Origin of the sequence: Micromonospora sp. NPDC005979, assembly GCF_040614415.1 — a bacterium.
Taxonomy (GTDB): Bacteria; Actinomycetota; Actinomycetes; order Mycobacteriales; family Micromonosporaceae; genus Micromonospora.
The window spans coordinates 1-226652 of the sequence record NZ_JBEXUR010000010.1; the positions used below are offsets into that span (position 1 = coordinate 1).

Sequence of the window (226652 nt, forward strand, 5' to 3'; positions counted from 1 at the left end):
TTCCCGAGGCCCGCCTGTACGGGCACGATCCGGACGATGGGGTGGGTGGTGACGGCGCGTTCTTCCTGCTGCTCGACGAGCCGGAGGTGTACGGGCTGCCACCGGACCCGGTGGTGACCACCCGAGACCTACCGACCATGTGGAAACGCGCCGGCATCGCCGCGCTCGCCATGGCGGCGGCCACCGTCGCTGCCTTCGTCGGGAGATCCTCGTGACCCCAGAGCGCCTCCCGGTGGGCGACCGGTTCCGCCGGTTCCGCGACCGACTGGCCGCCGCGAGCCTCGACCTACCGGCCCAGAGGCCGGCGGACGACGGTGCCGACGTGGCCGTGCCGGCCCGCGCCCACGAGGATCGGACCCCGCGACGCCACGAGGATCGGACGCCGCAACCCGGGGAGAACGCGGCGCGGCGTTCCCGGCGCGGTCGTCGCGGCGGCGGGGAGGAGCTGCGGGTCCCCGAGGCCGAGTTCACCTCCTACTACGGCCGGCCCGTCCTCAAGGCCCCGGTGTGGAAGTGGGACATCGCCGCGTACCTGTTCACCGGCGGTCTGGCCGCCGGCTCGTCGCTGCTGGCCGTGGGGGGTCAACTCACCCGGCGGCCGGCGCTGCGCCGCGCCGGCCGGATCACCGCGCTGGGCGCCGTCAGCGCCAGCGCGGTCTTCCTCATCCGGGACCTGGGCCGGCCGGAGCGGTTCCACCACATGCTGCGGGTGGCGAAGCTGACCTCGCCCATGTCGGTGGGCACCTGGATCCTCACCGCGTTCGGGCCAGCCGCCGGGGTGGCGGCGATCGCCGAGACCGCCGGCTGGCTGCCCCGGCGCGGCCCGCTCGGGTTGGTGGGTCGGGCTCTGCCGCCGGTCGGGCACGCCGCCGGGCTGGTCGCCGCCGTCACCGCGCCCGCCCTGGCGACGTACACCGGGGTCCTGCTCGCCGACACGGCGGTGCCGTCGTGGCATGAGGCGTACCCCGAGCTGCCGGTCATCTTCGCGGGCAGCGCGCTGGCCAGCGGCGCGGGTGTCGGTCTGCTCGCCGCGCCGCTGTCGCAGGCCGGGCCGGCCCGCCGGATGGCGGTGGCCGGCGCGGCTCTGGAGTTGTACGGCGCGCACCGCGTGGAGAGCCGTCTCGGGCTGCTCAGCGAGCCTTACCGGTCCGGTCGGCCGGGCCGGCTGTTGCGCGCCGGTCGGCTGCTGACCACCGTCGGGGTGGCCGGGGCGCTGCTGGGCCGGCGTAGTCGCGCCGTCGGGGCGTTGTCCGGGGCCGCCCTGCTGAGCGCGTCGGTGGCCACCCGGTTCGGCATCTTCTACGGCGGCGTCGCGTCCGCCCGCGACCCCCGCTACACCGTCGTGCCGCAACGCGAGCGGGTGAACGCCCGGCGGGCCGAGGCGGATCCGGCGACTGACTGAGCGCTCGCACCGGCGTTGTGATCGAATGTGCGACGGAGGCGTTCAGGCGGCTGGTGCCCCTCCCGGTCTTCAAAACCGGTGTGGTCCGGGACCCGGGCCAGGCGGGTTCGATTCCCGTCCGTCTCCGCCAACGGCGGCAGGAGTGACGTGATGGGTGACGGCAGCGAGGACCCGCGACGTCGGGTGCCCCGCACCGACACCCTCCTGGCCGATCCGCAGCTGGCGGCGGCCATCGCGACCCTCGGCCGCGAGCGGGTCAAGGCCGCCGTCGTGCGGGCGCAGACGCGGGCCCGCCGTGGTGAGATCGCCCCCGACGAGGTGCGGGACGCCTCCGTCGCCGGATTGCCCGCGCCGGGTCCCCGCGCGGTGCTCAACGCCACCGGCGTCGTGCTGCACACCAACCTGGGCCGTGCGGCGCTGTCGCCGGCCGCCGTCGCGGCGGTCGTCGGGGCCGCCGGGCACACCGACGTCGAGCTGGACCTGAACACCGGGCGCCGGGCCCACCGGGGCCGCGACGCGCTCGACGCGCTCGCCGCCGCCGTGCCCGACGCCGCCGCCGTGCACGTGGTCAACAACGGCGCCGCCGCGCTGGTGCTGGCGGCCACGGCGTTGGCCGCCGGCCGGGAGATCGTGGTCAGCCGCGGCGAGCTCGTCGAGATCGGCGACGGCTTCCGCCTACCGGACCTGCTGGAGAGCACCGGCGCGCGACTGCGCGAGGTGGGCACCACCAACCGCACGACGCTCGACGACTACGCCGCCGCCGTCGGCCCGCAGACCGGGTTCGTGCTGAAGGTGCACCCGTCGAACTTCCAGGTCACCGGCTTCACCTCGGCCGTGCCCGTGCGCCAACTGGCCACCCTCGACGTGCCGGTGGTCGCCGACATCGGCTCCGGGCTGCTCGCACCGGATTCGTTGCTGCCCGACGAGCCGGACGCGGCCAGCACCCTGCGCGCCGGCGCGGCCCTGGTCACGGCGAGCGGCGACAAACTGCTCGGCGGCCCGCAGGCCGGCCTGCTGCTCGGCGACGCGGCGCTCGTCGAGCGCCTACGCCGCCACCCGCTGGCCCGCGCGCTGCGCGTCGACAAGCTCACCCTGGCGGCGTTGGCCGCCACGCTGCACCGGCCGGACACTCCGACGCGGGCCGCGCTGCACGCCGATCCGGCCGTTCTGCGCCGCCGGGTGGAGCTGCTGCGCGACCGGCTCGGCGCGGACGGACGCAAGGCGGAGGTCGTGGAAGCGGTCGCCGTCGTCGGCGGTGGCGGCGCTCCCGGTGTCGAGCTGGAATCGTGGGCGCTGAGCCTGCCCGAGCGGTACGCCGTGCCGCTGCGCACCGGAGACCAGCCGGTGCTGGGTCGGGTGGTGCGGGGCCGGCTCCTTCTCGACCTGCGGTGCGTGCCCGTCGACGCCGACGACGCGGTCCTGGCCGCCGTGCTGCGGGTACCCGGGGACGACTGAGCATGTTCGTCGTCGCCACCGCCGGGCACGTCGACCACGGCAAGTCGACCCTGGTCCGGGCGTTGACCGGGATGGAACCCGACCGGTGGGCCGAGGAACGCCGTCGGGGCATGACCATCGACCTGGGGTTCGCCTGGACGACGTTGCCGTCCGGCGGCACGATCGCCTTCGTCGACGTACCCGGGCACGAGCGGTTCGTGCCGAACATGCTCGCGGGCGTCGGCCCGGTGCCGGCCGCGCTGATCGTGGTCGCCGCCGACGAGGGGTGGATGCCGCAGTCCGCCGAGCACCTGGCCGCGCTCGACGCGCTCGGCGTCGGGTACGGCCTGCTGGTGGTGACCCGCGCGGACCTCGCCGACCCGCGGCCGGCGGCGGAGCGCGCCCGGGCCGAGATCGCGGCGAGCAGCCTCGGCGCGGTGGAGACGGTGGCGGTCAGCGGGTTGACCGGCGCCGGGCTGCCGCAGCTACGGGCCGCGCTCGACCGGCTCGTCGCGCGGCTGCCCGACCCCGTCGCGGACGCGCCCGTGCGTCTCTGGGTGGACCGCAGCTTCACCGTGCGGGGCAGCGGCACCGTCGCCACCGGAACGCTGGGCGCCGGCCGGCTGCGGGTCGGGGACACCCTGGAACTGGCCGGCGTCGACGAGCCGGTCCGGGTCCGCGGCCTGCACTGCCTGGGCGAGGCCCGAGCGGAGGCGTCGGCCGTCGCTCGGGTGGCGGTCAACCTGCGGGGTACGCCCCGCGACCGGCTCGGCCGTGGCGACGCGCTGCTCACCCCGGGGCGGTTCCACCGCACCGACCTCGTCGACGTGCGGCTCTCCGGTGACCCGGCCGCCGACCTGCCGGCCACGCTCACCCTGCACGTGGGGTCGGCGGCCGTTCCGGTGCGGGTCCGGCCGCTCGGCGTGGACACCGTACGGCTCCGCTTGGCCCGCCCGCTGCCGTTGCTGGTCGGCGACCGGGCGCTGCTACGTGACCCCGGCCGTCATCACGTTGCCGGTGGCGTACGGGTCCTCGACGTCGCGCCGCCGCCGCTGTCCCGCCGTGGCGCGGCGGCCGCCCGCGCGGCGGTCCTCGCCGAGCTGGACGGTCGTCCCGACCTGGCCGGCGAGCTGCGCCGCCGTCGCCTGGTCCGGGTCGGTGCGCTGCGGCGTATGGGTGTGCCGGTGCAGGCCACGCCGGTGGCCGGTGACTGGCTGGCCGACCCGGGGCACTGGCGGCAGCTCGGCGACCAGGTGACCGAGGAGGTCACCCGCTACGCCCGGGAGCACCCGTTGGAGGCGGGCATGCCGGTGGACGCGCTGCGGCAACGTCTCGCCCTGCCCGACCGGGCGCTGGTCGAGGCGCTGGTGCGTCCGCCGCTGCGGGTGCACGGTGGCCGGATCGGCACGGCCGCCGTCGACACCCTGCCCGAGCCGGTGGCGCGGGCCGTGCAGCGGGTTCGCGCCGAGTACGCCGATCGGCCGTTCCGCGCCCCGGAGGCGGACCGTCTCGTCGAACTGGGCCTGGGACCCCGGGAGATCGGCGCGGCGGTACGGGCCGGCGCGCTGCTGCGGCTGGCCGACACCGTGGTGCTGCTGCCCGACGCGCTCGACGCGGCGGTCACCGTCCTCGCCGGGTTGCCCCAGCCGTTCACCCTGTCGGCGGCCCGGCAGGCGCTGGACACCACCCGACGGGTGGCGGTGCCTCTGCTGGAACTGCTGGACCGGCGTGGCGCGACCCGTCGGCTGCCCGACGACGCGCGGGTCGTCGTCACCTGAACGCCGGTTCGGACGCGCCCGTGCCGCAGGACCGGCCGTGGTAACCGCGCTCATCGTGGTGCCGGGTGGGCTCACCGGTGCCGTGACTGCTCGTGACGCCGCAAGGGCCCGAGTCGGCCATTACCCTGCGTGCCGTCGGTGGGTCCTCGCCCACCGACCTGCGACCCCTTTGCTCTGCTTCAACAGAGGAAACAGGCACTTAGGGTCACATTGATGGGTCCTGTGTGTGAGATGCGTCCACCAAGTTTGCCCAGCCTGGGGCCGGTGTTGCCTCCGCTGAAGCAGAGCAAAGGGGCCGCAGAGGGTGTCGAGGGCCGGCCGGAGCCAGACGCTGCGTAGCCGAGCGACGTTCGGCGTGGATGATGACCGTGGGTGACGTTGAAGGCGCGTGCGCCGGGTGGTCGGCGAGGTGTCCCGCGAGGATGGATGAAGAAGTGCGGCCCGGGCCAGGGGCTGACGGGATCGCGTCCGGCTGGCGCGGGCTCTGCTCGGAGCGCGGCGTCCGTGCGGTCCCGTTCGGCGGCCGTACCGCCGTGGTGCCGCGCCAACCGGCCCCCAAACCGTCGGCGGTCACCTACGGTGACGCCATGGACCCTTCGGCGGTCTGGCGGGACCGGCAGCACCAGTGGCGAATCGAGGCGTACCGCGCCCCGGACCTGCGGTTCGCCATCTACGCGACGAACGGGCCCACCGAGTCGGTGCCGCTGTGGCTGTTCGGCATGACGGCGCTGGCCCGGTGGTTGATGACGCACTCCATCTCGCTTGACGACCTGGAGGTCGACTGAGCGCCGACAGCCGGAAACCGGGCCCGCGGCCGGCCGCGCTGCGGTTGAGTGACGGAAGGCGGTCGACGGGGGTGCGTGGTGGGCGGTCAGCTGGGGCAGTTGGCGCTGGTCGCCGTCCTGGTGCTGGTCAACGCCGCGCTGTCCGGCAGCGAGATGGCGCTGGTGACGCTGCGCGAGGGGCAGTTGCGACGGTTGGGTCGGCGCAGCCGGGCCGGCGAGCGGCTGGTACGGCTGTCCCGGGACCCGAACCGTTATCTGGCCACCATCCAGCTCGGCATCACCCTGGCCGGGTTCCTCGCCTCGGCGGCGGCCGCCGTGTCCCTCGCCCAGCCGCTGGTCGGCCCGTTGGGTTTCCTCGGCGCGGCGGCCCGTCCGGCCGCGGTGCTGCTGGTGACGGTGGCCCTCACCTTCGCCACGCTGGTGGTGGGCGAGTTGGCGCCGAAGCGCCTCGCCATGCAGCGCGCCGAACGGTGGGCGCTGCTCAGCGCCGGCCCACTGGACCTGCTCGCCCGGGTGTCCCGCCCGGCGGTGTGGCTGCTCAGCTCGACGACCGACGTGGTGGTCCGGCTGGCCGGCGGGAACCCACGGGCCAGTCGTGAGGAGACCACCGAGGAGGAGCTGCGGGAGATGCTGGCCACCCAGCGGGGACTGTCGGCGCAGCAGCGGGAGATCCTGACCGGCGCGTTCGACATCGCCGGTCGGACGCTGCGGGAGATCCTGGTGGCCCGGCGGGAGGTGACCACGTTGCGGGCCGACCTGCCCGCCCACGAGGGGGTTCGTCTGCTCGGCGTCAGCGGCCGGTCCCGTGCTCCGGTCACCGGCCTGGGCGGCCTCGACGAGGTGGTCGGCGTGGTGCACATCCGCGACCTGGTCCGGGCCGAGGCCGGCACGGTGGGGGAGCGGGCCCGGCCGCCGCTGCTGCTGCCGGTCACCCTGCCGGTCGCCGACGCGCTGCGCTGCCTGCGCCAGGAACACCAGCAGATGGCCCTGGTCGTGGACGAGCACGGCGGCATCGACGGCATCGTCACGCTGGAGGACCTGCTGGCCGAGGTCGTCGGCGAGCTGTACGACGAGACCGACCGCGACATGCGGAGTGTGGTCCGGGAGTCGGACGGATCGCTGCTGGTGCCCGGTGACTTTCCCCTGCACGATCTGCCCGACGTGGGGGTGCGACTGAGCTTCCCGCTGTCCCGGGAGTACACGACGATCGCGGGGCTGGTGCTGTCACGGTTGCGGCACCTGCCGGGGTCGGCCGGCGAGACGGTGCGGTTGCCCGGGTTGACCATCGAGGTGGTGGAGGTCGCCGACCGGGCGGTACGGCGGGTACGGCTGCGTGGCTTCGTCACCGAGCGGTGAGTTGGCACCCAAAAGAGGGACAACCCGCGCAAAAATGCACCGGACGGTCGGGGCGCGCCTACGGTGCGGTACGTGAAGGACCGAGGGTTACGTACGTTCGTCACCGTCCTCGCCGGCCTCGCGGTGATCTATTTCGGCAGCACGGGCCGCAGCCCCGAGGAGGGCCGTCGCATCTCCGGCGGCGTCATCGTCCTGGCGCTGCTCGCCGCGCTGCTGGTGTGGCACCTGACCCGACCGGGGGACAAGACCGTCAAGTGAGCGGCTCAGCCGGCGGCGACGCGGGCGACCTCACCGGCGGACTCCTCGCCCAGCGCCACCCGCACCAGCGCCGAGGCGAGCCGACCGAACTCTGGCTCGTCGACCAGGGAGGCCAGCCGGTCCGGTGAGCCGGGCAGGCCCAGGCGCTTGGCGCCGGCGAGGGCCCGACGGTCGGCGTACGGGCGCACGTCGGACCAGACCCCCTGCGCCTCGCGCAGGTAGATGTCCGCGCCGGTGGGCCCGATGCCGGGGAACTCGGTGAGCCGGCGACGCAGGCCCGCCGGGTCGCCCTGGGCGTCGCGGTGCAGCCGACGCAGATCGCCGTGCCACCGGTCCAGACACAGTCGGGCGCCGGTGCCCAGCATGGTGGCGGTGCGTTCGTCGTAGCGGCGGTAGTGACCACGGCCCAGCGCGTCGACCCGCTGCTGCCAGCTCGCCGCCTCCATGGCCTGCGGTGTGCGGTAGCCGGCCGCGAACAGCTCCCGCGCGGCGTCCACCGCGACGCACGCCCGGATGCGGGTGCTCAGCAGCGTGGCCAGCACCAGCAGCTGGTACAGCGGGCCGGGACGGTCGGCGAGCCGGATGCCGGCCTCCTCGGCGTACGTGTCGCCCCGCCGGTCCAGCAGGACCCGCACCACCGCTCGATCGTCACCCACACCACGCGGGTACCCACCGCACGCCCGGCTAGCCCTCCCGACGCCCGCCAGGACCGGAATGTGGCCGGATCCGACGGGTATGCGGGCGGTGGAGGCGGTCGATGCCGCCTGCCGTACCGGGAGGGAGACGCTCGTGGTGAACCCGCAGCAGGAGGAGTTCCGGCGTAACGCCAAGGGAGCGACCAGCCAGGACAGCAAGGGGCCTGGACCGTCGGGTCATCCGCTCAACCGTGGCTCGTCGCGCGGCGACGCCGGCCGGCCGGTGCCCAAGGGGCAGGTGTCGCCGTACGGCCCGGCGGGTGAGCCGGTCGCCGAGGACGACAGCGACACCCGCTCCTAACGACCGTTACCTGACGGCCGCCGCAACCTGTTCCAGGTGGCGGCGGCCGTCAGCCCGTACGCCACGTGCGGAATGATGTCGGAGATCCAGTCCGAGCGCCGCCAGGTCCGGGGATCGCTGATGCCCAGCGCCGTGATGGACCCGTCGGTCATCGCCATGACGCCGGCGCCGAGCACGCCGGTGGCCATCGGCAGCGGCTGCCGTCGGCCCCCGGCGTAGAGCGCGAACGCCATGCCGGCGGCGATGCCCAGCCCGTACCCGATCAGAGGCCCGAGCCCCGAGCGGCGGGTGGCCGCCCGGGGCTCCGGTCCCAGGTCCACGTGCGCGATATGGGCCAGCTTGTCGACGGTCTGCTCCGGGGTGCTGCTCGCCGGCCGCGCCCGCAGCGCGATGTCGAGGTAGCCGACCACGTTCAGCGCGGTGCTGCCGACCGCGCCGGCGATCGCGCCGTCGGCCAGGTCGACGCCCCTCACTTCGGGTCGCCCGGTTCGCGTTCGCTCTTGGGACCGTACGTGCGCTCACCGCGGACGACGCCCCGTTGGCCGCGATCCTCCTGCAGGATCCGGTTGGCGACCTGATTGGCCTTGCCGTCGGGTACCCGACGTCCGGAGTCGTCGATCGCGTTGCGCAGGCGCGCCCGCTGCTTGTCGTACGCGTTGCTGCCCGGCCGTGGTCCTGGCATCTGCTGCCTCCTTCGTCGCCGTTGGCGTACGGCGGCCGTCTACCCGTTGGGCGGCGGACCAACCCCGGGCGTCAGTCGGGGCCGCGTACCACCTCGACCGGGCAACGCGCGTGGTGCAGCGCCGACTGGCTTACCGACCCCAGCAGCAACCCGGTCACCTCGCCGCGCCCCTGCCCCCCGACGACCAGCAGTTGCGCGTCACCGGACGCCTCGGCGAGCACGGCGCCGGCGCGTCCCCGGATCGCCCGGCACGTCAGACGCAACCCCGGATGACGTGCGGCCAGGCCATCCAGCCAGCCGCCGAGCAGCCGCTCCTGCTCGCCGTGCAACCGCGCCTCGTCGTACACCAGGGGTTGCAGGTCGCCGGGACCGCTGCTGCCGGGGTGCCGGTAGGCGTGCACCGCGCGCAGCGGCACGCCGCGCGCCACCGCGGCCTCGGCGGCGAGCAGCGACGCCGGTGAGCCGTCCAGCCCCACCACCACCGGACCATCGGGGCGTTGCTCGCCGCGGGCGACCAGCACCGGGCAGTCGGCGTACGCGCTGACCTGCACCGCCACCGAGCCGACGACGAGCGCGGAGAAGCCGCCCAGTCCCCGGTCGCCGAGCACGATGAGCGCGGCGGTCGGGGACTCGCCCACCAGCACCGCGGCGGCCTCGCCGTCGATGATCTCCCCGGAGACCGTCAGCCCGGGTGTGGTCGCCTCGGCCTCGGCCACGGCGGCGGCGACCAACTCCTCTGCCCGCTCGCGCAGGCCGGCGCCCGGCGGCGCGTCGGGCGCAGGTGCCACCGGCACTCGTAGCAGCGGCCAGATGAAACCGTGCACCACCCGCAGCGGCCGGTGCCGGCGGACCGCCTCGGCCGCGGCCAGGCGTACGGCGCGCAGGGACGCCCGCGAGCCGTCCACGCCGACCACCACCGCCGCGCTGTCCGCCGCGTTCACCGCCTCACCCCCGCCGGGCCAGTATCGCGGGCGTGGCGGCGCGGCGGAGCGATACCGCCGCTCGGGCACCGGTCGGTACGCTGGCGACGACCCGAGGGGAGGGGCGTCCACGTGGCCGCCGCGACCGCCTTCGAGCAGGCGTACGGGCCGGTCTTCGCGGAGCTGCGGGCGTTTCTCGGCCGGGCGGTCCGGGCGATCGTCGAGCAGGGCGTGGACGGTTTCCTGGTCTTCGGGGCGGGGGTGCTGCTGCGCCGGTGCACGCCGAGCTCGGACGGAATCGTCCCGGTCAACCGCTGGCGGCCCGCCGGCGTGCCGGTGGACGTGCCGGACGCCTCCCACGGCGTCCCGGCCACGCGCGGCGCCGACTGACCCGCGACGACGGGTTGTCCGGGGCTCTCCGTATGATGCTTGCCCTGTAGCAAGTTTTGGAGGGACGGCCAAGCATGGTGGACGCGCCGGACGGGGTGTCGCGCGCTCTGCGCGAAGCCGCGCCCGACCAGTTGGCGGAGGCGGCGGACCGGGCGATCCGGGCGGCGTTGGGCGCGTTGCGCACCGACGTGTTCGTCGCCGACTACCGGATCAGCGGGCTCTGGCCCGTACTGGATCCGGACCTGCCGGCGGCCGGGGCCCTGGCCCGGCACACCGTGGCGCAGCGCTGCTTCTCCAGCCAGCAGCCGGTGCGCGACGGTCTCGAGGACGGCGCCTGCCGGCTCTACCTGCCCCTGACGGTGTGGGGGGAGCGCCTCGGCGTGCTGCTCATCGAGCTGCCGACCATGCCCGGCCCGGCGGTCACCGGCCGTGCCACCGACATCGCCGGGGACCTGGCGGTGGCGATGCGGGCCGCGGACCGGGAGACCGACCGGTACCGCCGGGCCCGTCGTCGGGAGCGGCTCAGCATGGCCGCCGAGATGCAGTGGGACCTGCTACCCGGGCGCAGCGTGGCACACCGCTGCTTCCACCTGGCCGGGCAGTTGGAACCGGCGTACACCGTCGGGGGAGACCACTTCGACTGGTCGTTGGACGGGGATCGGCTCACCCTGACGGTGCTCAACGGCGAGGGCAACGGCCTGGCCGCGTCGCTGCTGACGGCGGTCACCGTCAACGCCATGCGCAACGCCCGCCGCTCCGACGGCGGCCTCGTGGAGCAGGCGGAGCTGGCCTCGGACACGGTCTACTACCAGCACCGGGGCCGTCGACACGTGGCCACGTTGCTGCTGGAGCTGGACATCGTCACCGGGCGAATACGGGCGGTCGACGCCGGTTCGCCGCACCTGCTGCGGATGCGCGGCGCGACCGTCGAGCCGATGACGCTGGACCAGCAGTTGCCGCTGGGCATGTTCGCCGAGACCCGCTACGAGGTGCAGGAGTTCCACCTCGCGCCGGGTGACCGGATCTTCGTGGTCAGCGACGGGGTGTGGGCGGCCGAGCCGGCGGGCCGGGAGCCGTACGGCCAGCGAATGATGGCGCGGTCGCTGCGCGCCACTCGGTTGCAGCCGGCGACCGAGGCGGTTGGTACGGTGATGCGCGAACTACACGCTTACCACGCGGATTCCGATTTGCGCGACGACGCCGTCGTCGTCTGCCTCGACTGGCATGGTCCGCGTGGGCGGGATGGCGGATGAGAGTCGCCGCCACCGTCCCGGGCGGGCACCAGCGCGACGACGGCAGGGGACATCGGGTGGAGCGACCGACGGATCTCGCCGCGGCGATCAACGCGGCCGCAGAGACGCTGATCGCCGTGCTCGACTCGGCGGCGTCGCGGCACCAGGTTCCACCGACGCAGTTGCGGGTGCTGATGCTGATCAGCGGTCGGCCGGAGACCAATGTCAACGGGCTGGCGGAGTTGCTGGACGTGGTGCCCTCCTCGGCCAGCAGGCTGTGCGACCGGTTGGAGGCGACCGGCCTGTTGCGTCGCGTGGCGGATCCGCGCGACCGGCGGGAGGTGCGGTTGGTCCCGACGGCCGCCGCGTTGACGCTGCTGGGGGAGTTGGCGGCGCGCCGGCAGCGCGCGGTGCAGGCCGTGTTGGACAGGATGCCGCCCCGGACGCAGCACGACCTGTTGGCGTCCCTGTTGGCGTTCGGCCGCGCGGCCACGCAGACGGTGCCGGAGCAGCAGGCCGACCAGGCAGCGGTCCAGACGGCCTGACGTGTTCCACTAGTATCCTAGGACGGCTTAGCGGTCGTGATCCACACCACACCGCCACACCACCGCGCCGACAGCGCACGGCGGCCGGGCCGCCGACGAGAGCCCGATATAGTGGCAGCGCACTTACCCGGCCCGCGATCTCGGAGATCGCGGGCCGTATCAGGGCAGAGGTCCCGTCCCGGGGCCGCAGGGGAGCCGGTGGTTGCCGGCCCGACAGCGCGTACGACCTCCGCCGCGCCCGATCTCGGCCTGGCGTCGGGGCGTGCCGTGAAGGAGGTTCGGTGTCGCGTCGGCCGGCTCAGGCAGAGCACCCGCGGGACACCGGCGACCAGGCGCCCGGCGACCAGGTGCTCACCCTGCCCAACCTGATCAGCTTCGGACGGCTGCTGGGCGTACCCCTGTTCCTCTATCTCTTCCTGGTGGCCCGGGCGGACGTCGCGGCGGTCGTGGTGCTGGCCATCGGCGGCACCACCGACTGGGTCGACGGGTGGATCGCCCGCCGACTGCGGCAGGTGAGCCGGCTCGGTGAGCTGCTCGACCCGCTCGCCGACCGGCTCTACATCCTCGCCACGCTGCTGGCCTTCACCGCCCGCGAGGTGGTGCCGTGGCAGTTCACGGCCGCGCTGCTGGCCCGGGAGCTGCTGCTGCTCGGTTCGCTGGCGGTGCTGCGCCGCTTCGGGTACGGGCCGCCGCCGGTGCACTACGTGGGCAAGACCGCCACGTTCCTGCTGCTCGCGGCGTTCCCGGTGCTGCTGCTGGCCACCGAGTGGAGCGCGGCGGCGACGGCCACGGCCGCGATCGGCTGGGGGTTGGCCTGGTGGGGGCTGGTGCTCTACTGGGTGGCCGGCGCGATGTACGTGGTGCAGGCGTCGCGGTTGGTGCGTGGGGCACGTGACCGGGGAGCGGCCGCGTGAGCGCGACGCCGCCGCCTCGGCCCCGCCCGGATCGGGTGTACGCGCCGGACTTCCTCACCGAGTTGTTCCGCAACCCGCTGGACCCGGGGTACGCGGACGCGGCCGCCGCGCGCCGGCGGGGGTCGTCTCCGGACGCGCCCCGGGGCTGGGCGGCGCGGTCGGTCGGCCTGATCGTGGTGGTGGTGCTGGGTTTCCTGTTCGCGGTGGCGTACCGCCAGACGATGGCGGACGAGCCGGGGCGCGCCCAGGCGCGTTCGGGGCTGGTGGCGCAGATCAAGGAGCGGGAGAGCCAGACCGACCGGTTGTCGGCGCGCGCGGACCAGTTGCGTGAGGAGGTCAGCCGGCAGCGGGACGCGGCGTTGAGCGGTTCGGCCGCGGCGCGTCTGCGGGACCTGGAGGCGAGCACCGGGCTGGGTCGGGTGCGGGGTGACGGTGTGGTGGTGCGCCTGGCGGACGCTCCGGGTAACGCGGACGCGGTGACCGGTGCGGGCGCGGGGCCGCCGCGGGTGTTGTACAGCGATCTGCAGGGTGTGGCGAACGCGTTGTGGAGCGCCGGCGCGGAGGCGATCGCGATCAACGGCCAGCGGTTGACGTCGACGTCGACGATTCGTTCGGCGGGTGAGGCGATCCTGGTGGATTTCCGGCCGGTGACAGGGCCGTACGAGGTGTCGGCGACGGGTCCGGGGTCGATGCGGCGCAAGTTCGAGGACAGTCGGAACGCGGCGCTGATGCGGGAGGTCGCGCAGAAGACCGGGTTGTCGTTCGGTGTGCGGGAGGCGGAGGACCTCACCCTGCCGGCGGCTCCGGAGCCGCAGCTACGCTACGCCAAGCCGTCGGTCAGTCCGAGCCCTTCGGGGGCGGGTGGCCGGTCTGGCAGTCCTGGGTCGTCGGGTTCGCCGGGGACCGCTAGTCCTTCCGGAGGTGGCGGATGATCGCGGTGCTGGCGTTGCTCGCCGGTGTGGTGCTCGGGGTGTGGCTTGATCCCACGGTGCCGTCGGCGTTGCAGCCGTACCTGCCGATCGCGGTGGTGGCCGCGTTGGACGCGGTGTTCGGTGGGGTGCGGGCGAAGTTGGACCGCATCTTCGACGACAAGCAGTTCGTGGTGTCGTTCATCTCGAACGTGCTGGTGGCGGGCCTGATCGTGTATCTGGGTGACCAGTTGGGCGTGGGTGGGCAGTTGTCTACCGGTGTGGTGGTCGTGCTCGGTGTGCGGATCTTCGGAAATGTGGCGGCGATCCGCCGGCACCTGTTCCGGGCGTAGGTTTGACAGCGATGAGCGACGAGCAGGATGAGACGGGGACGGGCTGGCCGCAGCCGGCGGTGCCGGGGCGGCCCGGTGGGCCGGCGGGTGAGCCGGATCCGCGGCCGGACGCGCCGGATCCGGACGAGTTGAGTCCGTTGGCGCCGCGCGAGCCGGTGTCGCAGCCGCAGCCGGACGACGCGGAGCCGCAGCCGGCCGATGATGGGGCGACGGTGGACCTGCGCGCGGTGTCGCGCGCGGGGGAGCCGGCGGTGTCGTCGGACGAGCCGGACGTGCCCGAGGTGCTGCCGGCCGCGCCCGAGGTGACCGGTCGGTCGCGGTGGAGCGCGGCCGGGGTGATGATCGCGGTGTTGTTGGCGTTGCTGGGCTTCACGCTGGTGGTGCAGTTGAAGACGACGTCGACGGATCCGACGTTGGGGGCGACGCGTCAGGAGGACCTGGTGCGGATCCTGTCGGACCTGGACGCGCGGGAGAGTCGCCTGCAGCAGGACATCCGGGCGTTGGAGGACAGTCAGCGGCAGTTGGCCTCGGGTGAGCAGGGTCGGCAGGCGGCGTTGGACGAGGCGACGCGTCGGGCGGACGAGCTGGGGATTCTGGCGGGTACGTTGCCGGCGGTGGGTCCGGGGTTGACGGTGCAGTTCTCCAGCGGGGTGAAGCCGATCACGGCGAACCGGGTGTTGGACGCGGTGCAGGAGTTGCGGGGCGCGGGCGCGGAGGCGATGCAGATCTCCGGTGGTGACCGTGCGACGGTGCGGGTGATCGCGTCGACGTACTTCCTGGATGGGGAGAACGGGTCGTTGATGGTGGAGGGGCGTCGGTTGACGGGTCCGTACACGATCACGGTGATCGGTGATCCGGCGACGATGCGTACGGCGTTGAACATTCCTGGTGGGGTGGTGGCGTCGGTCCGGGGTGACGGCGGTAACGTGACGTTTGGGGAGCGTGAGGTTGCCGAGGTTTCGGCGCTGCACGTGCCGACCAAGTAGGAAACACGCCCGTCCGGTCTGCTGACCGGCGCGGCCGCGCCGGGCCCGGGTGGTCCGGGGCACGATGGATGAGGACGCGTCTGGTGATTCCCGAGGATCTGCGATACACCGCCGAGCATGAGTGGGTGGCGGGTGACGGCACCGGTTCGATCCGGGTCGGCATCACGCACTTCGCGCAGGACGCGCTGGGTGACATCGTGTACGTGCAGTTGCCGGAGGCGGGTGCGGTCGTGGCGGCCGGTGACTCGTTGGGTGAGATCGAGTCGACCAAGAGCGTGTCGGAGATCTACGCGCCGGTCGCGGGTACGGTGGCGGCGCGGAACGAGGCGCTGGGTGACACTCCTGAGCTGATCAACACGGATCCGTACGGTGAGGGTTGGTTGGTGGAGATCACGCCGACTGATCCGACGGCGACCGACGGGTTGCTCACGGCGGGCGCGTATCAGAAGATCACCGAAGGCTGAGTGTGCTTGATCCGGCGTGCGGGATGTCTGCGCGCGTCCGGTTGCCCTGCATTTCGGCGCTGGCTAGGCTCGCCCAGTCGACCGAGAAGAACCCATTAGTTGTGCGTTGCGGAATTGCCTTCCCGGGCACGGGGAGCCAGCCGCCGGGTGTTGGAGTGCCCGGCGGCCAGACCCGCCATTACCCGACGCCGACCGAACAGATCCGTGAGGTGGTCCCATGACGCGCCCAGACGACGAGTTCCCCCCGCTCGACGTCACTTCGACGCTCAATCTCGGCTCGCTCGACGAAGTGCTGGAGGGGCCGGACACCGATGTGGTGCCGAGCCGGATGTCCGGTTCGTTGCCGCCGGGTATGGCGCTGCTGGTGGTTCGTCGCGGCCCGAATGCGGGTGCCCGGTTCTTGTTGGACCACGACGTGACGACCAGTGGCCGGCATCCGGACAGTGACATCTTCCTCGATGACGTGACGGTGTCGCGTCGGCACGCGGAGTTCCACCGTGATGGTGGGACGTTCACGGTGCGGGACGTGGGTAGCCTCAATGGCACGTACGTGAATCGTGAGCGGGTCGAGGCGGCCACGTTGAGCAATGGTGACGAGGTTCAGATCGGTAAGTTCCGGGTGGTGTTCATCGCCGGTCCGCGCCCGGAGGAGGAGGCCGGCCGGGGGTGAACGAGCCTGCGGCCTCCACGCCACCCGGGGCGGCCCGGTCCCAGCCGCTGATGAGCATCGGTGAGGTGCTGGGTCAGTTGCGGGTGGATTTCCCGGACACCACGATTTCGAAGTTGCGGTTCCTCGAGGCCGAGGGGCTGGTTGAGCCGCAGCGGACGGCTTCGGGTTACCGGAAGTACAGCTGGGACGATGTGGCGCGGTTGCGGTTCGTGTTGACCGCGCAGCGGGACAGGTACCTGCCGTTGCGGGTGATCCGTGAGCAGTTGGCCGAGTGGGATTCGTCCGGTGAGCAGCCGGAGCGGTCGCGGCCGGCGTTGGTGGCGGTGGGGCCTGACGGTGCGGTGCCGGGTCGGGAGTCGGCGGAGCCGGCCGAGTCGTCGCAGGTGCGGCTCGGCCGGGCTGAGTTGGTGGCCCGCAGTGGGATCGACGAGTCGACGCTTGTGGAGTTGGAGCGGCTCGGTGTGCTGGTGTCGGATCCGCCGGGGTGGTATGACGCGGATGCGTTGATCATCGCGTCGGCGGTGGCGGGTCTGGCGGCGTACGGGTTGGAGCCGCGGCATCTGCGGGGTTATCGGACTGCGGCCGATCGTGAGGTCGGGTTGTTCGCGCAGTTGGTGGCGCCGTTGGCGCGGCAGAGTGACCCGGCGGCGCGGGCGCGGGCGGCGGAGACGGCGCGGGAGTTGGTGGCGTTGTCGGAGCAGTTACACGCGGCGTTGGTGCGGGTGGGGTTGCGGTCGACGTTGGGTCGGTGAGGTGCCCGGCAGGTGCGGCGGAGCGGAAAGATCTCTTCTCCGAAGCGTGCCGTAGGCTTGCCGGGGTAACCCCTTTCTGGCGCGGACGTGGTGCTGTAGCGCATGGGACGGCCGTGTTGCGGTCCGTGTACCGTGCAGGGAAGGGCGCGGTGCGTAGGTTGACGACGACACGGAGGCGGCGGTGCGCGAGCTGAGCGTGGTCGGAGTTCGGGTGGAGCTGCCCAGCAACCAGCCGATCGTCCTGCTCAGGGAGGTCGAGGGCGACCGCTATCTGCCGATCTGGATCGGTGCGGTGGAGGCCACGGCTATCGCTTATGAGCAGCAGGGGGTCAAGCCGGCCCGTCCGTTGACGCATGATCTTCTGCGGGATGTGTTGGCGGCGTTGCAGGCGCCGTTGCAGGCGGTGGAGATCACCGAGCTCAAGGAGAACGTGTTCTACGCCGATCTGTTGATCGGTGACGGGGTGCGGGTGTCGGCGCGTCCGAGCGATTCGATCGCGTTGGCGTTGCGGGTTGGTGCGCCGATTCGTTGTGCCGAGCAGGTCCTCAGCGAGGCGGGGATCGTTATCCCTGACGAGCAGGAGGATGAGGTGGAGAAGTTCCGCGAGTTCCTGGAGCAGGTGCGTCCGGAGGACTTCGCGGGCTGAGCGGTTCGGGTCCCCGGCTGGTGTCACGGTGGGTGACGCCGGCGCGTGGTTGGTGATCTTTCTCGGTGGCTGCGCGGCGTGTCGCGCCGGTTCCTCCGCGGTAACCCCTGAAGGTGGCGTTAGGGTTGCCGTGTCGAGGGGTGCGCGTCGCAGGAAACGATGCGTCGCCGCACTGACGGGGAGGTTGTCCGCATGCACGAGCCGCAGGATCCCGATCCGGGTACACAGGTGAACGAGCCGGGTGTGACGCCTGAGGGTGACGGCTCGGTGGGCTACCGAGGTGTGACGGCGTGCCACGCGGTGGGCATCAGTTATCGGCAGTTGGACTACTGGGCTCGGACGACGTTGGTGGTGCCGAGCGTCCGGGACGCGTCGGGTTCGGGGACCCAGCGGTTGTACTCGTTCCGCGATCTGGTGGTGTTGAAGGTCGTGAAGCGGTTGTTGGATGCGGGGGTGTCCCTGCAGAACATCCGTAAGGCGATCGAGGCGCTGCGGTCGCGTGGTGTGGAGGATCTGGCGGGTATCACGCTGATCTCTGACGGGACGACGGTGTACGAGTGCCGGTCCCCGGAGGAGGTGGTCGACCTGTTGCAGGGTGGGCAGGGCGTGTTCGGGATCGCGATCGGTGGGGCCTTCAAGGAGATCCAGGGGTCGTTGTCGCATCTGCCGGCGGAGCCGGCGGCGAGCGGCCCGGCGGAGCCGGTGGTGGGGTCCTCGTCGGATCCGGTGGGCGACGAGTTGGCGGCGCGGCGGGCGCGGCGGCGCGCGGGTTGAGTAGCGCTGCGCGTCTGTCGGTGCGCGGTCCGTTGGTGTGGGTGACTTTTTTGGGCACGCCCGTCTGGTAACTGTGGGTCAGGGCGGTCGACGTCGGGTGGCCGTTCCCCGGTCGATGAATCCACGGTGGACACTTTCTGTGGTGCTCCGGTTGCGGTGGGTGGAATCTCGGGTGGACGGCGGTGACGGTGTGTGTCCACCAGTTGTCGGGAATCGGATAGGGGGGCCCTGACCGGAGGTTGCGGGCACGCTATGGTCCGTCACGGTCCCCGCCGTGGTGCCCCGTGGCACGCGGGTGTCGCGTCGGTGGCCGTAGCCCCTGCGCGTCAGCGCGCGCGACCTTTCACCCCGGAAGGAACGACCGTGACGGTTACGGAAGAGACCGCTGCCGCCTCGCACTACGACCGCATCGGCGGCGCGAGTTCGGTGAAGGCGGCCGTCGAACTGTTCTACGACAAGGTCCTCGCCGATCCCGAGCTGGCGGGCTATTTCGCCACTGTGGACATGGCGACGCAGCGTCGGCACCTGGCGTTGATGTTGGCGGTGGTGTTGGGCGGCCCGAACGAGTACGCGGGTCGCGGTCTGGCCGAGGCGCACCAGCCGCTGGGCATCCCGGCGGAGCACTACGCGAAGGTGGGCGTGCACCTGATCACGACGCTGACGGAGTTGGGTGTGCCGGCCGACGTCCTGGACCACGTGCGTGTGGTGCTGGGGCAGGTGCAGGACCAGGTGGTGTCCACCGGAGAGCGTCCGGGCGTCTGAGCGTGGACGCGGCCCGACTCAAGCAGAGTTGGTCCCTCGTCGCCGCACACGGCGACGAGGTGCCGCTCTACTTCTATTCGACGTTGTTCCTGGCCCATCCCGAGACGCGGCAGATGTTCCCGACGAACATGGCGGGGCAGCGGGATCGCCTCGTCACCGCGTTGGGGCACATCGTGTCGCATGTGGACCAAGTCGATCGGCTGGTGGGTTTCCTGCAGGACCTCGGCGCGGACCACCGCAAGTTCGCGGTGCGCGCGGAGCACTACCCGGCGGTCGGTGAGGCGCTGCTGGCGACGTTGCAGCATTTCCTGGCCGAGCAGTGGACCGACGAGCTGGCTCAGGACTGGGCGGGCGCGTACGGGTTGGTCGCGCAGGTGATGACGGAGGCGGCGCAGGCCGCCGAGGCGGTGAACCCGCCGTGGTGGGTGGCGGAGATCGTGGCCCACGAGCGGCGGGCGTTCGACGTCGCGGTGATGACGGTGCGTCCGCAGTACCTGTTGCCGTTCACTCCGGGTCAGTCGATCGGGGTGTCGCATCCGTCGGTGCGGTCGTGGCGGTACTACTCGCCGGCGAACGCGCCGCGCGCGGACGGCACGTTGGAGTTGCATGTGCGGGCCGCTCCGGGTGGCGCGGTGTCGTCGCGGCTGGTGTACGGCTCGGCGGTGGGTGACCGTGTCAATCTGGCCGCGCCGGTGGGGGAGCGGTTGGCGTTGTGGTCGGCGGGTTCCAGTGACCTGTTGTTGTTGACCTCGGGCACGGGTTGGGCGCCGATGAAGGCGTTGGTGGAGCAGATCGCCGCGGAGGGCGCCCGTCGTCGGGTGGACCTGTATGTGGGTGCGCGGTCGCGCAGCGAGTTCTACGACAGTGACGCGATCGACAAGATGGCGTCGTCGTTCCCGTGGTTGACGGTGACGTACGTGGTGGGCGCGGACGTGAACCGGCCGGGTGAGTTCGTGCAGGCGGTGGACCGGGCGTTGGCCGATGGTGACTGGCGTTCGCGGCACGTGTACGTGTGCGGGTCCGACGAGATGGTGTCGCATGCGGCGCAGACGTTGGCGCGGGCGGGTTACCACGAGGGTCAGGTGCATCACGAGGGTCTGGGCAAGCAGTGGTACGGCCCGGCGTGGCGTACGGCGGTCCAGCAGTCGAGTTCAGGGGGTGACCAATGAGCGCGAGCCCGATCAGCCGGTACGACGGGATCCAGGTGTCCGGCGGTGTGCAGGTGCGGATGACCTCCGACCGGGTTCGGCGGTGGGAGTTCGGTACGGCGCCGTTCGCGCGCCGGGGCTATGACCACGCGGACGTGGACCGGTTCCGGGTGCAGATCGCCGACGAGTTGGATCTGTTGGCGACGCAGATCGCGCATCTGCGGGCGGAGAACGAGCGGCTGACCGATCGGGTGGAGTTGCACCGCCACGGGGTGATCCCGAGCGCGGGGGCGGCGGCGAAGGTGCCGGCGGCCAAGGAGGTGAACCTGCTGTCGGCGGCGCAGCGGGAGGCCGAGCAGATCATCGCGCAGGCGCACGACTACGCGCGGCGGGTCGCGGAGTACGCCCGGGTGCAGTACGAGAGTTACATGCGGGCGGCGGCGGAGGAGGCGAAGCAGGAGGCCGAGCGTGCGGTGGCGGAGTACCGCAGTTCGGCCGGGTCGAGCTTCGACGACTCGGTGGCGACCCGGGAGGCGTTGCGGATCTTCGGCGAGATGATGGTGTCGCACATGCAGGCGGCGGCGCGGCACCTGGACGACGGCAGTGAGCAGTTGGTGCGCACGATGGACCGGATCGCGAAGGAGACGCCGGGGGCGCCTTTCGTGGGTGGCGCGGTGGGGCAGACGGCGTTGCCGCGTCACCACCAGCGCTGAACACCTGGCGGGTGGGGCCTTGCGTGTGAGGCCCCACCCCCGGTCGAGGTTCAGGTGGTGGCGGCGTGGATCGCGTCGGCGATCGGGGTGGGTCCGTCGACGAGTTCCAGGGTCGTCCCGGCGGTTCGGGGTTCGTCCAGGAGCGCGGTGAGCACGAGGGCGACGTCGGCGCGGCTGATGGCGCCCCGGCCGGCGTGTGGGGTGAGGGTGACGTGCCCGGTGGGTCCGTCGTCGGTGAGGCGGCCGGGGCGCAGGACCGTCCAGGCCAGGTCGCGGCCGCGTAGGTCGTCCTCGGCGGCGCGTTTGGCGCGCAGGTAGGCGGCCCACACGTCGTCGGTGCCGGCGGCGGGTGGCCGGTCCACGCCCATCGAGGAGACCAGCAGGTAGCGGTGGACTCCGGCGCGGGTGGCGGCGTCGGCGAGCAGCGCGGCGGCGGCCCGGTCGACGGTGTCCTTGCGGGCGGCGCCGCTGCCGGGACCGGCGCCGGCGGCGAAGATGACCGCGTCGGCGTCGTACAGGTGCGCGGCGACCTCGTCGACGTCGGCGTGTTCCAGGTCGCAGAGGACCGGGGTGGCACCTACGGCGCGTAGGTCGTCGACGTGGTCGGGGTTGCGGATCAGGCCGACGGCGGTGTCACCGCGCGCGGTGAGGTGCCGCTCCGTCAGCAGGGCGATCTTGCCGTGGCCTCCGGCGATGACGACACGCATGGGCCCAACCTACCGGCACCCGCCGGGCTTGACCTTGACCTGTGGGCAACCCCCAGTGTGGGGTGCGCCGGTCACGGTGACCGGCGCGAGGAGGAACCCGACGTGGGGTTGCTGACGATCGGGGCGTTCGCCCGGGCGGCGGGTCTGACGCCGAAGGCGTTGCGCCTGTACGGCCGGGTGGGGGTGCTGGTGCCGGCGGCGGTGGACGCGGAGTCCGGGTACCGGCTCTACGACGCGCGGCAGGTGCCGCTGGGCCGGCTGGTGGCTCAGCTGCGTCGTATCGGCATGCCGCTGGCGCAGATCCGCACCGTGTGTGCTCTGGAGCCGGCGGCGGCGGCCGAGATGGTCACCGCGTACTGGCGGCGGGTGTCGGTCGACACCGCCGCCCGCGCGCGGCTCGCCGCCCTCCTCGTGCGGGACCTGTCCGAGGGGAGCACCACCATGTCGTCGATGAGTGTCCGTTACGCCACCGGCTGTGAGACCGGGATCGCCCGCGACAGCAACGAGGACGCCGCGTACGCCAACGAGCGGTTGCTCGCCGTCGCCGACGGTGTGCGGGGGCCCGGCGGCGCTGCCGCCAGCGCCGCCGCCATCGACGCGCTCGCGTCGCTGGACCTCACCGACGGGTCGGCGGCGGAGATGGTGACGGCGTTGGCCGGCGCGGTCACCGACGCCGACCGGGCCGTGCGGAGGCTGGCGACCGACGAGCACCAGCCGGCGACGACGCTGACCGCGCTGCTGCGCAGCGGCACCCACCTGGCGTTGGCGCACGTCGGGGACACCCGGGCGTACCTGCTGCGCGACGGCGAGCTGTCGGTGTTGACCCGGGACCACACGTGGGTGCAGGCGCAGGTGGATCAGGGCAGGCTCGATCCTGCCGAGGTGGGCGCGCACCCCCAGCGGGCGTTGCTGGTGCGCGCGCTCGGCGGCGGTCGGCACGTGGAGGCCGATCTGGCGTTGCGGGTGGCGCTGCCCGGTGATCGGTACCTGCTGTGCTCCGACGGGCTGTGGGCGGTCGTCGACCGGGCTGCCCTGGCCGCGACGGTGGGCGCGGGAGCCGAGCCGGAGCGCACGGTGCGGGAGCTGATGGCCGCCGCGCGGGCCGCGGGCGCGCCCGACAACATCGCCTGTGTCGTCGCCGACGTCGTCGCGGCGTAGGCGGGTGCTCGGCATCGGGGGGTGCGCTGAGGCAGCATGAAGGGGTGACGACGAGTGTGCAGGAGTTGGCCGCGCTGGTGGCCGGCGGTCAGGTGGTCGTGCTCAGCGGGGCGGGCCTGTCCACCGAGTCGGGTATCCCGGACTATCGGGGGCCCAGCGGGGTGGCCCGCCGGCACACCCCGATGACGTTCGAGGCGTTCACCCGGGACGCGGTGGCCCGGCGGCGGTACTGGGCGCGGAGTCACCTGGGGTGGCGGTTGATCGCGCGGGCCACGCCGAACGCGGGGCACCGGGCGGTGGCACGGTTGCAGGACGCCGGTCTGGTCGACGCGGTGATCACGCAGAACGTGGACGGGTTGCACGGCGCGGCGGGCAGCGACCCGGTGGTGGAGCTGCACGGGCGCCTGGACGAGGTGACGTGCCTGGACTGCGGCAACCTGACTTCGCGCGAGGAGGTGGACCGGCGGCTGCGCGAGGCGAACCCGGACTTCGTGGCCCGGGTCGCCGCGGTCAACCCGGACGGTGATGTTGATCTCCCTGACGAGCAGGTGGCGGGGTTCCGGCCGGTGGACTGCGGGATCTGTGGGACGGGGATGCTGAAACCGGACGTGGTGTTCTTCGGTGAGACGGTGCCGCCGCAGCGGGTGGCGCGGTGTTTCGCGCTGGTGGAGCAGGCCCGGGCGGTGGTGGTGCTGGGGTCGTCGTTGACGGTCATGTCGGGTCGCCGGTTCGTGATCCGGGCCGCGAAGCAGGGCATTCCGGTGGCGATCGTCAACCAGGGGCCGACCCGGGGTGACGGGTACGCCACGGTGCGCGTCGACGCGCCGTTGGGGGAGGTGCTGCCGGTGCTCGCCGAGCGGGTGACCGGCGCGTCGGCGGTGCCGGTGTGACAGCCGCCGCGGGGTAGGACATCTGCTGGAAACACCGGCGCTGGTAGCGTTGACCATGCCGGTACCACCCACGTGGGAGAGACCGCCTCGACAGCAGGGGCGGCGCCGAAGGGGCAAATCCTCCCCGGAACCTCTCAGGCAAAAGGACCTCGTGGGCAGGCACTGTGGAGCGCTCCGGTGGGGTGTGACAGAGGGGGAGGCCGACCCGTCGACCTCGCCCGGGAGCGCCCCTGATGTCCGTAGAGCAGTTCGCCACCCGTCACATCGGCCCCGGCCCCGACGACGAGCGCCGCATGTTGGAGGTCGTCGGGCACGACTCCATCGACGAGATGATGGACGCCGCGATCCCCGAGGTGATCCGCTGGCACGGCACCCTCGACCTGCCGGACGCGGCCACCGAGGCCGAGGCCCTCGCCGAGCTGCGGGCCCTGGCGGCCCGCAACACCGTCGCCGTGTCCATGATCGGCCTGGGCTACCACGGCACGCACACCCCGGCGGTGATCCGCCGCAACGTCCTGGAGGACCCGGCCTGGTACACGGCGTACACGCCGTACCAGCCGGAGATCAGCCAGGGCCGCCTCGAGGCGCTGCTGAACTTCCAGACGATGGTCACCGACCTGACCGGCCTGGCCACCGCGAACGCCTCCATGCTCGACGAGGGCACCGCCGCGGCGGAAGCCATGACCCTCGCCCGCCGCGCGTCCAAGAGCAAGAGCGGGGTGTACGTCGTCGACGCCGACGCCCTGCCGCAGACCATCGCGGTGATCACCAGCCGGGCGGTGCCGCTCGGCATCGACGTGCGGGTCGTCGACGTCGCGCGTGACGAGTTGCCGGCCGAGTTCTTCGGCCTGCACCTGCAGTACCCGGGGGCGTCCGGCGCGGTCCGTGACCACACCGCCCTGGTGGAGGCGGCGCACGCCGCCGGCGCCCTCGTGACGGTCGCGGCGGACCTGTTGGCGTTGACGCTGCTGCGGGCGCCGGGGGAGATCGGCGCGGACATCGCCGCCGGCACCACCCAGCGGTTCGGCGTACCCATGGGCTTCGGTGGGCCGCACGCCGGCTACCTGGCGGTGCGCGCGGGCCTGGAGCGGATGCTGCCCGGGCGCCTGGTTGGGGTGTCCCGCGACGCGGACGGCAACCCGGCGTACCGGCTGGCGTTGCAGACCCGCGAGCAGCACATCCGGCGGGAGAAGGCCACCAGCAACATCTGCACCGCCCAGGTGCTGCTCGCGGTGATGGCTGGCATGTACGCCGTCTACCACGGCCCGGACGGGCTGCGGGACATCGCGGCGCGTACCCACGCCATGGCGGCGCGGCTCGCGGCCGGGCTGCGCGCCGGCGGCGTGGACGTCGCGGACGTCGCGTTCTTCGACACCGTCACCGCGACGGTGCCCGGCGGCGCGGCGCGGGTCGTCGCGGCCGCCGCCGAGCGGGGCGTGAACCTGCGCCTGGTCGACGCCGACCGGGTCGGGATGTCCTGCGACGAGACGACCACCGACGCGCACCTGCGGCAGGTGTGGGAGGCGTTCGGTGTGCCCGCGTTCGACGGCGACGTCGACGCGGCCCTGCCGGTCGACCTGGCCCGGACCTCGGACTTCCTGACCCACCCCGTGTTCCGCAGCCACCACTCGGAGACGGCGATGCTGCGCTACCTGCGGCGGCTGTCGGACTTCGACTACGCCCTGGACCGGGGCATGATCCCCCTCGGCTCGTGCACGATGAAGCTGAACGCGACCACCGAGATGGAGCCGATCAGCTGGGCGGAGTTCGCGCACATCCACCCGTTCGCGCCGGACGCGCAGACCGCCGGGTACCGGGAGATGATCGGTCAGTTGGAGTCGTGGCTGGCCGAGGTGACCGGCTACGACGCCGTCAGCGTGCAGCCCAACGCCGGGTCGCAGGGTGAGCTGGCCGGGCTGCTGGCCATCCGCTCCTACCACGCGTCGCGGGACCAGGCTCACCGCGACGTGTGCCTCATCCCGTCGTCGGCGCACGGCACCAACGCCGCCAGCGCCGTGATGGCCGGCATGCGGGTCGTCGTGGTGGCCTGCGACGACGACGGCAACGTCGACCTCGTCGACCTCGACGCGAAGATCGACAAGCACCGCGACGCGCTCGCCGCGATCATGGTGACGTACCCGTCGACGCACGGCGTGTACGAGACGGGCATCGCGTCGCTGTGCGCGAAGGTCCACGACGCCGGCGGTCAGGTGTACGTCGACGGGGCGAACCTCAACGCCCTCGTCGGGTACGCCAAGCCGGGCAGGTTCGGCGCGGACGTGTCGCACCTCAACCTGCACAAGACGTTCTGCATCCCACACGGCGGCGGCGGCCCCGGCGTCGGCCCGGTGGCGGTCCGCGCGCACCTCGCGCCGTTCCTGCCCGGCGACCCCCTGGGCGCGCACGTCGACGCCACCCCGGCGATCTCGGCGGCGAAGTACGGGTCCGCGGGGATCCTGCCGATCCCGTGGGCGTACCTGCGGATGATGGGCGCCGAAGGGCTGACCCGGGCCACCGGCGTGGCGGTCCTCGCCGCGAACTACGTGGCGGCGCGGCTGCGCGAGCACTACCCGGTGCTGTACGCCGGCAACAAGGGCCTGGTCGCGCACGAGTGCATCCTCGACCTGCGGCCGTTGACGAAGGCGACCGGCGTGAGCGTGGACGACGTGGCGAAGCGCCTCATCGACTACGGCTTCCACGCGCCGACGATGTCGTTCCCGGTGGCCGGGACGCTGATGGTGGAGCCGACCGAGAGTGAGGACCTCGCCGAGCTGGACCGGTTCTGCGACACGATGATCGCGATCCGCGCCGAGATCGAGCAGGTCGGCTCGGGGCAGTGGCCGGCGGGGGACAACCCCCTGGCGAACGCCCCGCACACCGCGGCGATGGTCAGCGGCGACGCGTGGCCGCACCCGTACCCGCGGTCGGTGGGCGCGTACCCGGCCGGGGTGGACCGGGCCGGGAAGTACTGGCCGCCGGTACGGCGAATCGACGGCGCGTACGGCGACCGGAACCTGGTCTGCTCGTGCCCGTCGCCGGAGGCGTTCGAGGACTGACGGCGGGCACGCCGGGGCGGGCGGATCGGCCCGTCCCGGCAGCCGCTGCGCGCTTGGACAGCGACTCGGTGTGGTGACGCTGGGTGGTCGTTCAGGCCACGAGGGCGTGGCGGGCGGGGCCGCGGTGGGGTGCGATGCTGCTGCCGTCGGGGAGCAGCTCACCGGTGTCCTCGAAGACGATCACGCCATTGCAGAGCAGGCTCCACCCCTGCTCAGGGAAGCAGGCGAGGACCCGGGCGGCTTCCCGGTCGGTGGCTTCAGCTAAGGGGCAGGTCGGTTGGTGCTGGCACATCGGGTTCTCCGGACTGTGGGGGCACTGTGTCATGGTTCACATGACCAGTGACGCACAGTACCAAGCGAAAGTGTCCAGCATCGAGCAGGTGTCGCCTTGGCGTACCGGAAATCCACTGAACGGATGAGGAAGATCGGACCATACGGCGTGGAAACGCTCCCACAGGTGCTGGTCGATGCGCCCGCGGCACCCGCCGGATGCCGCGACCGCCTCGTCGAACGCGCCCGACTCCAGTGGCATCGCGCCGACGGCGGCGACCCCGCCGTACTCGCCGAGGAGTTCCTGGCCGCACACGGCCTGCACCTGCGCGACCTGAACCGACCCGCCGCACACGGCCCGGCCGTCTGCGGCGCCGCGCTCTACCTGTCCGCCGCCGCCGGGGCACACCTGGCCGGCGTACCCACCACCGCGCCCGAACCCGCGCCCACCCTGCCCGACCTCGCCGTCGTCGTCTACGACCACGGACCCACCCGAGCACCCACCGCCCCCGACGACACGCCCTGGTGGCTCGGCCCCTGGACCGAGAGCTGGACACCCGCGCAACACGCCGCCGCCGTCGACACCGTCCGCGCCGCCATCGGCCGCGGCGACATCTACCAGACCAACCTCGTCGGACACGCCGCCGCCCCCTACAGCGGCGACCCGCTGCCCGCCCTACGCCGCCTCGGCGCCCTCCCCGGCGCCCGCTACGGCGGCGTCCTCACCGGAGACGGCTGGGCCATCGGCTGCGCCTCCCCGGAAACCCTCGTCGAGGTCCACCACGGCCAGATCATCACCCGACCCATCAAGGGCACCCGCCCCGCCACCGCCACCGGCCGCGCCGAACTACTCACCAGCGCCAAGGAACGCGCCGAACACATCATGATCGTCGACCTGGAACGCAACGACCTCGCCCGCATCGCCCACACCGGCACCGTCACCGTCGACGAACTGTTCGCCGTACGCCGCTGGTGCGACCTGTGGCAGGCCGAATCCACCGTCCGCGCCCAGGCCGCCGACGGCCTCGGCCTCGCCGACCTGCTCCGCGCCACCTGCCCCGGCGGCTCCGTCACCGGCGCGCCGAAACTCGCCGCCCTCACCCACATCGCCGCCGCCGAACCCGTCGGCCGAGGCGCCAGCATGGGCGCCCTCGGCTGGGTCACCCCCGGCCGCATCGACCTCGGCCTGACCATCCGCACCGCCGCCGCCGACGGCCACGCCCTGCACACCTGGGCCGGCGGCGGCATCACCTGGGACAGCGACCCCACCGCCGAGGTCGCCGAAGCCGCCGCCAAGACCGCACCCGTACGCGCCACCCTGGCCGGACGCTGACACCACCACCACCGGCGATACGCTGACCCCCATGACCATGCGGCCCATCCGGATCATCGGCGACCCCGTCCTGCGCACCGAAGCCGAACCGGTCACCACCTTCGACGCCGAGCTGCGCGCCCTGGTCACCGACCTGATGGACACCCTGCTCGGCGCACCCGGCCGCGCCGGCGTCGCCGCACCCCAGATCGGCGTCAGCGCCCAGGTATTCGTCTACGACGCCGACGGCCACCGAGGCCACCTCATCAACCCCACCCTCGAGCTGTCCGACGAACTCCAGGACGACGACGAAGGCTGCCTGTCCATCCCCGGGCTGTACTTCCCGACCGTGCGCGCCCTGCACGCCACCGCCCACGGCGTCGACCAGCACGGCGAACCATTGACCATCACCGGCAGCGGATTCCTCGCCCGCGCCCTGCAACACGAGACCGACCACCTGCGCGGCACCCTCTACGTCGACACCCTGCGCGGCGACATCCGCCGCCGGGCCCTGCGCGAAATCCGCGCCGGCCGCTTCGACTCACCCAGCCGCCGCGGCTGAACCCACGCCCCCTACCGGGCCGCCCACTGGTCGTAACCCAGCTTCGCCACCAACGCCAGCACCACCACCAGCAACACCACCCGCACGAACCCCGACCCGCGACGCAACGCCATCCGCGCACCCACCACCGCGCCCGCGATGTTGCACACCGCCATCGCCGCGCCCAACCACCACCACACGTGCCCGGTCACCGCGAACACCACCAACGCACCCAGATTCGTACCCGCGTTGACGACCTTCGCCATCGCCGACCCGTGCACGAAATCCGCACCCACCAACGTCGTGAACGCCAGCACCAGAAACGTGCCCGTCCCCGGCCCGATCAACCCGTCGTACAGGGCGATGCCCACCCCAGCCACACCGATCGCCGCCGCCACCCGCACCCGCGTCCGCCGCGCCGGCACGGCCACCACCCCCAACCGGGGACGCAGCAACACGAACACCGCCACCGCCACCAGAACCACCAACACCACCGGCCGGTACGCCGACGCCGGCACCGCCCCGGCCAACGCCGCACCCACCCCCGCGCTGAGCACCGCCACACCCGCAGCCGGCCCCGCCACCCGCCAGTCCACCTTCGTGCGCCGCGCGTACGTCGCCGCCGCCGTCGCCGTACCGAAGATCGCCGCCAACTTGTTCGTGCCCAACGCGGTCGCCACCGGAACCCCCGGAGCCGCCACCAACAACGCCGGCAGCAGCAACAACCCGCCACCACCGACCACGGCATCCACCCACCCGGCCATCGCCGCGGCGGCCAGCAGGGTACTCAGCGATACGGCGTCCACGGTCGGCAATTCTCCCCACCCGCCGCGCCCCACCAGCCCGTCAAGTGGCGCGACTCACCGCTCACTGGCCCCGCCTACGCCGCAACCACACCCCCCACGCCCCGACCGCCACGAACACGAGCATCGAACACAGCAACAGTTTCACCACGCGGCAACCCTGCCACGGGCACGTAAGGTGCAGGAGTGCGCCTGGCCACCTTCAACCTGCTGCACGGACGATCCCTCACCGACGGCCTCGTCGACCCCGACCGACTCGCCGCCGCCGTACGCGCCCTCGACGCCGACGTCCTCGCCCTACAGGAAGTCGACCGCGACCAACACCGCAGCGGCAACCTCGACCTCACCGCCATCGCCGCCCGAGCCCTCGACGCGCCACACCACCGCTTCGCGGCCGCCGTCGTCGGCACCCCCGGCGAACGGTTCCGCCCCCTGCGCCACGACGACGACGGCCACGGCGAACCCTGCTACGGCATCGGCCTCATCAGCCGCCACCCCGTGCGCAGCTGGCACATCACCCGACTCAAACCCGCGCCCGTACGCTCACCCATCTACGCCCCCGGCCCCGGCGGCGGCCTCATCCTCCTCGACGACGAACCCCGCGTCGTCCTCGCCGCCATCCTGGACACCCCCCACGGCCCCCTCACCGTCGCCGCGACCCACCTGTCCTTCGTACCCGGCTGGAACGCCCGCCAACTCCGCCAGACCGTCCGCGCCCTGCGCGCCCTACCCGGCCCCCGCGTCCTGCTCGGCGACCTCAACCTCCCCGCCGGCCCGGCCCGCCTCGTGTCCCGCTGGCAGCCACTCGGCCGCCGCCCCACCTACCCCTCCGGCCAACCCCGCGTCCAACTCGACCACATCCTCGCCGACCGGCACGCTCTCGACGCGCTCCCACCCGTACGGGCCGTCACCACGCCGACGTCCACCATCTCCGACCACCGACCCCTGCTCGTCGACCTCGGCTGAGGTCACCCTCAGCGCGCCGCGTCACCGTCCGCCGACACCAGGGCGGCCAACACCCGATGGGTACGACTCGCGCGGATCGCCTCCCGCTGCTGCCCGGCCGTCACCTCGATGTACGTCTGCGACGACGCCAACGACGCGTGCCCCAACAACCGCATGATCTCCGCCGCGCTCGCGCCGTCCTCCGCCAACCGGGTCGCGAACGTGTGCCGCAACGCGTGCAACCGCGCCCCCTTGGGCACCCGGTCCCCGATACCCGCCCGCCGGTAACACGACTCGACCAGATACTGCAGACCACCACGGCGCATCGGCTCACCCTGCCGGTCCACCAGCAACGCCGAGTCGGGGCGTACCGACCGCGACCCGAACCGCCGCGCCCGACTGGCCAGATAGTCCGCCAACACCCGGTCCAGATCCGCCTCGATCGGCACCACCCGGGGACGCCCACCCTTGCCGACCACCTCGATACGCCGCTCACCCGGCCGCCCACTCAGCGACCCCACCCGCAACGCCAGCAGCTCGGACAGGCGCAACCCGGCGCACAGCGCCACCGCCAACACCGCCACGTCCCGCTCCGGCCACGGGTCCCGCTGCCGCCCGTCGTCACGCGCCACCGACGCCAGCAGCACCTCGGGGGTGTCCGCGCCGCGCAACGGCTTCGGCTGGGGGAGTAACGCCCGGGGCCGCCCGACCGCCGGCATCGGATTACCCGCCACCACCCCGTCGGCCACCAGGAACGTGAAGAAGCTGTTCCAGGTGGACCAGGCGCGGTGTACGGACGCGGGCGCGCGGGGCGCGGCGAACTGGGCGAAGGCCGCCCGCATCACCCGGGGGGAGAGGTCGGTGATCGTCAACTCGTCGAGGGGGAGGGGAGTGGCATCACCATCGGCGACCAGGGCGGCCACCGCGTGCAGGTCGCGTCGGTAGGCCGCCAGGGTGTGGGGGGAGGGCTTGCGGGTGGCCCGCGCGGTCAGGAACTCCTCGATCAGCACCTTGAGCGATTCGTCCTGTTTGTCATGCATAAGGCATATTATGCATGATTCTCGCGTTGCCCGAAAGAGCGAAAGAGGGGGAGTCGCGCCGCCTGGCCAGCAGAGGGCCCGCGGATTTCCGGGGGGCCGAGACACCGAGCGTTCCGGATCCCGGTGACCGACTGGACGGGCGCGACGTGAGCCGGCCGCATGGACGTGAGGTCGACCTTTGCGCCCGTCCCGGCGCGGGGCGGGTGTCCGGACAGACGCGACGTGGACCCGCCGTGCGGGCAGGTGTCATGGAGTGTGGGCTCCGTGTCCCGGCGCGCGTGCCGTCCGCCGCCAGATCGACGTCCTCCCGGCGGCGCCGTTCGACGCGGCGGCATGGATGCGCCACCAGCCCGACCTGTGTACCGACGAGATCTTGGACAGTTCCCAAGATCTGCTCAGATCCTGTGGGCACGGGCGGTCGGGGACCCTCTTCTGGTCTTCACTTTACATAATGTGAATTATCGAATGTGGAGCGGCACCCGGAGATCGGCCCGGTGGGCTAGCGTGTCGTCGATCTACTGGGGAGATTCCTCGCAGCCTTGTCGGAAAGAAGCAATCACGTGTCACTGTGGAAGAAGACCGCCGTCGTCGCGGTCTCGGCGCTTACGGCGCTTACCGCCTCCGCCTGCGGCGTGGCGACCGGTTCGTCGGGCTCGTCCGACGCGCCGAAGCAGACCAGCGTCCTTGAGCTGCTGGCCAGCGACCTCAAGGGGTCGTTGCAGAAGACGATCGACGCCACCGACAAGAGTGACTCGGTGACGCTGACGATGACGGGAACGGCCGCCGGCCAGAAGATCTCCATGCAGGGTGTCCTGGACCTGGGTGACCCGGTCAAGGCCGAGATGACGATGGCGGACCCGAGCGACGGCCCGACCACCGTCCGGCTGATCGGGACCGCGTTCTACGTCGAGGTGCCGGCGAAGGACCGCTCGAGCATGGGCGGTAAGCGCTGGCTGAAGATGGACATGGGCAGCATCGGCCAGCAGGCCGGGATGGACTTCAGCAAGCAGTTCGAGGACATCGACCCGACCAAGCAGGTCAAGACGCTGCTCGCGTCGGAGGGCGTGACGGTCGTCGGTGAGGAGACGGTGAACGGGGCGCGGACCGTCCACTACACCGTCACCACTCCGGTGGCGACGCAGCTGGCTCAGGTCGACGCCAAGCTGCGGGACGCTGTCGAGAAGCAGTTCACCGCCGCGGGCGTCAAGGAGGTCAAGGTCGACCTCTGGGTCGACGAGCAGTACCGGCCGCGCCGTGCGGCCACGGTCATGGGCGCGATGGGCGACTTCGTGGTCGACTACACCGACTACGGCAAGGCGGTCACCATCGAGACGCCTCCGCCGGCGGAGACCACTGACTTCGCCGAGATGTTGCAGGGGCTCAAGGGTCTGGGCACCGACAACTGATTCCAGGCGGTGTGACTCTGCCCGGCCAGCGCGGAGACGCGGCGGCCGGGCAGAGTCGTTTCCGCCGCCCTCTCCCCCTGCTCGGCTTGTCGACCTGATCGGGTATCAGTGCGGCATGCCGGCCGGGAACTCCTCGACTCCCAGCACGCGCAGCAGCTCAAGCTTCTCCCGGGCCTCCGCGTCGGCCGGGGTCAGCACCAGCAGTTGCTGGCCCAGGTCGGGGGTGACAAGGGTTTCGCAGTCCATCGTGATAAGGCCGACGCGCGGGTGCCGGAACGTCTTGCGGTCGGCCCGGCGCACCGCCACCTCGTGCTCGGCCCACAGTCGGCGGAAGTCGTCGCTCGCCGCCCGCAGCCGTCCGATCAGGCCGGTCACCACGGGGTCGCCGGCCCGCCGGCCGGCCACGGCGCGCAGGTCGGCGACCTGCTGGCGGGCGTGCCGCTGCCATTCGTCGGGGCCGTGGAGATCACGGATGGTCGGGTCGGTGAAGTAGCGGTACGCGACGTAGCGTCGATCGCCCGTCAGCCCGGTGGTGTGGTCGCCGCTGAGCAGGATCGACATGCGGTTCTGGGCCAGGGTCTCGCCGAGGTCGGACAGGACCATGGCGGGGGTGTCGCCCACCAGGTCGAGCATGCGGACCAGGCCGGTCCGGGCGAGGCGGGCGGTGCCGTCGGCGGGCGGCGGCTGGTGGCCGGCCAGGTGGAACAGGTGGTTTCGCTCGTCGTCGGTCAGGCGCAGGGCGCGGGCAAGGGCGCCGAGCAGTTGGGTCGACGGCTGGCTGCTGCGGCCCTGCTCGAGGCGGACGACGTAGTCGACGGACATGCCAGCGAGCAGGGCGACCTCCTCGCGGCGCAGGCCGGCGGTGCGGCGGCGAGGGCCGTCGGCGATGCCGACCTCGGCGGGGCGGATGGCTTCGCGCCGGCGCCGCAGGAAGTCGGCGAGCTGCTCACGCTGCATGCCTCCATGCTGCCTCGGGGACTGGGGCCGAGCCAGGGAGTGGCGCTCCCACGATAAGCGCTCCGCTGCCGGTGGGCCGGAAAGCGGCGCAGGGTGGAGCCGGGATCGACCGACGAGGGAGAGTTTCGATGCAGATGCGCGCTCTGGGCAGTACGGGTCCGCTGGTTTCCGCGGTGGGGCTGGGGGCGATGAGCATGTCGGGCGCGTACGGCCCGGCCGATCGCGAGGAGAGCATCGCCACGGTACGGGCGGCGCTGGACGCGGGGGTCACGCTTGTCGACACGGGTGACTTCTATGGCATGGGGCACAACGAGCTGCTGCTGTCGGAGGCGTTGCGGGGGCGCGACCGGGACAGTTACGTGTTGAGCGTGAAGTTCGGGCAGCAGGTGGGGCCGGGGATGCGGTTCGCCGGTCAGGACTCTCGGCCGGATTCGGTGCGGAACTTCCTGAGCTACTCGTTGACCCGTCTCGGTGTCGACCACGTGGACATCTACCGGCCGGCCCGGCTCGACCGGTCGGTGCCGATCGAGGACACGATCGGCGCGATCAAGGAGATGATCGACGCCGGTTATGTGCGGTACGTGGGGCTCTCCGAGGTTGACGCGGAGACCGTCCGGCGGGCGCACGCCGTCCATCCGGTTGCTGATCTTCAGATCGAGTATTCGCTGCTGTCGCGGGCGGTCGAGGCCGAGGTGCTGCCCACGCTGCGGGAGTTGGGCGTCGGGCTGACCGCGTACGGGGTGCTGGGCCGTGGCCTGCTCTCGGGGAGTTGGGTGCCGGGGCGAGCGGACGATCCACGTAACCGCAGTCCTCGCTTCTCGGCTGAGAACGCGTCGCACAACCTGGCCCTGGTGGAGGCGTTGCGCCGGGTCGCCGACGCGAAGGGGTGCACGGTGGCGCAGTTGGCGATCGCGTGGGTGGCGGCGCAGGACCCGTCCATCGTTGCGCTGGTGGGTGCGCGTACCCGGCAGCGGCTGGCCGAGGCGTTGCCGGCGTTGGACGTGGAGCTGTCGGCCGGGGATCTCGAAGAGATTGAGGCGGCTGTGCCGAAGGGTGCCGCGCGGGGTGACCGTTACCCGGCGGCGTTCATGTCGAGCCTTGGCGTCGGTAACTAGTACCTCGTCGTGCCGCTGCGACCCGGTGGTGTGGGTGATCGAGGCGGGGTGGCTGCCTGGCCGGCGCGGAGACGCGCCGGCCAGGCAGCGTGGTTCGGGCGGCCCTTGTCCCCCCGGGCTCGGTCAGGCGAATTGGTCGGCCAGCTTGCGGAGCTTGTCGACGTACGCGGGCCAGTCGTAGTCGGGGATGCTGGTGCCGTCCTTGCGCCATCCGACGGCCCCGTCGTGCTGCTCGCGCATGATGTCCAGCTGACCGGCGTGCCGGGCGAGGTCGCCGCTGACGTGCATGATGATCCGGGCCAGTGTCACGTCCTGGCGGCCGGGTTGCCACCAGGGCACCTGCCCCGGCGCGTCGAGCGGTAGTTGGTCGATCGTCTCGTCGGCGAAGGCGCCGACGCGGCGGTACAGGTCGATGAGGCCGTCCTTGGTCTCGTTCTCGTAGGCGTACCAGTCCGCCTGCGGGTCGTCGTCGAACGCGGTGAGCGGGACCAGCTCCTGCGGTGTGGGGAACTCGCGGCCGAAGGTGGTCCCGAAGTAGGCGGCCTCGACGTTGAGGCAGTGTTTGACGACGCCGAGCATGTTGTTGCCGGTGGTGGTGCGGGGCGTTCGGGCGTCGCGTTCGCTGATGCCGTCGAGTTTCCAGATGAGGTCGTCGCGGTGCCTGCGGTGGTAGTAGTGCATCGCGGCTTTGGTGTCGCCCAGGTCAGCCATGGCGGTCATTGTCGCGTACCGGCCCCGGGTTGTGGGATTCGGCGGAGCCAGGCCTGGGTGTGGGCGCGCAGCAGGGCGGGTTGTTCGAAGGGCAGTAGGAGGCGCCGGCCAGCAGGGCCGGTCCGTCGATGTGGTGGTCGAGCCAGGTGCTGATGGTGGTGGGTAGCGCCGGCTGCCGTGGTGGGGTTCGCGGACCGTAGGATGATCGGGATCTGTCGATCAGGGCGGGTGTCGTACGCGTCACAGCCTGAGCTGCAGGTCCGTGCCGGGTGTGCGCCGTCGCTGTCGCCGACCTCACGTGGGCCGTTCGCTGGGAATTCCTCCGGTGGGAGGCGCCGTTGTCCGTTCGGAAGATCAGGTCCACATGATCGGATGGATGTGTCATGCGCGTGCGTTCAGACGCGGTTGTGCTGTTCGGTGTGACAGGTGATCTTGTCTCGAAGAAGCTGTTTCCGGCGCTGTACGAGTTGACGCGGCGGGGGCGTCTCGACGTTCCGGTGATCGGGGTGGCCCGCTCCCCCTGGGACGACCAGCAGTTGGTGGCGACTGCCCGTAAGTCGGTGTCGGAGGCTTCCGACGAGGTGGATGACGAGACGTTCGACGCGTTGGCGGCCAACCTGTCGATGATCTCCGGGGACTACGCGGATCCGGCGACGTACGAGCGGTTGGCGGAGCGTCTGGGTGACGCGCGGCGGCCGATCTTCTACCTGGCGATTCCGCCCATGGTGTTCGGTTCGGTGGTGCGGGGCCTGGCGGCGGTCGGGTTGGCCGACCGTGGTCGGGTGATCGTGGAGAAGCCGTTCGGGCGTGACCTGGCCTCGTCCGAGGAGTTGGATCGGACGTTGCGGGCGGCCTTCGACGCGAGTCGGGTGTTCCGGATCGACCACTACCTCGGCAAGGAGGCGGTGGAGGGTTTGTACGCGTTCCGGTTCGCCAACCGGCTGTTCGAGCCGTTGTGGAACCGGGAGCACGTCGACAACGTGCAGGTGACCCTCGCGGAGGGTTTCGGTACGCAGGGTCGGGCCGGTTTCTACGACACGGTGGGTGCGACGCGCGACGTGTTGCAGAACCACATCTTGCAGGTCGTGGCGTTGATCGCGATGGACGCGCCGGCTGGTGACGACGTGGACTCGTTCCGCGAGGCGGAGGCGGCGGTGTTGCGGCAGATCGTGCCGTTGTCGCCGGAGTCGACGGTGCGGGGGCAGTACGCGGGTTACCGCGACGAGCCGGGTGTCGCGCCGGATTCGAACACCGAGACGTTCGTGGCGACGCGGTTGACGGTGGATTCGCCCCGGTGGGCGGGTGTGCCGTTCTATCTGCGCACGGGTAAGTCGTTGCCGGGGACGGCGACGGAGGTGGTGGTCGAGTTCAAGCGGCCGCAGCGGTCGTTGATCCCCGCCGAGGGTGGGGCGGAGGCGCCGGCGAACCTGTTGCGGTTCCGGTTGGGCCGTGGGGACGGCATCACGATGTCGATCCAGGCGAAAAGTCCGGGCGCGGAGGTGGCGAGTCGGCCGGTGGATCTGTCGGTGGACTTCGGCGCGGCGTTGGGTCGGCGTCAGGAGGCGTACGAGCGGTTGCTCGACGACGCGATGGACGGGCAGCATCTGCGGTTCGCGCGGGCGGAGACGATTCGGCAGGAGTGGCGGATCGTGGCGCCGATCCTGGATCTGGCGGCGCCGGTGCGCTCGTACGACAAGGGTAGTTGGGGTCCGGCGGACGCGGATGCGTTGGCGGGTGGGTGGCACGCGCCGGAGCTGCGGTAGTCGCGGCGTGGGCTGAGTGACCGCTCAGCTCACGGAAGGGACCGTCCGGCGATGGTGAGGTTTGCTCCTTGGGTGCGGGGTGGGCACGTTGTGACCACGTTTCGTCCGCCTCGGAGAGGAAGCAGCGCATGCTGTCCGCACTCGATCGTCGGCATACCGTCGCGCCGCCCGGCTACAGCCGGTGGCTCATTCCCCCGGCGGCGTTGGCCATCCACCTCTGTATCGGCCAGGTCTACGCCACGAGCGTCTACAAGAATTCGTTGATCGCCCATTTCGACACGGGTCAGACCGCGATCGGGGTGATCTTCAGTATCGCGATCGTGATGCTGGGGTTGTCCGCCGCGGTGGCCGGGACGTGGGTGGAGGCGAACGGGCCGCGTAAGGCGATGTTCGTGTCGGCCTGCTTCTGGGCGGCGGGTTTCCTGGTGGGGTCGCTGGGCATCGCCGCGAAGCAGTTGTGGCTGCTGTACCTGGGGTACGGCCTGCTCGGCGGCATCGGTCTGGGTATCGGGTACATCTCCCCCGTGTCCACGCTGATCAAGTGGTTCCCGGATCGGCCGGGTCTGGCGACCGGTTTGGCGATCATGGGGTTCGGTGGTGGGGCGATGGTGGCCTCTCCCCTGTCGCGGCAGTTGCTGTCGTTCTACGACCCGGGTTACGACCCGTCGAACGCGGGTTCGACGGCGTCGGGCAGCGCGCTGGTGTGGTTGTTCGTGACGTTGGGCCTGGGCTACTTCGTGATCATGATGTTCGGGGTGGCGAACGTGCGGGTGCCGGCCGAGGATTGGCGTCCGGCGGGCTTCGATCCCGCGTCGGTGGCGGCGAAGCCGCTGGTCACCACGGCGAACGTGTCGGCGGCGAACGCGGTGAAGACGCGGTCCTTCTGGTTGTTGTGGGTGGTGTTGTTCTGCAACGTGACGGCCGGTATCGGCATCCTCGAGCAGGCCAGCCCGATGATCCAGGACTTCTTCCGGGAGAACGGGACGTCGGCGGTGTCGGTGGCGGCGGCCGGTGGGTTCGTGGGTCTGCTGTCGTTGTTCAACATGGCGGGCCGGTTCGTGTGGTCGTCGACGTCGGACGTCATCGGCCGGAAGCCGATCTACCTGGTGTATCTCGGCGTGGGCATGGCGATGTACGCGCTGCTGGCGCTGTTCGGGCACACGGCGACGGCGTTGTTCGTGCTGTTCGCGTGCGTGATCCTGTCGTTCTACGGTGGCGGCTTCGCGACCGTGCCGGCGTACCTGCGGGACCTGTTCGGCACGTACCAGGTGGGGGCGATCCACGGCCGGTTGTTGACGGCCTGGTCGGCGGCGGGTGTCGCGGGTCCGTTGATCGTGAACGGGTTCCTCGACGCGCAGGGCAAGCCGGGCACGTTGACGGCGGCGGCGTACCGGCCGGCGCTGCTCACGATGGTGGGTGTCCTCGCGGTGGGCTTCGTGGCGAACCTGCTGGTGCGACCGGTGCCGCAGCGTTACCACGAGCCGGTGGAGCAGGACGTGGACGAGGTCACGGCGGCGGGAAGGAGTGGTACGCGATGAGCGACGACGGTCGGAGCGGGCAGCGGGCCCGGTTGTGGATCTCCTGGCTGGTGGTGGCGGTGCTGCTCGGCTACGGGGTGGTGCAGACGGTGATCACCGCGGCGAAGCTGTTCACCCACTGAGGGCGGTGGGCCGGGGCGCGTGTCGCGCGCCCCGGCTCACAGGGCGCCGGAGACCCGCAGCACGGCGCCGGCGGTGTAGGAGGCGTCCGGGCTGAGCAGCCAGGCGATGGCGGCGGCGATCTCGTCGGGTTCGCCGGCACGGCCCAGCGGGATACGGCCGACGGCGGTGTCGGCGCGGTCGGGTACGCCGGAGTCGGTGTGGATGTCGGTGCGCACGAGGCCGGGGGCGACGCCGTTGACGCGGATGCCGCGCGGGGCGAGTTCCTTGGCCAGGCCGACGGTGAGGGTGTCGGTGGCGGCCTTGACGGCGGCGTAGTGCACGTACTCCCCCGGGCTGCCGAGGGTCGCGGCGGCGGAGGAGACGTTGACGATGGCGCCGCCGTCGGTGAGGCGGCGGGCGGCCTGCTGGGCGCAGAGGACGTACCCGATGAGGTTGACGTCGACGACGCGGCGCAGGTCGTCCACGCGCAGCTCGGTGAACGGGCCGATGAGGCTGGTGACGCCGGCGTTGTTGACCAGGCCGGTGAGGGGTCCGAGCTGCGCGGCGGCGTCGAACAGGGCGGTGACCTGGTCGGGGTCGGTGGTGTCGGCGCGTACGGCGATGGCCTGAACGCCGGTGGCGCGCAGGTCGGCCAGGACGGTCGCGGCGGCGGCGTCGTCGCGGCGGTAGCACAGGGCGATGTGGTGGCCGGCTGCGGCGAGGCGGCGGGCGGTGGCCGCGCCGATGCCGCGGCCGCCGCCGGTGATGACGGTGACGGGTGTCATGGCGGCTCCACACGGTGTGGGTGGCGTTGCGCCGACGCTACCGTGACCGGGGCGCAGCAGTCGTCGTAAGGAGGGTCACACGCGGTGCTGGTGGCGCACGAGGCGCTCGGGGTGTGATCGCTTACGCTTCCCGCGCGGTCGTTCGGACTACGGAGGTGCGCGGTGGCGGGTGTGGGTGTCGGCGATGTCGTGGACGACTTCGAGCTGCCGGATGAGACGGGCACGCCGCGGCGGCTGTCGGAGTTCCTGGCGTCGGGGCCGGTGGTGCTGTTCTTCTATCCCGGGGCGATGACGCGGGGGTGCACGGCGGAGAGCTGCCACTTCCGGGATCTGGCGGCGGAGTTCACGGCGCTGGGCGCGTCGCGGGTGGGCATCAGCCGCGACGAGGTGGCCAAGCAGGCGGAGTTCTCGACGATGCACGGCTTCGACTATCCGCTGCTGTCGGATGTGGACGGGACGGTCGCGCGGGCGTTCGGGGTGCGGCGGCGGGTGCCGTTGGCGGCGCTGAGCACGAAGCGGATGACGTTCGTGATCGGCACGGACCGGCGGGTCATCGAGGTGATCCACAGCGAGGTCAGCATGAACGACCACGCCGATCGGGCGTTGCGGGCCCTCGGCGGTTAGGGCGTGTGTGAAAGTCCTCGGTCGAGCCGAGGCGGAGTCCAGCCAACGGCCGGCCAGGGGCTTTCACACACGCCCTAAGCCCCGTGCGGTGGGTGTCGCAGCCGACTGGTATCAAGACAGCAATCAAACAGGTGTACGGAAGAGGGTTGTGATGGATGCCGGCCAGGGTTTGTCCACTGACGAGGTGCGCAGCATCCGGGAGGCGTTGGCGGCCGGCCGTAAGCCGAGGGTGGTTTTCACCGCGTCGGCGGGGCAGATCGCCGGTCAGGTCGGCCAGGTGGTCGAGTTGACCGATCCGGAGGTGTCCGACGAGTTCGTCGTGGTGCGGTTCGGTCGTGACGAGTTGCCGTTCTCCGCCGCCGATCTGGCGGTCGCGCCCAAGGGCGCGGGCCGGCGGGTGGCGGAGCCGAAACCGGAGCCGGAGCCGGAGGCGCCCGTGGTGGCCGCGCCGGAGTTCGTGTTGGACACGCCGCGGGTGCCCGCGCAGCGACAGGAGGAGCCGAAGGTGGAGCAGGCCGAGAAGCCGCCGGCGCGGCGGGCGGTCAAGGCCGCGAAGCCCAAGGGGCCCGCGGGCCTCACGGTGACCCTGGCGTACGCGGACGGCGAGTGGACGGTCGCCGCTCAGCAGGGCAGCAAGGCCCTGGCGAAGCCGTACGTGGTGAAGCCGGCCGAGGCGTTGAAGATGGTGGCGCTGGTGGACGTGCCGGGTGTGCAGGAGGCGGTGGAGCAGATCCTGGGCGCCGAGCGGGCCGAGGCGGAGCAGCAGGCGGAGAAGCTGCGGGCGGAGCTGGCCGAGATCGAGGCCCGGTTGGCGGAGCTGCGCGAGGCGAGCTGAGCGCTGGTTTTCCTGCTCGCGGCGGGTCTGCCCCGGTGGGGTGGGCCCGCCGTGGCGGTGTCGGGATCAGTTGTTGTGGTGGTGCTCGAGCAGTCGGGTGAGCAGGCGGATCAGCTGCGCGCGTTCGGCGCTGGACAGGGGCGCGAGCAGGTCGTCCTGCACGCGGGCGACGGTGTCGGCCATCCGGTGGGCTTCGTCGGCGCCCGCGGCGGTGAGGCTGATGACGTTGCGGCGGCGGTCGGCCGGGTCGGGGGCGCGTACCACGAGTCCCCGACCGGCCAGGTCGTTGATGGCGGCCACGACGTCGCTGCGGTCGATGCCGCAGCGGCGGCCCAGGGCGGCCTGGCTCGCGGGGCCGTCCTCGGCCAGCGAGGCGAGCAGCCGGAAGTGGTAGCCGCGCAGGTCGTGTGCGGCGAAGCCCGCGCTGGCGAGTCGCCCGGCGTGGGCGGCGGCCTGGTTGAGCAGCCAGCTCGCGGTGGTACGCAGCCCGGCGGGTGACTGCGGGGCGGTGGCGTCCATGGCGGGAGCCTAACAGTAATCGTTGGCGTGACCCACAAACCATGTTACGTTGGTTCTACCAACGTTGGTCCAGCCAACGTTTTCGAAGGAGGCTTCGTGTCCACTCTCAACGGTCAGGTCATCGGTCAGGCCCACTTCGCCACCCGGGCCCTGCTCGACCGCGCCGTCGCGCCCCTGGGCGTCGACTTCGCCCAGGTCCTCGCCCTCAACGCCCTCACCGCCGGCCCCGCCGACCGGACCTCGCTCGTGCGACGCCTCGCGAGCGCCCGCAGGGTCGACGAGTCGGCCGTGCACGAGGTGATCGCCGGCCTCGTCGACGCCGGCCTGGCGCGGCTCGACGACACCGCCGAGCCGCGGGTGTCGCTCACCGACGCCGGCCACCGCACGCAGGCCCGTGTCGCCGAGGCCGTCGGGGGCATCACCGCCCGGCTGTACGGGGACATCCCGCCCGCCGAGGCCGACGTCGCCGCCCGCGTCCTCACGCTCGTCACCGAGCGGGCCAACGACGAGCTGGCCGGCGGGACCGCTCAGAAGTAGTCGAGCAGTTGCGCCGGACCGCCGCCGCCCAGCAGGTCCAGGGCGTCCGGCTCGACGCCCACGGTGTGCACCAGGCCGGCCTGGGCCACCGAGCGGGCGCCCGCCGCCCCGGCGTACAGCAGCGCGAAACCGCGCACGTCCAGCCGCAGGTCCGCCTCGCCGTCGATCCGGGTCAGCTCGGCTTCGCCGTCGGCGACGGCGAGGCGCCAGGTACCGGTGTTCCAGTCGGCGAGCGCGTCGGTGAGGTGGAAGTCGACGACGCCCCGCAGGTACGCGGGCCAGCCGCGTTCGCCGACCGCTCGTACGACGTCGACCGGGCGGTGCATCCACAGGTCCCGCTCGTGGTCCCGGGCCGCCTCCAAGGGTAGGTGGACGCTGACGGCGTCACCGTCGAGCGGGCACAGCCGCAGGGTCGGCGCGACGCTGGCCCAGCTCCCGAGCACGCCGACGAGTTCCCGGGCCGCGTCGGCGGTGGTGGCCAGGGCCTCGTCGACGGTGAGCACCGAGTCGGCGCCGTAGCCACGGCCGCGTTGCCAGGTGGCGTAGCCGACGAGGGTGCCGTCGTCCTCGACGAGCGTGATCCCGTCACCGGGCAGTTTCGCGTCGGCGGCGAAGAAGTCGAACAGCTTGCCCCGGCGCGTCAGCATGCCGTTGCGGTGGCGGGTGACCCGCTCGTACAGGGCGGCGACGGCGTCCAGGTCGGCGGGGGCGCCGGCGCGGACGGTCAGGTGCGACGCGGGCCGGTGCCGGGGCAGCGCGGCGGTCGCGAGGTCAACGGTGCGCAGCGCACCGGCGGCCTCCCAACCGCAGGCGCGGTAGGGGGCTGCGACGGTCGGGTACAGCGCGCTGATCGCCGCGCCGCGCTCGCGGGCCCCGGCCAGCAGCGCGGTGACCAGGGCTCGGGCCACTCCCCGGCCCCGCGCCTCGGGGGCGACCGCCACCCCGGCGACGTCGGCCGCCGCGACGGCCCGCCCGGACCACCACTGGTCGTGGTGCAGGTCGACGGCCTTGCCGACGAGCCGGCCGGTGTCGTCGAACGCGCCGTAGCGGGTCATGCCCGGCACCTCGACGCTCGTGCTGGGGGCACGCTCCTGGCCGGAGCCGAACGCGAACCGGCCCAGCTCCCAGGCGTCGTCCAGGTCGTCGATGGTGAGTTCACGAACGCGCATCGGCACACCGTAGCGGCCCACCCCCACACCGACCAGCCGATAACCGCCCCCGCCGAACGCCCGTCGATCATGGAGTCGTGGTGGGTGACAAAGCGCCCGTGACGCCCCAGGTCGGGCACCACAAGTCCATGATCGACGGGGGCGGGGGGCCGCGCCGGGGGTGGGGCGGGGGGTCAGTGTTGGGGGATGTTGGCTACGCCGATTCGCTTGCGGAACACCCAGTACGTCCAGGCCTGGTAGGCCAGCACCACCGGAGTGAAGATCACCGCCACCCAGGTCATGATCTTCAGGGTGTACGGGGTGGAGGCCGCGTTGGTGGCCGTGAGCGTGCCCGCCGCGTCGAGGGTGGACGGCAGCACGTTCGGGAACAACGCCGCGAACAGGGTCGCCACGGCCAGGCCGATCGCCACGGCCGTACCCGTGAACGCCCAGCCCTCCCGTCGTACCCGGGCGGCGGCGAGGCCACCGAGCAGGGCGAGGGCCGCGCCGACGGCGAGCACGACGGCGGCCGCGCTGGAGCGGATGGTCAACGTCCAGGCCAGGAAGCCGACCGCGAGCACGGCGGCCCCGACGCCCAGGCGCACCGCGAGGGCGCCCGCGCGTTCGCGGATGTCGCCGGTGGTCTTCAGGGCCAGGAACACCGCGCCGTGGGTCAGGAACAGCGCGAGCGTGGTCGCGCCACCGAGCAGGGCGTACGGGTTGAGCAGGTCGACGAGGCCACCGACGTACTCGTGGTCGGCGTCCAGGGGCACACCGCGCAGGATGTTGGCGAAGGCGACGCCCCACAGGATCGCCGGCAGCAGCGAGCCGACCACGATCGCCGCGTCCCAGCGGCGCTTCCAGGACGCCTCGGGGCGCTTGTGCCGGTACTCGAAGGCCACCCCCCGGGCGATCAGGGCCAGCAGGATCAGCAGCAGCGGCAGGTAGAAGCCGGAGAAGAGGGTGGCGTACCACTCGGGGAACGCGGCGAACATCGCCCCGCCGGCGGTGATCAGCCACACCTCGTTGCCGTCCCAGACCGGACCGATGGTGTTGATCAGGACGCGGCGTTCCCGGTCGTCGCGGCCCAGCACGGGCAGCAGCATGCCGACGCCGAAGTCGAAGCCCTCCAGGATGAAGTAGCCGGTGAACAGCACGGCGACGAGGAGAAACCAGATGGTGGTCAGGTCCACGATGGGCTCCGGGATCAGTAGGCGAAGGCGAGCGGGCGCTCGGCGTCGTCGGTGTCGTCGGTGGGAGGTTGCTCGCTGACGTCGGGCACGCCGGCCCTGGCGTAGCGCAGCAGCAACTTGACCTCGATCACGGCGAGGGTGGCGTAGATCAGCGTGAAGGCGGTGAACGAGGTCAGCACCTCGGTCAGCGAGACGCTGCGGGAGACGCCGTTGCGGGTGAGCATCTCGCCGAAGACGATCCACGGCTGGCGGCCCATCTCGGTGAAGATCCAGCCGAAGGAGTTGGCCAGCAGCGGCAGCACCGGCATGGCCAGCCCGGCGCGCAGCAGCCACCTGCTGCGCGGGGTACGGCCCCTGCGCTGGCTCCAGAGCACCAGCAGCGCGATGGCCCCGGCCGCCAACCCGAAGCCGACCATGAAGCGGAAGCTCCAGTAGGTGACCGGGATGATCGGGGTGTAGCTGCCCGCGCCGTACTGGGTGGCGTACTGGGCCTGGAGGTCGTTGATGCCGTGCACGGTGCCGTTCGGGTCGCCGGTGCCCAGGTACGACAGCAGGTACGGGATCTTCAGGGCGAACACCTCGCGGCTGCCGTCGAGGCTGCCGATGGTGAGCACGGAGAACGAGGCGGGGCTCTCGGTGGTGTAGAGACCCTCGGCGGCGGCCATCTTCATCGGCTGCACGTCCGTCATGATCTTGCCCTGGATGTCGCCGGTGAACAGCACGGCCGCCGAGGCGACCAGGACCACCCAGGAGCCGAACTTCGTGGCGAAGCGGTACGCGCCGGTGTCGGCGGAGTCCCGGTTGCGGATCACGTGCCACAGGCCGACCGCCACGATCAGCGACCCGGCGACCAGGAACGAGCCGGCCAGGGTGTGCGGGAAGGTGATCAGGGCGACCTTGTTGGTGAGCACGGCCGGGAAGTCGGTCAGCTCGGCGCGTCCGCTGTCGGGGTTGATGCGGTAGCCGACGGGGTTCTGCATGAACGAGTTCGCCGCGAGGATGAAGTACGCGGACAGGTTCGTGCCGATCGCGGCGGCCCAGATGCTGGCCAGGTGCGCCCGCTTGGGCAGCCGGTCCCAGCCGAAGATCCACAGGCCGATGAACGTGGATTCGAGGAAGAACGCCACGAGCGCCTCGATGGCCAGGGGCGCGCCGAAGATGTCGCCCACGAAGCGGGAGTAGTCGCTCCAGTTCATGCCGAACTGGAACTCCTGCACGATGCCGGTGACCACGCCCATGGCGAAGTTGATCAGGAACAGCTTGCCGTAGAACTTGGTCAGTTTGAGGTAGCGCTCGTTGCCGGTGCGGTGCCACATCGTTTGCAGGATCGCCACCAGCACGGACAGGCCGATGGTCAGTGGCACGAACAGGAAGTGGTAGACGGTCGTGACACCGAACTGCCACCGGGCGACGTCCAACGCGTCCACCTGGACCCCCAACTATGCGTACTACGAGACGTAGTAAATACTACTGCTCGTCGTAGAGAAAGGGGCAGGGCCGGGCGGCCCAAACCGGCCCAGGACCAATGACCCTGATCACTCCGGCCACTCGCCCTCGCGGCCCCACCGCCTCGTGCGAGGATGGCGCGCTGATGGACACGACGACCTGGCAGCCACCACTGCTTTGGCGGGCCGCCCTCATGCTGGCCCGCGCCCTGGTGGCCCTGCTCGCCCGCCTGGAGGTCACCGGCGACGTCCCCGCGCACCTGCGCCGGGGTCCGCTCGTGCTGGCCGCGAACCACATCAGCCCCTTCGACCCCCTGGTCATGATCGCCGCCTGCCGGGATCGGGGCATCGCCCCACGGATCATGGCGACCGCCGGACTGTTCCGCGTCCCCGTGCTCGGTGCCGCCATGCGCCACGTCGGGCACATCCGGGTCGACCGGGGCACCAGCGCCGTCCACCAGGCGCTCGACGACGCGGCCGGGGCTGTCGCGGCCGGCTCGGTGATCCTCATCTACCCCGAGGGACGCATCGGCCTGGACCCCGGCATGTGGCCCGAGCGCGGCAAGACCGGCGTCGCCCGGCTCGCGCTGGCCTGCGGCGCTCCCGTCATCCCGGTCGCCCAGTGGGGCGCCCACGAGGTGCTGCCCTACCAGGCGCCGAAGGGGATGCTGCGCGGCATAGCCCGCGCCCTCTGGCGACGCCCGGTGATCCGGGTGCACTTCGGCGAGCCCGTCGACCTCGGCGAGTCAAACGCCACCACCCCCGGGGCGGCCCGCCGAGCCACCAACCGCATCATCGACGCCCTCACCGACACCCTCGCCCCGCTACGCCCCGACGAACCCGAGGGCCCCCGCCACGTCGACCCCGGCCGCCCCACCGACCTCAGTCGCCTCCACCGCCGCACCCCCTGACGCACCCCACGCAGGCCCCCGCGCTGGCCCTCGCGATCTTGCACTTTCTGTCGCGACATACCGCGCCTAGCCGGCCATAACGGCGACACAAAGTGCAAGATCGGCGCAGACGGGCGGCCGCGCTCCCCCGGGCAGGGGAGGCGGTTGGCTCGGCACGGGGATCAGCGCGGGCTTGGCTGCGACGAGGCTGAAGAGCGTCACGCCATCGACGCGAGGGGGTTTCCCATGGTCAGGTACGCGCGGACCGGGACGGTAGCGGCGGCAGCAGTCGCGCTGGTCGCGGCGGGCTCGTCGACGGCATGGGCGCAGCCCACCGCACCCACCGGCACGTCGCCGCCGAGAGGGGCCGCCGTGGTCGTCGGGGCGGGACAGTTCGTGTACGACGAGCCCAACACGGTGGGGCACCGGATCTGGTTCGGCGTCGTGGCGGTCGTGGCGGCCGACGAGTCGACGCACGGGCAGTTCCGCTACCGGCACGAGCTGCCGGACGGCACCGTGGCCGCGCAGGGCAGGGCCGACGTGACGTGCCTGCGGGTCACCGGGAACGTCGCGGTGTTCACCGCGATCGTGCCCGAGGGCGTCGGGCCGGTGCGTAACCACGGTTACTACGTGAAGATCATCGACGGTGGACGGCAGCCCGACGTGATCGTCGACGCCCAGACCCAGAACGGGACCGAGCCGCCACCCACCGGCTGCCTCGACCCCGAGACGGAACTGCCCCCGGAGGCGCCCGCACGACCCCGGTACCCGATCCTCGCCGGCGGGTACGTGGTGCGCGGCGTCTCCCACCCGTAAGCCCCCTGGCGCTCCCGTCCCACGGGGGTGACGGGGGCGCCAGGGCCCCGCGCGGACGACTGTCGCCTGGGCTCCACGTGTGCGGGACTGTCCCGCACGGCTCGAAGCCTGTGCTGCCGCACCAACCGCAGGTCAGGCTTATCGCCAGGTCGCCGCAGCCACCCTGTGACGAACGGCGGCGTCAGCACGGGCCCCGACAGTTCGGGCTCAGCTATCGGCGGGAGGCCATATGTATCGGAAGTTGCTCGAACGGGCGATCGCGATCGTGGGACTGGGCGCGCTGGCCCTCACCTCGATGGTCGCGACACCCGCCCAGGCGCAGTCGGCGGCACAGTGCACCCTGGACGACCATTGCTACGGGGTCGTGTACTGGCCGGTGGCCGACATTTCCGCCGTGGAATTCGAGCTCGGGGTCTATCAGATGCAGGTCAACAACCCCGGGAGCAATTTTGCGACAGCGGAGGGCTGGGTGTTGTTCGACCCCGTCCCCTACGATCCGAACAACTACTGGGTCGAGATGGGAATCACCCGTGGGGCCAGCGTCTGCGGTACGGGACTCGTCTGGTTCACCGCCAGTCTGCTCCCTGGCAAGGGATACGTGGAACGGTGCCACGGCGCGGCCGCGCTGTCCAACACCAAGCACCTCGTGCGGATTCAAGAAGCCACCAACGGCACGTGGGACATGTACCGCGATGGCGTCTCCGTGACCCGCTACACGGGCGCGCCCTCCACCACCGCAGCTGCCGAGATCGGTATCGAATCCGGCGCGGACGGCAACGTCGTCAGCATGACGGGTGGAAAGCTGAGGTATCGCACGGCCGCGGCGAGCCCGGTGTGGAAGAACGGCTGGGCCAGCCCCAGCTACCCCAGCTATGACGACCCGGACAGCACCCCGTGCTACGCGTTGTGGGTCTCCCAGCCCAACGACATGCGGGCCCGCTGCAACCTGCCGCAGACCACCGCCACGTCCACCGAGGCCGCGCCGGCCGCCATGTCGGCCCTGCAGCAGGCGCAGCGGATCGCCACACTCGCCGGTGACCCGTCGGCGGGCGTCGTCACGATGGCCGACAGCACCCCGAAGGCCGCCACCGCGCAACTCGGCACCGCCGTCGACAACGCCTCGACCGTCACGATCGTCACGATGACGGGCAACTTCACGGGCAGGGCATTTCCTCGGCCGCAGGGAACCGCGGCTCCGACCGGAAACGCGTTGACCGTCGTGCTCGACAAGCAGACCGGCGCCGTCCTGACGACGCAGTTGACGACGAACCTCCCGGGCTGATCCGGGCAACACGGCGAGCCGTGGCCAGGCGAAGACCCCGGTCGGTGTGGCGGACGAACGCCGCGCCGACCGGGGTCTTCGCCACACCTCCGATCGCCGGGAGACGGGAGCGCCCCCAGGGGGCCTGATATTCGACGGCAGGCCACCTACGCTCTGCCGACGGCGGGCATACTGCGTCGCGTGCTCAACCGATCCGCCTACCTCGACGCGCCCGCGCCGCTGGCGTTCGCCCACCGCGGCGGCGCCGCCGAGGGCGACGAGAACACCACCGCGGCGTTCGCCCGGGCCGTCGGGCTCGGTTACCGGTACGTGGAGACCGACGTGCACGCCACCGCCGACGGCGTCCCGGTGATCTTCCACGACCCGACGCTCGCGCGGGTCACCGGTGAGGCGGGGCGCATCGCCGACCTGAGCTGGGCCGACCTCGCCTCGGTACGCGTCGGCGGCGCTGCCGTCGTACCCCGGCTCGACGAGGTCCTGGACGCCTGGCCGCAGGTCCGCTTCAACATCGACGTGAAGGCCGACGGCGGTGTCGCGCCGACGGTCGCCACCCTGACCCGGGTCGGCGCGGCCGACCGGGTGCTGCTCGCCTCGTTCAGCGACGCCCGACTGGCCCGGCTGCGGGCGCTCACCGAGGGGCGGGTGGCCACCAGCCTTGGCATGCGGGCAGTCGCCCGGCTGCGGTTGGCCTCGCTGCACGGCCGGCCGCTGCGGCTGCCCCCGTCGGTGGTCGCCGCGCAGGTGCCGCCCCGCTACGGGCGGGTGCCGGTGGTGGACCGCCGGTTCGTCGACTACTGCCACCGGCTCGGCCTTCAGGTGCACGTCTGGACGATCGACGATGCGGACCAGATGCACGACTTACTGGATCGTGGCGTGGATGGCATCATGACCGATCACGTCGGCGTGCTGCGCGACGTCTACCGCAGCCGCGGCCACTGGACCGCCTGAACAGCACCGAAGGAACCCCCGATGGCCGAGACCGTGACCCCCACGGTGACCGACACCCCGCCTCCGGCGAGCACCCCCCGCGAGCGCCGAGGCTGGTACATCTACGACTGGGCGAACTCCGCGTTCCAGTCCACGGTGATCACCGTGTTCCTCGGCCCGTTCCTGACCACCATCGCCGAGACGGCCGCCGGCTGCGAGCTGGGCGCCGACAGCTGCGACGGGTACGTGCACCCGCTGGGCATCCGGGTCGCGGCCGGGTCGTACTACCCGTACCTGATCTCGTTGTCGGTGTTCCTGACCGTGTTCGCGCTGCCGGTCATCGGCGCGATCGCCGACCGGTCGGCACACAAGAAGCGCCTGCTCGGCGGGGCCGCGTTCACCGGCGCCGGGGCGACCATCGCGATGGCCTTCGTCACCGGCGACCGGTACCTGCTCGGCGGCGCGTTGTTCCTGGTCGCCAACATCTCCTTCGGCGCCGCGATCGTGGTCTACAACTCGTTCCTGCCGCAGCTCGGCGGTCCGGACGAACGGGACGGCATCTCCAGTCGTGGCTGGGCGCTGGGCTACCTCGGCGGTGGCCTGCTGCTGGCGGTGAACCTGGCCACGGTCTCCCTGCTCAGCGAGGACGACAACCCGCAGCGCACCCTGGATCTGGCGCGCTGGTCGATCGTGTCCGCCGGCGTGTGGTGGGCGGCGTTCACCCTGGTGCCGCTGCGCTGGCTGCGCGACCGTCCCGTGACGGCGGCCGTGGCCGCGCGGGGCAACGTGCTCACCGACGGGTTCCGGCAGCTCGGGCACACCCTGCGCGAGATCCGGGCGTACCCGCTGACGTTGTTCTTCCTGCTCGCGTTCCTGGTCTTCAACGACGGCATCCAGACCGTCATCACGATGGCCAGCCAGTACGGCACCGAGGAGCTGCGGCTGGAGCAGAGCACCCTGATCGTCACGATCCTGCTGGTGCAGTTCCTCGCCTTCGGAGGCGCCCTGCTCCTCGGCGCGCTGGCCCGGCGCATCGGCGCGCGCAAGACGGTGCTGATCAGCCTGGTGCTCTGGACCGGTGTGATCCTCGGCGTGTTCTGGCTGCCCGCCGAGGCGCCGCTGCCGTTCATGGCGCTCGGCGCCTGCATCGGCCTGGTCCTGGGCGGCAGTCAGGCGCTGAGCCGGTCCCTGTTCAGCCAGCTCATCCCCGCCGGCAAGGAGGGCGAGTACTACGGCTTCTACGAGATCAGCGACCGGGGTACGAGCTGGCTCGGCCCGCTCGCGTTCGGCATCGTGTTCCAACTCACCGCCTCCTACCGCGTGGGCCTGGTCTCACTGGTGGGCTTCTTCGTGGTCGGGTTCCTGCTGCTGTTGGCGGTGCCGATGCGCCGGGCCATCATCGCGGCCGGCAACACCCCACCACGGGTGCTCTGAGCACGTGCGACGCACCTGACAGATCCGGGCCGGTCGATCGGCTAGGCTGCCCGACCGTGACCGACGACGCCGCTGCCACCCCGATCTGCCTGGCCCACCCGTTCCCCGGCCAGCCGCACGCTCCCGCCGCCTGCGCGGCCGCGCGTGGGCTCGACGGGCGGCCGGTACACGCCGCGGCGTTGAAGTTCTTCTGGGGGCCGATGGACTGCGGCAAGTCCACGATGGCGTTGCAGATGAACTACAACCACGCCCGGCAGGGCCGCCGGGGCCTGGTCACCACCCGCATCGACCGGTCGCTGGGTCCACAGGTCACCACCCGCATCGGCCTGGCCCACGAGGCCATCGAGGTCACCGACGACCTGGACCTGCGGGCGCTGGTGCGCGGCCGCTGGGCCGACGGGGTACGCGTCGACTACCTGATCTGCGACGAGGCCTGCTTCTACACCGTCGAGCACGTCGAGCAGATGGCCGAGTTGGTGGACAGCTACGACGTGGACGTGTTCGCGTTCGGCCTCGCCACCGACTTCCGGTCCTGCCTGTTCCCCGCCGCGCAACGCCTGTTCGAGTTGGCCGACGAGGTGGCCCGCATCCAGGTCGAGGTGCTGTGCTGGTGCGGCCGGGAGGGGCTGCTCAACGCGCGGGTCGTCGACGATCGGGTGGTCCGCGAGGGCGAACAGGTCGTCATCGGCGACACCGTGGAGACCGCCGACGTGCGCTACCAGGTGCTCTGCCGGCGGCACTACCGCAGCGGCGACCTCGGCCCCCGCGACTGAGACGCCCGTCGTTCCGACACCCGGTCGGCCACGATCACCGCGGCCGTCACCAGCAGCGCCGCCCCGGCGGTGACCGCTGTCGGCGTGGCCAGCGCGACCGTCCCGGGGATCAGCGCGAGCAGCAGCAGCGTCGCCGCGACGCGGCCCGCCACCCCGGCGTAGCCGAGCACCGTCTGGTACGTGGCGTGCCCGGCCAGGAACAGCGCCGGGCCGCCGAGTACGACAAGCGCGTCCGCCCAGCCGACCGGCTCGCCGGGGCTGTGCAGCAGTCGTTCGTCACCCACGGCGGTGACCACGATGCCACCCACCATCACCGGGTGCAGGTAGTTGAACACCAGCCGCGACAGTCGTCCGGCCCGCTCACCGGCGTCGGCGAGGGTCCGCATGACGTCTTCGGCCCGATCGAAGTACACCCACCACAGGGCCACCGACCCCGCGAAGGCGAGCAGGAACGCGGAGACGCTCACCCGGTCGAGGTGCTGCGTCAATGTGCCGCCGGTGATGAGGATCGACTCCCCCAGCGCGATGAGGACGAACGCCTGGCAGCGTTCGGCCAGGTGCCCGCCCTCGACCTTCCACCGTTCGGGGGTGCTGCGGCCCAGACCGGGCACCGGGAACCCGGTCGCCAACCCGAGCGCGTCGACGGCGATCACACCGATCCAGATCACCTCCCGGGCCGGGGTGTCCACCAGGCCGCCGACGAGGGCCAACACCCCGGTGGCGCTGATCCAGACGACGCACTGGCGGAAACTGTCACTGACGTACGGCTGGCCACGGATGGCCCACATCGCGAAGACCGTCCGGCCGATCTGCACCGCCGCGTACGCGCCGGCGAAGAGCAGACCGTCGCCACCGAACGCGGTGGGCAACGCCGCCGCGAGCAGCAGACTGCCCAGCGTCACCACCAGCAGCGTGGCACGCACCGGCGCCCGGTCCGGGCGCAGCCAGTTGCCCATCCACACGGTGTAGATCCACACCAGCCAGACCATGCCCAGCAACACCGCGGTACGCCCCACACCCGGCCAGTCGAGGTGCTCGCTGAGGTAGTGGGACAACTGGGTGATCGTGAAGACGTAGACCAGGTCGAAGAAGAGTTCGGTGGACGTGGTCCGCTCCACCCCGCGACGGGGACGCAGCAACTGCGGGTGGGCAGGCCGGGGACCCGGCGCGGACCCGGTCACGACGTGCCCCGCCCGGCCCGGAGCCGATCAACCATGATCACCGCGACGGTCACCGCCGTCGCCAGCGCCGCGCAGGTCACCAGCGTGACACCCAGCCCCACGCAGGCCGGCACCAGCGCCAGCAGCACCACCACGGCGGCGATCCGGCTGGTGGGCAGCGCCCGCCACAGCACCGCCTTGTAGGCGGCGTGCCCGGCGAGGAACAGCGCCGGGCCACCCAGGGTGAACAGGGCGGTGACCGTGGTGACCGTCGCGCCCGGAGCGTGCAGCAGCCGTTCGTCGCCCGCCGAGGTGACGACGATGCCGGCGACCATCACCGGGTGCAGGTAGTTGAACGCGAGCCGGCTCAGCGCCCCCGTACGCGTGCCCGCGCGCGCGAGGACCTCCGCGGCGGCCGGGGCGGACCGCGCGAAGTACACCCACCACAGCGCCACCGAGCCGGCGAACGCCACCCCGAACGCGCCGAGGCGCACCAGGTCCACGTGTGACGTGAGGGTGCTGCCGGTGACCAGGATCGACTCGCCGAGCGCGATGAGGACGAACGCCGCGCAGCGCTCCGCCAGATGCCCACCCTCCACCATCCACCGCTCCGGGCGGCTGCGTTCCCGCCCCGGCAGCGGGTAGCCGATCGACAGGCCCACCACCTCGAGCACGATCACGGCCGTCCACACCACCTCCCGGGCCGGGGAGTGCACCAGGCCGCCGACCACCACGAGCACCGACGTGGCGGCGATCCACGGCAGTGACTTCTGGAACCCGTCGACCAGCCACGGATTGCCCTGCGCCGCCCACAACGCGAACGAGGTCCGGCCCACCTGCACGCTCACGTAGACCACCGCGAAGAGCAGCCCCATCCCGGCGAACGCCTGCGGGATGGCCGCCGACAGCAGCAGGCTGCCCAACGTCACCCCGATCAGCATCGCCCGTACCGGGCCCTGGTCCGGTTGCAGCCAGTTGGTCACCCAGGTGGTGTAGACCCAGACGAACCAGACCAGCGCCAGCAGCAGCGCGGTACGGCCCGCGCCAGGCCAGTCCGGATGCTCGATGAGGTAGTGCGACACCTGAGTGATCGTGAAGATGAAGACCAGGTCGAAGAACAACTCGGTCGACGTGGTCGGCTCGACGCCCTGGCGTCGGCGCAGCAGCCGGGGATGCGCCAGGTCGACGGCCGGGGGCTCAGAAGGGGTCACCGCACACCCGCCAGTCGCCGCCCTCGCGGACCACCGGCAGGCGGCGTTCCTCGCTGATGCCGCCGGCGCGGGTCACCTTCACGGTCACGGTCCCGCGCGGACGCCCACCCTTGGTGGACACCGACACGTCGGTGATCTCGTAGTCGGTCACCATGGGCGGGGTCCGCACCCAACTGGTGAACCCGATCGCGCTCCAGCGGGTACGGGCGTCCGCGCACAGCCGCTCGTACGCACGGTCGCTGTCACCCAGGGACACCTCGCTGAGGAACCCGTCGGCGGTCTCCCGGATCGGGCCGGCGGCCTGCCGCACGGTCTGCAGGTTCCACGCTCCGAGTCCGGCGACTCCGACGCAGCACAGCGCCATGCCGAACCCGGCGAAGGCCAGCCCGGCACGCATCGGGCGGCGCCGCCGGGCCGGTCGGCTCCACGACTGGCCGGCACCCACGACTACCGACCGTAGAGAACGCCGTCGCGGTGAGGCACGGCAAGCCGGAAACTGGGCCTTCTTTCGGCACGGCGACGCATCGTCTACCGTCGGCGCACACCCCCCGTAGCGCCAGGAGCCGATCGATGAGCCGCTTCGTGCAGCCGGTACCACCCCCTGCCGACCCGTACGCCGGTGACGCCCTGCTGCGGTCCTGGCTGGAGCGTCACCTCGGCGCGGCCGGTCACGCCGCCGCGAAGGGCCGCCTGGCCGACTTGGCCGCCGACGTGAGCGGGCCGCTGCGCGCGGCGCACGCCGACGCCGAGGCGCACCCGCCGACGCTGGTCCGCTACGACCCGTGGGGCGCGCGCGTCGACCGCATCGAGGTGTCGGCCGGCTGGCAGGCGCAGCGGGCCGCCGCCGCCCGGCACGCGGTGGTGGCACTGCCCTACCTGCCCGACGCGCGGAGCACCTGGGGCGCCGCCGCGCGGGTCGTGCAGCATGCGCTGCTGCACCTGTACGGGCCGGAGTCGGCCACGTTCTCCTGCCCGGTGGCGATGGCCGACGGCGCGGCGGCGCTGCTCAGCCTGCCCGACGTCGACGCGGGTGTCCGCGACGCGTGGCTGCCCCGGTTGACCTCCACCGATCCGGACACCGCGATCACCAGTGGGCAGTGGATGACCGAGTCGCAGGGCGGCTCGGACCTGGGCCGCTCCAGCACGATCGGCCGGCCGGCGGCGGACGGTTCGTGGCGGCTGACCGGGGAGAAGTGGTTCTGCTCCGCGGCCGACGCGGCGATGGCGGTGGCGCTGGCCCGTCCCGAGGGCGCCGGGCGGGGCAGCCGGGTGCTCGCTCCGTTCCTCGTACCCCGCTACGCGGTCGACTCGCCGCTGGCCACCGGCGCGGTACCGGACGCGCCCGCTCCCGGTGTCGTCGTACACCGGCTCAAGGACAAGCTCGGTACCCGGGCGCTGCCGACCGCCGAGATCGGGCTGCGCGACGCGTACGCGGTGCCGCTGGGCGACCCGACGGTGCCCGGCCTGGTCCGGGCCATGACGCTGGTCGTGGTGACCCGGGTGCACAACGCCGCCGCCGCTGCCGGCGGGATGCGGCGGGGACTCGCCTACGCCCGCGCGTTCGCCGACGCGCGGCACGTCGCGGGCGGCCCGCTGTCGTCCTCGCCGCTGCACCGCGCCACGCTGGGCACCCTCGCGGTCGACGCGGCGGGCGCGTTCGCCCTGGCCGGCCACGCGTTCGCGCTGCTCGGGCGGGTGGAGGTCGGCGCCGACCCGGAGGCGGTCGCGGAGCTGCGCATCGTCGCGCCGCTGGCCAAGCTCGCCACCGGCCGGCTCGCCGTCAGCTCGGCTAGCGAGTACGTGGAGAGCTTCGGCGGCGCCGGCTACGTGGAGGACACCGGGGTGCCCCGGCTGCTGCGCGACGCGCAGGTGCTGCCGATCTGGGAGGGCACGACGAACGTGTTGTCCCTGGACGTGCTGCGCGCGTTGACCCGGGAGGACGCCGGGACGCCGCTGCTGAGCCGGCTGACGGCCGCCGTCGACCTGGCCCGACCGCTGTCGCCCACGCTGGCCGACACCCTCGCCGGCGTCGCCGGGCAGCTCCGCGACACCATCGCCATGGTGACGGCCGACCCGGGCGCGGCGACGGTCATCGCGGGCGCCCGTGCGCTGGCGTTGCGTCTGGCGTACGCGCTGACCGCCGCGCTGCTCGTGGAGCACGCCGCCTGGGGTGACGAGCAGGCGGAGCTGGCGGCCCGACTGTGGGCGCGGCGGTGGCTGCGGCACGAGGACATCGCCGGGGACGCCCACCACCACCTGGACCTGCTCTGCTGAGCGGGGCGACGGGAGCGGGGGTGACGGCCGCCGGCGTCGAGAAAAGTCGACGTACCTGACAGGAGTTGGCAGGTGCACCGGCGCAGACTGCACGCATGACGACAACCGCCGACCTCGCGATGGTCAACCTGGACAGCTCCGACCCTGCCGCGCACGCCGCCTTCTACCACCGGGCGTTGGGCTGGGAGATCACCCACAGCCAAGCCGAGTACGCCATGATCCGCAACGGCGGCGTGTCCATCGGATTCGGCCTCGTCGAGGGCTACCAACCGCCGGCCTGGCCGGATTCGACCGGGCAGAAGCGGTACCACCTCGACCTCTACGTCGACGATCTGGCCGTGGCCGAGAAGGAGTTCGTGGCGGCGGGCGCGTCGAAGCCGGAGTTCCAGCCCGGCGAGACGTGGGTGGTGCTCCTCGACCCGATCGGGCAGCCGTTCTGCCTCTGCCGCCGACCGCAGGGCTGAGGCGACACCGCTCCGGCGGCGGCCGCACGGGCTCCCGCGCGGCCGCCGCCGGAGCCGACGCGCGGCCGCCGCCGGGGTGACACCCGGCCGGACCCGCGTCGACGCCGGGCTGCCCTGCGGTGCTCAGCGCAGCGGGCCGCGGGCCACCGCGTCGCGCATCGCCGCCGGGTCGCCGACCGGGACGTACTCCAGCCACCAGGTCGCGCCCGCGGCGGCCAGCTCACGGCGGTAGGCCCGCTCGGCGCGTTCGTCCGGGCGGCGACGCCGCCCGCCGATCGCCACGTCGAACGGCTGACCGTCGGCCCGGGTCGCCGGCAGCGCCTCGACCAGCTCGTGGACCTCGTCGGGGGTGAAGTCGGCCCAGCCGTCGGTGTCGGTCAGCTTGTACGGCACGATGCCGTCGGCCCGGGCCGCGCGCCGTCGCACCGCCCCGGCCTGGGTGCTGCCACCGACCCAGACCGGCACCCGGGGTGACTGCACCGGCGGTGGGCGCAGCGCCACGTCGTCGGCGCGGTAGTGGGTGCCCCGGTGCTCGACACGCTCACCGCTGAGCAGGCCGGTCAGCAGGTCCAGACCCTCGTCGAGCATCGCGGCGCGCACGGACACCTCGGTCGGCTCGCCGAACGCGGCCAGGCCCCGGTCCCCGGGGTCGCCGACGCCGACGGCCACCGTGGCCCGACCGGCGCTGAGGTGGTCGAGGGTCAGCACCTCGCGGGCCAACTTCGCCGGACGGCGTCGCGGCAGGGCGGTGACCGTGGTGCCCAGCCGTACCCGCTCGGTGCGCCCGGCGATCGCCGCGAGCACCAGCCACGGGTCGTAGGTGGACGGGTCGTCGCCGCGGTAGTGGATGACGTAGTCCTCCAGGAACACCCCGTCCCATCCGGCGCGCTCGGCCAGCTCGCCCAACTCGACGAGGGTGGCGACGGCGATGTCGTCGCCGCCGCAGGGAATCTCCAGGCCGTGTCTCATCTCGCCGACCGTAGGGCAGGGGTACGACCCTCAGGCGCGGCGGCGCGACCGGGCCGCCCACACCGCGTACGCCGGGTCGCGGTCGAGGTTGTGCCGGTCCCGGTCGTAGCGGCGGGTGGTGCGCGGGTCGGCGTGCCCCATGGCGTCCTGCACGTCTTCGAGGGGAACCCCCTCGGACCGGGCGGTGGTGGCGAACGCGTGTCGCAGCGAGTGCGGCGACAGGCGCGCCCAGGCCGGGATGCCGGCGGCCCGGGCGAGGCGGCGGACCATCCGGAATACGGAGTGCCGGTCGAGTCGTGCGCCGCTGGCGGTGACCAGCAGCGGCCCGCTGAGCTGCGTCACCGGCACGCCTTCGGCGGCGGCCCGCTGGGCCAGATACGCGTCGACGGCGTACGCGGTGCCCGGGGTGAGGGCACGGCGGCGCTGCTTGCCGCCCTTGCCGACGAAGCGCACGCTGCGGTGTCCACGTTCGGCGCCGAGGTCGGTCAGGTCCAACGAGACCAGTTCACCGACCCGCAGGCCCAGGTCGGCCAGGAGCGCGATGGCCGCCCGGCTGCGGGCCGCTGTCGGGCCGGTCTCGGCGTCGGCGGCGGTGAGCAGCGCGTCCACCTCCTCGGGGGTGAGTCCGATGGTGGCGGAGTGGTCCCGGTCGACGCGGGGGCGGTCCGCGCCGGAGACCGGGTTGGCGGGTACGCCACCGAGCTTGACGAGGAAGTCGTACCAGCTCGACAGGGCGGACAGCCGACGTGCGACGGTCGCCGGGGTCAACGGTCGGCCGCTGCGGGCCACGAGGGTGGACTCCAACGCGCGGGCGTACTCGTTGACGTGCAGGAACGTGGCGCGCAGCGGATCCAGGTCGTGCTCGGCGCACCAGCGGAGGAACGCGGTGACGTCGCGCCGGTACGCGTCGCGGGTGTGCTCGGAGAGCCGACGGTTGCGCAGCCACGCCTCGGTGACGTCCAGCGGCGCGCTCGGCAGGGCCGGTCGGGCGGTGGGGCGGGCGCGCACGGGCGCGTCGGTGGACACCATGTGAAAAAGGTTCTCAGCAGCGGATGGGATTGCCACGCAGGCGCGCCGAGGGCTGGCGCTCGCGGCGGCGACGGCGGGGTGGGCTACGGTCGCATCGTGCGTGCCAGCCGGCTGGTCTCCCTGCTGCTGCTCCTGCAGGCCCGGGGGCGGATGACCGCCAGCGAGCTGGCCGATGCCCTGGAGGTGTCGGTTCGTACGGTGTACCGCGACGTGGAGTCGCTGGCGTCCGCCGGCGTGCCGGTGTACGCCGAGCGGGGCCCGGCCGGTGGTTACCGCCTCCTCGACGGCTACCGCACCCGGCTCACCGGCCTGACCGCCGGCGAGGCCGAGGCACTGTTCCTGGCGGGGATGCCCGGCCCGGCGGCCGAGTTGGGCCTGGGTTCGGTGTTGGCCACGGCGGAGCTGAAGCTGCGCGCCGCGCTGCCGGCGGACCTCGCCGACCGGGGCGCTCGGCTCCGGCAGCGGTTCCACCTCGACGCGCCGAGTTGGTTCCGCGAACCCGAGCCCACACCACACCTGGCCGCACTGGCCGCAGCCGTGTGGGAGGACCGCCGGGTGCAGGTGCGCTACCGGCGGTGGAAGGCGCCTCGGGAGGTGACGCGCACCCTCGATCCGCTCGGCGTGGTGCTCAAGGCCGGCCGCTGGTACCTGGTCGCCGCGGCGTCGGGACAGGTGCGGACCTATCGGGTGGGGGCGATCATCGACCTGGCCGTGCTTGACGTGTCCGCCGAACGGCCGGCCGGCTTCGACCTCGCCGAGAGCTGGCAGGAGCTGGCTGCACGCTACGAGCGGAGCGTCTACCGCGCCGAGGCGCGGGTACGGATGACCGTGGCGGCGCTGGCGCGGACGACGTACCTGTTTCCGCCGGCGATGAGCCGCGCGGCGCAGGAGAACGCCGGTGCGCCGGACGTGGCCGGCTGGGTCACGACGACGGTGCCGATCGAGTCGGTCCGCCACGGCTGTGTCGAGATGCTCAAGCTCGGCGCGCAGGTGGAGGTGCTGACCCCGACCGAGTTACGCGAGCTGGTCGCCAGCACCGCCCACGCCCTCGCCGCCCTCTACCCACCGTCCGGCGACGCGCCCGCCCGGGAGCCGAAGGCCGGCGACGCGCCGATGGCCGGCACCCCGGGGCGGGCGCCGGCCATCGAGGCGGTTTTCAGGCGTTGATCTGCCGGCGGCCGTTGCCGTTGGCGGTGATGGTGACCCGGCGAGGCTTGGCCCGCTCGGCGACGGGGATGCGCAGCGTCAGCACCCCGTGCTCGTAGCCGGCCTCCAGCTTGTCGGTGTCGAGGGTGTCGCCGAGGAACAGGCGCCGGGTGAAGGTGCCCATCGGACGTTCGGCGGCGACCAGCTCGACGCCGTCCCCGGAGGGTCGGCGGCGCTCGGCGCGGACGGTGAGGACGTTGCGCTCGACGGTGCAGTCGATGGTGTCGGGGTCGACGCCGGGCAGGTCGAACGCGGCGTAGAAGAAGTCTCCGTCGCGGTAGGCGTCGAGCTGCATCGCCGCCGGACGGGCTGCCGTACCGAAGAACTGCTCGGCGAGCCGGTCCACCTCGCGGAACGGGTCGGTGCGCATCAACATGGTCATGCCTCCTCGGTTCTCCTGGCCGAAGGTGATGGTTGAGTCGAGGTGACTCAACTTCCTCTTCTTATTTAGCGCGTCCCGAGCCGGCCGTCAACTCCTTCTCGAACCAGTGCTCGGCGTACGGTCCGTGCGAGTAGGCGGGGATCTCGACATAGCCGTGCCGGGCGTACAGCGCCCGGGCCTCGACCAGGTCGGAGCGGGTGTCCAGGCGGATCCGAGCCGCTCCGGCCGCCAGGGCCCGCGCCTCGACGGCGGCCAACAGCGCGGCCCCTCCGCCGATGCCGCGGTGCGCGGGCCGCACGAACACCCGGGTCAGCTCGGCGAACTCGGCCTGCCACCGCAGCCCGGCGCAACCGGCCAGGTCCGGCCCGTGGTGGGCGAGCAGGAGCAGACCACCGGGGTACGTCAGGTCATCGCTGGGCATCTCCGCCAGGGCGGCCTCGACCTCGCCGGGTCGGGCCGGGCGGCGGTAGTAGCGCACCACCATCTCGGTCATGTACTCGCTCAGCAGGAGTGTCGCGTCCGGATGGTCGGGCCGGACGGCCTCGGTCACCCACTGCCGGACGGCCGTGGTCACGCGTTGCCCTCGGTGGCGGCGGTCCGGCGGTAGATGCCCTGCTCGCGGGTCAACAACCGCGCGTCCACCAGGTAGCGGCGCAGCGTGGCGTGGTCCGACGCGCCACCGGCGCACCACGGCTTGAGCGCGTCGTCGACGGCCCGCTCCGGATAGCGGGTGCCCGGCGCGAACGACCGTTGCGCGATGTGGGCCAGCAACACCCGCCGCCTCCCGAGCTGCGCCGGCATGCCCACCAGCACGTCGCCGCGCAGGAACGTGCGCAGCACCGGGTCCTCGGTCGACTCGGTGTCGTCGGCCGGGCGGCTGTCGCGCGCCGCCGCCCGCAGCGACGCCTCGTCGACCGTGAGCGCGCCGTCAGTGCCGGTGACGAGGCCCGCGTCGGCGAGCCGACGGAGCCCGGTGAGCACGACCCGCGCCCCCAAGCCGGAGCGCCGCACGACCTCGGGCACGGTTGTCGCTCCCAACGCGACCGCCGCGAAGATCCGTCGCCGTCCGTCGTCGGCCAGGGCCCCGGCCAGAGCGTGCGCAGTCATGCCGGTCACCCTCCCATCGGCGTACGAGAGCCGCCAGGTGATTTCCGGGGTACGCGCCCGGGCCCACCATCCCTGGCCTGCCGGTACTCATTGCGAGGTTGAGGAAGATCGGGACAGCGGTCAGCGGTGAGCGTGCTCGTGCTGAGAAGGCTGCCGCGGCGAGGGCACACCGGGAGGCGCTGCGCTGCGGGCGCGGCAGCGGTGGGGGCGCGAAGACGCCTGAAGCGTCGATTTCGAAGTCAGGTGTGTCCGCGCGGACGAAGGCGGGCACCCGGACCTGGCGGGAACTATTCATGGTTTCGGCGATTCCATGGTTTCGGCAGGAGGCGCCGACGGGCCTCCCGGATCCAGTGGCGGGTAGCCGGTTCTCCGGCTGGCGGGACGTCAAGATCACGTCGCTGAAGGAGCCCGCACCGGTTCTGCGGTGCGGGCTTCGAATGGCACGGCGGACGGAGGCGGGGAGGTCACTCGAACCCGTCCCCATCGCGCACGTGCGCCACTGGTCACTGATCCATGCGCGTCAGCATGGTCAACCCGTGCCCGTTGGGCAATGGATTTACCGGTCGGCAGGCCCGTACCCCTGGTGGTCGCCGGTCTGCTGGTCCTCGCCGCCTGCGGCGGCACCGCGCTCGTGCCCGGCGTACGCCGACTCACCTGGCCACCGGCCCGCGAACCGCAACCGGCCGGACCCGCCGGTCTGCGCCGATCAGGCCGGGCCGATGTGGACGGTCAGCGGGCGGCGCGGGCCATCGCGACGAAGCCGCGCCAGGCGTCCGGGCGGAACGTGAGGGTCGCGCCGTCGCGGTCCTTCGAGTCACGCACGAGCACCACGCCCGGAAGGTTGTCGGCGACCTCGACGCAGTTGCCGCCGTTGCCGCCGCTTCTCGTGCTCGTGCGCCACCGCGCCCCGGTCATGTCCATGATCCCGCCGCTTCTCTGAGAAGGTCCAGGGAACGTCCCCGGGGCAGCGCCTCGCCGCGAATCCGCTCCCACCGCCGCTCCAGGCTAACAAGCTCCGAAGGCCGGTCGAGGATCTGCGCCTGCGCGGCGCTGTCGACGTGCGCGAGGCGCGAGCCGTCCGGCAGGTCGGCGATGGTGAACGGTCCGTCGAGCCCGGGGTAGCTGGGCGCGTCCGCCGGAACGATCTGGAGTTGGACGGTGTCCGTCTCGACGTAGCCGAGCAGGCGGGTGAGTTGCGCCGCCATCAGCGCCCGGTCGTCGCCGACACGGCGGCGCAGCACCCCCTCGTCGAGCAGGGCGATGAGCAGCGGCCCCTCGGCGTCCCGGTCGATGATCGACTGCCGATTCATTCGCGCCTCGGTGAACTGGTCGACCGCGTCCGCGGTCAGCACCCCGCCGGCCAGGGTCGCCCGCGCGTACGCCTCGGTGTGCAGCAGCCCCGGCACCCATGTCAACTCGAACGACCGCAGGGTCACCGCCTCGCGTTCGATGTCGACCCACGGCCGGAACCACACCGGTTCGCGGCGACGAAGGGCGTCCGGCCACAGTGCCTCGGCGTCGCGCGCCAGCACCTCGGCGACGGTCGCGCGGTGTCGACTCTGGGGAACGTGGCCCGGGTTCGCCCACCGGGCGACGGTCTTCGGGTGCACACCGATCCGGTCGGCGAGGCTCTCGGCCGTGTGGCCCGCCTCGGCGAGCGCGGCGACAAAGGCGTGGTTCATTCCGTTCCTTCCAGGGAGCAAATGGGCTGCGCCACAGAGAACACGTAACGCTGTGTGCTTGTCCAGCGACTCCCGGGAAAGTGGGGTATCGACGGCGCGGCCGGCAGGGACCCGAACCCGGCGGACGCGTTCGCAGCGGGGACCGCTGCCGCGACCGGAAGCGGCCCCCGCCTCCAGCAGCCGACCTAGGAGGTACGCGTGGCCCACACCGAAGGAACGGCCAAGAGGCCGACGCACTCCCCGTTGCGCCCTTCGTGGCGTTGCCCGGTCTGCGGCATCCTCTGGCCGTGCTCCACCGCGAAGCTGCGGCTGCTCGGCCGGTACCGCGAGGACCGCCCGGGTCTGTTGACGCACCTGGCGGCGGTTCAGAAGGAGGCCGAGGCCGACCTCGCCGCGCTCAACCCCGACGTGGCGCTACCCGATCTGACCCCGCGTTTCGTCGGCTGGGCGCAGCCCCGCTGAGCAGATCGGCCCCTCGGTACGCAGTCGCGCGTGCTGGTGCATGTCGTGCCAGCCGTCGGCGTGCCGCATCGACTGACGCGCCACCCCCTCCACGGCGAAGCCGCCCCGCGTGGCGACCCGGCACGACGCCGCGTTGGCCGTCGAGTGGTTCAGCTCCAACCGGTGCAACCCGGCCCGCGTGAAGCTCCACCGGGTCAGCGCCTCCAGCGCCGCGGTGGCGATCCCCCGACCGCGCGCGTCGGGCAGCAGCCAGTACGAAATCTGCGCCGACCCCTCGGTCAGCAACACGTCCCGCAGCCCCGTCTGGCCGACCGGCCGGTCGTCGCCGTCGACGATCGCGAAGCTCACGGCCGTCTCGGCACGCCACCGGCCGATCCACTGTGCCGTCCACGCCCTGGCCTCGGCCTCGTCGTCGAGCCGGAGCACGTGCCATCGCTGGATCGCCGGACAGCCGAACGCCGTACGGACGGCCGGGGCGTCGTCGTCGCGCCACGGCCGCAGCGCCAGCCCGGGGCGTACCTCGAGGTGGGGTTGTTCCTGGGCGGCGAGGCTCCCGGCAGGCAGGGCGGGGGTCACGAGCAGCGGCATCGGCTCATTATCCGGCGGCCCGCCCCACCCTCCTCCTGATGATCGCGCTCGTTCCATGATGGAGTGGCCTTCCTTTGCGAGGAGGCCCCTACATCCATGTTCGAGCGCGATCATCGCGCGTCGTGGGAACTGCGGGGGGTCTCACTCTCCGGTCGGGCTGCCTGCCAGCTCGGCGACCACGTCGAGGTGGCCCAGGTGGCGGGCGTACTCCTGCACGAGGTGGAACAGCACCCGTTCCAACGACGCCGGGTCCGCGCCATTCCAGCGCGGGCCCGGCGCACCGACCTCGGTCAGGTCGTGTGCCGTCACGACGGCCGTGGTGTGCGCGCCCTGCGCCCGCAGCGCCGCGACCAGGTCGTCGCGGGTCTCGTCGGGAGCGACGTACCAGCGGTCGTCCCGACGGTCACCCCACGGCTCGGCGACGTCCCGGCCCTCGAAGCCCCACTCGATCCAGCGCAGCTCGACGTGGCGCAGGTGCGTGAGCAGTTCCAGCGGCGTCCACCCGGACGGCAGTCGACTGCTGCGCAGCTCGGCCTCGTCCAACGCCGACACCTTGGCTACCACCGACTCGCGGAAGTAGTCCAGGTAGCGCAGGAAGACCTCGGTACGGCTGTCGACCGGCGCGGTTGGCTCGGGGAAGGCCGTCACGGCAGTTCACGCCCGCGCTGCCGGACCCCGGCCGCGCCGTACGGGTAGTCGCCCACCGGGGGCGTGCTCGCCTCGTCCAGCAGCCGCATCTGCTCGTCGGTCAGGACGAGGTCGGCGGCGGTCAGGTTGTCGTCGAGCTGCTCGGTGGTGCGCGCGCCGAGGATCACCGAGGTGACCGCGGACCGGGCCGCCAGCCAAGCCAGCGACACCGCCGACATGGACGCGCCGAGGTCCTTGGCGACCTGGCCGACCGCGTCGAGCACCTGCCAGGTGCGCTCCTGCCCGTTGCGACCGGCGTACGCCTCGACGCCGCGCTCCGGGTTCTCGCCGAGCCGGGTCGCGCCGGTGGGCGTGGTGTCGCGCCGGTACTTGCCGCTCAGCCAGCCCCCACCCAGCGGTGACCACGGCAGGATGCCGATGCCCTCGTTCTCACAGACCGGCACCAGCTCGAACTCGATCTCCCGGGCCAGCAGGTTGTACTGCGGTTGCAGCGTCACGATCGGGGTGAGGTTGAGGTGCTGGGTGAGCAGGGCCGCCTTCTGCAACTGCCAGCCGGTGAAGTTGCTGACCCCCGCGTAGCGGATCTTGCCGGCGCGTACCGCGTCGTCGAAGAAGCGCAGCGTCTCGGGCAGCGGCGTCAGTGGGTCCCACGCGTGCGCCTGGTAGAGGTCGACGGCCTCGACGCCGAGCCGCCGCAGACTCGCGTCCAGGGCGCGGGTGAGGTGCACCCGGGACAGGCCGGCGTCGTTCGCGCCCGGGCCCATCGGGAAGCGGCCCTTCGTGGCGATGACGAGGCGGTCGCGCACGTCGGGCCGGGCCCGCAGCCAGCGACCGACGATCTCCTCCGAGACGCCCCTGGAGTAGACGTCGGCGGTGTCGAGGAAGGTGCCGCCGGCCTCGACGAACCGGTCGAGCTGCGCGAAGCTGCCCTCCTCGTCGGTCTCCGCGCCGAAGGTCATGGTGCCCAGACAGAGGGTCGACACCACCGTGCCGGTGGCGCCCAGATTGCGATAGCGCATATCGTCCTTTCGGTCCGAGTGACAAGCTGATCTTCGCACTCGTCCCCACCACCCGCACACGGACGATCCCGCACCCCGGCACGGGCACCCACGCGGCGACGCCGCCGGTCATCATGAGCGGGTGAGCGAGCCCGCGATCGATATCGACCGACCGCGCCGACCCACCGAGCAGCCGCCGTCGGCGACGCCACCCGAGCCCGGCGCGCCCACGCGCGGTCCGTGGCTGGTGGCCGCCGCGACCAGCGTGACGCTGCTGCTGCTCGCCGGGCGCTACGGCTATCACCGCGACGAGCTGTACTTCCTGCTCTGCGGCCGGCACCTCGACTGGGGTTACGTCGACCAGGGCCCGCTGGTCCCCGCGCTGGCCCGACTGCTCGACGAGATCGCGCCGGGCAACCTGGTGGTCCTCCGGACGCCGTCGGCGCTGCTGGCCGGGGGCGCGGTCCTGCTGGTCGCCGCCATCGCCCGGGAGCTGGGTGGCGGCCGGGGCGGGCAGAGCTTCGCGGCGGTGCTCGCCGCGATCTCCGGCATCGTGCTCGCCAGCGGGCACCTGCTCAGCACCACGACCGTCGACCTGGTGGTCTGGCTCGGTGTGGCGTGGTGCGCGGTGCGACTGCTGCGCACCGGCGACACCCGCTGGGCGCTCCCGCTCGGGCTGGTCCTCGGCGTGGGCATGCTCAACAAGCTGTTGCCGGCGCTGCTGGCCGTGGGCCTGCTCGCCGGGGTGCTGATCGCGGGGCCGCGTCGGCTGCTGCGCGACCCCCGGGTGCTCGCCGCCGCCGCGATCGCCCTGGTGCTGGCCGCGCCGAACCTGATCTGGCAGGCGGCGCACGGCTTCCCGCAACTCGGCGTGGCCGCGTCCATCTCCGACGGGGACAGCTCCTACAGCGGCCGCCTCGACGCGTTCACCCTCCAGTTCCTCATCATCAGCCCGTACGCCGTACCCATCTGGATAGCGGGTCTCGTCGCGGTGCTGCGCCGGCCGGCGTGGCGGTCGTACCGTGCGATGGGTTGGGCCTGGGTGGTCGTGCTCGGCGTGGTCCTGGTGGCCGGCGGCAAGGGCTACTACGACGCTCCCCTGCTGCTGGTGCTCGCCGCGGCGGGCGCGGTGGTGACCGCCGCCTGGGCGTCGCGTGGTTCGGCGTGGCTGCGGCGGGGGTTGCTCGCGGTCGGCGCGGTGCCGTTCCTGCTGCCCAGCATCGTGCTGCTGTTGCCCGTGCTGCCGGCCGACCGGCTGCCCGCCTTCGTGGTCGACGTCAACTACGACGCCGGCGAGACCATCGGCTGGCCGGCGTTCGCCGACTCGCTCGCCACCGTCCACCGTGGCCTGCCGGAGTCCGAACGCGCGCGGGCGGTCGTTCTCACCGCCAACTACGGCGAGGCCGGGGCGGTCGCGCGCTACGGGCCGGCCCGGGGGCTGCCCCGGGCGTACTCCGGTCACAACAGCATGCTCGACTTCGGCCGCCCGCCCGCCGACGCGGACGTGGTCATCGCGGTCGGCTGGGAGCGCCCCGACGTGCTGAACGGCTGGTTCGAGCAGTGTGTGCTGGCCGGGCGGGTGGACCAGCGGGTCGAGGTGGCCAACGACGAGAACGGCGGCCCGATCCACGTGTGCCGGGGGCTGCGGCGTCCGTGGGCCGAGATCTGGGACACCGAGGTACGCCGGGCCGGCTGAGCCACGTCACGCCCGCCGAGTGCTCAGCCGGCGGGGTCACCGGTGAGCCAGGCGCGGACGGTGGCCAGGGCCTCGGGGCCGGAGTCGGCGTCCACGTCGCGGGCGAGGTCGGCGATCGTAATGCCAGCCAGGGCGTCGCGCCACGCCGTCTCGGCGGTCCACATGGCGCGGGCGATCGGGCACGCGCCGGTGCAGTCGCCGGGCGGGGTGGCCAGCGGGCCGCGTTGACGGATCTCGGTGCACACGAAGGCCGGACCCGGCCCGTCGACGGCGTGCACCACGTCCAGCACGCTGATCGACTCCGGCGCGCGGGTCAGCGCGTAACCACCGGACTTGCCCTGCACGGAGTGGATGAGCCCGGCGCGGGCCAGCGACTGGAGCTGCTTGGCGAGGTAGCTGCCGGAGACGTCGTGCAGCTCCGCGAGCCGGGCGGCCGGGACCGGCCGGCTGCTGGTGGTGAGCACGACACAGCAGTGCAGCGCCCACTCGACACCGCCGGACATCTTCATCGCCTCACCCTAGCCACCCCTGATACTCGGATTATTCTTATCCGAGTATAGTTCTCGGACATAAGAGGTCCGAGTTTGCCGGTGCCACTGGGGGGCCGGGACGAACGGGACACGGAAGGTGGAACGGACATGAAGATCGCTGTGATGGGCGGGACGGGCCTGATCGGCTCCCAGGTCGTCCAGATCCTGCGCACGGCCGGGCACGACGCGTTCGGGCACTCGCAGTCGACCGGAGTCGACCTCCGCACCGGGCAGGGCCTCCCCGAGGCGCTCAAGGACGTCGACGTCGTCGTCAACCTCACCAACTCGCCGACCTTCGACGAGGCCTCCCCCGCCTTCTTCCAGACCACCATGGACAACCTCCTGACCGCCGCCGAGCAGGCCGGCGTCGGACACGCCGTGGTCCTGTCGATCGTCGGCGTCGACCAGGTGCCCGACCTGGCCTACTACCGCGCGAAGGTGCTCCAGGAGGACATCCTCAAGGCCAGCGGGGTGCCGTACTCGATCGTCCGCGCCACCCAGTTCTTCGAGTTCATCGACGCGGTCATCTCCTGGACCGCCGACGAGACCGGCGTACGCCTGCCCAGCACCCCCGTTCAGCCGATGGCCGCGGCCGACGTGGCCCAGGCCGTCGCCGACGTGAGCGTGGGCGCGCCCCTTCAGGGCATCCGCAACGTGGCCGGCCCCGACGTGTTCGGGCTCGACGAGCTGGGCCGGATCACCCTCGCCGCTCGCGGCGACCAGCGGACCGTCACCACCGACGACACCGCCGGCATGTTCGCGGCGGCCCCCGGTGACGTGCTCACCGGCAAGGAGGACGCCGTTCTCGCGCCCACCTCGTACCGGGAGTGGCTGGCGCGCTGACGCTCCACCGTGACGGGCGGGCTACGCTCGGCTCATGGTCACGGCGGGTCTCCTCCTGGCGGCCGGCGCCGGCCGACGGCTCGGCCAATCCAAGGCCCTCCTGCCCTACCGTGGCCGCCTGCTCGTGGAGCACGCCGCCGACCTCCTCACCGCCGCCGGCTGCCGACCGGTGCTCGTGGTGCTCGGCGCGAAGGCCGATGAGATCCGCGCCCGCACCCGGCTGCCCGAGGTGGTGGTGAACGGCGAATGGGCGTCGGGCATGGGCTCGTCGCTGCGGGCCGGGCTGGACTCTTTGGCGTCCAGCCCGGCCGCCGCCGTCGTGGTCACCCTGGTCGACCAGCCCGACCTGACCCCCGAGGCGGTACGCCGCGTCGCCCGCGACGCCACCGCCGAATCCCTCGCCATGGCCACCTATCGCGAGGGGCGACGCGGACATCCGGTGCTGCTCGGGCGCGACCACTGGGCCGGAGTCGCCGAGGCGGCGACCGGCGACCGGGGCGCCCGCGACTACCTCCGCGCCCACGCGACAGCCGTACGACTGGTGGACTGCGCCGACGTCGCCGACGACACCGACGTCGACCTGCCCGAGCACGCCGCCCGCCTCCGATAGGGTGACGCCGTGCTCAGCGAGGTCAAGGGGTTGTCCCGACACTTCACCGAGGCCACTCTGCGCGACCATCTGCTGCGGCGTTCGGTGCGGCAGGACGACGGCTGCCTCCTCATCACCGGGTACGGCACGCGGCGCGGCGTTCACCAGAAGGTCGCCGGCCGCGCCTGGGCGCACATCGCCGCGTACGTCGTCTTCGTCGGCGGGTACCGCCCCGATCTGGAGGTCGACCACCTCTGCCCGGCGAAGGACTGTATCGAGCCCACCCACCTGCGGCAGGTCAGCCGCGCCGAGAACTGCCGCAGCCGAGCGCAGGGCCCGACCTGCCGCAACGGGCACGACCGCGAGATCGACGAGTCGACGGGTCGATACCGCCGGACGTGTCGCGCCTGCAACCGGGACAGCCAACGCCGGTGGCGGCAGCGCCAGGCCGCCGAGGTGAGCCAGGCCCGCTCGGCGTACCTGCCGAACTGACGTCCGGGTCCCTGTTTCACCAGGCGATTCAACCTCCACGCAAGGTTCCCGCACACCCGCGCCGGCAGCCTTCGACGCAGATACCCCGGACGTCCGGGGCAACTCGCACAGGAGGTTCCCATGCAGCTCGGACGAATCGCTACGGCGCTCGCCATCCCCGTCGGCGCGGTGCTGACGTTCGCCGCGCCGGCCTCGGCGGCGGCACCGTCGGCGCAGGCGGCGGCGAGCCCGCCCTCGGCCTGCTACGGCGGCTACTCGTACGACGGCGGCGCCTTCGCCTGCTTCGCGCCCTACGGCGAGCACCTCTGGGTCTGTGACACGGGACTCAACCACCACCCGGCGGTGAACTACGCCATCAACGGCGGCTCGTACAGCGGCAACCGGCACTACTACCCCGGCAACGGCAACTGCGTCGACATCGACCTCGACATCGCCGAGACCGGCTACATCACGTTCACGATCTCGAACTACGAAGGCTCCACGTTCGTCAGCGGCAGCCGGCTCTACGAGGTTGGCGCCGGCGACTGACGCCCTGCGCGCACCACCGCCGCAGCGGGCCCCGGGACTCCCTCAAGGAGTCCCGGGGCCCGCTGCCGTGCCGTCCCAGCACGTAGGCGGCGGTCCTCGCGGTCCGGATTCGAGACGGCCTCCGAATACAATGGAGGGACTTCTTGAGCGAATCTTGAATCGCCTGGTCAGGCAGGGAACGGCGACAGCGGGGGACGGTGTCGGTGAAGTTCAGGCTGCTCGGCGAGGTCGAGGCGGAGATCGACGGCGAATGGGTCGACCTGGGCCACGCTCGGCAGCGCAGCGTCCTGGCGATCCTGCTCATCGAGGCGAACCGCGTCGTGCACGTCGACCAGTTCCTCGACCGCGTCTGGGCCGACCATCGTCCGCAGCGCGCCGTGAATTCGCTGTACAGCTACCTGTCCCGCCTGCGGGCCTGCCTGGCCGGCGGTGCCGAGATCTCCCGCCGCTCGGGCGGCTACCTGCTCAGCGTGGACCCCGCCGCGGTGGACCTGCACCGGTTCCGCGACCTGGTCGCCGGGGCGCGCGCCGTGCCCGACGACGAGGCGGCGCTGGGGCGGTTCGACGAGGCCCTCGGCCTGTGGCGTGGCGAGCCCTTCACCCAGCTGGACACCCCGTGGCTCAACGAGACGCGCGAGGCGCTCACACAGGAGAGGGTGGCCGCCGAACGGGACCGCACGGACACCGCGCTCCGCCTGGGCCTGCACGCGTCCCTGCTGCCGGACCTCCTGCGGGACGCGCCGGCCCATCCGCTGGACGAGCGCCTCGCCGGGCAACTCATGCGCGCCCTGTACCGCTGCGGTCGGCAGGCCGAGGCGCTGGAGCACTACGACCGGCTGCGCCGTGTCCTGGCCGACGAGACCGGCGTCGACCCCGGTCCCGATCTGCAAGCGCTGCACCTGGGCATCCTCAACGGCGACCCGACCCTCGCCGCGCCGACGACCGGGACGGCGGCGCCCCACCCGACGCCCCGGCAGCTGCCGGCCCCACCGCCGTTGTTCACCGGCCGGGTCCGCGAACTGGCCACGCTGTCCCGCCTGGTCGAGAGCCAGACCGACGACGCGGACGCCGTCGCCGTCGCGGTGATCGGTGGCACCGGCGGCGTCGGCAAGACCTGGTTGGCCCTGCGCTGGGCGTACGACCACCTGGACCGCTTCCCCGACGGCCAGTTGTACGTGAACCTGCGCGGGTTCGACCCCGCCGCCGAGCCGGTGCCGCCACCGGTGGCCCTGCGGGGCCTCCTCGACGCCCTGGCCGTACCCCCCAAGGCGATCCCGACCGGCCTGGAGGCGCAGGCGGCCCTCTACCGCACGCTGCTCGCGGACCGGCGGATGCTGATCGTGCTCGACAACGCCCACGACACCGAGCAGGTCGCCACCCTGCTGCCCGGCAGCCCCACCTGCACCGTCCTGGTGACCAGTCGCCGCCGCCTGGGTGGCCTCGTCGCGCAGGGCGCACAGGGGTTCACCCTGAACGTGCTCACCGACGACGAGGCCCACCACCTGCTGTCCCGCCGGTTCGGGCCACGACTCCTCGCGGAGGAACCCGACAGCGTCGCCGCGCTGCTGGCCCGGTGCCACGGCCTGCCACTGGCCCTCAGCATCGTCGCGGCGCGCGCGGCGATGCACCCCGATCTTCCGCTGCGGGCGCTGGTCGACGAGCTGTCCGAGGAGGCGACGCGGCTGGACGCCCTGACCACCGGCGACCTGAGCGCCGACCTGCGCGCGGTCTTCGCCTCCTCCACGCGCGCCCTGCGGCCGGAAGCGGCCCGGATGTTCCGGCTGCTCGGTCTGACCCCCGGCCCCGAGGTGGGCCTGGGGGCCGCGGCGAGCCTCAACGGTCTCTCCCCGCGGCAGACCCGGCCGCTGCTGCACGACCTGCACGAGGCGCACCTGGTCCACCAACAGACGTCGACGCGGTACCGCCTGCACGATCTGGTCCGCCTGTATGCGGCGGAGCAGGTCGAGCGCGACGCCCCGGACCACCGGCAGGCCGCCCTCGTCCGCATGCTCGACCACTACCTGCACACCGCCCACGCGGCGGCGTGCCTGCTCGACCCGGCCCGCGAGTCGATCACGCTGCCGCCCGCACAGCCCCAACTCACCCTCGACCCGGTAGCCGATCAGGCGCAGGCGCTGGCCTGGTTCCACACCGAACACGCCGTGCTGCTCGGCATCCTGCGGCAGGCCGCGCGCGACGGGCTCGACGCGTACACCTGGCAGTTGGCCTGGACGATGGAGAGTTACCTCGACGAGCAGGGACACTGGCGTGACTGGACCGCGACGCAACTCGCGGCGCTGCGGGCCGCGAGCCGGCTCGGTGAGCGGCGCTGGCAGGCGTGCTCGCACCGCAGCCTGGGGGTGGCCCACACCCAGCTCGGCGAACTCGACGAGGCCCACCGGCACTACCAGGGGGCGCTCGCGTTGTTCGAGGCCCTGGGCGACCCGGTCAGCCAGGCGCACACCCACCGTGGGCTCGGCTGGGCCTTCAACCAGCAGGACCGCTGGTCCGACGCGTTGCGCCACAACGAGTTGGCACTTGAGCTCTACCGGCAGGCCGGGCACCGGGCCGGGGAGGCGATGGCCGTCAACAATGTCGGCTGGCTGCACACCCAGCTCAGCGACCACGGCGCGGCCGTGGCGTACTGCGAGCGGGCGGTCGAGCTCAACCAGGAGATCGGCGACCAGCACGCCGAGGCGGGCGCCTGGGACAGCCTCGGTTACGCGTACCACCACCTGGGCCGGCACGCCGAGGCCAACACCTGCTACCAGCGGGCCCTCAAGCTGGTCCGCAACTTCCGGGACCGCTACAACGAGGCGGAGATCCTGACGCATCTGGGGCAGAGCCACTCCGCCGCCGGCGAGGCCGAGCAGGCGCGCGAGTTCCTGCGGCAGGCGGCGACGATCCTTCGCGAACTCGACCATCCGAACGCCGAGACGGTGGCCGACGCGTTACGCGACCTCGACGACTGACCGCCGCCACCACCGTCGTCGAAGAGGAGAGTCAAGACTCCCTCAAGGGCCGCGCAAGCCGGCAGGCCGACGCTTTCTGACGTCCACCTTCGTCAGTCAGAAAGTAGGAGAACCGATGAGACGGATTCGCATGGCGCTGGTCACGGCGGTCGCCCTCGCGGCGTCGACCCTCAGCGTGGCCAGCCCCGCGTACGCCGCGGGCGACACCCAGCTCGGCATCGACGTCGGCAACATCGCGTGGGAGCAGTACACGTCCACCAACGCCGACGTCCAGGCACGCCTGTCCGAGACGTCGACCGAGGACTGCAACTTCTACAGCGGCTTCTGGGCCGACCCGGCCAACGACCGCTATGACGGCACCGCCTTCACCTACGGCAAGTGCGGCAAGACCACCAACGGCTACATGTACCGCGACGGCACCAAGGCCTGGGGACCGGTGGCGTGGCGCAAGCGGCCCTGGTGCGCGGACTTCGCGAAGTTCGCCTTCTACTGGGGCGGCGCGAAGTACACCGGTCTCACCGCAGCGGCCGGTAGCTTCCGGACGTACGGCATCAACAACGGCACCTGGCACGGGCGCGGCAGCGGCTACGTCCCGCGCAAGGGTGACGCGGCGGTCTACGACTGGGACGGCAACGGCACCTACGATCACGTCGCCATCGTCACGTCGTACTACGACACCAGCACGGACGGCAACCACTACGTGGTCGGCGGCAACCAGTCGGACGGCGTGACCCACCCGCAGTACAGCAACTGGGCCTCGTCCATCGTCGGGTACGCCTCACCGGCCGCGAGGTAGACCGGGCGACGACACCGGCTCCGGGCCATCGGGTCCGGAGCCGGTGTCGAACGCCGAGGTGCGCTCGACCGGGGGCAGCCGTGCAGCGCCCGGCGGCGGCCGATGCGTCTTCCTAGTGGGAAGTACTGACGGGAGCGGGCGTGTCGTTCGAAGATTTCGTGGCGGGGTACGGCCGGTCGCTGGTGCGCCTGGCGTTCGTCCTGAGCGGCGACCGGCAGGTGGCGGAGGATCTCGCGCAGACCGTGCTGGCCGACGTGTACCGGCACTGGAAGCGGGTGCGCGCGGCGACGGACCCGGAGGCCTACGTACGCCGCATGCTGGTGAACGCGCATCTGAGTTGGCGTCGCCGGCGCTGGACGACGGAGCGGCCCACCGACCTGCGCCAGGAGACCGGTGCCACGGTGGCCGACCCGGCCGACGCGGTCGCCGCCCGGGACCAGATGCGGGTGCTGTTGAGCCGGCTCGCCCCGCGCGCCCGCACAGTGCTTGTCCTGCGCTACTACGCCGACCTGGACGACGCGGCGGTCGCCGCGGCCATGGGGGTCAGCGAGAGCTCCGTGCGGGCCACCGCCTCACGTGCCCTGGCGAGCCTGCGCGGTCCCGCCGCCATCGACGCACCGAGGGAGACCCGATGAACCAGTCGACCGAGCGCGAGTTGCGCGAGTTCTTCGCCGCCGACGCCGCCGACGCCCCCGACGAGCTGGCCGTGGTCGCCGGGGCGGTGCGCAGGGTCCACCGCAGGCGCCGGACCCTGACGGTGGCGGCGGCCACGATCACGGTGATCATCGCGGCGGCTGTGTACGGCGTCCACCGGCCGACCGCGACGCCGCAGGCACAGCCGCCGGTCACTCCCTCGTCCGTACCGGTCACTCCGACGCCTGCGGCCGACCTGCCGGCCGGGGTGAAGCCCGGCGCTCCGCTCGCCTTCGGCGCGGCGCAGTGCGTCAAGGCGTACGCGCCGGAGACGCTCGCCGAGCAGGCCTTCGCCTTCGACGGCACCGTGATCGGCATCGGACCGGCCCGAACCGAACGCGGCGCGCATCCTCCCGTGGACCTGCGATCGGTCACGTTCCAGGTGCACACCTGGTTCAGGGGCGGTTCCGCGGGCACCGCCGTGGTGGACATGTCGCCGCCCGCCGCCGCGACCGGGACGGGCGATGCCACGTCCGAGGGTGGCCCTGCCTATCGGGTCGGCACCCGGTTGCTCGTGTCCGGTACGCCCCGGTGGGGCGGCGCGGCGCTCGCCGACCCGATCGCGTGGGGTTGTGGCTTCACCCGCTACTACAGCCCTTCGATGGCGGCCGACTGGGCCACCGCGACGAAGTGAACGCTCCTTGTCAACGACGAACCTCGAGCTGCGTACGCCGCTCGTAGGCCCGGCACCTACGTTCAGGTCGCCAACGATCTCGCGCCACCAACGAAACACTTCAACGCTGCTGCATTAGCCGCAGTACACCAGCTTGAGTGCTTACGCACAAGAACTGTCATTATGGTGCACGCATGTTATGCCCCTTTTGTGGGTGCTAATTAACGGATTACCGTTACCGGCAATCCGATAATCAATGGCTGAGCCGGTCGCCTACGCTCAGGAGCCGACGGTGCGGCAGCTCGGTGGAGGGGTCATGGCTCTGCGGTTCGAACATCGCCCGACCGAGACGGACACGCGCATCGTCGACCGTGTCTGGCGCACCACCAGCGACGCCGAGGAGACGATGACGTCCGTGGCGCGTACGTGCTGCCACCTGATCGTGACGCGGACGACCGGGCGGCTCCTGGTCTCGCTGCGCGGGCCGGAGACCAGGGCGACCACGGCACCGGTCCCGCCGCACGCCGAGTTCGTCGGGATCCGGTTGACGCTCGGCGCCGTCTTCCGGCCGCACCCCGCGACGTCGATCGTCGACAGCCACGTGTCCTTCCCGGTGACACGCTCGGGCCGGGTGGTCATCGGCGGCGAGGACTGGGAGACGCCGACGTACGAGAACGTCGAGCAGTTCGTCCGACGGCTGCGCGACGCGGGGCTGCTGGTGCCCTCACGCCTGACGGGCACCGGGGCCGACCGTCCCGGGTCCACGCGCACCCACCAGCGGCAACACCGTGCCGTCACCGGACTGTCGCCGACCGCCGTGACGCAGATCGACCGCGCGAACGCCGCGGCCACCATGCTGCGCGACGGCCTCGACTGGCGCACCGTCGTCGACATGCTGGGCTACTTCGACCAGGCCCACCTGGCACACGCGCTGCGGCGCTTCGTCGGACATACCGCGCGGGGACTGCGCCCGGGCGACGAACCGACGATGTCGTTCCTGTACAAGACCGACCTGCGGCCCGGCAGCTAACCTCCGTCGGCCGGCCGCCGGAGACGACCGGCCGAATCACACCAACGGAGGAGAACCGTGCTGCTCAGCGTCAACGTCTTCATCAGCCTCGACGGGATCATGCAGGGACCGGGCGCCCCGGACGAGGACCGCTCGGACGGCTTCGACCGGGGCGGCTGGCTCGTCCCGCACATGTCCGCGCACACCAACGAGGTCGTCGAGGGCTGGTTCCGTACGGCCGACGCCTTCCTCTTCGGCCGCACGAGCTACGGCCTGCTCGGCGGGTACTGGCCGAAGGTCACCGCACCCGACGACCTGATCGCCACCAAGCTCAACACCCTGCCCAAGTACGTCGTCAGCGAGACGCTGACCGACGAGGAGGCCGACTGGAGCCCGACGACGGTGCTGCGCACCGACGTCGTCGACGCGGTGCGCCGGCTCAAGGAACGCCCGGGCGGGGAACTCCAGGTACACGGCAGTTGGCGGCTCGTGCAGACGCTGCACAAGGCCGGACTCGTCGACCTCTACCGGCTGCTGCAGTACCCGGTCGTCGTCGGCGGCGGGAAGCGCCTGTTCCCGGACGGGTCGACGCCCGCGACGTTCGCGGCGTCCGAGGACGGCATCCGCGTGCTGTCCGGCGGCGTCGTCTCGCTGACCCTGACGCCGGCGACCCTCGGCGTCCTCTCGACGGGCGCCTACACGGTTGACGAGGGGCGCTCGGTGCCGGTGCTCGGCTGACACCGACGAGTGGCGCAGGTCGTGGGGCCGCGGCCGTCCCGGAAGGCGAACAGGGGTGCTCAATTCGTGGTTCTGATCGAAATCCTGTCGAGCTGCTGCCGAAGACCGTCCGCTTCCTCCCTGCGGCCGACTCCTTCCAGCACATCGGCCAGCGTCCGGTACGCGGAGAGTGCTTGCCCTGCGAACTTCTCCGGCATACGTTTGGCCAACGATCCGTAGAGCTGAGTCGCCTCGGTGATCGCCTTCAAGGCTTCGGACAGGTTCTGCTTCACGTCTGCGCACACCGTGGCGTATGTCCACAACGCCATGGCGAGGTCAGGTAGGTGGGCGTCCGGGTTCGTCTCGGCCAGCCGCCGCCGGATGGCCACGATTTCCCTGGCCGGGGCTATGGCCCGTTCGCGGCGGCCCAGCGCGAACCGGATGCTGCCGACGCTGGTCAACGAGGTGGCGAGGTCGACCAGGTAGGCGTCCGGATCTACCTCGGCCAGCCGCCGGTGAATGACGGCGGCTGCCTCAGCAGCAGCCAACGCCTGCTCAGGGCGGCCCAGCGCGGACAGACAGGTGCCGAGATTGGTCAACGACGCCGCGAGGTGGGGTCGGTAGGCGTCCGGGTTCGTCTCGGCCAGCCGCCGTGCGATGGCCACGGCTTCCTCGGCCGGGGCCAGGGCCTGCTCAGGGCGGCCCAGCGCCGACAGGTGGGCCCCGAGGTTGGTCAACGAGTCGGCGAGGTGGGGAAGGTGGACGGCCGGGTTCGTCTCGGCCAGTCGCCGCCAGGTGGCCACGGCTTCCTCGGCCGGGGCCAGGGCCTGGCCAGGGCGGCCCAGCTCGAACAGGTAGGCGCCGACGTTGTTCAACGAGTCGGCGAGGTGGGGAAGGTGGACATCCGGGTTCGTCTCGGCCAGCCGCCGCCGGACGGCCACGGCTTCCTCGGCCGGGGCCAGGGCCTGCTCAGGGCGACCCAGCGCGGACAGGCGGAGACCGAGGTTGTTCAACGACAGGGCGAGGTCGGGTAGGTAGGAGTCCGGATTCGCCTCGGCCAGTTCCCGGTAGGCGAGGGCGGCTGCCTGAGTCGCGGCCAGCGCCTGCTCGCGGCGGCCCAAGCCGGACAGGCAGTTGCCGAGGTTGGTCAACGACAGGGCGAAGTCGGACACGTAGACGCCTGGGTTCACCTCGGCCAGCCGTCCCAAGATGGCCACGGCTTCCTCGGCTGGGGCCAGGGCCTGCCCGGGGCGGCCCAGCTCGGACAGGCAGGCGCCGAGGTTGGCCAACGACAGGGCGAGGTCGGATAGGAAGGCGTCCGGGTTCGCCTCGGCCAGCTGCCGCCAGGCGGCCACGGCCTCCTCGGCCACGGCCAGAGCCCCCGCTAGGCGGCCCAGCCGGGCTAGGACGGCAGCGACGTTGTTCAGCGACGCGGCAAGAAGCGGTAGGTAGGCGTTCGGGTCTGTCGCGGCCAGCCGACGGACGATGGCGGCGGCCTCCTGAACCAGAGCCACGGCCTGCTCGCCGCGACCCAGCTCGGACAGGCGGAGGCCGAGGTCGTTCAACGAGGTGGCGAGGTTTTCTTGGTGGGCGTCCGGGTCCGCCTCGGTCAGCCGCCGCCAGGTGGCCACGGCCTCCTCGGCCACGGCCAGAGCCTCCTCCCGGCGGCCGGCACGGGCAAGGCGGAATACCTGATTGGACTGCAGAACGGCTTGTTCGGCGGGATCAGTGGTGTGGGCGAGACGGTGTGCGGTCAGCACGCTGGTGACGGCGGCCGCGGCGATGTCATAGTTTATGTGCCTGTCGGCCGGCAGCAGAGGTTCGATGCTCTCCAGCACCTCGATACTCACGGATCGGCTGGTAGCGAGAGCGGTCAACGCGGTGCCGCCCGCTCTGATCGCGAGATCGGGATATTCGCGTAACAGCGGATAGAGGAGAGTGCTGCCCACGTGGGGCCAGCGGTCAGCGGCTGCGGCGAGGAACGTGACCGATCGGGAGAGCACCGAGCTTGTCGAGTCGTCCCGGGGGCGGGCGGTCAGGAGAGCGGTTGCGGTGGCGGGTGCCCAGTTCTGCGCGGGGTAGTCGATGTGGTGTCCCGGCAGGGTGAGTGCGAGGAAGTCCTCGGTGAGCCGGTCCGGGTAGAGGGGTTCCAGGACGGTTGGCTGGTTGGATTCGGCGGGTGGATAGCAGACCGTATGGTCGCGGAGGATCTGTTCGACATCTGGCCCGATACCGAGGTGTTCGAGAAGCTCGGCGCCGGCGGTGCGGTCGAGTGCGCCGGTGAGGGCAGCGGTGAAGACGGCGTGGTTCATCACGTCGCCGGGGGTCCGATAGCCGCTCCCTGTTCCCGTGACGCCGTCGTGGTAGAGCCGTCGCCAGTGCAGTTGTTCCCGATTGAGCAGGTACCGGGTCAGGGCGTCCATGCCTTCGGGGGGCCGCTCGCCGCTGACAGCGGCGTCGACGGCGACCAGGGCGGCCATGTGTACGGCGAGGGTGAGCCCGAACTCGGGACTGTCGAGCTGGACCGGGGGCAGGATCGAGGTGGGGCGGGGATGCCGGTAGATGGCGGCGAACCGATCGCGGGCCGCGGTGAACATGGTGGGTCGGGCGTGATCGGTGGGCAGGTCGGGGAGCCGCTGGGCGCTCGTGTGGCCCCGATAGTTGTCGAGGACGGCGCTGATCGCCGGCCACGTGTCCAGGCTGCGGCCGATCATGAGAACTCGGGTGGGGACGCCGTCCTGGTGAAGGAGGGTGTTCTTGAGCAGCCAGGTGAGGTTGCTCAACAGCCACCGGTCGGCGTAGTCGACCACGAGAAGCAGCCCGGCGGTCCCGGTCAGGGCGAGGTCGTGGCTGCCGGGCTCGGGCCGGTCGGCGTCGGGGCCGTGGAACGCGGCAACCACTTTCCAGCCGGCGGTGAGCGACTCGGCCGCGAGTTGGGCGGCGAGACGGGTCTTGCCTTGCCCGCCGGGCCCGTGCAGCCAGCGCACGCTCAGCCGCGGCGGTCCGCCGTCGCGCCACTGCCGCAGGTCGGCGAGTTCTTGATCGCGGCCGGTGAACGGCACCACGGCGCGTCGGGCGTTGAGCATGCGGCTGGGCATCTGCCGCAGCCAGTCCACGTCGGCGTCCGGTTCGGGTTGCCAGTTGGCCAGCAGGTAGAGCGGTTCGCCGTTGGCGAAGACATGGATGTCGGCGTTGATCACGCCGTAGGCGAACCCGCCGACTGAGGTGACCTGCTGGAGCGAGGGGTCTGGTCCGTCTGCCGTGACCATGCGATCCATCGACTCCCGCTCACGCTTCCGTCGACGGTGACGCCTCGTGGTAGATGATGTTGCCGTTCTGGACGCCGAACGCGACGCCGTGGTCACGGGCCACGATGTTCTGGATCTGCACCTTCTGCTCAGCGGGTAACCGGGCGGTGAGCTCGGTGACAAGGGCCCGCAGGTCGTCGATGACGGTCGGGTCGTCTTCGACGAGATCCTGCAACCGGGTCAGCCATTGCGGCTGCTGCTGGGCCCGGACCTCGACCTGCTTGTCCGCCGGCGCCTGCTCCACGGTGGCCGCCAGCGCATCGAGCCGACGCGCGGCCTTCGCCTCCTGGTCGGCGCGACCGCGTCCGAACAGCCGGATGAACCCCGGGCGGGCCAACCCGTTCCACACGTCCGTAGCGGCGGCGGTCACCAGCGTCGTGGCGCCGACGGCAAGCACCGCCTGAATATCCGGGGTCACGTCTCTCCTCGCCGGTCGTAGGCGCACTCTCGTTCTGTGGCGACCGAGTTGGCGTCACCGTCTCGAACCTGAGAACCGAAGCCGATCGACGCACCGAACGTCCAGGTCGACATCCTGGCACCATCATGAAGCTCCGTCGCCACCTGCGTAATTACCCGGACACGACACACCACTTCGCGGTCGGTCATGGTTCGATATCGGGGCGTCCCGCAGCGTCAGCCGCGGGGCAGGCTCCGGCCGTCGGGCAGCGTTCGACCGCTCAGCAGCGCCACCAGAGAACCGCTGTCACCACGGACGACCTCTCCGCTTCCCCAGCGCCGGTCCGCGTCGGTCGCTTCGAGTCGGACACCGGCCAGGTCGATTCCGAAGATGGCGCCGCTCGCGTTGGTGAGAGTGTCCAGGACGGCGCTGACCGCGACTGCCGGTGCGACTGCGGGCCGGTCGAGAGCGATCGTCACGTCCAGGGAGTGGATGACGGCGTGACTCAGCGCGCCCGCGGCACCGCCGCCCGGCGGCTGCCAGGCGTGCAGTGTCGGCGATCGGAGTTGATCGAGGAGTTCGGTACGGGGCAGCGCGGCGTCGCGCGCGGCCACGGTGTCGGAGAGCACCGTGAAGTCACCGCCGGCCGCGGCCAGGTCGGCCGCGAACTGTGCGGGGGTCAGCCGCACCGGCATCGTGACGTGCGCGACGACGTGCCTCACCAGCCAGTTCTCGCACAACGTGGACGCGTCCCAGATGTCGATGGCCGAGGTGGCGAGGAGGTCAGCGAGTCCTCGGTAGGTCGATGCGACCCACGGCTGCGGGTCAGTCATGGTTGATCCTTTCGCATGAGGTGGGCGAGGCGCTCCGCGAGCTTGTCGAGCGAGGTGGCGAAACCAGCGCGGGCATCGGGCGTCCGCATCGTCTCGGGCACGTGCCGCTGGTGGATGACGACCGCGGTTCCGCCGTCGCCGAGGTCGTGGAACGTGCTGGTCGTGTGCATCCCGGTCGCCGGCTCGACCCAGGCGAGCAGCTCGGGCGCAACGATCTCGGTGAACGTGGCGACCATCCGGTAGCTGCCCTGGTCTCCGATCATCAGGGTCTCGAACCGACCCCCGGGCCGGAGATCGACGACGATGCCCTCGACCGGTGTCACCATCCCGCGCGGTCCCCAGAACTGCGCGAGTTCGTCGGGCTCGGTGAGGCACCGCCACACAAGTTCGCGCGGCGCGCGCAAGACCCGCCGGTAGACGAGTTCGTCGTCACCCACCGATTTCAGCCTTCCTGCAGGTGGGCGAGATGCGTCTCCAGGCGGTCCAGGCGATCCGCCCAGGCCTGGCGGCTCTGCTCGATCCAGGACAGCGCGGCGTCCAGCGCCGCGGGTTCGAGGCGACACGGCCGGCTTTGCCGGTGCCGCCCCTGACTGATCAGGCCGGCCCGCTCGAGCACCCGGATGTGCTGCGACACGGCCTGCATGCTCATGGCGTACGGCTCGGCCAGCTCCTTGACCGTCGCCTGGCCCGTGGTCAACCGAGCCACGATGTCGCGCCTGGTCCGATCGCTCAGTGCGGTGAACAGCGCATCGAGCTTCTGGTCGTCGAGGGTCACGCTCATGACCCTTATCCAAGCAGAAGCTTTATAAAGCGGCAACTTGAATAAGAGCCATGAGCGCGGCTCGTACTCACGGCCTGGATCTGCCGAACCACCGGGCGAGGTGGTCGTCGAGGTTCCGCTGCTCGTCGCCGATCCAGGCGACGTGGCCGTCGGGACGCAGCAGGAGGCACGGGACGTCCGCCGCCGCTCCGGCGTCCGCGAGATGATCGACCCGGTCCTTCCAGCCACCGACGGTCAGTCGCTCGGTGCGGTCCACCAGCAGGCCCCGGCCCCGGTGCAGCAGACCGTAGAGGTTGCCCGGTCGGACGTCGACGTCGGGCACCCGGCGGCCGAGCAGGTCGGGGCCCTCGCCGACGTCGTAGCGGATGCCGGTTCCGGTGATCTTCTCCAGCAGATGGCGGTTCACCTCGTCGAAGTCCATCAGCTCGCTGATCAGACGGCGTACGGCCCGGGCGCCCGGCTCGTCGGCCAGCAGTTGCGTCTGGGCGCGGGTGTTGTCCAGCACGTCGGCGGCGACCGGACGACGTTCGGCCTGGTAGGTGTCCAACAGGGTGTCCGGGGCCCAGCCCCGCACCTGCGCGGCCAGCTTCCAGCCGAGGTTGACCGCGTCCTGGATGCCCAGGTTGAGGCCCTGACCGCCGATGGGCGGATGGATGTGGGCGGCGTCGCCGGCCAGCAGGACCCGACCGACCCGGTACCGCTCGGCGAGCCGGGTGGCGTCGCCGAAGCGGGACATCCAGCGCGGCGAGTGCACGCCGAAGTCGGTTCCGGCGACAGCCCGCAGTTGCCGGGCGAAGTCCTCAATGGTGGGCGGCTGGGCGCGATCGCCGACTCCGGCCGCCGGGACGACGACGCTGTAGACCCCGACGCCCGCGGGTCGGACCCAGAATCGGTGCCGGGCTCCGCCGATCGCGGCGACGGTGGCGGCGATCTCCTCCGGCGGGACACCCGCCTCCATCTCGCCCATCAGCGTCTCGTTCCGCGTGGGATCGCCGGGGAAGCCGACGCCGAGGAGCTTGCGCACCGTGCTGCGGCCGCCGTCGCAGCCGACGAGGTAGCGGGTGCGCAGTTGTTCCCCGTCGGACAGCTCGACGGTCACACCCTCGTCGTCCTGTGCGAGACCGGCGACCGCCCGCCCACGCCGGACCTGCGCCCCCAGGCCGGTCGCGTGTTCCGCGAGCAGACGTTCGATGACCGGCTGTGGGATGCCCAGCAGGTAGGCGTACGGGGAGTCCAGCCCGGTGGGCGCGGGTTTGTCGATGGCGGCGAAGTAGGCACCGGCCGGACGTCGCCGTCCGTGCGCGAGCATGCGGTCCAGGAGTCCGCGCATCGCCAGCACCTCGAGGCTGCGGATGTGCAGACCGACGATGCGGACGGCCGACGGAGGCTCAGTCTCCTTCTCCAAAACGAGGACCCGCACGTCGTGCAGGCGTAGTTCGGCGGCGAGCATGGCGCCGGTCGGCCCGCAGCCGACGATGATCACGTCGAACGGGTGCGGCGGACGATCCGTCTCGGGGCTCGGCGAGAAAGCAGGATCACGGTGAACGGAGGGCACAGGAGCGGCCTTTCGAGAGTGCCTTGGTGAAAGGCGCTCCCGGCGACACCTACGTCAGTCGCCCAACCGTGACGGCGAGGGGAGCACCCACATCGAACCAGCGGTCATGGGTCTCACCTCCTCGGACGGTGTCGCGGTCGACTGCAAGCTACCGTCCGCGCGGTATCGCGTCCAGCTCTTTTGCGTCGCTCACCGCAGCATCGCCCGGGTCATCCGGCGCGTCGCCACGTACATCGCGATCGAGCCGAACGCGACGAGATAGAGCGCCGCGATCAGCAGGCCCCAGCCGGGGTGACCCAGCGCCGGCTCCCGGACGAGCTCGATGCTGTGGTAGAGCGGCAGGGCCTGGATGAGGGGCCGCACCGCCTCCGGATAGACCGAGAGGGGGTAGAACGTCGTGGCGAACAGGTACATCGGCAGCATGAACAGTTGGATGTACTGGAAGTCGGAAAAATCGCGCAGGTACGTCGTGACGGCCAGCCCGCCCGCCGCGAACGCGTACGAGATCAGCAGCGAGGCCGGCAGGGCCAGCAGCGCCCAGGCCGAGGTGACCAGCCCACCGATCGCCATGATGGCCAGGAAGCCGATCGACGTCAGCAACGCGTTGATCATCGCGCTGGTGACCTCGCCGACGGCGATGTCGGTGACCGAGAGCGGTGTCGGCAGGATCGCCTCGTAGGTCTTCTCGACCCTCATCCGGGTGAAGACCCCGATGCTGGTCTGGTTGAACGCCGTGTTCATCGCGGTGGTGGCCAGGATCGCCGGCGCCACGTAGGCGGCGTACGGGACGTCGACGCCGGGGACCGTGCCGACGAGCAGCCCGACGCCGACGCCGATCGACAGCAGGTACAGGATGGGTTCGACGAGCGCGTTGAGCAGCGGCGTGATCGACCGCCGGTAGATCATGAAGTTGCGTTCGATCAACGCGAGCGCGCGGCGGCGGGTCCAGGCGGGTACGACGACGCTTGTCATGGTGTCTCCACAGGGCTCTGGACGTGGGCGTCAGGGGTGCAACCGGCGGCGGTAGGTCACGCGGGCGACGAGGAACCCCCCGATCGTGAGCGCCAACAGGTAGGCGATGTGGACGGACGTCGCAGCGGCCGTGGCCGTGCCGAGGCTCACCGTGCGACACAGCTCCACCCCGTGCCACAGCGGCAGCAGGTAGGACACCGGCCGGATCCAGTCCGGCAGTTGCGAGACGGCGAAGAACGTGCCGGAGAACATGTAGAGCGGCATGATCACGAACCGGAACACCGTGTCGATGTGGCGCAGCGTGCGTACCCCGACCGCCCACGCCGCGGCCGGCGCCGCGAACGCGAGCCCGGTCAGTGTTGCGGCGAGCAGTGTCCCGAGCGCCCACCGGCCCTCGACCAACCCGAACGCCGCCATCACGGCGATGAACGCGCCGCTGGTGGTGAGCAGTCGAACGGTGATGAAGAGCAGGTGTCCGGCGGCGAGCTGCTCCGGCTCGATCGGCGTCGGCGTGGCGCCCCGGTAGGCGCCGAACCCGGCGGCGCGGGCCACTCCCCAGGACGCCTCCAGGAAAGCGTTCTGCATGGCCGCCGCGGCCAGCATGCCCGGCGCGAAGAACGCCGCGTAGGACACGCCGCTGATCTGGGCGGGCGCGTTGTCGTCGACGAGGGCGCCCAGCCCGGCGCCGATGCCGATGAGGAACAGCAGCGGATTCAGCACGTTGATGACGACCGTGCCGCGCCAGGTGCGCCGGTAGCGGGTGAGCCAGTATCGGAATGCGCGCAGCACGAGTGATCCCCGCTACTCGATGAGCGATCGGCCGGTGAGCGTGAGGAACACGTCCTCCAACGTCGCGCGGCGAACCAGGGCGGTGAGCGGGGTGAGCGACAGGGCGTGCACCGTGGCGAGAGCGGACTCACCGTCGGCGCAGTAGACGAGCGCCCGGTCCGCGAGCAGTTCGACGCGACCGTCGGACGCGGTGCCGCCGGTGGCCAGCGCCGAGGTCCGGAGTTTCTCCGCCGCGGTGTCCCGTTCGTCGGGGCGGAAGCGCAGTTCGAGGACCTCCCGGGTGGCGTATCGGGTGATCAGGTCCCGGGGGGAGCCCTGCGCGACGATCCGACCGTGGTCCACGACGACGAGCCGGTCGCAGAGCTGCTCGGCCTCGTCCATGTAGTGGGTGGTGAGGATGAGGGTGACGCCGTCCTGTTTGAGCTGGAACAGCCGGTCCCACAGGATGTGTCGGGCCTGCGGGTCGAGGCCGGTGGTCGGCTCGTCGAGCAGCAGGATGTCGGGTTCGTTGATCAGGGCGCGGGCGATCGTCAGCCGCCGCCGCATGCCGCCCGACAGTGTCTCCACCTGGTCGCCGGCCTTCTCCCGGAGGTGGGCGAAGTCCAGCAGCCGGGTCGCCCGGTCCCGGATCACGGCCCGGGGCAGGCCGAAGTACCGCCCGTAGATGTGCAGGTTCTCCCGGACGCTGAGTTCGTTGTCCAGGTGGTCGTCCTGGGTGACGACGCCCAGCCGGGCGCGGATCTGCGGGCCCTGCGTCATCGGGTCCATGCCGAGGACACGCAGGCTGCCACCGCTGACCGGCGAGGTCGCGGCGATCATCCGCATGGTGGTGGACTTGCCCGCGCCGTTCGGCCCGAGGAGCCCGAACGCCTCACCCCGTTGGAGCGCGAAGTCGATGCCGTCGACCGCGCGGAACTCCGCTGTGGACCCACGTCGTGGATAGGTCTTGGCCAGATTCCTCGCCTCGACGAGGGGTTGCTCGATCACCCGGGCAGCCTACGAAAATTCGACTGACACATGCAAGATTAATACCGATCATTGAAATTTCCGAACGACGGCCGGATCGCGCGTCGTTTGACCCTCGACCTCCTTGAGGCCTGACCATCGGCCACATGAACGACCAGATGGCGCTCGACCCAACCATGACCCGCGTCATCGAGGCGGTGCGGCTCGGCCAGAGCGGCGACACCGCCGAGGCCCGCGAACTGCTCACCGCGCTGTGGGACGAGCTCGGCCCGACCGGCGACGCGCTGCACCGCTGCACCGTGGCCCACCATCTCGCCGACCTCCAGGACACCCTCGACGCGGAGCTGAGCTGGGACGAACGCGCCCTGGTGGCGGTGTCCGAGCTGACCGACGAACGCGTCCGGCGGCACCTGCCCTCGCTCGAGGTCCGGGCGTTCCTGCCGTCGCTGTACCTCAACCTCGCCGACTGTCACCGGCGACTGGGCAACGCCGGCCCGGCCCGGGAGCACCTCGCCCGCGCCTGGGAACACCTGGACCAGCTACCGGACGACCCGTACGGCGAGATGATCCGCACCGCCGTACGGGACTTCGACGCGGACGACCCGACCGATTACCGACGGCGGTAACGGCTGCCGGCTCAGCGGTCCGCTGCCGTGTGGGCGGCCCGGTACGCCTGCGGTGAACGTCCGTAGCGGGCGCGAAAGAGGCGGCTGAAGTGGGCCTTGTCCGGGAAACCCCAGCGGGCCGCGATGAGGTGCACCGGCTGTCGCGCGTGCAAAGGGTTGCCCAGGTCCCGCCGGCACCGCTCCAGACGCTTGGCCCGGATCAGCTCGGCAGGTGTCGTCGCCTCGCCGTCGAACAGGCGGTGCAGGGACCGCAGGGAGATGTGGTGGGCGGCGGCGACGCTACGGGGGTTGAGTTCGGCGCTGTCGAGGTGGCGGTCGATGAAGGCGACGACGCGGGCGCGTAACGCGGCGTGCCGTGTCTCCGGCGACAGAACGCCCTCGATGTCGAGGCGCTGGGCGAGCGTGGCGGCGAGCAGGTCCAACGCCATGCCGCCCAGCATCTCGGCCTGGTTCGGCTCGTACTGCTCCGGGTGCGCCGCGATGCTGCGCAGGTGGTGGGCCAGGAGCCCGGCGACGCCGGGACCCGACGACATCGGCGTGGCCAGCAGGCGACGCACGCGATCCGGCGGCAACGGCAGCGCCGCGTAGGGGATCTGCACGGTGATCGTCGTGGCGAGACCGGCGCTGTCCGCCCGGTGCCGGGCGATGTACGGACGGGCCGTGTCCAGCAGGGTGAAGTGGCTGGCGGCGACGAGCGCGGTCTCGGTGCGACCCTGGACCAGGGTGCTACGACCCGTCAGTGGCAGCGTGAGCTGGTAGATGTCCGCCTGGGCTCGGCGGACCAGCCCGGCGGGCCGGGTGGCGAGCAGCGACGGGTACCGCAGCGAGGCCAACCGGATCCGGCCGAGGTCGATGGCCTGGGCGTACGCGACGAAGTCGTCCAGCCGTGCGCTGGTGATGTGCACGGGTGCCGCCTCCTGGGCGATCAGGGCGTACCAGAACTCGAACCGGTCCGCCGGCGGCAGTACCGTCGTGTCCACCACCAGGTTGGGCAACATGGTGTCCGCCTCCCCCCGAGCACGAGGATGGATTCTTGCACGCGTCGACCTACGGACGTCCGCGATGACCGGCGCCGACGTACGGGCGGCGGCCGACGAGATGACCCGGGTGCTGCACCCGCACCTCGACCGCGACTGGTCGGTGCCCGCCGGCACGTTGAGCTGGAACTGCTGGACGACCGCCGCGCACGTCGCGCACGACCTGCTCGCGTACGCCGGCCAGGTCACCGGCCTGGCGCAGGACAGCTACCTGCCGTACGACCTGCGGGTCTCCCCCACGGCGAGCCCGGCGCGGGTGCTCGACGTGGTACGGGCCTGTGCCCGGCTGCTCGCGGTCGCCGTCGAGGCCGCCGAACCGACCGAGCGGGCCTGGCACTGGGGCCCCTGCGACCCGGCCGGGTTCGCCGCGATGGGGGTGGCCGAGACGGTGCTGCACACCCACGACATCGCCCTCGGCCTCGGCGTGCCGTGGCAGCCGCCGCACGGCCTGAGCGCGCCGGTGCTGCGGCGGCTCTTCCCGGACGCCCCGGCCGGCGACGCGCCCGACGTGCTGCTGTGGATGACCGGTCGTGGTGAGTTGCCGGGTCGCGCACGGCGTACCTCCTGGACGTGGCGGGCCGCGGTGGAGTGACCCCGGCAGCCGGTCGGGCGAGTGCCGCGGAGGTCGAGGGACCAACGACCGCCGCGGCACCCGCGCCTGCTCTGCTGAACGCCGTCGGCACCCGCGGGGATGCCGACGCCGTTCCACGTAGTTCCTCAGGTCCAGCTGATGCCGCGCTCGCGAACGCCACGCATGCGCTTCTCCCTTCCCCCTTCAGGGCGGCCCCGTGCCCGCCCGACGACCTCAGCGTCGACCGCCGCCCACCTCGGCGGTAGGGCTTTCGGCGTTCGGGACCGTTCGGGTCTGTACGACCCGGTCCCCGAACGGCGCGAAACGGGCGGCACGTCTCCACAGCGGACCGAGGGCGAGGACCGCCACCACGCCCGACAGTCCGCTGAACCCGACGACCGTGGTGGCCGGCCACCGGTCGGCGGCCAGACCCGCGAGCACCATCGCCGTCCCCTGCAGGCCACTGAGGCCGGTGACGGCGACTCCGAACGCGCGTCCCCGGTACGCCGCCGGCACCGCCCGGCCGAACAGCGCGTTCAGCGGGACGGCGAAGGCGCTCGCGGCCCCGGCCAGCGCCAACAGCAGGAGCAGCACCCACAGCGGCGGAACGAGCCACGCCGCCGTCAGCACGCCGGTGGACAGCGCGGCCAGGGGCAGGATGAGCCGGGGTCGGGTCGCCGGTGGGCAGAACCGGGTGAGCGCGACCCCGCCGAGCGCCATGCCCGTCGGCGCGGCGGCCAGCAACACACCCACCGTGGCGGCGTCGCCGTCGTACTGCCGCGCCAGTGGCGCCATCAGCCCTTCGGCGGCGTAGGTGCAGGCGCTGGCCGTCCACAGGACGAGCACGTAGGCGCGCAGCCGGGGGTCGGCGACGAGCACCCGCAGGCCGTCCACGCGAGCAGCGCGGACCCGACCCGATGGCGCCGGGGGCGCCGGGCGTGCCCGGACGCCGCGCGCGATCAGCAGGGCCGACACGAGGAACGTGCCGGCGTCTACCAGCAGCGCGCCGCGCAGCGACAGCACCGCCACCAGGCTCCCGCCGACGGCGAATCCGAGCACCTGCACGACCTGGGCGCAGATGTTGTCCACGCCGTTGGCCACCGCGTACCGGTCGCCGTCGAGCACGTCGGGCAGCAACGCCGCGCGCGCGGCCACGAACGGCGGCCGCATCAGGTTGACCGCGAACAGCATCGCCACCAGGGCCGGCGCGGGGACGACCGGCAGCGCCGCCACCGGCACGAGGGCCGCGCGGGCAAGGTCGCACACGATCAGGACACGACGGCGGGGATACCGGTCGGCCAGGCCGGACAGCAGCGGTCCGCCGACGAGCCAGGCCAGATAGGAGCTGGCGTACGCGGCGGCGGCAAGCGCCGCCGATCCGGTCCCGTGGTAGACGAGGTACGCCACGGTGACGGCCGTGAGCTGGTCGCCCGCCAGGGACAGCAGGTACGCGCCGAAGAGGTGGCGGTACTCGCGTACCGCGAACACCTCGGGGTACGTCGCGGCGCGCTCACCCACGTCGCCCCCGTTCCCCGTGCCTGCCGTCAGGTCGCCCGGTGCCGACCGTAGCGGCGGCGCGGGGATCGAGGGCGAAAGCGGGTGTTCGGGACCGTTCGGAGCTGTTCGGGGCAGCGGGGCGTCAGGCCCGGCGACGCCAGGGCAGCCACCAAGCCCGGCGGGGTCGGCGGGCCGGGGCGACGACGGTGGCGGTGGCGGTGGCGTTCCGACGGGCGCGTTCGGCACGCCAGCGGGCGACCACCTCGTCGGCGTTCACCGGCCGGACCGCGACCCGGGGACCGTCGGGGTTGCGCAGCCAGGCCACGATCTGCGCGTTGAGCTGCCCCACGAAGGCCCGCACGGCCTGTTCGGTGGGCAGGTCGCGGACCTCGTCGGGGACCTGCTCGACCCGTCGACGCAGTTGCAGCGGGGTGGGCAGCAGCAGGTCACTGGGCAGCTTCTCGCGCTCCAGGAAACTCTTGATCCACCACGACTCGTCGTACGGCGTCCCACGTCCGGGGATCGGCTTGCCCATCCCGGGCAGGTTGTCGAACTCGCCGCGTTGCGCGGCGCCCCGGATCTGCGCCTCCACGGCCGCGTCCCACGCTTCGGTCACTCTGCGGCACCTCCCCCCGGCCACCGTAACGCGCCGCCTCCGACCGGCGACACACACCGCAACAGGTCAGCGCGGTCGGGTCGGTGACCATTCCCGCGCGGCAGGCCACCGCCTCGCAGGTGGCTCTGGGTCACCGCTCGCCGTCCGGCCTACCGTCGGTCGGGGGACGGTGAACGGGGGCGACGTCATGGTCGATGCGGGTGCGCTGCTGGGTATCGCGCTGGTGGCGTTGGGTCTGGTGCTCACGCCCGGCCCGAACATGGTCTACCTGGTCTCCCGGTCGGTGGCGCAGGGCCGCCGGGCCGGCCTGATCTCGCTGCTCGGGGTGGCCGCCGGTTTCGGCGTCTACCTGGCCACGGCGGTCGCCGGCCTGGCCGCCGTGTTCGTCCTGGTACCGGCGCTGTACACGGTGGTGAAACTGGCCGGCGCCGGCTACCTGCTGTGGCTGGCGTGGCGCACGGTGCGCCCGGGTGGTGGGTCACCGTTCACGCCCGCGCCGCTGCCACCGGACCGGCCCCGGCGACTGTTCACCATGGGCCTGGTCACCAACCTGCTCAACCCGAAGATCGCCATCCTCTACGTGTCGCTGCTACCGCAGTTCGTCGAGCCGGCGCGGGGACAGGTGGCGGCCCAGAGCCTGCTGCTCGGGCTGACCCAGATCGCCGTCGCGTTGAGCGTCAACGCGATGATCGTGCTCAGCGCCGGGGCGCTGGCCGGGTTCTTCGCCGGCCGACCGCTGTGGTTGCGCGTTCAGCGGTGGGTGACCGGTACGGCCCTTGCCGCGTTGGCTGTCCGAATCGCCGCCGACCGTTCCCGCGCGGCTGTCGCCGTACCCTGATCCGGTCCTCACCGGCCACGGTGGCGGCGGACCATCCCGGCGGCCAGCGGCGCGGCGTCCAGGTCGCCCGCGGCGAGCCGGGCTGCGAGGGTACGGCGGACCAGCCGGTCGGCCAGCGCGGGCGCGTGCCGGCCGACGGCCATCTCCAGCCGGCCGCGTCGGGTGGTCGCCACGTCCCGGGGCGCGCGTCGGGCGGTGGCGGCGCGCAGGATCGCCGCGACGACACCCGCGACGGGCTCGGGGCGGGACACTCCCCGCAGCGACAGGCCCGCCTCAGCGGTGCTGTCGTGGATCGGTGAGGCGACCATGCTGGGGTAGACGACGCTCACCCCGACGTGGGTGCCCACCTCGTGGCGCAGCGCGTCGGCGTACGCGACGAGAGCCCGTTTGCTGACCCCGTAGGCGGCGGCGAGAGGCAGCGGCAGCACCGCCATCCGGCTGGCCACGAAGATCACCCGTCCGCGCGTGTCGAGCAGGGCTGGCAGCGCGGCGGCGGTGGTGCGCCAGGCGGCCAGCAGGTTGACCTCCAGCTGCTGGCGGACCACCTCGTCCGGTGCCAGCTCCGCCGGGGCGGGACCGCCCACCCCGGCGTTGTTGATCAGCAGGTCGAGCCCTCCGAGCCGGGTGACCGCCTGTTGCACGGCGGCGGGGACGGCGGCCGGGTCGGTCAGGTCGCAGCCGAGCACCGGCAGGTCGTCGTCCTCGCGGGCGCGCAGGTCGAGCCCCACCACCCGGGCGCCGCCGGCGCGCAGCGCGACGCCGAGGTGCCGGCCGAAGGTGCCGCTCGCGCCGGTGACGAGGACCCGCCGGCCGGTCAGCTCCGTCACCGGCGTGCTCCGGTCTTCAGCTCCCGGGTCAACTCGGCCAGGTACACGTCGAAGTCCACCCGCATCGCCGGGCGGCGCTGACCCCAGCGGGCCGTCGCCGCCCGCAGCTCGGCCCGGCAGGCGGCCCGCTGCCGTTCGCCGTCGGGCAGGGCGTACCGGCCGGCGAGCTGCGCGGCGACCAACTTCGCCTGCGCCTCGACCAGCGGGAAGGCGGAGCCGGTGGACTGCATCAGCCCGACGAACATCAGGCCGGGGGCCTCGGGGTGGAACACGTGCCGGTACAACGCCAGGGTGTCGGCCCCGCCGCCCAGCAGCTCGGCCGGCAGGAACCCGATCTCCACCCGGTAGCCGGTGCACCACACGATCAGGTCGACCTGGTCGGCGCGGCCGTCGGTGAACTCGACCCGGTCGCCGTCGAGGGCGGCCACACCGGGGCGGGCCTCGACGTCCCCGTGGGCGAGCCGGGACAGCAGGCCGTCCGAGAGCGTCGGATGGTCCTGCAGGAAGCCGTGCGTCGGCGCGGGCAGCCCGTAGCGGGCGGGGTTGCCGACGGCGGCGGAGATCATGGTCTGGCTGATGCGCTGGCGCAGCCGCCACGGGAGCCGGCGCGCCAGCGCGCCGTTGAGGGTGTCCGAGGGGCGACCCAGCAGGTGCTTGGGCACCACCCAGACGCCCCGGCGCAGCGACAGCAGCGTCCGCTCGGCGGCGTGCGAGGCGTCCACCGCGATGTCCATCGCCGAGTTGCCGCCGCCGACGACCAGGACGCGCCGGCCCGCCAACTGCTCGGGGCCGCGGTAGTCGTGGCTGTGGATCTGCTGGGCGGTGCTGGTGCCGGGGTACGACGGCTCGGGCAGCCGGGGGACCCGGTTGTGGCCGTTGGCGACGACCACGGCCTCGACGGTGACCTCGACCGGCCCGTCCGGCCCGCTGGCCGTGACCGTCCACGTGCCGTCCGGTCGGCGCACGACCCGCTCGACGGTGTGCCGCAGGCGGATGGCGTCGCGCAGCCCGAACCGGTCGGCGTAGTCGGCCAGGTAGCCGGCGACCCGCGTGTGGTCCGGGTAGTCGGGCCAGTCGGCGGGCATCGGGTGGTCGGCGAACTCGGTACGGCCACGGCTGGTGTTCAGGTGCAGCGTGCGGTACGCGGGTGAGTCGGGCGCCCCGTACACCCAGAGGCCGCCGACCTGGTCGGTGGCCTCGAAGCAGACCACGGCGACGGCGGCGTCGCGCAGCGCCTTGACGGTGGCGAGTCCGGCCGCGCCGGCGCCGATCACCGCAACCCTGGGTTCTGCCCGCATCGTCGCTCCCCCGCATTATCCAACGTCCGATGGATAATCGTCGGGCGGCGACGGCCCGTCAACCCGTCGGCCCGTACAACGCGGTGAGCAAGCGGTGCACGAACGCCCGGAACTCGCGGCGTTCCCGGGCCGCCGGCACGCCCGCGGCCAACGCCACGACGTGTCCGTGCGTGGCCCAGACCAGGCTGCGTACGGTGATGTGCGGGGTCGGCTCGGCCAGCGCGCCGGCCGCCGCGGCGGCGGTCAGCAGCTCCGCCACCAGCCGGTAGAGCGGTTCGGCGTAGCGCTGGTCCAGCTCGGCGTGCCGCTGCGGCTCCAACCAGCGTCGCAGCCACAGCGCGGTGGTCTCCGGGTGGTCCTGCAGGAAGTCCACGAACACGTCGACCAGGTCGTGCAACGCCCGCCGCGCCGCGTCCGGGCCCGTGTCCAGGGCCGCGCGGGCGCGCTCGGCGGCCTCGGTGAGGACCTGCCGCTCGACGTCGAACACCCGCGCGAAACACGCCTCGTAGAGCGCCGCCTTCGTACCCGTGTGGTGGGCGACCGTGGCGACGTCGACCCCGGCGGCGGCCGCGACCTCCCGCAGCCCGACGGCGTCGAAGCCACGCTCGGCGAACAGCGCGGTCGCGGCGGTGAGCACCACCTCGCGGGTGGGTCGGGCCTGCTCGCGCCGAGGTCGACCCGGACGGCGTCGGGGCATGGTCATGACCGCCATTCTGCCCCTAGAATCCAGCAACCGTTGGATTGCGGAGAGGATGCGGCGATGACCGGGCTCGACCGGCGGCCCGCGGCCGCCACCGACGCGACGCTGCCCCGCGGCCCCCTCGCCGGGTTCGCCGCCGGCTCCCTCGGCATGGGCATCTGGGTGACCGTTCCCGGCCTGCTGCTGCTCTACTTCCTCACCGACGTGCTGGCCGTCGGGCCGTGGCTGGCCGGTCTGGCGCTGCTGCTGCCGAAGATCGCCGACGTGCTGCTGCACCCGTGGGTCGGGCACCGCGCCGACGTCGAACAGGCCCGCCGGGGCGACCGGCGACGGCTGCTGCTGCTCGGCTGCGCCCTGCCGGTCGCGTTCGCCGCGCTGTTCGCGGTGCCCGGCGGCCTGACCGGCACGCCGGCCGCCGCCTGGGTGGCCGTGTTCTTCGTCGCCGGCAACCTGCTCTTCGCCGCCTACCAGGTCCCCTACCTGGCCACCCCCGCCGACCTGCGCATCGGCTACGACGAACGCACCCGGCTGATGGCGTTCCGGATGGTCGTGCTGACCCTCGGCATTCTCGCCTCCGGCCTGCTGGCCCCGCTGCTGACCGACGCCGACGCCGCGACCCGGGGCGGCTACCAGCGGATGGGCCTGGTCCTCGCCGCCGGGATGCTGGTGGCCATGCTGGTCGGCGTGGTCGGCATCGCCCGGCTGCGCGGCGTCGCGTCGGACCGCGCCAGGCCGGGCCATGGCGGGTGGCGGGCGCTGCGGACCGCTCTGCGCGATCGGCAGTTCCGCCCGCTGGTCGCCGCCTACCTGGCCATGTCCACCACCACCCACCTGGTCCTGGCCGGGGTGCCCTACTACGCGGAGTACGAGCTACGCGCCCCCGCCCTGACCACGGTGCTGGTGGCCGCGTTCGTCGCCCCGGCGCTGCTGGTCACCCCCGCCTGGCTGGTGCTGGCCCGCCGGATCGGCAAGCAGCGGGCCCTGCTCGGCGCGCAGGGCGCGTTCGCGGCCGGGTCGCTGGTGCTGGCGGTGGGCAGACCGGCCGGCCTGCCGGTGCTCGTCGGCGCGGTGGCGGTGCTCGGGGTGGCGTTCGCCGGCATGCAACTGTTGCCGTTCGCGATGCTGCCCGACGTGATCCGGGCCGCCGACACCACCACCGGCGCCGGCACCTACACCGGGGTGTGGACGGCCACCGAGGCCACCGGCGCGGCCCTGGGCCCCTACGCGTACGCCCTCTGCCTGGCGGCCGGTGGTTTCGTGGCGTCGACCGCCGGTGAGTCACCGGCCCAGCCGGACGCGGCGCTCGCGGCGGTCCGCTACGGCTTCGGCCTGCTGCCGGCGGCGGCGATGCTCGCCGCGCTGCTGCTGCAGCGCCGCTACACCCTGGACGCGACGGCCCGGGCGACGACCTGAGCGGCCGCACTAGACTTCGCCCTTGATGGACGCCCCGCTCACCCCCACCGAGACCCGCCCGTGCGCCCACTGTGGAGCGCCGGTGGCGCAGCGTGTCGGCGCGGGCCGGCCGTTCCGCTACTGCCGCGACAACGACGGCGCGTGCCAACGCGCCTCGCGCAACAGCCGGATGCGCCACCGCAACGCCCCCGGCCTGCCCGGGCAGGTGGCCCGCACCTGGGAGGCGGTGGACCGCCTCGACCAGATCGTCGAGACGTTGACCGAGGCGCTGCACGCCGAACTGTCCCCGGTGGGTGTGCAGCGGCAGCTCGCGCAGGCCCGGGCGGAGGCCGCCACCGAGGTCGCGGCCGCGCAGACCGAACGCGACGAGGCCCGCGACGACGCCGAGACCGCGTCGGCCGACGCGGCGCGCGCCCGCGAGCAGGCCCGCACGGCCCGCGCCGAGGCCGACGACGCCACCCGACGTGCCGAGGCCGCCGTACAGCGTGCCGACGCGGCCGACGAGCGCGCCCACCGGGCCGAGGCCGCCCGGGACCAGGCCCGCCACGACGTCAGCGCCGCCGAGGCGCTGCGCGCGCAGGCCGAACACGACCGCGACCAGGCCCGCGCCGAGGTCCGTGACCTGCGGGCCGAGCGCGACACCGAACGGCAGCGCGCGGCCGACCTGACCGTCGAGCGGGACGCGGCGCGCGCCGACGCCGAACGGGCCACCCGGGACGCCGCCGACGCGGGCGAGCGGGCCGCGCGGTGGCAGGCCGAGGCGCAGGACGTACGCCGTCAGATCGACCAGGCCCGCGCCGACGCCGCACGCACCCGGACCGAGGCCGCGGACGCCGCCCGGGCCCGGGAGCAGGCCGAACGGGCCCGTGATCGCGCCCAGGCCGTCGCCGCCGAGGCCGACGGCGCCCGGCAGGAGTCCGCCGAGCTGGTCGCCCGGCTCCGCGCGGAGCTGACCGCCGTGACCGAGCAACGCGCAACGCTCACCGCCGAGCTGACCGCCGCCCGGCAGGCCGCGGCCGCCGCCGAGGGTCGGCTCACGGCCCTGACGGTACGGCTCGACGCCGCCGAGGCCGACCGGGACGTGGCCCACCGGCGGGTGGCGCAGCTCGGTGACCAGGTCAGCGACCTGGCGCTGGCGCTGGCCCGCCTCGGCGCGGCCGCACCCGCCGCGGCGGGCGCTTCCGACCCGGGTGCGACGTCGCCGCAACCTTGACCACGTTCGGGCGGTTAGGGCGTGTGTCATAGTCCTCGCACGCCCTAACATCCCCGGTGGCGGTCACGACACGCCACCGCCGTGGCGTCCCGGTCGAGGCCGGCTACCCTTGGTTCCGGCCCGCCCGTGGACGCCTCACGCCCTCGGGCGGGAATGGGGCGACGGGAACGCGCCGTTACACCCAGAAGACCAGCACCACGAACGAGGGGAAGTCGATCATGGGCGAGCGTATGCTGCGCGGAAGCCGGCTGGGCGCGGTCAGCTACGAATCCGACCGCAACACGGAGCTCGCGCCGCGTCAGACCCGCGAGTACCTCTGCGCCAAGGGCCACCAGTTCGAGGTGCCGTTCGCCGTCGACGCCGAGGTCCCGACGACCTGGGAGTGCAAGTTCGACGGCAGCGTCGCCCGACTCGTCGACGGCAGCGAGCCGGAGCAGAAGAAGGCCAAGCCGCCGCGTACCCACTGGGACATGCTGCTGGAGCGGCGTTCGATCGCCGAGCTTGAGGACATCCTCGCCGAGCGGCTCCAGGAGGTCCGTACCCGCCGCGGCCGCGCCTGAGCCGCACCCGCACGACACGGCGCCCCCGGGGTTTCCCGGGGGCGCCGTCGTGTGGGTGGGTTCAGTTTCGGCCCGGCTCGACGATCTCACCCTCGATGGCACGGCCACCGTCGACGACCACCGGCTGCTCCGGCTGCGGACGTGGCGGCGGCTGAGGCGCGCCCTGACGCACCCGGACCGTACGCGGCCCGAACAGGTCACCGGCGACCATCGACGACACCCGCCGTTCGGCGGCGCGTTGCACCCCGACGCGGGCCAACCGGCGTACCGGCGGCACCATCAGCAGCAACCCGACCAGGCCGCTGACCAGTCCGGGTATGGCCAGCAGCAGGGCGCCGGCCAACCCGACGAGCCCGTCGGTCACCTGCCGTCCCGGCGGCTGCCCGGCCTGCGCGGCGGTGCGGAACCCCCGCCAGGCGCGCATTCCCTCGCGGCGCAGCAGCACCAGCCCCAGCAGGGACGCGGCGAACACCAGCAGCACCGCCGCGCCGAACCCGACCGCCCTGCCCACGACGACGAACACCGCCAGCTCCAGCACCACCGTCAGCAGCAGGGCCAGCGGCACGAACCTCAGTCCTCGGCGCATCTCACCTCATCGCCATCCCGCGGCACGACACGAACCGCTCATCCAGCATGACACGGCCGCGCTCACGGCCACCGCACCTGACCGGTGGGGGTGCCGTTCAGGCTGCGGCGTACGGCCTGCCGCCGGTCCTGCACACCCCACGCGGTGATCCGCCACAACGCCTCGGCGACGATGCGCGGACTCATCTTGCTGTCGCCGCGTTCCCGTTCGGCGAACGTGATCGGCACCTCCACGATCCGCACCCCCGCCCGGTGCGCCAGCCGCGACAGCTCCACCTGGAACGAGTACCCCTGCGAGGTCACCGACGCCAGGTCGATGGCGTCCAGGGCGCTGGTCCGGTACACCCGGTAGCCGCCGGTGGCGTCCGAGACGGGCATGCCCAGCGCGAGACGCGCGTACAGGTTGCCGCCGCGCGAGAGCAGCAGCCGCCGCAGCGGCCAGTTCACCACCCGCGCCCCGCTGGTCCACCGCGACCCGATCACCACGTCGGCGTCCCGGGCGGCCTCCAGCAGCGCCGGCAGGTCCTCCGGGGCGTGGGAGCCGTCGGCGTCCATCTCCACCACCGCGTGGTAGCCGCGCTCGCGCGCCCACCCGAACCCGGCCAGGTACGCGGCGCCGAGCCCCTCCTTGCCCCGGCGGTGCAACACCTGCACGTGCGGGTCGCCGTCGGCGAGGGCGTCGGCGATCGCGCCGGTGCCGTCGGGGCTGTTGTCGTCGGCGATGAGGATGCTCACGCTGGGGGCGGCCCGGCGGACCCGCCCCACGATCGCCGCCACGTTGTCGGCCTCGTTGTAGGTGGGGATGACCACGAGGACCCGACCCACGCCGGGCACCTCGTCGGGACGCCGGATCGTATCGGTCGCCTGGACCACGGTTCCTCCGCTCCCGCCGGCGTACCGGCTGCTGCTATCCGGGCACGACCCGCTGGCGGCGCCGCAGCACACCCGCGCCGACCAGGGCGGCCACCACCAGAGCGGCCAGGGCCAGTTCCGGCCACCAGCCGAGGCGGGTGGCGAGGGTGAGCCCGCTGCCGAGCCGTAGCTGCCGCACCACGACCTCCCGGGTGTTGAACCCGGTGGCATCGCTTACCCGCCCGTCGGGGGCGACGAACCCGGACACGCCGACCGTGGAGGCCATCAGCGCCGGGCGGCCGTGCTCGACGGCCCGCAGCCGCACCATGGCCAACTGTTGGCGGGCCTCCGCCTCGTTGAAGGTGGCGTTGTTGGTCTGCACCACCAGCAGTTGCGCGCCGCCGGTGACCGTGTCGCGGACCACCTCGTCGTAGGCGACCTCGAAGCAGATCACGTCGCCGAGGGTCGCCGGGCCGGCGCGTACCACGCCCGGGGTGCTGCCGGGTACGAAGTCGGTGCGGATCAGGTCGACCTTGTCACTGACCATGCGCGCGATGTCCCGCAACGGCACGTACTCGGCGAACGGCACGGGATGCCGTTTGGTGTAGAGCTGCGTCATGTCGGCCCCGGTGCCGGGTCGCCACAGGATGCCCGCGTTGCGGACCTGCCCGGCGCCGGGCCCGAGCAGCACCGCGCCGACCAGGATGGGCGCGCGGATCGCGTCGGCGGCCTGGGCGATGCGGGCCCCGGCGGTGGGGTTGCGCAGCGGGTCGATGTCGCTGGAGTTCTCCGGCCACACCACCAGGTCGGGCCGTTGCGCGGTGCCGGCGACGACCCGGGCGGCCAGCTCGATGGTGGCGTCGACGTGGTTGTTGAGCACGGCCTGGCGCTGGGCGTTGAAGTCCAGCCCGAGGCGCGGCACGTTGCCCTGCACGATGGCGACGGTCACCGTCTTGCCGCCGCCCTCGGCGGCGACGGGCACCAGCAGGCTCACCGCGCCCACCGCCACGGCGACGGCGGCGGGTACGACCGCCGCCAGCCACCATTCGGGCCGGGCGTCGCGGCGGGCCGCCCAGCCCCGCCAGACGGCGGCGACGAGCAGGCCGCCGGTGAGGGCCACGGCGAAGGTGACCAGCGGAGCGCCGCCGAGGGCGGCCAGGCGCAGCAGCGGCGAGTCGTCCTGGCTGAACGCGAGACGACCCCACGGGAAACCGCCGAACGGGGTACGGTCGCGCACCGCCTCCTGCCCCACCCACAGCAGCCCGGTCAGCGCCGGCCACTGCCAGGGGCCCCGGTCGGCCAAGGGGGACACCCAGGCGGTGGCGGCGCCGAGCAGCGCCAGGTAGCCGGCCTGCAGCAGCGACAGCAGCACCCACGGCAGGTAGCCGGTGTGCAGGTTCGTCCAGGCCAGCATGGGCGCGAACAGCGCCACCCCGGTGAGGAAACCCAGGCCGGCGCCGGCGCGCAACCGCCGTCGGTGGGCGGCGGCGGCCAGCAGGGCCACCCCGACGGGCGCGAGCGGCCACACCCCGTACGGCGGGAACGCCAGCAGCAGGGCCACCCCGGCGACCACGGCCATCGGCGCGGCCACGCGCAGCGGCAGCGGCCGACCCGCGGCGACCGGCGCACTGGTCACCGTGGGGACGTGACTCTCGTCCCGGTCCAGCGTCGTCACCGCTGCTTCACCTCGATCACCCGCCGAAGGCTACCCGGCCGCCATCCGCGCCTGACCCCTGCTCCGCGATCTTGCACTTGCCGCTGCGACACAAGGGGCATTCCCGCCCATCTCGACCACAGAAACCGCAAGATCGGCGCGGAGGTTGGAGGCGACGTCGGGGGCGCATGAAATCGGGGCGCGGCTTGCGCCGCGCCCCGATGCTCCCAGGCCCTTCCCGGCCGGTGGGGCGAGGATGGGGCACGCCGACCTTCGGACCGACCAGGCGGTTGACTGGCTGCCCCCGCCGGGCCGTTGTCTACTGGCCGTGCACCTCACCCTGCCCGTACACCGGTAACCGCGGCCGGTTCGCGCCGCCCCGCCGACCCCCGCCCGCTGGACCTGGCCGCCGCGACGATGACGCTGAAAACATGTCGCTCGGCCAGCGGACGAAGGGACGAAGCGAACAACAGCCGCTTCCCGTGGTAGGACTCAAAGACGGTACGTGCTGCACCCCGCCTCCTGTCAACCCACCCCGGCCTGTCGTGTGTTGCGCCACGGCGTGTCGGATCGGTGTGTCTCACTGCGGGCACAGATGGTGGCGCAACAGCGCCCGCGCCGCCGCCCGATGCTCCTCGGCGAGCAGCCCACCGGCGGCCAGCACGTAGTCGACGTCCACCACCGCGCGGGCGGCGCGCGGCACCGCCCACCCACCCGCGTGGTCGGCCAAAACCGACGCCAACACCCGCCCCGACGCGTCGGCCGGCGCGTGCCGCAGCACCCCGCCGGAGCCCACCAGCAGCCGCACGTCCCGCAGGTCCCGCCCGGCCCGCTCGCCGGTGGCGACACCACGGGCGTGCCGGCGCAGCGCCACCGTCGCCGCCAGGGTGGCGATCCGCGCGTCCACGGCCCGCTCGGCATCGTCGGCGGCCAGGAACGCCGGGTCGGCCGCCCGCCGGTCGGCGGCGGCGGTGAGGTCGTCGGCGTCGGAGAGCAGCCGCTCCTCGACGGCGGCACGCACCACGCCCGGGGCGCTCCACCGCATGCCGAGATCGCCCTCGACGGTGCGGGCACGCCACAGACTGCCGGCGACCTCGCGGCCCGGGCCGGTGGCCCGCTCGTCGGGGGTGAGCACCGAGTACACGTCGGTGGTGGCCCCACCCACGTCGACGACGGCCAGGTCGCCACCGATGGTGTCGGCCAGCACCTCCACCCCGGTCAGGACCGCGTCGGGCGTGGCCGCCCGCACCAGCCGCGCGAAACGGGTGCCCCGGGACAGTCGTTTACCACCGATGACGTGTCGCAGGAACACCGCCCGGATCGCCGCCCGCGCCGACGCCGGCTCCAGGACCCCGATGCGCGGCAGCACGTTGTCCGCGCCGCTCACCGGCACCCCGGCATCCCCCAACAGCGCGGTCAGCTCGGCGCGGACATCGGCGTTGCCGGCCAGCACGACAGGCGTGCGCCAGCGGGCGCGGGCCAGCCGGGTCGCGTTGTGGCGGATCGAGTCGGCGTCGCCGCCGTCGGTGCCACCCACCAGCAGCACCACGTCCGGCCGGGCCGCCCGCAGCGCGGCCAGGGCCGCCGCGTCGAGCCGCCCGGCGGCGGTGTGCACCACGTGCGCGCCGGCCGACAACCCGACCCGCCGGCCCGCCTGCGCGGTGACGAGGGCCTCGTAGCCGATGACAGCCAGCCGCAGCCCACCGCCGGCGGACGAGCAGACGTACCACGGCACGTCGCGCAGCCCGAGCCCGGCGGTGGCCGCCGTGACCGCGGCGTCCAGGCCGCGCAGCACGTCGCTGCCCACCGTGGTGGGCGCGGCCGCCGCGCCGACGAGGACACCGGCGGCCAGGTCCACCACGGCCGCCTTGGTGTACGTCGAGCCGACGTCCGCGCAGACCGCGAAGGTCACGCGGGTACGACCACGGTGCCGGTCGCGGTCACCGCCACGATCGGCGGGTCGAGGACCTCGGCGGCGGACTCGGAGCGGTCCGGCCGGCCCCGGCACACCACCACGCAGCTCAACTCCAGGGTGCGGCTGCGGGAGCCCACCCGCGACACCTGCGCCGTCACCTCGACCACGTCACCGGCCCGGATGGGCGCGGCGAACCGCACGTCGGAGTACCCGGCGAACAGGCCCTCGTCGCCGTCGGTGCGGATGCACACCTCCGTGGCGACGTCACCGAACAGCCCCAGGGCGTACGCCCCGTCGACGAGGTTGCCGGCGTAGTGGGCGTGCGCGTACGGCACGTACCGCCGGTGCGTCACCGTCAACCCGAGTCGCGCGTCGTCGGTCATGCGTTCGCCTTCCGTTGCGTGATCAGGGCGTGCACCAGGTAGCTGGCCACCTCGCCGGGCGTGGTGCCCCGGCCGAAGATCCGGTCGACGCCCAACTCGTCGGTCATCGTCTCGTCGAAGCGGGGACCGCCCACGATCAGCAGCGGCCGCTTGCCCGCCGGCATGGCCTCCCGGAACGCCGCCGACATCTCCCGCGTGTTGTGCAGGTGCGCGTCGCGTTGCGTGACGACCTGCGACACGAGCACCGCGTCGGCCTTCTCCGCCCGCGCGGCCTCCACCAACTCCGGGACGCTGACCTGCGCGCCCAGGTTGGTGACCTTCAGCTCCCGGTAGTACTCCAGGCCCTTCTCCCCCGCGATGCCCTTGACGTTGAGGATCGCGTCGATGCCCACGGTGTGCGCGTCGGTGCCGATGCACGCGCCGACCACGGACAGCTTGCGCCGCAGCCGCTGCTTGATCACCGTGTTGACGTCCTTGGCCGACAGCAGCGCGAAGTCCCGCTCCACGACCTGCACGGCGGCCAGGTCGACGAGGTGGTTGACCCGCCCGTACACGACGAAGAACGTGAACCCGTCCCCCATCGGTTTGGCGTGCACCACCATCGCCGGGTCGATGCCCATCTTGTTGGCCAACTGCACCGCCGCGCCCTCGGCCCGCTTGTCGTGCGGCACGGGCAGGGTGAACGACACCTGCACCATCCCGTCGCCGGTGGTGTCCCCGTACGGCCGAACGATCGCCTTACTCACGACCCGCCTCCAGGATCTCCGTGGCCGGGTTGTAGTAGTCGCCCTCGTGCGCGGCGACCCCGTCGAGGCCCTTGCCCCGGTCCGCGGGCCGCTTCATGATCCCGAAGGTGCCCTCGGCGATCGCGGTGAGCAGCGTCTGCTCCCCGATGCGCTCCAGCAGGTCCAGGGCCTCACCGAGCACCTGGTTGGCGCGACGACGGATGAACCCGCCCGCCGCCGGAACGAAGTCCTCGTGCAGCCCGCCGGCCGCGCCGAGGACGTACCGCACGTTCTGCAGGGCGATGTCCCGGTCGGACAGCCACGGCGTCACCACCGCCTCGGTCATCATCCCCACCAGCAGGATGCCCTGACCGGTCAGCGTCCCCGCCAGGTTGAAGAACCCGTCGAGCAGGTTGCCCCGGAACACGTCACCGGTCATGTGTTTCGTCGGCGGCATCCACTTCAGCGGCGCATCGGGGAACAACTCCCGCGCCAGCAGGGCGTGCGCCAACTCCAACCGGAACGACTCCGGCACCTCCGGGTTGATCTCGAAGGCGTGCCCCAGGCCCAACTGCCAGTCCGCCAGCCCCGCCTCGTGGGCGAAGAACTCGTTGAGCAACTGCGACACCGTCACCGTGTGCGCCTCGTCGACGGCGTCGGCGGTGGTCAGGTAGTTGTCCTCACCGGTGTTGATGATGATCCCCGCCCGGGCGTGGACCTGCCGCGAGAACCGCTGGTCGACGAACGTGCGCACCGGGTTGATGTCGCGGAACAGGATCCCGTACATCGAGTCGTTGAGCATCATGTCGAGGCGTTCCAGGCCGGCCAGGGTCGCCATCTCCGGCATGCACAGACCCGACGCGTAGTTCGTCAGCCGCACGTACCGGCCCAACTCCTTCGACGACGCGTCCAACGCCGCCCGCATCAGCCGGAAGTTCTCCTGCGTGGCGTACGTGCCGGCGAACCCCTCACGCGTCGCGCCCTCGGGCACGTAGTCGAGCAACGATTGACCCGTGGACCGGATCACCGCGATGACGTCCGCGCCCGCCCGCGCCGCCGCCTGCGCCTGCGGGATGTCCTCGTAGATGTCCCCGGTCGCCACGATCAGGTAGATCCACGGCCGCTGCGCCGGGTCACCGTGCCGCTTGACGAGCCGGTCCCGCTCGACCCGCCGCCGGTCGATCCGCCGGATCCCCGCGCCGACCGCCCGGCGGGCCGCCGACCGGGCCGCCGTGGCCGCCCGACCCGACGGCACGCCGAACCGCACTGACCCGGCGGCGGCCTTCTGGGCCAGCAACGTCACGTCGGTGCTGCCCTCACGCACCAGCGCGTCGAACACCGGCGCCGCCACCCCGTGCCCCAGGCCGACGTCCGCGACGACCGCGTCGACGAGCCGGTTCACCCACGGAATGCCGTCCGGGTCGGCGCCCGTGACCCCGGCGAGGCGCAGCACCGCCCGCTCCACCGACACCGTCGTGTGGCTGCGCGCCAGGTCGACCACCGGCTGCCCGGCCCGCCGCGCCAACTCCCGCGCCCGCGCCACCAACACCGGATCAAGATCAAGCTTCCCGGTCACGCCACACCGCTCATCTGCTCGCTCACGACGACCCTTCCTCATAGATGACCTCGCCGCGCAGCACCAGCCGCCGGCACACCGGCAGCGGCGTCGGGTCGTCCGGACCGCGCAGGTCCGGATCCTCGGCCAGCAGCACCGGCAGGCCCCGCTCGACACCGGCCGGCGTCGACCACACCGCGAACGTCGCCGGGGCGCCCAACGCCAGCACACCCTCGACGTCCAAGTGCACCGCCCGCCACCCACCGCGCGTGTGCGCCGCGAACGCCGCCCGCACACTCATCCGCTGCGCCGGGTTGTGATGCGCCGCCGCAGCCCGCACCGACCCCCACGGGTCCAGCGGCGTCACCGGCGAATCCGACCCGAACGCCAACGCCACCCCCACCGAGTGCATCGCACCCATCGGGTTCGACTCCAACGACCGGGCCAGGCCCAGGCGCGCCTCGTACATCCGACCCGCACCACCCCACAACCGGTCGAACGCCGGCTGCACGCTCGCCACGATCCCGTACTCCACGAACCGCGCGATCATCCGCCGACTCATGATCTCGGCGTGCTCGATGCGGTGCCGGGCCGCCCGCAGCCGCTCCACGCCCAGCGTCGCCGCCGCCGCCGCGAACCCGTCCAGCACCGTGCCGATCGCCGCGTCACCGATCGCGTGGAATCCGCCCTGCAGACCGTGCGCCGCGCAGTCCACCAGGTGATCACGCACCTGCTCGACCGTCAGGTAGCCGTGCCCACACCCGTCACCGTCGCCGTACGGCTGCGACACGTGCGCCGTACGCGACCCCAACGCCCCGTCGGCGAACAGATCCCCACCGGCGCCCACCGCGCCCAACTCCCGCGCCCGCGCCGCGCCACCCAACTCACCCCAGTACCCGTACACCTCCGGCACCCCCGCGCCCGAGATGCCCAGCAGCCCCGTGAAGTCCTCCTCGTCGGAGATCTCCGGACCGCCGCACTCGTGCACCGCGGCGATACCCAGCGACGCCGCGTGCCCGAGCGCCACCCGCTGCGCCGCCACCCGCTGCGCCCGCGTCACCGACCCCTGCGCCGCCGCCCGCACCACGTGGTGCGCGTCGCGACGCAGCCAACCCGACGGGTCGTAACCGGCCGCGTCCACCACCTGCGGGCACGCCGCCAGCAACGCCGACGACACCAACGCCGAATGGATCGACGCCTGCGACAGGTACACCCGCCGGCCACCGGCGGCCCGATCCAACGCCGCCGCGTCCGGCAACGTCGCGTCCGACCAACCCGACTCGTCCCAGCCGTGCCCCAGCACCACCGCGTCCCCCGGCAGACCCGCCGCGAAGGCCGCCACCGCGTCCAGCAACTGCCCCGCCGAACGCACGCCAGACAACTCCAGCCCGGACAACGCCAACCCGGTGTCCGTGGCGTGCACGTGCGCGTCCACGAACGCCGGCGTCACCAGCGCCCCGCCCAGGTCCACCACCCGGTCCGCCGGCGGCGCGTCACCGTCCGTGCCCAACCAGGTGATCCGCCCACCGGACACCAGCAGCGCGGTCGCGCTCGGATCCGCCGGACAGTGCAACACGCCGCCGCGGTACAACGTCGAGGGGTTCGTCATGACCTCAGTCTGCCGCGATCCGCGCCGCGAAAAGCTGGCGCACCCCCGGCTCGGCACGCAGCAACCCCAACGCCAACTCCGCGTGCCCCGGCACGTACCCGTTGCCCACCAGCATCGTCACGTCCGCCGCCAGCCCCTCCGCGCCCAACGCCGCCGCCGAGAAGCTCGTCGCCATCGAGAAGAAGATCACCGTGCCGCCGTCCGCGGTCGCCAGAACCGCCCCGTGCTCACAACCCGGCACGTCCACGCAGACCACCGTCACGTCCGCCGGCGTACCCAACGCCGTGGTCACCGCCGTGGACAGACCCACCGGATCCCGCGCGTCGGCCACCGCCACCACCGACGCCAGCCCGGCCGCCGTCAGCGCGTCGCGCTCCGCCGCCACCGGAACCACCCCGACGGTACGGGCGGCGCCCGCACGCCGCGCCGCGGCCAGCGACAGCGACCCGCTCTTGCCCGCCCCACCGATCACGGCCACGCTCACCGGCGTCGGATCGCCGGCACGCCGCCGGTCCTCGACGAGACGCGACACCACCCGCGCCGTCAGCGCCGGCGCCCCGCACACGTCCAGCACGGCGAGGGACAACTGCGGATCCTCGTCCTCCGGCAGCACCGCCGCGATCGACCGGGCGAACAGGATCGCCCACCCGTCACACGGCACCTGCTCGCTACGACCGTCCCAGCGGGCCAACCCGTCGGTGATCACCAGCGGCGTCAGCGTCAACGACACCAGCGAGGCGACCCGCTCGCCGGGCTTGAGTCCCAGCGGGGAACGCCGACCGGCCTCCTCGACGACGCCGATCAACATCCCACCCGAGCCGGTCACCGGGTTCTGCATCTTGCCCCGCGTGGAGATGATCTCCAGCACCTCGGCGCGTACCGCGTCACCGTTCCCGCCGTGCTTCTCCGACAACTGGCGGAAGCTCGCCGCGTCCAGGTTCAGACGCCGCACCCGGATCCGCACCTCGTTCGGCGCGATCTCCCTCGACGCGTCCAGGCGCCACGCCGCCTGCGGCAGCACCCCCGCCGGTTGCACGACGCGGTGCAGTCCCACCGGTGACGTCACGCCAACCTCCCCTGCGCAGCCGCTCGAAGCCCCGGCCAGGGCTCGCGTAACGGGAAAACTTACGGCAGACTAATTTCTTTGCCGAATATTTTCCAGTAGCCTTCGAGCTTCGATGATCCACCGCACCACCGAGGAGGGGCCGTGACCCAGACCATCCCCCAACCCCGTCACGCCCCGGTCGCCACACCGACCGCCGGGCAGCCGTACGAATACCACCGCCGCCCCCTGGTCGAACCCGACTGGACCCGCCTCCCCGGCTGGCGACACGTCACCCGCGACCAGTGGGAAAGCGCCCAGTGGCAACGCGTCAACTGCGTCAAGAACATCAAGCAGCTGCGCGCCGTCCTCGGCGACACCGTCGACGAGACCTTCTACGCCGACCTCGAGGCCGACCAGAAGGCCCTGGCCACCATGTCCATGCTGGTGCCCCCGCAGATGATCAACACGATGGTGCCGTTCGCGGCGATGAGCACCGAAGCGCTGCTCGCCGACCCGATCCGCCGCTACATGATCCCGGTCGCCTCGGACCGACGCACCGACTGGCCCTCACACCCCTACGCCAGCCGCGACAGCCTCCACGAGCACGACATGTGGGTCGCCGAAGGCCTCACCCACCGCTACCCCACCAAGGTCCTCGCCGAACTGCTCTCCACCTGCCCGCAGTACTGCGGGCACTGCACCCGCATGGACCTCGTCGGCAACTCCACCCCTGCCGTCGAGAAACTCAAGCTCACCCTCAAGCCCGTCGACCGCTACGACGCCCACATCGCCTACCTCAAGAACCACCCCGGCGTACGCGACGTCGTCGTCTCCGGCGGCGACGTCGCCAACGTCCCCTGGCGCAATCTCGAGTCGTACCTCATGCGGCTGCTCGACATCGAAACCGTCCGCGACATCCGACTCGCCACCAAGGCCCTCATGGGCCTCCCCCAACACTGGCTCCAACCCGACGTCGTCGAAGGCCTCGAACGGGTCGCCCGCACCGCCGCCCGCCGCGGCGTCAACCTCGCCATCCACACCCACGTCAACCACGCCCAGTCGCTGACCCCACTGGTCGCCAAGGCCGCCCAGACCGCGCTCGACGTCGGCGTACGCGACGTCCGCAACCAGGGCGTCCTCATGCGCGGCGTCAACGCCACGAACGCCGACCTGCTCGACCTCTGCTTCGCCCTGCAGGGCGAAGCGGGCATCCTGCCGTACTACTTCTACATGTGCGACATGATCCCCAACGCCGAGCACTGGCGGGTCCCGGTCTGGCACGCCCAGCAGCTCCAGCACGACATCATGGGCTACCTGCCCGGCTACGCCACCCCGCGGATCGTCTGCGACGTCCCCTTCGTCGGCAAGCGCTGGGTCCACATGCTCACCGACTACGACCGTGAGCGCGGCATCTCCTACTGGACCAAGAACTACCGCACCTCCATCGAGTCCGCCGACCTGGAGGCGCTCAACAAGCGCTACGCCTACTACGACCCGATCGACACCCTGCCCGCCGACGGCCAGCAGTGGTGGGCCGACCACCGCGACGACTGACGTACCCGAGGTGCTGGCCGCCCACTCAACCGGCGGCCAGCACCTCCGACAACGGCGCCGGCGTCAACCCACGCTCGCGTAACCCGGCCAGGATGTGCGGCAAGGCCTCATCGGTCATCGCCGCGTTCGCCTCGGTCACGTGCATGATCACCACCGAGCCGGGCCGGACGTGGTCCAGGACGGCCCGCACCAGCGGCTTCCACGCCTTCGCGAACGGATCGCCGCTCACCACGTCACCGTCCACCACCGTCACGCCCAACGGCGCGAGGGCGTCCAACGCCGCCGCGTCGTGGCACAACCCCGGGAAGCGGAAGTACCGCGTCTGCCGTCCCCCGTACGGCGCGGTCACCTCGAACGTCTTCGCCACGTCGGCGGCCAGCTCGTCGACCGGCAGCCGAGGCAGGTCGTAACAGTCCGCCGTGAACGCCGCGTGCCCGTAGGTGTGGTTCGCCAACTCGAAGCGCGGATTGCCGGCGATCCGCCGGGTCACCTCCGGGTACCGCTGCACCCACTTGCCGGTCAGGAAGAACGTCGCCGGCACCTGCTCGCGCTCCAGCAGGTCGAGGATCCGCAGGTTCGCGTACGACCGCACCTTGCCACTGCGCAGATTGGCCAGCATCCCGTCGGTCATGTCCGCGTCGAACGTCAGCGCGACCCGGGTGCCAACCCGTGGCCCATGGTCGACCACCGGCGCCCTGGCCCCCACCCTCGACGCCCCCGGGACGCTCGCCACGCCCGGCGTCGGAGTAGCTGTCGATGCGGCGCTGCTGGCCAAGGGCGCGGCCGCCGACACCGAGGGCGCGGCGGAGGATCCAACGAACGTCGGCCGCTCCGGCGGCGGCACCCGAGAAGCCGCGCACCCGCCCACGCCAAGCGAAACCACCACAACCAGCACCCCACACCGGAACGAGCGCAGCCGTGGTCCCCTCACGCGCCGCATCATCCCAGAAGCGGGTACGCCCCGCCGCCCCCGCCCACCTCACGCCGATCTTGCACTTTCGGTCGCCGAAATAAGCGAGATGCGCCTTACGCCACCACAGGAAGTGCAAGATCGCCGCAAGCGGGAGCCCTGGGCCTCCTAGCAGGCGTCGATCATGGACTTGTGGTGCCTGATTCACGGTCTCGCGAGTGTTTCGTCCCCACCACAACTCCATGATCGACGGGGTAGAGGGGGCCTGGGAGGGGGCGTGGGGGTTACGGGGTTGGGGTGCGGGGGGCGTACATGATGATGGCTACGCCTAGTAGGCACAGGGCTGCGCCGGTCAGGTCCCAGCGGTCTGGACGGAATCGGTCGACCACCATCGCCCAGCCCAGCGAGCCGGCCACGAACACGCCGCCGTACGCGGCCAGGATGCGACCGAAGTTCGGATCCGGCTGGAACGTGGCCACGAAGCCGTAGCAGCCGAGGGCGACCACACCGGCGGCGATCCACCACAGGCCGCGCTGCTCACGCCAACCCTGCCAGACGAGCCAGGCACCGCCGATCTCGGCGAGGGCAGCCAACGCGAACAACACCAGCGAACGAAGCACGGTCACGCCGCCGACCCTAACGGCTCGCACGCGTGGGGTCCCCGAACAGCATCTGTTCGGGGACCCCACGACGCTCAGGTCACTTGTTGAAGGCGTCCTTCACGTTGCGACCCGCGTCCTTCACGTTCTGACCGGCCTGCTTGGCGCGCGCGTCACTCTGCTCACTGGCGCCCTCGCCACGCATCCGCTCGTTGTTGGTCATGTCGCCGACCCGCTCCTTCGCGGCGCCGGCCATCTGCTCAGCCTTGTTCTTTGCCTTCTCGGTGAAGCTCATCGCGCCTCCTCGGTCTGGCGGTTGTCGCCGTTCGCTTGCCCGCTCTCCGGGTGCTGAAACCGGTGGTGCCGGTCGGCACACCCAGTAAGGCATCCTAGGAAGATAGGTTGAGGGAGGGCAGCCCGGGCCACGCCGCCACGGTGGTTAACTGGCCGCATGGGAGAGCTCCTGCTGATCCGGCACGGCGAGACCACCTGGAGCGCCAGCCTGCGGCACACCTCGTACACCGACCTGGAGCTGACCCCCGACGGCGAGCGACAGGCCCGCACCCTCGCGGCGTTCCTCGCCGGCCGGCGCTTCGCCACCGTCCTGGCCAGTCCCCGCTCCCGGGCGCTACGCACCGCGCAGCTCGCCGGGCTCACCGTCGACGCCGTCGACGAGGACCTCAGCGAGTGGAACTACGGCGAGTACGAGGGCCGCACCACTGTCGACATCCACGACGACGACCCGCACTGGAACATCTGGACCGACGGCTGCCCCGGCGGGGAGTCACCCGCCCAGGTGGGCGAGCGTCTCGACCGCGTGCTGGCCCGCGTCACCCCGCTGCTCGACCGGGGCACCGTGGCCCTGGTCGGCCACGCGCACAGCCTGCGGGTGCTCGGCGCCCGCTGGATCGGGCTACCGCCGTCCGCCGGCGGACGACTGCGCCTGGACACCGCGACGGTGAGCGCCCTCGGTCACGAGCACGGCCGGCAGGTCATCCTGCGGTGGAACCAGCCGGCTCCTCCGGCGCCCGGGACCGCGACCGACCAGGCGCCCCGGCACTGATCTTCGGCGGACGGTTCTCGTACGGCGTGGACAGCACCACCGTCGTCCGGGTCGTCACGTTCGCCGAGGTGCGGATCTCCTGCAACACCCGCTCCAGGTCCGTCGGGCTGGCCACCCGCACCAACAGCAGGTAGAAGTCCTCCCCCGCGACCGAGTAGCACGAGTCGATCTCGGGTAGGTGGGCGAGCCGCTCCGGCGCGTCGTCCGGCTGCGACGGATCGAACGGTCGGATGGCCACGAACGCGGTCAGCGGCAGGTCCAGCGCCTCGAAGGAGACCCGGGCCGCGTACCCCTTGACGACGCCGCGTTGCTCCAGCCGCCGTACGCGCTGGTGCACGGCGGACACCGACAGTCCCACCCGCTCGGCCAGGTCGGTGTACGACAGGCGGCCGTCAGCGGTCAGGGCGGCGACGATGGCGCGGTCGATCTCCTCCACGGCGAGCAACCTACCGGGAAATCGGCGCGACGGCGACGAGGAACCCCGCCGCGCCGCCCCGGGCCTGGTCAGCTCTTCGCGAGCGCCCGCGAGATCACCAACCGCTGGATCTGGTTGGTGCCCTCCACGATCTGCAGCACCTTCGCCTCGCGCAGGTACCGCTCCACCGGGTGATCGGCCACGTAGCCGGCCCCGCCGAGCACCTGCACGGCGTCGGTGGTCACCCGCATGGCCATGTCGGTGGCGAACAGCTTCGCCTTCGCCGCCTCGATCGAGTACGGCCGCCCGGCGTCGCGCAGCCGCGCCGCCGCCAGGGTCAACGCGCGGGCCGCGGAGATCTGGGTGGCCGCGTCGGCGAGCAGGAAGCCGAGGCCCTGGAAGTCGATGATGGACCGGCCGAACTGCTGCCGCTCCCGCGCGTAGCCGACGGCGTAGTCCAGCGCCCCCTGGGCGAGCCCCACCGCGCAGGCCGCGATGCCGAGCCGGCCGGAGTCCAGCGCGGACATCGCGATGGTGAACCCGGCCCCCTCGCCACCGACCAGCCGGTCGGCCGGCACCCGGGCCCCGTCGAAGACGATCTGCGCCACCGGCGAGGAGCGCAGCCCCATGGTCCGCTCCGCCGCCTGCGGCGCGATGCCGGCGGTACCCGCGTCGGCCACCAGGCAGGAGATGCCCTTCGGGCCGGGACCGCCGGTGCGGCAGAAGACGTTGTAGAAGTCGGCGCTGTGGGCGTGCGTGATCCACGCCTTGGTGCCGGAGACGACGTACGCGTCGCCGTCGCGGACCGCCCGGGTGCTCAGTGCCGCCGCGTCCGAGCCACCCTGCGGCTCGGAGAGGCAGTACGCGCCGAGCAGTTCGCCGCCGAGCATGTCCGGCAGCAGCTTGCGCTGCTCGTCGGTGCCGAACGCGGCCACCGGGTAGCAGCTCAGGGTGTGCACGCTGACCGCCTCGGCGACCGCGAGCCAGCGGCTGGCCAGGATCTCCAGCACCTGGAGGTACACCTCGTACGGCTGCGCCGCGCCGCCGTGCTCCTCGGCGTACGGCAGACCGAGCAGGCCGGCGCGGCCGATCGTGCGCAGCACCTCGCGGGGGAACTCGGCGCGTTCCTCGAAGCCGGCGGCCTTGGGCGCCAACTCACGGTCGGCCAGCTCGGTAGCGAGGTCCAGCAGGTCGTGGGCCTCGTCGGTGGGGAGGATCCGGTCGACAGTCATAGCGCGATGAGCTCCGTGGGGGTGGTGTTGAGCCGTTGCACGCCGTCCGTCGTGCAGACGACGATGTCCTCGATGCGGGCGCCGTGCCGGCCCGCCAGGTAGATGCCCGGTTCGATGGAGAACGCCATGCCGGCCTCCAGGGGCCGGTCGTTCCCGGCCACCAGGTAGGGCTCCTCGTGACCGTCCAGGCCGATGCCGTGCCCGGTGCGGTGCAGGAACGCGTCACCGTATCCGGCGGCCGTGATGGGCGTCCGGGCCGCCGCGTCGGCCGCCGCCGCGGTGCGGCCGGGGCGGACCGCCGCCACCGCCGCGCGCTGCGCGGCGTGCAGCACCGTGTAGTACTCCAGGAACTCCGCCAGCGCGGTCCCGCCCGCCAGGTAGGTGCGGGTGCAGTCCGAGCGGTAGCCCGACGGCATGGTGCCGCCGATGTCGACCACCACCGGCTCGCCGACGCCGATCGGCCGGTCCGAGGTGCCGTGGTGCGGGCTCGCGGAGTTGGGGCCGGCGGCCACGATGACGAAGTCGACGCTGACGTGCCCGGCGGCGCGGATCGCGGCGGCGATGTCGGCGGCCACCTCGACCTCGGTGCGCCCGGGTCGCAGCCACTCACCCATGCGCAGGTGCACCTCGTCGATCGCCGCGCCGGCCTCGGCGAGGGCCGCGATCTCCGCCGGGGACTTGCGGATCCGCAGCTCGCGCAGCACGTCGCCGGCGAGCCGCTGCGCGGCGCCGGGCAGCGCCGCGCGCAGGGCGAGGACCTGCTCGGCCCACATCCGGTCGGCGAGCCCGACCGCCGCCGCCGGGCCGTCGAGGGCGGCCACGACCAGGGGGTACGGATCCGCGCCGTCGGGATGGTCGACGATGCGCAGACCGGTGGTGGTCGAAGCCTCTGCGGCGGGACGTTCCAGTCGGGGCACCACGAGCGTGGGCTCGCCCTCGGCGGGCAGCACCAGGCAGGTCAGCCGCTCCCCCGCGTGGGCGTCGTAGCCGGTCAGGTAGCGCAGGTCGGAGCCGGGGGTGAGCAGCAGCGCGTCCAGGCCGGCAGCGGCGGTGGCGCGCTGCGCGGCGACCAGCCGGTCCGGCGGGTACAGCTCGTCGGTTCCCACCCGGTCAGCTTAACGGTCGTTTGGGGACCGCCAGAAGCCGTGTACGTCCCTGCGGCGGAAATCCACCGGCGTTGATTGACGCCGACAGTTAACACTCTTTAAGATTTGGCTGCCTCGAGGCCCACCCGTTCCTGCGTCCCCCGCACCTCCCGCCCGCGACACCCTGCGTGGGCGGGTGTCGTCCCCCGCCCACGGGAAGGCCCCCATGTCCTCACCACTGCGCCGCGTCCTCAGCGCCGGCCTGCTCGCCCTGGCCACCGCCGCCACCACCGTCGCCCTCGTCCCCACCGCCGCGCAGGCCGTGGTACTGCCGAACGGTTTCAAGAGCGTCGGCTACATGCCCTCGTGGGCCGGCAACGTCAACACGATCCAGTACAACAAGCTCACCCACATCAACTACGCCTTCGTGCTGCCCAACAACGACGGCAGCCTGCGCGCCGTGGAGAACCCGAGCAAACTCTCCTCGCTCGTCTCCCAGGCACACGCCAACAACGTCAAGGTCTCCATCGCCGTCGGCGGCTGGAACGACGGCAACGACTCGGCCTTCGAAGCCCTCGCGGGCAACTCGGGCAGCCGGACGGCGTTCGTCAACAACCTGGTCAACTTCGTCAACCAGTACAACCTCGACGGCGTCGACATGGACTGGGAGTACCCCGACCCGGGCGCCTCGGCCAACAACTACACCCAGCTCATGACCCAGCTCGGCAGCGCCATGCACAGCCGGGGCAAGCTGCTCACCGCGGCCGTCGTCTCCGAGGGCTACTACCTCGACGGGGTGCCGACCGCCGTGTTCAGCCAGGTCGACTGGCTCAACATCATGGCGTACGACGGCGGTAGCCCGCACTCCAACTACGACTGGTCGATCAACAGCATCAACCTGTGGAAGTCCCGTGGACTGCCGGCCAGCAAGGCCGTCCTCGGCATCCCCTTCTACAGCCGCCCCGGCTACTACACGTACTCGGCGCTCGTCGCCCTGGACCCGGCCAACGCCAACCGGGACTGCACCACGGCCGGCGGCGCGCAGCAGTGCTACAACGGCATCCCGACCGTCAAGCGCAAGACGCAGTGGGCCCTCGCCAACGCCGGCGGCGTGATGAACTGGGAGCTGTCGCAGGACACCACCGGCTCCACCTCGCTGGTGAGCGCCATGTACGACACCATCATGGGCGGCACCACCCCGCCGCCGTCGGGTCGTACCGGCCGGATCACCGGGCTCGGCGGCAAGTGCGTCGACGTGGCGGCCGCGAGCAGCGCCAACGGCGCCGCCGTCCAGCTGTACACCTGCAACGGCACCACCGCGCAGACCTGGACCGTCGCCACCGACGGCACGCTGCGCGCCCTCGGCAAGTGCGCCGACATCACCAGCGGCTCCACCGCCAACGGCGCGAAGGTGCAGCTCTACGACTGCAACGGCAGCGGCGCGCAGGTGTGGCAGGCACAGTCGAACGGCACGCTGCGCAACCCGCAGTCCAACAAGTGCCTGGACGTCACCGACAACACCTCGGCCGACGGCACCCGCCTGCAGATCTGGGAGTGCTTCGCCGGCGCCAACCAGCGCTGGACGCTCCCGGCCTGACCCGACCCGTACGCTGAATCGCACCTCCGAGCAGATCTTGGACAGGTTCCGTCATCGGCTGACGGAAACTGTCCAAGATCTCCGGCTGCGGTCACCCGGACCAGAGGCCGTCGGCGACCCGGCGAGCCCGGGTCGCGTCGCTGAGCACATCGACGCTGTGCACGTACTGGTCGACCGCGCCCAGCAGCGGCCGCTCGCGCAGTGTCGGGTCGGTCACCGCGGCACGTAGGGCGGCGGCGACGCGCTCGGCCCGCAGCACCAGGAACGGCCGGTCGTGAAACGGCCCGGCCCGGGCGCGTACCGGGGCCGCCAGAGCGGTGTCGTCGGTCCACCGGGCCATGGTCTCCAGCGCCTCGACCAGACCGGCCTGGCGCCGGGTCCAGTCGCCCGGGCCGGTCGCCTCGGCCAGCGCCGCGACCGCCGGGGCCGCGCCCGGCAGCCGGCCGAAGGCCGTGCCGAGCCATTTGTCGTACGGCGGCCAGCGTCGGCGCAGCAGCAGACCGAGCCGGAGCACGTCACGGGCGATGCCTCCGGTGACAACCCGGCTGCCCAGCTCGTCGCCGACCTCGGCGCACCGGCCGGGCAGGTGCTCAGCCTGCGCGATCCGCGTCCACACGGCGGCCAGGACGTACCGCCACACGTCCGGCGGATACCACCGCAGCACCGCCCGTCGAGCGGTCAGCGCCCCGTCGAGGCCGTCATGGAACACCTCGCCACCGGTCACCTCCGCCAACCGCTGGGTCGGGCTCGCCAGCCAGTCCGCCGTGCCGACCCCGTCGATCGGGTCGAAGCCGAGCCGGCGGCGCCACCAGCCGGCCACCTCGTCGAGCGTGACCCCGTGCCGCGTTCCGGCCGCGTCGACGACGCCCAGTCGGCCGTCGCCGGCGAAACGGGTGGGCCAGCCGAGGAACTCCGTCGGCAGGTCGGCGTCCAGCACGGCGCGGATCCGCGGGATCGCGGCGACGTCGGCAGGCCCGACGAACACCTGCACACGCGGACCCCAGTCGTGGTCGGTGGACCGGGCCGTGTCCAGGCCGAGCACCTCCGAGCCACCGTCGAGCAGCCCCGCCGCGTACCGCAGGGCGGGGAGACGACCGCGCAGGATCGGCGCGACCACCTCGTCGTGGTACCGGCGGGCCAGCACCAGGCCGGGAAAGAACGCCACACCGGCAGTCTGCGCCGGTGCACGACCCGCCCGCACCGTGGTTTTCCGGGTAGGACGGGGGCGGGGGCCATAGCCTGGGTTCGGGACGTCCGCATGAGGCCGCGACCGAAAGGGCCGACGTGACAGCGAACGACGCGAACCGGGCGGCGACCCGCCGTCGCCGGCAACTGTGGGCCGGGGTCCTCGCGCTCGTCGGCCTGGTCCTGCTCGTGATCGGGCTGACCGTGGCCGACGGCGTCGCCGCCTGGGTCGAGGTGCTGGTCGCGATCCTGCTGCTGGTGACCAGCTACGTCGTGCAGCACCTCGCCCGCCGCGACACCGTCTACCGGCACGACGAGCGGCGCTGACGCCGCCGGGCGGCCGGGCGTACCGCTGATCGTCGGGGGGCTGTGCCAGGCTGTCGGGCGTGGCACACCGATCCCCGATCCTGCTGATCGACGCACCCAGCCTCTACTTCCGGGCCTACTTCGGCATTCCGGAGTCCGCCGCGCGCGCCGAGGACGGCACACCCGTCAACGCGGTGCGCGGCTTCCTCGACATGCTCGCCACGCTCATCCGTGGTCGCGGCGCGGACCGGATGGTGTGCGCCCTCGACTACGACTGGCGACCGGCGTGGCGGGTCGAGCTGCTGCCGTCGTACAAGGCGCACCGGGTGGCCCCGCAGGGCGGCGAGGTCGTCCCCGACACGCTCTCCCCCCAGGTGCCGATGATCCTGGAGGTCCTCGACGCGGTCGGCATCACCGCCGTGGGCGCGAACGGCTACGAGGCCGACGACGTGCTCGGCACGCTGTCGGTGACCCAGCCGGGCCCGGTCGAGGTGGTCTCCGGCGACCGGGACCTGTTCCAACTCGTCGACGACTCCCGGGACGTACGCCTGCTCTACGTCGGGCGTGGCGTGGCCAAGCTCGACGACTGCGACGACGCGGCGGTACGCGCCCGCTACGGCGTGCCGGCCGATCGGTACGCCGACTTCGCCGCCCTGCGCGGCGACCCCAGCGACGGGCTGCCCGGGGTGCCGGGCGTCGGCGAGAAGACCGCCGCGCGGCTGATCGGGCGGTACGGCAGCATCGACGGCGTCCTGGCCGCGCTGGACGACTCCGACTCGTCCTTCGCGCCGGGTCTGCGTACCAAGCTGGCGGGCGCCCGCGACTACCTGGCCGTCGCGCCGACGGTGGTCCGGGTGGCCCTGGACGTGGCCCTGCCGGAGCTTCCCACCGCGTTGCCGACGGCCCCCGCCGACCCGGAGCGGCTGCTCGATCTGGCCGGCCGGTGGAACCTGGCCGGCTCCGCCCGACGACTCGTGGACGCCCTGGCCGCCCGCGTCGACGCCGCCTGACAAGACGCGGCCCGGCGCGCGGCGCCGACCCTAGGCCCGCAGGTTCGCCGCCAGGTCGCCGATCGCGCCCATCGCGTACCGCTGCAGGCCCGGGCCGAAGGTGATGCGGGTGGCGCCGTTGCGGGCCAGCTCGGCCACCGACTCCCGGCTCGGCGCGGCGGCCATGTTGATCGGGCCGGCAATGCCCTCGCGCAGCGCCGGAAGCACCTCGATGGGTGCCCGCAACGGGTAGACGCAGTCGACCCCCGCCGCCACGTAGAGCTTCGCGCGGGCGATCGCGTCGGCCGGATCGCCCGTACCGAACAGGAAGGTGTCGACGCGCGCGTTGATGACGAGCGCGTCGCCGGCCGCCGCCCGCATCTCGGCCAACCAGTCCGCGTGCCGCTGCGGGTCCTTGAGGGTGGCGTGCCCCTCGGAGTCCTCCAGGTTGCAGCCGACGGCGCCGGCCTCCAGCAGCCGCTCGACCAGCTCGGCGGGCGTCAGCCCGTACCCGTCCTCGACGTCGGCGGAGACCGGTACGGACACGGCCCGGACGATCCGCGCCACCGCGGCGAACATCTCGGCGGCCGGGGTCGCGCCGTCCTCGTAGCCGAGGGAGGCCGCGACTCCGGCGCTCGGCGTGGCGAGCGCGTCGAAGCCGGCGTCGGCGAAAACCCGGGCGCTGCCCGCGTCCCAGGCGTTCGGCAGGACGAGCGGGTCGCCGACCGGGCGGCCGTGGTGCAGGGCACGGAGAACGGAGGCAGTCATCGTTCAGGTCTCCCGGGGGTCGTGGAGGGACGACGGTGCGGGCCGGACAGGCCACCCGTCCTGGACCGTACCGCCATCGCACGCTCCGTGCCCGCCTGGGAACCCGCCGCACCGACGCGCAACGAAAGGTTGCACGTAGGCGCGGCGTCGTTGTACCGTTACGCAACCAAAGGTTGCGAGAGGGTGGTACGCATGGAGTACGGAGTGATCGAACGCGACATCGACGTCGACGCCTCACCCGAGGTGGTCTTCGAGGTGATCAGCCAGCCCGAGCACGTACGGGAGTGGTGGCCGGACGACGCCCGGTTCGAACCGGTCGCGGGCGCGCCCGGCGAGCTGGTGTGGCGCGACGCGCAGACCGGGTCGACGACGACCGTCGACCTGGCCGTCGTCGACGTGGACCCGCCGAAGCGCTTCTCCTTCCGGTGGTGCTTCACCGAGCCGGACCGCGGCGGCCAGTCGCTGCTGGTCACCTTCGACCTCGTCCCGACCGCCACGGGGACCCGAGTCCGGATGACGGAGACCGGGTTCCGCGAGATGGGCTGGGAGGTCGCCATGCTGGAGAAGCAGTATCAGGACCACGTCAGCGGGTGGAACCACTACGTCCCGAACCTCGGCGCGTACGTCACCCGGCTGGTCGCCACGTCATGACCACGGCAGTCGACGACGCCCTGTGGTCGGCGATCGGCGATCCCATCCGGCGCAGCATGATCGACCTGCTGCTCACCGGCGGGCCCGGCACGGCCACGTCACTGAGCGAGCGACTTCCCGTCACCCGACAGGCCGTCTCGAAGCACCTGGCCGTCCTGGACCGGGTGGGCCTGATCCATTCGGCTCCCGCCGGTCGGGAGCGTCACTACCAGGTCGACGAGGCGCAACTGGCCCGAGCGGTCGCCCAACTGACCGCCGTCGGGGCGACCTGGGATGCCCGCCTGCGCCGGATCAAGCGGATCGCCGAGACGATCGAACGTCACCGCACCGACAACCACGGAGAATGAGATGGTCGACATTTTGCACCGGGTCGGCGTGGTCGCCCCGCTCGACGACGTCTACCGCGCGGTGGCCACCCCGGAGGGACTCGCCGGCTGGTGGACGACCGACACGGTCGGCACGAGCGAGGTCGGCGGGTAGCTGGCCTTCCGGTTCGGCGACGTCGGTGGCTTCGACATGCGGGTCCTCGACCTGGACCCCGGCGGCCACGTCCGCTGGCGGGTCACCGGGGGCCCCGAGGAATGGGTCGGCACCGAGGTCGACTGGCACCTTGACCAGCGGGGCGACCACACGATCGTCCTGTTCGCCCACGAGGGCTGGCGTGAGCCGGGCGAGTTCATGCACCACTGCAGCACCAAGTGGGCGACGTTCCTGATGAGCCTCAAGGAGCTGGTGGAGACCGGGCGGGGCAGGCCCGCCCCGGACGACGTCGCGATCAGCGACTGGCACTGAGCGCGGGGCTACTTCACCTTGCGGGTGGACCGGACGACGATGTCCTCGTACTCGGGGTGCTTGACGAGCCACTCGGCGAGGAACGGGCAGATCGGCACCACGCTGCGGCCCTTGGCGCGCGCGTCGTCCATGACGGCGCGCGCCAGGGTCGACCCGACGCCCCGACCCTCGTACGCCGGATCGACCTCGGTGTGGGTGTAGGCGATGATGGCGCCGGTCAGCTGGTAGGTGACGATGCCGGCGACCGCGTCCGTCTCGTCGCGCGCCTCGAACCGCTCCCGCGCGGGCACGTCTGTCACGGTGAACTGCACCGGATCATCCAAGCACAACGCCCGTGGCGACCAGTCGTCGCCACGGGCGCGTGGGGGCCGGCGGGCCCCCGAAAGAGCGGGACGTCAGGGGCGCCGCCGACCCAACACGGCGGCGGCGCCGGCCACACCGATCGCGGCGAACACGACCTGCAGGAGCAGCTCGATCCAGTCGATGCCGGCGGTGTCGTCGACGCCGAGGGCACCGGCGACGAGCGTGCCGAGGATCGCGGCGAGCACGCCGATCGCGAGGGTGAGCACGATCGAGATGTTCTGCTTGCCGGGAACCACGAGGCGACCGAGGGCGCCGATGACCAGGCCGATGATGATGGCGGTGAAGAAGCCCTGGATTTCCACGGGGGCCGTCCCTTCCGAATGTGTTGTCGTCAGCGACGTCTGGTTGCCCCGCGTCCGGCCCCGCCGAAACCGGCGATCGGCCCACGGGCTGATTTGTCACACAGTTGTCATGTTCGGGCCGGGACGGGGACACCCCGCTGGTCCCGGCCGCAAGCGACCGGGACCAGCGGGGTGTCGACGGTCAGGAGGCGGCGATGCCCTCCATGCCGATGCCGTCGGTGAACTTCGGCAGGCCCTCGACGGTGGTGACGAGACGAAGGGAGCCGTCGTCGTTCACCTCGTAGCCCTGCACGTTGCCGGCCGCGGCGTTCTGGACGTAGAGGAAACCGTCGCTGGTGGTCATGTCGATCGACCCGCCGCCGGTGTCGGCGGCAACGGCGTGCACGAGTTGGAGCTTGCCGTCGTCGTCAACCTTGTAGGCGCTGATCGTGGAGCTGCCGGCGTTCGCCACGTAGAAGTAGTCGCCGACCCGCTGGATCCAGCAGGGCGCCTGCTGGCCGTTCGGCACCGACGGCCCGAACTGGTCGAGGGCGCCGTCGTCGTCGATCTCGAAGCGGCTGACCTCGTTGCTGCCGGACTCGGTGACCAGCACCGAGTCCTCGCTGTCGAAGGTGAAGCCGAACGGCACGGACCCGGCGTCGCTGATCACCGGGTTGCGGGACAGCTCGCCGTGGCGACCGATCTCGTAGCTGAACATGACGTTCGCGCTCTTGGTCGACACCAGCACGAACTCGCCTTCCGGGTCGATCTTGACCTGGGCGGGAGCGCTCATGAACGCGGGCGGGTTGCCGTTGTGCAGGCCGAGCGACCGGTTGGCGCCGTGGATCGGCGACAGGCGTCCCTTGTCCAGCTCGAAGCCCTGCACCGAGCCTTCGCCACCGGCGTTGAGCACGTAGACGAGGTGGTCGCGGACCGTGACGCTGACCGGGAGCAGACCACCGGACCAGATCACCTGGCGCTTGTGCAGCCGGGTGCCGTCGACGTCGAAGACGGTCACGGTGTTGCTGCCGGCGTTAACGGCGAACAACAGCCCGCGGTGGTACGTCAACGACCCCTGCGAGGCCAGCGCGTCGACCGGCGCGCCGATGGTGAAGCCGCCGAGGCCGCCGGTCTCGTACTCCCCCGCCTTGCTGAGCTGGCCGTCGTCGTCGCGCTCGTACACCTTGATGGTGTTGCCCTCGGCCTTGTTGGTCTGGACGAAGACCGCGCCCTCGCTGCCCCGGTGGTGTCCGCGTCCCCCGCGGTCATCGTGGCCACCTGCGGGACCGCCGTCCGCGAAGGCGGCCCCGGGGAGGGTTCCGGCGCTGGTCAGACCCACCAGGAGGGCCGCCGCTAGCGCTACGCTGCGCTTCATCACTGATCTCCTTAGCCGCAACTCACGAGTAATGAGAGTTTTTCTCTCCTTCGCAAGCTATCGGAGGAAGATCCCCCTTCGCGGTCTGTTACCCGTAAGTGGCATCGCCGCGCGTAACGGTGGATTTGTGCTACAAGAGGCGCACCAGGAGCCGGAACCGCCTCGCTGCCCAGGCGTCGCCGGCGCGGTAACGGGAATCGCAGAGCGGTCAGCGGTCGCACCGGAGGAGACACACCATGACGAACCCCGCACCGGGTCCACGCTCGTCGGTGAACGGTGGCGGTGTCGCCGTCGTGGAGTTGTTCACCTCCCAGGGCTGCAACAGCTGCCCGCCCGCCGAGGAGCTGCTCACCGAGATCGAGCGCGACGCGCGCACGCGCGGGGAGCCGGTGTTCGCCCTCGGCTTCCACGTGGACTACTGGAACGACCTGGGCTGGCCCGACCAGTTCGCGGACGCGGCACACACCGCACGGCAGGAGGCGTACGCCCGCGCCTTCGGCTCCGGACGTCTCTACACCCCGCAGATGATCGTCAACGGCACCGTGGAGTTCGTCGGCTCCGACCGGGGCCGGGCGGCGAGCGCCATCGCGTCCGCCCTGACGTCGGCCGCCGCCGCGCCCCTGACGGTGACGGTGCCGCAGGTCGGTGGAGGCGGCACGCCGTTGGTCCTGGACTACCGGGTCGAGCGGCCGCCGCAGCGCGCGGTGGTGAACGTGGCGATCGTGCAGCGCGGCCTGGACAGCGCGATCGCCCGCGGTGAGAACGCCGGCCGGACGCTGCGGCAGGACAACGTCGTACGCGCCTTCGCGTCGACACCCCTGCACGGCGAGCGGGGGCAGGTGGAGCTGGCCGTGCCGCCGGAGGTCGACCCGGGCCAGGCCACGGTGATCGGTTACGTCCAGCGCGAGGCCGACCGGGTGGTCGTGGGCGCCGCGGCGGTCGACCTGTCGGGCTGAGTCCTGTCGGTCCCGGTGCGTACTCTCGGCCCATGCGGATGGCACGCGACGTGCGGGGTCCCGGTGGCTGACGCCGACGACGTCCGCCGCCTGGCACTGGCCCTGCCCCAGACGGTCGAGATCGACAGCGAGGGCTTCGACTTCCGGGTTGCCGACAAGGGTTTCGTCTGGTCCTATCCGGAGCGCACGCCCGGCCGGCCACGGGTGATCCGCCTCGACATCGCGGTGCTGTTCGTCGGGGACGAGGCCGAGAAGCAGGCCCTGCTGCTCGGCGAGCCCGACGTCTTCTTCACCACCCCCGGGTACGACGGTCTGCCGCTGGTGCTGCTGCGCCTGGCGGCCGTCGACGTCGACCGGCTCACCGAGCTGGTGACGGACGCCTGGCGGATGCGCGCGCCGGAGGCGCTGCACGCCGAGCTGGACGGGGTCGGCTGGTAACCCCGGTCAGTTCGCGACATCCGCACGCAACCGAACGGACACATTGACGGGGATCTCGACGGTCGATTACCGTGCCGTCTGAGAGAGCGCTCTCTCGATCGACGTTTTCCACAATTCAGACGCAAGGCGCCGGGGCGGCACGATCCGCGCCCGGACGCGCGATGGAGGCACCATGAAACCTCCCGTCCCCCACCGCCGATGGGCGCTGGCAGCCGCCACCGCCCTGGCCCTGGTCGTCGGTGGCCTCACGATCCCCGTCACCCGTGCCGCCGAGGCCGCCGGAGTCGGCGCCGGCAGCTACACCACCACCCCGGTCGGCGCTCTCCCCACCGGCTGCGGGCAGATGTCCAGCAACCCCCGGCAGTTCGCCACCGCCAACGCGCCCGCCGGAGCGGTGCCCACCAACGACTGGTGGTCCTCGCTGCTGTGGAAGCGCACCGACTGCGCCTTCAGCGAGCCCCTGCACGCCCACCCCACCTCGTACGACACCTTCACCGACGGGCTCGGCTTCTCGGCCAACTCGACCCCCGCCATCAGCGGCACCGCCACCGGCGTCGGCGAGTACCACTACCCGTACGTGCAGGACATCCGGGTTGGCGTGGCCGGGCTCGCCGCGCCCCAGGTCAAGGTGGACGGTTGGACCGACTGGACGGTCAGCCCGTACTGGAGCGACGGCACGCGCACCCTGCGCGCCACCATCGGCCACGGCCTGCCGTTCGCCTACTTCCAGGCCACCGGCGGGGACGCGGTGATCGGCACGTCCGGCACCCCCGAGGTGTGGTCCAACAGCGGGACCACCATCGGCTTCCGGGTCAACGGCCACGACTACGTGGCGTACGCCCCGAGCGGCGCGAGCTGGACCGTCAGCGGTAGCCGCATCTCCTCCACCCTGGCCGGTCGCGGCTACTTCTCGGTGGCCCTGCTGCCCCCGACGGGTAGCGCCAGCGAGCGCGCCGACCTGGCCACCACCTACGGCCGGTACGCGCACGCCCACGTCACCGGCACCCGGGTCTCCTACGCCTACGACCCGTCGACCAACGGCCTGAGCACGACGTACGCCTTCACCACCACCGCCCGCGAGGGCAGCGCCACGCAGACCGTGGTGAGCCTCTACCCGCACCAGTGGAAGTCCCTGTCGGGCTCGACCCCGATCACGCCGACCTACCCGTCGGCGCGGGGCCGGATGAAGGTCCTCGCCGGGATCAGCCAGTTCCGTACGGCCATGACGTTCCAGGGCGTCCTGCCGGAGTTGCCGGCCGTCGGTGACGGCAGTGGCGGCGACCTGTCCACGCTGACCGGTCACCTGGCCGCCGCCCGGAGCAACCCGATGGACCAGCGCGGCAACGACACGTACTGGACCGGCAAGGGACTCGGCCGGGCTGCCCGGATCGCCGAGATCGCCGACCTGGTCAACGACACCACCACCCGCGACAGCGCGCTGAACGCGATCCGCTCCACGCTCACCGACTGGTTCACCGCCTCCACGGGCAAGACCAGCAAGCTCTTCTACTACGACGCCAACTGGGGCACCCTGATCGGCTACCCGGCGTCGTACGGCTCGGACCAGGAGCTCAACGACCACCACTTCCACTACGGCTACTTCATCGCCGCCGCCGCGACGCTGGCCAAGTTCGACCCGTCGTGGGCCGCCAGCAGCCGCTACGGCGGCATGGTGGACCTGTTGATCCGCGACGCCAACAACTACCGTCGCGACGACACCCGCTTCCCGTACCTGCGGGACTTCGACATCTACGCGGGCCACGACTGGGCGTCCGGGCACGGCTCGTTCGGCTCCGGCAACAACCAGGAGTCCTCCTCGGAGGGGATGAACTTCGCCAACGCCCTCATCCAGTGGGGGCAGGTCACCGGCGACACCGCCGTCCGGGACGCCGGCATCTTCCTCTACACGACGCAGGCCGCCGCGATCCAGGAGTACTGGTTCGACGTCAGCGACCAGAACTTCCCGGCCGCCTTCGGGCACTCCACCGTCGGCATGGTCTGGGGCGACGGCGGGGCGTACGCCACCTGGTTCAGCGGCGAGCCGGAGATGATCCAGGGCATCAACCTGCTGCCCATCACGGGCGGCCACCTGTACCTGGGCGCCAACCCCGCGTACGTGCGCACCAACTACGCCGAACTGGTCCGCAACAACGGTGGGCCGCCGACGGTGTGGCAGGACATCCTGTGGCAGTTCCAGGCCCTCGGCGACCCCGACGCGGCCCTGGCCAACCTGCGCGCCAACCCGGGCTACACCCCGGAGGAGGGCGAGAGTCGGGCGCACACCTTCCACTGGATCCGTAACCTCGCGGCGCTGGGCACCGTCGACACCTCGGTGAGCGCCAACCACCCGCTCAGCGCGGTGTTCAACCGTAACGGCGCGCGCACCTACGTGGCATCGAACCCGACCGCGAGCCCCATCACCGTCACCTTCTCCAACGGCACGCGGCTCACCGTCGGGGCCGGACGGACGGCCACCACCGGGGCGTACACCTGGAGCGGTGGCAACGCCTCCGGCGGCGTACCGCCGACGGGCACGCCGACCACCGCACCGCCCACGACGGCGCCGCCGACCACGGCCCCGCCCACGACGGCGCCGCCGACCACGCCGCCGCCCAGCTCGGGCTCGCCGACGCGGTACCTGCTCGCCGGTGGCGGGTTGGGCAACGCCGGCAGCGCGACCACGACCACGGTCGCGGCCGCCAACGGCAACCACGACGGTACGCCGACGAACGCCCAGGTGTTCACGGCGACCGGCCTCAGCCTCACCTATTCCGGGGCGCAGACCGCGTTCGACCTGTTCGTGGACGCGGGAACGGCCGTCGGCAACGGCACGCAGGTACGGGTCTCCTACGACCTGACCGGCAACGGCAGTTGGGACCGGACGGAGACGTGGCGTTACTTCGCCACCGACCCGGTCACCGGCTACGAGCACTACACGCAGAGCGCCGGCCTGGCCTCGGCGACCGGGACGTTGGGCACGTTGAGCAACGGCACGGTCCGGGTGGAGGTCTGGTCGGCCATCGGCAACAATCCCACCACCCTGGGCATCGGCAACCAGTCGGTGCTCCGCCTTCCGTACTCCTGACCGGTCCATCCGCGCCCGCCGTCGGCCGTGCCCCGGCCGACGGCGGGCGCGGTGCCGTCACCCGCGGCCCGGGCGATCGTTGCCCGGAAATGGGGGAGCGCGGGTACGACGGATCAGGGCAAGCACCGGCCTGCAAGGTGCAGCGGGCGAGGGCCGACATGGTCCTGCATTTCACAAATCACGGCGCCGCTAAATAGATAAACGCCAATCTTGACTTGCGCATCGGAGCAGCGCACCGTGAGGAGCAGGCGGCGGATGCCCACCATTGTCGGCCCGCCTCGCGTGACCGACGGAATGCGAGCGCCGCTGAATTCGCGCGGCGTGTCAGGAGGCATTCGATGCAGTTGAATCCGTACTCAGGAGCCTATCTCAGCGATCCGGCCGCCACCTGGCGACGCATTCTCGACGAGCCCGACCGGGCGCTGTACGCCGAGGATCTGGGCCTGTGGTTGATCAGTCGGCACGCGGACGTCCGGCGGGCCCTCGCCGACGCCACGACGTTCGGCAACGCCCTCACCCTGGCCCCGGTGTACGAGGTCTGCCCGGCGGCGATGAGCGTCGTCACGCAGCTCGACGCGCCGCCGACCACGGTCGCGGCCGACCCACCGGTACATCCCCGCACCCGCCGCGCCCTCCGGGCGACCTTCGCCAACACCGCCGATCGGGCCGAGGCGGAGTACGGCCGGATCGTCCGCCGCCGCGTCGAGGACCTGGTGTCCCGGCTCGTCGCCCAGCAGGGCCGGCGGGTGGATCTCGTCAGGGAGTTCACCACCGAGCTTCCGCTGCTGGTCATCCTGGACATCCTCGGCGTTCCCGACGCCGACGTCGACCGGATTCGCCGGTGGGCGGACGGCCAGGTGGCCCTCATCTGGGGGCAACCGGACGAGGACGAGCAGGTACGCCTGGCCCGGGGCCTGCTGGACTTCTGGCGCTACTGCCAGGACCTGGTGCGGCAGCGACTCGACAGCGGCGCCGAGGGCGGCGACTTCATCAGCCGCGCCCTGGCCTACCGCGACGATGACGACGACGTGCTGACGGTGCCGGAGGTGGCGAGCCTCGCCTTCAACCTCCTGGTGGCCGGGCACGAGACGACCGCCGGGCTGCTCGCCCACGCGCTCGACGCGGCCCTGTCCAGCCCGCACCGGTGGCGCGCCCTCGTGGGCGACCCGCGATCCGTGCCCGCGTTCGTGGCCGAGACCCTCCGGTTCGCGCCCGCCATCGACGGCTGGCTGCGGGTGACCCGTCGGGACGTCACCCTGGGCGAGGTCACCATTCCGGCGGGCGCGCGTTGCCTGCTGATGATCGGGGCGGCCAACCGGGACCCGTTGGTGTTCGCCCGACCGGACCGGTTCGATCCATACCGTACGGACGCCGCCGATCACCTGTCATTCGGCCACGGACCACATTTCTGCATCGGCGCGGCATTGGCGCGACTGGAGGCCGACGTCGCTCTGACCCACCTCGCCGCAACCATTCCCGGCCTGCGCCTCTCCCCCGACCATCGCCGTTCGTTCACACCCAATGTGTCGTTCCGGGCGCACGACGCCCTTCTCGCGACAATCGACATCCACGCGCCCGCCGACGTCCCGGAGGCAACCCCGACCGCTCCGGCCACGGCACCCGCCTGACGGGCAGGCCACGGCGGTGTCGACCGGTGCGGCAGGCGGTGCACCGGCCGGGTCCTATCGGCAGGACGCTGCCGACACCTGGGGACGAGTCGGGCGCGTGGATCTCTCGCGCATTGCGCGACAATTCATCGCGCACGTCTTCACACCCATCGTGTCATGGGTTAAGAATTGCCCCCTATGAATGTCCGACCCGTCGGTCAATCTCGATCTGACGCCCGTCGCTGATTCGCGGACGCCACGAAGGTGAGCGCATGGAGCACACGCCCCCGCCGAGCGCCGCGTACTCCGCGGCCAGCCAACAGTTCCGGTGGGAGCTGCGCGCCTGCCGGGTACGGCGGGGCCTGACCCAGCGGGCGCTGGCGGACCTGGTGCGGTTCAGCCGGGAGACGGTCGCGGCGGTGGAGTCGGGTCGCCGCTTCGGCAGCCAGGAGTTCGCGGTCCGCTGCGACGACGTGCTCGACACCGGCGGCCTGCTGGCCGCACTGTGGCCGCAGGTCGCGGCCGAACAGTTGGCGGCGGACGGACGACGGGGCCCACGATCGTCGGACCGCGCTCGCCTCGACCCACCCGTGCCGCGCCAGCGCGGTCGTCGCGACGCGCGCGACCCGGGCGCCGTGGTGGACGCCATCGACGAGCTGCGCGAGTTGATCGGTCAGGTGCTCAGCAGCCAACCCGAGGCGGACGACGCCGCACCACGGCGCGGGTCCGAGCGCCTCGACGAGCAGCGCTGAGCGCGTCCCACACCGGCCGGAGGCAGCATGCCACCGGTCGCTGACTCTGGGTACAGATGCTGGTACGGCCAGTTTGTACCACCGCGAGGTCTGGCCTCCGAGCGCGGGTTCCGGCGGAATGGGACTTGCATTCGGCAAGGTGCGGATAGACCGTCATCGACGAGTCGCGGGAGTCAATCTTGGCGTCGAGCACGAGGTCCCACGCGGCCCGACCCTACCCGACCCGCCAGCGCGGCTGGAAGATCGCCGGCCGGATGCGCCTCATCGTGGCGGCGCCACTGGTCGCCGTCATCGGGTTCGCCGGCCTCGCGCTGACCGAGAGCGCCCGCCAGACGAGCCGCGCCAGCGACCTGGAGGTGTTGGCCCGCCTCGGCGCGGAGGCCGGTGACCTGGCGTACCGGCTGCAACGCGAACGGGTCGCGGCCGCCGACCTGCTCACCAACGCCGCCGCCGAACAGCAGGACGCCTTCGGCGCGGAGATGGCCGCCACCGACGCCTCTGTCACGCGCTACCGCCGCCAGCGCGAGCGGGTGCCCACCGACGCCAACGCCCCGCTCCTGCGCCGCGTCGACGCCGCGCTCGACGGCCTGGCACCGCTGCGTACCCAGGTCCGTACGGCCGAACACGCCTCCGTGTCCGCGATGACGTTCAGCTACCGCATCGCGATCGCCGACCTCATCACCTTCCGGGACAACGTCTCGCACGGCGTCGTCAACGCGCGGCTCGCCGACGGCATCCGCGCCTCGGCCGCGCTGTCCAAGACCGCCGAGGCGATCGGCCAGCAGCAGGTCGCCGTCCTGCGGGCCGTGGCGGCCGGCGAGCTGACCCCCGCCACCCAGCAGGACATCACCGCCGCCCGCACCAGCTACACCGAGTCCAGCCTGTCGTTCCTGGCCCTCGCCCCGGCCGAGTGGGGCCTCTGGTGGGAACAGGCCGGCACCGGCCCCGAGGCACTCGCCCTGCAACGGATGCAGGACGAGGTGAACCGCGCCCAACCGGGATCGTCGCTGCGCCTGGCGACCGCCGACTGGGTCACCACGACGCAACAGCGCGCCGCCCGCCTGGCCGACCTGCGGGGCCGCGTCGACGTGGCGGTGCTCGACGACGTACGCGCCGCCTACGCCGACCAGCGCCGCCGGGCCGTGGCCGAGGCCGTCGGCGTGCTGCTGGCGCTGGTGCTGACCGCCCTGGTGACCTGGGCCGTCGCCCGGCAGATCACCCGCCGGCTGCGACGACTGCGCGACGCGGCCAACGCCGTCGCGTTCGAACAGCTCCCCGCCGTGGTGGCCCGGCTGCAACGCCCCGACAGCTCCAGCGTCGACCCCGACGAGCTGGCCCGCCAACAGTCCACGGCGGCCCTGGAGGCGTCCAGCGACGACGAGATCGGCGAACTCGGTCAGGCATTCAGCGCCGTGCACCAGGCCGCCGTGCGCACCGCCGCCGAACAGGCCGTGATGCGCGCCAACACCGCCGACATCTTCATCCACCTCAGTCGACGCGAACAGCGGCTCGTCGACGCCGTCCTCGCACAGGTCGACCGGGTCGAACGGGACGAGACCGACCCCGACCGCCTGCACCAGCTCTACGCCCTGGACAACCTGGCCACCCGGATGGGCCGGATCAACGCCAGCCTCCTCGTGCTGGGCGGCGTCGGCGTCGGCCGGGTACGCCAACACGACGTCCCCCTGCAACAGGTGCTCCAGGCCGCCCAGTCCCAGATCGAGCACTACGCGCGGATCCGGCTCGGCATGGTCGACGGCGACGTCGCGGTGGCCGCCAAGTCTGTCGACGAGGTCGTGCACCTGCTCGCCGAACTCATGGACAACGCGACGACCTACTCACCGCCGGGCAGCGAGACCTGGGTGAGCGGCCGCAGCCTCGGCGACCGGGTCATCGTCCAGATCAGCGACGAGGGCGTGGGCCTGCCCCCGCAACGGTTGCAGCAGCTCAACGAGCTGCTGGCCCGGCCACCCGCCATCGACGTCGCCGCCGTCCGGGCCATGGGCCTGGTCGTCGTGGGTCAGCTCGCCGCCCGCCTCGGCGCGAGCGTCCAACTGCGCCGTGGCCCCCGACGCGGCACCCTCGCCGAGGCGACGCTGCCCGCTGCCATGATCCGGTCGCTGCCGCCGGAGGAGTACCTGCTCGCGCCCGGCCGACTGTCCCGGCGGGCCGCCCGCACGTCCGTCGCGCCGCCCCCGTACCGACCGGGCGCGGAACCGACCGCCGGACACGCCCCCGCCACCCGGACGCTGCCGGCGGCGCCCGTGTTCCGCCCGACGCCGCGCGTGGACCCCGCCGACGCCCCCACCGAGGAGCTGCTCATCTTCGAACAGGTCAACCACTGGTTCCACACCGACGTCGTGGACGCCCCGAACGGCCGCCGGTGGTCCAGCCCCGCCGACGACGCGTGGCAGACCGCCGCCCAGGCCCAGACGCCCGAGGTGGCCACGACCACCACCGCCGGCCTGCCCAAACGACAACCGCAGCGGCATCTGGTGCCCGGCGGCGTCACCCCGCCCGCCCCGCAGCAACGCTCCGAGTACCGCGACCCGGCCCAGGTCGCCACCGCGATGGCCGCGTACGCGCGCGGAGTGGCGGCCCGCCGGCGTACCCCGATCAACCTCAGCAACAAGTGACGGGACAGGAGAGCACGTGACCGACCACCAGGACCTCGGCTGGCTGCTGGACAGCTTCGCCGAGCGCGCGACCGAGGTCAGCCATGCGATCGCCATCTCCAGTGACGGCCTGATGGTGGCCGCCACCCGCGACCTGCCGCCGGATCGGGCGGACCAGCTCGCCGCGACCGGCAGTGGCCTGGTCAGCCTCCTGCGGGGCGCGGCGGCCTTCTTCGACGCCGGGGCGGTGATCTCCAACGTCACCCAGCTCGAGGGCGGCTTCATGTTCTCGATGGCCTTCAACGACGGCGCGTCGCTGCTCGTGCTCGCCGCGCCCGACTGCGACGTGGGCAAGGTGTCCTACGAGATGACGGAGCTGGCGAACCGGATCGGCGACGCGCTGACCCCCGCAGCCCGAGCGGCGCTCGCCCGCAGCCGCTGACCGCACCGACCGACCCCTCCTCCTCTTCCCCTGGAGACGACATGTCCCTCACCACCCCTGCGCGCAGCCGTGCCGTCGGCGCCGCGCTGCTCGCGCTCGTGCTCGCCGTGGGCACGGCCTGCGCCGACGACGAACCGGCCACGAGCGGCGGCGGGTCCATCAAGATCGGACTCCTCGCGTCGCTGTCCGGGACGTACCAGTCCGTCGGCAAGGAGATCCGCGACGGCTTCGAGCTGTACCTGGACACCCACGACGGCAAGCTCGGCGGCCGGCAGGTCGACCTCGTCGTCGCCGACGAGGGCAACGGCGCCGCGACCGCCGTGCCGGCGGCGACCAAGCTTCTCAAGCAGGACCGCGTCGCCGCGCTCACCGGCATCGTCGGCGGCGGCTCGGTGGCCGGCGTCTACCCGCTGCTGCAGGAGACCAAGGTCCCGCTCGTCGGCTCCAACGGCCGGCCGGAGATCAAGGACGTCTCCCGGGTGTGGCACACCTCGTACCTCTCCGACGAGCCGGGCGCCGCGATCGCCCAGCACGTCAAGGACAACGTCAAGGGCTCGGTGTACGCCATCGGCCCGGACTACCAGGGTGGCTGGGACGAGCTGCGGGGCTTCACCGAGGCGTTCGCCAAGGCCGGCGGCACGCTCGCCAACCCCGACGGCAAGACCACCTTCACGCCGTTCCCGGCCACCACCAACTTCACGCCGTACTTCGCCCGGATCAAGGCCTCCGGCGCGCAGGCCGTCTACACCTTCTACGCCGGCAGCGCCGCCGTCGACTTCGTCAAGCAGTACGCGCAGTCCGAGATCAAGGACATTCCGCTGTACGCGGCCGGATTCCTCACCGAGGGCGGCGTACTCAACGCCCAGGGCGAGGCGGCCCGGGACATCTACTCCGTCCTCAACTACTCCCCCGACCTCGACAACGCCGAGAACCGCAACTTCGTCGCGGCGTGGAAGGCCAAGCACGACGGGTCGCCGACGACGTACGCCCTGGCGTCGTACGACGCGGCGGCGGTGCTCGACCGCGCCATCGGGGCCGCCGGCAGCGACCCGACACCGGAGGCCATCAACGCCCAGATCGGCAAGCTCGGGCAGATCGCCAGCCCGCGCGGCGCGTGGCAGTTCTCCTCGGTCACCCACTCGCCGGTGCAGAAGTGGTACCTGCGTCAGGTCCGCCAGGACGGTCGGGCGCTGTCCAACACCGTCGTGGGCGACCTCGCGACCGTCGGCCGGTGAACACCGTCGCGGCCGGCACGAACCGGATCGACCCGTACCTCATCCCGGCGCTGGACGGTGTCGCCTACGGGCTGCTCGTGTTCGTCGCCGCGGCGGGCCTGGTCTTCTGCTTCGGCGTCGCCAACATCCTCAACCTGGCACACGGCATGCTCTACGCGATCGGCGGCTACACCGCCGCGGCGGTGCTCGACGGCGGCTGGGCGAGTCTCGCGCTGGCTCTCGGGGTCGGTGTGCTGGCCGCCGCAGCGGCCGGCGTGGTGCTCGCCGGGCTGCTCACGCCGGTCGCCACCGGCAACCACCTCACCCAGGCGTTGCTGACCTTCGGGGTGGCGCTGGCCGGCGGCAGCCTCCTCGTCGCCGGTTTCGGCCCCGACGATCCGCAGGTACGGGTCCCGGCCGCCCTCGACGGGTCGGTGGCGGTCGCCGGGCACCGCTACGCCGCGTACCGGCTGGTCTTCATCGTCGTGGCGGCGGCGCTGGCCGCCGGTCTCTACCTGGTCGTGCGGCGGACCCGGGCCGGGATGCTGGTCCGCGCGGCCGTGGACGACCCGGAGATGGTCGCCTGCCTGGGCGTGAGCCCGGCACGGATCCGCGTCGGCGTGCTCGCCGCCGGTGGCGCGCTGGCCGGCGCGGCCGGCGTCCTCGGCGCGCCCATCATCGGCCCCGGCGCGGACACCGCCGACACGGTGCTGCTGCTGTCGCTTGTCGTCGTCGTCCTCGGTGGGCTCGGGTCCATGGTGGGCACCCTGCTCGCGGCCCTCGCGGTCGGCGAGATCCAGACGCTGGGCGTGGCGCTGCTGCCGTCCGCCGCCCCGTTCCTGCTGTTCGCCGCCATGGCCGCCGTGCTCGCCGTTCGGGCGCGGGGCCTGGCCCTGCGGTGGGCGGCGGCGTGAGGGACGGGGTGCTCCGTCGGGCGCGTGCCGCCGTCGCGGCGCTCGTCGTCGCCGGCCTGATCGTGGCCCCGTGGGTGGTCGACGACTACACCGCGGCGATCCTCGCCCGGACCCTCGCGCTGGGCCTGGTCGGGGTGAGCGTCGCGCTGCTCACCGGTGTCGCCGGACTGCCCACCCTGGGCCAGACCGCGCCGTACGCCGCCGGCGCGTACGCCAGCGCTGTGCTCGGCAGCCAGGTCTCCGACGTCGGCGTGGTGCAGGTCGCCGTGGCGGCGCTGGCCGGGGCGACCCTCGCCGCGGTGACGCTGCCGCTGGTCGTGCCGGCCCGGGGCGTCATCGTCCTGATGATCACCCTGGCGATCGGCGAGCTCGTCGTGACCGTCCTCGGACGCTGGCGGTCGGTGACCGGCGGCACGGACGGCCTGGCCGGGATCACCCCGGTCCGTCCGCTGTGGGGACTGCCGGTGCTGGCCTCCGACCGGGCCCGGTACGTCTACACCCTCGTCGTCGTGGCGACGCTGGTCGGCGCCGTCCTGCTGCTGGTGCGCACCCGCGGCGGGCTGCTGCTGCGGGCCGCCCGCGACGACGAGGCGCGGCTACGCGCCAGCGGGCACCGGGTGCCGCTCTACCTGTCCGGCGCGCACGTCGCCGCCGGGGCGATCGCCGGCGCGGCCGGCTCCCTGCTCGTCGTCGTCCAGCAGTACATCTCCCCCGCCGACTTCGGCTTCGACACGTCGGCGCTGCTGCTGCTCGGCGTCGTCGTCGGCGGCACCGTGTCGGTCGGCGGCGCGCTGGTGGGCGCGGTTCTCGTCATCGCCGTACGCGATTGGTTGTTCGGGGTGCTGCCCGGTCACGCGCCGCTGGTGCTGGGCGCGCTGTTCGTGGCGACGGTCTACCTGCTGCCCACGGGCGTCACGCGGGTCCGCCGACCTGGGTCGCGGCAACGCGTCCCCACGCTGGACCGCCCGGCCCCGGCGGCCGCCCGCACACCGGAGCTGCGGGTATGACCTGCCTGCTCAGCGCCGAGAAGGTCACCGTTCGGTACGGCTCGCTCGCCGCGCTCACCGACGTAGACCTGTGCGTGCACGACGGCCAGCGCCACGCCCTGATCGGGCCCAACGGGGCCGGCAAGACGACGCTGCTCAACGTGCTCGGCGCGACGACCCGCCCGCAGCGTGGCTCGGTGCGTTTCGCCGGGAGCGACGTCAGCCGGCTCGGACCGGCGGCACGGGCCCGCCGCGGCATCGACCGGACACACCAGCGGCCCGCCGTCTTCGCGACCCTGACCGTCAGCGAGAACATCGAGGTCGCCGCGTTACCCCGGACGCTCCGGCCACACCGCTGGTGGCCCGGTGGGGCCCGGGACGCCGCCCGACGGCGCGCCACCGCGCTGCTCGATCAGCTCGACCTGTCCGGCCTCGCGACGGTACCCGCCGGCCAGCTCGCACACGGGCAACGCCGGCAGGTGGAGATCGCGATGGCCCTCGCCGGCCGTCCCCGCCTGCTGCTGCTCGACGAACCGGCGGCCGGACTGTCCGCCACCGAGGTCGGCCGGCTCGCCGAGCTGCTGGCGGCGATGCCCCGCCAGGTCGCGGTGCTGCTGGTCGAACACCACCTGGACCTGGTGTACGCCCTCTGCGACACCGTCACCGTGCTGCGCGACGGCCGGACGGTGGCCGCCGGCACACCGGACGAGATCCGTACCTCGCCGCTGGTGCGGCGGGCCTACGCCGACGGGGTGTCCTGATGCTGTACGTGGAGCGGCTCTGCGCCGGCTACGCCGGGGGGACCGTGCTGCACGACGTCGACCTGCGGGTGCCCGCGGGGACCATCCAGGCCGTGGTGGGTCGCAACGGCGCCGGCAAGAGCACTCTCGTGCACACCATCGCCGGGCTGGTGCGCGCCTCCAGCGGGCGCGTCGAGATCGGCGGCGTCCACGTGGCCGGCCGGCAACCCCACCGGGTCGCCCAGTCCGGTGTCGGCCTCGTACCGCAGGGCCGGCGGGTCTTCTCCCGGTTGACGGTCGCCGAGCACCTCGTCCTGGCGGCCGCGCCGTGGCGGGCCGCGACACCCGGCGGCGAGGGCTGGACGGTGGCCCGGATCCTCGAGCTGCTGCCGCGCCTGGCGGTACGGCTGCGACACCGCGGCTGCGAACTCTCCGGCGGCGAGCAGCAGATGCTCGCCATCGCCCGCGCGCTGCTCGGCCAGCCACGGGTGCTGCTGCTCGACGAACCCTGTGAAGGGCTCGCGCCCGACCTGGCCGCGCGAGTCCGCGACCTCGTCGGTCACCTCGCCGCGAACGGGTTGACCGTGCTGCTCGTCGAGCAGCAACTCCGTCACGCGATCGAGATCGCCGACCGGGTGGCGGTGCTGGAGTACGGCCGGGTGGTCTACGACCGGCCGACCACCGAGGCACGCAGCGACCCGGGCCGCCTGGAGGCGATGGTCGGCATCACCGCCACTCGCATGCCCCCGGGCACCGCAGCGAGCCCACGGCTCTGGGCCGACACCCCGTAGTCAGCCGGTCCCCGTGTTCGGGGCCGACACCCCGTAGTCAGCCGGTCCCCGTGTTCGGGGCCGACACCCCGCAGTCACCCACTCGGAGAGGCGGAAGACGTATGGCGACCCCGATCAGCGACGGGACGTACACCTTCGACAACGGCGCACCGGACGCGGTACCGCAGATGCGGGCGCTGGAGTCCTTCCTGGACCCGATCACGATGCGCCGCCTGGCCCGACCGGTCCTGCGCCTCGGGTCGACCTGCTGGGAGGTCGGGGCCGGTGGCGGCTCGATGGCCCGGCGGATCGCCCGCGCGGTCGGCGAGGACGGCAGCGTGCTGGCCACCGACATCGACCCCACGCATCTCGTGGCCGACGGCAACCTGCGCGTACGCCGCCACGACGTGCGCGCCGACCCCCCGCCCGGGGACGCGTTCGACCTGATCCACGCCCGCCTGGTGCTGCTGCACCTGCCCGAGCGCCGGCGGGTCCTGCGTACCCTCGCCGGAGCGCTGGCTCCCGGCGGCTGGCTGGTCGTCGAGGAGTTCGACTGCACCACGCCGGTACGGGTGCTGACCGCGCCGAGCGACGACGCGGCGAAGCTGTTCGCGCAGGTGATGGACACCATGATGGGCGTGCTCCAGGACCACGGCGCCGACCTGGGGTGGGCGCAGGACGTGCACACCGAGATGACCCTCGCCGGCCTCGCCGACGTCGACACCGTCACCCATTCGCAGAGCTGGGCCGGCGGGTCGACCGGCACGTCGCTCTACGAGACGAACTCCCGCCAGTTGGAGCCGGACCTGCTGGCGGCAGGCCTGTCACCGCAGCAGCTCACCGCCTTTCGTCGACTGGTCCGCGACCCGGCGTTCGCCGTCATGAGCTACCACTTCGTCTCCACCCGAGGCCGCCTCGGTGCCACCCGTCACACCCCCTAAACCGTCCTAGGACACTACCCTCGCTGTCCGGCCGGTACCGTCGGCGTCCCATCGGGGCTTTGTCAACGCCCGGGATGACCGCGGGCCCGTTACCCCCGACACCGGGGGTAACGGGCCCATCTGCGAGCTGGTCTACCCGAGACAGATGGCGACGGCCGTAAGGGTTTGGGCCGTGGTTCCCCGGTTGGAGCCTCGTACCGCCCAGCCGTTGCCCGACGCGAACGAGTCAGTGAGGAAGATGTCGAACCCGGATGTCTGTCCGCCTCCTCCGGTGATGATCGTGCCAGCGGGACAGGTGGCGAAGGAGATGTTGTTCGCGCCCGCCACCACTGTCACGGGAGTCCCCGGCGTTTGAGACAGCGCGGTCATCCCGGACGGCTTCTTACTCGCGGCGGGACTGGTGTCGTCAGCCGCGTTCGCCCCGCTCAGAGGAACGACCAGCAGAAGACCGCTGACCGATAGTGCCGCTGCGCTGCTGATGAACAACTTCTTCTTCTGCACGCCTGGTTCTCCTATCGAGAGACATTCGACCGGACGGTCCGCAGCAGGCTACTAACAGCCAGTGATCGATTGCATCGATGCATGCAGGTCTAAAGATGAATCAAAGTTCGACACATGACCCCGGCCCGCAACAAAGACGTGACCGATCTCGACCTTCCACCCACTCACCGACTTGGGCACCGGGGCCGGATCCGGCGCCAGCGACAGATCCGTCCCGCCGCAGCGGAAGCCCGAGAGTCGATGTACGACCCCGCCACCGGCACCTCGCCACCCTTGGCAGCTACGTCCGGCTCGGCGAGGAGACCTCCGCCGGCATCACCGTCGAGAACGACGAGCACCCACCGTCGGCACCGGCACCGACCGCCTCCCAGGTGCCGGGAGCACGGGAAACAGCTGAAGTGGCTGCCCGGAAACGCTCAGCTTGAGGACCTGACCCTAGGTGACGGTCCTAGATCAACTGCCTGGAATGTTTCTGGTTTGAAAACTACGGGCGGGCCTAGCGAAGGTGAGCGCGTACGCGCGGCGGCGGTGATGGCCGCTCGGGCGTTTCCCGTCTTGACCCGAGACGCTGTCGCGGCGGCGCAGACCGGCGGCGGCGCGGCCGGGCAGGTTTCTGCGGTAGGGGCGGTGGAGGCGGGCCTCGACTCGCCCAGCCGACAGAGGTTGGCGTTCACGTTGGCAATGTCAAACCGGTGGCAAGCCGACCGGACAGCAGCGCCGGCCACGGCGCGAGGATCGGAAGCGGTGCGGCAGCACCTTGCTCGCCGCCGGTTTACGTCAGTCGGCGTTGAGGGGCTCCGGGGGGCCGCCGTGCACGATATGCAAGACCATGTGTGGGTAGCGGGCTCGGATCTTCCCGGCGTCGCGCCTGGGGTTGTCGATTCCCACCTCGACGTACTGGCCGGGCTCCGCGCCGACGGTGTGCAGCGGGATGCCTCGCCTCTGCCAGTAGTCGTAGTCAGTGTTGATCTTCTCCACCCAGCCGTCGAGGAGCCGAGCGGAGTGCACGGCGTCCTCGAACCGCACGGTCACGGCCGGCACCATCGCTCGGATCGCGGCGTCGAAGCCCGGGGTGGGGATGCGCCGCACGAGCAGGAGGTGGGCGGGCAGGTCGACGGCGACTCCGGCGTAGGCGTCGGGCCAGCGCGACGGGGCGGCATCATCGACGACCGTCGCGGCGTCCATGACCTCTTGTTGGCCGGGCCATTCGGACTGGCCGGGGTTGGGTGTCGCGGTTGCGGGCGGGGGTGTTGTCGGCGCGGCTGTGGCGGCGGTGCAGGCGGTGAGCGCCAGCAGCGGCAGCGCCGCCAGCAGCGCGGTCATGCGTCGGGGCATCGGGGCAGACCTCCTCGGGCGGCCACTGGAAACCGCTAACCGGATACTTCGGATATAACGAACCGGTCGGGGGTGAGACGTGCGCTCGCCCCGACCGGTCCCCTCGTCCGAACGGGTCAGCTCTGTTGGCTGCGGATGCTCCACCGACCTGTCCGGGCGGCAGCGCGCGCCGAGCTGAGCGGCCGCGCACGAGCACGCCCGCCCGGACGGCTGTCCGGGCGGGCGTCTGCGCTCAGGATGGAGGACTGGTGGAACTCAGCGGAAGCAGTGCGCGATCGGTACAGCGCTGCCCTCGCAGTTGGTCGGCTCGTTCTCGACGACCACGCTCTCGTCGTCGATCTTGACCTGGGCGTGCTCGGCGAAGATGCCGCCCGGCTTCACCGTGGCCGCGTTGTGGGTGACCTTGCTCGTGTAGAGCGCCACCGCGCCCGCGGTGGCGTAGATGCCGCCACCCTTGGACGTCGCGCCGACCGCCTCGTTGCCGGTGACGTCGCTGCCGCGCACGAGCAGGTTGGACTTCTCGGTGTAGATGCCCGCCCCGATGCCGTGCGTGGTGTTGCCGGCCACCACGCTGTCGTCGAGGGGCAGCAGACCCTTGACGGTCGAGATGCCGCCGCCGTTGACGGTGGAGGTGTTGCCGCGGATGGTCATCTTGCGCATCACCAGCACCGCGTCGGAGTTGGCGGCGCCGCCGCCGACCTGCGCGGTGTTGTTCAGCAACTCGGTGTCGTACACCTTGGTCCGGGCCGAGAAGCTGGCCAGGCCACCGCCCTGCCCGGCGCTGTTCTGCGCGAAGCTGGTGCTCTCCACGTCGGCCGCGCCCCGGTAGTTGCCGAGCCCACCGCCGTAGCCGTTGGCGCTGTTGTGCTGGAACTCCGAGCGCTTGAGCGTCAACACCCCGCCGTTGAGCAGGCCCCCGCCCTTGCCCGCGGCGCCGGAGGCGCTGTTGCCGATGAACGTGGAGTCGGTGACCACCATGTTGCCGTCGTTGAAGATCCCACCGCCGCCGCCCTCGGGCGACAACGACGTGCTCTGGGTGACGGTGACCCGTTCCACCACGGCCGTCGCGCCGTGCACGACGTGCACGCTGCCGCCCTCGATGGCCGAGCGGCCGTTGTGCAGCTCGACGTCGCGCAGGGTCAGCTCGCCGCCGTCGCGGACGGTGAAGAACCGGAACGCCTCGGCCTGGGCGTCGCGGGCGATCGTGGCGCCGGCGCCGTCGATGGTGATGGGCTGGTAGATCACCGGCAGGCCGGCCGTGTCGTCGGCCGGGTTGTGCGGCGGGGCGTCGGCGTCCCCGGGGGTCTCCGCCGCGTCGGCCTGCTCCCGGGCGTCACGGATACCGCCGTCGTACTGGTCGGTCTCGTGGAACGCCTCGGTCAGCGTGTACCGGCACCGGGGCGCGAGCCGCAGCTCGGCGCCGCCCTCCGCGTTGGCCGCCACCAACGCGGCCACCAGCTTCGCCGCGTCGCAGGGCACCTCGACCACGCCGTGCTTGCCGGTGCCCGGCGTCTGCGGCCGCGCCCGCTCGGCGTCGTCCCCGCCGCGCTCGGGGGTGGACCGCTCGCCGGAGCGCCGGTCGTCGTCGCGGTCGGCGGCGGTCAACCGGCCCAGGACGCCGAGGGAGAGGTCACGGTCGGCGGCGGCGGCGACGCCGGCCACCCCGGCCGCGCCCACCACCAGGCTCCCCGCCAGGAGCCCGCCGGCTAAGAACCATCGGGACCGCCGTCGAGGTCGAGCTGGGCGGTCTCCTGGTCGGTACGTGGACATCCGGTTCCTGCCTTCCTGCGTACGTGCCATGACCGTGCCCCATTTCGGGCGCGGGGGGCCGGACGTGCCGCCGGCCACCAGAGGTCACGATATGACCGCAATACGGACAGGGAGGCGTGAACGTGAATAGTGCTGCCATTCGTCTTTTTCTGGAGCAGACGGCGCGTGTCCTCAGCCGCCGACGTGGATACCCGGGCGGCGCAGCGGATCCGGCTCGGTCCGGCGGATGATCTCCCGCACCACCGGTGGGGTGTCCCCCCGGCCGAGGATCAGGTACCGCAGCAGGTGCGCGATCGGGCTGCCCTCGGACCACTCGAAGTGCGCGTGCGGGCGTACCCCGGTCGCGTCGCGCAGCGCGAGCAGGATCGCGGCGATCGCGTTCGGCGCGGCCGCGCTGCTGGCCCGCAGCACCCGGAAACCCCCCACCTCCACCCCGTGCACCCGCAGCACCTGGCTGAACCCCGACGGGTCCACCACGTCGATCTCCAGGAACAGCACGTCGGACGCGCCGGGCACCGGGTTCATGCCGCGCTGCGCCCGTTCCTTGAGCGTGTACTCCTTCTGGGACCCGCCCTGGCGCTTGTTCGCGATCAGGTGCAACTGGCCGTCGTGGGCGAGCGACTCGGTGATGAACCGCCGGGCCGCCTCGTCGAACTCGATCCGTTCGGCGCGCAGCTCCGTGGTCCGGGTGACCCGCGAGACCAGCGACACCGCGATGATGCCGAGGATGAACAGCGCCGAGATGGTGATCCCGTCCGGCTTCTCGACGACGTTCTCGACCAGGGCGTACACCAGCACCAGCGTCAGCACGGTGAAGCCGATGGCGCCGCCGCGCTGGCGGCTCCGGACCGCCGAGATGGCCACCGCCACCGCGCCGGACACCATCATCGCCAGGATGCCGGTGGCGTACGCGCCGGCCTGGGCGTTGACGTCGGCACGGAAGGCGACCGTGATGGCGACGCTGACGACGGTGTAGACGATCACCACCGGACGTACGGCGCGAGCCCACTCCGGAGCCATGCCGTACGAGGGCAGATAGCGGGGCACGATGTTGATCAGCCCGGCCATCGCCGACGCGCCCGCGAACCAGAGGATGAGCACGCTGCTCAGGTCGTAGACAGTGCCGAACCCCTCACCGAGGTACGTGTGCGCCAGATACGCCAGTGCCCGTCCGTTCGCCGCCCCACCCGGCCGGAACTCGGCGGCCGGGACGAGCGCGGTGGTCACGAACGTCGTCGAGATGAGGTACACCGACATGATCAGCGCGGCGGTGGTGAGCAACCGCCGGGTGTTCCGGATCCGGGCGGCGAGCCGGGCCTGCCGGTCCGGTCCGTCGGCCGCCACCAGCGGCATCATGCTGACTCCGGTCTCGAAGCCGGACAGGCCCAGCACCAGCAGCGGAAAGGCCAACACGGCGGTGAGCAGCACGTCGGCGGGTCCGCCTCCGCTCGCCGTCAGCGCCGCCGTCCAGTTCGACACGATGGTGGGATCGCCGACGATCCGGGCCACCGCGACCACCACGATCACCGCGTTGAGCACGAGGAACACGGCCACCAACGGGATGGCGACGACCACGGCCTCACGGAAGCCGAGCAGGAACACCCCGCCGAGGACGAGCAGCAGCGCCACGGTGACCAGCACCGGCACCGCCGGGCCGTGCAGGGCGTCCGGCAGGAACGGGTTCTCCAGCAGGTGCACGGTGGCGTCGGCCGAGGACAGGGTGATCGTGATGATCCACGAGGTGGCCACGAACCCGAGCAACACGAGCACGAAGATCTTGCCCCGCCAGAACGGCAGCAGCCGCTCCAGCATCGCCACCGAACCCTGCCCATGCGGGCTCTCCTGGGCGACCCGCCGGTACATGGGCAACATGCCGAACAGGGTCAACGCGACGATCAGCAGGGTCGCCAGCGGAGACAGCGCGCCTGCGGCCACCGCCGCGATGCCCGGCAGGTACGACAGGGTGGAGAAGTAGTCCACGCCGGTCAGGCACATCACCTGCCACCAGGCGTGCCGGCGGTTCTGCCCCTCGCTCGTCTCCGGGCCCGGCGGCTGCACCTGGTGCTCGAAGAGCCACCGCCGCAGCGGGCTGGCCGGCGGCGTCGAGCGGGCCGGGCTGTCCACCCGCTCCGGCACCACGACACCCGGCCGACCGCCGGGGTGTGGCCGGGCCGGGTCGCGGGCCGCGCGCAGGGCCGGGTCCGGCCCGGTCGGCGTGTGGCGTCGTCCGCCCCAGCGTCGCGGTCTCGCCCGGTGCTCGTCAGCCATCGCCCGTCCCACCCTCGCAGGTCCTGATCCGACCGTAGGTGCCAGCCCACGGCCCGAGCGGCCGAACGGGACAGGTAGGTGGGCTGCTCAGGGCAGGTCCGGTCGGCCGAGCAGCCGGGCCAGGGCCGCCGGGTCGGCAACCGTGACCGTGGCCGCCGGGTGCCGGGGCCAGCCCGCGGGCGCCAGGGCCGGCACCGGTTCGCCGAAGCGCACGCAGACCCCGGCCTGCGCGCTGCTGCCGAAACTCACGCCGCCGTCGGCCAGCGACAGCCGCGGGCCGATCACCCGCCACCATCGGTACGGCCCGCCGACCTCGGCGCCGAGCACGTTGTCCCGGCCGGTCCGCAGCCGCCACGGCCCGTACCGGATCAGAAGGTACCGGTCGTCGACGGCGACCCAGGCCGTCGCCGGGCGGACCCCCACCAACGCCAGTGCGGGACGGAACGCCGCGTCGAAGCGGAACGGAAACCGGGTCGGCACGTCGGTCATCGGGCACCCGGACGGGCCGCCGGCCGCGAGACCGGGCCGCCCGGGCGCAGCGGGCCGGGCCGCGCGGGACGAGGTCGGGCAGCGGGACGACGCCGGGCCAGGACGGTCATGGCGCGGGCGTACCCGGAACTCATCGGTCGACACCCCCGGATTCGCCGCACCCGCCGCTCCCCCGTCGCCGGCCGGCACCCCCCGGGCCGGCCGACGACGGCGGACGGTCGACACCCCCCGGGCCGACCGGCCGACTCCCCGGCCGCCGCCGACGGGTGCCGGCCGACCGCGCGGGGAGGTGGAGCGGGCGGGTGGTTGCGCCCCCGCGCTCCGCCGCCCCCACGGGCGGAGCGCGGGGACCCCCCGTCCCGGCTACTGCAGGAACGCCCCGAGGGGCGAGAGCAGCAACCGTCCAAGCGCAGCGGCGTTGTCGTCCAGCCGCAGACGCTCGCACTCTCGGGCGTCCGGATCGTGCCGGCACCGCCAGATCTTCTGCGCGTTGCGCCACGCGACATCGCGGGTGTACTCGACCAGTTCCCCCTGGTACCAGTCGTCGATGTCGCCGTTGAGCATGTCGATGAGCAGCTGCCACCGCTCCAGGTAGCCCCGCCGCAGACCGGGGATCTTGTCGGCGAAGATGTTGTTGATCTCGAGGTAGTCGTGGTGCTGGTCGGTGCCGTCGACCGGCTCCGACTCGAGGTGGTCGAACGTCGTCACCAACGCGAACGGCAGGTCGAAGTTGATGTGCGCGTTCACACCGGCCGCCGCCGAGGGCAATGGGCGGGCGTCGGGCCCCCGCATCCGCGAGAACAGACACGACCACGCCTTTGGCGTGCCCGGGCTGGAGTCGGTCCAGAGCCGCAGGGCGTCGAAGTAGCGGGCCGCGAACTCGACGTCCAGCCGGGAGAGGAAGACCGGATCGACGAAACGGTCGTCGTACAGGCCGTCCAGCACACTGCTGGTGATCGTCAGGTACAACCTGTTGAAGTCGGCGAGCGGGCAGCTCGCCTCCAACGGAGGCAACCGCACCAGCAGGTCCTGGAGCTTCGTGAGATGGTCGACCACCGCCGGCACGTCCGCCGGGTGATCGGCGAGCAGGTCGACGATGTCCCGGTGCACGGGCCCCCAGACCGGTTCGGTCATCTCTCCTCCATGATGGTCGTTGCGCCTGCGCGACGCCGCCGACGGGCCACAGCCTCTCAGCCGGCGACCGCCGCCGGGATCAGTAGAACGACGTATACCCGGCGCACACGGGCGCCGGGGATACGTAGTGCGGTGGTCAGCCGCGCGCGTTACGCAGGTGGATCGCACTGGCCTGCACACGGGTGCGGACCTGCAGTTTGTCGAAGATGTGCGACACGTGCACGCCGATGGTCCGCTCGCTGATGAACAGCCGCTGCCCGATCTCCCGGTTGGTCAGCCCCTCGGCGACGAGCGCGAGTACCTCCCGCTCCCGCGCGGTGAGAGTCGCCAACTCGTCGTCGGCCGGCTCGACCGAGCCGGCCGCGCGCGTGCCGTCGGCACCGTCCCGCTCCTCAAGGGACACCCGGGCCCGCCCGGCCAACTCCCGGATCTCCGAGGTCAGCGGCACCGCGCCCAACGCCTGCGCCACCCGGTACGCCTCCCGGAGCAACTTGCCCGCGGTGGCCACCCGGCTCCGTCGGGCCAACAGGGCCTCGGCCTGACGCAGCCGCGAGTACGCCGCCGGATAGGGGTGGTTACGCCGGTCCCACTCGACGACCGAGGCGGCCCACAGCTCCGGGTCACTACCGTCCAGGCGGCTCACCTCAGCGGCGCACAGCGCCAGGAAGCCGTCCACCACCGACCGCACCGGTCGGGCCGCGGACGCGCTCTTGCGCGCCACCCGCTCGGCCACGTCCCGCAACCGGCGTACCGCCGTCGGGTCCACGTCGACGGTACGGCTGGTGTGCGCCTCCGCCTCGGCGCGCAACCCGTGCCACACCAGCGCGGACAGGATCGTCACGTCGTCCGAACGGCTCTCGGTGAGGCCGCGCTGCACGGCCTGGCGCGCCACGTCGTGCCGGCCCTCCCACATCGACAGCCCGGCGCGCAGCGTGAGCAGCGGGATGACGTGTCGTGCGCCGCCTCCGGCCAGCACCGTCGCCACCGCGTCGAGGTCCCGGTCGGCCGCCGCGATGTCGCCGTAGCCCACCGACAGCCGGCACCGGGCCAGCAGCAACTCGACGGCGTCCGCCCCGGACGGTCGGTGCCGCAGCGCGGCAGCCACCACCTTCTCCGCCTCGGCCCACTGCCCCACCCGGAACAGCCCGTTGGTGGCGATGGCCAACAGGCGGGTCTCATAGGTACGCCCGAGGCCCAGCTCGGCCACCCGCTCGGCGCCCCGGCGGGCCACCACGACACCCTCTTCGAGGATGTTCAGCGGCCCGGTCATCAACTCCGCCAGGTGCAGGTACGCGCAGGCCACGTCCTCGGGCTGGCCGGAGCGCTCGGCGGTCTCCAGGGCCTGACGCACGACGGCCAGCCCGGCCTCCGGGTCCTCCAGGTACGCGTCGCTGAAGCCGAGCGCCGAGCTGGCGAGCACCACCTCGGTGGTGGACCCCTCCACCTCGGCGGCCAACGCCAGCGCCTCCCGCGCGCGCCGGCCCGCGTCGGCGTACCGGCCCAGGTGCAGCAACAGTTCGGCGAGCCGCGCGGCGGCGGTCGCCCGTTCCCGTGGCGAACAGTCCGCCGCGTCGAGGGCCCGCTCGTACTCCTTCTCGGCGAGGGCGGAGCGGCCCGCGGCGGCGAGGTATCGCGCGCGGCGGATGTGCAGCGCGCAGCTCGGCGCGCCACCCCGCAGCGCGACCAGCTCCTCCAGCAACGCCAGGGCGCGGGCGTGCTCACCGCAGTGGTGGGCCGCCTCGGCCGCGTTACCGAGCAGCTCGACCCGGTCCACCTCCGGCGAGGCGGAGTCGCCGGCCAACTGCAACGCGACCGTCCAGTGGCGGTGCGCCTCGGCGTAACCGTGCAGCCGTTCGGCCTCCTGCGCGGCGCCCACCGCGGCGGGCAACGCCCGGGCCGGCTCGCCGGCCAGCCGCCAGTGATGCGCCAACCGGGCCTGCCGCAGCTCGCCCGGCGCCGCGGTGAGCGCCTCGGCGTAGCGGCGGTGCAGCCCGGAGCGTTCGGCGGGCAGCAGCTCGTGCGCCAGCACCTCGGCGACGAGTCGGTGCCGTAGCCGGTAGCCGTCGTCGGCGCTGACCAGCAACCGGTGCGCGACCGCGGCCCGGGCAGCCTCGATCAACTCGCCGTCGGGCAGGTGCAGCACCTCGGCCAGCAACCAGTGCTGCACGGGCTCGACGCCGGCCGCCACGGCATGCACCACGGCGTGCGCGTGCTGCGGCAACGCGTCGACCCGGTCGAGGAAGATCTCGCGCAGCGTCTCGGACAGCCCGTCCCGCCCGTCCCGCAGGTCGCGGGCCAGCTCCTCGATGACGAACGGGTTGCCGCCGCTGCGCTGCCAGACCTGCTCGGCCGCCTCGACGGGAAGCGGCCGGCCCACCACCGCGGCGGCGAGCTGTTCGGTGTCGGCACGGTCCAGCGGAGAAAGATCGAGCACCCGTACCGTCCGTAGCCGGCGCAACTCGGTCAGCACGCGGCGCAGCGGGTGCGCTCCCTGCAACGATTCGGCGCGTACCGCGGCCAGCACCGACAGTTGCAGGTCACCCAGACCGGCCAACAGGTACAGCAGGAGCTGCCGGGTGCTGCGGTCGACCCACTGCAGGTCGTCGAGGATCAGCACCAGCGGTCGTCCCTCGGCGATCAGGTGCAGACCCCGGGAGACGCGTTCCAGCAGCGTGCCCGCGCCGTCCGGGCCGCCGGTCTCGTCGGCGAACACCTGCAACAGCCCACGTACGGCCGAGGAGGTACGCGCCTGAGCGGCGGTCAGGTCCGCGTCGAAACGCCGCAGCGCCTGGAGCAACGGGTGCAGTGGGGAGGCGTCGCCGATGTCCAGGCAACTGCCGGTCAACACCAACGCGCCCGCCGCACGCAGTCGGACGCCGACCTCGCCGAGGATCCGGGTCTTGCCCACACCGCTCTCGCCGGTGAGGAAGACCGCGGCCGTCTGTCCCTGTGCCACGTCACCGAGAAGCGCCGACCGAACCGTCTGTACCAGCTCGGTCCGGCCCACGAGCGGTGCGGTGTCCACATCGCTGGCCATGGCACGCAGCCTAATCACAGGCCCCCCGACCGTTCTACGGCCATCTGCCGCTTGTGGTACTCCTCGCGTCGACATTGCGACTAAAGGTTGCGGGTGGCCGACATACGTCGTTCTGCCGATCCCCTGTCGGCCCAGGGATGCCAATCTCCGAGGGTCGTCAGCCCATCACCGGGGAAGGTCGGGTGCGCCACCCATGATCACCATCGTCGCCGACACACAGCGGACCGACCGCCCACACTGGCCGGTGCCCGAGGAACGACGGACGGTAAGCGTCCTCTTCGTCGACATCGTCGGCTCCACCGCGCTTGTCGACCAGCTCGACCCCGAGGACGTCCGTGCCCTGCAACGGGCCTACTTCGAACGGGTCGCCGGTGTGCTGAGCCGCTGGCACGGCGTGGTCGAGAAGTACGTCGGCGACGCGGTGATGGCGCTGTTCGGGGCACGGCACTCCGACGGCTTCGACGCGTACCGGGCGGTGCGGGCCGGCCTGGAGATCCAGGCCGCGCTGGACCGCCGTCCCGTCCTCGGCGACATCGTCCTGCGGGTGCGTGTCGGCATCGCGACCGGCGAGGTGGTGGTCGACCTGGGCGACGCGGTCAGCGGTGGTCACGGCGTGGCCAGCGGCGCGGTGATCACCACCGCGGCCCGCCTACAGGGTTACGCGGCACCCGGCGGTGTCTCGTTGTGCGCGGTCACCGCGCGGGCCACCGCCGGCCTCATCGCCCAGCGTCAACTCGCGCCGATGCCGGTGGCCGGCCGGTTGGCGCCGATGCCCGTGTGGCACGCCAACGGTCCCGCCCGTCCCGGCGCCGACCGGCACGACGGGCCGCTCATCGGGCGTCGCCGGGAACTGGCCGGCATCGGCGAGCAGGTGAGCGAGGCACTGCGCACGCGCGAACCGCGCTGGATCTCCCTCGTCGGTCCGAGCGGCAGCGGCCGCAGCCGGTTGCTGCACGAGCTGAGCCGGACGCTGCACACGGTGGACGGGCTGCCGGTGCGCTGGTGCGTGGTGGGCTGCCCGCCGTACCCCGATCAGGTCCTCGCGCCGGTCGCCGAGCTGGTCCGCGTCCTGGCCCGCACCCGCCCCGGCGACGGCCCGGCGGCGGTCCGCGAACGCCTGACCGACGCCCTGACGCCGCTGTACCCACCCGACCGCGTCGCGGCGGCGGTGCCGGCGCTGCACCGGCTGCTGACCGCCCCGGACGCCTCGGCCGAGGCGTTCGCCGCCGCGGCGATCTGCCGCGACGCCCTCCTGCGGTTGGCCGCCGATCGGCCGCTGGTCGTGGCCGTGGACGATGTGGACCGTGCGGCGCCGGCCGTGAGTCGCTTCCTGCACGACCTGTTCACCGCGGCCACGACGCGTGGCCTGCCGCTGGCCGTTCTCACCGTGCACCAGCCGCAGTGGGCCGACACGCGGCCGGGCCCCGCCCGGCGGGTGCCGATCCGACCGTTGGCCGCCGTCCAGTCCGGCCGCCTCCTGCGCCACCTGCTGACCCGCGCCGGGCAGCCGGTGGCCCTGGTCGACCGGCTGCTGCCGCTGGTCGGCGGCCGGCCCGGGCACGCCGTCGCATACGTCACCTCGATCGCGGCGGGCGCGGACCCCACGAAGTTGCCCGAGCCGGTACGTCGCAGCACCGGCGCCGAGCTGGACCGGCTCGGCGGTGAGGGCCGGGCGGTGCTGATGGCCGCCGGCACCATCCCGGGCATGCTCTCCGGCCCGGCCGTCGACCGGGCACTCGGTTGGCGGCCGGGGCGGTCCGCTCCCCTGCTGCGCGCCCTCGTCTCCGCCGGACTGCTGCGCGTCGACCACGTCCGGGGGTACGCGTTCGTCGCGCCGGCGCTGCGTCAGGTCGCCGCCGAGCGTCTTCCGCACGCCCTGCGTGCCATGCTCACCCGGCGGGCCGCCGAGAATCCGGCATCCGACACCGTCGGCGAACCCGCGGCGCTGCCGTCCGCCGGTCAGCAGCGGCGCGGAGCCAACCCGCCGGGGTCGACGGCCGACCGCGCGCCGACTCTCCGACCGCTTCCCACCGCCCCGGAGGCCCGTACGCCCGCCTCGCCGACGCTCCCGGACGACCGCGCGCCGGTCCGCCGCCGACTGCGCGCGGTCACCGGCGGCGACGTGCCGCCGGTTGGGACGAGCGCCCCGACGCCCGTCGGCCGCGCCCGGACGGCGCTTCGCCCCGGCCGCGCCCGGACCGGATTCCGATTACCGGTGACGCCTGCGCCGGGCGACCTGGCCGCCGTGGCCTGACCGTGGCGACCGTGCACGGGCGGGTCGCCCGACGGCGTTGACTAGGATTGGCGCAGTCATGCTGCTACGGGTGCTCGGACCGCTCGAGGTCGAGGTCGACACCGGCGGACCGACCGACCTCGGCGGCCCCCGTCAACGCGCCGTGCTCGCGCTGCTGCTGGCGGCCCGCGGTGAGGTCGTCTCCGTCGGCCGGATGATCGAGTTGCTGTGGCGGGGGGACGCCCCACCACGGGCGATCGTCTCGCTCCAGGCGTACGTCTCGCACCTGCGCCGCGTGGTGGAGCCGACCCGCGAGCGCCGGGCGCCGGCGCGGGTCCTGGTCACCGTGCCACCCGGGTACGCCCTACGGGTGCCGGCCGACGCCGTCGACGCCGGCCGGTTCGAGTCGCTGCTGGCCGAGGCCCGCGGGGTCAGCGCGACCGACCCGGAGCGGGCCCGTCGGCTGCTCCGTGCCGGGCTCGACCTGTGGCGCGGACCGGCGTACGCCGAGTTCGTCGGTGAGCCGTGGGCGCAGCCGGAGGTGCTGCGGCTGGAGGAGCTGCGACTGGTCGCCCGGGAGCTGCTGGTCGACGTGACCGTGCGCGGCGGCGACCCCGCCGAGGCGGTGCCGGAGGCGGAGCTGCTGACCCGCCAGGCGCCACTGCGGGAGGAGGCGTGGCGGCTGTTGGCCCTGGCGTTGTGGCGTACCGGCCGGCAGGGGGACGCGCTCGCCGCGCTGCGGCGGGCCCGGGCGACCCTGGTGGACCAGCTCGGCCTGGACCCCGGCCCGGCGCTGGTCGAGGTCGAGGCCGCGATCCTGGGCCAACGCCTGGACCTGCTTCCGCCGGCCGCCGCGAGGACGGCCGTCGAGGCCGAGCGGCCGGAGGAGATGTTCGTCGGCCGGGAGGCCGAGCTGGCGGCTCTCGGGCAGGCCGCCGCCGAGGCGCGGGTACGGGGCCCGCGTGTCGCGCTGGTCAGCGGGGAGGCGGGCGCCGGCAAGACCCGTCTGCTCAGCCGGTTCGTCGAGGACCTGAGCGCCACCGGCTGGCTGGTCGCCCTCGGCCGCTGCCCTGAGGTCGAGGGCGCCCCGCCGGCCTGGGCGTGGGTCGAGGCGCTACGGCACCTCGCCCTCCAGGCGCCGCCCGGCGCTCTCGCACCGGCGCTCGCACCGCTGCTCGACGAGGGCGACGGGGAGGTCGGTGGGGACGTCACCGCCGGCCGGTTCCGACTGCACCGCGCCGTGGCCGCCTGGTTGGACGCGACGGCCGCCGGCCGACCGGTCGCCGTCGTGCTCGACGACCTGCACGCCGCGGACGCCGAGACGCTGCTGTTGTTGACCAGCGTGGCCGAGACGACGGCGGGAGCGGTGCTGTTCGTCGCGGCGTTACGGCCCGCCGACAACGCCGAACGGCTCGCCGACACCATGGCCGTCCTGGCCCGCCGGTCGCCGCAGCGGATCGCGCTTGGCGGTCTGGCGACGCCCGAGGTCGAACGGCTGCTCGGCGCGCTGGCCAGGACCACCGTCGATCCGGACACCGTCGCCGCGCTGGCCGAACGCACCGGCGGCAACCCCTTCTACGTCCGCGAGTCGGCCCGGTTGCTCGCCGCCGAGGGCACCCTCGTCGCCACCTCCGACGTGCCCGAGGGCGTACGTGACGTGCTGCGCCGACGACTCGCCCACCTGCCGTCGGCGGCGGTGTCGGTGCTGCGCCTCACCGCGACCGTGGGCCGGGAGGCGGACGTACGGACACTCGTGGACGCCTCCGGCGCCGACGAGGGCACCGTCCTGGGCGGGCTGGAGGCCGGGTTGAGCGCCGGTCTGCTCACCGAGCCGGCGCCGGGACGGGTCCGCTTCGTCCACGGTCTGGTCTGCGACACCATCTACCGCGACCTGCCGCAGCTCCGGCGCACCCGCCTGCACGCCCGGATCGCCGCCGTCACCCGCCGGCTCGACCCGGACGACTACCCGGCCCTGGCGTACCACTACTCGCGGGCCGCGTCGACCGACACCGCGCCCCTCGCCGTCGAGTACGCCGTCCGCGCCGCCGAGCTGGCCGAGCGTCGGTACGCGTACGACGCCGCCATCGAACTGCTCGGCAACGCCGTCGACGCGGCCACGTCGGTGCCCGGGGACCGGGACGCGCTCCGGGTCGACCTGCTGGGTCGGCTGCTGCGCGCCCAGGCCCGGGCCGGGGCGGTGGCCGCCGCCCAGCAGACGCGGACGCGGGCCGTCGACATCGCCATCGCGGCCGGCCGCGACGAGCTGCTCATCGCGGCCTTCACCGCGTGGACCGTGCCGAGCCCCTGGCTGCGACACGCGTACGGCGCCGTGGACCACACGGCCGTGGAGCTGCTCACGCGGCTGTTGCGCGCCGACCACCTGGACCCGGTCACCCGGTGCCGGCTGCTCGACGCGCTCGCCACCGAGCTGGATGGTGAAGCGGACCCGCGCGGCGTGGCGGCCGGCCGGGAGGCCGTGGCGGTCTCCCGGCGGCTGGACGATCCCGAGCTGCGCGCTCTCGCGCTGGCCGCCCGCGCCCGCACCATGAACTACGAGTTGGAGGCCTCGCAGCGCCTGGAGTTGGCCGGGGAGCTACGGGACCTCGCCGACGAGCACGGCCTGGTGACCTGGCGCTGGGTCGCCGAGCAGGTGATCGGTCACTGCGCCGCCGCGCTGAACGACCCGGAGCAGCTCCGGGCCAGCGTCACGCGGCAGGGGCAGCTGGCCGAGACGTACCAGCTCAAGGAGGCCCAGGTGCTGCACCTGTGTTCCCTGGCCGTGCTCGCGCACGTCGCCGGTGACTTCGGGACCGCCCGACGGCACTACGACGAGGTCGCCGAGCAGATGCGGCGGCAGGGCTCGCTGCACGCCGAGGCCTTCCACTACCTCGCCGTGGCGACCCTGCTGATGAGCCAGGGCCGTTTCGGCGAGCACGTGGAGGCGACCCGCCGGGTGCGGCCGTCGTTGGGGCCGATCGTGGACGACCTGTTGGCGTTGGCGCTGATCGAGAGCGGCCGGGTGGACGAGGCGGGGGCGATGCCGATCGGCCGGCACACCTACCGCCCCGACTACTTCCAGTCGTCCCTGCTGAGCGTACGGGCGATGGTCATCGTGGCCCTGGGTCGGCGCGACCTGGCGCAGCCGGTGATCGACGCGCTGCTCCCGTTCCGTGATCAACTGGCCGGGCTCTCCACCACGGCGGCCGTGGTACGGCCGGTCGCGCTGACGCTCGGGGAGCTGTTCCGCCTGACGGGTCGTACCGAGGAGGCCACGGAACACTTCCGGCTGGCGGCGGCCCTGGCGCGGCGGTGGGGGTCGCCGCACTGGTTGGCCCAGGCCACGGCGGCGCTGGCCGACTGACTCCCTCCGGATTCCAAGTGGGTTCCAAGTGGCGGCGCGAATGATCGTCGTGTTCGACCCACCGAATACTTGGAAAGGGAACCGTGAATCAGACCAACCAGGAAGCGATGGCCGACGTCCGCGACATGTACATGGTGCACATCATGTTCCGTCGCGAGCTCGGCCTGCTCCCGCAACTCGTCCGCGGCGTACGGCCGGGCGACGCGAAGCGCGCGGAGGTCGTCGGCGCCCACGCCGCGCTCCTGTGCCAGCAGTTGCACCTGCACCACGAGGGTGAGGACCTCTTCCTGTGGCCGCTGCTCGCCGAGCGCGGTGGCGCGGAGGCGGCCGCCGTCGTCCCCGCGATGCAGGCCCAGCACCACGCGATCGAGCAGGCCTACGAGGCGGTCGTCGCGCTGCTCCCCGCCTGGCGCCGGACGGGACACGACGGCGCGGCGGTGGCCGACGCCGTGGAGCAGCTCCGGGCCGTAGCGGCCGAGCACATGGCCCTGGAGGAGGCCGAGATCCTGCCGATGGCGCAGCGGCACGTCACCGCGGCCGAATGGGCGAAGCTCGGCGAGCACGGGCTCAACGACACCCCGAAGAAGGACCTGCCGCTGATCTTCGGAATGGCGATGTACGAGGGCGACGCCGCGGTGATCAAGGCGGTGCTCGCGCACGCCCCGCTGCCGGCGCGGCTGCTCATGCCGATCGTCGGACCCCGGCTCTACCGCACGTACGCCAAGCGCGTCCACGGCACGGCCACGCCCCCGCGCATCGGCGCGAACGCGAGCTGAACCGTGGGATCGACCGCGCCGACGAGGGGGTGGCGCGGTCGATCCCACGCGCGGTCAGCTGTCGGCGAGGAAGGCCAGCGCCCGGGGCCAGAGCGCCGTGGCGGCGTCCGGGGCGTACTCGGTCAGGGCCGGGTCGGTGAACAGGTGGCCCACGCCGGGGTAGCGGAACACCGTCAGGTCGGCGCCGGCGTCGGCCATCGCCCGTTGCCACTCGTCGATCTCGTCCGGTGCGTCGTACGGGTCCGGGTCGGCGACGTGCAACTGCACCGGCAACCCGGGCCGCACCACGTCCGGCGCGCCGCCGGTGCCGTGCAGCAGGAGCAGACCGGCGGCGTCGGGGCGTTCGGCGAGCAGCGCCCCGGCCACTCCCGCGCCCATCGAGAAGCCGGCGAGGACCGTCTGCGGCGGCAGGTCGCGCAGCGCCGCGCGAGCCCGGTCGAGCACCAGCTCGTGGCCGATCTTGTCGAGCAGCGCGAAGCCGTCCTCGACGGTGTCGGCGGCGGGAACGCCGTACAGGTCGGGGGTCGTGACCTGGTGCCCGGCGGCGCGCAACCGGTCGGCGGCGGCGCGGACGGCGGGCCGCAGCCCGTACACGGAGTGGAACAGCACGACGTGGCGCATCCGGTCATCCTGCCGCCGCCGGGCCGCCGACCGGCGCGGACACGCGGGGGTGGGCTCAGACCAGCGCCGTCAGCCGGGCGATCAGGGCCGACGGCGGTGGCATCGCGGCGATCTCCTGGCTGACCTGCACGGCGGCGGTCCGCAGGGTCTCGTCGGTGAGGAGCCGGGTCAGCGTGCGCGCGGTGATGTCGGCCGGGCGGGACGCGAGACCCGCGCCCCGGCGGGCCACCAGCTCCGCGTTGTGCCGCCGGTCCCCCGGGCCGACGGTGGCCAGTTGCGGCATTCCGGCAGCGAGGGCGCCGAGCGCGCTGCCCGCACCGCCGTGATGGACCAACGCCGCGCTCGCCGGCAACGCCTCGTCGAGCGGGATCCAGTCGACGACGCGGACGTTGTCGGGCAACGGACCGGCCGCCGTACGCCGGTCGGGTCGGACCAGCACGATCTCGGCGTCCACGTCGGGCGCGGCCGCGACCACGGCGGGCATCGGGCCCCGGTCGCCGGGGCCGGTCAGGGTGCTGCGGGTGACCAGGATCCGGGGCCGCTCGGCCGGCTCGCGCAGCCAGTCCGGCAGCTCACCGCCGCCCACGTAGGAGGCGTGGCGCATCGGCCAACCGTCCTGGGTCGCCACGCTGGGCGGCGCGACGGCGAGGGCGGCAGCCGGGGCGGGCAGCTCGGACAGGCCGTGCCGCCGCAGCGCCGCGTCGAGCCGGGCGACGGTGGCGGCGACCAGCTCCCGGCCGTCGAAGAGGCTGTTCTCCTGGCGTACGGCGGGCACGCCCAGCCGTGCGGCGGCCACCGCCGCGGCGACCGCGAACGGCTCGTGGAGCACCAGGTCCGGTCGCCACCGCGTCGCCAGCGTGACGACCGGATCGGTGAGCTGGTCGTTGAGCGCGCCGAAGATCAGGCCCGCGCCCCGGGTGCCCGCGATGCCGGCCATCTCGGCGCGGGCGATCAGCGGATGGCGCAGGAGGACCCGCAGCGCGATCCGGCCGAAGTCGAAACCGGGCGCGATGTCGTGGACGGCCAGACCGGCGTCCGCGGCGGCCAGGGCGCCGCCGCCGGTGGCCAGCAGCACGTCGTGACCGGCGTCGCGCAACGCGACCGCCAGCGGCACCAGCGGGAAGGCGTGCCCGACCAGTGGAGCGGAGACCACCAGCACACGCATGGCGAAATCCTATGTCGACACCGGCGGACCCGTTGCCCCGCTGACCGGGCGGGGTCAGCCGGCCCGTCGCTGGTCGACGATACGGCGCATCTTGCCCATCGAACGCTCCACCGCGTCCGGGGCGAGCACGTCCACGGTCACGCTCACCCCGATCGTGTTCTTCACCAGCTCCATCAACGCGACACCCGCCCGCTCGGCGGCGTCGACGGCCACGTCGGCGCGCCGCTCGACCCGCACGGTGAGGGTGTCCAGCCGGCCGCGCCGGTCCAGGACGCACTGGAAGTGCGGCGAGAGCTGCGGCGTCCGTAGGATCAGCTCCTCGATCTGGGTGGGGAAGACGTTCACTCCCCGCACGATCATCATGTCGTCCGTCCGGCCGGTGATCTTCTCGATCCGCCGCATGGGACGGGCGGTGCCGGGCAGCAGCCGGGTGAGGTCGCGGGTGCGGTAGCGCACCACCGGCATCGCCTGCTTGGTCAGCGACGTGAGCACCAGCTCGCCCTGCTCGCCGTCGGGCAGCACCGCGCCGGTGACCGGGTCGATGATCTCCGGGTAGAAGTGGTCCTCCCAGAGGTGCAGCCCGTCCTTGGTCTCGACGCACTCGGTGGCCACGCCGGGGCCCATCACCTCGGAGAGCCCGTAGATGTCCAGGGCGTGGATGTCCAGGCGCTGTTCCATCTCGCGGCGCATGTCCTCGGTCCACGGCTCCGCGCCGAAGATGCCGACCCGCAGCGAGGTGCGGCGCGGGTCGATGCCCTGACGCCGCATCTCGTCGATGATGGCGAGCATGTAGCTGGGCGTGACCATGATGATCTCGGGTTCGAAGTCGCGGATCAGCAGCACCTGCCGCTCGGTCATGCCGCCCGAGACGGGGATGACCGTGCAACCCAGCTCCTCGGCGCCGTAGTGGGCGCCGAGGCCGCCGGTGAAGAGCCCGTAGCCGTACGCGACGTGCACGCGGTCACCGGGCCGCCCGCCGGAGGCGCGGATCGACCGGGCCATCAACCGGGCCCAGGTCCGCAGGTCGTCGCGGGTGTAGCCGACCACCGTGGGTCGGCCGGTGGTGCCGGAGGAGGCGTGCAGTCGGGCGACCTGCTCCCGGGGTACGGCGAACATGCCGAACGGGTAGTTGTCGCGCAGCTCCGCCTTGCCGGTGAACGGGAAGCGGGCCAGGTCGGCGAGGTCGCGGCAGTCGTCGGGGTGCGCCCCGACGGCGTCGAAGGCCCGGCGGTAGTGCGGGACGTTGTCGTACGCGTGCCGCAGCGACCAGCGCAGTCGCTCGCGTTGCAGGGCGCGCAGCTCGTCGACGTCGGCGCGCTCGATCGGCTCCAGCTCCTCACGTGCCGGGGTGCGGTCCTGCATCGCGTGCCTCCCTTGGTGCGGCGATCCCGCGTACCGTACGCCCGTCGTCGTCAGGCTGACCCGACGGTCAACGGACGGCCGGCAGCCGGTGCAGGGCGTCGACCAGTGGCGCCAGCTCGGGGGTGGCGTGCGCCTCGGCGAGCGCGTCGGTGAGTACCCGGTCGTGGGTGGGCCGGGCGCGGGCGAGCAGCTCGGACCCGCCCGGGGTCAGCTCGGTGTAGATGCCGCGCCGGTCGTCGGCGCACAGGATGCGGGTCAGCAGTCCGCGCTGCTCCAGCCGGGTGACGAGACGGGTGGTGGCGCTTCCGGAGAGCGCGGCGGCACGGGCGAGTTGACTCATCCGCATGTGCCAGCCGTGCTGACGCGAGAGCGCGTCGAGCACCGTGTACTCGACGACGGACAGCTCGTGGCCGGCCTGCAACGCCCGTTCCAGGGACGCCTCGATGAGCCCGTGCAGGGCGGCGAGGGTGCGCCAGCCCTGGGCGCGGATCTCGACCGCGTCGTCGGCGATGCCCATGTCGGCCTCCTGGGTGTGATCTGACCGGAGCCCAGGCTACCACGCTTGCGCTCATATAAAGCGTGTGCAAGCATTCCGTTGTTGACGCGTGTAGTTGCACACGCTGCACATCCGACCCCTCCCCGATGGGAAGACCATGTCCGCACGCCAACAGTCCCTGCCGCCCGGCCTGATCGCGCTCGCCATCGGCGCCTTCGGTATCGGCCTCACCGAGTTCGTGATCATGGGGTTGCTGCCCGAGGTGGCCGCCGACTTCGCGGTCAGCGAGCCGGTCGCCGGCTGGCTGATCTCCGGCTACGCGCTCAGCGTGGCCGTCGGCGGAGTCGCTCTCACCGCGGCGGTGACCCGACTCCCCCGTAAGCCCGTACTGCTCGGCCTGATGGTGCTCTTCATCGTCGGCAACCTCCTCTCCGCCGTCGCCGGGAACTATCCGGTGATGATGGCCGGTCGCGTCGTCGCCGCGCTCTGCCACGGCGCGTTCTTCGGCATCGGCGCCGTGGTGGCCGCCGGCCTGGTCGCGCCGGCCCGTCGCGCGGGCGCCATCGCCATGATGTTCGCCGGACTGACCATCGCGAACGTGCTCGGCGTACCGTTCGGCACCTTCCTCGGGCAGCACTTCGGCTGGCGCTCCACGTTCTGGGCGATCACCGCCATCGGCGTGGTCGCCCTGATCGGGTTGGCCGTGCTCATCCCGGCCCGCGACACCGCCGACGCCGACCGCCCCGCCACCGGGCTGCGCGGCGAGCTGGGCGCCTTCACCCACACCCAGGTCTGGCTGTCGCTGGTGATCACCGTCCTCGGCTTCGGCGGAATGTTCGGCGCGTTCACCTACATCGCCTACACCCTCACCGAGGTCAGCGACTTCGCCAGCGGCACGGTGCCGTGGCTGCTCGTCCTCTTCGGGGTGGGCCTCTTCGCCGGCAACCTGCTCGGTGGCCGGGCGGCCGACCGGTCACTGTCCCGCACGCTGGTCACCGTCCTGGCGGCGCTCACCGTGGTACTCGTCGGCTTCGCGCTGACCGCGACGAACCCGATCCTCACCATCGTCGCGCTGGTGCTGATGGGTGGGTTCGGCTTCGCCACCGTCCCGCCGTTGCAGATGCGGATCATGCAATACGCCCGCCAGGCACCGACCCTGGCGTCCGGCGCGAACATCGCCGCGTTCAATCTCGGCAACGCGCTGGGCGCCTGGATCGGCGGGGTGACCATCGCCGCCGGGTTCGGCTACACCTCGCCGATCTGGGCCGGCGCCGCGCTCACCCTGGCCGGGCTGCTGGTCCTCGTCGGGGCACTGCGGCTGGCCCGGCGCGACGAGCCGGCGCGAACGGCCGACGAGGAGCTGACGAGCGCGGCGGCCTGACCGCCGAGACGACGACGCCGGGTCGGGCGGTCGCCTGACCCGGCGTCACCTCGATCATCGCCCTGCCATCTTGTCGCAGTTGCAAAAGATGTGCAACAAGGTCTGGACAACGCTCCGGTGCTGTAACTAGCCTTCTTCTTATGAGTCCTTACATCACCGATCCATGGGCGTGGCAGGAGAGCTGGGACCGCCAGCAGGAGGCGTACCTGCCGGACCGGGAAAACCGGTTCACCGCCATGCTCGACACCGTCGACGTGGTCGTCGACGGTCGAGGGCCGCGCGTGCTCGACCTGGCGGGTGGCACCGGGACCATCTCGCTGCGCACGCTGGCCCGCTTCCCCGACGCCGAGGTGACCCTGGTGGACCTCGATCCGGCGCTGCTCGCCATCGCCCACGCCTCGCTCGGCGGTCGTGCCACCATCGTCACCGCCGACCTCGGCGCCCCCGACTGGCACGCCGCGCTCCCCCACCGCGACTACGACGCCGTCCTCACCGCCACCGCCCTGCACTGGCTGCCGGCCGACCGGCTCGGGCAGCTCTACGCCGAACTGCGCGACGTGCTGCGCCCGGGCGGTGTCCTCGTCAACGCCGACCACATGCCCGACGACGCGCTGCCGGAGCTGACCAAGCGACTCCTGGATCGGGCACGCGACCGACGCGAAGCCCGCTACGCCGCCGGCTCGACGCTGTCCTGGTCGGACTGGTGGGCCCGGGCCGGCGCCGACCCGGCGCTCGCCCCGCTCGTCGCCCAGCGGCAGACGATCTATCCGAGTGGGCACAGCCCCGAATGGACCCCGCCGATCTCCTGGCACCTGAGCGCCCTCACGGCGGCCGGCTTCGACCAGGTCGGCACCCTCTGGCGAGGCGGCGCGGACGCCGCCGTCGCGGCCGTACGCTGAGGCCGGCACCGTCCGTGAGCCGTACGCGGACCCCGCCGGCGGCGGCACTACGCTGAGAACCCGTGGCAGAGCCGCTGGACCCGCACACCGACCCCGACGTCGACCTCCGGGTGCCCGCCGACCGGGGTGAGCTGACCGCGCACCCCGCGACGATCATCGCCGCCATCGCGGCGGGCGGCGTGCTCGGCGCGCTGGGCCGGGCCGGCCTGCAACACCTCGCTCCGCACGCGCCGACCGGCTTCCCGTGGGCGACGTTCGCGATCAACACGTCCGGCTGCCTGCTGATCGGCGCGCTGATGGCGGTGCTCGGGCACCTCGGCGGCGGGCACCCGCTCGCGCGCCCGTTCCTCGGGGTCGGGATCCTCGGCGGCTTCACCACGTTCTCCACCTACGCGGTCGACATCCAGCAGGCGCTGGTCGCGGGCGCCGCGGGCACCGCGCTGGCCTACCTGGCCGCGACGCTGCTCGGGGCGCTCGTCGCGGTCGCGCTGGGCGATGCCGTCACCGCCCGACTGCTGAGCGGCGCGGCGGCCCGATGACCGTCCTGCTCATCGCCCTGGGCGCGGCCGTCGGGGCTCCGCTGCGTTACCTCACCGACCGGGCCGTGCAGTCCCGGCACGCCTCGGCGTTCCCCTGGGGCACGTTGACCGTCAACGTGGTCGGCTCGCTGCTGCTCGGCGCTCTCGTCGGCGTACCCGCGGGTCCGGCGGTCAACGCACTCGTCGGCACCGGATTCTGTGGGGCGCTGACCACCTACTCGACGTTCAGCTACGAGACGCTGCGGCTGGCCCGGGGCGGCCGCCGGATGCTCGCGCTGGCCAACCTGGCGGGCAGCGTCGCCGCCGGGCTCGCCGCGGCCAGCGCCGGCTACGCCCTGACCCACGCCCTCACGGGCTGACCCGCAAGGAAGGGGCCGTTACTAACCCTATGCGTTAGTAACGGCCCCTTCCTTGCAAACACCAGCAGACCCGACCAGGGGAACACCCTCAGGGTATATACGCGAGGTATACCCTCGGTGTAGTCTCCTGGGCATGAGCGTGCCACTGACCCTGCTCGGTCTCCTCGAACGAGAGCCCAGCCACGGCTACGACCTGAAGCGCGACTACGACGCCTTCTTCGGCCGGGGCAAGCCGCTGCCGTTCGGCCAGGTCTACTCCACCCTGAGCCGGCTGGCCCGGGACGGGAAGGTCGTGATCAGCGACGTCGCGCCCGGCGCCGGCCCGGACCGCAAGCGCTACGTCATCACCGACGTCGGTGCGACCGAGGTCGAGCAGTGGCTGACCCAGCCCGTCGACCCGGAACCGCACCTCCAGACGGTGCTCTTCGCCAAGGTCGTGCTCGCGTTGATGACCGACCGTCCCGCCGACGAGTACCTCGACACCCAGCGCCGCGCGCACCTGCGCCGGATGCGCGAGCTGACCGAGATCAAGCGCTCCGGCAACCTGGTCGACGCGCTGCTCGCCGACCACGGGCTGTACCACCTTGAGGCCGACCTCCGGTGGATCGAGATGACCGGCGCCCGACTGGACGCCCTGCGCAAGGAGGTACGGCCATGAGCGCCGTCATCGAGGCCCGCGACGTGACCTTCGCGTTCGGGCAGACACCCGCGCTGCGCGGTGCCAGCATCGCCGTGGACGCCGGCGAGATCGTCGCCGTCATGGGCCCCAGCGGCTCGGGCAAGTCCACCCTGCTGCACTGTCTGGCCGGCATCCTGGTGCCCGACGCCGGCGAGATCCTCTTCGACGGCGAGCGGCTCGACACCCTGGCCGAGACCGCCCGCAGCAGCCTGCGCCGCGACCGCTTCGGCTTCGTCTTCCAGTTCGGCCAGCTCGTCCCCGAGCTCACCGCGGTCGAGAACGTGGCCCTGCCGCTGCTGCTCAGCGGTGTTCGCCGGACACCGGCGTTGGCCAAGGCGCGAGCCTGGTTCCCCCGCCTCGGCCTGGACGGGCTCCAGGAGCGGCGCTCGGGTGAGCTGTCCGGCGGCCAGGCGCAGCGGGTCGCCCTGGCTCGTGGGCTGGTCGCCGAGCCGCGGGTGCTCTTCGCCGACGAGCCGACCGGCGCGCTCGACTCCCTCACCGGCGAGCAGGTCATGGACCTGCTCGTCGACGCGGCCCGGGAGCAGGGCACCACTGTCGTCCTGGTGACCCACGAACCCCGGATCGCCGCGTACGCCGACCACGAGGTCATGGTCCGCGATGGGCGTGTCAACGCCCCGGAACGGATCGCGTCGTGATCGGCTTCGCACTGCGCCTCGCGGTGGCGGGTGGTCGGGAGGCGCTCACCCGCCTGGTCGTCATCGCCGCCGCCGTGGCGGTGGGAAGCGCCCTGCTGCTGACCACCCTGGCCGGGGTCAACGCCACCAACGCCCAGCTCACCCGGTACGCGTCGATCTATCCCCAGGCCACGAGCGGCGGCGACGCCGACCCGCTGTGGTGGTCGACCCGGGACGACTACTTCCACGGCCGACAGATCATCCGGATCGACGTCGCCGCCACCGGGCCGAACGCTCCCACCCCGGTCGGCGTCCCGGGCACTCCCGGGCCGGGCGAGTTCTACGCCTCCCCCGCGCTGCGTGACCTGCTGGCCGCCCACCCGGCCGCCGAACTGGCGGACCGTTACCCGGGGCGTGACCTCGGCGCGGTCGGCCCGGCCGGGCTGACCTCACCGGACACTCTCCTCGCCATCGTGGGCGGCACACCTGAGCGGGTGTCCGCACTGCCCAACGCGAGACAGGTCAGCAGCGTCGGCGACACTCCCGCCCTGCCCGAGACCACGGTGAACCTCATCCTGGGTGTGGCCGCCGGCGGGCTGCTCTTCCCGGTGCTGATCTTCATCGGCACCGCCACCCGGCTCAGCGCCGCCCGCCGCGAGCAGCGCTTCGCCGCCATGCGCCTGGTCGGCGCGACGCCCCGGCAGATCGCGACGATCGCCGCCGTGGAGGCGACCGTCGCGGCCGTCGCCGGCACCGCCGTCGGCTTCGGTCTGTTCGTCGCCCTCCGGGGCCTGGTGGCGGGCATCCCGTTCACCGGCATGCCGTTCTTCCCCAGTGACGTGTCACTCGGTGTGTGGGACATCCTGGCCGTGGCGCTCGGTGTTCCGGCCGGCGCGGCGGTGGCGGCCCGCGTCTCGCTACGCCGCGTCCGGATCTCGCCGCTGGGCGTCACCCGGCGGGTCACCCCACGGGCGCCGCGCGCGTACCGGCTGCTCCCGGCCCTCGCCGGGGTGGCCGTGCTGGTGGCCGCCCTGGGCTACCGGCCCGCGACGTCGGACGGGCAGACGGCGTTGTTCCTGCCCGGCCTGCTGCTCATCATGGCTGGCCTGGTCTTCGCCGGCCCATGGTTGACGATGGTCGGCGCGCGGATCATGGCCCGGTACGCCGACCGCCCGGCCACGCTCATCGCGGCCCGGCGGCTCGCGGACAACCCGAAGGCCGGCTTCCGGGCGATCAGCGGCATCATGCTCGCGCTGTTCGTCACGAGCGTCGCCGTCGGTGTGATCACCACGATCGTCGACGAACGTGGTCCGGCTCCGGTCGGCTCCATCGACGCCGGCACGGTGACCACCGTCTTCGACGAGAAGACGACGGCGGCGCCGGACGCGCTCCTCGCCGAACTGCGGGCGATCAGCGGCGTGTCGTCCGCGACCGCGATCCGAGAAGCCCCGGACATCGACACCGGCAGCGAGGGCGGGGTGATCGCCTGCGCCGACCTCCCGAGCGCGTACGGCCGGTGCGCCCAGGGCGCCGCCGTCATCGAGGTGCCGGTGGGTCTCAGCCGTTGGGAGGAGTCGGTGTCGTCCACAACGGAGTGGCGCGCGGCGTCGATCACGCTCGACGAGCTCCAGCGGCTGCCGGTGATCTCGGTCGTCGTGGGCACGGACGGCTCGGCTGCCGCTATCGAGCGCGTTCGCACCGTATTGGAGGTCGCCTTCCCGACCTTCTGGGTGGGGCCGAACGTGCCCGGCGACTTCGAGTCCGACTTCGCCAACACGCTGCGCGGCTGGGAACAGTTGGCGAACGTCGTCATCATCGCCAGCCTGGCGCTGGGCGGGTGCAGCCTCGCGGTCAGCGTGATCGGTGGCCTGACCGAACGGCGGCGACCGTTCAGCCTGCTCCGCCTCAGCGGCGCTCCGGTACGGGTGCTGCGCCGGGTCGTCGCTCTGGAGAGCGCCGTACCGATGCTCGCCGTCACCGCCGTCGCCATCGGGATGGGTCTGCTCGCCGCGCACCTGTTCCTGCGGGCGCAGATGGGCTACACGCTCGTCGCGCCGCCGCCGCGCTTCGCCGTGATCGTCGTCGTCGGCCTGGCCGCCTGCCTGGGTGTCATCGCCTCGACCATGCCGCTGTTGGAACGCGTCACCGGCCCGGAGACGGCCCGCAGCGAGTGAGCGTCAGGACCCGGTGGCCACCGCGATCGCCCCGTGCCCATGGTGGTGGTGATGGTGGTGGCCAACCGGGTCGTCGGGGTGGTCGTGCGGTTGCTGCGGGCGGCCCACCTTGTCGGCGAAGCCGGGCATCAGCACCCGGTAGGCGCAGGTGTCGCAGTTCATCCGGATGTCCCCGCCCAGCGCCTCGTCGTAACGTTCGCGGACCAGGTCGGCGAGCGCGTCGCAGTCGCCGATCACGTCGGCGACGCGGACGTCCAGGTCGGGGTGGGCGGCGGCGAACTCGGCCGACTGGGCGACGATCCGGTCGGGCAGCACCCCGGCGAACAGGAAGTACGGCGCGACGACGATCCGCCGTGCGCCGAGCCGGCGCAGCCGTTCCAGCACCGCCGGCACGGACGGTTCGGCGAGGGAGACGAACCCCGGCTCGACGCCCGCGTACCCGCGCCCCTCCCAGAGCAGCCGGGCGACCTTGGCGACCTCGGCGTTGGCGTCCGGGTCGGTGGAGCCACGCCCGATGAGCGCCACCCAGGTTCCGGCCCGGTCGACGTCCGCCGACACGACGCCGTCCGCCGACACGACGCCAGCCCAGTCGGCGTCCGCCGACGCAGTGCCAGCCCGGTCGGCGTCCGCCGACGCGGTGCCCGCCAACGCGGCGTCGATGCGCTCCTCGATGGCCGTGTGCAGCAACGGGTGAGGGCCGAGCGGACGCCCGTAGCGGTACGTCAACCCGGGGTGCCGCTGCTGCTCGCGGGCCATCGCGGCCGGGATGTCGCCCTTGCCGTGCCCGGCGCCGGTGAGCACCAGCGGCAACGCGACGAGGGACCGGTGGCCGCCCGCGACGAGCGCGCCGACCGCGTCGGTCAGCGGCGGACGGGACAGCTCGATGAATCCGCCCTCGACGTCGCCGATGTCTTCCCGGCGGCGAACCCGCTCGACGAGCGCCGCGAACTGGTCGACCCCGGCCGCGCTGCGCGTGCCGTGCCCGACGATGACCAACCCGGTCATGACCTCTCCTCGCTGTAGAGCAGGGCGTTGAGGGCGGCGGCGGCGACCGCCGAACCACCCTTCTCGCCCACGTTTGACACCCCGGGCAGGCCGCTGGCCCGCAGCGCCGCCTTCGACTCGGCCGCGCCCACGAAGCCGACCGGAAGGCCGACAACCAGCGCCGGGGCGGCGTCCAGGGTGAGTAGTTCGACGAGCGCGGTCGGCGCGCAACCGACCACCCAGACCGCGCCGGGGCCGACCCGGTCCAGGGCGATCCGCACGGCCGCCGCCGAGCGGGTGATGCCCGCCGCGCGGCCCAGCTCGGCGGCGGCCGGCTCGGCGACCGGGCAGACCAGTTCCAGGCCGGCCCGGGTGATGCCGGCGGCGACCATCGCCACATCCGTCACCACGGGTACGCCCGCGCGCAGCGCGGCCAGTCCCGTCTCCAGGGCCGCCTCGTCGCAGACCAGGTCGTCGACGTACGCGAGGTCGGCGCTGGCGTGCACCACCCGCTCGGTGACCGCACGGCTCAACGGCGGCAGGTGCGACAGGTCGACGCGCTCGCGCAGGATGCGGTACGACTCGACCTCGATGGGATGCACCATCCGGCTCATCGGGCTCCTTCCCCGGGCTCGGTCACGCGGATCGCGTCGACCGGGCAGATCTCCAGGCACTCCAGGCAGCCGGTGCAGCGGTCGGCGCGTACCGTGAGGCCGCCGGCGACCGGCCTGATCGCATGCGTGGGGCAGGTCAGCAGGCACGCACCGCAGCCTTGGCAGGCATCGATGGTCACGAGCGCCACCGGTACCCCCGGGGTGTGACCATCCGCCCGGCGACCAGCCTGGTGTCGCTGTTGCCCACCACGACCACGCTGTACATGTCGACCACGGCCGGATCGAACGTGGCCACCGTCGCCAGGTGCACACGCTCGCCGGGGCGACTGGCGTTGCGCACCACCCCGACCGGCGTGTCCGGTGGCCGGTGCGCGGCGAGGATGCCGAGCGCCTTGCCGAGCTGCCAGTCGCGGGCGCGGCTGCGCGGGTTGTAGAACACGGTCACGAAGTCACCCTCGGCGGCGGCGGTCACCCGCCGCTCGATGACCTCCCACGGGGTGTGCAGATCGGACAGGCTGACGTAGGCGTGGTCGTGCCCGAGCGGTGCGCCGAGCAGCGCCCCGGCGGCGAGCGCGGCCGTCACCCCGGGAACGCCCACCACGTCGATCCGCTCGTCGGCGTACTCGAGGGCGGGGCTCGCCATCGCGTACACCCCGGCGTCGCCGGACCCGATCAGCGCGACCGCGCGGCCGACGGCGGCCTCGGCCACGGCGGCCCGGGCCCGCGCCTCCTCCGCGCCGAGCGAGCTGGCGAGCACCCGGGTGCCCGGCCGCAGCACGTCGCGGACCTGGTCGACGTACTGGTCCAGGCCCACCACCACGGCCGCGCGGCGCAGCTCCGTCACCGCCCGGGGAGTGCGCAGGTCGGCCGCGCCCGGCCCGAGGCCGACGACGGCGAGCCGGCCGCGCGGCGCGTGCCGCGCCACCGCCACGGTCGCCATCGCCGACGCGGTCTTGCCCACCAGCAGCGTCGCGTCGGCCCGGCCGTCCGCGCCGAGCAGGGCCGCGGCCTCCGCGACGCTCGGCGTGCCGACCGCCGCCCGGACCACCTCGCTGGGGTGCGGCACGTCGACCGCGGCGAGGCGCGTCGCGGGCCAGGTCACCAGGGGTACGCCGAGCGCGTCGGCGGTGCTGCGGATGCCCGCCTCGTCGGCCTTGACGTCGGCGCTGGCCAGGCAGCTCAGACTCGCCGGGTCGAGACCGGCCTCGGCCAGCACCCGGTGCAGCAGCTCGGCCACCTCGGCGGCCGGTACCCCCCGACTCGCCCCGACACCGGCGACCAGCGACGGCGGTCGCAGCACGGCGGTCCGCGCGTCGATCGGCACCACCCGATCGGTGACCAGCAGCCGGTACCCGCCGTCGGCCGTGTCCCCGCCGGTAGGACCCACGTTGGGTGGCAGGGCGGGCAGTGGCCAATCGGCGTCGGCGACCAGCTCGACCGGCTCACCGTCCAGGATGGCCCGGGACACCGCGGCGACCGCGCCCCGCACGGGCCAGCCGAGGGTGTCCAGCCCGGGCAGCCCGACCGCGTCGGTGGCGGTGGTGACCACCGGTCGGGCGTCCAGCAGCGCGCCGACCCGCTCGGCGAGGTCGTTGCCGCCGCCGGCGTGACCGCCCAGCAGCGCCACCGCGTGCCGGGCCGCCTCGTCGACGACCACCACGGCCGGGTCGGTGCGCTTGTCGCCGAGCAGCGGCGCGAGGACGCGTACCACGGCGCCGGTGGCCAGGAACGCGACCACCGCGTCAGATCCCGCCCAGGCGGCGCGTAGCGCGTCGGCGACGCTGTCGCCCTCGACCAGCCGGGCGTGCGGCCAGGCGGCGGCCAGGGTGTCGGCGTGCCGCCGGCCGGCGGTGGTCGCCGCCACCAGGCCGATCCGCGCGGGAGTGTTTTCGTTCACGGGCGCTCCCCGGTGAGGACGACCACCGGGTTGGTGGCCGCGAGACGGATCGACCCGCCGGGCAGGTCGGCGAGGCGGGCGGCGGCGAGCTGGCTGCCCTCGACCGGGTAGCCGGCGGCGCGCAGCAGCGCCACCGCCGGCGCGACGCGGTCCAGCGCGGCCAGGGTGAGCACGATCCGCTCGGGGCGGCGGGCCACCACGGCGGCGAGGACGTCGACGCCGCCGCCACCGACGAAGACCGCGTCCGGTTCGGGCAGACCGTCAAGCGCCGCCGGGGCACGCCCGACGACGATCCGGACGTCGACGGCGTGCGTGGCGGCGTTGTCCCGGATCGTCGTGGCGGATGCCGGGTCCTGCTCGACGGCGAGCACGGCCGCGCCCAGCAGCGCGCACTCGATGCCGACGGAGCCGCTGCCCGCGCCGACGTCCCAGACGAGCCGGCCCAGCCGGGGGCGCAGCCGCGCGACGACCAGGGCACGCACCTCCGACTTGGTGATCATGGAGTCGCGATGGGCGTACCGGCTCTCCGGCAGCGCCCAGCCACCGACCGGCGCGGCGGCCGGCTGGTTGTCGACGCGCATCCCACCGACCGCGACGGGTTCGGGCGCGGGCCCGGCCCGCGCGGGCGCAGACCCGGACGCGGCGGGCTCGGACACGGCGGGCTTGGGCACGGCGACGCTGAGCAGGACGTGTGGGTCGGGCCAGGTGCCGGCGGCGGCCTGCGCGGGGGTCATCTCCCGCACCCGTTCGGCGTCGGTGCCGAGGTGTTCGGCGACCAGCAGGCGTCGGGACCAGCCGACGAGGCCGGCGCCCAGTTCGGCGGCCCCGGCCCCCGGCGCGGTGAGGACCGCGACCAGCGGCAGCGCCCGGCAGGCGTTCAGCGCCGGTCGGAGGTCGCGGCCGTGCGCGGTGACCACGGCCGCGCCGTCCCAGGACAGTCCGGCGCGGGCGAACGCGGCGGCCACACTCGACACCGCCGGCACCACCCGCAGCGGCAGCCCCGCCGCGCGCAGCCGCCGGACGATCCCGAACAGGCCGGGATCGCCGCTGGCCAGCACGACGGCCGGCACCCGGGCGGCGACGGCGTCGGCCAGCCGGCGCAGGGCCGGGGCGAGCGGTCCGAGGACGACGGTCTGCGCGTCCGCCGGTACGGGCACCGCGGCCAGGTGCCGGGCCGCCCCGACCACCAGTCCCGCGCCGGCCAGCGCGGGGGCGAGGGCGGGATGCGGCGGCGCCCCGGCGGCGTCCAGCCCGACCACGGTCACCAGCGCGTCCGGGGATGCCACCGTCGCCGTCGCGTCGTCCGATGTCACCCCGTCCACCAGCGCGTCCGGATCGCTCATCGCGGCCACCGGCGCGTCCGGGGCGCTCACCGCGGCCACCGGCCGGACGAGGCGACGACGCGCGCTCCGGCGAAGTCGACCATCGCCACGTCCACGGTGACCGTCGGCCCGGCGAAGCGTCGCAGCACCGCCTGGACCCGTTGGCAGAGCAGGTCTCCGGCCGCACCGAGGAGCCCGGCCGCCTCCCACAGCTCGTACGCGTGCCGCCCGGTGTTGGCCTCGGTCACGGCGGCGGCGAGCGCCGGATCGCCACCGGCGTCGGCGGTCACCGCGCCGAGCAGGGAAAGGTCCACCTTGGAGCGGGTGTAGTGGGTCATCAGGATGCCGGCGGCGAGCTTGGCGAGCTTGCCGGCCATGCCGACGAAGACCACGCCGGTCATCGCGTCCTCGACGGCGGCGGTCACCGCCGCGCCGGTGAAGTCGCCCACCTCGACGAAGCACACCTCGGGCAGGTCGGGCAGCAGCGCGCGGGCGGCCCGCTCGGTACGCCCACCCGTGCACAGCACCACGGTCCGCTCGCCCTGGGCGGCCATGACGTGCACGGCCTGCACCACGCTGGCCCGCCAGGAGGCGGTGGAGAAGGGCCGGACGATTCCGGTGGTGCCCAGGATCGAGATGCCGCCGAGGATGCCGAGCCGCCGGTTGGTGGTCTTGCGGGCCATGATCTCGCCCCGGGGCACGCTGATGACCACGCGCACACCGACCTCGGTGAGGTCGACGACCTCGGCCACCGCCTCGCCGATCATCCGGCGGGGCGTGTCGTTGATGGCCGGCCCACCGACGGCGAGCCCGAGGCCGGGTTTGGTGACGGTGCCGACGCCGGTGCCGCCGGCCAACCGGAGCCCCGGGGCATCGGTGAAGTCCACGGTGGCGGTCAGCTCGGCGCCGTGGGTGACGTCCGGGTCGTCCCCGGCGTCCTTGACCACGACCGCCTCGGCGCGCACCGGTGGGCTGCCGGTCACCTCGCAGCGTTCCACCGGGAAGCGCACCCGCCGCCCGGCGGGCAGGCCGATCTCCACCTCGGGTTGGATCTCGCCGGTGACCAGGGCGGTGACGGCCGCCTTGGCCGCCGCGGTCGCGCACGCGCCGGTGGTCCAGCCGGTTCGCAGCGCGGTGGGCCGGACCTTCGCCGTACGCGGCAGGTCCGGCTCGCGCAGCGGCGGCTCGGCGTACGTCATGGGGTTTCTGTCTCTCCGGCGCGGGCGCGGCGCAGCTCGGCGCGGGCGGCCGGTTCGGCGCGACGGAAGGTGTGGAAGTGCCCCGGGTGGTAGAGGTGTGAGCGGGTGCCCGTCGCGGCGAGGGCCGGGCCGACCAGGAACAGGGTGTGTTTCCACAGCTTGTGCCGCTTGACCGTGGCCTCCAGGGTGCCGACCGTGCAGCGCACGACCAGCTCGTCGGGCCAGGTGGCCTGGTACGCCACGACGGCCGGGGTGTCCGCCGGGTAGCCGCCGGCCAGCAGTTCCGCCTGCACCTGCCCGGAGCGGGCGGCGGAGAGGAACAGCGCCATCGTGGTGCCGTGGCGGGCGAAGTCGCGGACCCGCTCGCCGGGCGGCATGGGGGTCTTGCCGCCTTCGAGGCGGGTGAGGATCACCGACTGGGCGACCTCGGGCACGGTCAGCTCCCGCCCGACGATCGCGGCCACGGCGGTGAACGACGACACGCCGGGGACGATCTCGACGGCCAGGTCGAGCGCCCGGCACAGGTCCAGTTGCTCCTGCACCGCGCCCCACAACGCCGGGTCGCCGGAGTGGATGCGCGCCACGGTCAGCCCCTGCGCGGCGGCGCGCTCGTAGAGCGGCAGCACCCCCTCGATGGGCAGTTGTGACGAGTCGACGACCTCCGCGTCGGGGCGGGCGTGGTCGAGCACGTCGGCGTGCACCAGGCTGGCCGCCCAGATCACGATGTCCGCCGTGGCGATCACGCGGGCGGCCCGTAGGGTCAGCAGGTCCGCCGCGCCCGGGCCGGCGCCGACGAACCACACCTTGCCGTCGCTGGTCACAGTTTTCCTCCTCGGTACGCGCGCCGGGCGGGGACCAGCAGCGTGGACAGGTACGGCAGATCGGGCACGGCGTCGTCGACCGGGCCGATCCGTTCGCCGGGCAGGCCCAGTGCGCGCCCGAGCACGGCGTCGGGAAGGCGGCCCTGTCGGCGCAGTTCGGCCAGCAACTCGGGGTGCCGCCGCCAGCCCTTGTAGACGACCACGGTGCCCGGCCCGGCGAGGGCGTCGGCGAACGGCGCGAGGCCGGCGGTGGCCGGCAGCAGCGTGAGCGGTTCGCGTCCCTCGACCAGCGGGACGCCGCTGCGCGCGGCCAACTCCTGCATGGCGGTCACGCCGGGCACCGTCGCCACCCGCACGGCGGGGCGCAGGGCCCGCACGCTCTGCGCCAGGTAGCCGAAGGTGGAGTAGACGTTGGGGTCGCCGATGGTGGCGAAGGCCAGCGACCCCGCGCCCGCGTCGATTGCCTTGACGACCGTCCGGGCGGCCTCGTCCCAGGCCGCCGTGCGGCGGGCGGTCACCCCACCTCGATCGTCGAGGGCGAACGGCAGCCGGCGCAGCCGTTCCGCGGCGACGTACTCCCGGACGGTCGCCTCGGCCCGTCCGGCGTCCGCGCCCGGCGGCGTCGGACCGGTCGTCGCGCTGGTCTCGGCCCGGTCCGCCATCACGGGTACGAAGACCACGTCGGCCTCGCGCAGGACCCGCACCGCCTTGACGGTGAGCAGTTCCGGGTCGCCCGGTCCGACGCCGACGCCGGTCAGCGTGGCGGTCATCGGGCTGCCTCGACCAGCCGGCGGGCCGCGGCGGGGTGCCCGGCCCAGTGGGTGTGCAGGTAGGAGGCGTGCACCCGGCCGTCGACGAAGCCGTGCTCGGTGTCGTTCCAGCGCCACGCCGGCGCCTCGCCGTGCCCGGGGTCGGTGGTGGTGCGGTGGAACTCGTGGCCGCGTACCGGCTCGCCCGTCCGGGCCACCGGTGAATCGGTCACGGCCACCGCCTCGCGGTAGCCGAGGGTGAGCCGGCCGGTCATCCGGGCGGTCAGGTCCAGCCGCCCGCACATGGGTACGCCGTCCAGGGACCGCCCGAGGTAGAGCAGCCCGGCGCACTCGGCCACGATCGGCCCGTCGAAGTCGGCCAGTTCGGCGCGGAGCGTGCCGTTGCCCGCGAGGGCCTCGGCGTACGCCTCGGGGAAGCCGCCGCCGATGACGACCGCGCGGGTGCTGGCGGGCAGCGAGCGGTCGCGCAGCGGGTCGACGGTGACGACGTCCGCGCCGGCCGCGACGAGCAGTTCGGCGGTCTCGGCGTACGAGAAGGTGAAGGCCGGACCGCCGGCGAGCGCGACCCGTGGCCGCCCGACGCCGGCCGGCCCGCCGACGGCCTGGACCGGGTCCCAGGCCGGGGCGGTCAGCGGCCCGGCGCTGCGGGCCAGGTCGAGGACGGCGTCGAGGTCGACGGTGGCCTCGACCAGTTCGGCGAGGGCGGTGACGATCGCCAGCGATTCGGGGGCCCGCTCGGCGACCGGCACCAGCCCGAGGTGCCGGGCGGGCGCGGCGACCTCGGCGGCGCGGGTGACGGCCCCGAGCACCGGTACGCCCACCTCGGCGAGGGCGTCGCGCAGCAGCGTCTCGTGCCGGGGCGAGCCGACCCGGTTGAGGATCACGCCGCCGATCCGCACGGCGGGGTCGAAGGCGGCCATGCCGAGGGTCAGCGCGGCTGCCGAGCGGCCCTGCGCGGTGGTGTCCAGCACCAGCAGCACGGGCGCGTCGACGAGCCGGGCGACGTGCGCCGTGGAGGCGAAGTCGCGGCGGCCCACCGCGCCGTCGTGCAGGCCCATGACGCCCTCCACCACGGCGATGTCGGCGGGCGTGGGGACGCTCGCGCCGTGCCGCAGCAGGCCGGCGATCCGCTCGGGTCCGACCAGGAACGGGTCGAGGTTGCGGCCGGGCCGGCCGGCGGCGAGGGCGTGGTAGCCGGGGTCGATGTAGTCCGGGCCGACCTTGTGCGGGCTGACCGTGAGGCCGCGTCGACGCAGCGCGGCGAGCAGTCCGGTGGCGACCGTCGTCTTGCCGTGGCCGCTGGCCGGCGCGGCGACCACCACCCGGGGCAGCGACAACGGTTCGGCGGGGGCGATCACCACTCGATGCCCTTCTGGCCCTTCTGGCCGGCGTCCATCGGGTGCTTGACCTTGGTCAGCTCGGCGACCAGGTCGGCGGCGGCGACCAGGCGCGGGTCGGCGTCGCGGCCGGTGATGACGACGTGCTGGAAGCCGGGCCGGTCGGCCAGGGTCGCGACCACCTCGTCGACGTCCACCCAGCCCCACTTCATCGGGTAGGTGAACTCGTCCAGCACGTACAGCCCGTAGCGCTCGGCGGCCAGGTCCCGCTGGATCTGCCGCCACCCCTCCAGGGCGTCGGCGGCGTGATCGGCCTCGCCGCCGCGCTGGATCCAGGACCAGCCCTCACCCATCTTGTGCCAGGCGACCGGCGCGCCCTGGCCGGTACGCTCGTGCGCCTCGCCGAGGGCGCGGAAGGCGTTCTCCTCCCCGACCCGCCACTTGGCGCTCTTGACGAACTGGAAGACGCCGATCGGCAGGCCGGCGGTCCAGGCCCGCAGCGCCAGCCCGAAGGCGGCCGTCGACTTCCCCTTCATCTGTCCGGTGTGGACGATCAGCAGCGGCCGATTCCGCCGCTGCCGGGTGGTCAACCCGTCGGCGGGCACGTGACTCGGCTGTCCCTGCGGCATCAGAGGTCCCCCCTCGTCGTCAAGCCCCACGCGCCTTCCGCGATCTTGCAGTTTCTGTTGCTCATATGCGTATCTCGTCCTTTATGTCGCGACAGAAACTGCAAGATCGCGGGGGTGGGTCAGGGTGGTTAGGGGGTGTAGGGGGGCGGTCAGCTGGGTTGCCAGGCGGGCGGCCAGGTTGAGGCGGATCGGGCCGGTCTCGCAGTCGACGACCACGCAGGGGGCACCCGTCGCCGCGAGGATTGCCGCCGCGCCTGCCGCCCGGTCGAGCGGGCGGGTTCCGGCGGTGGCTCTGCCGTCGGTGACGATGAGGACCAGGGGGCGGCGCTTCGGATCGCGCAGGCGCTCCACCCGCAGCAGATCGGCGGCGGCGAGCAGGCCCTCGGCCAGTGGCGTCCGCCCGCCGGTCGGCAGTTCGGCCAGGCGGGTCGACGCGGCCAGCACCGAGGAGGTGGCCGGCAGCAGCGTCCGCGCACCGGCGCCCCGGAAGGCGATCACCGCCACCTTGTCCCGCCGCTGGTACGCGTCGGTGAGCAGCGCCAACACGGCGTCCTTCACTGCGGTCATCCGCTGCCGGGCGCCCATCGACCCGCTGGCGTCCACCACGAACAGCACCAGGTTGCCCTCACGACCCTCCCGGACCGCCTCCCGCAGGTCCTCCGGGCGCAGCCGCAACGGGCCGGCGAGCCGACCCCGGGCCGCCTGGTGCGGCGCGGCGGCGCGAACCGTCGCCGGCAGGTGCAGCGCGCCGACCCGGCCCGCCGGTACCCGGGCCCCGGTGGTGCGGCCCCGCCCGGTCCGCGCCCGGGAGCGCCGGCCCGGCACCCCGTCACCAACGCCGGGCGCGGTCAGGAGCCGGGCGCGTAGACCACCCCGGGGTACGGCCACCGTTCCGCCGTCCCAGTCCCGAGGGTTCTCGGTGCCGTTCGGCTCAGCGCCTCCGGCCCGTCGACGCTGTCTGCCCCTGCTGTCGGCTTGCGAGCGATCGGAAGGCCCCTCTGCGCCCGCGTCGGCGACGTGCGGCTCGGGACCGTCGCCGCGCTCGCCCGCGCTGGCGCCGTTTCCACCGGCGGAGCCGTGACGTTCCGGACCCTCCGGGGTGGTCGGATCGGTCGCGGCACCATCGGCGTCACCGCCACGAGCATCCGGTCCGGACCCATCGGAACGGCGCCCGGCGTCCGGGCCTCCCTCACCGTCCGGGCCACCCGAACCGCCGGCACTGCCGCCTGGGCCGCCACCGTCCGGGCCACCGGCACCGCCGCCCGGGCCGCCGCCACCAGCGGGACCGTCGGGGCGCGGGCCGGCGGAGCCGCCGTCGTCCGGGGCGCCGTCGTCGTCCGGGTCGTCGGGATGGCTGTCCTGGGCCCGTTGCAGCGCCTCGTCGAGGCGCTTCTCGTCCAGCCCCGGCGTGTCGAACGGGTCGCGGCGGCGACGGTGCGGCAGGGCGAGCCGGGCCGCCACCCGGACGTCGTCGCTGGTGACCCGGTCCCGGCCGTGCCAGGCGGCGTGGGCGAGAGCGGTACGCGCGGTGACGATGTCGGCGCGCATCCCGTCCACGTCGAACGCCGCGCACACCTCGGCGATTTGCCGCAGCGCGGCGTCGGGCAGGCGTACCCCGGGAAGCCTGCGGCGGGCGGCGGCCACCTGGGCGGCGATCTCGGCGTCGGCGTCGGCCCAGCGGGCGGCGAACCCGGCCGGGTCGGCGTCGGCGGCGAGCCGACGGCGCACGACCTCCACCCGGATCTCCGGGTCCCGGCTGGCGTTCACCTCCACGGTCAGCCCGAACCGGTCGAGCAGCTGCGGGCGCAGCTCCCCCTCCTCCGGGTTCATGGTGCCGACCAGCAGGAACCGGGCGGCGTGGCTCACCGACACGCCCTCGCGCTCGACGTGGCTGCGGCCCATCGCCGCCGCGTCCAGCAGCAGGTCGACGAGGTGGTCGTGCAGCAGGTTGACCTCGTCGACGTAGAGGACGCCCCGGTGCGCGGCGGCGAGCAGGCCCGGTTCGAAGGCGCGGACGCCCTCGCCGAGCGCCTTCTCCAGGTCCAGCGACCCGACGACCCGGTCCTCGGCCGCGCCGACGGGCAGTTCCACGAGGCGCGCCGGGCCGGTCTCGGCGGCCGCCCCGACCGGGTGCGGCCCGTCCGGGCAGCCCGGGTCGGGTTCGGCCGGATCACACCCGAAGCGGCAGCCGGCGACCCGCCGTACCGGGGGCAGCAGCGCGGCGAGCGCGCGGACGGCGGTCGACTTCGCGGTCCCCTTCTCGCCGCGCACCAGGACCCCGCCGATCGCCGGGGAGACGGCGTTGAGCAGCAACGCGAGCCGCATGTCGGCCATGCCGAGCACGGCGCTGAACGGATACGTCACTGGGCCCCCTCGCAAACCGGCTCACTCCTCGCGCTCATGCCCGGTCCTCCAGGTCACCCTCGCTGGCCAGGTACTCGTCGCGCAGGCGGTCCAGGGTGGCCGGCTCGGGCTTGGCCCACAGCCCCCGGTCGGCGGCCTCCAACAGCCGCTCGGTGATGCCGCGCAGCGCCCACGGGTTGGACCGCGCCAGGAACTCCCGGGTGGTGTCGTCGAACAGGTACGCGGCGGCCAGGTGCTCGTACATCCAGTCGTCCACCACGCCGGCGGTAGCGTCGTAGCCGAACAGGTAGTCCACCGTGGCGGCCAGCTCGAACGCGCCCTTGTAGCCGTGCCGGCGCATCGCGGCGATCCACTTCGGGTTGACCACCCGGGCCCGGAACACCCGCCGGGTCTCCTCGCCCAGCGTGCGGGTGCGCACGTCGTGCGGCATGGCCGAGTCACCCACGTACGCGGCCGGGGACGTGCCGGTGAGGTGGCGGACCATCGCCACCATCCCGCCGTGGTACTGGAAGTAGTCGTCGGAGTCGACGATGTCGTGCTCGCGGGTGTCCTGGTTCTTCACCGCCACCGCGATCCGGGCGAACGAGCGTTCCATGTCGGCGCGCGCCTCCCGCCCGTCCAGGCCCCGGCCGTACGCGTAGCCACCCCAGACCGCGTACACCTCGGCCAGGTCGGCGTCGCTGCGCCACGTCCGGGCGTCGATCAGCGGCAGCAGGCCCGCGCCGTACGCGCCGGGTTTGGAGCCGAAGATGCGGGCGGTGGCCCGCCGCTCGTCGCCGTGCTCGGCCACGTCGGCGGTGACGTGCGCCCGCAGGTAGTTCTCCTCGTCCGGCTCGTCGAGGGCGGCGACCTGCCGGACGGCGTCGTCGAGCAGCGCCACCACGTGCGGGAACGCGTCGCGGAAGAAGCCGGAGATCCGCACGGTGACGTCGACGCGGGGTCGACCCAGCTCGGCGGTCGGCACGACCTCGACGCCGGTGACCCGCCGGGACCGCTCGTCCCACACCGGCCGGCAGCCCAGCAGCGCGAGCACCTCGGCGATGTCGTCGCCCTGGGTGCGCATCGCGCTGGTGCCCCAGACGGTCAACCCCACCGAGCGGGGGTACGCGCCGGTGTCGGCGAGGTGCCGGGCCAGCAGCGAGTCGGCCAGGGCCACGCCGACGTCCCAGGCGTTGCGGCTGGGAATGGCCTTGGGGTCGACGGAGTAGAAGTTCCGGCCGGTGGGCAGCACGTTGACCAGGCCCCGGGTGGGTGAGCCGGACGGGCCGGGCGGCACGAACCGACCGTCGAGCGCGCCGAGGGTGTTGCGCAGCTCGTCGGTGGTGCGCTCCAGCCGGGGCACCAGCTCGGTCGCGGCGAAGCGCAGTACCTGGGCGGCGTCCGGGATCGGCTGGCCGGTCACCTCGGCGACGACCGCCTCGGCCGTCTCGGCGGTCCAGCCCAGGGTCTCCATGCCGATGACCAGCCGCCGGGCGAGGGCTTCGATCAGGTCGATGGCATCTGCGGCGGTGCCGGCCGGCCCGTCCACCGCGTCGGTCAACGCGGCCGGCAGGGCGATCCGCTGGCCCGGCGTCGCGAGCAGCGCCTGTTCGTCGAGGCCGTACGCAGCGGCGAGGGCCTGCCGCAGGCCGGGCAGGGCCTGGGCGCCGCCCCAGATCTGCGGGGCGCGCAGCACCGCGAGGACCAGGTTGACGCGGGGCTCTCCGGTGGGCGCGTCGGCGAGGATGTGCAGGCCGTCGCGGATCTGCACGTCCTTGACCTCGCACAGGTAGCCGTCGAGGTGCAGCACGAAATCGTCGAAGTCGTCCGCGTCGGGCATCGCCTCGGTGTGCAGGTCGTGGTGCAGCTCGGCGGCGCGGACCAGGTCCCAGATCTGCGCCCGCACGGTCGGCACCTTGGCCGGGTCGAGCGCCTGCACGGTGGCGTACTCGTCGAGCAGTTGCTCCAGTTTGGCCAGGTCGCCGTAGGTCTCGGCGCGGGCCATCGGCGGCACCAGGTGGTCGACGACCACGGCGTGTGCCCGTCGCTTGGCCTGGGTGCCCTCGCCGGGGTCGTTGACGATAAACGGGTAGACCAGCGGCAGGTCCGCGAGGACCGCGTCGGGCGCGCAGTCGGCGGCCAGGCCGAGCCCCTTGCCGGGCAGCCACTCCAGGGTGCCGTGCTTGCCCAGGTGCACCACGGCGTCCGCGCCGAAGCCGCCGTCCGCGACCGGCGCGGCGAGCCAGCGGTACGCGGCCAGGTAGTGGTGGCTCGGCGGCAGGTCCGGGTCGTGGTAGATGGCGATCGGGTTCTCCCCGAAACCACGCGGCGGCTGGATCAGCAGCGCCACGTTGCCGAAGCGCAGTCCGGCCAGCACGATGTCCCCGCCGTCGGTGTACAGCTCGCCGGGCGGCTCGCCCCAGTGCTGCCGCATCCGCTCACGCAGCTCGACCGGGACCCCCTCGAACCAGCGCCGGTACGTCTGCCCCGGTATCCGGGCCTCGGCGGCGGCCAACTGCTCCGGGGTGAGCCACTCCACGTCGTGCCCGCCGGCGGCGATCAGCGCGTGGATCAGCGCGTCACCGTCCGTGGGCGGCGGCGTGCCCCCGAGGTCGTAGCCCGCCTCGGCGAGCGCGGCGAACAGCCGGACCGCCGAGGCCGGGGTGTCCAACCCGACGGCGTTGCCGACCCGCGAGTGCTTGGTGGGGTACGAGCTGAGCACCACGGCGATCCGCTTGTCGGCGTTCGGCACGTCGCGCAGCCGGGCGTGCCGCACCGCGATGCCGGCGACGCGGGCGGCCCGCTCGGGGTCGGCGGCGTACACCGAGAGCCCGTCGGCGTCGACCTGCTTGAACGAGAACGGCACCGTGACGATCCGGCCGTCGAACTCGGGGATGGCCACCTGCATCGCCGCGTCCAGCGGGGACAGTCCGGCGTCGCTGCCGGCCCACTGCTCACGTGTGCTGGTGAGGCAGAGCGCCTGGATGACCGGCACGTCCAAGGCGGCGAGCGCGCCGACGTCCCAGGCGTCCTCGTCGCCGCCGGAGGAGGCGTCCGCGGCGACCGCGCCGCCGGCCGCGAGGACGGTGACCAGCAACGCGTCGCAGCGGGCGAACAGCCCGAGCGGGCCGGCGCCGGTGGTCAGCCCGCGCAGCGAGCCGCAGAAGATCGGCAGTGGGTTGCCGCCGGCCGCGCGGACCGCCTCGGCCAGCACGTCGACGAACGCGGTGTTGCCGGCCAGGGCGTGCGCCCGGTAGAAGACGATTCCGATGGTGGGCCGATCCGGTTCGGTGGGGTGCTCGCCGTGCACGCCGTACGCCGGGGTCGGCGTGGGCGGGGCGAATCCCTCACCGGTGAGCAGGACCGTGTCGGAGAGGAACCGGGCCAGCTCCCCCAGGTTGTCCGGGCCACCCTCGACCAGGTACGCGAGGGCCTGGGCGACCACCCCGGACGGCACGGTGGAGACCGCCATCAGCTCCGCGTCGGGCAGCGCCTCGCCGCCGAGGACGACCGTGGGCACGCCGCTGGCGAGCACGGCGGCGAGGCCGTCCGGCCACGCCTGCCGACCGCCGAGCAGGCGTACGACGGCGAGGTCGACCCCGTCGAGCAGGGCGGGCACCTCGTCGGCCGCCACCCGGGCGGGGTTGGCGAGCCGGTAGTCGGCGTCGCTGGCGCGGGCGGCCAGCAGGTCGGTGTCGGCGGTGGAGAGCAGCAGAATGCGCACGGCAGGCTCCGGACGGTAACGTCGGCGCGCTCGCGAAAGCGGTTCGGCGACGACGTGCGGGTGGGCGCGGGGTTCAGCGGGCACCGCGACCCGGACCGCTCACCGGCACGGGGCAGGCGGCAACGGGTGGCGTGGCGCGGAACTCAGCGGGAAACGACGCCCAAGCGAGCGGATGCCGGCGCGGTCGTGCGGCCGGGTCGGGTCGCGGCGGTGCGACCGCCGCTCGGGGTACGACGGTGCTCGTCGGTGCGCAAGACGCCATGCGTCATCGGGTCCTCCTCGGGTGTCCACGCCCTGGGGTACGTCCCGACGGCCGAAGTATCCTGGCTTCCGGATCGACGCTCTCCCCCGGCCTTCCAACCGCAGACACACGGCCGTGACTCGCGAGGGGGGATCACTCCCCGGTGACAGTGGCGGGACCGCGTCGGATTCGCACCGACTTCCTTGACTGCCGTCAGGCCGCGAATGCTGCCACACCCTCGCGCCGCCGGTCAACGCCGCCCCGACCCCGCCCGGGTGGGAGTGACGCACCGACGCTCCGGCGGGTGGCGCGGCGGCGGATCGGCGCACCGCGATGCCCCCCGGACCTGCACCCACCGTCCTTTGCTCTGCTTCCCCATAGGCGACACTGCGGCCCGCTGACTGTCGCGTATAGGGAAGCAGAGCAAAGGACGCTTCACACGCCCTGGCCAGCGCGATCGCTCAGCGTGGCGCCGCCCATCCGGGACGCTGGTCGGTCAGCCGGGCCCCGCGGGGACTCGGGGACGGTCTGACGCGGTGGGCTCAGCGGGCGTGGCGTTCCGGGTGTGCCCGATTCCACACCCGCATCCGCTCCGGGTAGCCGGTGCGGGCCGCCTCGTACAGCGGCACCGCGTGTTTGCGGGCGATGTCGCCCGCCGCACGGGGTGTGCCGGTGCGACGACGGATCCACTCCCCGTCGTGGGCGATCGCGACGACGGTGGTGTCGGTGGCTGTCGTCTCCGGTTCCAGGTAGAACTCCACGCCCCGCCGGCTGGTGACGAACGCCTCCAGCGCGGCAAGGTCCTCCCGGGTGGCCTCACGGTCCAGCTTCGTCGGCGTCGCCTCGGCGCTTCGAGACCGCCGGTTGAACCAGCCCATGCCCAGCCCCTCTCCTTCGACTCCGCTCCCAGTTGAGCACCGATTCCTGGCAATACGCTGCACGGCGGGTGGGAGAAATCTGACTCGTCCGGGGCGGAACCCGACGCGCGCGGGTGGTGTCATCAGTGCGAGTCCGACCGGAGGTTCCCCTGGACGACGACGTGCTCGTCAGCCGCGCCCGAACCGGTGACCTGGAGGCGTACGAGCTCCTGGTCGCCCGGCACACCGCGTCCGCGTACCGGACGGCGGTGCTGCTCGGCGCGGGTTCGGACTCCGAGGACGTCGTCCAGGAGGCGTTCGTGAAGGGCTACCGCAAGCTGTCCCGCTATCGGGGAGAGTCGTCCTTCCGCTCCTGGTTGCTCGCGATCGTCGCCAACGAGACCCGCAACCTGCACCGCTCCCGCACGCGCCGGGACGGCCTGGTCCTGCGGGCGGCGGCGAACCCCCCGCCCGAGGTCACCGAGGATGACGCCCTCGACGCCGTCCTGGCCGTCGAGCGTCGGGCCGCGCTGGTGGCGGCCCTGCGGCAACTGCCGGTACGCGACCGCGAAGTGATCGTCTGCCGGTTCTTCCTCGACCTCGGCGAGCAGGAGACGGGCGTCATGCTGGGCTGGCCCCGGGGAACGGTGAAGTCGCGTACCTCACGGGCACTGGCGAAGCTGCGCGCCCTGCTCGCCGACGAGGAGGTGCGTCATGGATGACCTCGCCCGGGACGACCTGGAAGCGGAGCTGCGTGACCTCGGCGACTGGCTGGTCACGCCCGCCACGCCGGACGTGACCGCACGGGTGCGCGACCGGCTCGTCGGGGACGTACGCGGGCGACGTCGGTGGCGCTCCCTGGCCGCGGCGGCGCTCGTTGCCCTGCTGGTCGCGGCGCTGCCGCCGACGCGTGCGGCCGTCGCCGACGCGGTCGGCGAGGTGCTGCGCTTCGCCGGCGTCGGCATCGTCACCTCGTCCAGGCCGTCGCCGCCCGAGGACGAGCCGTCACCCCTGCCGTCGCTGCGGATGGTGGGGCTCGACGAGGCGCGGCGGGCGGTGCGCTTCCCGATCCGTGTGCCGGCCGCGCTCGGTCCGCCGGAGCGGGTGTCGGTCGCCGACCCCGACGGCACCGGCGCGTACCGGGTCGCGACGCTGCTGTACGAGGGCGGCGCGGTGCGTCTCGACGCGTTCGACGGTCGCCTCGACCTGGCCTTCCACAAGCGGACCACCCGGCCGGGAGTGGAGTGGACGCAGGTCGAGGGCGACTTCGCCGTCTGGGTCGACGGCCCACACGTGCTGTCGTACGTCGACCGATCGGGACAGATCCGGCGAGAGACCGCGCGACTCGCCGCGTCGACCCTGATCTGGGAGCGGGCCGGCGTGAGCTACCGGCTGGAGGGCGCGCGCACCCAGGCCGAGGCGCTGGAGATCGCCGACTCGCTCCCCCGGTAGGACGTCAGAGAAATTCGCTGCGGTACGTCGAGGCCAGTTCCGCCGCGCGGCGGCGGCGTTCCACCAGTTCGTCGGGTGTCAACTGCGGTGGCGGCGCGTCCGCGCCCGCGACGACGTCACCGATCCGCATGAAGTACTCGTCCTGCCCGGCCGGGGTGCACATGCAGAGCATCCGGGCCGGCGCTCCCGAGACGTTGCGGAAGTTGTGCGGCGCGTTGGCCGGGATGTTGATCGTGGAGCCGGCCCGTACGGTGTGCTGCTCACCGCGGAAGGTGAACTCGATTTCGCCCTCCAGGATCGTGAACATCTCCTCGAAGTCGTGCCGGTGCGGCGGCGGCCCGCCGCCGTCGGGGACGCGCATGTCGATCAGGCAGTACCTGCCGTTGGTCTGCTCGCCCGTGATCAACATGCCGTAGGTGTTGCCGACCAGCGAGATGTACGTCGTACCAGGGTCGTCGGGGTCGGCGACGGTCAGCGAGCGGGACGGGTCATCGTCGGGGATCATCCTGGTTGCTCCTTCGGGGATCTCGGTGTTACAGCGACTCAACGATGCGGTCGGCGACGGCGCGTCGCGGGAAGGCCGCACGGGGTGGCTCAGACCGTGGGCGCGACGACGATGGTCTTGCCCGGCAACTCACCCTCGCCGGCCCGCGCGTGCAGGGCCGGCAGATCGGCCAGCGGCACCCGCTGGCCGACCTCGACGCGCAGCTCACCGGTGCCGACGCGGGCGACCAGGTCGGCGAGCTGATCGGCGTCGCTGCGCACGAACAGGTCGATGCCGCGCACGCCGCGCCCCTCGTCGGAGGGGGCGGGCATCCAGACGGTGGTGTTGACCAGGGCGCCACCGTCCCGGATCACGGTGACCAGCGCGGCCAACTGCTCCGGGGTGACCGGCGCGAGGTTGAGGACCAGGTCGACCGGCTGGGTCACCGCTTCGGTCACGTCGGTGGTGGTGTGGTCGATCACCTCGTCCGCGCCCGCGGTCCTGACCCGTTCGGCGCTGCGAGGGCTGGCCGTGGCGATGACCCGGGCGCCTACCTCCTTGGCCAGCTGCACGGCGTACCCGCCGACCGCTCCCCCGGCGCCGTTGATCAGCACCCGCTGGCCGGCGGTCAGCTTGCCGTGGTCGAACAGCGCCTGCCACGCGGTCAGGCCCACCAGCGGGAGCGCCGCCGCGTCGGCAAGCGGGATGTTCCCGGGCGCGCCGGTCAGGATCTCCGCCGGCGCGATCACGTACTCCGCGGACGCTCCGGTACCCGTCATCGGCAGGAAGCCGACGACCCGGTCGCCGACCGCGATGTCGTCGACGCCGTCACCGAGCGCGTCAACAGTGCCGGCGACGTCGAGGCCGGGAGTGTGCGGCAGCTCGACCGGGATCGGGCCCTGCATGAAGCCGGCCCGGATGTTGCCGTCGACACCGTTGAACGACGTCGCGGCGACCCGGATCCGGACCTGACCGGCACCGGGGGTGGGCAGCTCGACATCCTCGTAGCGCAGGACCTCGGGACCGCCGAACTCGTGAAAACGCACTGCCTTCATTGCTGGACCTGCTTTCGTCGGGTGTCGCTGGGGACGTCACCCAATCTGGCCGGATCCGGCGCGATTAGCCTGGGCCGGCTTGGCCCACCCTGAGGATCGTCGGTTCGCCGGCGGCGTCGACGATCTCGGCGAGACGCGCCGCGTCGGCCGATCCGGGCGCCGCGGTGAGCATCAGCGCCGCCAAATCATCACCCGGGATGGCGAGCATGCTGCCAACGAGCGTGACCGGGCCGGCGTCCGGATGGATGAACGCGGCACTGCTCTCGTGGGCCGCCACCGGTCGTGGCACCCGCCACAGGTCGTCGAACCGGCGGCTCCGACTCCGTAGCTCGTCCACCAGCGCGGCGAGTGGCACGTCGGCGGGGTAGCGCAATTGCGCGCTCCGCAGCCGGGCGACCAGGACTGCCTCATGATCGGTCGCGTCGGCGGCGGACTGCTTGAAGCCGTCGAAGGGATCGCAGAACGACCGCCAGGCGATGTTCCACTCCCACGGGTCCCCGGTGAGCTGCCAGTGCTTCAGGGCCAGGAAGGCGCCGTTCACGGCGACCAGGTTCATCGCCGCGTCGGAGACGAACATCGGAGTGTCGGTGAACCGTTCGAGCAGCCGCATCGCACCCGGGCCGACCTCGGTCGGCACCTGCCCGTCCGCGGCGGCGTACCCGGCCAGCGCGCAGAGCCGCTCGTAATCGGCCCGCCCGGCGCGCAGGGCGCGGGCGATGGCGTTCACCACCCCGGCCGAAGGGTGGCTGCGCCCCTGCTCCAACCGGCGCACGTAGTCGGCGGACATCCCGGCCAGCTCGCCGAGCTCCTCCCGCCGCAACCCTTGGGTCCGTCGACGGCCTACCGGCAGGCCGACCTTCTCCGGAGCAGTGCTCTCCCGCAACTGGCGCAGGGCGGTGCCGAACTCGTGACGTTCCACGGCGCCAAGTGTGCCCGAAGAGGTGGTCGGCGCAGGTGGCGGCACCCCGGCCGAGGAACCCGCCCGGCCCGGGCGGTGTCTGACTGGTGCGGGACATCCGTATGAGAGGGGGCGCAATGATCACCTGGGGCAGTTTCGTGCTGGGGTCGGTACTGGTGGTGGCGGGCTGCTCGGTCGGGGAGCGGGCCACGCCGTCGGAGGCCGGCGCCCCCACCACGCCGACCGGCTGCGCGGGACACGTCGAGACGGGTTCACTGCCCGACTGGGCGGACGAGGGGTTCCACGGGGACACCCGTATGCCACACGTCTTCGGCGCACGGGGTGAGATCGTGGCGGTGCTGTTCGGCCACCCGCTGGCGCAGGTCCGACCGGACGCGTCGAGCAACAAGATCCTCTGGGTGGCCCGACCTGCGACGACCTCGCCGGACCCGGGCGAGTCGACCACGCTGAAGATCACCGCGACGCTGGACGGCACCGACACCAGGGTGGCGCACGAGGTCGCCGGCGGGCCGGGCCCGTCGATCATCGACCTGCCCGAGGCGGGGTGCTGGCATCTCGACCTGCGGTGGGCCGGGCGCACCGACACGATGGATCTCGTCTACGCCGAACGGAAGCCGTGAGGGCGGGGACAACCCTCCCGCCATATCCAACATATACCGCATGGGGGGACTTGCGGCAAGGCCCCCGTCGTGCCGCAGAATGGCCCGTCCAAGGCCATGACCTGCGGAAACGGGAGCCATGAGGATGAACGTGTCGTCGGCGGCGGCCAGTGTGTTCGACCTACCGGAGAACCTCGCGGCCAAGGCCGACCCGGCGCTCGTCGCCCGGGACGAGCAGCACTTCGCCGTGATCGCGGCGAGCCTCGAGCGATCCACCGCCGAGCTGTCCGACCGGCTCGACGCCGAGCGCCGGGCGCCCGCCGGCAAGGGTCGGCAGGCGGTCGTCCGGGACGAGGAGGTCCGACGGCTGACCGCCCGCCTGCGTGCGCTATCTCGTTTCGGTCTGGATCTGTGTCTCGGCCGCATGGTCCACGTTGACGACCCCGAGCCCGTCTACATCGGACGCTTTGGCCTCAGCGACGGCGATGGCCGCCGGCTGTTGCTCGACTGGCGCTCACCGGCCGCCGCGCCGTTCTTCGGAGCAACCCACGCCAACCCGATGGGCCTCGCGAGTCGACGCCGGTACCGCTGGACACTCGGCCGGATCAGCGACTACTGGGACGAGGTGTTCACCCCGGACGGGTTCGAGGGGCACGCCGCGCTGGACGACCAGTCGGCGTTCATCGCCAGCCTGGGCGGCAACCGGTCGGCCCGGATGCGCGACGTGCTCGGCACCATCCAGGCCGACCAGGACGCCATCATCCGGGCCGGGTCCCGTGGCGCGCTCGTCGTCGACGGCGGTCCGGGCACGGGCAAGACCGTCGTCGCCCTGCACCGCACCGCGTACCTGCTCTACTCCGACCCACGCCTGCGGCAGGGTCGCGGCGGGGTGCTGTTCGTCGGGCCGCACCAGCCCTACCTGGCGTACGTCGCCGACGTCCTGCCCAGCCTCGGCGAAGAGGACGTGCAGACCTGCACCCTGCGGGACCTCGTACCGCAGGGCGCCTCGGCCGTCGCCGAGAGCGACCCGGAGGTGGACCGCCTCAAGTCCTCGCTCGGCCTGGTACGGGCGATCGACGCGGCCGTCCGCTTCTACGAGGAGCCGCCCAGGACGGCGCTGACCGTCACGGCGGGCGACACCGATATCCGGCTGAGCGCCGACGACTGGGCCCAGGCGTTCGAGGCGCCCGGACCGGGCACCCCGCACAACGAGGCCCGTGACGAAATCTGGGACGAGCTGCTGAGCATCCTGCTCGGCAGGTACGACGGCGACGAACCCGAGGACCTCGTCCGCGCGTCGCTGCGGCGCGACGCGGACCTTCGTACGACGGTCAACCGCGCCTGGCCGCTGCTCGACGCGGCCGACATCGTCGCGGACCTGTGGTCGGTACCCGCCTATCTGCGCAGGTGCGCCCCCTGGCTCGGTCCCGACGACGTCCGCCGGCTCCAGCGCGCCGACGCCCGCGCGTGGACGGTGTCCGACCTGCCGCTGCTGGACGCGGCACGACAGCGGCTCGGCGATGCGGAGGCGTCGGGGCGTACCCGCCGCCGCGAGGCCACGATCGCCGCCGAACGGGCACGCATGGCGACGGTCGTCGACGAGCTGATCGAGGCGCACGCCTACGACGACGGCGAGGGCGTGCTGTCGAGTCTGCGCCAACTGGACCTGCAGGACGCGCTTGTCGACGAGGCCGTCCTGCCGGGCGTCGCCGCGGATCTGTTGGCCGGCCCGTTCGCGCACATCGTGGTGGACGAGGCGCAGGAGCTGACCGACGCGCAGTGGCAGATGCTGCTGTCGCGGTGCCCGTCGCGCAGCTTCACCATCGTCGGGGACCGGGCCCAGGCGCGGCACGGGTTCACCGGGTCGTGGCGGGAGCGGCTCGCCCGCGTCGGGCTCGACGAGGTGACCCTGACCTCGTTGACCGTCAACTACCGGACGCCCCGGGAGGTCATGGAGCAGGCCGAACCGGTCGTCCGGGCCGTCCTCCCGGACGCGAACGTGCCGACCTCGATCCGCGGCAACGGGATCCCCGTCACCCACGGATCGGTGCGCGACCGGGACGCGATCGTCGACGGCTGGCTCGCGGAGCACGCCGAGGGGATCGCCTGCGTCATCGGGGACCCCACGTTCCGGCCGGTGACGAATCGCGTCCGGTCGCTGACCCCGGAACTGTCCAAGGGGCTGGAGTTCGACCTGGTCGTCCTCGTCGATCCGGAGGCGTTCGGTGAGGGCGTCCAGGGGGCGGTCGACAGGTACGTCGCGATGACGCGCGCGACCCAGCGGCTCGTCGTGCTCACCGACTAGGCTGCCGGGCGTGCCGGACGACGTGCGGGAGGCGGCGGCGCACAACAACGCGCAATGGTGCGACGTGGTGTGCGCCAGCCACGGGCTGGTCGGCCGGATCGACGCCGACGCGTGGTCGGTGCCCCGCCGCTCCCCACCCTGGTATCCGGACGCGGTCACCCTGCGCCCCGGCGTCGACCCCGAAGCGCTGCTCGCGCGGATCGACGCCGGGGCCGGCGCGTCGGTGAAGGACAGCTTCGCCGACCTCGACCTGGCGGCGTACGGGTTCCGGGTCCTCTTCGACGCGCAGTGGATCCACCGCCCACCCACCGAGCCCCCGGACGGCCCGCCGCTCACTCCGGTCACCACCGGGCCCGGGCTGGCGGCCTGGGCGAGCGCGCACGGCGGTGGGGAGCTGTTCCGCCCGGCGCTGCTGGCCGACCCGCGAATCCGGGTGCTGGCCCACTACGACGAGAACGGCACGGTCAGCGGCGGTGCGGTGGTCAGCGGCGACGACCCGTGCGGCGTCTCCAACCTGTTAAGCACCACGGACGACCCGGACGAGATCTGGCGTGCGGTCGTCGTCACCCGCCCCGGCGTCACCCTGCTCGGCTACGAGTCCGCGCCCGACCTGCCCCCGGCCTGCCGAGCCGGCTTCCTCCCCATCGGCCCCCTGCGCGTCTGGCTCCGGTGACCATGAAGTTGTTGACGTGACACGCCGGCATCGCTGACAACAACTTCATGATCACCGGGACAAGGTTCGGTCAGCCCAGGCGGGTCAGGTCCTCCGGGGTCAGGTGGAGGGACGCGGCGGCGATGTTCTCCTCGAGGTGTGCGGGGTCGCCGGTGCCGGGGATGGCGAGGACGTGCGGGCCCTGGTGCAGGGTCCAGGCCAGGCGTACCTGCGAGGGGGTGACGCCGTGGTCGCGGGCGACCGCCTCGACGGCCGCGCCCGGCGCGGCGGTCGCTCCCGCCTCGCGGGACGTTCCGGCCAGCGCGAAGAACGGCACGTAGGCGATTCCCCGCTCGCCGCAGGCCCGGACGAAGGCGTCCTGTTCACGGTAGGCGTCCACGCCGTAGTTGTTCTGGACGCAGACCACGGGCGCGATGCCGGCCACCTCGTCCAGTTGCTCGGGCCGGACGTTGGACAGCCCGAGGTGCCGGATCAGCCCGGCGTCGCGCAGCTCGGCCAGGGCGCCGAACCGCTCGGCCAGCGGCACCGCCCCCGGCCCCCGGCCGAGCCGTAGGTTCACCACGTCGAGCTGGTCGCGGCCGAGACGACGCAGGTTCTCCTCGACCTGCGCGCGCAACTGGGCGGGAGTGACCGCCTCGCGGAACCCGTCCACCGGGTCGTACCCGAAGCCGACCTTGGTCACGATCACCAGATCCTCCGGGTACGGAGCGAGGGCGGCGTGGATCAGCTCGGTGGCGTACCGGGCGGGACCGGTGCCCACCCGCAGGGTTCCGCCGGGCGAGACGTAGAACGCGGCCGTGTCGATGTGGTTGACGCCCAGCTCGACGGCGCGGCGCAGCAGCGCGATCGCGCGCTCGCGGTCGGGGTTCGCGGTGATCCGCATCGAGCCGAAGCCCATCCGGCGCACCGTGCGGTCGCCCAGGGTCCAGGTGCCCGCCGCGGCGGCGGTGATCTCGTCGGTTGGCATCGGGCGACCGTAGCCAGCACGGGGGCGCGGCGCACTCGGCCGCGCGCCCGATACCGGTACGCCCTGATCCGGGCTAGTTTTGTTGTGCTGCCGACGACTGCTCGGCGACGGCCTCTTCGGACTCCCGCTCGGCGGCGCGCGGCGGGCGCAGCGCCGGCACCAGCGCCAACGTCGGCAGGAGCAGCAGCGGCACCACCAGCAGCGCCCGCAGGACGCCGACGTGGTCGCCGAGCAGCCCGAGCAGCGGCGGGCCACCCAGGAAGGCCGTGTAGCCGATCACGGCGACGACGCTGACCCGTACCGCCGCGTGCGCCTCCTCGTCGGCCGCCGCGCTCATGCCGACGGGGAAGCCGAGTGACGCGCCGATCCCCCACAGCGCGACGCCGACGATGGCCACCGGTCCCGAGCCGGCCAGCACGGCCAGCGTCGCGCCGGCGGCGGCGAGCAGGACGGTGCCGGTGAGGACCGGCACCCGCCCCCAACGGTCCAGCGCGACCGTGCCGGCGGTGCGACCGAGGGTCATGCCGACGACGAACACACCGAAGACCGCGGCACCGGCCGCCTCGCTCAGGTCCCGGCCGTCCACGAACGCGACCGCCAGCCAGTCGTTGGCGCTGCCCTCGGTGAAGGCCGCCACCAGCACGAACAGCCCGATCAGCAGGGTGCGCGGCTCGCGCCAGGCGGCGAGCTGGGCCCGCCGACGGCCAGCCGGGCTGGTGTCCGTCGGCCCGTTGGCCGCGTCCACGACGGGCTGGGGCAGGTACGCCCGGGACGCGAAGAAGGTGCCGACCAGGACCACCACGGCCACCACGGCGAGGTGCGCGCCCACCGGCACGTCCAGGCGGGCCGCCCCGGCGCCGACGCCCGCGCCGGCCACCGACCCGAGGCTCCAGGCCGCGTGGAAACGGGGCATCACGGTACGCCCCAACCGACGCTCCACGGCGGCGCCCTCGACGTTCATCGCCACGTCACACGCGCCGGAGCCGTAGCCGAAGGCGACCATGCCCAGCGCGACGACGGCGGCCGACCCGGCGACCGTCGCGCCCAACCCGGCCACGATCAGGCCCACCGCGACCAGCACGGTGGCGAGGGTCACCGTGCGGGCGGAGCCGAGGCGCTGGGCGAGCAGCCCGGACGTCGGCATGGCGAGCAGCGCGCCGACGCTCAACGCGAGCAACAGCAGCCCGAGGCGGCCGGCGGACAGGTCCAGCGCCTCCCGGACGGCCGGCACCCGGGAGAACCAGCTACCGACGGCCAGGCCGTTCAGGGTGAAGGTCAGGGCGACGCCGTTGCGGGCGAGCACGACGGCCCGCGCCGGCGCGGTGGCGTCCGGGGCGACGGCGGGACTGGTGGGGGCACTCACGGGGTGGTCCTCTTCCTGGGGGGTGATCTCCTGGCACGATCGCACACCTGAGAGCGCTACCACCACAAGCGGGCCCCGCCCCTTACCGCAAGCCCGCAGGTCGGGGGATGATGGCTGGCAGGCGCACGCCCGCGGGGGGCGGGCGTCGTCGGGGAGGACACGATGACGGCAGCGGCACAGCGGCCAGCCACCCTGGAGGACGTCGCCCGGGCCGCCGGAGTGTCCCGATCCACCGCCTCGCGGGTGATCGCCGGCACCGGGTTCGCCTCGCCGGCCGCCCGGGCACGGGTGGTGACGGCCGCCGACCAGCTCGGCTACGTGCCCAACCCGGCCGCGCGCGCACTGGTCCGCGGCGGCGGCGTACGGCTGGTGGTGGCCGCCCTGGGGGCCAGCGCGGCCGTGCTGGACGACCCGTACGTGGACCGCGTGGTCGGCTCGGCCGCCCGGGTGTGCGCGCCGGCCGGCGTCGGGGTGGCCCTGCACTGGCTGGCGCTGGGCGACCCGCGCGGCCTCGACCAGCTCGCCGCCGACCGCAGCGTGTGCGGGGTCGTGCTGGTCAACACCACCGAGGACCTGCTGGCGGCCGTACCCCGGGCGCTGCACGGCCGGATCGCCTCGATCGGCATCGGCTCGGCCACGGTGCCGTCGTTCGACGTCGACAACACCACCGGCGCGGGCGCGGTGTTACGCCACCTGTACGGGACGGGCCGCCGTCGGATCGCCATGGTGACCGGTCCGCGGTGGCTGCCGTGCGCGCAGCGGCCGGTGCGGGCGTACCGCCACCTGATGCGCGAGGCCGGCCTGCCGGAGCGGGTCGTGCGGGGGGACTTTACGGCGGCGCGGGGCCGGGAGGCGGCCGGCGAGGCGCTGCGGCGCTGGCCGGACGTCGACGCGATCTACGCGATCAGCGACGAGACGGCCCTCGGGGTGATCGCGGAGCTGCGCGAGGGCGGCGTCCGGGTGCCCGGTGACGTCGCGGTGGCCGGCTTCGACGACATCCCACTGGCCGGCATGACCGCGCCGGCGCTGACCACCGCCAGCCACCCGGTGGGCCGGATCGCCGCTGCGGCGGCCGCCGCCGTGCTGGCCGGTCGCCCCGGAGCGCCGGTGACGCTTTTCCCGTCCGACCTGGTGGCCCGGGACAGCGCCTGAGCGGCCGGCCGGTTAACCGGCGGCCGGCCGGGTAACCGCCTCGCACCTCTCGTCGACCGCGAGGAGTTGGTGGCCCGTGTCCGACCCCGCGCCGCCGAGCCGGGCGCCCGCGCAGGGTCACCGGCACGGCCGGTTGACCACACGCCCACACCCGCCGGTGGTGGCCGGGCCGAGCGGCATCGTGCCGCTGCCCGGCGGTGACGGTGGCCGGCCCGCGATGGCGTACGTGCCGGAGCCGGCCGCCGACGGGGCCGCGTACCGGCTGGTGGTGCTCCTGCACGGGGCGGGTGGCTCCGCCCGGCACGGCCTGGACCTGCTGCTTCCGGTCGCGGACGCGCACCACCTGCTGCTGATCGCCCCGCAGTCGTCGGCGACCAGTTGGGACCTGATCGCCGGTGGCCTCGGGGTGGACGTCGGGCACATCGACGCGTTGCTGGCCAGCGCGTTCGACGGCTACCCGGTACAGGGTGTGACGCTCGGCGGTTTCTCCGACGGCGCGTCGTACGCGCTCTCGCTGGGCCTGGCCAACGGCGACCTGGTCGACGCGGTGCTGGCCTTCTCCCCCGGCTTCGCCGCGCCGCCGGTCGTCCGTGGGCGACCACGGATCTTCGTCTCGCACGGGGTGGACGACCCGGTGCTGCCCGTCGACGTGTGCAGCCGCCGCTTCGTGCCGCACCTGCGCGGGATCGGCTACGACGTCACCTACGAGGAGTTCCCCGGCGGGCATGAGCTGCCCGCCGCAATCCGCGCGAGGGCCACCGGGTGGCTCACCGGTTAGGTTAGACGGCGGGCAGGCCGAGGGCCGCGTCCACGCGGGCCAGGACGGCGACGTCGTCGTCGGGGTGGACGCCCCGCAGCAGGTCGATCGCCGTCGCCCGGACCTGGCCGATGATCATGGCGAGGGGGAGGGTCTGGGTCGACCCGAAGAGCTGCCCCGCGGTACGGACCGCAGCCAGCGCCGCCTCGTCGGCCCGCAGGGCGTGCCGGTCGGCGGCCTCCTCCTGCCCGTCCAGGTCGGCGGCGAGCGCCGCGCCGGCCTCCCGGACCGCCTCCACCAGGCAGCGCAGCGCGTCGCCCAGTTCGGGCGGGGTGGGGGTCCCGAGTCGACTGAGCGTCACCCCCGCGCGGGCCAGCACCCGGACGTTGCGGACCACGTAGTCGATCTGCCGGACCGACTCGTCCACCGACCGCAACCGGCCGATGTGCCGGCGTCGGCGCACGTTGAGCCGCAGCGCCTCGCCGGCGGCCAGCACGCCGTCCCGCAGCCCGTCGACCCGGGCGTCCATGCCCCGGGCCCGCGCCAGGGCGGCCACCGCCGCCGGCTCGTCGCGCCCGTCCAACGCGTCGGCGATCTCGCCCAGCAGACCGGCCAGCTCGTCGAACGTGCGCCGCACCTCGGCGACGAGCGGCGCGAGCGGGTGCCGGGCGTCGACGAGGAGGCTGACGGCGAGCGCCACCGCGCCGCCGATCAGCGCGTCGACGAAGCGGAACGGCACCAGCGACCCGTCCGGCGGCGCGACCACCACCAGGTAGAGCGCGGAGACGGCGGCCTGCACGAGGGTGACGCCGGTGGCGCCGAAGGCGACCGCGAGCAGAACGGTGAGCAGAATGACCGTGCAGACCGTCCACGTGCTGCCGGGGCCCAGCGCCTGCACGACCAGGTCCGCGACGAGCACCCCGGCGGCCACCCCGAGCACGACCTCGACGGCCCGCCGGATGCGCTGCCCACGGGCCTGACCGAGGACGATCAGCGCGGCGGCCGGCGCGAAGAACGGCTGTGGATGCCCGAGCAGGCGGGTGGCGAGCAGCCAGGCCACGGTCGCCGCGACGGTCGCCTCCAGCACCGGCCGCCACCCCTGGCGCAACCGGTGGCCGGCGACCCGCAGGCCCGCGAACCACGCCATCGCCACCTCCCACCGGTCGACCGACGCGTTGTACGGCCGTCAGCGATCACCGGCGTCCGCCGGCTCGCTCCTTCCGCGATCGTCCACCATCGCGCGGCGCAGCCGCCGACCGGGCCGCCCGCCGACCGCCGTCGCGCGATCACCGGCCCCCGGTCACCTCCCGGTCAGGGCGCGCAGCAGCGTACGGACGGCGTCCGCGAGATCGGCGCGGCTGGCCGGGGTGCCCGGGGTCGGGGCGGTGAGCGCGCCCGTGCCGACCAGCCGGTCGAAGAGCAACCCGTCGACGTACGCGACGAACTGGTCGCCCTGCCGGTCCGGGTCGGTGGCGCCGGCGCGGGTCAGCAGGTCGCGGGACTGGACCCGGATGCCGGTGCCATGTCGCAGGATGCCGCGTAGTTCGGGGCGGTGCACCGCCTCCAGCAGGCAGGCGTAGCGGGCCAGGGTACGACTGCGTCCCACGCTCAGCCACCGGTCGAGCACCTCGGCCACCCCGGCGGCCAGCTGGTCGAGGTCGTCGCCGTCCAGGCGCGGACCGGGTTGCGGGGCAGGCGGCTCGGTCGGCAGGTCGTACGCGGCCAGGTCGACCCGGTCCCGCTCGACGAGGCGCTGCACCACCGCCTCGATCAGCGCCTGGCGGGTGCGCAGGTACGCCGATGTGGTGCCGGGCGGCAGCTCGGCGCGGGCGTCGACGGCCCGGTGGGTGAGCGCCCGCATGCCGCCATCGGCGATCAGTTCGATGGCCGCGTCGGTCAGCAGCGCGATCCGGTGGGCGCGGGCGTTCAACGGGGTTCCTCCTCTGCGCGGTGCGCAGGTAGTATCGCTCTTCTACAGGTGTAGAAAGGTGGTCGACATGAGCGACTCGCACGCCGTGGTGGTCGGCGGCGGCATCGGCGGGCTGAGCGCGGCGCTCGCCCTGCACCGGCGCGGCTGGCGGGTCACCGTGCTGGAACGCGCCCCGGAGCTGCGCGAGGTGGGCGCCGGCCTGACTCTGATGACCAACGCGCTACGCGCCCTGGACGCCCTCGGCCTCAGCTCGGCCCTGCGGTCCAACGCGCACGCCGAGGCCCCCGGTGGGGTCCGCGACCGACAGGGCCGGTGGCTGTCCCGCATGGACGCGGCAGAGATGGTCCGACAGCTCGGCACCAGCGCGCTCGGCGTCCACCGGGCCACCCTGCACCGCATCCTGCGCGAGGCGCTGCCCGCGTCGTCGCTGCACACCGGGGCCGAGGTCGAGCACGTCGACTCCGACCCCGACCGCGCGACGGTGCGCTACCGCGGGCCCGATGGCCCGCGAACCCTCCACGCCGACCTGGTGGTCGGCGCCGACGGCCTGCGCAGCCGGCTGCGCGCCCAGCTCTGGCCGGAGATTCCCGCCCCGGTGTACGCGGGCTCGACGGCCTGGCGGGCCGCCATCGCGTTCCCGGAACCGATCCCGACGGCGATCACCTGGGGCCCGGCCGCCGAGTTCGGCATGGTGCCGATCGGCGACGGCTGGCTCTACTGGTACGCGGCCCGCAACGCCCCGCCCGGCGGCCACGCCCCGGACGAGCTGGCGGCGGTTCGGGAGCACTTCGGCACATGGCACGACCCCATCCCCGCGCTGTTGGCGGCGACCCCGCCCGAGGCGGTGCTGCGCAACGACATCCACCACCTGGCCACACCGCTGCCGTCCTACGTGCGGGGCCGGGTGGCGCTGCTCGGCGACGCGGCCCACGCGATGACGCCGAACCTCGGGCAGGGCGCCGGCCAGGCCATCGAGGACGCGGTGGTGCTCGGCGCGGCCTGCGCCGGGGGCGCGCAGGGGTTGCCGGCCGCCCTGGCGGCGTACGACGAGCAGCGTCGCCCGCGCACCCAGGCCATCGCCCGCGCGTCCCTGCGCGCCGGGAGGTACGGCCAGCAACTGCGGAACCCTCTGGCCCTCGCGGCCCGTACCGCCGCGCTGCGCCTCGTCCCGGCCAGCGTCACGCTGCGGAGCATGACCTGGTGCGTCGACTGGCGACCGCCGCAGGGCTGAGTCGCCCGTCAGTACGGCCGGCGGCGCAAAGCTTCAGTCTATTCTTCGGGACCGCTCGCTGCCTCGGCCAAATACGACAGTGCGCCGGTACAATCGGCGACTACCTAGTGACCGATCGCTGACTGCTCGTGGTGAATTGGATCACACACACTGAGCGCATGAACAGGAGCGTCAACCGCGGTAGGGCACTCCGCATCGCGGTGTGCCTCCTTCTTCTCGCCGCGTTGAGCGGCTGCATGCAACTCAACATGGGACTCACCGTGAACGCCGACGACACGGTCGACGGGCAGTTGCTGCTGACCGCCCAGAAGTCGGTGCTGAGCTCCCAGAACAAGAACATTCCGGCCGCCTTCGCCGAGCTGCGGAAGAACATTCCGGCGCTGCCTCCCGGCGAGGAGACGGGCTACGAGGACAGCAAGCTCTTCGGCGCACAGATCAATTACCGCAAGGCGCCGCTGGCGGGCTTCGACAGCGAGAGCGTCAAACTGGTCCGGGACGGCGACTTCTACCGTTTCACGCTACCGCTGGACCCGAAGAAATACGGCGGGAAAGCCACCCAGCAGAATCCTCAACAGCAGCAGGCCTTCCTCAAGCTGATGTCGTTCGAGATCTCGGTGACCTTTCCCGGACGGGTGATCGACACCAATGGCACCGTCAACGGTCGATCGGTCACCTGGAAGGTCGACTCCAACCAGGACAAGCCCGTGGAATTGCGCGCCGTCGCCGAGGCGCCGCCGCGCCCCTCGGCCTCGCCGGCAGCCGCCGAGACCGACTCGGGTGGTTTCCCGTGGCTGCTGGTCGTCGGCGGCGTACTCCTGCTGCTCGTCCTCACCGCTGTGGCCGTACTCCTGTTGCGTCGCCGTCGCTCGACGGCGCCGGCGGCAGCCGGTCCGACCGCGACCGACCCGACCACGCCCGGCCCGACCCCGCCGGGGCCGCCCGCCGGCGCGCCCGGGCCCGGCTGACGCATCCGGTGGCCGGCCTCCGCCGGCCGCGTCCCCGCTCCGGCCGCCCCGCCACGACGGCGACCGGCGTCGGCGCTCCCCGCGCGGGAACGCCGGCCTCACCACCACCACATCCCGGTCGCACCACTGCAGAAAAGGGGGGATCGCCGTGAACGATCTCTTCACCTGGGCAGCCCTGGGCAGTCTCGCCGGAGCGAGCGCCGCCACCCTGCTGGCCACCAACGTCATCGGCGGGTTGATCGGTCCGAGCGGCGACAAGCTCCGCAAGTGGATCGCCATCGCCATCGCCCTGCTGCTGTCCTACCTCTCGGCGGCGTTCGCCGACGAGGTCGGCGGCGAGAAGTGGGTCATCGCGTTCTTCAACGCGCTGGTCATCTTCTCCGCCGCGCTCGGCGTCAACCAGTTCCCGCCCGGCAACCGGCAGGCCACCCCCACCCAGCTCGCGAGCGGTCGCGAGCCCCGCGTCTTCCGCTCCTGGGTCTGAGGGGGGTGTCGTCATGATCTTCGGAATCCTCAGCGCGGTGATCCAGATGGCTGCCGGCGCCGTCTTCGGCCTCCTGGCCGGCGGGCCGATCGGCCTGCTCGTCGGGGCCGTCGTGGGCCTGCTGGTCGGGGCCGTGTTCGGCTGGGCGGTCACCTCCGCCGGGGTGTACGCCCCGGACGCGCGCGGCATCGTCCTCTTCGTCGTCGACCACACGTGGAGCCTGCTCAACACGGTGGTCGGAGCCATCTACCTGGTCGTGCACCTCGTCTTCGGGCACTCGTTGGACCGGCCCACGTCGGCCGCCAGCGGCCGGGTCTGCGTGGTGCAGGGGGTCTCCCCGCGCTACGCCACCACCATCGGCACCGTCTGCGCGGGATCCAACTCCGGCATCCAACGCCACGAGGACGTGCACATCTTCCAGGCGCGACTGCTCGGACCGCTGTACATCCCGCTGGTGCTGGCGAACTACGCGCTCTTCACGATCGCGCCGATCTGGCTGCTCTACCACGACCACACCAACGCGCCGATCAACCGGTTCACCCGCTACTTCGAGATCGGCGTCTACCCGCACGTGTGGAACGAGGCCATCGCGTACCGCATCCAGGGGACGCCGCCGCGATGACCGTCGACGGGCGCGGACCGATCGAGACGGCCACCGCCGAGCTGGCCGAATGGCTGACCAGCGCGGCGGGGGAACCCGTCCCGATCGGTCCACCCCGCGCGGGCGGCGACGCCGACGGGCTGACCCTGTGGCCCCTCGAACTGCGCCCGGCCCAGCAGACCCGCTCCAGCGGCGCGGTCCGCGAGCCGTTCCGGTTCACGGTCCGCTACCTGCTCAGCGTGGCCGGTCCGGCCGGGCTCGCCGTCCTGGACCGGGTGCTCGCCGCCACGACCCGGGACGGCCGCTACCCGGTGGTACTGGACGCCGGAGCGGCGGCGCTGTGGCACGCGCTGGACGCCGCGCCCCGCCCGGCGCTGCTGATCGACGTACCGGCTCAGGTGGACCACCCGACACCGGCCGCGCCCCCGGTCCTGCAGCCGCTGCGGCTGCGTCAGGTCACGGTGCGCGCGCTCGCCGGCCGGGTCGTCGGCCCGCAGGACCAGCCCCTCGCCGCCATGCGCGTCGAGGTGCCGGGCACGACGTCCGCGACCCGCACCGGGCCCGACGGCCGGTTCCAGATCGCCGGGGTCCCGCACGACCCCGAACACCCCCGCCCGGTACGGCTGCGGCTGAGCGGTCGCGGGCTCGTGCTCACCGCCGACGTGGACGCGGACGACGACGACATCGTCATCGTCTGCGCTCCACCGACCCACTGACGCCCACCCCGCACAGGAGGACCGATGCCCAGCTACTTCTCCCCCGGCATCTACGTCGAGGAGGTCCCCAGCGGCGCCCGACCGATCGGCCCGGTGAGCACCAGCATCGCCGCGTTCGTCGGCGTCGCCCCGAACCGCGACGCCCACCTGGGCAAGGCCGTACCGGTCAACAACTGGACCGAGTTCCTGCGGCTCTTCGCCGACGGCGACCAGGTCGAGAGCACCCCCCTCGCGCGGGCCGTCTTCGGTTTCCTGGACAACGGGGGCGCGCGCTGCTGGGTGGTCAACGTCGGCGACGGTGGCGCCATCACCGGCACCGGCAAGCAACGCGGCGGCCTGCAACTGCTGGAGGCCGTCGACGAGATCTCCATCATCGCCGCGCCGGGCTTCTCCGACCCGGTGTCCCACGACGCGCTGATCAGCATGGCCGAGCGGACCCGCACCATGGTGGCGATCTGCGACCCGGCCCCGGACATCGACGACATCTCCGCGCTGACCCGGGTCGCCACCCCGTCCTCCGGCAAGCCGCCGAAACCCGCCGAGGGTGGCGGCCCTGCCGCTGGTCCGGGCGGCGGGGAGGGGCCGCCCGCGTACCGGCCCCGGCAGTCCGAGTTCGCCGCGTTCTACTACCCGTACCTACAGGTCCGTGACCCGATCACCGGAGAGCTGGAACTGACGCCGCCGAGCGGGCACCTGGCCGGCATCTGGGCCCGCACCGACGCTCTGCGCGGCGTGCACAAGGCGCCGGCCAACGAACCGGTCCGGGGCGCCGTCGACCTCGGCTACCGGGTCACCCGCCCCGAGCACGACGTGCTCAACCCCAAGGGCGTCAACGTGATCCGCTACTTCGCCGGCGAGGGCATCCGCGTCTGGGGCGCCCGTACGCTCGCCGCCGAGGCCAGCGAGTGGCGCTACCTCAACGTCCGGCGACTCAGCATCGCCATCGAACAGGCCATCGCCAACGGCACCCGGTGGATGGTCTTCGAACCGAACGACTTCACCCTCTGGCGCTCGATCCGGCGCGACATCGGGGCGTTCCTCACCCGGGTGTGGCGCGACGGCGCGCTGCTGGGGCGCAGCCCCGAGGAGGCGTTCTTCGTCAAGTGCGACGAGGAGACCAACCCGCCGGACGTCCGCGACGCCGGCATGGTGATCGCCCACATCGGCATTGCCGTCGTCAAGCCCGCCGAATTCGTGGTGTTCAAGCTCAGCCAGTGGGCCGGCGGCACCGAGACCGAGACGATCGGAGGCTGACATGGCCACTCCCGCCACCCCGCAGCCCGGCGCGCCCGTCGACCCGTACCGGGCCTACAACTTCCGGCTGCTCATCAACGGAGTCACCAACGGCCACTTCACCGAGATGAGCGGACTGGAGGTGAACATCCCCGGGCAGCCGTACCGGGAGCACGGCCCCGGACCGACGCGGATGGTCCCCGGCCAGGCCGAGTACGAGCCGGTGACACTGCACTTCGGCCTCACCGCGTCCCGTGAGCTGTGGGACTGGGTGAACGCCACCGCCAAGGGCACCCTCAACCGCCGCAACGTGTCGGTGGTGCTGCTCGACGCGGCGGGCACCGCCGAGGTGCTGCGCTGGAACCTGATCGACGCGTGGCCCACCCGGTGGCGCGGAGCGCACCTCAACACGGTGAGCCACGAGATCGCCATCGCGTCGCTGACGCTGCGCTACGAGGGCCTCGAACTGGAGGCCGGCGGTGCAGCCGCGCCGACGCCCGCGTAGCTGGCTGGCCGGTCGCCTCCGCTCGGTGGCCGGCGCGGTGCAGCGCCTCGCCGGACGCGTCGACAACCCGACCGCCGAGCCGGAACGTCCGGCGGAGCCGTCGCGTCGTCTCGGCGAGCCGCCGCAGCACTGGGTGGACCTGGTCGCCGCGCACGCCCCCGGCCTGCTCCGTGAGCTGGACGTCGACGTCGACCAGGCCGCGCCGACGCGGGACGAGACTCCGCCGAGCGCGGCGCCGTCGCGGCGGCCGGACCGCTCGGGCGAACCGGCGTCCCCTCCGGTCGCCGGTCGGACCGACCGGCCGGTCGCCGCCGCCCTCGGCGACCCGCACCCGCGCGCCCGACCGGGCGGCGCTGGTGATCACGTCCGCCCTGGTCTCGAGGCGGGCGGTCCCGGACACCCGGACGGCGGGTCCGAACGACGGCTCCCGATCATTCGACCAGCGATCCCGCATGGCTCGACGTCGTCGAGCGGGACGGCCCGGTCCGACGGCTCCGCGTCGGCGGACGGGCGTGACAGCGCGGCGAGCGTCGGCGGTCCGTTCCGAGCGCCCGCTGTCGCCCACCCCGGGGAGGCGGTCGCCACCCCCCGCACCACGCCACATCTGCCTCCCGCACCGGTGCCACCCGGCGAGAGCGTGCAAGGTCTCGGCACCGCCAGAAGCCCCTTCTCTCGACGATCCGCGCTGGACGCCACGACGTCGCGGCACGGACGCGGCGGCGGGAGGGCGGGCGGACCGTCCTGGCCCGCTCTGCCGGACGAGCCGGCTGGGCCGGCCCGGCTCGGAGAGCACCCCACCGACCGGCACGCCCGGCCGCACGCCGGCCACCATCCCGAACAGCACAGCGACCGGCTCCCCGACCAACGGGCCGGGCGGCTCGGAGAGCACCACCGGGAGCCAGTTGCCGACCACCACCTCGGCGGACGCTCCCGGCAGTTGCCCGAGCACCGCGCGAGCCCGCTCCCCGACCAGCGACCAACGGGCCGGTACGGGGGGCCCGACCAGCACCACGCACCGCGCCACGGCGAGCGCACCCGGCCGGACCGCGACCAGCGCGCCGACAACCGGTACGCCGGTGTGCGGCGCGGCGGCGAGGTCGGGCGGTGGGACGCTCGACCGGGGTACGGGACGGGCACCGCCGAGGTCGACGGCACCGGGCCCTGGCCGGTGAGCGCGCCGTTCCCGTCGGCGGCCGTCGGGCCCGGCGTGGACCCGTGGCCGGCTCTCCCGGATGACGGACCGCTGTGGACGGTGCCCGGCACGGCGCTCGACGCGGGCCACGAGCGCCGGCTCGACCGGGAGCAGGCGGGCGGCTGATGGAACGCGTCGCCTTCCTCATCGACTCCACCGGGGAGCGGGTGGACTGTCTGCTCAATCCGGAGACCGTGCAGGTGACCCGGCTCGCCGGCGTACGCCCTCGGGGTGCGGGCGGCGCGCAGCTCACCGGTTCCGGTCTGGCCGACGACCCGCTGGTCTTCACCGGCGGTGGCCGTACGGAGTTGGTGCTGGATCTGCTCTTCGACGTCGACTTCGTCCAGGCGCAGGTGCGCCCCACCGACGTACGGATGCTGACCCGACCGTTGTGGATGCTGGCGGAGAACTCCGACGTCGAGCATGGCTGGCTGCGTCCGCCGCTGGTCCGGCTGGTCTGGGGTAAGACGTGGAACGTGCCGGGCGTGATCGTGGCGGTGGCCGAGCGGTTCGACGCGTTCACCGGTACGGGCTCGCCCCGGCGCTCCTGGCTGCGACTGAAGTTGGTCCGGACCGCCGAGAGCGCCGACCAGGCGCAGGCCGGCTTCGCCGAGGAGCTTGCCGCGGCGAGTACGCCGGTCGCCGCGCCGGGCAGCGCCGTGGTCGCGGCCGGCGACGGTGCCACCGAGCCGGGCCACGCCGGGGTCCGTTTCGACCTGCTGGCCAACGACGCGCTCGGCTCGCCGCTGCGGTGGCGGCTGCTGGCCGAACACAACCGGATCACCGACCCGCTCGCGGTGCCGGCCGGTACGACCCTCGCGGTGCCCCCGGTCGGCCCGGGCGGCTCCGCGCCGGAGTCGGCGCTCGGCGCGATGGCACGGGCCGGCGGGTCGTTCGTGGACGCCTCGATCGCCGCCGCCGCGAGCTGGGCCGCCTCGATCGCGGCCGCGACCGGGACCGGGTCGGCCGGAACGGCCGCCGCGAGCGGGACCGCGTCGGCTGGCGGCGCACCAGGCGCGGGGGGTGCGCCATGACCAGCGTCGCGCCCCGCGCGCTGACCGTCCTGCTCGACGGCGTCGAGCTGAACGCCGTGGCCCGCCAGCGGATCCGCTCGCTGCGGGTGGCCGCCCGGCTCGACCAGCCGACCCAGGCGGAACTGGTGCTCGCGACCTCCGCCGGCACTGCGGCGCTCGACCCCGCCGTGCGCCCCGGCTCGACCCTCGACGTACGGCTCGCCGACCACGCCGACGCGCTGTTCGTCGGGGAGGTGACCTGCGTGGAGGTCGAGTACGCCGCCGATGGCGCGGTCGTGCTGCGGCTGCGGGCGTACGACGCGCTGCACCGGCTGCGCAAGCGGCAGGACCTGCGGGTCTTCACCTCGGTGACGGCGGCGGAGCTGGCCCGGGACCTGTGCGGCGAGGTGGGGCTCAGCGTGGCGGCCGAGGACGACGGCCCTCGGCTGGAACGGTTGGTCCAGCACCGGCACAGTGATCTGGAGCTGCTCTGCGAGGTCGCTGGGCGGGCCGGGCTGCACCTGGCCGCCGACGGCGACGGCGTACGACTGGTGACCCTCGCCGGCTACGGCGAGCCGCTCCCGCTGACCCTCGGCGCGGGTGTGCACACCCTGCGGTTGTCCACCAACGCGGACCAGGCCAGCGGCGCGAGCGTCGTGTTGGGGTGGCACCCGCAGCGGGCCGAGCCGATCAGCCAGCGGGCCGACGAGGCGCGCTGCGGTCGGCCGGCCGGTGACCGCCCGGACCCGGCCGACGTGGGCGCCGATGGCGTCCGCACCGCCGTCGACCAGCCGGGACGCAGCGACGACGAGGTGGCCGCGCTGGCCCAGGCGCGACTGGACCTGCGCGCTGCCGCCCTGTCCACCGCCGAGGGGGTGGCCGAGGGTGATCCGGCGCTGCGGCCGGGCCGGCGGATCGCCCTGGCGGGGGTGCCCGACCCTCTCGCGGGGGCGTACGTGCTGACCGAGGTGGTGCACACCGTGGACGGCGAGGGGCACCTCACCCGGTTCTCGACCGTGCCGCCGGCCACGACGCCCACGGCGGTCGGCGGCGCGGTCGTCACGCTCGGCACCGTGACCGACGTGGCCGACCCGGACGGGTTGGGCCGGGTACGGCTGACCCTGCCCGCGTACGGGGACCTGGACGCCGGTTGGCTCGGCGTGCTCTGCCCGGGGGCGGGGCGCGGCAAGGGTCTGGTGGCGCTCCCCGATCCGGACGACACCGTGCTGGTGGTGCTGCCCGGCGGCGAGCCGGCCTCGGGCATCGTGCTGGGTTCGCTGTTCGGGGCCGTCGAGCCGTACGACGCGGGCATCGACGACGGTCGGGCCCGGCGCTGGACGCTGCGTACGGCCGGCGGACAGTCGATCGTCGTGGACGACGTCCAGCGCAGCCTGCGGCTCGGCACCGAGGGCGGCAGTTGGTTGGAGCTCACCCCCGACCTGGCCACCCTGCACGCGGCGACGGATCTGGTGATCTCCGCACCGGGCCGGGCCATGGTGGTCCGGGCCCGCAGCGTGGACTTCCTGCACGCCGAGGCGACCGAGGACCCGACCACCGCGGCGCGGCAGGCCCGTTCGCTCGCCCGCGCCCACCACGAAGGAGGCGGCTGATGCGTTGGATCCACCGCGACTCGGTGATCGCCTGTGACCACGACGGCCGGGTCGAGAACCAACCGTCGCAGCGGTGGGTGACCGTCACCGCCGTGCCGGTGCTGGTGGACGACGACCCGGAGGGTCGGAAGATCGTCGCCTGCCCGAACTACGGCCCGACCATCAAACCGTGCGCGAAGACGCGGACCGTCCGCGTCGGCTACAGCGACTGGATCCGCGTCGACGGACACCGGGTGGTGCTCTCGCACCTGGAGGGCTTCACCGACGGCACACCACCGGACGCGATCCACCACACCGTCCGCGACCCCCGCCAGCGCTTCCTGGGGGCGGACCGGTGAGGGCGTTCCGCTTCGTCGGGGCCGGCTTCGACGCCGGCCGGGGCGGCGGGTTGGCGCTCACCGCCGCCGGCGGGCTGGCCATGACCGAGGGCGACGAGAGCGTACGCCAGGCGCTGTTCCTGCTGTTGTCGACGACGCCCGGCGAGCGGCTGATGCGACCCGGGTACGGCTCCCGGCTGCACCGGCTGATCTTCGCGCCCAACGACGACACCACGGCCGGGCTGGCTATCCACTACGTGCGGCAGGCCATCGCCCGCTGGGAGCCCCGGGTCGAGGTCATCGACGTCGACGCCGGGCCCGACGTGGACGACGCGTGGCGGCTGGTGATCCGCCTCGACTACCGGGTGCGGGCCAGCCTCACGCCCGGCCAGTTGGTGTTCTCCGTGGATCTGCTCCCCGCCGACGACGAACCGGGAGAATCGTCATGACGCTGCCCGTGCCGCACCTGGACGACCGGGGGTTCCTCGATCTCGTCACCGAGGCCCGCGAGCGGATCCGCCAGTCCTGCCCCGGCTGGACCGACCTGTCGGCGCACGACCCGGGCATGGCGCTGGTGGAGGCGTTCGCGCACCTGACCGAGGTGATGATCTACCGGCTGAACCAGTTGCCGGAGAAGGCGTACGTGCAGTTCCTGAACCTGCTCGGGGTGGCGCGGCACGCGCCCACCGTGGCCTGGGCGGACGTGGTGTTCACCCGCGCCGGCGCCGACACCTCGGCGGTGCGGATCCCGGCCGGGCTGCGGGTCGCGGCGGCGCGTGGCGCGGATCCCCGGCCCGTCGTGTTCGTCACGACCGAGCCGGCGACGCTGCCGGCCGGCGAGTCCTCGGTGACCGTCCGGATGCACCACTGCGAGCCGGTGGACGCGGAGCTGCTGGGTCTCGGCAACGGCCAGCCGGGGCAGGTGCTGCGCGCGACCCGCGCTCCCCTGGCCCACACCGGGGAGCCGCTGGACCTGCTGCTCGGGGTGGAGGTGCCGACCGGCTCGGTGGAGCTGGGGGCGGCGGCCCGCGAGCACGAGGGCCGCACGTTCGAGATCTGGCAGCCGGTGGACAGCTTCGCCGGGCTCGGCCCGCAGGCCAAGGCGTACCTGGTGGACCGCTGCTCGGGCACCGTCACCTTCGCCCCGGCCCTGGACCTGCGGCCGCCCGCCGACGGCACCGCCGGGCCGACGCCGGTGGCGGCCGTGCCCCCGGCCGGGCGGCAGGTCCGCCTCTGGTACCGGGCCGGCGGCGGTCCGGCCGGCAACGTCGCCGCCGGCACGCTGACCACCCTGCGCGATCCACTGCCCGGGGTACGCGTCGACAACCCCACCCGGGCGGCCGGCGGCCGGGAGATGGAGGCGTTGGAGTCGGTGCTGCTGCGCGGCCCGTACGAGTTCTTCGCCCAGCAGCGCGCGGTCACCGCCCGCGATTTCGAGGTCCTCGCCACCAGCTCGGGCGCGGTGGCGCGGGCCCGCGCGTTCACCCGCTCGGCCGTCTACAGCTTCGCCCGCCCGGGTGAGGTCGAGGTGGTGCTGGTGCCGTACGTGCCGCCGGAGGCTCGACCGGGCGGCCGGCTGCCGGTGGCGGTGCTGCGCGAGTACGAGGTGCCCGAGGCCCGCCACCGCGTCGAGGCCGACCTGGAACAGCGCCGGATGGTCGGTATCCGCTCGCGGGCGAGCTGGGCCCGGTTCAAGGCGGTGTCGGTGCGGGCCCGGGTGGTGGTGCGGCGGGAGGAGGACGTGGACGCGGTCCGGCGGCGCATCCACGACCGGCTGCACCAGACGCTCAGCCCGCTGCCCACCGCGCTCAACCCGAGCGGGTGGCCGTTCGGCGAGCCGCTGCGGGCATCGAACGTGTACCGGTTGTTGGAGCAGGCCGAACCGGGCGTGCGGTACGTCGAGTCGGTGCGGTTCGTGGTCGACGAGGCGCCCGACGCCAACGTCCGCGCCCTCGCCGTCGACGCGTACCAGCCGCGCACCTGGTACGCCGGGCGTGGCCCGGTGTTGTTCCGCTCCAGCAACGCGGGTTCGGGCTGGGAGCCGGCCGGCCGGTTCGACGACGACGAGACGGTGCTGCGGGTCGCGCCCGCCCCCGCACCGGTGCGGCCCGGCATCGTGGCGCGTCCCGGCTCGGTGGCCGTGGTGACGGTGCGCGAGTCGGGTGGCTCCCGGGTACGACTGAGCACCGACCTGGGTGAGACGTGGTCGCTGCTGACCGACCTGGACTCGCGGATCTCCGACGTGGCGTGGCTGGACCGCGACGGCGCGGGAGCGCTGCTGGTGGCCACCGACACCGGGCTGTACGAGGTGTCGCTGCTGCCCGGCGCGGTGCCGTTGCAGATCCTCGTCGACCCTTCCGACGCCGACCGGGGCTTCTACGCGGTCCGCGCCTTCGTCTCCGAGCGCGGCGCGCCGGGCGTGGCGGTCGCGGCGCAGGCCAGCTTCGGGGTGTACCTGTCGACGGCCGGCGGCCGGCCGGGCAGCTTCACGCACGTCGGGCTCTCCAACGTGGACAACCGGGTCCTCGCGGTGCAGTACGACGGCCCGGCCACGCTGCTGTGGAGCGGCGCGGGCGAGCCGGACCCGAAGAAGCCCGGCCAGGGCTGTCACCGCACCCGGCTGTTCGAGTCCGACGTCAAGTGGCAGTCGGTGCAGGCCGGCTGGATCGGCGGTACCTGCCGGGATCTGGCGTTCGCCGGCCAGCAGGCGGTGGCCGCCACGCAGAGTGGCGGGGTGCTGCGGCTGGACACCCTGGCCGCCCAGCCGCAGTGGCAACCGGTCTCGGTCAACTGCGGGCTGCCGTTGCGCGACCGGACCCGGTTCGTGCCGGTCGACGCCGTCGCCGTGAGCGGCCCTCCCGCGGCGGCCGCCGGCGCGGGCGGTCCGACGGCCGCCGGCGCGGGCGGTCCGGCGGCGGACCGGCTGGTGCTGGCCTGCGGCGAGCGCGGCGTGTACCGCAGCGCCGACGCGGTCACCTGGACCGCCAGCGCCAACCAGGCCACCGCCGACGTGGTGACCGTCCCGGACACGTGGCTGCTCTGCTCCGGCGAGCACGACATCGAGGTGGTGCGCCAGGATGCGACGCTCGGCGATTGAGCGGCTGCTGCCCGCCGCGTACCAGCGGGCATGCGTGCCGGGCAGCGTGCTCTGGGCGCTGCTGGACGTCATGGAGGGGCTGCACGCCCCGGACGAGGCGATCCTCGCCGAGGTGGACGCCCTGTTCGACCCGTACCGGGCCCCTGACGACATGGTCGTACGCCTGACCCGCTGGGTGGCGATGGACCACGTCGTGGCGTCGCACCGACCGGACGCGCCGCTGCCCCTGCCGGTCGGGCGGCTACGTGACCTGGTGGCCCACGGCGCGCTGCTGGCGCGGTGGCGCGGCACCCCGTACGGGATGCGACGGGCCCTGGAGGTGGCCACCGGGGTGAGCGGCTTCGCCATCGACGAGCCCGACGAGAGGCCCTTTCACATCGTGGTGCGGGTACCGGCGGCCGCCGCCGACCACCTCGCCGTGATCACCCGCATCGTCGAGGCGGAGAAGCCGGCGGCGACCACCGCCGAGGTCGTCCTCGCCGCCTCGCCCCCATCGGATCAGCCGACCGCCGCACCGTCCGCCTAAGGAGCCGTCATGACCACCGAATGGGCCGTCGTCGCCGCCGCGTCGCAGTTCACGCTGGACGCCGCCAACCACGGCGAGCTGACGTTCACCGTCTCCAACCCGGGCCTCGCGCCGGACACCGTCGTCTTCGACGTGGCGCCCGGCGAGGGCAGCCAGCGGGCCTGGTTCACCGTCACCGAGCCGCAGCGGGTGGTGCCCGGTCAGGGCTCGGTCTCGTTCCTGGTCCGCCTCGCGGTGCCGGCCGGCACCGCGCCCCGCCGCTACGACATGACCGGGTTCGCGTACTCGGCGAACACCGCGCCGGAGGAGAGCTCGCGCTCCAGCGGCCGGGTGACGTACGAGGTCCGGGCGGTCGCCGCGCCGAAGCGGACGCCGTGGCCGTGGATCGCCGCCGCCGCGGCGCTGGTGCTCGTGGTCGCGGGGGTGGTCGGCTACCTGCTGACCCGCTCCGACGGCCCACCGACGCCGGGCACGCCCCGGGTGGTGACGCTGGAGGCGGAGAGCCTGGTCGACGGCGCACGGGTGGACTCCCCGGCGAAGACCGCGGCGGGCATCGACGCGCAGCCGAACTGCTGCGACGTGACCTGGTCGGGCGACGCGCAACTGTTCTTCACGGGCCTGGCGCCCGGCGACCGGGTGAGCGTCACCGTCGAATTGCCGGCCGACGCCCTGTGGCGGTTCTCCACCACGCGCACCACGAGCTTCGACTACGCCAACACCATCTGGCAGGTCGACGGCGTGCAGCTCGGCAGCACCTTCTTCGGCTTCACCCCGACGGTGATCCTGCAGGACTTCACCGACGTGGGCACCGTCCGGTTGGCGGCGGGCCGGCACACGCTCACCCTGGTCGCCGTCGGCAAGACGCAGGGCTTCGACAGGTACTTCGCGGGCGTGGACCAGATCCGCTTCACCGAGGTGACCGGGGCGGTCGCGCGGCGATGAGCGGTCGGCAGAAGGTCGTCCTGGTGACGCTGGCGGTGCTGCTGGTGGCGTTCTTCGCGCTCGCCGTCGGCGTCGGCGGCGGCGAGCAGGGCCGCGCCAGCGATCGGCCGGGGATCGTGCAGCGGCTGGGCCGCCTGGCCGGCGCGAGCGGCACGATCGACCCGGCGACCGTGCGGGCCGACTGCGACCGTACCGGCGATGTGCTCACCTTCGTCGGCGGCTGCGCGGTACGGGTCGCCGACCCGGGCGAGCTGCGGACGTTGGTGCTGCGCAGTGGCCGCACGTTCGCGGTGAGCGCCCCGGCGCCCGGGGACGCCGACCTCACCGTGCGCTCGGAGGTCGAACCGGACGACGGCGGCGAGGCGGTCGCCCGGATCGCCGTCGACAGCGCGACCACGGTGCTGCTGGGCTGCCCGGGAGGTGTGGGATGCACGGTCACCGTCGCCGCCGAGTGACAGGTCCACCCGCCGGCGCGCTCCTCGACCGTACGGAGGCCCGCCATGGGTGACCTGCGCAAGCCGTTCCTGCTGCTCGCGCTGGTCGCGATCACGCTGGTGGTCCTCGTCGAGGTGGGATCGTCGCTGCTCACCGGAGGCGGCGACGCCACCGGCGCGCTGCTGGTCGGCGCGGCGGACCTCGGCGTGGAGGTGGACGCGGCCGGGGTCAGCGAACCCTCCGGACGGGGCACCAGCTACCTGGCGTTGATCGACGCGGTGGCGCTCTGGACCACCGGCCTGTTCTGCCTGAGCCTGGTGGTGCCCGAGCGGGTGCAGGGCCGCATCCAGGGCGTCGCGACGCTGATCTTCTCGATCCTGCTCATCCTGGGCTCGCTGATCCTACTGATCATCGCCTTCGTGGAGCTAATGATCATGGTGTCGCTGTTCCTGGCCGTGCCGTTCGGCACCCTGGCGTACCTGGCGCTGTGGGGCTTCTTCCCGGTCGGCGACGCGGCGGTGCTGCTCGGCCTGGCGCTGCTGCTCAAGCTCGTGTGGGCGGGGTTGTTGGTGCTGGCCCAGCCCCGGTTTCTGCAGAACAAGGGCCTCGTCCTGATTATCATCACCACCCTGCTGTGCACCGTCGTGCTGGAATTCCTGCACAATCTGGTGCCGGTGATCCTGGTGAGCATCCTCGACGACATCGGCGCGATCGTCTTCGCCATCATCGCCATCATCTGGGGCCTGATCCTCCTGATCGGCTCGATCCCGGCGATAGTCAAGGCCATCCGCGTCACCGCCGCCGCCGTCCCCGCCGCCCTACCCGGTCGATCATGAAATTGTTGTCACCGCGCTCGGCGTGTCGTGACAACAACTTCATGATCGACGCGCGCTGGCGAGGGTCGCGCATTGGTCGGGCGGCAGGGTGCCGTCGGCGATCCAGACCTGGTAGTTGCCGAGGCGGGTGGTGGCGGCGGGGACCTCCGCCGGTTGGTCGAAGGCGAAGGCCACGCACACGCCGGGGTACATGGCGGTCCGCACGAACCACCGGTCGCCGGGGCCGAGGCCCGCGAAGACCAGGGTGTACGCCTCACCGCCCGGGCCGGTGCCGGCCAGCGCCAGCCACGGGGTGGCGCTGCCGTTGACCGCCTCCTCCCCCACCGCCTCGGCGGTGAACACCGTCGCCTCTTCGTCGGCGACCGCCCGCCAGAAGAACCCGCCGTAGCCGGCCCCGCCGGGGCGACCGTTGGTGGCCGGGCTGCCCAGGCGCACGGACCTGTCGGGCGGGGCGGTGAGCGCGGAGTCCAGGTCGAGCCGCCAGACGTCCGGCGTCACCGCCGACGCGGCCAGCCGACGCCGCTCGGTGAGCAGCACCCGTCCGCGCGGATCGCGCCACTGGAGCTGATGGGCCAGCCGGTCGGCCGAGCGCCGCGTCCAGCCGGTGTGGACGATCCGCCCGTGGTCCTCGCGCCACGTGTAGCCGACGTCGCGCACGTAGGTGCGCCCGCCCCACAGGTTGACGCCGTCGACGTCCTGCACCGCGAGGGAGGCGCCCAGGTGCCAGACGTGGTCGGCGGGGAGCGCGTCGGTGACCACCGTGCCGCCGAGGGTGCGGACGGGGTGCAGGTACGGCCGGGGGCCGTGCCGCGCGTCCAGCGCGGGGTCGACGACGTACCGGGCCACCTCGGTCCCGCCGACCAGCAGCCGCGCGGGCTCCTCGACGACTGGAGCGGGGTCGGCGGCGGGATCGGCGGTCATGGCAGCTCCGGCTGGGCGGCGGCCGGTTCGCGGCTGCCGACGTCCGCTGCGAAGGCGCGCCCGACGTCCGTGGGTACCGGCATCCGGTTGGCGACGGCGTGCAGGGCCGCCAGGGTGTAGCCGGCGAGGATGGGCACGGCCACCGGTGTGACCAGGACGGCGAGCAGCCCCGCCAACGCCGTCACGCCCGTGAGGGCGGCCCACCGGGTGGGCGCGTCGAGGCAGGCGCGGGCGCTGGACCGGGCCGCCACCCGCCACCGCCCGCCCCCGTTACGGCCCGCCTCGACGACGACCAGCCCGGCGTACCCGGCCAGAGCGGCCGCGACCAGCCCGGTCACCGCCAGCGCCGGTGGGCCACCCGGTACCCGCCCGGCGGTCAACGCCGCCAGGTCGGCGGCGAGCAGCCCGAGCACGCAGAGCCCGAGCAGGCTGACCGGCACGCCGGGCAGCACCGAGCGGCCGAATCGGCGCAGGGTCGTACGCGCCGACGGCCAACCGCCGGTACGCGTCCAGTCGTGCACCGCCGCGCTGGCCGTGCCGGCCGCCGCGGCGGCGGTGAGCACCGGCGCCGCCGCGAGGGTCGCCAGGATGCCGAGCAGCGCCAGGTCGGCGGCGTCACGGGCGACGTCGCGCCAGTCCCGCCGTTCGGCGACGTCGACGGGTTCAGCCCTTGATGCCACTGGTGTTGATCCCCTCGACGAGCATCCGTTGGAACGCGACGAAGAACAGGAAGACCGGCAGCAGCGACAGCACCGACATGGCGAACATCGGCCCGACCGCGCTCTGACTCGTCGAGTCGATGAACAGCGTCAGCGCCACCGGCACCGTGTAGTCCTCGAGTTGGGACAGGAAGACCAGTTGGCGGAAGAAGTCGTTCCAGGTCCAGATGAACGAGAAGATCGCGGTGGTGACCAGCGCGGGTCGGCTCAGCGGCAGGATGATGTGCCGGAAGATCCCGTACGGGCCGGCGCCGTCGATCCGCGCCGCCTCGTCCAGCTCGCGCGGGACGCCGCGCATGAACTGCACCATGAGGAAGACGAAGAACGCCTCGGTGGCCAGGAACTGCGGGATGAGCAGCGGCAGGTAGGGCCACTCGCCACCGACCAGACCGAGGGTGCGGAACAGGATGTACTGCGGCACGATCAGCACGTGCTGGGGCAGCAGCAGTGTACCGATCATGACGGCGAACCAGAGGCCACGCAGCCGGAACCGCAGGCGGGCGAAGGCGTACGCGGCCAGCAGGCAGGAGAGCCCGTTGCCGACGACGGTGAGCAGGCTGACCAGCGCGCTGTTGAGGAAGAACCGGCCGAATCCGACGTCGAAGTTGGACCAGCCGGCGGTGTAGTTGCCCGGGGTGAACCGCTCGGGCAGCAGCCCGACGTTGTTGACGATCTCCTCCTGGGACTTCACGGAGGTGCCGACCATCCAGATCAGCGGGTAGAGCACCACGGCCACGATCACCACCAGGATCAGCAGCCGCAGTACGGGCCGACCGCCGGGGCGTCGTCCCGCTCCGGGCAGCGCCGCCGCCGTCGGAGTCGCCATCACCGGTCCTCTCCGTCGGAGTAGTGCACCCAGAACCGCCCGGTGCTGAAGAAGATCGCGGTGAGCACCGCGATGGCGAGCAGGAACACCCAGGCCATCGCCGAGGCGTAGCCCATCTCCAGGTCGGTGAAGCCGGTGATGTAGAGGTTCAGCGTGTACATCAGGGTCGAGTCGACCGGGCCGCCGGTGCCGTTGCTGAGCACGAACGCGGCGGTGAAGCCCTGGAAGCCGTTGATCGTCTCCAGCACCAGGTTGAAGAAGATCACCGGGGAGAGCATCGGCAGCGTGACGTCGCGGAACTGCCGGAACCGACCGGCGCCGTCGACGGACGCGGCCTCGTACAGCTCGGTGGGCACCTGCTTCAGCCCGGCCAGGAAGATCACCATCGGGGCGCCGAACTGCCAGATGGCCAGCACCATGAGCGTCTGCAGCGCCCAGTCCGGGTCGTTGACCCAGGGCCGGCCCTCGATGCCGACGAGGCTCAGCAGCGAGTTGAACGCCCCGTCCCGGTTGAACATGTTGACCCAGACGATGGCCAGCGCCACGCTGCCGCCGAGCAGCGACGGCAGGTAGAACAGGCCGCGGAACAGGCCGACGCCGCGCCACGCGCGGTTGAGCAGCAGCGCCACGCCGAGGGCGGCGGCCAGTTTCAGGGGTACGGCGACCAGCGCGAAGGTCAGGGTGACCCGCACCGCGTGCCAGTACGACGGGTCGGCGGTGAACATCCGCTCGTAGTTGGCCAGCCCCACCCAGTGGGCCTCGGAGAACGGGGTGAGGATGTCGTAGTTGGTGAAGCTCAGGTAGAGCGACAGCAGCATGGGAACGGCCGTGACACCCATCAGGCCGATGAGCCACGGCGACAGGAAGACGTACCCCGCCAGACCCTCGCGGTGCCGGATGCCGCCGGACCCACGCCGGGTGGGGTGGGTCCGGGCGGATCCGGGGCCGGGTCGGGTCGGGTCGGGCGCCGTGGTCAACGCCACGATCGGCTCCTCTCCTCGCCTCGTGGGGCGGGTCAGGCGATGGCGCCCTTGCAGGCCTCGAGGAACTGGGCGGCGGCCTGCGCGGGGGTGGCCCGGCCGTACTGGGCGCTCTCGGCGGCCTTGACCAGCTCGGACTTGACCGTGCTGTGTCCCTTGATGGGCACCTGTGGCGACTCGCCGAACTTCTGGGTCAGCTCCGCCTCGACGGCGATCGACTGCTTCATCGCGGGATCGGTGGTGCCGTCGCTGACCACCTGACGCAGGTCCAGGTTGGACGGCAGGCCCCGGTCGGTGCCGAGCAGGGTGACGGCCTCCCGGTCGTTGGCCAGGAAGTTGATCACATCGACCGCGACGTCCCTGTTCTTGCTGCCCTTGAACACCGACCAGTACATCGAGGCCCGGGCCCACTGCGCGCTCGGATCGCCGGGGTAGGCGATCACCCCCAGTTCGTCCTTGGTGTTCTTCTTCAGGTCCGGCATCTGGTTGGCCCAGACCCAGGACGTCGCCGACTTGCCGGTGACCACCAACTGTTTGGTGACGTCGCTGGAGTTGCCCTCGTGGATGACGTCGGCGGTCGGGGTGGCCTTACGGTCCCGCGCGCCCTTCCACAGGTCGAACCAGGCGGTCACGTCCTCGGCGGTGAAGCCCAGATCCTTGCCCTTGTAAAGGTCCTTGCCCTGCTGGCGCAGCCAGACCCAGAACGCCTTGTAGTCGGCGCTCGGATCCTGGGTGCCGGGAACCCCTGTCCTGGCGGACACCTCCTGGGCCCAGGCGATGTGCTGCTCCCAGCTCATCCCGGTGGTCGGCTCGGGCAGGTTGTGCTTCGCCAGCAGCGTCTTGTTGTAGACCAGACCCTGCGTGTTCTCCCCGGCGGCCAGGCCGGCGAGCTTGCCGTCGACGACGCCGTACTGCCACAGGCTCTTGGGGAACGTGGAGGTGTCCAGCTTGCCGGACTTCTGGTACGAGGTGAGGTCGAGCGTGGTGTTGCGGGCCGCGTACTCGGCGAGGTAGTTGTCGTCGATCTGGAACAGGTCGGGCGGGTTGCCGCCGGCGGTCAGCGTGGCGAGCTTGTCGAAGTAGCCCTGGTTCGCCTGCCAGGTCTTCTCGAAGGTCACGTTCGGATGCTTCTGGGTGTAGAGGGCGAGGGCGTCCTCGGTCAGCTTGGCCCGGGCGTCGCCGCCCCACCAGAAGATCGAGAGCTTGACGGGGGCGTTGGGCTCGGCGGCCTCGTCGTCGCCGCACGCGGCGGCGCCGAACAGCAGCGGAGCGGCGACCGTCGCGGCGAGCAGGCCGCGCAGCAGCCGCCGCCGGGGCAGCGGGGTATTTTGAGAACGCCCGACGGACGTGCTCGTGGTGGGGGACGTTGCGGGGTGCATGTGCGCTCACTCCTCGGCTTTAGGAGGCGACGGCATCACCCGAGGCCGCGGTCGGGATGCCCGGGCCCGCAGGGCAGTGCGGGTCCGGGCCATGGGAAGCGGCCCGGGGACGTGCCGGCCGGGCGTGCGGACCCGGCCCGGTCGAGTCGCGGATGACCAGGTCGGTCTGGAGCATTACCTGTGCGGTGGTACGCCGGACGCCGACCGCCGTGCCAGCACCGGGCCCCCGCGCGCCGCGCGGTGACTCGATGTCCTGTTGCAGCAGCATGTCGACGGCCGTCCGGCCGGCGGCCCCGGTGGGTGTGGCCACCGTCGTCAGTTTGGGTCGGGTGAGCCGGCTCAGGGCGATGTCGTCGACCCCGACGACGCTCACCTGCTGCGGCACCCGGACCCCGAGCGCGTCCAGCCCCTCGATGAGGCCGATCGCCATCAGGTCGTTGTAGGCGAGCACGGCGGTGACGCCGCTTCGTCGTACCTGCTCGGCCACGGCGGAGCCGCCGGTCTCGGTGGGAGCGTTGGGGCCGAGCACGGTCAACTCGCCGCCACCGGTCCGGACGGCCGTGGTGGCGGCGCGCCGCATCTCCCGGTTGGTCCACGAGCTGCGCGGCCCGCCGAGCAGGGCGATGTCGCGGTGACCGAGACCGATCAGGTGCTCGACGGCTGCCCGGGCACCCTGCCCGACGTCCATCAGCACGCACGGCAGGCCGGTCACCTGACGGTTCACCACGACCAGCGGCACCTCGCGGCTGAGCTGTTCGATCAGGCTGTTGCTCATCCGGGGGCTGCACAGCAGCACCCCGTCGACCTGCTTCGCGAGGGCGTGGACCAACTCCTCCTCGGCGGTCGGGTCCTCGTTGGTGTCGGCCACGAAGACGTGGTAGTCGCGATGGCGTGCCTGGCTCTCGGCCGCCTTGATCAGCGGTGGGAAGAACGGGTTCGCGATGTCGGCGATGATCAGCCCGATGTTGTGCGTACGCCCGGTGATGAGGGCGCGGGCGGCGCGGTTCGGCCGGTAGCCCAGGTCCTCCGCGCAGGCCAGCACCCGGACCCGGGTCTCGGGGTTGACGAGGTGCGGGGCGGAGAAGGTGCGGGACACGGTGGAGATGTGCACCCCGGAGGCGCGGGCGACGTCCCGGATGGTGACTGGCACGGCGGCCCCTTCGTCCGAGTGCGGCGGTGGTCACGCGGGTGCCGCCAATTAATGCAAACGGTTGCTCCACTGTCAACGGTCAATGTTTGCAGCTCTGTTGCAGCGAGACGCCCAACGGTGGCCTTCGAACCCGCAAAAAACCACAATTGCCGCCGATTGTGCCGCCGTCGTTGACGCCATCACATTGATCGTGGTTACTTCACTGCAAACCTTTGCAGGGTCCATCCGGAGGGCGATCGCATGTCACCGAGATCCGGCGGGCGGGTCCGCTACGCCGTCGTGGGCGCCGGCGCGCGAGCCGAGATGTTCGTCCGGGCCCTGGTGCTCGACCACGCCGACTCCACCGAACTGGTCGCCCTCGCCGACGTCAACCAGACCCGGATGGACGCGCACAACCGCTGGCTGGGCGAGCTGGGACATCATCCGGTGCCCACGTACAAGGCCGGCGAGTTCGCCTCCATGCTGGAGGCCGAACGCGTCGACGTCGTCCTCGTGACCAGCGTGGACGTCACCCACGACGAGTACGTGGTGGCCGCGCTGCGCGCCGGCCGGGACGTCGTCACCGAGAAGCCGATGACGGTCGACGCCCCACGCTGCCGGCGCATCCTGGACGCGGTGACCGAGACCGGCGGCCGCGTCACCGTCGCCTTCAACTACCGCTACAACCCGCTGCACGAGCAGGTGCGCCGACTGCTCGCCGACGGCGCGGTCGGCGAGATCGGCTCGGTGCACTTCGAGTGGCTGCTCGACGTGCGCCACGGCGCCGACTACTTCCGCCGCTGGCACCGCGACAAGGCCACCTCCGGCGGCCTGCTGGTGCACAAGGCCAGCCACCACTTCGACCTGGTCAACTGGTGGCTGGCCGCCACACCGGTCGAGGTGTACGCGGCCGGGCGACTCTTCTTCTACGGCGAGGACGGCCGCCGGCACGGCTACGCCCGCGACTACGACCGGGCGTACGGGGCCCCGGCCGCCGCCGACGACCCCTTCGCGCTGCGGCTCGACGCGCACCCCCGACTGCGCGAGCTGTACCTCGACGCCGAGGCCGAGGACGGCTACCAACGCGACCGCAACGTCTTCGCCCCCGGGGTGAGCATCGAGGACGACATGGCGGTGCTGGCCCGCTACTCCACCGGCGCGACAATGACCTACCACCTCACCGCGTACGCCCCCTGGGAGGGCTACCGGGTCATGGTGAACGGCAGTCGGGGACGGTTGGAGTTGGAGGTGACGGAGAACGACTACGTCGACCGGGGCACCGCCGGCGCCGTCAAGGGCGCGGCCCTGCACGGCGTCGAGGCGCCCGCCGAGGGGGGCGGCGCGACGCTCACCGTGCGCCCGTTCTGGGAACCTCCCCGACGGATCCTCATCGAGGGTCGTACCCGCCAGGGGCACGGCGGCGCGGACGCCCGGATGACCGCGGTGCTCCTCGGCGGCCAGCCCGATCCGTTGGGCCGCGCCGCCACGGCCGACGACGGCGCGTTGGCCCTGCTCACCGGCCTGGCCGCCAACCGGTCCCTGGAGACCGGACGGCCCGTGCGCGTCGCCGACCTGCTCACCACCCGCTGAGAAGCAGAACGAGGAGCCCCGTGCCGACGTCCGACCACACCGACCTGCTCCTGCCGGCCGAGCCGGGCCAGCGCGCGCTGGCCCGGGAGCTGTACGCCCTCGCGGCCCGGCAGCCGATCATCTCGCCGCACGGGCACGTCGACCCGGCCCTGCTCGCCGAGGACCGCCCCTTCCCCGACCCGGCGCGGCTGCTCATCGTGCCCGACCACTACCTGACGAGGATGCTGCTCAGTCAGGGCGTACCCCCGGGCGACCTGGGGGTGCCCACCCGCGACGGCAGCCCGGTCGAGGCCGACGGACGGGTGATCTGGCGGCGCTTCGCCGCACACTGGCACCTGTTCCGGGGCACCCCGTCGCGGCTGTGGCTGGAACAGACCCTCCGCACCGTCTTCGGGGCGCACACCCCGCTGCGTCCCGACAACGCCGACGCCCTCTACGACGAGATCGCCGCGAGGCTCGCCGAGCCGGAGTTCCGGCCCCGGGCGCTGTTCGAGCGCTTCGGAATCGAGGTGCTCGCCACCACCGAGTCGCCGCTGGACGACCTCGCGGCGCACGCCAAGCTCGCCGCCGACGGCTGGGGTGGGCCGGGCGGTCGGGTGGTCACCACGTTCCGCCCGGACGACGTGGTGGACATGGAGTTCGACGGCTGGTCGGCCAACGTGGCGCGGCTCGGCGCGCTGACCGGGGAGGACACCGGCGCGTACCCCGGTTATCTGGCCGCCCTGCGGGCCCGCCGGGCCGCGTTCGTCGCGGCCGGGGCGACCTCGTCGGACCACGGGCATCCCACCGCGCGCACCCTGGACCTGACTCCGGCGGAGGCCGCCCGCCTCTACGACCGTGGGCTGCGCGGCGCGGCGGACGGCGCCGACGCGGAGGCGTTCCGGGCGCACATGCTCATGGAGTTCGCCCGCATGTCCCTCGACGACGGTCTGGTGATGCAGCTGCACCCCGGCGCGGTGCGCAACCACAACCGCTGGCTGTACGAGCGGCACGGCCGGGACGTCGGCGGCGACGTGCCGCAGGCCACCGAATACGTGCACGCGCTCGCCCCACTGCTGTCCCGCTACGGCAACGACCCCCGGCTGACGGTGGTGCTCTACACCCTCGACGAGGACACCTTCACCCGCGAGCTGGCGCCCCTGGCCGGCGGGTACGCCGCGCTGCTGCTCGGGGCGCCCTGGTGGTTCCTGGACTCCCCCGAGGCGCTGCGGCGGTTCCGGGAGACGGTCACCGAGAGCGCCGGCTTCTACAACACCACCGGGTTCGTCGACGACACCCGGGCGTTCTGCTCCATCCCGGTACGCCACGACGTGGCCCGCCGGGTCGACGCCGGCTTCCTGGCCCGGCTGGTCGCCGAGCACCGGCTCGCGATGGACGAGGCCGCCGAGACGATCGTCGACCTGGCGTACCGGATACCCAGACGGGTCTTCCACTTCGAAGGGGCCGACCAGTGACCACCACCATCACCTCCGTCGAGGTGCACGACGTACGGTTCCCCACCGCGGCCCGGGGCGACGGGTCCGACGCCATCAACCGGGGCGACTACTCGGCGACGTACGTCGAGCTCGGCACCGACTCCGGGCCGGTGGGCGCGGGGTTCACCTTCACCAACGGCCGGGGCAACGAGATCACCTGCGCGGCGGTGCGGGCGCTGGCCCACCACGTCGAGGGTCGTACGGTCGAGCAGATCGCCGCCGAGCCGGTGGCGTTCTGGCGCTCGCTCAGCGCGGACGCGCAGTTGCGCTGGCTGGGCCCCGAGAAGGGCGTCATCCACATGGCCACCGGCGCGCTCGTCAACGCCGTGTGGGACCTGCGGGCCAGGATCGCCGGCAAGCCGATGTGGCGGTTCCTGGCCGAGCTGCCCACCGACGACCTCGTCGCCAGCGTCGACTTCCACCACATCAGCGACGCGCTGACGCCCGACGAGGCGGCGGCCATCCTCGACAAGGGACGCGACGGCCTGACCGACCGGCTGGCGACGCTGGAACGAGACGGTTTTCCTTCGTACACCACCTCGGTCGGCTGGCTCGGCTACCCCGACGACAAGGTACGGACGCTGACCCGGCAGGCGTACGACGACGGCTGGCGGGCCATGAAGATGAAGGTCGGCGGCCCGCTCGCCGACGACCTGCGCCGGGCCCGGATCATCCGCGCCGAGATCGGCCCGGACGCGCTGCTGATGATGGACGCCAACCAGGTCTGGGACGTCGACGAGGCGATCACCGCGATGACCGCGCTCGCGGAGGTTGACCCGTACTGGATCGAGGAGCCGACGCACGCCGACGACATCCTCGGGCACGCCCGGATCAACCGCGCCGTCGCCGAGCTGACCGGCGGCCGGTGCCGGGTGGCCACCGGTGAGGTCGCCGCCAACCGCGTCATCTTCAAGCAGTTGCTCCAAGCCGAGGCGATCGGCGTGATGCAGGTCGACGCGTGCCGGGTCGGCGGCGTCGACGAGGTCCTGGCCGAGCTGCTGCTGGCGGCGAAGTTCGGGGTGCCGGTCTGCCCGCACGCGGGCGGCGTCGGCCTCTGCGAGTACGTCCAGCACCTGGCGGTCTTCGACTACCTGCGGGTGGGTGCCAGCCTCGACGGCCGGATGATCGAGTACGTCGACCACCTGCACGAACACTTCGTCGACCCGGTACGCACCCGCGGCGGCCGCTACCTGCTGCCCGACCGCCCCGGTTACAGCGCCACCATGAGACCGGCGTCGATCGCGGAGTACCGGTTCCCGGACGGTCCGGCATGGCGGTGACCGTCGGCGCGTCCCGCCTCGGCCTGGGGGTGCTGCGCCACCTGCCCGTCGACTCCCGTCCCCTCGTGCGGCCGGGCACCGTGCCGACGGGCGTCGTACACCTGGGGTTGGGCGCCTTCCACCGCGCGCACCAGGCGGTCTACACCGAGGCGGCGGTCGGCGCGGCCGGCGGCGACTGGGGCATCGTGGCCGTCGCGCCCCGCAGCACGGCCGTGGTCGACGCGCTCGCCGCCCAGGACAACCTGTTCAGCGTGAGCGCCCTGTCCGCCGCCGACGCCACCACCCGGGTGGTGGGCGCGCTGAGCGGCGTACGGCACGCGCCGAGCGACCCGGACGCCGTGGTGGCGTTGCTCGCCGACCCGGCGGTCCGCGTCGTGACGCTCACCGTCACCGAGAAGGCGTACCAGCTCGATCCGGTGACCGGCCGGCTGTCGCCGGACTCCGCGCTCGCCGCGGACCTCGCCGGTCATCGGCCCCCGGCCACCGTGCCGGGTCTGCTGCTGCGCGGGCTGGCGGCCCGCGCCGCCGCGGACGCCGGACCGGTAGCCCTGGTGAGCTGCGACAACCTGCCGGCCAACGGCCGACGGCTGCGCGGCCTGGTCGACCAGGCGATCGCGCGGGCCGCCGGGACGCCGGCCGGGTTCGTCGACTGGGTGGCCGCCAACGTGACGTGCCCGGGGACCATGGTGGACCGCATCGTGCCGGCCAGCACCCCGGAGACCATCGACACGGCCCGCCGGGCGCTCGGCGTCACCGACCTGGCCGCGGTCGCCGCCGAGCCGTACGCGCAGTGGGTCATCGAGGACGACTTCCCCGGCGGGCGGCCGGGCTGGGAGCACGCCGGGGCGGTGCTGACCGACGACGCCGGGCCGTGGGAGCGGTTGAAGTTGCGCGCCCTCAACGGTGTGCACTCGGCCGTGGCGTACCTCGGTGCGCTGGCCGGGCGGGAGACCATCGCCGACGCCCTGGAGATCCCTCACCTGACCGACGTGCTGCGCCGGCTGATCGCCGAGGACGTCGCGGCCAGCTTCACACCGCCGGACGGCGTGCGGGTCGTCGACTACGGCGAGGAGGTCCTGGCCCGGTTCGGCAACCCGGCGATCCGGCACCGCACCCTCCAGGTCGCGATCGACGGCTCGCAGAAGCTGCCGCAACGCATCCTGCACACCATCGCCGACCTGCGCGCGTCCGGACGGCCCGCGCGCTGGGGCGCGCTGGTCGTGGCGTCCTGGTTGCGCTTCGCGCTGGGGTACGCCGACGACGGCCGCCCGTTGCCGTTGCAGGATCCCCTCGCCGGGCCCATCCGGGCCGCCCTGGACGCCGGCGCGCAGAGCCCGGCCGGCGCGGTGGACGCCGTCTTCGCGCTCCGCGAGGTCATCCCGGCCGAGGTCGCCGAGGACGACGAGGTACGCGCCCAGGTGACCGCCTGGCTCACCGCGCTCGGACGACACGGCGTGGAGGCGACCCTGGCCGGCGTGTCGTGAACGGGTCGGTGCCGCCGGCGACGGTGGCGGTGATCGGGGCGAACGGGCACGGTCACTGGCACCGGCGGGTGATCGCCCCGCTGCACGCCGACGGCCGGCTGCGGCTCGTCGCCCTGGTCGACGTCGCACCGGTGCTCGACGAACGGGAGGCGCCGGTCCCGCCCGGCGTGGACGTGTTCACCGACCATCGGGCGATGCTCGCCGCCACCCGCCCGGAGGTGGTGGTGATCTGCACCCCGCCGCACACCCACCTGCCGATCGCCCGCGACGCCGTGGCGGCCGGCGCGGACCTGCTGCTGGAGAAACCGCCGGTGCTGTCGCTGGCCGAGCACCACGAGCTGACCGACGCGCTCGCGGCGGCGGGCCGGGTGGCCCAGGTCGGTTTCCAGGCGCTCGGCTCGACGGCGCTCACCGCGCTGACCGACGCCTTGGCCGCCGGCCACCTCGGCACGGTCACCGGCATCGCCACGGTCGCCGCGTGGCAGCGGCCGGACTCCTACTACGCCCGGTCCGCCTGGGCCGGCCGCCGGACGTTGGACGGCCGACCGGTGTTGGACGGCGCGCTGGCCAACCCGTTCGCGCACGCGGTGATGCAGTGCCTGGCCGTCGCCGAGGCGCTGGGTGGGGCGCCACCGTGGCCGGTCGCGATCGAGGTGGAGCGCTACCGGGTACGACCGATCGAGGTGGAGGACACGGCGATGCTGCGCGTCCGGTTCCGTGCCGGCCCGCCCGTGCTGGCGGCGGTCACGATGGCCTCGGCGCAGTTCGTGCCGGGCGAGGTGACGCTGACCGGTACGACCGGGCAGGCCGTGCTGGAATACCCGACCGACCGGCTGCTCCTGCCCGGCGACGCGGCACCCCGGCACGTTCCCGGTCGACAGGGCCTGCTGGAGAACCTGCTCGCCCACCGGATCGACCCGGCCGGGGCGCCGCTGATCGCGCCGCTGGCCCGTACCGCGCCGTTCACCGCGCTGCTGGACGCGTTGCGGGCCGCGCCCGAACCCCGGCTGCTCGGCGGGGAGCTGGTCGACGTGGTGGGCGACGGCGACCAGCGGGTGTTGCGGATCCGTGGCGTGGTCGAGGTGCTGCGTCGGGCGGCCGAGCAGGGCGCCCTGCCCAGCGAGCAGGGCGTCCCGTGGGCGGAGCCGGCGTACCGCGCGGACCTGACGTAGCGGTGGTGCCCCGCGCGGCGGCGAGTGTGCTCGGGCAGCACCTTTGCTCTGCTTCAACCGAGGCAACACTTTTGCCCCGCAGGTGTCGCCTGGGTTGAAGCAGAGCAAAGGAGGCGACGGGTCGATGCCCGCCCCTCCTCCGACACGTTTGGCAGGCGCCCGACGTCAGCGGAGGCCGAGCACCGCCGATGGTCCGTTCGTCGGCTGTCAGGGGCAGCGATTGGCGACGCAGAGGGGAATGTCATCCTGGGGCAACGGCGGGTTCGGGGCACCTGGCATCGCCGGCGGATTGCCGGGCGCGGGACCGTCGACCACCGCGTTGTTGAACCACGCCCGTACGCCTCCCTGGTCGTCAAGGACCAGGTAGTCGGCGCGGCGGTCGCCGTTGACCTCGGCGAGCTCGACCCGGCTGGCCGGGTAGCCGACACCGGAGGCGACCTCGCCCCGGGACACCCACGCCGGTCCGGGCCCGCCGCGGTTGTTGACCCATGCGCGGATCTGCCCGTACTCCCCGATGACCAGGTAGTCGTCCCGGCCGTCACCGCTGAGGTCGGCGAAGGTCACCGCGCTGCCCGACGCGCCGACGCCCGAGG

225 protein-coding genes, 1 tRNA gene, 2 pseudogenes and 2 riboswitches (1 of these 230 running past the window's edge) are annotated in these 226652 nt (G+C 72.9%); of the genes and pseudogenes, 126 read left to right on the forward strand and 102 right to left on the reverse strand.

Going from position 1 to position 226652, the window contains the following annotated elements; genetic code table 11:
- The 8 genes and pseudogenes from ABZ272_RS17790 to ABZ272_RS17825 all read left to right on the forward strand — a co-directional run.
- Positions 1–215 (forward strand): annotated as a pseudogene (locus ABZ272_RS17790) (4Fe-4S ferredoxin); the annotation flags it as partial.
- The gene (gene nrfD / locus ABZ272_RS17795; RefSeq protein WP_355051027.1) at positions 212–1402 is read left to right on the forward strand and encodes an NrfD/PsrC family molybdoenzyme membrane anchor subunit; all 1191 of its coding nucleotides are present in this window, start codon (positions 212–214) and stop codon (positions 1400–1402) included. The pseudogene ABZ272_RS17790 and the gene nrfD, both read left to right, overlap by 4 nt.
- A 34-nt stretch (positions 1403–1436) precedes the next feature.
- Positions 1437–1532: transfer RNA gene (locus ABZ272_RS17800), tRNA-Sec, on the forward strand.
- Between the two features lie 20 nt (positions 1533–1552).
- Positions 1553–2857, forward strand: coding sequence for an L-seryl-tRNA(Sec) selenium transferase (selA, locus tag ABZ272_RS17805; protein ID WP_355051028.1), 1305 nt, complete (start codon positions 1553–1555; stop codon positions 2855–2857).
- A 2-nt stretch (positions 2858–2859) separates the two neighbouring features.
- Positions 2860–4614: a selenocysteine-specific translation elongation factor gene (gene selB, locus ABZ272_RS17810; RefSeq protein WP_355051029.1), complete on the forward strand. Its 1755-nt coding sequence runs from the start codon at positions 2860–2862 to the stop codon at positions 4612–4614.
- 587 nt (positions 4615–5201) lie between these two features.
- Positions 5202–5399 (forward strand): hypothetical protein, encoded by a 198-nt coding sequence (locus tag ABZ272_RS17815; protein ID WP_145781709.1) that lies wholly within the window; start codon positions 5202–5204, stop codon positions 5397–5399.
- 78 nt (positions 5400–5477) lie between these two features.
- Positions 5478–6755, forward strand: a complete 1278-nt coding sequence (locus ABZ272_RS17820) for a hemolysin family protein (RefSeq protein WP_355051030.1) — start codon at positions 5478–5480, stop codon at positions 6753–6755.
- Positions 6756–6827: 72 nt separating this feature from the next.
- Positions 6828–7013, forward strand: coding sequence for a hypothetical protein (locus ABZ272_RS17825; RefSeq protein ID WP_355051031.1), 186 nt, complete (start codon positions 6828–6830; stop codon positions 7011–7013).
- A 5-nt stretch (positions 7014–7018) separates the two neighbouring features.
- Here the strand turns inward: ABZ272_RS17825 and ABZ272_RS17830 are convergent, their stop codons facing one another.
- A complete protein-coding gene (locus ABZ272_RS17830) occupies positions 7019–7669 on the reverse strand; it encodes a hypothetical protein (protein WP_355051032.1) in 651 nt (216 codons plus the stop codon).
- A gap of 133 nt (positions 7670–7802) precedes the next feature.
- Between ABZ272_RS17830 and ABZ272_RS17835 the strand changes: the two genes are divergently transcribed.
- Complete coding sequence (locus ABZ272_RS17835; protein WP_355051033.1) at positions 7803–8009, forward strand: hypothetical protein; 207 nt, start codon at positions 7803–7805, stop codon at positions 8007–8009.
- On the opposite strand, the gene ABZ272_RS17840 is transcribed toward ABZ272_RS17835, so the two are convergent.
- From ABZ272_RS17840 to ABZ272_RS17850, 3 genes are all read right to left on the reverse strand, one after another.
- Positions 8006–8482, reverse strand: coding sequence for a hypothetical protein (locus ABZ272_RS17840; RefSeq protein ID WP_355051034.1), 477 nt, complete (start codon positions 8480–8482; stop codon positions 8006–8008). The genes ABZ272_RS17835 and ABZ272_RS17840 overlap by 4 nt on opposite strands.
- Entirely contained in the window at positions 8479–8691 is a 213-nt protein-coding gene (locus ABZ272_RS17845; RefSeq protein ID WP_088948250.1) for a phosphatidylethanolamine-binding protein, read from the reverse strand. The genes ABZ272_RS17840 and ABZ272_RS17845 overlap by 4 nt, the downstream gene beginning before the upstream one ends.
- A gap of 71 nt (positions 8692–8762) precedes the next feature.
- Entirely contained in the window at positions 8763–9632 is an 870-nt protein-coding gene (locus tag ABZ272_RS17850) for a universal stress protein (protein WP_355051035.1), read from the reverse strand.
- A gap of 111 nt (positions 9633–9743) precedes the next feature.
- Between ABZ272_RS17850 and ABZ272_RS17855 the strand changes: the two genes are divergently transcribed.
- The 15 genes from ABZ272_RS17855 to ABZ272_RS17925 all read left to right on the forward strand — a co-directional run bounded on the left by ABZ272_RS17855 (position 9744) and on the right by ABZ272_RS17925 (position 20868).
- Positions 9744–10001: a hypothetical protein gene (locus ABZ272_RS17855; protein WP_355051036.1), complete on the forward strand. Its 258-nt coding sequence runs from the start codon at positions 9744–9746 to the stop codon at positions 9999–10001.
- Positions 10002–10075: 74 nt separating this feature from the next.
- On the forward strand, positions 10076–11254 hold the full coding sequence (locus ABZ272_RS17860; RefSeq protein ID WP_355051037.1) for a PP2C family protein-serine/threonine phosphatase: 1179 nt from the start codon (positions 10076–10078) through the stop codon (positions 11252–11254).
- Positions 11255–11310: 56 nt separating this feature from the next.
- A complete protein-coding gene (locus ABZ272_RS17865; protein WP_355051254.1) occupies positions 11311–11778 on the forward strand; it encodes a MarR family transcriptional regulator in 468 nt (155 codons plus the stop codon).
- A 281-nt stretch (positions 11779–12059) separates the two neighbouring features.
- A complete protein-coding gene (locus ABZ272_RS17870; RefSeq protein ID WP_355051038.1) occupies positions 12060–12692 on the forward strand; it encodes a CDP-alcohol phosphatidyltransferase family protein in 633 nt (210 codons plus the stop codon).
- Entirely contained in the window at positions 12689–13624 is a 936-nt protein-coding gene (locus ABZ272_RS17875) for a DUF881 domain-containing protein (protein ID WP_355051039.1), read from the forward strand. Before ABZ272_RS17870 ends, ABZ272_RS17875 begins: the two co-directional genes overlap by 4 nt.
- Positions 13621–13953, forward strand: a complete 333-nt coding sequence (locus ABZ272_RS17880; protein ID WP_355051040.1) for a small basic family protein — start codon at positions 13621–13623, stop codon at positions 13951–13953. The genes ABZ272_RS17875 and ABZ272_RS17880 overlap by 4 nt, the downstream gene beginning before the upstream one ends.
- Before the next feature lie 11 nt (positions 13954–13964).
- The gene (locus ABZ272_RS17885; RefSeq protein WP_355051041.1) at positions 13965–14939 is read left to right on the forward strand and encodes a DUF881 domain-containing protein; all 975 of its coding nucleotides are present in this window, start codon (positions 13965–13967) and stop codon (positions 14937–14939) included.
- Positions 14940–15022: 83 nt separating this feature from the next.
- Positions 15023–15403, forward strand: a complete 381-nt coding sequence (gene gcvH, locus ABZ272_RS17890) for a glycine cleavage system protein GcvH (RefSeq protein ID WP_355051255.1) — start codon at positions 15023–15025, stop codon at positions 15401–15403.
- Between the two features lie 217 nt (positions 15404–15620).
- On the forward strand, positions 15621–16073 hold the full coding sequence (locus ABZ272_RS17895; RefSeq protein WP_007071101.1) for an FHA domain-containing protein: 453 nt from the start codon (positions 15621–15623) through the stop codon (positions 16071–16073).
- A gap of 50 nt (positions 16074–16123) precedes the next feature.
- On the forward strand, positions 16124–16825 hold the full coding sequence (locus ABZ272_RS17900; RefSeq protein WP_355051256.1) for a MerR family transcriptional regulator: 702 nt from the start codon (positions 16124–16126) through the stop codon (positions 16823–16825).
- Positions 16826–17006: 181 nt separating this feature from the next.
- Positions 17007–17471, forward strand: coding sequence for a bifunctional nuclease family protein (locus tag ABZ272_RS17905; RefSeq protein ID WP_007460347.1), 465 nt, complete (start codon positions 17007–17009; stop codon positions 17469–17471).
- 192 nt (positions 17472–17663) lie between these two features.
- Complete coding sequence (locus ABZ272_RS17910) at positions 17664–18245, forward strand: MerR family transcriptional regulator (RefSeq protein ID WP_355051042.1); 582 nt, start codon at positions 17664–17666, stop codon at positions 18243–18245.
- Positions 18246–18608: 363 nt separating this feature from the next.
- Positions 18609–19007, forward strand: a complete 399-nt coding sequence (locus tag ABZ272_RS17915) for a group 1 truncated hemoglobin (protein WP_355051043.1) — start codon at positions 18609–18611, stop codon at positions 19005–19007.
- Positions 19008–19009: 2 nt separating this feature from the next.
- The gene (locus tag ABZ272_RS17920) at positions 19010–20176 is read left to right on the forward strand and encodes a globin domain-containing protein (RefSeq protein WP_355051044.1); all 1167 of its coding nucleotides are present in this window, start codon (positions 19010–19012) and stop codon (positions 20174–20176) included.
- Complete coding sequence (locus tag ABZ272_RS17925; RefSeq protein ID WP_355051045.1) at positions 20173–20868, forward strand: cell division protein DivIVA; 696 nt, start codon at positions 20173–20175, stop codon at positions 20866–20868. Before ABZ272_RS17920 ends, ABZ272_RS17925 begins: the two co-directional genes overlap by 4 nt.
- 50 nt (positions 20869–20918) lie before the next feature.
- On the opposite strand, the gene ABZ272_RS17930 is transcribed toward ABZ272_RS17925, so the two are convergent.
- Positions 20919–21575: an NAD(P)-binding oxidoreductase gene (locus tag ABZ272_RS17930; protein WP_355051046.1), complete on the reverse strand. Its 657-nt coding sequence runs from the start codon at positions 21573–21575 to the stop codon at positions 20919–20921.
- Positions 21576–21677: 102 nt separating this feature from the next.
- On the opposite strand from ABZ272_RS17930, the gene ABZ272_RS17935 reads away from it, so the two are divergent.
- The 3 genes from ABZ272_RS17935 to gcvP all read left to right on the forward strand — a co-directional run bounded on the left by ABZ272_RS17935 (position 21678) and on the right by gcvP (position 26679).
- Positions 21678–22733 carry a MerR family transcriptional regulator gene (locus ABZ272_RS17935; RefSeq protein ID WP_355051047.1) on the forward strand — a complete coding sequence of 352 codons (1056 nt, stop codon included), beginning with the start codon at positions 21678–21680 and terminating at the stop codon, positions 22731–22733.
- A gap of 44 nt (positions 22734–22777) precedes the next feature.
- On the forward strand, positions 22778–23623 hold the full coding sequence (locus ABZ272_RS17940) for an NAD-dependent protein deacetylase (protein WP_355051048.1): 846 nt from the start codon (positions 22778–22780) through the stop codon (positions 23621–23623).
- Positions 23624–23686: 63 nt separating this feature from the next.
- Positions 23687–23783, forward strand: a riboswitch (glycine riboswitch).
- A 73-nt stretch (positions 23784–23856) separates the two neighbouring features.
- On the forward strand, positions 23857–26679 hold the full coding sequence (gene gcvP / locus ABZ272_RS17945; RefSeq protein WP_355051049.1) for an aminomethyl-transferring glycine dehydrogenase: 2823 nt from the start codon (positions 23857–23859) through the stop codon (positions 26677–26679).
- Positions 26680–26770: 91 nt separating this feature from the next.
- Here the strand turns inward: gcvP and ABZ272_RS17950 are convergent, their stop codons facing one another.
- Positions 26771–26971, reverse strand: coding sequence for a DUF5999 family protein (locus ABZ272_RS17950; protein WP_234586185.1), 201 nt, complete (start codon positions 26969–26971; stop codon positions 26771–26773).
- A gap of 96 nt (positions 26972–27067) precedes the next feature.
- Between ABZ272_RS17950 and ABZ272_RS17955 the strand changes: the two genes are divergently transcribed.
- Both ABZ272_RS17955 and def read left to right on the forward strand, forming a co-directional pair.
- Entirely contained in the window at positions 27068–28282 is a 1215-nt protein-coding gene (locus tag ABZ272_RS17955) for a chorismate-binding protein (RefSeq protein WP_355051050.1), read from the forward strand.
- 31 nt (positions 28283–28313) lie between these two features.
- Complete coding sequence (gene def / locus ABZ272_RS17960; protein ID WP_355051051.1) at positions 28314–28823, forward strand: peptide deformylase; 510 nt, start codon at positions 28314–28316, stop codon at positions 28821–28823.
- An 11-nt stretch (positions 28824–28834) separates the two neighbouring features.
- On the opposite strand, the gene ABZ272_RS17965 is transcribed toward def, so the two are convergent.
- Positions 28835–29608: a TSUP family transporter gene (locus ABZ272_RS17965; RefSeq protein ID WP_355051052.1), complete on the reverse strand. Its 774-nt coding sequence runs from the start codon at positions 29606–29608 to the stop codon at positions 28835–28837.
- A 183-nt stretch (positions 29609–29791) separates the two neighbouring features.
- Here ABZ272_RS17965 and ABZ272_RS17970 point away from each other — a divergent pair, with 183 nt between their 5' ends.
- A complete protein-coding gene (locus ABZ272_RS17970; protein ID WP_355051053.1) occupies positions 29792–30571 on the forward strand; it encodes an endonuclease/exonuclease/phosphatase family protein in 780 nt (259 codons plus the stop codon).
- Between the two features lie 8 nt (positions 30572–30579).
- Here the strand turns inward: ABZ272_RS17970 and ABZ272_RS17975 are convergent, their stop codons facing one another.
- Entirely contained in the window at positions 30580–31590 is a 1011-nt protein-coding gene (locus tag ABZ272_RS17975) for a tyrosine-type recombinase/integrase (protein WP_355051054.1), read from the reverse strand.
- 560 nt (positions 31591–32150) lie between these two features.
- On the opposite strand from ABZ272_RS17975, the gene ABZ272_RS17980 reads away from it, so the two are divergent.
- Complete coding sequence (locus tag ABZ272_RS17980) at positions 32151–32996, forward strand: hypothetical protein (RefSeq protein ID WP_355051055.1); 846 nt, start codon at positions 32151–32153, stop codon at positions 32994–32996.
- 105 nt (positions 32997–33101) lie between these two features.
- Here the strand turns inward: ABZ272_RS17980 and ABZ272_RS17985 are convergent, their stop codons facing one another.
- The gene (locus tag ABZ272_RS17985; protein WP_355051056.1) at positions 33102–33953 is read right to left on the reverse strand and encodes a helix-turn-helix transcriptional regulator; all 852 of its coding nucleotides are present in this window, start codon (positions 33951–33953) and stop codon (positions 33102–33104) included.
- Between the two features lie 128 nt (positions 33954–34081).
- Here ABZ272_RS17985 and ABZ272_RS17990 point away from each other — a divergent pair, with 128 nt between their 5' ends.
- On the forward strand, positions 34082–35068 hold the full coding sequence (locus ABZ272_RS17990; protein WP_355051057.1) for an aldo/keto reductase: 987 nt from the start codon (positions 34082–34084) through the stop codon (positions 35066–35068).
- A 123-nt stretch (positions 35069–35191) separates the two neighbouring features.
- On the opposite strand, the gene ABZ272_RS17995 is transcribed toward ABZ272_RS17990, so the two are convergent.
- Positions 35192–35779 carry a DinB family protein gene (locus ABZ272_RS17995; RefSeq protein ID WP_355051058.1) on the reverse strand — a complete coding sequence of 196 codons (588 nt, stop codon included), beginning with the start codon at positions 35777–35779 and terminating at the stop codon, positions 35192–35194.
- 383 nt (positions 35780–36162) lie between these two features.
- Between ABZ272_RS17995 and zwf the strand changes: the two genes are divergently transcribed.
- From zwf to ABZ272_RS18010, 3 genes are all read left to right on the forward strand, one after another.
- Positions 36163–37542, forward strand: coding sequence for a glucose-6-phosphate dehydrogenase (gene zwf, locus ABZ272_RS18000; protein WP_355051059.1), 1380 nt, complete (start codon positions 36163–36165; stop codon positions 37540–37542).
- A 128-nt stretch (positions 37543–37670) separates the two neighbouring features.
- Positions 37671–39080 carry an OFA family MFS transporter gene (locus ABZ272_RS18005; RefSeq protein ID WP_355051060.1) on the forward strand — a complete coding sequence of 470 codons (1410 nt, stop codon included), beginning with the start codon at positions 37671–37673 and terminating at the stop codon, positions 39078–39080.
- The gene (locus tag ABZ272_RS18010) at positions 39077–39202 is read left to right on the forward strand and encodes a hypothetical protein (RefSeq protein WP_355051061.1); all 126 of its coding nucleotides are present in this window, start codon (positions 39077–39079) and stop codon (positions 39200–39202) included. Before ABZ272_RS18005 ends, ABZ272_RS18010 begins: the two co-directional genes overlap by 4 nt.
- A 36-nt stretch (positions 39203–39238) precedes the next feature.
- Here the strand turns inward: ABZ272_RS18010 and ABZ272_RS18015 are convergent, their stop codons facing one another.
- Positions 39239–39967 carry an SDR family oxidoreductase gene (locus ABZ272_RS18015; protein WP_355051062.1) on the reverse strand — a complete coding sequence of 243 codons (729 nt, stop codon included), beginning with the start codon at positions 39965–39967 and terminating at the stop codon, positions 39239–39241.
- Between the two features lie 162 nt (positions 39968–40129).
- Here ABZ272_RS18015 and ABZ272_RS18020 point away from each other — a divergent pair, with 162 nt between their 5' ends.
- Together ABZ272_RS18020 and ABZ272_RS18025 are read left to right on the forward strand one after the other, a co-directional pair.
- Positions 40130–40591, forward strand: a complete 462-nt coding sequence (locus ABZ272_RS18020; RefSeq protein ID WP_355051063.1) for a peroxiredoxin — start codon at positions 40130–40132, stop codon at positions 40589–40591.
- Positions 40592–40742: 151 nt separating this feature from the next.
- On the forward strand, positions 40743–41426 hold the full coding sequence (locus ABZ272_RS18025) for a hypothetical protein (RefSeq protein ID WP_355051064.1): 684 nt from the start codon (positions 40743–40745) through the stop codon (positions 41424–41426).
- Between the two features lie 66 nt (positions 41427–41492).
- Here ABZ272_RS18025 and ABZ272_RS18030 read toward each other — a convergent pair whose 3' ends face one another.
- Positions 41493–41945 (reverse strand): MarR family winged helix-turn-helix transcriptional regulator, encoded by a 453-nt coding sequence (locus ABZ272_RS18030; protein WP_355051065.1) that lies wholly within the window; start codon positions 41943–41945, stop codon positions 41493–41495.
- Positions 41946–42041: 96 nt separating this feature from the next.
- On the opposite strand from ABZ272_RS18030, the gene ABZ272_RS18035 reads away from it, so the two are divergent.
- Positions 42042–42482 (forward strand): hypothetical protein, encoded by a 441-nt coding sequence (locus ABZ272_RS18035; RefSeq protein ID WP_355051066.1) that lies wholly within the window; start codon positions 42042–42044, stop codon positions 42480–42482.
- Here ABZ272_RS18035 and ABZ272_RS18040 read toward each other — a convergent pair.
- The 3 genes from ABZ272_RS18040 to ABZ272_RS18050 all read right to left on the reverse strand — a co-directional run bounded on the left by ABZ272_RS18040 (position 42473) and on the right by ABZ272_RS18050 (position 46250).
- Positions 42473–43651 (reverse strand): GNAT family N-acetyltransferase, encoded by a 1179-nt coding sequence (locus ABZ272_RS18040; protein ID WP_355051067.1) that lies wholly within the window; start codon positions 43649–43651, stop codon positions 42473–42475. The two genes, ABZ272_RS18035 and ABZ272_RS18040, sit on opposite strands and share 10 nt — an antisense overlap.
- A gap of 173 nt (positions 43652–43824) precedes the next feature.
- Positions 43825–44823: a cytochrome d ubiquinol oxidase subunit II gene (gene cydB / locus ABZ272_RS18045; protein WP_355051068.1), complete on the reverse strand. Its 999-nt coding sequence runs from the start codon at positions 44821–44823 to the stop codon at positions 43825–43827.
- Positions 44824–44837: 14 nt separating this feature from the next.
- Positions 44838–46250, reverse strand: coding sequence for a cytochrome ubiquinol oxidase subunit I (locus ABZ272_RS18050; RefSeq protein WP_355051069.1), 1413 nt, complete (start codon positions 46248–46250; stop codon positions 44838–44840).
- Between the two features lie 164 nt (positions 46251–46414).
- On the opposite strand from ABZ272_RS18050, the gene ABZ272_RS18055 reads away from it, so the two are divergent.
- The 6 genes from ABZ272_RS18055 to ABZ272_RS18080 all read left to right on the forward strand — a co-directional run bounded on the left by ABZ272_RS18055 (position 46415) and on the right by ABZ272_RS18080 (position 52390).
- Positions 46415–47179, forward strand: coding sequence for a lysophospholipid acyltransferase family protein (locus tag ABZ272_RS18055; RefSeq protein ID WP_355051070.1), 765 nt, complete (start codon positions 46415–46417; stop codon positions 47177–47179).
- Between the two features lie 225 nt (positions 47180–47404).
- Positions 47405–47974, forward strand: a complete 570-nt coding sequence (locus ABZ272_RS18060; RefSeq protein WP_355051071.1) for a hypothetical protein — start codon at positions 47405–47407, stop codon at positions 47972–47974.
- Between the two features lie 241 nt (positions 47975–48215).
- The gene (locus ABZ272_RS18065; protein ID WP_355051072.1) at positions 48216–49256 is read left to right on the forward strand and encodes a hypothetical protein; all 1041 of its coding nucleotides are present in this window, start codon (positions 48216–48218) and stop codon (positions 49254–49256) included.
- Positions 49257–49436: 180 nt separating this feature from the next.
- The gene (locus ABZ272_RS18070) at positions 49437–50204 is read left to right on the forward strand and encodes a glycerophosphodiester phosphodiesterase (protein ID WP_355051073.1); all 768 of its coding nucleotides are present in this window, start codon (positions 49437–49439) and stop codon (positions 50202–50204) included.
- Positions 50205–50225: 21 nt separating this feature from the next.
- Positions 50226–51617, forward strand: coding sequence for an MFS transporter (locus ABZ272_RS18075; RefSeq protein WP_355051074.1), 1392 nt, complete (start codon positions 50226–50228; stop codon positions 51615–51617).
- 179 nt (positions 51618–51796) lie between these two features.
- Complete coding sequence (locus tag ABZ272_RS18080; RefSeq protein WP_355051257.1) at positions 51797–52390, forward strand: thymidine kinase; 594 nt, start codon at positions 51797–51799, stop codon at positions 52388–52390.
- Here the strand turns inward: ABZ272_RS18080 and ABZ272_RS18085 are convergent.
- The 3 genes from ABZ272_RS18085 to ABZ272_RS18095 are packed head-to-tail and all read right to left on the reverse strand — an operon-like array spanning position 52357 to position 55158.
- On the reverse strand, positions 52357–53571 hold the full coding sequence (locus ABZ272_RS18085) for a low temperature requirement protein A (protein ID WP_355051075.1): 1215 nt from the start codon (positions 53569–53571) through the stop codon (positions 52357–52359). The genes ABZ272_RS18080 and ABZ272_RS18085 overlap by 34 nt on opposite strands.
- Positions 53568–54761, reverse strand: a complete 1194-nt coding sequence (locus tag ABZ272_RS18090; RefSeq protein WP_355051076.1) for a low temperature requirement protein A — start codon at positions 54759–54761, stop codon at positions 53568–53570. Before ABZ272_RS18090 ends, ABZ272_RS18085 begins: the two co-directional genes overlap by 4 nt.
- Positions 54748–55158 carry a hypothetical protein gene (locus tag ABZ272_RS18095; protein ID WP_355051258.1) on the reverse strand — a complete coding sequence of 137 codons (411 nt, stop codon included), beginning with the start codon at positions 55156–55158 and terminating at the stop codon, positions 54748–54750. Before ABZ272_RS18095 ends, ABZ272_RS18090 begins: the two co-directional genes overlap by 14 nt.
- A 173-nt stretch (positions 55159–55331) precedes the next feature.
- Here ABZ272_RS18095 and ABZ272_RS18100 point away from each other — a divergent pair, with 173 nt between their 5' ends.
- The gene (locus ABZ272_RS18100) at positions 55332–57035 is read left to right on the forward strand and encodes an acyl-CoA dehydrogenase family protein (RefSeq protein WP_355051077.1); all 1704 of its coding nucleotides are present in this window, start codon (positions 55332–55334) and stop codon (positions 57033–57035) included.
- 95 nt (positions 57036–57130) lie between these two features.
- Positions 57131–57499, forward strand: coding sequence for a VOC family protein (locus ABZ272_RS18105; RefSeq protein ID WP_355051078.1), 369 nt, complete (start codon positions 57131–57133; stop codon positions 57497–57499).
- Between the two features lie 123 nt (positions 57500–57622).
- Here ABZ272_RS18105 and ABZ272_RS18110 read toward each other — a convergent pair whose 3' ends face one another.
- Both ABZ272_RS18110 and ABZ272_RS18115 read right to left on the reverse strand, forming a co-directional pair.
- Complete coding sequence (locus ABZ272_RS18110; RefSeq protein ID WP_355051079.1) at positions 57623–58468, reverse strand: LLM class flavin-dependent oxidoreductase; 846 nt, start codon at positions 58466–58468, stop codon at positions 57623–57625.
- Between the two features lie 30 nt (positions 58469–58498).
- Complete coding sequence (locus tag ABZ272_RS18115; RefSeq protein WP_355051080.1) at positions 58499–59497, reverse strand: tyrosine-type recombinase/integrase; 999 nt, start codon at positions 59495–59497, stop codon at positions 58499–58501.
- 96 nt (positions 59498–59593) lie between these two features.
- On the opposite strand from ABZ272_RS18115, the gene ABZ272_RS18120 reads away from it, so the two are divergent.
- On the forward strand, positions 59594–60664 hold the full coding sequence (locus ABZ272_RS18120) for a YafY family protein (RefSeq protein WP_355051081.1): 1071 nt from the start codon (positions 59594–59596) through the stop codon (positions 60662–60664).
- Here ABZ272_RS18120 and ABZ272_RS18125 read toward each other — a convergent pair.
- The 5 genes from ABZ272_RS18125 to ABZ272_RS18145 all read right to left on the reverse strand — a co-directional run bounded on the left by ABZ272_RS18125 (position 60654) and on the right by ABZ272_RS18145 (position 63874).
- Positions 60654–61079, reverse strand: a complete 426-nt coding sequence (locus ABZ272_RS18125) for an Hsp20/alpha crystallin family protein (RefSeq protein ID WP_355051259.1) — start codon at positions 61077–61079, stop codon at positions 60654–60656. The genes ABZ272_RS18120 and ABZ272_RS18125 overlap by 11 nt on opposite strands.
- Positions 61080–61146: 67 nt before the next feature.
- Positions 61147–61659, reverse strand: a complete 513-nt coding sequence (locus ABZ272_RS18130) for a GNAT family N-acetyltransferase (RefSeq protein WP_355051082.1) — start codon at positions 61657–61659, stop codon at positions 61147–61149.
- The gene (locus tag ABZ272_RS18135; RefSeq protein WP_355051083.1) at positions 61656–62192 is read right to left on the reverse strand and encodes a DUF2087 domain-containing protein; all 537 of its coding nucleotides are present in this window, start codon (positions 62190–62192) and stop codon (positions 61656–61658) included. The genes ABZ272_RS18130 and ABZ272_RS18135 overlap by 4 nt, the downstream gene beginning before the upstream one ends.
- A 729-nt stretch (positions 62193–62921) precedes the next feature.
- On the reverse strand, positions 62922–63113 hold the full coding sequence (locus ABZ272_RS18140) for a DUF397 domain-containing protein (RefSeq protein ID WP_355051084.1): 192 nt from the start codon (positions 63111–63113) through the stop codon (positions 62922–62924).
- Positions 63104–63874: a DUF5753 domain-containing protein gene (locus tag ABZ272_RS18145; protein ID WP_355051085.1), complete on the reverse strand. Its 771-nt coding sequence runs from the start codon at positions 63872–63874 to the stop codon at positions 63104–63106. The genes ABZ272_RS18140 and ABZ272_RS18145 overlap by 10 nt, the downstream gene beginning before the upstream one ends.
- Before the next feature lie 198 nt (positions 63875–64072).
- Here ABZ272_RS18145 and ABZ272_RS18150 point away from each other — a divergent pair, with 198 nt between their 5' ends.
- Entirely contained in the window at positions 64073–64336 is a 264-nt protein-coding gene (locus ABZ272_RS18150) for a flavin reductase (RefSeq protein ID WP_355051086.1), read from the forward strand.
- Here the strand turns inward: ABZ272_RS18150 and ABZ272_RS18155 are convergent.
- The 3 genes from ABZ272_RS18155 to ABZ272_RS18165 form a co-directional block, all read right to left on the reverse strand.
- Positions 64289–64924 (reverse strand): GNAT family N-acetyltransferase, encoded by a 636-nt coding sequence (locus ABZ272_RS18155; RefSeq protein WP_355051087.1) that lies wholly within the window; start codon positions 64922–64924, stop codon positions 64289–64291. The two genes, ABZ272_RS18150 and ABZ272_RS18155, sit on opposite strands and share 48 nt — an antisense overlap.
- 141 nt (positions 64925–65065) lie before the next feature.
- Positions 65066–65572 (reverse strand): DUF664 domain-containing protein, encoded by a 507-nt coding sequence (locus ABZ272_RS18160; RefSeq protein ID WP_355051088.1) that lies wholly within the window; start codon positions 65570–65572, stop codon positions 65066–65068.
- On the reverse strand, positions 65569–66591 hold the full coding sequence (locus ABZ272_RS18165) for an aldo/keto reductase (RefSeq protein WP_355051089.1): 1023 nt from the start codon (positions 66589–66591) through the stop codon (positions 65569–65571). The genes ABZ272_RS18160 and ABZ272_RS18165 overlap by 4 nt, the downstream gene beginning before the upstream one ends.
- Positions 66592–66712: 121 nt before the next feature.
- Here ABZ272_RS18165 and ABZ272_RS18170 point away from each other — a divergent pair, with 121 nt between their 5' ends.
- Positions 66713–68266: a glycosyltransferase family 39 protein gene (locus tag ABZ272_RS18170; protein WP_355051090.1), complete on the forward strand. Its 1554-nt coding sequence runs from the start codon at positions 66713–66715 to the stop codon at positions 68264–68266.
- 23 nt (positions 68267–68289) lie between these two features.
- On the opposite strand, the gene ABZ272_RS18175 is transcribed toward ABZ272_RS18170, so the two are convergent.
- Positions 68290–68775: an Rrf2 family transcriptional regulator gene (locus ABZ272_RS18175; protein WP_355051091.1), complete on the reverse strand. Its 486-nt coding sequence runs from the start codon at positions 68773–68775 to the stop codon at positions 68290–68292.
- A gap of 129 nt (positions 68776–68904) precedes the next feature.
- On the opposite strand from ABZ272_RS18175, the gene ABZ272_RS18180 reads away from it, so the two are divergent.
- The 10 genes from ABZ272_RS18180 to ABZ272_RS18225 all read left to right on the forward strand — a co-directional run bounded on the left by ABZ272_RS18180 (position 68905) and on the right by ABZ272_RS18225 (position 78069).
- A complete protein-coding gene (locus ABZ272_RS18180) occupies positions 68905–69639 on the forward strand; it encodes an NAD(P)H-binding protein (RefSeq protein WP_355051092.1) in 735 nt (244 codons plus the stop codon).
- Between the two features lie 34 nt (positions 69640–69673).
- Positions 69674–70249: a nucleotidyltransferase family protein gene (locus ABZ272_RS18185; RefSeq protein ID WP_355051093.1), complete on the forward strand. Its 576-nt coding sequence runs from the start codon at positions 69674–69676 to the stop codon at positions 70247–70249.
- A 9-nt stretch (positions 70250–70258) separates the two neighbouring features.
- Positions 70259–70720 (forward strand): HNH endonuclease, encoded by a 462-nt coding sequence (locus tag ABZ272_RS18190; protein WP_355051094.1) that lies wholly within the window; start codon positions 70259–70261, stop codon positions 70718–70720.
- Between the two features lie 120 nt (positions 70721–70840).
- A complete protein-coding gene (locus ABZ272_RS18195; protein ID WP_355051095.1) occupies positions 70841–71248 on the forward strand; it encodes a hypothetical protein in 408 nt (135 codons plus the stop codon).
- A gap of 203 nt (positions 71249–71451) precedes the next feature.
- The gene (locus ABZ272_RS18200) at positions 71452–74220 is read left to right on the forward strand and encodes a BTAD domain-containing putative transcriptional regulator (protein ID WP_355051096.1); all 2769 of its coding nucleotides are present in this window, start codon (positions 71452–71454) and stop codon (positions 74218–74220) included.
- A 115-nt stretch (positions 74221–74335) separates the two neighbouring features.
- Positions 74336–75016, forward strand: a complete 681-nt coding sequence (locus ABZ272_RS18205; RefSeq protein WP_355051097.1) for a CHAP domain-containing protein — start codon at positions 74336–74338, stop codon at positions 75014–75016.
- A 140-nt stretch (positions 75017–75156) separates the two neighbouring features.
- Positions 75157–75651, forward strand: a complete 495-nt coding sequence (locus ABZ272_RS18210) for a sigma-70 family RNA polymerase sigma factor (RefSeq protein WP_355051098.1) — start codon at positions 75157–75159, stop codon at positions 75649–75651.
- A complete protein-coding gene (locus tag ABZ272_RS18215) occupies positions 75648–76343 on the forward strand; it encodes a hypothetical protein (protein WP_355051099.1) in 696 nt (231 codons plus the stop codon). The genes ABZ272_RS18210 and ABZ272_RS18215 overlap by 4 nt, the downstream gene beginning before the upstream one ends.
- A gap of 295 nt (positions 76344–76638) precedes the next feature.
- Positions 76639–77352 carry a helix-turn-helix domain-containing protein gene (locus ABZ272_RS18220; protein ID WP_355051100.1) on the forward strand — a complete coding sequence of 238 codons (714 nt, stop codon included), beginning with the start codon at positions 76639–76641 and terminating at the stop codon, positions 77350–77352.
- Positions 77353–77409: 57 nt separating this feature from the next.
- Positions 77410–78069, forward strand: a complete 660-nt coding sequence (locus ABZ272_RS18225) for a dihydrofolate reductase family protein (protein WP_355051101.1) — start codon at positions 77410–77412, stop codon at positions 78067–78069.
- 59 nt (positions 78070–78128) lie between these two features.
- Here ABZ272_RS18225 and ABZ272_RS18230 read toward each other — a convergent pair whose 3' ends face one another.
- From ABZ272_RS18230 to ABZ272_RS18270, 9 genes are all read right to left on the reverse strand, one after another.
- Positions 78129–81317, reverse strand: coding sequence for a tetratricopeptide repeat protein (locus tag ABZ272_RS18230; protein ID WP_355051102.1), 3189 nt, complete (start codon positions 81315–81317; stop codon positions 78129–78131).
- Between the two features lie 19 nt (positions 81318–81336).
- The gene (locus ABZ272_RS18235; protein ID WP_355051103.1) at positions 81337–81774 is read right to left on the reverse strand and encodes a hypothetical protein; all 438 of its coding nucleotides are present in this window, start codon (positions 81772–81774) and stop codon (positions 81337–81339) included.
- A 215-nt stretch (positions 81775–81989) separates the two neighbouring features.
- Entirely contained in the window at positions 81990–82586 is a 597-nt protein-coding gene (locus tag ABZ272_RS18240; protein ID WP_355051104.1) for a maleylpyruvate isomerase family mycothiol-dependent enzyme, read from the reverse strand.
- Positions 82583–83023, reverse strand: a complete 441-nt coding sequence (locus tag ABZ272_RS18245; RefSeq protein ID WP_355051105.1) for an SRPBCC domain-containing protein — start codon at positions 83021–83023, stop codon at positions 82583–82585. Before ABZ272_RS18245 ends, ABZ272_RS18240 begins: the two co-directional genes overlap by 4 nt.
- A gap of 5 nt (positions 83024–83028) precedes the next feature.
- Positions 83029–83367, reverse strand: a complete 339-nt coding sequence (locus ABZ272_RS18250) for a metalloregulator ArsR/SmtB family transcription factor (protein ID WP_355051106.1) — start codon at positions 83365–83367, stop codon at positions 83029–83031.
- Positions 83368–83434: 67 nt separating this feature from the next.
- The gene (locus ABZ272_RS18255) at positions 83435–84850 is read right to left on the reverse strand and encodes an FAD-dependent monooxygenase (protein WP_355051107.1); all 1416 of its coding nucleotides are present in this window, start codon (positions 84848–84850) and stop codon (positions 83435–83437) included.
- A 261-nt stretch (positions 84851–85111) separates the two neighbouring features.
- Positions 85112–85894 (reverse strand): ABC transporter permease, encoded by a 783-nt coding sequence (locus tag ABZ272_RS18260; protein ID WP_355051108.1) that lies wholly within the window; start codon positions 85892–85894, stop codon positions 85112–85114.
- 30 nt (positions 85895–85924) lie between these two features.
- Positions 85925–86683, reverse strand: coding sequence for an ABC transporter permease (locus ABZ272_RS18265; protein WP_355051109.1), 759 nt, complete (start codon positions 86681–86683; stop codon positions 85925–85927).
- Positions 86684–86695: 12 nt separating this feature from the next.
- Positions 86696–87637, reverse strand: a complete 942-nt coding sequence (locus ABZ272_RS18270) for an ABC transporter ATP-binding protein (RefSeq protein ID WP_355051260.1) — start codon at positions 87635–87637, stop codon at positions 86696–86698.
- 158 nt (positions 87638–87795) lie between these two features.
- Between ABZ272_RS18270 and ABZ272_RS18275 the strand changes: the two genes are divergently transcribed.
- Entirely contained in the window at positions 87796–88275 is a 480-nt protein-coding gene (locus tag ABZ272_RS18275) for a hypothetical protein (RefSeq protein WP_355051110.1), read from the forward strand.
- An 11-nt stretch (positions 88276–88286) separates the two neighbouring features.
- Here ABZ272_RS18275 and ABZ272_RS18280 read toward each other — a convergent pair whose 3' ends face one another.
- Positions 88287–89273 carry a helix-turn-helix domain-containing protein gene (locus ABZ272_RS18280; protein WP_355051111.1) on the reverse strand — a complete coding sequence of 329 codons (987 nt, stop codon included), beginning with the start codon at positions 89271–89273 and terminating at the stop codon, positions 88287–88289.
- Between the two features lie 64 nt (positions 89274–89337).
- Between ABZ272_RS18280 and ABZ272_RS18285 the strand changes: the two genes are divergently transcribed.
- Entirely contained in the window at positions 89338–89904 is a 567-nt protein-coding gene (locus ABZ272_RS18285; RefSeq protein ID WP_355051112.1) for a maleylpyruvate isomerase N-terminal domain-containing protein, read from the forward strand.
- Between the two features lie 213 nt (positions 89905–90117).
- Here the strand turns inward: ABZ272_RS18285 and ABZ272_RS18290 are convergent, their stop codons facing one another.
- Together ABZ272_RS18290 and ABZ272_RS18295 are read right to left on the reverse strand one after the other, a co-directional pair.
- Positions 90118–91401 (reverse strand): MFS transporter, encoded by a 1284-nt coding sequence (locus tag ABZ272_RS18290; RefSeq protein ID WP_355051113.1) that lies wholly within the window; start codon positions 91399–91401, stop codon positions 90118–90120.
- Between the two features lie 121 nt (positions 91402–91522).
- Entirely contained in the window at positions 91523–91996 is a 474-nt protein-coding gene (locus ABZ272_RS18295; RefSeq protein WP_355051114.1) for a DUF1992 domain-containing protein, read from the reverse strand.
- A 187-nt stretch (positions 91997–92183) separates the two neighbouring features.
- Here ABZ272_RS18295 and ABZ272_RS18300 point away from each other — a divergent pair, with 187 nt between their 5' ends.
- Positions 92184–92834, forward strand: a complete 651-nt coding sequence (locus ABZ272_RS18300; protein WP_355051115.1) for a LysE family translocator — start codon at positions 92184–92186, stop codon at positions 92832–92834.
- An 8-nt stretch (positions 92835–92842) separates the two neighbouring features.
- Here the strand turns inward: ABZ272_RS18300 and ABZ272_RS18305 are convergent, their stop codons facing one another.
- The 3 genes from ABZ272_RS18305 to ABZ272_RS18315 are packed head-to-tail and all read right to left on the reverse strand — an operon-like array spanning position 92843 to position 95662.
- The gene (locus ABZ272_RS18305; RefSeq protein WP_355051116.1) at positions 92843–93661 is read right to left on the reverse strand and encodes an SDR family oxidoreductase; all 819 of its coding nucleotides are present in this window, start codon (positions 93659–93661) and stop codon (positions 92843–92845) included.
- Complete coding sequence (locus ABZ272_RS18310; protein ID WP_355051117.1) at positions 93658–94959, reverse strand: NAD(P)-binding domain-containing protein; 1302 nt, start codon at positions 94957–94959, stop codon at positions 93658–93660. Before ABZ272_RS18310 ends, ABZ272_RS18305 begins: the two co-directional genes overlap by 4 nt.
- Before the next feature lie 58 nt (positions 94960–95017).
- A complete protein-coding gene (locus ABZ272_RS18315) occupies positions 95018–95662 on the reverse strand; it encodes a TetR/AcrR family transcriptional regulator (RefSeq protein ID WP_355051118.1) in 645 nt (214 codons plus the stop codon).
- 57 nt (positions 95663–95719) lie between these two features.
- Here ABZ272_RS18315 and ABZ272_RS18320 point away from each other — a divergent pair, with 57 nt between their 5' ends.
- The 3 genes from ABZ272_RS18320 to ABZ272_RS18330 all read left to right on the forward strand — a co-directional run bounded on the left by ABZ272_RS18320 (position 95720) and on the right by ABZ272_RS18330 (position 98845).
- Positions 95720–97072 carry an MFS transporter gene (locus ABZ272_RS18320; protein WP_355051119.1) on the forward strand — a complete coding sequence of 451 codons (1353 nt, stop codon included), beginning with the start codon at positions 95720–95722 and terminating at the stop codon, positions 97070–97072.
- 25 nt (positions 97073–97097) lie between these two features.
- On the forward strand, positions 97098–98285 hold the full coding sequence (locus tag ABZ272_RS18325; RefSeq protein ID WP_355051120.1) for a hypothetical protein: 1188 nt from the start codon (positions 97098–97100) through the stop codon (positions 98283–98285).
- A 218-nt stretch (positions 98286–98503) separates the two neighbouring features.
- Positions 98504–98845 carry an RNA polymerase-binding protein RbpA gene (locus ABZ272_RS18330; RefSeq protein ID WP_046564157.1) on the forward strand — a complete coding sequence of 114 codons (342 nt, stop codon included), beginning with the start codon at positions 98504–98506 and terminating at the stop codon, positions 98843–98845.
- A gap of 61 nt (positions 98846–98906) precedes the next feature.
- Here the strand turns inward: ABZ272_RS18330 and ABZ272_RS18335 are convergent, their stop codons facing one another.
- From ABZ272_RS18335 to ABZ272_RS18375, 9 genes are all read right to left on the reverse strand, one after another.
- A complete protein-coding gene (locus tag ABZ272_RS18335) occupies positions 98907–99431 on the reverse strand; it encodes an FxsA family protein (RefSeq protein ID WP_355051121.1) in 525 nt (174 codons plus the stop codon).
- A 62-nt stretch (positions 99432–99493) separates the two neighbouring features.
- The gene (locus ABZ272_RS18340) at positions 99494–100282 is read right to left on the reverse strand and encodes a polyprenol monophosphomannose synthase (RefSeq protein WP_355051261.1); all 789 of its coding nucleotides are present in this window, start codon (positions 100280–100282) and stop codon (positions 99494–99496) included.
- Between the two features lie 55 nt (positions 100283–100337).
- On the reverse strand, positions 100338–101861 hold the full coding sequence (gene lnt / locus ABZ272_RS18345) for an apolipoprotein N-acyltransferase (RefSeq protein ID WP_355051262.1): 1524 nt from the start codon (positions 101859–101861) through the stop codon (positions 100338–100340).
- Positions 101862–102516: 655 nt separating this feature from the next.
- The gene (locus ABZ272_RS18350) at positions 102517–103848 is read right to left on the reverse strand and encodes a glutamate mutase L (protein WP_355051122.1); all 1332 of its coding nucleotides are present in this window, start codon (positions 103846–103848) and stop codon (positions 102517–102519) included.
- Positions 103845–104234 carry a hotdog domain-containing protein gene (locus tag ABZ272_RS18355; RefSeq protein ID WP_355051123.1) on the reverse strand — a complete coding sequence of 130 codons (390 nt, stop codon included), beginning with the start codon at positions 104232–104234 and terminating at the stop codon, positions 103845–103847. The genes ABZ272_RS18350 and ABZ272_RS18355 overlap by 4 nt, the downstream gene beginning before the upstream one ends.
- Positions 104231–104980 carry an OAM dimerization domain-containing protein gene (locus ABZ272_RS18360; protein WP_355051124.1) on the reverse strand — a complete coding sequence of 250 codons (750 nt, stop codon included), beginning with the start codon at positions 104978–104980 and terminating at the stop codon, positions 104231–104233. Before ABZ272_RS18360 ends, ABZ272_RS18355 begins: the two co-directional genes overlap by 4 nt.
- On the reverse strand, positions 104973–106535 hold the full coding sequence (locus tag ABZ272_RS18365; RefSeq protein ID WP_355051125.1) for a lysine 5,6-aminomutase subunit alpha: 1563 nt from the start codon (positions 106533–106535) through the stop codon (positions 104973–104975). The genes ABZ272_RS18360 and ABZ272_RS18365 overlap by 8 nt, the downstream gene beginning before the upstream one ends.
- A gap of 22 nt (positions 106536–106557) precedes the next feature.
- Complete coding sequence (locus ABZ272_RS18370) at positions 106558–108123, reverse strand: amidohydrolase (protein WP_355051126.1); 1566 nt, start codon at positions 108121–108123, stop codon at positions 106558–106560.
- A 4-nt stretch (positions 108124–108127) separates the two neighbouring features.
- The gene (locus ABZ272_RS18375; protein WP_355051263.1) at positions 108128–109177 is read right to left on the reverse strand and encodes a zinc-binding alcohol dehydrogenase; all 1050 of its coding nucleotides are present in this window, start codon (positions 109175–109177) and stop codon (positions 108128–108130) included.
- A 153-nt stretch (positions 109178–109330) separates the two neighbouring features.
- On the opposite strand from ABZ272_RS18375, the gene ABZ272_RS18380 reads away from it, so the two are divergent.
- Positions 109331–110722: a lysine 2,3-aminomutase gene (locus ABZ272_RS18380; RefSeq protein ID WP_355051127.1), complete on the forward strand. Its 1392-nt coding sequence runs from the start codon at positions 109331–109333 to the stop codon at positions 110720–110722.
- 25 nt (positions 110723–110747) lie between these two features.
- Here the strand turns inward: ABZ272_RS18380 and ABZ272_RS18385 are convergent, their stop codons facing one another.
- The 3 genes from ABZ272_RS18385 to ABZ272_RS18395 all read right to left on the reverse strand — a co-directional run bounded on the left by ABZ272_RS18385 (position 110748) and on the right by ABZ272_RS18395 (position 112526).
- Entirely contained in the window at positions 110748–111428 is a 681-nt protein-coding gene (locus tag ABZ272_RS18385; protein ID WP_355051128.1) for a polysaccharide deacetylase family protein, read from the reverse strand.
- A gap of 488 nt (positions 111429–111916) precedes the next feature.
- Positions 111917–112258, reverse strand: coding sequence for a YnfA family protein (locus ABZ272_RS18390; protein ID WP_355051129.1), 342 nt, complete (start codon positions 112256–112258; stop codon positions 111917–111919).
- A gap of 73 nt (positions 112259–112331) precedes the next feature.
- On the reverse strand, positions 112332–112526 hold the full coding sequence (locus ABZ272_RS18395; protein WP_355051130.1) for a CsbD family protein: 195 nt from the start codon (positions 112524–112526) through the stop codon (positions 112332–112334).
- Between the two features lie 156 nt (positions 112527–112682).
- On the opposite strand from ABZ272_RS18395, the gene ABZ272_RS18400 reads away from it, so the two are divergent.
- On the forward strand, positions 112683–113294 hold the full coding sequence (locus ABZ272_RS18400; protein ID WP_355051131.1) for a histidine phosphatase family protein: 612 nt from the start codon (positions 112683–112685) through the stop codon (positions 113292–113294).
- Here ABZ272_RS18400 and ABZ272_RS18405 read toward each other — a convergent pair.
- From ABZ272_RS18405 to ABZ272_RS18415, 3 genes are all read right to left on the reverse strand, one after another.
- Entirely contained in the window at positions 113224–113730 is a 507-nt protein-coding gene (locus tag ABZ272_RS18405; RefSeq protein WP_355051132.1) for an Lrp/AsnC family transcriptional regulator, read from the reverse strand. The genes ABZ272_RS18400 and ABZ272_RS18405 overlap by 71 nt on opposite strands.
- Positions 113731–113798: 68 nt before the next feature.
- On the reverse strand, positions 113799–114941 hold the full coding sequence (locus tag ABZ272_RS18410; protein ID WP_355051133.1) for an acyl-CoA dehydrogenase family protein: 1143 nt from the start codon (positions 114939–114941) through the stop codon (positions 113799–113801).
- A complete protein-coding gene (locus tag ABZ272_RS18415) occupies positions 114938–116047 on the reverse strand; it encodes a Xaa-Pro peptidase family protein (protein WP_355051134.1) in 1110 nt (369 codons plus the stop codon). The genes ABZ272_RS18410 and ABZ272_RS18415 overlap by 4 nt, the downstream gene beginning before the upstream one ends.
- Before the next feature lie 205 nt (positions 116048–116252).
- Here ABZ272_RS18415 and ABZ272_RS18420 point away from each other — a divergent pair, with 205 nt between their 5' ends.
- On the forward strand, positions 116253–117623 hold the full coding sequence (locus tag ABZ272_RS18420) for a glycosyl hydrolase family 18 protein (RefSeq protein ID WP_355051135.1): 1371 nt from the start codon (positions 116253–116255) through the stop codon (positions 117621–117623).
- A 91-nt stretch (positions 117624–117714) separates the two neighbouring features.
- Here the strand turns inward: ABZ272_RS18420 and ABZ272_RS18425 are convergent, their stop codons facing one another.
- Entirely contained in the window at positions 117715–118788 is a 1074-nt protein-coding gene (locus tag ABZ272_RS18425; RefSeq protein WP_355051136.1) for a DUF4037 domain-containing protein, read from the reverse strand.
- Positions 118789–118907: 119 nt separating this feature from the next.
- On the opposite strand from ABZ272_RS18425, the gene ABZ272_RS18430 reads away from it, so the two are divergent.
- Together ABZ272_RS18430 and ABZ272_RS18435 are read left to right on the forward strand one after the other, a co-directional pair.
- Entirely contained in the window at positions 118908–119135 is a 228-nt protein-coding gene (locus ABZ272_RS18430; protein ID WP_355051137.1) for a hypothetical protein, read from the forward strand.
- Between the two features lie 59 nt (positions 119136–119194).
- On the forward strand, positions 119195–120124 hold the full coding sequence (locus tag ABZ272_RS18435; RefSeq protein WP_355051138.1) for a 5'-3' exonuclease: 930 nt from the start codon (positions 119195–119197) through the stop codon (positions 120122–120124).
- Between the two features lie 30 nt (positions 120125–120154).
- Here the strand turns inward: ABZ272_RS18435 and ABZ272_RS18440 are convergent, their stop codons facing one another.
- Positions 120155–120871 (reverse strand): isocitrate lyase/phosphoenolpyruvate mutase family protein, encoded by a 717-nt coding sequence (locus tag ABZ272_RS18440; RefSeq protein WP_355051139.1) that lies wholly within the window; start codon positions 120869–120871, stop codon positions 120155–120157.
- A 192-nt stretch (positions 120872–121063) separates the two neighbouring features.
- Here ABZ272_RS18440 and ABZ272_RS18445 point away from each other — a divergent pair, with 192 nt between their 5' ends.
- From ABZ272_RS18445 to ABZ272_RS18460, 4 genes are read left to right on the forward strand one after another with little or no spacing between them, the layout of a single operon-like run.
- Entirely contained in the window at positions 121064–121522 is a 459-nt protein-coding gene (locus ABZ272_RS18445; RefSeq protein ID WP_355051140.1) for an SRPBCC domain-containing protein, read from the forward strand.
- Positions 121519–121869, forward strand: a complete 351-nt coding sequence (locus tag ABZ272_RS18450) for a metalloregulator ArsR/SmtB family transcription factor (RefSeq protein WP_355051141.1) — start codon at positions 121519–121521, stop codon at positions 121867–121869. Before ABZ272_RS18445 ends, ABZ272_RS18450 begins: the two co-directional genes overlap by 4 nt.
- A 1-nt stretch (position 121870) precedes the next feature.
- Positions 121871–122002, forward strand: a complete 132-nt coding sequence (locus tag ABZ272_RS18455) for a hypothetical protein (protein WP_355051142.1) — start codon at positions 121871–121873, stop codon at positions 122000–122002.
- Positions 122003–122314, forward strand: coding sequence for an SRPBCC domain-containing protein (locus ABZ272_RS18460; protein ID WP_355051264.1), 312 nt, complete (start codon positions 122003–122005; stop codon positions 122312–122314).
- 8 nt (positions 122315–122322) lie between these two features.
- Here ABZ272_RS18460 and ABZ272_RS18465 read toward each other — a convergent pair whose 3' ends face one another.
- The 3 genes from ABZ272_RS18465 to ABZ272_RS18475 form a co-directional block, all read right to left on the reverse strand.
- Entirely contained in the window at positions 122323–122625 is a 303-nt protein-coding gene (locus ABZ272_RS18465; protein WP_355051143.1) for a GNAT family N-acetyltransferase, read from the reverse strand.
- Between the two features lie 84 nt (positions 122626–122709).
- Entirely contained in the window at positions 122710–122979 is a 270-nt protein-coding gene (locus tag ABZ272_RS18470) for a GlsB/YeaQ/YmgE family stress response membrane protein (protein ID WP_355051144.1), read from the reverse strand.
- Positions 122980–123160: 181 nt separating this feature from the next.
- The gene (locus tag ABZ272_RS18475) at positions 123161–124333 is read right to left on the reverse strand and encodes a beta-propeller fold lactonase family protein (protein ID WP_355051145.1); all 1173 of its coding nucleotides are present in this window, start codon (positions 124331–124333) and stop codon (positions 123161–123163) included.
- A gap of 236 nt (positions 124334–124569) precedes the next feature.
- Here ABZ272_RS18475 and ABZ272_RS18480 point away from each other — a divergent pair, with 236 nt between their 5' ends.
- The 13 genes from ABZ272_RS18480 to ABZ272_RS18540 all read left to right on the forward strand — a co-directional run bounded on the left by ABZ272_RS18480 (position 124570) and on the right by ABZ272_RS18540 (position 139793).
- Complete coding sequence (locus ABZ272_RS18480; RefSeq protein ID WP_355051146.1) at positions 124570–125289, forward strand: DUF1223 domain-containing protein; 720 nt, start codon at positions 124570–124572, stop codon at positions 125287–125289.
- 63 nt (positions 125290–125352) lie between these two features.
- Positions 125353–125727, forward strand: a complete 375-nt coding sequence (locus tag ABZ272_RS18485; protein ID WP_355051147.1) for a hypothetical protein — start codon at positions 125353–125355, stop codon at positions 125725–125727.
- 172 nt (positions 125728–125899) lie between these two features.
- Positions 125900–128812, forward strand: coding sequence for a glycosyl hydrolase (locus tag ABZ272_RS18490; RefSeq protein ID WP_355051148.1), 2913 nt, complete (start codon positions 125900–125902; stop codon positions 128810–128812).
- A 338-nt stretch (positions 128813–129150) separates the two neighbouring features.
- Positions 129151–130440, forward strand: a complete 1290-nt coding sequence (locus ABZ272_RS18495) for a cytochrome P450 (protein WP_355051149.1) — start codon at positions 129151–129153, stop codon at positions 130438–130440.
- Between the two features lie 251 nt (positions 130441–130691).
- Positions 130692–131171: a helix-turn-helix transcriptional regulator gene (locus tag ABZ272_RS18500; protein ID WP_355051150.1), complete on the forward strand. Its 480-nt coding sequence runs from the start codon at positions 130692–130694 to the stop codon at positions 131169–131171.
- Between the two features lie 179 nt (positions 131172–131350).
- Positions 131351–133807 (forward strand): nitrate- and nitrite sensing domain-containing protein, encoded by a 2457-nt coding sequence (locus ABZ272_RS18505; RefSeq protein ID WP_355051151.1) that lies wholly within the window; start codon positions 131351–131353, stop codon positions 133805–133807.
- Positions 133808–133823: 16 nt separating this feature from the next.
- Positions 133824–134228: a roadblock/LC7 domain-containing protein gene (locus ABZ272_RS18510; RefSeq protein ID WP_355051152.1), complete on the forward strand. Its 405-nt coding sequence runs from the start codon at positions 133824–133826 to the stop codon at positions 134226–134228.
- A 41-nt stretch (positions 134229–134269) separates the two neighbouring features.
- Positions 134270–135463 (forward strand): ABC transporter substrate-binding protein, encoded by a 1194-nt coding sequence (locus ABZ272_RS18515; RefSeq protein ID WP_355051153.1) that lies wholly within the window; start codon positions 134270–134272, stop codon positions 135461–135463.
- Complete coding sequence (locus tag ABZ272_RS18520; RefSeq protein WP_355051154.1) at positions 135460–136356, forward strand: branched-chain amino acid ABC transporter permease; 897 nt, start codon at positions 135460–135462, stop codon at positions 136354–136356. Before ABZ272_RS18515 ends, ABZ272_RS18520 begins: the two co-directional genes overlap by 4 nt.
- On the forward strand, positions 136353–137363 hold the full coding sequence (locus ABZ272_RS18525) for a branched-chain amino acid ABC transporter permease (protein ID WP_355051155.1): 1011 nt from the start codon (positions 136353–136355) through the stop codon (positions 137361–137363). Before ABZ272_RS18520 ends, ABZ272_RS18525 begins: the two co-directional genes overlap by 4 nt.
- Complete coding sequence (locus ABZ272_RS18530) at positions 137360–138103, forward strand: ABC transporter ATP-binding protein (protein ID WP_355051156.1); 744 nt, start codon at positions 137360–137362, stop codon at positions 138101–138103. Before ABZ272_RS18525 ends, ABZ272_RS18530 begins: the two co-directional genes overlap by 4 nt.
- Positions 138103–138873 (forward strand): ABC transporter ATP-binding protein, encoded by a 771-nt coding sequence (locus ABZ272_RS18535; protein WP_355051157.1) that lies wholly within the window; start codon positions 138103–138105, stop codon positions 138871–138873. The genes ABZ272_RS18530 and ABZ272_RS18535 overlap by 1 nt, the downstream gene beginning before the upstream one ends.
- Positions 138874–138974: 101 nt before the next feature.
- Positions 138975–139793, forward strand: coding sequence for a methyltransferase (locus ABZ272_RS18540; RefSeq protein ID WP_355051158.1), 819 nt, complete (start codon positions 138975–138977; stop codon positions 139791–139793).
- 132 nt (positions 139794–139925) lie between these two features.
- Here ABZ272_RS18540 and ABZ272_RS18545 read toward each other — a convergent pair whose 3' ends face one another.
- From ABZ272_RS18545 to ABZ272_RS18575, 7 genes are all read right to left on the reverse strand, one after another.
- Positions 139926–140294: a hypothetical protein gene (locus ABZ272_RS18545; RefSeq protein ID WP_355051159.1), complete on the reverse strand. Its 369-nt coding sequence runs from the start codon at positions 140292–140294 to the stop codon at positions 139926–139928.
- A 777-nt stretch (positions 140295–141071) separates the two neighbouring features.
- Complete coding sequence (locus ABZ272_RS18550) at positions 141072–141629, reverse strand: hypothetical protein (protein ID WP_355051160.1); 558 nt, start codon at positions 141627–141629, stop codon at positions 141072–141074.
- Between the two features lie 255 nt (positions 141630–141884).
- Entirely contained in the window at positions 141885–143399 is a 1515-nt protein-coding gene (locus ABZ272_RS18555) for a hypothetical protein (RefSeq protein ID WP_355051265.1), read from the reverse strand.
- 171 nt (positions 143400–143570) lie between these two features.
- Entirely contained in the window at positions 143571–145667 is a 2097-nt protein-coding gene (locus ABZ272_RS18560) for an amino acid transporter (protein WP_355051161.1), read from the reverse strand.
- Between the two features lie 87 nt (positions 145668–145754).
- On the reverse strand, positions 145755–146156 hold the full coding sequence (locus tag ABZ272_RS18565; RefSeq protein WP_355051162.1) for a hypothetical protein: 402 nt from the start codon (positions 146154–146156) through the stop codon (positions 145755–145757).
- 363 nt (positions 146157–146519) lie between these two features.
- Positions 146520–147290 carry a DUF5995 family protein gene (locus ABZ272_RS18570; protein WP_355051163.1) on the reverse strand — a complete coding sequence of 257 codons (771 nt, stop codon included), beginning with the start codon at positions 147288–147290 and terminating at the stop codon, positions 146520–146522.
- A 136-nt stretch (positions 147291–147426) separates the two neighbouring features.
- Complete coding sequence (locus ABZ272_RS18575; RefSeq protein WP_355051164.1) at positions 147427–150327, reverse strand: AAA family ATPase; 2901 nt, start codon at positions 150325–150327, stop codon at positions 147427–147429.
- Positions 150328–150520: 193 nt separating this feature from the next.
- On the opposite strand from ABZ272_RS18575, the gene ABZ272_RS18580 reads away from it, so the two are divergent.
- The 3 genes from ABZ272_RS18580 to ABZ272_RS18590 all read left to right on the forward strand — a co-directional run bounded on the left by ABZ272_RS18580 (position 150521) and on the right by ABZ272_RS18590 (position 156697).
- Positions 150521–152581: an adenylate/guanylate cyclase domain-containing protein gene (locus ABZ272_RS18580; protein ID WP_355051165.1), complete on the forward strand. Its 2061-nt coding sequence runs from the start codon at positions 150521–150523 to the stop codon at positions 152579–152581.
- 70 nt (positions 152582–152651) lie between these two features.
- Complete coding sequence (locus tag ABZ272_RS18585; protein WP_355051166.1) at positions 152652–155921, forward strand: BTAD domain-containing putative transcriptional regulator; 3270 nt, start codon at positions 152652–152654, stop codon at positions 155919–155921.
- An 83-nt stretch (positions 155922–156004) separates the two neighbouring features.
- Positions 156005–156697, forward strand: a complete 693-nt coding sequence (locus ABZ272_RS18590) for a hemerythrin domain-containing protein (protein ID WP_355051167.1) — start codon at positions 156005–156007, stop codon at positions 156695–156697.
- A 54-nt stretch (positions 156698–156751) separates the two neighbouring features.
- Here the strand turns inward: ABZ272_RS18590 and ABZ272_RS18595 are convergent, their stop codons facing one another.
- From ABZ272_RS18595 to ABZ272_RS18610, 4 genes are all read right to left on the reverse strand, one after another.
- The gene (locus ABZ272_RS18595) at positions 156752–157318 is read right to left on the reverse strand and encodes a dienelactone hydrolase family protein (RefSeq protein ID WP_355051168.1); all 567 of its coding nucleotides are present in this window, start codon (positions 157316–157318) and stop codon (positions 156752–156754) included.
- A gap of 55 nt (positions 157319–157373) precedes the next feature.
- On the reverse strand, positions 157374–158483 hold the full coding sequence (locus tag ABZ272_RS18600) for a nucleotide disphospho-sugar-binding domain-containing protein (protein WP_355051169.1): 1110 nt from the start codon (positions 158481–158483) through the stop codon (positions 157374–157376).
- 54 nt (positions 158484–158537) lie between these two features.
- Entirely contained in the window at positions 158538–159845 is a 1308-nt protein-coding gene (gene paaK, locus ABZ272_RS18605; RefSeq protein ID WP_355051170.1) for a phenylacetate--CoA ligase PaaK, read from the reverse strand.
- A gap of 67 nt (positions 159846–159912) precedes the next feature.
- Positions 159913–160362, reverse strand: coding sequence for a MarR family transcriptional regulator (locus tag ABZ272_RS18610; RefSeq protein ID WP_355051171.1), 450 nt, complete (start codon positions 160360–160362; stop codon positions 159913–159915).
- A 136-nt stretch (positions 160363–160498) separates the two neighbouring features.
- On the opposite strand from ABZ272_RS18610, the gene ABZ272_RS18615 reads away from it, so the two are divergent.
- The 7 genes from ABZ272_RS18615 (at position 160499) to ABZ272_RS18645 (ending at position 167007) form a co-directional block, all read left to right on the forward strand.
- Positions 160499–161722: an MFS transporter gene (locus tag ABZ272_RS18615; protein ID WP_355051172.1), complete on the forward strand. Its 1224-nt coding sequence runs from the start codon at positions 160499–160501 to the stop codon at positions 161720–161722.
- 140 nt (positions 161723–161862) lie between these two features.
- Positions 161863–162621: a class I SAM-dependent methyltransferase gene (locus tag ABZ272_RS18620; protein WP_355051173.1), complete on the forward strand. Its 759-nt coding sequence runs from the start codon at positions 161863–161865 to the stop codon at positions 162619–162621.
- 62 nt (positions 162622–162683) lie between these two features.
- Complete coding sequence (locus ABZ272_RS18625; protein ID WP_355051174.1) at positions 162684–163160, forward strand: CrcB family protein; 477 nt, start codon at positions 162684–162686, stop codon at positions 163158–163160.
- Positions 163157–163519: a fluoride efflux transporter CrcB gene (crcB, locus tag ABZ272_RS18630; protein ID WP_355051175.1), complete on the forward strand. Its 363-nt coding sequence runs from the start codon at positions 163157–163159 to the stop codon at positions 163517–163519. Before ABZ272_RS18625 ends, crcB begins: the two co-directional genes overlap by 4 nt.
- Before the next feature lie 133 nt (positions 163520–163652).
- On the forward strand, positions 163653–164177 hold the full coding sequence (locus ABZ272_RS18635; protein ID WP_355051176.1) for a PadR family transcriptional regulator: 525 nt from the start codon (positions 163653–163655) through the stop codon (positions 164175–164177).
- Positions 164174–164854, forward strand: a complete 681-nt coding sequence (locus tag ABZ272_RS18640) for an ABC transporter ATP-binding protein (RefSeq protein ID WP_355051177.1) — start codon at positions 164174–164176, stop codon at positions 164852–164854. The genes ABZ272_RS18635 and ABZ272_RS18640 overlap by 4 nt, the downstream gene beginning before the upstream one ends.
- Positions 164851–167007, forward strand: coding sequence for an FtsX-like permease family protein (locus ABZ272_RS18645; protein ID WP_355051178.1), 2157 nt, complete (start codon positions 164851–164853; stop codon positions 167005–167007). The genes ABZ272_RS18640 and ABZ272_RS18645 overlap by 4 nt, the downstream gene beginning before the upstream one ends.
- A 33-nt stretch (positions 167008–167040) precedes the next feature.
- On the opposite strand, the pseudogene ABZ272_RS18650 reads toward ABZ272_RS18645, so the two are convergent.
- The 13 genes and pseudogenes from ABZ272_RS18650 to ABZ272_RS18710 form a co-directional block, all read right to left on the reverse strand.
- Positions 167041–168012: pseudogene (locus ABZ272_RS18650) on the reverse strand (sirohydrochlorin chelatase); the annotation flags it as partial.
- On the reverse strand, positions 168009–168605 hold the full coding sequence (locus tag ABZ272_RS18655; RefSeq protein ID WP_355051179.1) for a precorrin-8X methylmutase: 597 nt from the start codon (positions 168603–168605) through the stop codon (positions 168009–168011). The gene ABZ272_RS18655 and the pseudogene ABZ272_RS18650, both read right to left, overlap by 4 nt.
- Complete coding sequence (locus ABZ272_RS18660) at positions 168602–168793, reverse strand: 4Fe-4S binding protein (RefSeq protein WP_355051180.1); 192 nt, start codon at positions 168791–168793, stop codon at positions 168602–168604. The genes ABZ272_RS18655 and ABZ272_RS18660 overlap by 4 nt, the downstream gene beginning before the upstream one ends.
- Positions 168781–170502, reverse strand: a complete 1722-nt coding sequence (gene cobJ, locus ABZ272_RS18665; RefSeq protein WP_355051181.1) for a precorrin-3B C(17)-methyltransferase — start codon at positions 170500–170502, stop codon at positions 168781–168783. The genes ABZ272_RS18660 and cobJ overlap by 13 nt, the downstream gene beginning before the upstream one ends.
- Positions 170499–171845 (reverse strand): precorrin-6y C5,15-methyltransferase (decarboxylating) subunit CbiE, encoded by a 1347-nt coding sequence (gene cbiE / locus ABZ272_RS18670; protein ID WP_355051266.1) that lies wholly within the window; start codon positions 171843–171845, stop codon positions 170499–170501. The genes cobJ and cbiE overlap by 4 nt, the downstream gene beginning before the upstream one ends.
- A gap of 26 nt (positions 171846–171871) precedes the next feature.
- Entirely contained in the window at positions 171872–173023 is a 1152-nt protein-coding gene (locus ABZ272_RS18675) for a cobalt-precorrin-5B (C(1))-methyltransferase (RefSeq protein ID WP_355051182.1), read from the reverse strand.
- Positions 173020–173844, reverse strand: coding sequence for a precorrin-4 C(11)-methyltransferase (gene cobM / locus ABZ272_RS18680; RefSeq protein WP_355051183.1), 825 nt, complete (start codon positions 173842–173844; stop codon positions 173020–173022). The genes ABZ272_RS18675 and cobM overlap by 4 nt, the downstream gene beginning before the upstream one ends.
- On the reverse strand, positions 173841–174614 hold the full coding sequence (gene cobI, locus ABZ272_RS18685) for a precorrin-2 C(20)-methyltransferase (RefSeq protein WP_355051184.1): 774 nt from the start codon (positions 174612–174614) through the stop codon (positions 173841–173843). The genes cobM and cobI overlap by 4 nt, the downstream gene beginning before the upstream one ends.
- Complete coding sequence (locus ABZ272_RS18690) at positions 174611–175969, reverse strand: cobyrinate a,c-diamide synthase (RefSeq protein ID WP_355051267.1); 1359 nt, start codon at positions 175967–175969, stop codon at positions 174611–174613. The genes cobI and ABZ272_RS18690 overlap by 4 nt, the downstream gene beginning before the upstream one ends.
- Entirely contained in the window at positions 175969–176580 is a 612-nt protein-coding gene (gene cobO / locus ABZ272_RS18695; RefSeq protein ID WP_355051185.1) for a cob(I)yrinic acid a,c-diamide adenosyltransferase, read from the reverse strand. The genes ABZ272_RS18690 and cobO overlap by 1 nt, the downstream gene beginning before the upstream one ends.
- Positions 176581–176661: 81 nt before the next feature.
- Positions 176662–178914, reverse strand: coding sequence for a VWA domain-containing protein (locus ABZ272_RS18700; protein WP_355051268.1), 2253 nt, complete (start codon positions 178912–178914; stop codon positions 176662–176664).
- A 64-nt stretch (positions 178915–178978) separates the two neighbouring features.
- On the reverse strand, positions 178979–182647 hold the full coding sequence (gene cobN, locus ABZ272_RS18705; RefSeq protein WP_355051186.1) for a cobaltochelatase subunit CobN: 3669 nt from the start codon (positions 182645–182647) through the stop codon (positions 178979–178981).
- Between the two features lie 316 nt (positions 182648–182963).
- Positions 182964–183093, reverse strand: a riboswitch (cobalamin riboswitch).
- A 337-nt stretch (positions 183094–183430) separates the two neighbouring features.
- Positions 183431–183766: a hypothetical protein gene (locus ABZ272_RS18710; RefSeq protein ID WP_355051187.1), complete on the reverse strand. Its 336-nt coding sequence runs from the start codon at positions 183764–183766 to the stop codon at positions 183431–183433.
- Between the two features lie 125 nt (positions 183767–183891).
- Here ABZ272_RS18710 and ABZ272_RS18715 point away from each other — a divergent pair, with 125 nt between their 5' ends.
- Entirely contained in the window at positions 183892–184467 is a 576-nt protein-coding gene (locus ABZ272_RS18715; RefSeq protein ID WP_355051188.1) for an RNA polymerase sigma factor, read from the forward strand.
- Entirely contained in the window at positions 184460–185197 is a 738-nt protein-coding gene (locus tag ABZ272_RS18720; RefSeq protein ID WP_355051189.1) for a hypothetical protein, read from the forward strand. The genes ABZ272_RS18715 and ABZ272_RS18720 overlap by 8 nt, the downstream gene beginning before the upstream one ends.
- Positions 185198–185201: 4 nt before the next feature.
- Here ABZ272_RS18720 and ABZ272_RS18725 read toward each other — a convergent pair whose 3' ends face one another.
- The 3 genes from ABZ272_RS18725 to ABZ272_RS18735 all read right to left on the reverse strand — a co-directional run bounded on the left by ABZ272_RS18725 (position 185202) and on the right by ABZ272_RS18735 (position 187655).
- On the reverse strand, positions 185202–185702 hold the full coding sequence (locus tag ABZ272_RS18725; protein WP_355051190.1) for a cupin domain-containing protein: 501 nt from the start codon (positions 185700–185702) through the stop codon (positions 185202–185204).
- Positions 185703–185791: 89 nt separating this feature from the next.
- Entirely contained in the window at positions 185792–186736 is a 945-nt protein-coding gene (locus ABZ272_RS18730) for an NADP-dependent oxidoreductase (RefSeq protein WP_355051191.1), read from the reverse strand.
- A 64-nt stretch (positions 186737–186800) separates the two neighbouring features.
- Positions 186801–187655, reverse strand: coding sequence for a helix-turn-helix domain-containing protein (locus ABZ272_RS18735; RefSeq protein WP_355051192.1), 855 nt, complete (start codon positions 187653–187655; stop codon positions 186801–186803).
- Positions 187656–187771: 116 nt separating this feature from the next.
- Between ABZ272_RS18735 and ABZ272_RS18740 the strand changes: the two genes are divergently transcribed.
- From ABZ272_RS18740 to ABZ272_RS18750, 3 genes are all read left to right on the forward strand, one after another.
- Positions 187772–188275 carry a hypothetical protein gene (locus tag ABZ272_RS18740; protein WP_355051193.1) on the forward strand — a complete coding sequence of 168 codons (504 nt, stop codon included), beginning with the start codon at positions 187772–187774 and terminating at the stop codon, positions 188273–188275.
- 124 nt (positions 188276–188399) lie between these two features.
- A complete protein-coding gene (gene helR / locus ABZ272_RS18745) occupies positions 188400–190559 on the forward strand; it encodes an RNA polymerase recycling motor ATPase HelR (protein WP_355051194.1) in 2160 nt (719 codons plus the stop codon).
- Between the two features lie 10 nt (positions 190560–190569).
- Entirely contained in the window at positions 190570–191232 is a 663-nt protein-coding gene (locus ABZ272_RS18750; protein ID WP_355051195.1) for a hypothetical protein, read from the forward strand.
- A gap of 70 nt (positions 191233–191302) precedes the next feature.
- Here ABZ272_RS18750 and ABZ272_RS18755 read toward each other — a convergent pair whose 3' ends face one another.
- Both ABZ272_RS18755 and ABZ272_RS18760 read right to left on the reverse strand, forming a co-directional pair.
- Positions 191303–192199, reverse strand: coding sequence for an aldo/keto reductase (locus ABZ272_RS18755; protein ID WP_355051196.1), 897 nt, complete (start codon positions 192197–192199; stop codon positions 191303–191305).
- A gap of 73 nt (positions 192200–192272) precedes the next feature.
- Positions 192273–193562, reverse strand: a complete 1290-nt coding sequence (locus ABZ272_RS18760) for an MFS transporter (RefSeq protein WP_355051197.1) — start codon at positions 193560–193562, stop codon at positions 192273–192275.
- A gap of 162 nt (positions 193563–193724) precedes the next feature.
- Here ABZ272_RS18760 and ABZ272_RS18765 point away from each other — a divergent pair, with 162 nt between their 5' ends.
- Positions 193725–194714 carry a LacI family DNA-binding transcriptional regulator gene (locus ABZ272_RS18765; RefSeq protein ID WP_355051198.1) on the forward strand — a complete coding sequence of 330 codons (990 nt, stop codon included), beginning with the start codon at positions 193725–193727 and terminating at the stop codon, positions 194712–194714.
- A gap of 76 nt (positions 194715–194790) precedes the next feature.
- Complete coding sequence (locus ABZ272_RS18770) at positions 194791–195492, forward strand: phospholipase (protein ID WP_355051199.1); 702 nt, start codon at positions 194791–194793, stop codon at positions 195490–195492.
- A gap of 1 nt (position 195493) precedes the next feature.
- Here the strand turns inward: ABZ272_RS18770 and ABZ272_RS18775 are convergent, their stop codons facing one another.
- Together ABZ272_RS18775 and ABZ272_RS18780 are read right to left on the reverse strand one after the other, a co-directional pair.
- Complete coding sequence (locus ABZ272_RS18775) at positions 195494–196618, reverse strand: FUSC family protein (protein ID WP_355051200.1); 1125 nt, start codon at positions 196616–196618, stop codon at positions 195494–195496.
- Positions 196619–196771: 153 nt separating this feature from the next.
- Complete coding sequence (locus tag ABZ272_RS18780) at positions 196772–197401, reverse strand: TetR/AcrR family transcriptional regulator (protein ID WP_355051201.1); 630 nt, start codon at positions 197399–197401, stop codon at positions 196772–196774.
- A gap of 67 nt (positions 197402–197468) precedes the next feature.
- Between ABZ272_RS18780 and ABZ272_RS18785 the strand changes: the two genes are divergently transcribed.
- From ABZ272_RS18785 to ABZ272_RS18865, 17 genes are all read left to right on the forward strand, one after another.
- Positions 197469–198632, forward strand: coding sequence for an FAD-dependent oxidoreductase (locus tag ABZ272_RS18785; protein WP_355051202.1), 1164 nt, complete (start codon positions 197469–197471; stop codon positions 198630–198632).
- A gap of 158 nt (positions 198633–198790) precedes the next feature.
- Positions 198791–199597, forward strand: coding sequence for a DUF3153 domain-containing protein (locus ABZ272_RS18790; protein ID WP_355051203.1), 807 nt, complete (start codon positions 198791–198793; stop codon positions 199595–199597).
- A 148-nt stretch (positions 199598–199745) separates the two neighbouring features.
- Entirely contained in the window at positions 199746–200081 is a 336-nt protein-coding gene (locus ABZ272_RS18795) for a hypothetical protein (protein WP_355051204.1), read from the forward strand.
- Between the two features lie 13 nt (positions 200082–200094).
- Positions 200095–200703, forward strand: a complete 609-nt coding sequence (locus ABZ272_RS18800) for a glycine zipper family protein (protein WP_355051205.1) — start codon at positions 200095–200097, stop codon at positions 200701–200703.
- The gene (locus ABZ272_RS18805; protein ID WP_355051206.1) at positions 200700–201398 is read left to right on the forward strand and encodes a carboxypeptidase-like regulatory domain-containing protein; all 699 of its coding nucleotides are present in this window, start codon (positions 200700–200702) and stop codon (positions 201396–201398) included. Before ABZ272_RS18800 ends, ABZ272_RS18805 begins: the two co-directional genes overlap by 4 nt.
- A gap of 24 nt (positions 201399–201422) precedes the next feature.
- Positions 201423–202652, forward strand: a complete 1230-nt coding sequence (locus ABZ272_RS18810; RefSeq protein ID WP_355051207.1) for a phage tail sheath subtilisin-like domain-containing protein — start codon at positions 201423–201425, stop codon at positions 202650–202652.
- Position 202653: 1 nt separating this feature from the next.
- A complete protein-coding gene (locus tag ABZ272_RS18815; RefSeq protein ID WP_355051208.1) occupies positions 202654–203136 on the forward strand; it encodes a phage tail protein in 483 nt (160 codons plus the stop codon).
- Positions 203111–204454 carry a hypothetical protein gene (locus tag ABZ272_RS18820; RefSeq protein WP_355051209.1) on the forward strand — a complete coding sequence of 448 codons (1344 nt, stop codon included), beginning with the start codon at positions 203111–203113 and terminating at the stop codon, positions 204452–204454. The genes ABZ272_RS18815 and ABZ272_RS18820 overlap by 26 nt, the downstream gene beginning before the upstream one ends.
- Entirely contained in the window at positions 204454–205362 is a 909-nt protein-coding gene (locus tag ABZ272_RS18825; RefSeq protein ID WP_355051210.1) for a hypothetical protein, read from the forward strand. The genes ABZ272_RS18820 and ABZ272_RS18825 overlap by 1 nt, the downstream gene beginning before the upstream one ends.
- Positions 205359–206951 (forward strand): contractile injection system protein, VgrG/Pvc8 family, encoded by a 1593-nt coding sequence (locus tag ABZ272_RS18830; RefSeq protein WP_355051211.1) that lies wholly within the window; start codon positions 205359–205361, stop codon positions 206949–206951. Before ABZ272_RS18825 ends, ABZ272_RS18830 begins: the two co-directional genes overlap by 4 nt.
- Positions 206951–207289, forward strand: a complete 339-nt coding sequence (locus ABZ272_RS18835) for a hypothetical protein (protein WP_355051212.1) — start codon at positions 206951–206953, stop codon at positions 207287–207289. Before ABZ272_RS18830 ends, ABZ272_RS18835 begins: the two co-directional genes overlap by 1 nt.
- Complete coding sequence (locus ABZ272_RS18840; protein ID WP_355051213.1) at positions 207286–207717, forward strand: GPW/gp25 family protein; 432 nt, start codon at positions 207286–207288, stop codon at positions 207715–207717. Before ABZ272_RS18835 ends, ABZ272_RS18840 begins: the two co-directional genes overlap by 4 nt.
- Entirely contained in the window at positions 207714–210365 is a 2652-nt protein-coding gene (locus ABZ272_RS18845; protein ID WP_355051214.1) for a putative baseplate assembly protein, read from the forward strand. The genes ABZ272_RS18840 and ABZ272_RS18845 overlap by 4 nt, the downstream gene beginning before the upstream one ends.
- Positions 210346–210891 (forward strand): phage tail protein, encoded by a 546-nt coding sequence (locus ABZ272_RS18850; protein ID WP_355051215.1) that lies wholly within the window; start codon positions 210346–210348, stop codon positions 210889–210891. The genes ABZ272_RS18845 and ABZ272_RS18850 overlap by 20 nt, the downstream gene beginning before the upstream one ends.
- A gap of 9 nt (positions 210892–210900) precedes the next feature.
- Positions 210901–211833 carry a hypothetical protein gene (locus tag ABZ272_RS18855; protein ID WP_355051216.1) on the forward strand — a complete coding sequence of 311 codons (933 nt, stop codon included), beginning with the start codon at positions 210901–210903 and terminating at the stop codon, positions 211831–211833.
- Positions 211830–212288, forward strand: a complete 459-nt coding sequence (locus tag ABZ272_RS18860) for a hypothetical protein (protein WP_355051217.1) — start codon at positions 211830–211832, stop codon at positions 212286–212288. The genes ABZ272_RS18855 and ABZ272_RS18860 overlap by 4 nt, the downstream gene beginning before the upstream one ends.
- A gap of 45 nt (positions 212289–212333) precedes the next feature.
- Positions 212334–213104, forward strand: a complete 771-nt coding sequence (locus ABZ272_RS18865; RefSeq protein ID WP_355051218.1) for a hypothetical protein — start codon at positions 212334–212336, stop codon at positions 213102–213104.
- A 39-nt stretch (positions 213105–213143) separates the two neighbouring features.
- Here ABZ272_RS18865 and ABZ272_RS18870 read toward each other — a convergent pair whose 3' ends face one another.
- From ABZ272_RS18870 to ABZ272_RS18895, 6 genes are read right to left on the reverse strand one after another with little or no spacing between them, the layout of a single operon-like run.
- Complete coding sequence (locus ABZ272_RS18870) at positions 213144–214025, reverse strand: PmoA family protein (RefSeq protein ID WP_355051219.1); 882 nt, start codon at positions 214023–214025, stop codon at positions 213144–213146.
- The gene (locus ABZ272_RS18875; RefSeq protein ID WP_355051220.1) at positions 214022–214705 is read right to left on the reverse strand and encodes a hypothetical protein; all 684 of its coding nucleotides are present in this window, start codon (positions 214703–214705) and stop codon (positions 214022–214024) included. The genes ABZ272_RS18870 and ABZ272_RS18875 overlap by 4 nt, the downstream gene beginning before the upstream one ends.
- Complete coding sequence (locus tag ABZ272_RS18880; protein WP_355051221.1) at positions 214689–215570, reverse strand: carbohydrate ABC transporter permease; 882 nt, start codon at positions 215568–215570, stop codon at positions 214689–214691. The genes ABZ272_RS18875 and ABZ272_RS18880 overlap by 17 nt, the downstream gene beginning before the upstream one ends.
- Positions 215570–216553 carry a sugar ABC transporter permease gene (locus tag ABZ272_RS18885; protein WP_355051222.1) on the reverse strand — a complete coding sequence of 328 codons (984 nt, stop codon included), beginning with the start codon at positions 216551–216553 and terminating at the stop codon, positions 215570–215572. The genes ABZ272_RS18880 and ABZ272_RS18885 overlap by 1 nt, the downstream gene beginning before the upstream one ends.
- A 32-nt stretch (positions 216554–216585) precedes the next feature.
- The gene (locus ABZ272_RS18890) at positions 216586–217929 is read right to left on the reverse strand and encodes an extracellular solute-binding protein (protein WP_355051223.1); all 1344 of its coding nucleotides are present in this window, start codon (positions 217927–217929) and stop codon (positions 216586–216588) included.
- A gap of 19 nt (positions 217930–217948) precedes the next feature.
- Complete coding sequence (locus ABZ272_RS18895) at positions 217949–219079, reverse strand: LacI family DNA-binding transcriptional regulator (protein ID WP_355051224.1); 1131 nt, start codon at positions 219077–219079, stop codon at positions 217949–217951.
- A gap of 240 nt (positions 219080–219319) precedes the next feature.
- Here ABZ272_RS18895 and ABZ272_RS18900 point away from each other — a divergent pair, with 240 nt between their 5' ends.
- Genes ABZ272_RS18900 through ABZ272_RS18920 form a run of 5 tightly spaced genes read left to right on the forward strand, consistent with a single transcriptional unit; the run spans position 219320 to position 226059 of the window.
- On the forward strand, positions 219320–220648 hold the full coding sequence (locus ABZ272_RS18900; RefSeq protein ID WP_355051225.1) for a Gfo/Idh/MocA family oxidoreductase: 1329 nt from the start codon (positions 219320–219322) through the stop codon (positions 220646–220648).
- A gap of 20 nt (positions 220649–220668) precedes the next feature.
- Positions 220669–222102 carry a glucuronate isomerase gene (gene uxaC / locus ABZ272_RS18905; RefSeq protein WP_355051226.1) on the forward strand — a complete coding sequence of 478 codons (1434 nt, stop codon included), beginning with the start codon at positions 220669–220671 and terminating at the stop codon, positions 222100–222102.
- A complete protein-coding gene (locus ABZ272_RS18910) occupies positions 222099–223403 on the forward strand; it encodes an enolase C-terminal domain-like protein (protein WP_355051227.1) in 1305 nt (434 codons plus the stop codon). Before uxaC ends, ABZ272_RS18910 begins: the two co-directional genes overlap by 4 nt.
- On the forward strand, positions 223394–224887 hold the full coding sequence (locus ABZ272_RS18915) for a mannitol dehydrogenase family protein (protein WP_355051228.1): 1494 nt from the start codon (positions 223394–223396) through the stop codon (positions 224885–224887). Before ABZ272_RS18910 ends, ABZ272_RS18915 begins: the two co-directional genes overlap by 10 nt.
- Positions 224884–226059, forward strand: a complete 1176-nt coding sequence (locus ABZ272_RS18920) for a Gfo/Idh/MocA family oxidoreductase (RefSeq protein WP_355051229.1) — start codon at positions 224884–224886, stop codon at positions 226057–226059. The genes ABZ272_RS18915 and ABZ272_RS18920 overlap by 4 nt, the downstream gene beginning before the upstream one ends.
- Positions 226060–226266: 207 nt before the next feature.
- On the opposite strand, the gene ABZ272_RS18925 is transcribed toward ABZ272_RS18920, so the two are convergent.
- Positions 226267–226652: the 3' end of an FG-GAP-like repeat-containing protein gene (locus ABZ272_RS18925; RefSeq protein WP_355051230.1), read on the reverse strand. Its footprint extends 3811 nt past the window's final position; only the last 386 of its 4197 coding nucleotides appear in the window; its start codon lies off the right edge, out of view — the gene reads right to left on this strand; the stop codon is at positions 226267–226269.

Excerpts from the sequence above, each read along its gene's own strand:
- ABZ272_RS18675 (WP_355051182.1), bottom strand. The coding sequence starts at position 173,023 with ATGACGTACGCCGAGCCGCCGCTGCGCGAGCCGGACCTGCCGCGTACG.
- ABZ272_RS18205 (WP_355051097.1), top strand. The coding sequence starts at position 74,336 with ATGAGACGGATTCGCATGGCGCTGGTCACGGCGGTCGCCCTCGCGGCG.
- ABZ272_RS18110 (WP_355051079.1), bottom strand. The coding sequence starts at position 58,468 with ATGAGACACGGCCTGGAGATTCCCTGCGGCGGCGACGACATCGCCGTC.
- ABZ272_RS18320 (WP_355051119.1), top strand. The coding sequence starts at position 95,720 with ATGACCGGGCTCGACCGGCGGCCCGCGGCCGCCACCGACGCGACGCTG.
- ABZ272_RS18260 (WP_355051108.1), bottom strand. The coding sequence starts at position 85,894 with ATGACAAGCGTCGTCGTACCCGCCTGGACCCGCCGCCGCGCGCTCGCG.
- ABZ272_RS18615 (WP_355051172.1), top strand. The coding sequence starts at position 160,499 with ATGTCCGCACGCCAACAGTCCCTGCCGCCCGGCCTGATCGCGCTCGCC.
- ABZ272_RS17895 (WP_007071101.1), top strand. The coding sequence starts at position 15,621 with ATGACGCGCCCAGACGACGAGTTCCCCCCGCTCGACGTCACTTCGACG.
- ABZ272_RS18565 (WP_355051162.1), bottom strand. The coding sequence starts at position 146,156 with ATGACCGACGTGCCGACCCGGTTTCCGTTCCGCTTCGACGCGGCGTTC.
- ABZ272_RS18300 (WP_355051115.1), top strand. The coding sequence starts at position 92,184 with ATGGTCGATGCGGGTGCGCTGCTGGGTATCGCGCTGGTGGCGTTGGGT.
- ABZ272_RS18835 (WP_355051212.1), top strand. The coding sequence starts at position 206,951 with ATGCGTTGGATCCACCGCGACTCGGTGATCGCCTGTGACCACGACGGC.
- ABZ272_RS18855 (WP_355051216.1), top strand. The coding sequence starts at position 210,901 with ATGACCACCGAATGGGCCGTCGTCGCCGCCGCGTCGCAGTTCACGCTG.
- ABZ272_RS17885 (WP_355051041.1), top strand. The coding sequence starts at position 13,965 with ATGAGCGACGAGCAGGATGAGACGGGGACGGGCTGGCCGCAGCCGGCG.
- ABZ272_RS18635 (WP_355051176.1), top strand. The coding sequence starts at position 163,653 with ATGAGCGTGCCACTGACCCTGCTCGGTCTCCTCGAACGAGAGCCCAGC.
- ABZ272_RS17900 (WP_355051256.1), top strand. The coding sequence starts at position 16,124 with ATGAGCATCGGTGAGGTGCTGGGTCAGTTGCGGGTGGATTTCCCGGAC.
- ABZ272_RS18830 (WP_355051211.1), top strand. The coding sequence starts at position 205,359 with ATGACCAGCGTCGCGCCCCGCGCGCTGACCGTCCTGCTCGACGGCGTC.
- ABZ272_RS18655 (WP_355051179.1), bottom strand. The coding sequence starts at position 168,605 with ATGAGCCGGATGGTGCATCCCATCGAGGTCGAGTCGTACCGCATCCTG.
- lnt (WP_355051262.1), bottom strand. The coding sequence starts at position 101,861 with ATGGCCGTGGTCGCCGGGGTGGCCCTGCTGCTGGCGTTCCCGCCGTAC.
- ABZ272_RS18725 (WP_355051190.1), bottom strand. The coding sequence starts at position 185,702 with ATGATCCCCGACGATGACCCGTCCCGCTCGCTGACCGTCGCCGACCCC.
- ABZ272_RS18185 (WP_355051093.1), top strand. The coding sequence starts at position 69,674 with ATGGTCACGGCGGGTCTCCTCCTGGCGGCCGGCGCCGGCCGACGGCTC.
- ABZ272_RS17950 (WP_234586185.1), bottom strand. The coding sequence starts at position 26,971 with ATGTGCCAGCACCAACCGACCTGCCCCTTAGCTGAAGCCACCGACCGG.
- ABZ272_RS18555 (WP_355051265.1), bottom strand. The coding sequence starts at position 143,399 with ATGTCCACGTACCGACCAGGAGACCGCCCAGCTCGACCTCGACGGCGG.
- ABZ272_RS18530 (WP_355051156.1), top strand. The coding sequence starts at position 137,360 with ATGACCTGCCTGCTCAGCGCCGAGAAGGTCACCGTTCGGTACGGCTCG.
- ABZ272_RS18330 (WP_046564157.1), top strand. The coding sequence starts at position 98,504 with ATGGGCGAGCGTATGCTGCGCGGAAGCCGGCTGGGCGCGGTCAGCTAC.
- ABZ272_RS18015 (WP_355051062.1), bottom strand. The coding sequence starts at position 39,967 with ATGACACCCGTCACCGTCATCACCGGCGGCGGCCGCGGCATCGGCGCG.
- ABZ272_RS18475 (WP_355051145.1), bottom strand. The coding sequence starts at position 124,333 with ATGAAGCGCAGCGTAGCGCTAGCGGCGGCCCTCCTGGTGGGTCTGACC.
- ABZ272_RS18280 (WP_355051111.1), bottom strand. The coding sequence starts at position 89,273 with ATGTTGCCCAACCTGGTGGTGGACACGACGGTACTGCCGCCGGCGGAC.
- ABZ272_RS18395 (WP_355051130.1), bottom strand. The coding sequence starts at position 112,526 with ATGAGCTTCACCGAGAAGGCAAAGAACAAGGCTGAGCAGATGGCCGGC.
- ABZ272_RS18535 (WP_355051157.1), top strand. The coding sequence starts at position 138,103 with ATGCTGTACGTGGAGCGGCTCTGCGCCGGCTACGCCGGGGGGACCGTG.
- ABZ272_RS18370 (WP_355051126.1), bottom strand. The coding sequence starts at position 108,123 with ATGACGAACCCCTCGACGTTGTACCGCGGCGGCGTGTTGCACTGTCCG.
- ABZ272_RS18595 (WP_355051168.1), bottom strand. The coding sequence starts at position 157,318 with ATGCGCCACGTCGTGCTGTTCCACTCCGTGTACGGGCTGCGGCCCGCC.
- ABZ272_RS18825 (WP_355051210.1), top strand. The coding sequence starts at position 204,454 with ATGGAACGCGTCGCCTTCCTCATCGACTCCACCGGGGAGCGGGTGGAC.
- ABZ272_RS18420 (WP_355051135.1), top strand. The coding sequence starts at position 116,253 with ATGTCCTCACCACTGCGCCGCGTCCTCAGCGCCGGCCTGCTCGCCCTG.
- ABZ272_RS18805 (WP_355051206.1), top strand. The coding sequence starts at position 200,700 with ATGACCGTCGACGGGCGCGGACCGATCGAGACGGCCACCGCCGAGCTG.
- ABZ272_RS18175 (WP_355051091.1), bottom strand. The coding sequence starts at position 68,775 with ATGAAGATGTCCGGCGGTGTCGAGTGGGCGCTGCACTGCTGTGTCGTG.
- ABZ272_RS18800 (WP_355051205.1), top strand. The coding sequence starts at position 200,095 with ATGATCTTCGGAATCCTCAGCGCGGTGATCCAGATGGCTGCCGGCGCC.
- ABZ272_RS18145 (WP_355051085.1), bottom strand. The coding sequence starts at position 63,874 with ATGAACCACGCCTTTGTCGCCGCGCTCGCCGAGGCGGGCCACACGGCC.
- ABZ272_RS18310 (WP_355051117.1), bottom strand. The coding sequence starts at position 94,959 with ATGCGGGCAGAACCCAGGGTTGCGGTGATCGGCGCCGGCGCGGCCGGA.
- ABZ272_RS18610 (WP_355051171.1), bottom strand. The coding sequence starts at position 160,362 with ATGGGCATCGCCGACGACGCGGTCGAGATCCGCGCCCAGGGCTGGCGC.
- ABZ272_RS17975 (WP_355051054.1), bottom strand. The coding sequence starts at position 31,590 with ATGCATGACAAACAGGACGAATCGCTCAAGGTGCTGATCGAGGAGTTC.
- ABZ272_RS18775 (WP_355051200.1), bottom strand. The coding sequence starts at position 196,618 with ATGGCGTGGTTCGCGGGCCTGCGGGTCGCCGGCCACCGGTTGCGCCAG.
- ABZ272_RS18100 (WP_355051077.1), top strand. The coding sequence starts at position 55,332 with ATGAGCCGCTTCGTGCAGCCGGTACCACCCCCTGCCGACCCGTACGCC.
- ABZ272_RS18575 (WP_355051164.1), bottom strand. The coding sequence starts at position 150,327 with ATGGCCAGCGATGTGGACACCGCACCGCTCGTGGGCCGGACCGAGCTG.
- ABZ272_RS17815 (WP_145781709.1), top strand. The coding sequence starts at position 5,202 with ATGGACCCTTCGGCGGTCTGGCGGGACCGGCAGCACCAGTGGCGAATC.
- ABZ272_RS18055 (WP_355051070.1), top strand. The coding sequence starts at position 46,415 with ATGGACACGACGACCTGGCAGCCACCACTGCTTTGGCGGGCCGCCCTC.
- ABZ272_RS18860 (WP_355051217.1), top strand. The coding sequence starts at position 211,830 with ATGAGCGGTCGGCAGAAGGTCGTCCTGGTGACGCTGGCGGTGCTGCTG.
- ABZ272_RS18010 (WP_355051061.1), top strand. The coding sequence starts at position 39,077 with ATGAGCGACGACGGTCGGAGCGGGCAGCGGGCCCGGTTGTGGATCTCC.
- ABZ272_RS18315 (WP_355051118.1), bottom strand. The coding sequence starts at position 95,662 with ATGACCATGCCCCGACGCCGTCCGGGTCGACCTCGGCGCGAGCAGGCC.
- paaK (WP_355051170.1), bottom strand. The coding sequence starts at position 159,845 with ATGCAGGACCGCACCCCGGCACGTGAGGAGCTGGAGCCGATCGAGCGC.
- ABZ272_RS18845 (WP_355051214.1), top strand. The coding sequence starts at position 207,714 with ATGACGCTGCCCGTGCCGCACCTGGACGACCGGGGGTTCCTCGATCTC.
- ABZ272_RS18915 (WP_355051228.1), top strand. The coding sequence starts at position 223,394 with ATGGCGGTGACCGTCGGCGCGTCCCGCCTCGGCCTGGGGGTGCTGCGC.
- cobO (WP_355051185.1), bottom strand. The coding sequence starts at position 176,580 with ATGCCGCAGGGACAGCCGAGTCACGTGCCCGCCGACGGGTTGACCACC.
- ABZ272_RS18240 (WP_355051104.1), bottom strand. The coding sequence starts at position 82,586 with ATGACTGACCCGCAGCCGTGGGTCGCATCGACCTACCGAGGACTCGCT.
- ABZ272_RS18445 (WP_355051140.1), top strand. The coding sequence starts at position 121,064 with ATGGAGTACGGAGTGATCGAACGCGACATCGACGTCGACGCCTCACCC.
- ABZ272_RS18710 (WP_355051187.1), bottom strand. The coding sequence starts at position 183,766 with ATGGGCTGGTTCAACCGGCGGTCTCGAAGCGCCGAGGCGACGCCGACG.
- ABZ272_RS18180 (WP_355051092.1), top strand. The coding sequence starts at position 68,905 with ATGAAGATCGCTGTGATGGGCGGGACGGGCCTGATCGGCTCCCAGGTC.
- ABZ272_RS18570 (WP_355051163.1), bottom strand. The coding sequence starts at position 147,290 with ATGACCGAACCGGTCTGGGGGCCCGTGCACCGGGACATCGTCGACCTG.
- ABZ272_RS17910 (WP_355051042.1), top strand. The coding sequence starts at position 17,664 with ATGCACGAGCCGCAGGATCCCGATCCGGGTACACAGGTGAACGAGCCG.
- ABZ272_RS18815 (WP_355051208.1), top strand. The coding sequence starts at position 202,654 with ATGGCCACTCCCGCCACCCCGCAGCCCGGCGCGCCCGTCGACCCGTAC.
- ABZ272_RS18550 (WP_355051160.1), bottom strand. The coding sequence starts at position 141,629 with ATGCCCCGACGCATGACCGCGCTGCTGGCGGCGCTGCCGCTGCTGGCG.
- ABZ272_RS18580 (WP_355051165.1), top strand. The coding sequence starts at position 150,521 with ATGATCACCATCGTCGCCGACACACAGCGGACCGACCGCCCACACTGG.
- ABZ272_RS18095 (WP_355051258.1), bottom strand. The coding sequence starts at position 55,158 with ATGCGTGCCGGGCTGGCCTTCGCCGGGTTCGGCATGGCGCTGTGCTGC.
- ABZ272_RS18135 (WP_355051083.1), bottom strand. The coding sequence starts at position 62,192 with ATGACTGCGCACGCTCTGGCCGGGGCCCTGGCCGACGACGGACGGCGA.
- ABZ272_RS18325 (WP_355051120.1), top strand. The coding sequence starts at position 97,098 with ATGGACGCCCCGCTCACCCCCACCGAGACCCGCCCGTGCGCCCACTGT.
- ABZ272_RS18335 (WP_355051121.1), bottom strand. The coding sequence starts at position 99,431 with ATGCGCCGAGGACTGAGGTTCGTGCCGCTGGCCCTGCTGCTGACGGTG.
- ABZ272_RS17995 (WP_355051058.1), bottom strand. The coding sequence starts at position 35,779 with ATGGCTGACCTGGGCGACACCAAAGCCGCGATGCACTACTACCACCGC.
- ABZ272_RS18515 (WP_355051153.1), top strand. The coding sequence starts at position 134,270 with ATGTCCCTCACCACCCCTGCGCGCAGCCGTGCCGTCGGCGCCGCGCTG.
- ABZ272_RS18495 (WP_355051149.1), top strand. The coding sequence starts at position 129,151 with ATGCAGTTGAATCCGTACTCAGGAGCCTATCTCAGCGATCCGGCCGCC.
- ABZ272_RS17985 (WP_355051056.1), bottom strand. The coding sequence starts at position 33,953 with ATGCAGCGTGAGCAGCTCGCCGACTTCCTGCGGCGCCGGCGCGAAGCC.
- ABZ272_RS18250 (WP_355051106.1), bottom strand. The coding sequence starts at position 83,367 with ATGAGCGTGACCCTCGACGACCAGAAGCTCGATGCGCTGTTCACCGCA.
- ABZ272_RS18140 (WP_355051084.1), bottom strand. The coding sequence starts at position 63,113 with ATGGACATGACCGGGGCGCGGTGGCGCACGAGCACGAGAAGCGGCGGC.
- ABZ272_RS18455 (WP_355051142.1), top strand. The coding sequence starts at position 121,871 with ATGGTCGACATTTTGCACCGGGTCGGCGTGGTCGCCCCGCTCGACGAC.
- ABZ272_RS18030 (WP_355051065.1), bottom strand. The coding sequence starts at position 41,945 with ATGGACGCCACCGCCCCGCAGTCACCCGCCGGGCTGCGTACCACCGCG.
- helR (WP_355051194.1), top strand. The coding sequence starts at position 188,400 with ATGAACGTGTCGTCGGCGGCGGCCAGTGTGTTCGACCTACCGGAGAAC.
- ABZ272_RS18740 (WP_355051193.1), top strand. The coding sequence starts at position 187,772 with ATGATCACCTGGGGCAGTTTCGTGCTGGGGTCGGTACTGGTGGTGGCG.
- ABZ272_RS18730 (WP_355051191.1), bottom strand. The coding sequence starts at position 186,736 with ATGAAGGCAGTGCGTTTTCACGAGTTCGGCGGTCCCGAGGTCCTGCGC.
- ABZ272_RS18105 (WP_355051078.1), top strand. The coding sequence starts at position 57,131 with ATGACGACAACCGCCGACCTCGCGATGGTCAACCTGGACAGCTCCGAC.
- ABZ272_RS18355 (WP_355051123.1), bottom strand. The coding sequence starts at position 104,234 with ATGACCGACGACGCGCGACTCGGGTTGACGGTGACGCACCGGCGGTAC.
- ABZ272_RS18215 (WP_355051099.1), top strand. The coding sequence starts at position 75,648 with ATGAACCAGTCGACCGAGCGCGAGTTGCGCGAGTTCTTCGCCGCCGAC.
- ABZ272_RS18410 (WP_355051133.1), bottom strand. The coding sequence starts at position 114,941 with ATGACTGTCGACCGGATCCTCCCCACCGACGAGGCCCACGACCTGCTG.
- ABZ272_RS18810 (WP_355051207.1), top strand. The coding sequence starts at position 201,423 with ATGCCCAGCTACTTCTCCCCCGGCATCTACGTCGAGGAGGTCCCCAGC.
- ABZ272_RS18620 (WP_355051173.1), top strand. The coding sequence starts at position 161,863 with ATGAGTCCTTACATCACCGATCCATGGGCGTGGCAGGAGAGCTGGGAC.
- ABZ272_RS18790 (WP_355051203.1), top strand. The coding sequence starts at position 198,791 with ATGAACAGGAGCGTCAACCGCGGTAGGGCACTCCGCATCGCGGTGTGC.
- ABZ272_RS18450 (WP_355051141.1), top strand. The coding sequence starts at position 121,519 with ATGACCACGGCAGTCGACGACGCCCTGTGGTCGGCGATCGGCGATCCC.
- ABZ272_RS18765 (WP_355051198.1), top strand. The coding sequence starts at position 193,725 with ATGACGGCAGCGGCACAGCGGCCAGCCACCCTGGAGGACGTCGCCCGG.
- ABZ272_RS18285 (WP_355051112.1), top strand. The coding sequence starts at position 89,338 with ATGACCGGCGCCGACGTACGGGCGGCGGCCGACGAGATGACCCGGGTG.
- ABZ272_RS17880 (WP_355051040.1), top strand. The coding sequence starts at position 13,621 with ATGATCGCGGTGCTGGCGTTGCTCGCCGGTGTGGTGCTCGGGGTGTGG.
- ABZ272_RS18500 (WP_355051150.1), top strand. The coding sequence starts at position 130,692 with ATGGAGCACACGCCCCCGCCGAGCGCCGCGTACTCCGCGGCCAGCCAA.
- ABZ272_RS18275 (WP_355051110.1), top strand. The coding sequence starts at position 87,796 with ATGAACGACCAGATGGCGCTCGACCCAACCATGACCCGCGTCATCGAG.
- cobI (WP_355051184.1), bottom strand. The coding sequence starts at position 174,614 with ATGACCGCCACGCTGACCGGCGTCGGCGTCGGACCGGGCGACCCGGAA.
- gcvP (WP_355051049.1), top strand. The coding sequence starts at position 23,857 with ATGTCCGTAGAGCAGTTCGCCACCCGTCACATCGGCCCCGGCCCCGAC.
- selA (WP_355051028.1), top strand. The coding sequence starts at position 1,553 with ATGGGTGACGGCAGCGAGGACCCGCGACGTCGGGTGCCCCGCACCGAC.
- ABZ272_RS18230 (WP_355051102.1), bottom strand. The coding sequence starts at position 81,317 with ATGGTCACGGCAGACGGACCAGACCCCTCGCTCCAGCAGGTCACCTCA.
- ABZ272_RS18165 (WP_355051089.1), bottom strand. The coding sequence starts at position 66,591 with ATGCGCTATCGCAATCTGGGCGCCACCGGCACGGTGGTGTCGACCCTC.
- ABZ272_RS17860 (WP_355051037.1), top strand. The coding sequence starts at position 10,076 with ATGGTGGACGCGCCGGACGGGGTGTCGCGCGCTCTGCGCGAAGCCGCG.
- def (WP_355051051.1), top strand. The coding sequence starts at position 28,314 with ATGACCATGCGGCCCATCCGGATCATCGGCGACCCCGTCCTGCGCACC.
- ABZ272_RS18025 (WP_355051064.1), top strand. The coding sequence starts at position 40,743 with ATGGATGCCGGCCAGGGTTTGTCCACTGACGAGGTGCGCAGCATCCGG.
- ABZ272_RS18600 (WP_355051169.1), bottom strand. The coding sequence starts at position 158,483 with ATGCGTGTGCTGGTGGTCTCCGCTCCACTGGTCGGGCACGCCTTCCCG.
- cbiE (WP_355051266.1), bottom strand. The coding sequence starts at position 171,845 with ATGAGCGATCCGGACGCGCTGGTGGACGGGGTGACATCGGACGACGCG.
- ABZ272_RS18785 (WP_355051202.1), top strand. The coding sequence starts at position 197,469 with ATGAGCGACTCGCACGCCGTGGTGGTCGGCGGCGGCATCGGCGGGCTG.
- ABZ272_RS18060 (WP_355051071.1), top strand. The coding sequence starts at position 47,405 with ATGGTCAGGTACGCGCGGACCGGGACGGTAGCGGCGGCAGCAGTCGCG.
- ABZ272_RS17925 (WP_355051045.1), top strand. The coding sequence starts at position 20,173 with ATGAGCGCGAGCCCGATCAGCCGGTACGACGGGATCCAGGTGTCCGGC.
- ABZ272_RS17990 (WP_355051057.1), top strand. The coding sequence starts at position 34,082 with ATGCAGATGCGCGCTCTGGGCAGTACGGGTCCGCTGGTTTCCGCGGTG.
- ABZ272_RS18155 (WP_355051087.1), bottom strand. The coding sequence starts at position 64,924 with ATGCCGCTGCTCGTGACCCCCGCCCTGCCTGCCGGGAGCCTCGCCGCC.
- ABZ272_RS18490 (WP_355051148.1), top strand. The coding sequence starts at position 125,900 with ATGAAACCTCCCGTCCCCCACCGCCGATGGGCGCTGGCAGCCGCCACC.
- ABZ272_RS18560 (WP_355051161.1), bottom strand. The coding sequence starts at position 145,667 with ATGGCTGACGAGCACCGGGCGAGACCGCGACGCTGGGGCGGACGACGC.
- ABZ272_RS18220 (WP_355051100.1), top strand. The coding sequence starts at position 76,639 with ATGGCTCTGCGGTTCGAACATCGCCCGACCGAGACGGACACGCGCATC.
- crcB (WP_355051175.1), top strand. The coding sequence starts at position 163,157 with ATGACCGTCCTGCTCATCGCCCTGGGCGCGGCCGTCGGGGCTCCGCTG.
- ABZ272_RS18075 (WP_355051074.1), top strand. The coding sequence starts at position 50,226 with ATGGCCGAGACCGTGACCCCCACGGTGACCGACACCCCGCCTCCGGCG.
- ABZ272_RS18480 (WP_355051146.1), top strand. The coding sequence starts at position 124,570 with ATGACGAACCCCGCACCGGGTCCACGCTCGTCGGTGAACGGTGGCGGT.
- ABZ272_RS18720 (WP_355051189.1), top strand. The coding sequence starts at position 184,460 with ATGGATGACCTCGCCCGGGACGACCTGGAAGCGGAGCTGCGTGACCTC.
- ABZ272_RS18870 (WP_355051219.1), bottom strand. The coding sequence starts at position 214,025 with ATGACCGCCGATCCCGCCGCCGACCCCGCTCCAGTCGTCGAGGAGCCC.
- ABZ272_RS18890 (WP_355051223.1), bottom strand. The coding sequence starts at position 217,929 with ATGCACCCCGCAACGTCCCCCACCACGAGCACGTCCGTCGGGCGTTCT.
- ABZ272_RS18640 (WP_355051177.1), top strand. The coding sequence starts at position 164,174 with ATGAGCGCCGTCATCGAGGCCCGCGACGTGACCTTCGCGTTCGGGCAG.
- ABZ272_RS18195 (WP_355051095.1), top strand. The coding sequence starts at position 70,841 with ATGCAGCTCGGACGAATCGCTACGGCGCTCGCCATCCCCGTCGGCGCG.
- ABZ272_RS18125 (WP_355051259.1), bottom strand. The coding sequence starts at position 61,079 with ATGTTGATGCGCACCGACCCGTTCCGCGAGGTGGACCGGCTCGCCGAG.
- selB (WP_355051029.1), top strand. The coding sequence starts at position 2,860 with ATGTTCGTCGTCGCCACCGCCGGGCACGTCGACCACGGCAAGTCGACC.
- ABZ272_RS18115 (WP_355051080.1), bottom strand. The coding sequence starts at position 59,497 with ATGGTGTCCACCGACGCGCCCGTGCGCGCCCGCCCCACCGCCCGACCG.
- ABZ272_RS17845 (WP_088948250.1), bottom strand. The coding sequence starts at position 8,691 with ATGCCAGGACCACGGCCGGGCAGCAACGCGTACGACAAGCAGCGGGCG.
- ABZ272_RS17930 (WP_355051046.1), bottom strand. The coding sequence starts at position 21,575 with ATGCGTGTCGTCATCGCCGGAGGCCACGGCAAGATCGCCCTGCTGACG.
- ABZ272_RS18850 (WP_355051215.1), top strand. The coding sequence starts at position 210,346 with ATGCGACGCTCGGCGATTGAGCGGCTGCTGCCCGCCGCGTACCAGCGG.
- ABZ272_RS18700 (WP_355051268.1), bottom strand. The coding sequence starts at position 178,914 with ATGGCCGACATGCGGCTCGCGTTGCTGCTCAACGCCGTCTCCCCGGCG.
- ABZ272_RS18755 (WP_355051196.1), bottom strand. The coding sequence starts at position 192,199 with ATGCCAACCGACGAGATCACCGCCGCCGCGGCGGGCACCTGGACCCTG.
- zwf (WP_355051059.1), top strand. The coding sequence starts at position 36,163 with ATGCGCGTGCGTTCAGACGCGGTTGTGCTGTTCGGTGTGACAGGTGAT.
- ABZ272_RS18040 (WP_355051067.1), bottom strand. The coding sequence starts at position 43,651 with ATGCGCGTTCGTGAACTCACCATCGACGACCTGGACGACGCCTGGGAG.
- ABZ272_RS18900 (WP_355051225.1), top strand. The coding sequence starts at position 219,320 with ATGTCACCGAGATCCGGCGGGCGGGTCCGCTACGCCGTCGTGGGCGCC.
- ABZ272_RS18400 (WP_355051131.1), top strand. The coding sequence starts at position 112,683 with ATGGGAGAGCTCCTGCTGATCCGGCACGGCGAGACCACCTGGAGCGCC.
- ABZ272_RS18865 (WP_355051218.1), top strand. The coding sequence starts at position 212,334 with ATGGGTGACCTGCGCAAGCCGTTCCTGCTGCTCGCGCTGGTCGCGATC.
- ABZ272_RS18540 (WP_355051158.1), top strand. The coding sequence starts at position 138,975 with ATGGCGACCCCGATCAGCGACGGGACGTACACCTTCGACAACGGCGCA.
- ABZ272_RS18440 (WP_355051139.1), bottom strand. The coding sequence starts at position 120,871 with ATGACTGCCTCCGTTCTCCGTGCCCTGCACCACGGCCGCCCGGTCGGC.
- ABZ272_RS18005 (WP_355051060.1), top strand. The coding sequence starts at position 37,671 with ATGCTGTCCGCACTCGATCGTCGGCATACCGTCGCGCCGCCCGGCTAC.
- ABZ272_RS18880 (WP_355051221.1), bottom strand. The coding sequence starts at position 215,570 with ATGGCGACTCCGACGGCGGCGGCGCTGCCCGGAGCGGGACGACGCCCC.